Here is a 175,513-nt window from a genome sequence, read left to right on the forward strand (position 1 = left end):
CCCACCCCCCCCCCCCCCCCCCCCCCCCCCCCCCCCCCCCCCCCCCCCCCCGCGCCCCCCCCCCCCCCCCCCCCCCCCCCCCCCCCCGGCGATTCAGTTGACGGCTACGTGCACGTGGTCGTAGTGGTTGGCGGTCGGGTCACCGCGGTCCTCCATGGCGCGCCAGCCTTCGTCGGCGCGTACCGGGGTCCAGATGCGCTGGTACCAGATGATGTCGTAGATGTTCAGCGCCGCGGCGTGCTCCTGGACGAAGGCGGCGATGGCGTCGCCGAGCGCCTTGTCGTCGGTCATGAAGTCGAGCGCCTTGCCGTCGATGTGCTCGCCGTGCGGGTCGTAGCCGTACGTGGTGCCGGAGGCGACCGCGGGGAACGCGTTGCAGACGGCGCGGTAGAGGTCGACCGCGTCGGAGACGAGGCCGTCCTCGACCGAGGAGTCACCGCAGGCCGAGAAGTCCAGTCCGGCCGGGGCGTCCTCGGACGGCGTCGGGGAGGGCGTCGGCGTGGGAGTGGGCTCGGGCGGAGGTTCGGGCTTGGTCTTGCCGAGGTTGCCCTCGGGGATCCACACCGGGTTGCCCTCCAGGACGATCTCCTGACGGCCACCCTCGTCGCGGCCGGTGTAGTAGACCGCGCGCCCGAGCTTCAGCTCACCGAGCTCCTTGGCACGCTTCCCGTAGGAGGCGTAGACGGTGACGTCGTCCTGGACGTAGCGCAGCACGGCCTTCTGCGCACCGCCGCTGACCGACGTCGGCCGCTCGATCAGCGACTCGATCGTCGCGACCTCGCTCAGCGCACTGGTCGCCGCATCTCCCCCACGCTCGCCGCTGCGGCTGACCGTCGTCTCCCGGCCGGTGACCTCGCGGCGGTCGCTCGACATCCGGGTGTCCTCCGGGGTCGTCGGCAGCGCCGGGACCTTCGCAGTCGCCTTGGCCTCGGCCTCGATACGCCGATCGGCCGGCGACGGCAACCGGAGTCCGGACTTCTCCTCCACCTCGGAGATGACGACGCCGGGGTTCGCCGCGGCCGCACCGGCGGCTATCGCACCGCTGGTCGCGAACGTGACGATCCCTGCGGTCGCCACGGCATTCTTGGTTCTACGGACAGCTCGATAATCGCCTCTGTGGCTGGTGGCCACTGTGCAATCCTTCGCTCGACAACGTGGGGGTATCGCCCGAGAACACCCTTCGCCACGTCCGCTGAAGCTGGGTCGTGAGCCCGGGCACAGCGCCTGAGTCAACCACACACCTGCAGGGGTATCCCACTGTGATCCGGAGACTTTGCGAAGTTGTTGACCGTCCGGCCGACCGAAAAACGCAGGTCGGCCCGGGCTTCGAGAGCCCGGGCCGACCTGTTTTCGAGGCCAGTCGCGTCAGTTGGTCGAGACGTGGACGTGGTCGTAATGATTGGCGGTGGTGGACCCGCGGTCCTCCATGTAGCGCCAGCCCTCCGAGGCACGCACCGGCGTCCAGATCCGCTGGTACCAGATGATGTCGTAGAGGTTGAGCTCCGCGGCGTGCTGCTGCAGGTAGGCGGCGATCGAGTCGCCGAGCGCCTTGTCACCGGTCATGAAGTCGAGCGCCTTGCCCGAGGTGTGCTCACCGTGGGCGTCCCAGCCGCCGACGGTCATCGAGGCGACCTCCGGGAAGGCGTTGCAGACCGCGCGGTAGACGGTGACCGCGTCGGCGACCAGGCCGCTCTCGACCGAGGAGTCCCCGCACGCGGCCGCGCTGACGCCGGCTGCGACACCGGTGGTCTCGGGCTTCTCGTCGCTGAGGTGGCCGGTGGTCACCCAGGCGACCTCGCCGTCGACGAGGATCTCGTCACGGCCGGACTCGGTGCGACCGGTGGCGTAGACCAGCTCACCGGCCTCGACCTCACCGGACTGGGTGGCGTGCTTGCCGTAGGCGGACCAGAGGTTGAGCGTCTCCTCGGTCCAGCGCTTGAGCGCCTTCGCGGTGCCGGTCTCGACCTGCTCGGGCCCCTTGGTCAGTTCCTCGACCGAGGAGACCGACTCGCGGTCGCCTCCGTCACGGCTGACGACGGTCTCGCGACGGTCCCCGGCGACGCGTGCGTCGTCACGGGTGCTCGGCACGTTGGCCTTGGTCGAGGAGAGGGAAGCGCCTGCGTTCTTGGCGATCAGGGTGGTTGGCTCCGCGAATGCGGCTCCGGCGCCGACTGCGACGCCCGTCGCGAGAACCGCGACCCCTGCGCTGGCAACTATTGATTTGGTCTTACGGACGGCCCGAGTGTCGCCTCTGTGGCTGCCGGCCACACGCAATCCTTTGCTCGACTACATGGTCTGTGCCCGAGTTTTCCCACGGTTTCAACGGATGAAACCCGTCGAGGGTTGTGCTGGTGGGGGCTCGGCACGGCAATGAGTACAGCACACACGACAGGGGGTATTCCAATTCCCTTACCGAGTTTTTGCGTAGTTTTGTACCTGTCGAGCGACTGATTCCGAAGCCTCGAAACGGCCCTCGAGACCCGTCGGAACGAGCCCCGGAACCTCAGCCGCCGGAGGTCTCCGACACGTTCTCCGCGAACCCGCAGCCACGCCCGTCGGCGTCGTCGAGCCACCCCTCCGGAAGGACCACCTTGTCCCGCGGCGCACCCTGGCGCCCACGCGGTGCACCCAGCTGTGACGAGGGGAAAGGCTCGTTCCGGTCGACCTTGGCGAGCATCTCGTCGAGGTCGGCGAGGCTGTTCACCAGACCGAGGGTCCGGCGCAGCTCACCGCCGGCGCCGAAGCCCTTGAGGTACCACGCGATGTGCTTGCGGATCTCCTTGCAACCGCGCTCCTCGCCCATGTGCTCGCAGAGCAACTCGGCGTGGCGCCGCATGATGTCGGTCACTTCGCCCAGATTCGGCAGGACGTTGACCGTCTCACCGGCAAAAGCGGCCACCAGGTCCCGGAAGAGCCAGGGGCGACCCAGGCAGCCGCGGCCGATGACGACACCGTCGACGCCGGTCTCCTCGACCATCCTGATCGCGTCGGCCGCCTCCCAGATGTCGCCGTTGCCGAGCACCGGGATGTCGACCGAGGCCTTGAGCTCGGCGATGGCGTCCCAGTCGGCGGTGCCGGAGTAGGCCTGGGCGACCGTACGTCCGTGCAGCGCGATCGCGGCGGCACCGCTCTCCTGGGCGATCCGGCCGGCGTCCATGTAGGTCAGGTGGGCGTCGTCGATGCCCTTGCGGGTCTTCATCGTCACCGGTACGTCGTAGGGCTCCGCCGCGCGGACGGCGTTCTCCAGGATCTCGCCGAGCAGACCGCGCTTGTAGGGCAGCGCTCCCCCGCCGCCCTTGCGCGTCACCTTGGGCACCGGGCAGCCGAAGTTGAGGTCGACGTGCGCCACCCCGTAGTCGGCGCAGAGGATCTCGGTCGCCTTGCCGACATAGACCGGGTCGGTGCCGTAGAGCTGCACGCTGCGTACGGTCTCGGCCTCGTCGAAGACGAGCATGTCCTTGGTGTGCTGGTCGCCCTCGACCAGGCCGCGCGAGGTGATCATCTCGCAGACGTAGAGCCCCGCACCCTGCTCGGCGCACAGGCGCCGGAAGGCGGCGTTGGTGACACCGGCCATCGGCGCGAGCACCACAGGGGTGTCGACGGTCAGGCTGCCGAGTTTCAGAGGGCCGGGAAGAGACATGCCTTCTATTGTCCGGCCAACCCCGAAGCGTACGAAATTCTAGGAGGTCGGCGAGGCAGAGGGGGATCCGGAGGCCTTGGGTGCCACGTACGGCACCGGGTCGGCCTCCCAGGTGATCGGGTCGAACTCCTCGTAGGGCCGGAAGCTCACGCCGACGAGCTTGCCCTGGTCGGGGACGAGCATGACCAGGCAGGTCTTGACGCTCGCGCCGGGCGCGAACGGCTTGGGGAACGTCTTGCCGTCGCAGGGCTTGAACGGCTCCTTGAACGCGGCCGCCTCGACCAGGTTGCCCTCGCCGTCCAGGCCCCACAGCGGAGCGTCGTAGCCACCGAGATCGGTCTTGCCGTCGTTCTTGATGGTGGCGCGTACGAAGTAGGGAGCGCGCGACAGCGTCGCCTCATCGAGCTTCCAACCGGAGAATGTCTGCTTGTACGAGGTCGACTCGAGCTTGTCGACGGTGATCGAGAGCTTGCCGTCGACGCCGTCCTTGGGTGCCCACTCGACGGTCGCGGTCTCACCCAGCCTGCGGTCGGCACCGGGCTCGGTGAGCGCGCCTGCGGAGGGCGAGGCCGACGCGGACGGCGAGGCGGAGGTCGAGGCCGATGCGCTCTCTGACGGCTTGGGCGCGTTCGTCCTCGGCGCGGTGCCGCTGCACCCCATCAGTGACATGGCGATGGCCGCACCCGTGACGGATGCGGCGAGTACGGACCCCGCTCGTTGCATGGGCATATCCTGCCGCACGCCTCTCGAGATCGTGCGGCAGGACGCCCCCTGCAAGGTTTACGACGCGGTAACGGTGTGGCTCAGGCGCCGATCAGACGCTCGGCGAAGTAGCGGCTCACGCCCTCGAGCGGGATGCGCTCCTGCTTCATGGTGTCGCGCTCGCGGATGGTGACCGCGTTGTCCTCGAGGGTGTCGAAGTCGACGGTGACGCAGTAGGGCGTACCGATCTCGTCCTGGCGGCGGTAGCGCTTGCCGATCGACTGGGAGTCGTCGAAGTCGACGGCCCAGTTGGCGCGCAGCTCGGCCGAGAGCGCCTTCGCCTTCGGGCTGAGCGCCTCGTTGCGCGAGAGCGGGAGCACGGCGATCTTGACCGGCGCGACCCGGTGGTCGAGACGGAGCACGACCCGCTTGTCGACACCGCCCTTGGCGTTGGGTGCCTCCTCCTCTGCGTACGCGTCGACGAGGAAGGTCATCAGCGCGCGGGTCAGACCGGCCGCGGGCTCGATGACGTAGGGCAGGTAGCGCTCGTTGTTGGCCTGGTCGAAGTACTGCAGGTCCTGGCCCGAGTGCTTCATGTGGGTGCCGAGGTCGAAGTCGGTGCGGTTGGCGACGCCCTCGAGCTCACCCCACTCGCTACCGGGGAAGTTGAAGCGGTACTCGATGTCGACGGTGCGCTTGGAGTAGTGGCTCAGCTTCTCCTGGGCGTGCTCGTAGTGGCGCAGGTTGTCGGGGTTGATGCCGAGGTCGGTGTACCACCGGGTGCGCTCGTCGATCCAGTACTGGTGCCACTCCTCGTCCTCACCCGGCTTGACGAAGAACTCCATCTCCATCTGCTCGAACTCACGGGTGCGGAAGATGAAGTTGCCCGGCGTGATCTCGTTGCGGAAGCTCTTGCCGGTCTGGGCGATGCCGAACGGGGGCTTCTGGCGGGTGCTGGTGACCACGTTGGCGAAGTTGACGAAGATGCCCTGGGCGGTCTCGGGACGCAGGTAGTGCAGGCCCGACTCGTCCTCGAGGACACCGAGGTGGGTCTTGAGCATGCCGGAGAACTCGCGCGGCTCGGTCCAGGCGCCACGGGTGCCACAGTTCGGGCAGGCGACGACCTCGTTGATGACGACGGTGTCGGGGTCCGCGATGCCCTTCTTCTCCGCGTACTCCTCCTGGAGGTGGTCGAAGCGGTAGCGCTTGTGGCAGCTCTGGCACTCGACCAGCGGGTCGTTGAAGGTCTCCACGTGACCCGAGGCGACCCAGGTCTGGCGCGGCAGGATGATGCTCGAGTCGAGACCGACGACGTCGTCGCGCTGCTGGACCATCGCCTTCCACCACTGGCGCTTGATGTTCTCCTTGAGCTCGACACCGAGGGGGCCGTAGTCCCAGGCACTCCGGGTGCCGCCGTAGATCTCGCCGCTGGGGAAGACGAACCCGCGCCGCTTGGCGAGGGAGACGACGAGGTCAAGGGTGGATGCTGGCGGCTTTGCCACGATGAATGCTCTCTGCTCGGATGCGAGCCCGGCCGGCTGCCGGGCCTCGACGTTTTCGGGGGTACGGAAATCGTATCCGCCATGTCATCTTGTTATGCAGTCCGCCCGCCGTGCCAAATCGCTCGGCCTCTGGGTCGCGGGCAGATAACGTCGCTGGGCATGGAGCCGAACGCGCGTCGCCTGTGGAAGCTGCTCGAGCCGATCCATGCGGTGGGTTACTTCTCACCCGAGCCGATCGCCCTGCTCAAGGAGGCCGGCTACCGCGGCTACTGGATGGGCTACTTCGCCGCCCGGTCGGCTCCGCTGGGGGCGGTTCCCGCAGAGGTCGTGCACGCGGTCTTCTACAACTTCGCCTTCTCGCACGTCTCCCGGGCGCTTCCCGACGCCTGGAAGTTCGCACCACCCGAGGCCGCGCACGACGCCCGGCGCTCCGGTGCCGTCGCCGCACTCCGTCGCCATCTCGGCGAACTCGCCGACTCCGAGGATCTGGCCCGGGCCGCCTCGCTCGCCTCCCGAGCCGCGCTCGGCGCCCCGATGGAGGGCCGGGCCCTGTACGCCGCGCTGCGCTCGCACCCCGCCGCCGACGACCCCCTGACCCTCCTGTGGGACGCGGCGACGCTGCTGCGGGAGCACCGCGGCGACGGCCACGTCGCCACCCTCCTCGCCGCCGGTATCGGCGGCCGCGAGTCGCACGTCTTCCACGCGCTCGCCACCGGCGCCTCGCCCTCGGTCTACGCCACCTCCCGCAACATCCACGAGAGCGAGTGGTCCGCACTCGTTTCCGCTCTGCGCTCCCGCGGTCACGTCACCGACGACGGCGGTTCCCTCACCGACGCCGGCCGGGAGACCAAGGCCGGGATCGAGTCCACGACCGATGCGCTTGCCGCCACGGCGTACGCGACGCTGGAGCCGGCCGAGATCGACGAGCTCATCACCGTGCTGCGGCCACTGACCAAGGCGGTCGTCGCCTCCGGCGAGATCCCCGGCCAGTCGCCGATGGGCCTGAACCTCGACGAGCTCGAGCGATGAGCGACCTCGACCCCCGCCTCCGACCCATCCTCGACCTGGCCGAGGACGCGGCGGTGCGACCCGGGACCGAGGCCGGCCTGGAGACCCTCCGGGAGATCTTCGCCGAGGCCGCGATGCTGCTCGACCTCGGCAACGTCCTCGACGAGCTCGACCCTCACGACTCCGAGGCCGTGGTCACCGGCCTGTGCGCCGACCTGCTCGCCGACGACCCCGCCGCCAGCATCCGCGCACACGCCGAGGCCGCCCTGGCCGACAGCTCGCTGCACGATCCCGAGGCGGCCGCGGTCGCGTACCGGATGGCGGCCTACGCCCTTCGACTCTGACGCACCTCACCAACGCAGGTCGTGGAGCGTCCTGATCCGAGGCGTGGCTTCGGGGTGGGCGTCGTGCCGATCGAGGAGGACGGCGTCGAGTCCCGCCTCGATCGGACCGAGTACGTCATGGGCGAGGCTGTTTCCGACCATCAGCGCCTCACCGGGGGCGATGCCGGCGCGCTCGCAGGTGAGCAGGTAGGCGCGCAGGTCGGGCTTGCTCGCCGGCAGCGTCGAGGTGGAGACGAGCAGGTCGATCTCCGCGGCCAGGCCCGTCAGGTCTAGCTTGAGGCGCTGATGCGCGTCGTCGCCGTTGGTGAGGACGACCGTTCGGAGCCCGGCCTCGCGCACCCTACGCAGCGTCGGGACGGCATCGTCGAAGGCGGCCCACTGCGCCTCGTACCTGGTCAGATACCCGGCGAACAGCGCATCGGCCTCCCGATCGTCCACCTCGACCTCGAGGAACTCGCGGGCCCGCGCCCGCCGCTGCTCCTCGAAGCTGATCTCGCGACGCTGGTAGCGCTGGTAGTGCGGCCCGGAGATGGCATCCCATCGGTCCGCTACGTCGAACCCGGTGACGCCGTGCTCGGCCGCCCACCCGACCACCGCCCTCCGCGCCGCCCCGGCCTGATCCACCAGGGTGTCGTCGAGGTCGAAGACGATCGCGCTCAGCACGTACCAACCCTGCCAGAACCGTGCACCTGTGGGGTTCTCGCGCCACGAAGGCAGCTTGGGCCCGCATCTTCCCCGCACATGCGCGGTTGTTGCACCCGGCTCGCTCTGAGCGGGACTACCGGACTACCGGACTGCCGACCGGCGTTCGGCGTAGAACCTCAGGGCCTCGGCGAAGTCGGTCTCGGTGAAGTCGGGCCAGAGCTTCTCGCTGACGATGATCTCGGCGTTCGAGGTCTGCCAGGGGAAGAAGCCGGAGAGGCGCTGCTCGCCGCTGGTGCGGATGACGAGGTCGATCTCCTTGACCGGGCCGCCGGGCAGGGCCGCGGTGATGGTCTGCTCGTCGATGTCGGTGGCGCCTGCTGCGATTGCGCGGCGGATGCCTTCGACGATGTCGCCGTGCGGGTCGTAGCCGATCGCCATCGTCAGGTGGGCGGGCCGGTCGGCAGTCTCGCGCTCGGCCGCGCGCAGGGCCTCGGCGGCGTCGTCGGGCAGCAGCGTGAGGTCGCCGGAGATGTGGAGGGCCCAGCGGTCGCTGCGTACGACGGTCTGCGGGAGCTTGTCGGCCAGGATCCCGAACAGGTGGTCGACCTGCGATTTCGGGCGCTTGCGGATGTTGTCGGCGGAGAGGACGTAGGAGGTGAGGTGGTCGATCCGCGACCGGGTGCACCACCCGAGCAGGTCCTCGACATGGTCGGCACCCACGTCGTGGCCGGCACCCGGGTTCGCCAAACCTGCCTTCTTCGCCCAGCGCCGGTTGCCGTCCATCACGACGCCGACATGGATCGGCAGCATCAGCGGCTCGGGTCGTTGAGCGAGAGGATCCGGAGCCGCTCGGCGTCGGTGAGGTCGGAGGCGGCGAGGATCTTCTGGAGGACGTCGGACTTGCGGGCGATGTAGGTGTCGATGTCCATCGCCGGGTCGGCGGCCAGCGCGACCTTCACCGCCGCGTACTCGTCGCGAAGGTCGTCACGGCGGCGCAGAACGTCGCGGACGGCGACATGGTTGCGTACGTTGAGCGTCCCCGCGGCACAGACGTAGACGTGGCGTCGCGGGTCCTCATCGGGGGCGAAGAACGCCTCGCGGCCGGGGACCCCGAGGTCGCCGCGGTGGACGTAGCCGATGCGTACGAGCGCGGCGACGGCGGCCGAGACGTCCTCGGGTGCGACGATCACGTCGATGTCGAGGATCGGCTTGGCGGCCAGGCCGGGGACCGACGTCGAGCCGACGTGCTCCACGGTCGCGGCCGGGCCGTCGGCCAGCACGCTCCTCAGCGTCTCGGCGATCTCCTCGAACCGGATCGGCCAACTCGGGTCGTACGCCCTCACCTCGATGCCCACGGGCGAGATTCTGACAGGTCCGGCTCAGGCGTGAGCGGCGGATGCCCGACCCCGTGCGGGGAGGCGGGTGACCAGATCGGCGACGGCGTCGGAGAGCGCGAGCACCAGTGCGGCCGGGGTGGAGGCGGCGACCAGGGTTGCGGCAGGGACCCACGGTCGGCCCGCCAGGTCGAACACCAGCCACGCGACCCAGGTGGCGCCTCCCCCGAGGACCACCAGGACGGCGGCACCGACGAGGACTCCCCTGACCCCGCCCACGAGACGGCCGGCGAGGGCGGCAGGTGCTCCTACCGCCACGCAGATCGCGCCGACGGCGGCGCCGAGCAGCACGAGCACCGGCCCGGCCAGCGGGCCGCCGAGCCCGAGGTCGCCGACCGCGGAGGCGATGAGGAAACCGACGTAGGCCAGGGCGGCGAGCAGCGGGTAGGCGAGTCCGACGAGCGCCATGGTGAGCAGGAAGGACGCGGTCCGGAAGACCGCCACAGGCACGCTCATCGTGGTCAGATCCGTCCGCGGACCATGCCGATGAGGCGGTCCAGGACCTCGTCGGGAGCGACCTGGACGCCGTTGTGGAGGTGGGCGTTGGTGATCCATGGGCGGAGGGTGGGGACCAGCTCGGCGGTGGCGAGGGAGTGCTCGCGCAGGACGTAGGGGTCGTCGTAGTAGACCGCCGCGGCGCACGGGACGTCGACGGCGGCCAGCGCGCTCGGGTCGTAGAGGGCCGGCCACTCCCGCTCGGCGAGCAGGTCCGCCGCCTCCGCGAACGGCGCCAGCAGCGGATCCTCGCTCAGGTGCCACGGGAAGAGGTGCTCGGCGGTGAAGAGGGTCGGGTCCTCGTACGCCGCGGGCTGGACGCGCGCGGAGGCCCAGCGGGTGGCCTGGGCATCGGCGTAGCAGGCCTCGTGGACGAGTACGTAGAGGGGCGAGTGGCCGCTGAAGGGCAGCAGCGAGGCGACCTCGTGCCCGAAGCCGAGGCCGGCCGGGTCGCGCTCGAGGAGGTAGTGGATCCGCTCGGACCCGCCGGTCATCCCGAGCTGGCTGCCGATGCAGCGCGCCTGGCGGGCCGAGAGCAGGCCGCCGTGCGGGAGCCGGATCTCGCCGGCGTCGCAGCGCTCGACCAGCGCCCGCATCCGGTCGCGGTCGCCGGGGAAGCGGGCGTAGTGGCGCTCGGTGAGCTCGATGGTGCGGGTGAAGGTCGCGGCGTAGACCTCGTCGACGGGCAACCCGACCGGCGGCACTCCCCCGGTGAAGAGCACCTCGCGCAGCGACCCGGGATGCGTCGAGAGGTAGCGCAGCGAGCAGAAGCCGCCGAAGGACTGACCCAGGAGCGACCAGCGCTCGATCCCCAGGGACTCGCGGAGGAGCTCGGCGTCCTCGACGATCGAGTCGGCGCGGAAGTGGGCCAGGTGGTCGGCCTGCTCCTGCGGGCTCGTCCCGGTCATCGCGGTGAGCGGCGTCGACCGCCCGGTCCCGCGCTGGTCGAGGAGGATCACCCGATAGTCCTGGAGCGCCCGCTCGAGCCAGCCCGGCGCCATCGGGAGGTCGATCGGGCGCGGGCTCTCCCCGCCCGGGCCGCCCTGGAGGAAGAGCAGCGCGTCGCGGTCGTCGCGATCGCCCGGGCGGCGCACCTCGCGGGCGAAGACGGTCAGCGTCTCCGGCCCGCCGCCGCGATGGTCGAGCGGCACCTCGATCTCGTGCTCGATCAGGACCAGTCCAGGGATCGTCTCGATGCGCACGAGCCGATCCTAGTGCCGCTCGGATGGACCGCGGCGTTGCGGTACGGCCCGACAGAACCTAACCTGAACACCGTTCACCTGAACGTCGTTCAGTTCTGACATCGCCGAGGAGCGCACCACATGACGACAGCCTTCGACCAGCTCGCCGACCGGATCCTGTCCGGCGGGGCCGCGACCGCCGAGGACGCGGTGGCCGTGCTGCGTACGCCCGACGCGGAGCTGATGAGCGTCGTCGCCGCGGCGGGGCGACTGCGGCGCGAGCACTTCGGCAACACCGTCAAGGTGAACTACCTGGTCAACCTGAAGTCGGGGCTGTGCCCGGAGAACTGCAACTACTGCAGCCAGGCGCTCGGGTCGCAGGCGCCGGTGCTGAAGTACTCCTGGCTCTCCAAGGACGAGACCCTCGAGCAGGCCGGCGCCGGGCTACGCGGTGGCGCCACCCGCGTCTGCATGGTCTCCTCGGGCCGCGGTCCCTCCGAGCGCGACATCGACAAGGTCGTCGAGATGACCTCCGCGCTGAAGGACGCGCACGAGGGCGTCGAGGTCTGTGCCTGTCTCGGGCTGCTCAAGGGCGGCCAGGCCGAGCGGCTCAAGGCCGCCGGGGTGGATGCGTACAACCACAACATCAACACCGCCGAGTCCAACCACGACAACATCGTCCAGACCCACACCTACGAGGACCGCGTCGACACGATCGGCAAGGCCAAGGACGCCGGCCTCTCGCCGTGCTCCGGCCTCATCGCGGGCCTGGGCGAGACCGACGAGCAGCTCGTCGAGGCGCTCTTCGCCCTCAAGGAGCTCGACGCCGACTCGATCCCGGTGAACTTCCTGATGCCGTTCGACGGGACGCCGTACGAGAACACCTGGGAGCTCTCTCCCACCCGGTGCGTGAAGATCCTGGCGATGGCACGGTTCGTCTGCCCGGACAAGGAGATCCGGATCGCTGGCGGACGCGAGATGCACCTGCGCTCGCTGCAGGCCACCGCGCTGCAGGTCGCCAACTCGATCTTCCTCGGCGACTACCTGACCTCCGAGGGGCAGGACGCGCTGGCAGACCTGGAGATGCTGCGCGACAACGGTTTCGTCATCCTCGGCATGGACGAGAGCGGGTTCGACGACCTCATCGAGGAGCACCGCACCAAGGCTGCCGGTCGCCTCGCGAGCGGCGGCTGCGGCAGCAGCTGTGGCGACGGCTGCGGCTCCGCCTCCGGCGGGGCATGCGGTGGCCACGACGAGCAGGACGGCCCGGTGATCCGACGTCGCGGAGCAGGAACAGATGTCGCTGCCAACGCTTGAGCAGGACCTGAGCGCAGATCTGCTCGCCTTCGACCGCGAGCACCTCTGGCACCCCTACACCTCGATGACCGACCCGGCGCCGGTGCGGCTCGTCACCGGCGCCGAGGGCGTACGTCTCCACCTCGACGAGGACGGCGAACGCCTCGAGGTCGTCGACGCGATGTCGTCGTGGTGGTCGGCGGTCCACGGCTACCAGGTGCCCGAGCTGGACACCGCGCTCGCCGAGCAGGCCGGCCGGATGGCGCACGTCATGTTCGGCGGACTGACCCACGCCCCGGCGATCGACCTCGCCCGGCGGCTCGTGGAGATCACCCCCGACCCCCTGCAGCACGTCTTCCTCGCCGACTCCGGGTCGGTGAGCGTCGAGGTGGCGATCAAGATGGCTCTGCAGAGCCAGCGCGGCCGCGGGCGGCCGGAGCGGACCCGGCTGCTGACCGTGCGCGGCGGCTACCACGGCGACACGTTCGGGTGCATGAGCACCTGTGACCCGGTCGGCGGGATGCACTCGATGTTCACCGAGGTGCTCACCCCGCAGGTCTTCGCCGAGCGTCCGCCCGCACCCGGCGGGGACGTGGAGGCCTGGGCCGAGGGCGTACGCCTCCTCGTCGAGGCCCACGCGCACGAGCTCGCCGGGATCATCCTCGAGCCGCGGCTCCAGGGCGCTGGCGGGATGTGGGTCTACGACGACCGCTGCCTGGTCGTGCTCCGCGAGATCGCCGACGAGCACGGGCTGGTGCTGATCTTCGACGAGATCGCCACGGGGTTGGGGCGCACCGGCGATCTGTTCGTGTCTTCGCAGGTCACGCCGGACATCCTCTGCATCGGCAAGGCGCTGACCGGCGGCTACATGACGCTGGCCGCGGTCCTGACCACCTCCGAGGTCGCGCACGCGATCTCCCGGAGCGAGTCGGGCGTGCTCATGCACGGGCCCACCTTCATGGGCAACCCGCTCGCCTGCGCGGTCGCCCTGGCCTCGCTCGACCTGCTGGTCGACCGCGACTGGGAGCAGGACGTGGCCCGGGTCTCCGGCGCGCTCTCGGCCGGCCTGTCCCCTCTCGCCGGCGCGCCGGGCGTCAGCGACGTCCGCGTCCTCGGCGCGATCGGCGTGGTCCAGCTCGACCACCCCGTCGATGTCGCGAAGGCCACCGACGCCGCGCTGCGCGAGGGCGTCTGGATCCGGCCGTTCCGCGACCTGATCTACACGATGCCTCCCTACGTCACCGGCGAGGACGACCTCGCCCGCATCTGCCGCGCCGTCGGCGCGGCCGCGGAGGTGGCCTGAGATGGGCTGGCAGACCTGGCTGGACGAGGCGGCCACGGCACGGGAGGAGGCGGGGCTGACCCGGCGGCTGCGCCCGCGCGGACCCGACGACGCCACCTCGAAGGCGCACAGTGTCGACCTGGCCGGGAACGACTACCTGGGCCTGTCCGGCCACCCGGACGTACGCCGCGCCGCGGCCGACGCGGCGATGCTCTGGGGTGGCGGCGCGGGTGCGTCGAGGCTGGTCACTGGCACCTTGACGCTGCACGGCGAGCTGGAGGACGAGCTCGCCGACTGGCTCGGTCAGCCGGGCGCGCTGACGTTCTCGACCGGCTACCACGCCAACCTCGCGGTCGTCGGCGCGCTGGCCGATCGGACGGCCCATGTCGTCTCGGACGCACACATCCATGCCTCGCTGATCGACGCGGTGCGGCTCTCCCGCGCCCAGCTGACGGTCGTCCCGCACAACAACGTGACCGCGGTGCACGCGGCCCTGGCCGCCCGGCCGGGCGTACGCACCCTGGTGCTCGCCGAGTCGGTCTACTCCGTGCTCGGCGACGAGGCGCCGCTGGCCGAGCTCGCCGAGGTGTGCGCGGCGTTCGGCGCCCTGCTGGTCGTCGACGAGGCGCACGGCGTCGGCGTGCACGGGCCGGGCCTCGTCCACCGCCACGGCCTCGCCGGGCGGCCCGACGTGCTCGTCACCGCGACGCTCTCCAAGAGCCTGGGCAGCCAGGGCGGAGCCGTACTGGGGCCGCGAGCGGTCCTCGACCATCTGATCAACACGGCCCGCCCGTTCATCTTCGACACCGGGCTGGCCCCGGCCTCCACCGCCGCGGCGCTGGCCGCGGCGCGGGTCGCGCGCGCCCGCCCGGACCTCGCCGACACCATCAGGGCCCGCGTGACCGAGCTGGCCCGGACCCTCGGGATCCCGGTGCCGGCCGGAGCGGTGCTGTCGGTCCCGATGCCCTCGCCCGAGGCGGCGGTCGCGGCACAGGCGGAGCTGCTGACCGAGGGCGTACGCGTCGGCTGCTTCCGCCCGCCCTCGGTCCCCGACGGCGTCTCCCGGTTGCGGGTCACCGCCGGGGCGGGCATCACCGACGAGGGCTGGGACCGGGCCGCCAAGGCCATCGACAAGATCGTGGGTGAGGTCCGGTGAGCGAGCGGCCGAATGTTCACCGAGGTAGCTCGGTCAGCGCTCACTTCCTTCGCGGAACTCCACGAAGGAAGTGCACCGACACCGAAGTAGCTCGGTCTGCATCCCGGGGCGCGGCATGAGCGGGCGGGTAGTGATCGTCACCGGCACCAGCACGGGCGTCGGCAAGACCGTCGCGACGGCGACGCTGGCCGCCCGGGCGCGTACGAACGGCGAGAAGGTCACCGTCGTGAAGCCGGTGCAGACCGGCACCGCCGAGGGCGACTGCGACGCCGAGGAGATCCACCGGCTGACCGGGATCGAGGTCCACGAGCTGACCCGGCTCGAGGAGCCGCTCGCACCCGACACCGCCGCCCGGCGGGCCGGGGTCTCGATCCCACCGGTCGCTGCGTACGCTCCGACGATCTCAGCCCTGACCAGGGACCACGATCTCGTCCTGGTCGAGGGCGCAGGTGGGCTGCTGGTGCGGCTGGACACCGACGGCGGCACGCTCCTGGACCTGGCCGATGCGCTCCTCGTCGGCGGCACCCCCACCTCCTTCGTCGTCGTCACCGCGGCCGGCCTGGGCACCCTCAACCACACCGAGCTGACCGTGGCCGCGCTGCGCGCTCGTGGCCACGAGCCCGACGGGCTGATCATCGGCTCCTGGCCCGGCGATCCGGGCCTCGCCGAGCGGTGCAACCGCATCGACCTCCCCCGCGTGACCGGCGTACGTCTGCTGTTCGGCATCCCGGAAGGAATTGACAACCATTCTCAACTAGTCTGAGAATGGTTCTCATGACCCCCACTGCTCGCTCCGCCGGCCTCCTTGCTGTCGGCGCGCTCCTGCTCACCTCCGGCTGTGCCGCCCTCTCCGACGACTCCGGTTCCTCCGCCTCCGGATCAGATTCGGGGAAGGTCCAGGTCGCAGCCGCGTTCTACCCGCTGGAGTTCGTCGCGGAGCGAGTAGCGGGGGACCTCGCCGAGGTCACTCCCCTCACCAAGCCGGGCGTCGAGCCGCACGACCTCGAGCTCAGCATCAACCAGACCGCCGCGCTGCAGAGTGCCGACCTGATCCTCACCGAGCACGGCTTCCAGCCGGCCGTCGACGACGCGGTCGAGCAGGACGTCAAGGGTGAGGTCGTCGACGTCGAGAAGGTCGTCGAGCTCCGCAAGGCCGAGGAAGGCCACGAGGAGGGTCATGAGGAAGGTCACGAAGGCGAGGAGGAGCACGACCACGGCGAGTCCGACCCGCACTTCTGGCACGACCCGCTGCTGATGGCGCAGTACGCCGAGAGCGTCCGCGACGCTCTGGTCGAGGCCGACCCCGACAACGCCGAGACCTACGAGGCCAACGCGAAGTCGCTCACCGAGGACCTGACGAAGGTCGACGAGGAGTTCAAGGCCGGCCTGGCGCAGTGCAAGATCAAGGACGTCGTCGTCTCCCACGACGCCTTCGGCTACCTGGACAAGTACGGCCTGGAGTTCGAGTCGATCGCCGGCCTGACCCCCGACGCCGAGCCCAACCCGGCCCAGCTCGCCGAGATCGGCGAGCACGCCAAGGAGCACGGCGTGACCACGATCTTCTCCGAGCGTCTGGTCAGCACCGCGCTCGCCGACACCCTCGCCGACGACCTCGGCCTGAAGACCGCCGTGCTCGACCCGATCGAGGGCCTCTCGGCAGACACCGAGGGAGAGGACTACCTTTCCCTCATGCGCCAGAACCTCGACGCTCTGAAGGCGGCCAACGGTTGTCAGTGAAACCCGACGGGAACAGCACCGTTCCCTCCGATGTCCCCGTGCAGCTCCTGCACGGGGATGTCGCCCTGTCCGGACGCCCCGTCCTGCGCGACGTGGACCTGACGGTCGAGCGCGGTGAGTTCGTCGCGCTGATGGGCGCCAACGGCTCCGGCAAGTCGACGCTCGTACGCACCCTGGTCGGCCTCAACCCGCTCTCGGCCGGTCGCCTGGAGCTGTTCGGCCGTCCGCTGGCCGGGTTCCACGACTGGTCCCGGGTCGGCTACGTGCCGCAGCGAAGCACGGCCACCGGCGGCGTACCCGCCTCGGTCTGGGAGGTCGTCGCCTCCGGCCGGCTCACCCACCGCAAGCTGCTGCGGCCGCTGCGCAGTGCCGACCGGGCCGCGATCCGGGCCGCGCTCGAGGTGGTCGGGATGGATGCGTACGCCCACCGTGGGGTCGCCCAGCTCTCCGGCGGTCAGCACCAGCGGGTGCTGATCGCGCGGGCGCTCGCCGGCCGCCCCGAGCTGCTGCTCCTCGACGAGCCCACCGCCGGCGTCGACCTGCCCAACCAGCACGCGCTGGCCGGGGCTCTCAGCCGGCTCAAGGAGGAGGGCGCCACGATCGTGCTGGTCGCCCACGAGCTCGGGCCGCTGGCTCCGTTGGTCGACCGCGCCGTCGTCATGCGCGACGGGCGCAAGGCCTACGACGGCCCGCCCCTCTCCGACGCCGACGTCCACGCCCAGGGCTTCGACGCCGGGCACGTCCACTGCGACGACGCTTCGACCCCCGAGCCCAGCGCCGCCGTCCCGACCCCGCTCAAGGAACTGTGATGACTCTTCTCGAGCTCTTCTCGGTGCCGTTCATGCAGCGGGCCCTGATCGCGGCGTTCCTCGTCGGGATCGCGGCGCCGGCGGTCGGCACCTACATCGTGCAGCGGCGACTGGCGCTGATGGGTGACGGCATCGGTCACGTCGCCGTCACCGGCGTCGCGATCGGCCTGTGGACCCAGACCTCGCCGACCTGGGCCGCGGTGATCGTGGCGATCGCCGGGGCCGTGGTCATCGAGATCGTGCGCGAGCGCGGCCACGCCGAAGGCGACGTCGCCCTGGCGATGCTCTTCTACGGCGGGCTCGCCGGCGGTGTCTTCGTCACCGGGCTCGCCGGCACCGGCGCCTCCCGGCTCCAGGAGTTCCTCTTCGGCTCGATCCTGACGATCTCGGTCGACGACCTGCTCGTGACGATGGCCCTCGCGGTCGTGCTGATCGTGATCTGCGTCGGCCTCTCGCCACAGCTGTTCGCGGTCTCCCAGGACGCCGACTATGCCAAGGTCGCCGGGCTGCCGGTGCGGTTCTACTCCATCCTCGTCGCCGTGCTCGCTGCCCTGAGCGTGGTGATCGCGATGCGCACCGTCGGGCTGCTGCTCGTCTCCGCCCTCATGGTCGTACCCGTCGCGATCGTGCAGCAGCTGACCCGGTCGTTCCGGATGACGCTGCTCGGTGCCATGGGCGCCGGCCTGGCCGCCTCGGTCGGCGGCCTGGTGCTCGCGGCCGCGCTCTCCCGCACCGGCGCCAACGTCCAGCCGGGACCCAGCATCGTGCTGGTCGCCCTGGCCGGGTTCTTCCTGGTCTGGCCGATCGGCGCCTGGCTACGCCGCCGGCGGGCGCTCGTGGCCCCGTTCCCGGAGACCGCGCCCGTGGAGAAGCCGGTCGACGAGGCACACCCGCACCACCACGGCGAGAAGTGTGGCCACGTCGCCGTCGAGCACGGCGACCACGTCGACTACATCCACGACGGGCACCGGCACGCGGCGCACGTCGGTGCCGAGGGAGAGCACTATGACGAGCATTGATCCCCCGAGCTCCCTGCGCCCCACCAAGCAGCGGCTCGCCGTGGCCGAGGCGCTACGGACCTACGACGGCTTCCACTCCGCCCAGGAGATCCACTCCCGTCTCGACGGCACCGTCGGCCTCGCCACCGTCTACCGCACGCTGACCGCGCTGGCCGAGGCCGGCGCGGTCGACGCGATGCGCTCCGAGGACGGCGAGACGATCTACCGCCGCTGCTCCGACACCCACCACCATCACCTGGTCTGCCGTCAGTGCGGCCGCACCGTCGAGGTCGAGGGCCCCGCCGTCGAGCGCTGGACCAAGACCATGGCCGAGGACAACGGCTTCACCGACGTCTCCCACACCCTGGAGATCTTCGGCACCTGCACCGACTGCCGCTAGCTCGCCGAAGCGTCACCTACGTCGGCCGAAGCGTCACTCGCGTCGGCCGACGTGCCACCTCGCTGCCGGCTCGCCCGACGTACGTGACGCCTCGCCCGACGTACGTGACGCCTCGGCCGACGCGAGTGACGTCTCGGCTAGACGGGGTTGGGGAGGGCGCCGCCGTAGCGGCGGTCCCGGGAGGCGTACGTCTCGATGGCGTGCCACAGGTGGCGGCGGTCGACGTCGGGCCACAGCACGTCGGTGAAGACGAACTCGGAGTAGGCGGCCTGCCAGAGCATGTAGTTGGACAGCCGCTGCTCGCCGGAGGTGCGCCAGATGAGGTCGGCGTCGGGGAGGTCGGGGACGTAGAGGTAACGCTCGAAGGTCTTCTCGGTGATCTTCTCCGGACGCAGCTTCCCGGCGCGTACGTCCTCACCCATCCGCCGCACGGCGTCGGTGAGCTCGGCGCGACCGCCGTAGTTGACGCACATCGTCAGCGTGCAGACGGTGTTGTCCTTGGTCATCTCCTCGGCGATCTTGAGCTCGTTGATGACCGACTTCCACAGCCGCGGCGCACGACCGGCCCAACGCACCCGGACCCCGAGCTCGTTCATCTCGTCCCGGCGGCGGCGGATGACGTCGCGGTTGAACCCCATCAGGAACTTCACCTCGTCGGGCGAGCGCGACCAGTTCTCGGTGGAGAACGCGTAGGCCGAGATCGCCTTCACGCCGATCTCGATGGCTCCCTCGACGACGTCGAAGAGCGAGGACTCACCGGCTTCGTGGCCCTTGGTCCGGGGGAGGCCACGGTCCTTGGCCCATCGGCCGTTGCCGTCCATGATGATCGCCACGTGGTGCGGGACGAGGTCCTTGGGGACCGGGGGCGGGGTAGCCCCGGACGGGTGGGGTGTTGGGGTACGGACCGGCTTGCTCACGAGGCCCAACCCTAGTCGGCCGATACCCAGGAGGCGGCTGCGGCCTGGGCGGGACCATCGCGCGCCGGGGCGCGTCGTACTCCATCTCCGCCGGGTCCCCGGCCGGACCGGGGACGGTCAGCGCGCCGATGATCGTAGTGATCGGCATCGCCAGCACCACCCCGATGCCCGCGGCCATGGTGGCGACGATCTCGCCGGCCATCTGCTCGGTCGTCAGCAGCGAGAGGAAGGTGCGGTCGTAGAGCTGGATCACCAGCAGCAGGGTCAGCGCGCTGCCGACGTAGGCGAACACGATCGTGTAGATCGTCGAGGCGACGTGGTCACGGCCGATCCGCATCGCGCCGCGGAAGACGTCCCAGCGTGACGTGTCCGGGCCGGCGGCGCGCAGCTCCCACACCGCGGAGGCCTGGGTGATGGTGACGTCGTTGAGCGCGCCGAGGCCGGCGATGATCACCGCGGCGACCAGCAGGCTCTGCAGGTCGAGCGCGGCGTCGAGCGAGGAGAGCGTCTGACCGCTCTCCGAGCCCAGTCCGGACAGCCGGCTCGCACCGATGGCGAAGGTGCCGATCAGTGCGGTCACCGCGACCCCGGCCAGGGTGCCGGCGAGCGCGACCGACGTACGCACCGAGAACCCGTGGGTGGTGTAGAGCACCACGTAGAGAATCAGCACCGAGGAGACCAGCGCGGCCCACGCCGCGGGCTCGCCGGAGAGCAGCGCGGGCAGCAGGAACAGCCACACCACAGCCCCCGCGAACCCCAGGCCGAGCACCGCCATCAGCCCGCGCATCCGCGCGACGGCGACGACACACGCGACGAAGAGGCCGACCAGCAGGACCAGCGGCGGCCCGCGCTTGACGTCGAAGAAGGCGTACGTCGCCTCCCCCTCCTTCTCCATGCGGGAGAGCTCCACCTCGTCGCCGGTCTCCAGCCCGGAGCGGGCCATCGGGGTCGAGACCTCCACCGCGACCTCGGTGCCGGTGTCGGGTCCGCTGGTGAGGGTCACGGTGGCGGTGTTGCAGCCCTTCGGCGTGTTCTCGGTGCTGCACGGCTCCGAGACCGAGACCACGTCGGCGGTCTCGAAGACGACGCCCTCGGCGATGAACTCCTGCGACCCCTGGAGCTTGTCGACCGCGGCACGGTCGGGCCACCACAGAGCCACCCCGACGACGGTGAGCACGGCGACGAGCACCAGCGAGACCGTCAGCACCATCCGCGGCAGGACCTCGACCTCCACCTCGGCATCGTGCTCACCGTGGGAGTGGCCGTGGGAGTGGGCCATCGTTCCTCAGCTCTCGACGTATTCGAGCGAGCGCAGGTTGCGGTCCAGATGCCAGGAGAGGTACGCGGCGACCAACCCGCTCGCCTGCCTGCTGGTCCGGTCCTCGGCGCGGCCGACGGTATCCCAGTCACCTGAGAGCAGCGCGCCGAGGTGGGTGAGCGTCTCGGGCGAGGGCGTCGCCGAACCGGGCACCCGGCAGGTCGTGCACAGCGCGCCGCCCATGGACACGTTGAACCAGCGGTGCGGACCCTCCAGCCCGCACCTCGCGCACGCCTCGAAAGAGGGCGCGTAGCCGGCGACCGCCAGCGAGCGGAGCAGGTAGGAGTCGAGCACGTGCCGGGGAAGCCGGTCGCCCTGGGCGAGCACCCGCAGCCCGCCGACGAGCAGCAGATACTGCTGCGGGGCCGGCTCGCCCTCCTCGTGGACCAGCCGGTCGGCGGTCTCGAGCATCGCGGTGCCGGCGGTGTAGCGGTCGTAGTCCAGCCCGATCCCGGCATGGAACAGGGTCAGCGTCTCGGCCTGGGTGATCGTGTCGAGGTTGCGCCCCTCGGCGAACTGCAGGTCGACGTGGGTGAACGGCTCCAGCCGCGATCCCCACCGCGAGGTGGTGCGCCGCACGCCCTTCGCCACCGCACGCACCCGTCCGTGGTCACGGGTGAGCATGGTGATGATGCGGTCGGCCTCACCGAGCTTGTGGGTGCGAAGCACGATGGCCTCGTCGCGGTAGAGGGGCACGACACCATTCTGCCGCGTGGCACCGACAACCGCGGCAGCGACAGACCGACGTCGATGCCACATGATGGCAACGACGCGTGTGGTTGACCTGCTTTGGTGGACGCGTCTCCTATCGTGCCCACCATGAGCTCCACAGGCATCGTCCGTCGCCACGACGATCGCGAGCCGGGCGCCCCGGCGACGCCGCCGGTCACACTGGTCGACTGGCTGATGCTCGCGCTCGCGATCATCTCGGTCGTCCTGCTGGTCTGGATCACCTTCTGGGACGTACCCGGAGTCTGGGAAGACCGGGTGATCATCGCCGACTACGTGATCTGCGGGATCTTCTTCGTCGAGTTCAGCGTCCGCTGGGTCAGGTCCGGGCTGGGGTGGAAGTTCCTGGCGCTCTACTGGTACGAGATCCTCGGCATGATCCCGCTCTCGGACCCGGCCTTCCGCGCCTTCCGGCTGCTGCGGGTGGTGGTCATCTTCGTGCGGCTGATGCGTGTGGCCGACCGCACGTTCGGCGACCGCATCACGGCGTACGTGGTCGGGAGGTTCTCCGGGGCGATCGTCAACGCGATCCGGACGCCGATCACGGTCGCGGTGCTCGACGAGGTGATCGCGGTGGTCCAGACCGGCAACTACACCCGGCACATCTCCACCGCGATCGAGGAGAACCGCGCCGAGATCGACGCGCTGATCATCGACCTCATCCGGCAGGACCAGGCGACCGGCAAGCTGCGGTATCTCCCCTTCCACGACGACGTCGTCCGGCTCGTGGCCGACACCGTGCTGCGTCTGGTCGAGGAGGGCCTGGCCGACACTCGGGTCCACGAGATCATCTCCGACGCCATCCGCGAGTCCGCCGTGGAACTGAGGGAGAACATCGGCTCCGAGGCGCACGCCGCGGTCAAGCGGGACAAGGAACGCTTCGGGAAGTAGGTCTCGATTTCTTAGCGAAACCTGCTCAAGTAGGTGTCACCGCAGCGCCTCCCGGAGGATTCAGGGCATGATTCGGCCATGAGCGCGACCTTCCCGACCAGTCTCGGGCGGCTGCAGCAGGTCCGCCACATCGGCGCCGGTGCCTTCGCCTCCGTCTGGCTCTACTACGACCCCGATCTCGACTCCCACGTGGCGGTCAAGGCGCTCGCCCCCGGATGGGTGTCGAACCCGGAGATCCACAAGCGCTTCCTCCAGGAGGCGCGGCTGCTCCGCTCGGTCGACTCACCCCATGTCGTGCGTGTCTACGACATCGGCCAGACGAGCACCGGCATCCCCTTCTTCGTGATGTCGTACGCCGACGGCGGCTCGGTCGCCGACCTGCTCACGGCCTCCCCCGGCGGTCTGGACGTGCACGAGGTCGCCGAGATCGTCACTCAGGCCGCCGACGGCCTCATGGCGTTGAAGGCTCGCGGGGTGATCCACCGCGACATCAAGCCCGCCAACCTGCTGGTCACCTCCGAGACCTCCGGCGGCACCGCCGGCGCTCGCCGGGTGATGATCGCCGACCTGGGTGTGGCCCGCTCGCTCGACTCCCTCAACGAGGTCACCCGCGACATCGGCACCCCGTCCTACATGGCGCCCGAGCAACTCGACCCGTCGCTGCCGATCGACCATCGCGCCGACGTACGGGCCCTCGGCGCGGTCGCCTGGGCGCTGCTCGCCGGCCGCTCCCCCGCCCCCGCTCTCGGGCTCACCTCCCGAGTCCCCGAGGCAGGTTCCGTACGTCCCCTCCCGGCCCCGATCAGCCAGGCCATCGCCCGGGCGCTGGAGCCCCGGGCCGAGGACCGCTGGCCCGACGCACGCTCGTTCGCCGACGGGCTCCGCGGCGCGGTCGCAGGCACCCGCGTCTCCCCCGGGCAGCCGCACTCCGCGCCTCAGCCTCCGCCACCCACCTCGACCTCCTCGACCTCGCCGTGGCAGAAGTCGGCGTCCCAGGTGCCACCCGTCGGCCCGCCGAGCGGGCCACCCAGCGGACCCCCCAGCGGGCCGCCGACCGGATCACCCTTCGAGCAGCCCACGACGGTGCCGACCAGCATCGCGACGCAGCACCCGCAGAAGCGGAAGCGCACCGGGCTCCTGGTCGGCGGCCTGGCCGCTGTCGTGGTCATCGGGCTCGTCGCCGGGCTGATCTACTTCGTGAACAACGGTGGAAGTGACGTACCCGTGGTCGGCGAGTGCCGCGATCTCGACTACGCCGCGGCGACCGAGTTCGTCGACGAGACGGAGCCGGTCGACTGCGCCGAGCCGCACACGCTCTACACCTTCCACGTCGCCACCGACGTGAAGACCTACAACGACAACGAGGCCGCCGGGGCCGCCTGCTTCACCCGCCTGGAGACCGGCCTCGGGCTGCAACCCGAGACGCTGGCCCGCACCGCCTACATCGTGAGCTGGTACTGGCCCGCGGAGGCCACCTGGAACGACGGCAACCGCTACGTCCGGTGCGATGTCGGGGTGACGGTCCAGGGAGCACCGATGATCGACATGCCCGAGGACCCGGTGCCCGACCCGTTCCCGACCGACCTGCGGGCCTGCATCGACAGCAAGATCGACAAGGTCGTCCGCTGCGGGACCACCCACGACTACATCGTCGTGGACACCTTCGAGATGACCGGCGACACCTATCCCGAGCAGAGCGATACCAACGTCCAGGGGCTGGGCGGCTGTCCGGCGGAGGCGACGATGTTCAAGCCGCCGTTCAAGACCGCCTGGATGGCCGGCAGCCGCCTGGGTCTCTGCGCGAAGTACGACGTCGAGTCCTAGGAGCTCCTAGGAGATCAGCGGCGCCAGCCGCCTGACCGCCTCCCGGAGGCGGTCAGGGGTCGTCGCCGCGTAGCCGATCACCAGCCCCGGCGGACCCTCACCCTCGCGGTGCCGGCTCAACGGGTGCACGGCGATGCCCGCCTCGAGCGCGGCCGCGGCAAGAGCCGCGTCGTCGACCCCGTCGGGAAGCGTCGCGAGTACGTGGAGTCCGGCCGCGACGCCTCGGACCCGAACCGCCGGCAGGTGCTCGGTGAGCGCCTCGAGCAGGGCGTCGCGGCGAGCCTTGTGTCGCTGCCGGACCAGTCTCAGGTGTCGCTCGAAGGCACCCGAGGTGAGCATCCGCGCCAGGATGATCTGGGGTAGCGCCGGGCTGGCCAGGTCGAGCCAGTAGCGAGCCTCGACCAGCTCCTCCTGCATGCCGGACGGGGCGACCAGCCAGCCGATCCGCATCGCGGGTGCGAGCGTCTTGGAGACGCTGCCGAGGTGGACGACCCGGTCGGGTGCGAGCACCTTCACCGCCGCGACCGGCGGCCGGTCGTAGCGGTGCTCGGCATCGTAGTCGTCCTCGATCACCAGCCGGTCCGGCTCCGCCCGGACCCACTCGACCAGCTCTCGACGCCGCTGCGGGGAGAGCACGACCCCGGTCGGGAACTGGTGCGCCGGCGTGACCACGACGGCATCGACGCCGCTGGCCTCGAGCGCCGCCACGTCCAGACCGTCGCCGTCCACCGGCACCGGGACCGTCGTCATCCCCCACCGCTGCAGGTGCACCCGGCCGCCGTAGGATCCCGGCTCCTCGAAGCCGACCCTGGTCCGGCCACGCTCCTCCAGCCAGCGCGCCAGGAGCACGAGCCCCTGGGCGACGCCGTTGATCACCAGGATCTCGTCGGGCGAGACCGTGAGGCCGCGGGTGCGGCCCAGCCAGACCGCGAGCGCCTCGCGCAGCGCCGGCACGCCGCGCGGGTCGCCGTAGCCGAGGTCGGCGCTGCCGATCTCGGCGATCACCTCGCGCGACGCCTTCGCCCACGCGGCCCGTGGGAAGGCCGAGAGGTCGGGCACTCCCGGGGAGAGGTCCAGATCGGGAGTCGGCAGTCGCGTGGCGGCACCGAGACGGCGTACGGCTCCGGGGACCGCGCTCACCCGCGTGCCGCCGCCACTGCGGGCCGAGAGCAGCCCCTCGTCGGTGAGCCGTTGGTACGCCTCGACCACCACCCCGCGCGAGAGGCCGAGCTGGGTGGCGAGGGTGCGCGAGGCCGGCACCCGGGCACCGACCGCGAGTCGACCGTCGGCGACCGCGTCGCGCAGCGCACCGGTCAGCCAGGTCGCCAGCCCGCCCGACGGTACGCCGGCCGGGTCGAGCTGGAGGAAGTCCGCGCCGGTCACTTGGTCCACTCTGCCAGGTCAGGTTTGGATCTGTCTGCCAGACCAAGTTGGCGCGAACCTCGTAGACATGACCACCGAAGCCCTCCCTGACATCGCCTCCGACGGCATCGCCGACCCCGGCGGAGCGGCGCGCCGCCGCGGCACCCTGCTCGGCATCGTCTTCGCCGCGACCGGGATGGTCTGCGTCGGCAGCAGCGTCGCCGTCTCGGCCGCGATCACCGATGCCCCGCTCTTCACCCTGCAGAGCGTCCGGTACGCCCTCGCCGCCCTCCTCCTGCTCGCGGTCGCCCGCGTCACCGGTTGGCGGGTGCCGCGGCCCCGCGGTCGCGAGTGGCTCTGGCTGGCCGGAGTCGCCACCGCCGGCCTGGTGCTCTTCAACGTCGGCGTCGTCCGCGGTGTCGCCCATGCCGAGCCGGCGGTGATCGGCGTCGCCGTCGCCGCGGTTCCGATGCTGCTCGCCGTCGTCCCGGCGGTCGCGACCCGCACCCTCCCGGCTCGCACAGTGATCATCGGGGCCATGGTCGTGACCGCGGGCGCCGTCGTGGTCGAGGGCTTCGGGAAGACCGATGCGGCCGGGGTCGGCTACGCGCTCCTCGTGCTGGTCTGCGAGGCAGGCTTCACGCTCCTGGCGGTGCCCGTCCTCCCGCGCCTGGGTGCCTTCGGCGTCTCGTTCCACTCGGTGTGGATGGCCACCGCCGGCATGGCCGTCATCGGTGTCACGACCGAAGGACCGGCCGCCGTCACCACGCTCGACACCGGCGACCTGCTCGCGGCGCTCCACCTGGCGGCGGTCGTCACCACGCTCGCGTTCCTGCTCTGGTTCACCGCGGTCAAGCGCCTCGGCTCCGGCCGCGCCGGGCTGCTGACCGGCGTCGTGCCCGTGGCGGCGGCAGCCCTGGGCGTACCTCTCAACGGGGTCGTGCCCGGACCGATGGTCTGGCTGGGCACCGCGGTGGTCGCGCTGGGACTGCTGATCGGCCTCCAGGAGTCGCCGAGTCGGCGCGTCAGAACGCGCCGACTCGGCAGATCTCAGCGAAGGGTCAGCCGCGCGGGATCGTGACCGCCTGAGCGCGGTTGGCCGCGCAGACCACAGCCCGCAGGGAGGCGGTGACGATGTTCTCGTGGATGCCGATGCCCCACACGATCTCGCCGGCGATCTCGCACTCGACGTACGCAGCCGCGGCCGCGTCGCCACCGGCCGAGAGCGCGTGCTCGGCGTAGTCGAGCACCCGGATCTCGGCGCCGGCCTCCTTGAGCGCGTCGACGAACGCGGCCACTGGGCCGTTGCCGGCGCCCTTGTAGGTGCGGGCCTCGCCGCGCACCCGCAGGTCGACGACCTGCTGGTCACCGCCCTCGGCGTCGGTCACCGAGGACCAGCTCTCCAGGGCGTACGGCTCCTCGCGCTCGAGGTACTCCGCGGAGAAGATTGACCAGATCTCCTCCGGGCTGACCTCGCCGCCCTCGGAGTCGGTGTGCTGCTGGACCACCCGCGAGAACTCGATCTGCGCACGACGCGGCAGGTCCAGGGAGTGCTCGGTCTTGAGCAGGTAGGCCACGCCGCCCTTGCCGGACTGGCTGTTGACCCGGATGACGGCCTCGTAGGTGCGGCCGACGTCCTTGGGGTCGATGGGCAGGTAGGGCGCCTCCCACGGGATCTCGCTGACGTCCTTGCCGGCCTCGGCGGCGATCCGGTCGAGGTCCTCCAGGCCCTTCTTGATGGCGTCCTGGTGGGAGCCGGAGAAAGCGGTGTAGACCAGGTCGCCGGCGTAGGGGTGGCGCGGGTGGACGTTGATGTTGGTGACGTACTCGACCGTGCGGCGGATCTCGTCGATGCCGCCGCCGACGGTGAAGTCGATCTGCGGGTCGATGCCCTGGGAGAAGAGGTTCATGCCCAGGGTGACCAGGTCGACGTTGCCGGTGCGCTCGCCGTGACCGAACAGGCAGCCCTCGACGCGGTCGGCGCCGGCCATCAGGCCGAGCTCGGTGGCCGCGACCGCGGTGCCGCGGTCGTTGTGCGGGTGGAGGCTGATGGCGGAGTGCTCGCGGCGGGTCAGGCCCCGCCCGAAGTACTCGATCTGGTCGGCGTAGGTGTTCGGGGTCGACATCTCCACGGTGGCGGGCAGGTTGAGGATGATCTCCCGGCCGGCCTCCGGCTGCCACACGTCCGAGACCCGCTCACAGACCTCGAGGGCGTAGTCGGTGTCGGTCTGGGTGAAGATCTCGGGCGAGTACTGGTAGCCGAAGTCCTCGGTGCCGATCAGCTCCGGGACGTACTCCTCGGCGTACTTCATCACCATCTCGGTGCCGCGCACCGCGATCCCGATGCACTCGGCCGGGGTCACGTTGAACACGACCCGGCGGAACAGCTCCGCGGTGGCGTTGTAGAGGTGGATCGTGGCGCGCGGGGCGCCGGCGATCGACTCGGCGGTGCGCGAGATGAGGTCCTCGCGGGCCTGGGTCAGGACCGAGATCTGTACGTCATCGGGGATCCGATCGTCCTCGATCAGCTTGCGCACGAAGTCGAAGTCGGTCTGCGAGGCCGACGGGAAGCCGACCTCGATCTCCTTGTAGCCCATCGCGACCAGCAGCTCGAACATCCGCAGCTTGCGCGCCGGCGTCATCGGGTCGATCAGGGCCTGGTTGCCGTCACGCAGGTCGGTGGAGAGCCATCGCGGAGCCTTGGTGATCTTCTTGGTGGGCCAGGTGCGGTCGGGTACGTCGACGGGAACGAACGCGCGATAGCGCTCGTGCGGCATCCCCGACGTCTTCTGCTGGTTGCTGGAGTTGCTCAGGTTGGTCATGGAGTCCTCATCAGGTGGGAGCGAGTGCCGGCGCACGTCGAACCTCCGCAGCGAGGGAGTCCGGCTTCTCAGACCCCGCTGCGGCAGCTAAGGAGGAGGCTGCGCATCATGACTCGGTAACAATAACAGAACAGAACTGGCAGACTGGCCGCGCGGGGCGATTGATCCTCAACGCTGAGACGCGGAAGTGACGACGAAGGGGAGGAACGGGCGTGGCCCAACTGGAAGAGCTCACGGTCGAGGAGACCTGGCGGTTCGCGGCGGACACCCAGATCTCCCGGATCGGCTGGACCGGCCCGCGCGGCCCGGTGGTGCTGCCGGTGAACCACGTCGTGCACGAGGAGACGCTCTGGATCCGCACCTCGGCCCACTCCTCGATGGCCGAGCAGATCGACGAGAGCGCCGTCGCGCTGCTGGTCGACGACCTCGCCCCCGACACCCATGTGGGCTGGTCGGTGCTGTTCAAGGGACGCGCCGAGATCCTCTATCGCGACGACCAGATCCCCGACGTCGTCAAGAACCTCCATCCCTGGCCGGCCGGCCCTCGTCCGTTGTGGGTGCGGCTGCGCCCCAAGGAGGTCACCGGCCGCCGGCTGGTCGCCTGACATTTGTCACCTCACGGTCGTGAGGAAGGGACGAGGCATCTCGGGTGACCTCGGGCCACGCTTGTCGGCATGAGCGTTGCCACACCAACCCGCACCACGTCCGCCGTGCGCCTCGACTCGGTCACCAAGAGCTTCGGTGCCGTCGAGGCGGTTCGCGGCATCGACCTGGACCTCGACCAGGGGGAGGTGGTGGCGTTCCTCGGGCCGAACGGAGCCGGGAAGACCACCACGATCGACATGATCCTCGGGCTCACCCGCCCCACGTCCGGCACCGCGCAGGTGCTCGGTCGCAGCCCCCGCGACGCCGTCGCCCACGGTCTCGTCTCCGCGGTGATGCAGACCGGCGGGCTCCTCAAGGACATGACGGTGCGCGAGACGGTGGAGTACACCGCGAGCCTCTTCGCCGACACCATGCCGGTCGCAGAGGCGCTGCGGGGCGCCGGCATCGAGGGGATCGCGAACCGCAAGGTCGGCAAGTGCTCGGGAGGTGAGCAGCAGCGGCTCCGCTTCGCGATGGCGCTGCTCCCCGACCCGGCGCTGCTGCTGCTCGACGAGCCGACCACCGGCATGGACGTCGAGGGGCGGCGTACGTTCTGGAACGCCATCCGCGCCGACGCCGAGCGCGGCCGGACGGTCATGTTCGCCACCCACTATCTGGAGGAGGCCGACCAGTACGCCGACCGGATCGTGCTGATCTCCCAGGGGCGCATCGTCGCCGACGGCACCGGCTCCGAGATCCGCGCGCTGGCCGCCGGCCGCACCGTGCGCGCCACGGTCGACAGGTTCACCGCCGAGACCGAGGAGCGTCTGCGCGCCGTCGGCGGGATCGACGGCATCGACGTACGCGGCGAGCAGGTCGTCGTCCACACCAAGGAGAGCGACGCCGTCGCGCGCTTCCTGCTGACCGAGACCGCCGCCCGCGACCTCGAGATCACGTCCAAGAACCTCGAGGAAGCCTTCCTCAGCCTGACCGGAGACGACCAGTGAGCACCACGACGACAGCACCCGCAGTGACCGCCCGCCGCACCCCTCCCCTGGGCGGCTTCAACCTCACCCTGCTCAGGATCGAGCTGCGGCGGCTGCTCCGCAACCGGCGTACGGTGATCTTCACGCTGCTGCTCCCGGCCGGTCTGGCGCTCGCCTTCGGCGGGCAGTCGGGGTGGGAGCAGCCGGCCGGCGAGGGGAACGTCGCTGCGTACATCCTGATCTCGATGGCCATGTACGGCGCCGCGCTGACCGCGGCGAGCGTCGGCTCGATGGTGGCCCTGGAGCGCTCGGTCGGCTGGTCGCGGCAGCTGCGGCTCACGCCGCTGAACCCGGTGGCGTACATCCTGACCAAGGCGGTCGTCGCGCTCACCATGGGCGCCCTGGCGATCCTGACGGTCAACCTGATCGGCAAGCTGCAGGGCAAGGCCGAGATGCCGGTCTCGGTGTGGCTCACGGCCATGGTGGTGACCCTGTTCTGCACCCTCACCTTCGCCGCGCTCGGCGTCTTCGTCGGCTACGTCGTGCCCGGGGAGAACGCGATGCAGATCCTCGGACCCGGCCTGGCGCTGCTCTCCTTCCTCGGCGGCCTCTTCATCCCGCTGAGCACCTACGCCCCGGTGGTGCGCCACATCGCCTACTGGACCCCGATGTACGGCGTCGCCGAGGTGACGAGGGCGCCGCTGACCCACGAGCTGCCCTGGTACGCCGTGGTCAACGCGATCGCCTGGTTCCTGGTCTTCATCGCCGGCGCGGCCTGGCGGATGAGCAAGGACACGGCGCGGGTCTGACTAACGTGTCCGACATGAGCATCGACCAGGGGCCGCTGACGGCCACGCCGAGCAGGCGGTGGGCCGCCGTCGGTCCCTGGTTCGCCTTCATCTGGCTCTTCTTCCTGATCACCCCGCTCCACGTCGGCTGGCAGGCTCGCGACACCGCCGAGGGCGTGATCGGGATGGCGGCGACGCTCTGCTTCGCGGTCGTCTACATGCTGGTCTGGGTCCGGGCGCGAGGCATGCTCCGGCTCGTCGAGCAGCCGCCGGCGAGCTTCGTGGCTCCCTATCTCGCCGTGCTCGGCCTGCTCGCCGCGGTCATGATCGCCACGCTCGGCGAGGGCGGCATCGCCGGTCTGGTCTACGTCGCGGTCGCCTGCGTGATGACGCTGCCGACCCCGGCCGTCTACGTCGCGATCGTCTGCATCGCGGGCGGCGTCGCGATCACCGGCCTGGTGCCGGGCTGGGGCTCGCAGATCGACACCGCGTTCGCCGTCTGCGCGGCGTCGGCGGCGATGCTCGGCGTACGGTCGGTCATTCGGCGCAACGTCGCCCTCATCGGCGCCCAGCACGAGAACACCCGGCTGGCGCTGGCCGACGAGCGCAACCGGTTCGCCCGCGACCTGCACGACATCCTCGGCCACTCGCTGACCGTCATCACGGTCAAGGCCGAGCTGGCCCAGCGCCTGGTCGACGTCGCCCCGGACCGGGCCAAGCAGGAGCTCGCCGACCTGGAGCGGCTCTCCCGCGACGCGCTCGCCGACGTACGCCGTGCCGTGGAGGGCTACCGCGAGCTGACCCTGCCGGGCGAGCTCGCCCGAGCCCGGGCGGCGCTGGAGGCCGCCGGGATCGAGCCGGTGCTCCCCCAGTCCACCGACGAGGTCCCCTCCGGGCTGCGTGAGCTCTTCGCCTGGACGATCCGCGAGGGGGTCACCAACGTGATCCGGCACTCCGGTGCGCACCGGTGCGAGATCGTGCTCACCCCGAGGTCGGTGACCGTCCACGACGACGGCCACGGCCGCCGGGCCGGCAACGAGTCCGGGTCCGGGCTGACCGGTCTGCGGGAGCGGGCCGGCGCCATGGGTGCCGTGCTGACGACGCGTACGGGATCCGGGTTCGAGCTGGTCATGTCCGCCGACAGAGAGGTCACCTCGTGACGATCAGGCTGCTCCTCGCCGACGACCAGGCGCTCGTACGCGGCGCCCTCTCGGCCCTCCTCGGCCTCGAGCCCGACCTCGAGGTCGTCGCCGAGGTCGGCAGCGGGTCCGAGGTCGTGCCGGCGGTGCTGGAGCACCATCCGGACGTCGCGCTGCTGGATGTGGAGATGCCGGGGCTCGACGGCATTTCTGCGACCGCCGAGGTGCGCCGCACCACCCCGGCGACACGAGTGCTGATCGTGACCACCTTCGGCCGGCCGGGCTACCTGCGCCGGGCTCTGCAGGCCGGCGCCTCCGGCTTCGTCGTCAAGGACACCCCGGCGGCCCAGCTCGCCGACGCCGTACGCCGCGTGCACCAGGGGCTGCGCGTCGTCGATCCACAGCTCGCCACCGACTCGCTGGTGGCCGGCGAGTCACCGTTGAGCCAGCGCGAGACCGAGGTGCTCCGCGCCGCCCGGGACGGTTCTCCGGTCGCCACGATCGCGGCCCGGCTCGTCCTCTCCGAGGGCACCGTGCGCAACCACCTCTCCGCGGCGATCGGCAAGACCGGCGCCGCCAACCGCACCGAGGCCGTGCTCACCGCCGACAACAATGGTTGGCTGTGACCATGGCTCGGCTGCTGATCGTCCACCACTCCCCCACCCGGTCGCTGCGGCGCCTGACCGACGCGGTGGTCTCCGGCGCCAACGACCCCGAGATCGAGGGGGTCGAGGTCGTCGTACGTCCCGCCCTGGAGGCGAGCGCCGAGGACGTCCTGGCGGCCGATGGCTACGTGCTCGGCACGAGCGCCAACTTCGGCTACATGTCGGGCGCCCTCAAGCACTTCTTCGACTCGACCTTCCTTGCCGTCGGTGGCGCGCTCGACCCGTCCGGTGGCGCGGGAGAATCCGCAGGTGCCACCACCAAGCGCCCCTACGGGCTCTACGTCCACGGCCGCTACGACACCACCGGCGCGATCCGCTCGGTGCAGTCCATCGTCGGTGCCCTCGGATGGGCTCAGGCCTACGACATCCTCGACGTCCTGGGAGACGTCGAGGACACCCACCTCGAGGCGGCCTACGAGCTGGGAGCCACGCTGGCCGCCGTCCTCGACTGAACTGTGCCTTCCGCTCCGGGCTTTCGGCCTGCTCATGGATTCGCAAGTAGAGTCGATCCCCGTGATCGGCCATACCCCCAGACGTACGACATCCGTGTCGCTCCTGATCGTGGTGCTCGCCGTCCTCGCGCTCAGCGGGTGCGGCGGTGATCGGGCGGCTGCCAAGGGCGAGGACCCGAAGCAGGTGGACTCGACCGAGCTGCCCGAGGTGGGCAAGTGCCGCAACCTCACCCACGAGGATGTCGCCGAGGCCTACAACTTCGACAAGTACGTCGCCTGCGACGAGCCGCACAACGCCGAGACCTTCGGCGCCGGACCGCTCCCGGACGAGTTCAAGGACGCGGAGTACGGCGACGAGAAGGTCAACGAGTGGGCCTTCAGCCAGTGCCGCAAGCTGCTGGAGAAGTACGTCGGATCCGACCAGAGCCTGCTGATGCGCTCGATGCTCTCCCACGTCTACTTCGGACCTTCGGAGAAGGCCTGGGAGGAGGGCGCGCGCTGGATCCGCTGCGACGTGGTCGGCGGTGGCCAGCAGGGCGCCGAGTACGTCGACCTGCCGACCACCACCCGCAACCTCCTCAAGGTCAAGAAGGTCGAGGACGTCGAGGACCGCTGGATGGTGTGCGCCACCGGCAAGACCGTCGCCTCCGGGAAGGTCCCCTGCTCCGAGCCGCACCAGATGCGCGCGGTGACGACCATCAAGCTGGGCGAGGCCAAGACCAAGTTCCTCGGTGTCGCGGAGTCGAAGAAGAAGGCCTCGCAGTACTGCAAGGGCTCGGTCCAGGCCTGGTTGGGCTACCCGGAAAGCTTCGACTACGGGTACACATGGTTCGGAGAGAAGGAGTGGAACGCCGGCAACCGCTGGGCGGTCTGCTGGGCGGTGAGCGAGGAGTGAGCATGCCAGACACGCTGAAGCGGAGCCCGAAGCGAGCGGCGCCGTTGTGGGGCGCTCTCGTCGTCGTGGGGGCCATGGCCCTCGCCGGTTGCGGTGGCGGCGAGCCGAAGTCGGCTCCGTCGCCCTCCTCGGCGCCTCCGTCCGCCTCGGCGTCGGCGGCTCCGTCCCCGAAGGAGGGGGCCTGCTACGACCTCACCTACGAGGAGGCGCTGGCCCCGACCGCCGGCGGCACCGCGATCTCCTGCAAGGGCAAGCACACCACCCAGACGTACGCCGTGGGCCGGCTGAAGAACGTCGTCGACGGCCACCTCGTCGCGGTCGACTCCGAGCAGGTCGCGGCCCAGGTCGCCGAGGCGTGCCCCCGGAAGGTGACGAAGTATCTCGGCGGCGACGCCGACGACCTGCGGCTCTCGATGCTGCGCCCGGTCTGGTTCACGCCGACGATCGAGGAGTCCGAGGCCGGCGCCAACTGGTTCCGCTGCGACGTCATCGGCATCGCCGGCCCCAAGGCGCTGATGACCCTCAAGGGCAACATGAAGGGCGTCCTGGGCGACTCCGAGACCGCCGAGCCGTTCCGGATGTGCGGCACGGCGTCACCGAAGTCCGAGTCCTTCAAGCGCGTCCCGTGCTCCCTCAAGCACACCTGGCGGGCACTGTCGGTCATCGACCTCGGCTCCGGGAAGTACCCCGGCGAGGCGAAGGTCAACAGCGCCGGCGCCGAGGACTGCAAGGCCGCTGCCGCCGAGGTCGCCGACGACCCGCTCAAGTACGAGTGGTCCTGGGAGTTCCCCAGCGCCGAGCAGTGGGAGGGCGGCCAGACCTACGGCATCTGCTGGGCCCCGGCCTGAGGTCCCGGGGCGAAGCCCCGGGCCGAAGGCCGGATAAGCGCTGACTCGGCGCAAATGCATCGGAGGAGCGAAGCGGGGGAGGTGCCTTTGCGCCGCGTCGGCGCAAAGCCCGACGCAAGCCGAAGTTCCTCTGAAAGGCGCGCGTAAGCCAGCGCGAAGCGACGGCCCGGCGACGCCTAGCCGATCAACGTGCCGAGTCGGCGCATCCTGACCGGCTCGCTCGCTTCGCTTCGCGAGACACCGGTCAGGATGCGCCGACTCGGCATACGTTCAGAAGCCCAGCTTGCGCAGCTGCCGCGGATCCCGCTGCCAGTCCTTGGCGATCTTGACGTGCAGGTCGAGGTAGACCGGCATGCCGAGCAGGTCCTTGATCTGCAGGCGCGCGCGCTGGCCGACGTCCTTGAGCCGTGAGCCCTTGTGGCCGATCACGATGCCCTTCTGGGAGTCGCGCTCGACGTAGAGGAAGGCGTGGATGTCCATCAGCGGCTTGTTCTCCGGGCGGTCCTCGCGCAGGCGCATCTCCTCGACGACGACGGCGATGGAGTGCGGGAGTTCGTCGCGTACGCCTTCCAGGGCTGCCTCGCGGATGAGCTCGGCGATGATGATCTCCTCCGGGGAGTCGGTGAGCTCGCCGTCGGGGTAGAGCGGCGGGCCCTCGGGGAGGAGCTTGATGAGCAGCTCGGAGAGCAGGTCGACCTGGTCGCCGCCGACGCTGGAGACGGGGACGATCTCGGCCCACTCGATCCCGAGCTCGACCCCGAGGGTCTGGATCGACATCAGGTGCTCGCCGATCTGCTCGGGGGTGGCGAGGTCGGTCTTGGTGGCGACCGCGACCCGCTTGATGCCCTTCTTGAGCTTGTTGGCGTTCTCCGCGATCCGGCGGTCACCGGGGCCGATCTTCTCGTTGCACGGGAAGCAGATCGCGACTACGTCGACCTCGGTCCAGGTGGCCTCGACGAGGTCGTTGAGGCGCTCGCCGAGCAGTGTGCGCGGCCGGTGGATGCCCGGGGTGTCGACGAGGATCAGCTGGCCGTCGGGCCGGTGGACGATGCCCTTGACCACGGTGCGGGTCGTCTGCGGCTTGTCGGAGGTGATCGCCACCTTGGTGCCGACCAGTGCGTTGGTCAGGGTCGACTTGCCCGCGTTGGGGCGCCCCACGAACGACACGAAGCCGCTCCGAAATTCTTGTGCTGGCGGCGCCGGGCTTGGCTGGATCTCCGGCTCGGTCACTGTTGCTCCTGTTGCTCGTCGTATCGCTGCCAGATCTGCTCGTCGGTGAGCCCCTGGGCCTTGCCCTCACGCCACACCGGCCCGGGATCGACCGAGCGCGGCTGTCGCTTCTGGCCGCCACCCCGCCAGTAGCCCATCACGTCGTAGGCGTGGGAGTCGAGCTTCCGCTCCCGCATCAGATGCTTGCGGATCGCCCGCATCTGGCTGGACTCACCAGCCATCCAGAAGTAGCCGTCGCCCTCGGGCCAGTCGATCTTCTCCACGGCCGCCGCCAGGTCGGAGGAGGTCTCCGAGGGCGGCGCGGACCAGGTGACCCCGGCGCTCTCCGGGAGATATCCGGGCAGGTCGTCGGGGGTCTCCGCCCAGATCCGCGTCGGCAGCGTGGTGGTCTCCGCGATCCGCGCCATGGCCGGCATCGCGGTCAGGTCGCCGACCAGCAGCAGCCACCGGGCGCCCTCGGGCGCCGCGTAGGAGCCCTTGGGCTCGGTGATCGTGACCGTCTGCCCCACGGGGTCGGTGCGGGTGGCCCACTCGGTCACCAGACCGACGTCGTGGACGACGACGTCGAGGGTCAGCTCGCCACCCTGCCACGACCGCACGGTGTAGTAGCGCGACTGGAACTGCCCCGGCACGATCAGGCCGACCCACTCGTCGGGGATCCCGGTGGACACGAACCCGGCCAGGCCGGGACCGCCGAGCACGAGGCGTACGAGGTGGGGCGTGATCTGCTCGCGCCGCAGCACCTCCGCGGCGTACTGCTGGGCCTTGACACTCATCGCCTCAAGGTTATCCGCGCAGACGCGGCCCGCCCGCATCAGCGGCACACTCACTCGTGGCTGATGGCGAGCAGAGCCTCCCGAGTCGCGTCGTCGGCCGGGAACATCGCCTCGACCGCGATCTCGTCGATCGTCACGTCGCGAGGCGCGCCGATCACGGAGAGGACGTAGAGGAAGGAGAGGTCGCCGAGGCTCGTACGCAGCAGCAGCGGCAGCACCGGCAAGGCACCGTCCCTCGCGGTGACCGCCGGCGCCTCCACGCCGGCTCCGGCCGGCACCGGAAAGCCCTCCACCTCCTCGAGGAGCTCGGCCAGCCCGTCGGCCGCGGTGCGGTCGAGCTGCCGACGGATGCGGCGTACGACGTGGCCCCGCCACTGGGGGTAGTTGTGCACCTGCGCCGCCAGACCGTCGGGATGCAGCGTCGCGCGCAGCATGTTGAGCCGCGGCTGCCGCAGCGCGTCCGGCAGCGGAGCCAGGAAGAGGTCCATGGGCCGGTTGGTCGCCACCATGTCCCAACGGACGTCGACCGCACAGGCCGGATAGGGCTCGTGAGCGGTGAGCACCGCCTCGACGGCCGACCTGGCGGCCCCGAGATCGTCCAGCGGCCGCTCCTGGTGGACGGGCGCGAACCCCGCCGCGAGATAGAGCCGGTTGCGCTCACGCAGCGGCACCTCGAGCTCCTCGCAGAGCCGCTCGATCATCGTCCGGCTCGGACCCGACCGGCCGGTCTCGATGAAGCTGAGGTGGCGAGCCGACACCTCGGCCGCGATCGCCACCTCGAGCTGGGAGCGACGGCGCCGCTCGCGCCAGTCACGAAGCAGGTCTCCGACGCTCAGCTGGGCCGTTGTCATGCGCCCAGGCTGCCGGGCCGAGCGCGGCGCGGCAACTACCCCAGAGGTAATCGACACAGCGCGCCCGGAGGCGGATCGTCGTGGCCATGACGACTGAAACCACACCCCGTTCACCCGCCGCCACCGCCGAGGCGTACGTCTCGTTCTGGAACCTCCCCGCCGACGAGCAGCGCGCCCTCGGCGACACCCTGTTCGCCTCCGACGTCGCTCGCTCCACGCCGATCGGCGAGTCCACCGGCCTCGAGGCGCTGATCGACTTCACCCGCCAGTTCGCCGAGGGCGTCGGTGCCTACACGTTCGTGGCCCGCACCGAGCCCGACGCACACCACGAGCACGTCCGGGTGCGCTGGGAGATCCTCAAGGAGGAGGGCTCGTTCGCCGAGGGCACCGACGTCCTCGATCTGGACCGGTCCGGACGGATCGCCGCGATCACCGCGTTCATCGATCGCGCCCCCGAGGGCTTCGATCCCGACGCCCACCACGAGGAGGCCTGACCTCTCCTGATCAGGCCGAGCCACCACCCAGCCCGATCTCGTTGCCGTCGGGGTCGCGGAAGATGGTCTTGCGGACCCCGTTTCCGTACGTCTCCTGCGACTCCGGCCGCAGGCCGCGGTCGGCGATCGCGGCGAGGCGGGCGTCCAGGTCCTCGACGAAGAGGGTGAGGAAGCCACGGCCGGCGTGATCCGGCTTCACCTCGATGTAGAGGTAGCCGTGCTCGACCACCTCGAAGACGGCCTCGACGTCGTTGGGGTAGAAGGCCGGCGGGCCACCGAGCAGCGCCTCGTACCAGCTGGCCGCTCGGGCCAGGTCCGCGACCGGGAGTCCGGCGAACAGGTCGGTCATCTCAGAACCTCCAGCGGGTCGCGCCGTAGGGCTCGACGGTGGCGACCGCGTGGGCGGAGGTCGCCTCGATGCGGAAGACGTGCCAGGGCGCCGGGCCGGCACTCTGCGCGTTGAACGGCGCCGTGACGGCCTCGCCCGACTCGTCGACCTCGGCCGGCCAGCCCTCGTCGTCGTGGTAGTGCTTGGCGACGTGCTCGAGCTCGTCGCCGAGCACCCGCCTCACCCGGCCCTCCACGACCAGGTCGAACTCGCGCACCGTGAGCGACAGCGCACAGCGGGGGTCGCGGGCGAGGTTGCGGCCACGCCGCGTCCCCGGGCCGGTGACCAGGTAGAAGCTGCCGTCGAGCCAGACCGCGCCGACGGCGTTCACGTGCGGACCGCCGTCGGCGTTGATCGTGCTCACCCAGGTCGTGTAGCGCCCGGGCTCGCCCTCCTGCGACCCGGGGCCCTGGTTGAAGCCCTGGTCGAGGCGAGCGGTCACCTCCTCCCAGGACATGGGCGGGGCGGCGTACATCTCAGCGAGGTTGTGGGTCTCCATGACTGGCTCCTTCGACTGGAACAGGACGTTTCACCTGCTCCACGAACAGGAGGGCCCGATTCCGACACCGTGACACAAACAAGTGGGCGAAAGTGGCAGATCAACCCGAGGATGGCCTGCCACTTTCGCCCAGTGATGGCGGCCAACGCCAGAACTGTCGGTGGGCGCAGCGATGCTGGGCGCATGACAGCGACACCGAAGCGACGGCGGGGGCGGCAGCCTCGGCGCCGAGGGGCGACCTGGGAACGGGTCGGTAACGGTGTCTACGTGCCCAGCGGCCTCGACGGCGACGAGCGCTGGCGCGCCGAGCTGGCCGCATGGGCCGAGGTGCTGCCGCCATCGGCGACCTTCACCGGACTGACAGCAGCGCGGTTGTACGGTCTCTGGCTCCCGCCGCTCCCCGACGATGTACCGACCTTCGTGGCACTTCACGAGACGTCCGTACGCATCCGACGGCCCCAGCTCCGCATCACCCGGCATCCACGACCGCCCGGCGCGGTCGAGCTCGATGGGCTGCGAGTCGCACCGGTGGCCGAGGCGCTCCTGGCCTGCGCCCGTGACCTCGGCCTCCTCGACCTGGTGGTCCTGATCGACAGTGCCCTGCATCTCGAGATAGGCACGCGCGCCGATCTCGAGGTCGTCGCGGCAGCCGGACGACCGGGAGCCCGCCTCCTGCGCGAGGCGCTGACCTGGTGCGACGGGCGCTCGGAGTCGGCTTGGGAGACCCTCCTACGGATGCTGCACCGGGCCAGCGGGATCGACGTCGAACCGCAGGTGGACATCCACGACGAACGCGGCGTGTTCATCGGGCGAGCCGATCTGCTGGTGACGGGCACGCGGACGCTTCAGGAGTACGACGGCGCCGACCACCGCAAACCCGGGCAGTATCGCCGCGATCGCCGCCGCGACGGCGCCCTCGCCACCTCCGCCTATGTACGTCAGGGTTGGGTCGCGAGCCAGGTCATCCACGACGGCTGGCTGATCCTCCGAGCAGCAACCGATGCGCTCGGCCGCGACCTCACGGTCGACGACATCCGACCGTGGTGGAAGCTGTTGGACGCCTCGCTGTTCTCCAAGCCCGGCTCCGCCACGATGCGACATGCCTGGGGGCTCTCGGAAGCCGAGGCGGCCTGAGAGTGGGCGAAAGTGGCGGACAGAACCCGGTCTGAGCTGCCACTTTCGCCCACTCGCTCAGAAGGTGTGCCTCAACGGGTAGCCCGAGTGCCCGTCGACCGTCTTGGTGGCGAGCACGTGGTGGAGCTGGATGTTGTTGCGCTCGAAGCCGATCCGGGAACCGGCCATGTAGATGCCCCAGACCTTCGCGGTGCCGAGGCCTACCTCGTTGACGCAGGCGTCCCAGTTGTCGCGGAGGTTGTCGTTCCACGCCGTAAGGGTCTTGGCGTAGTGGACCCGGATGTTCTCGTGGTGCTGCACCTCGAGGTCGGTGTTCTCGATCGCGGACACGATGGTGCCCGACCCGATCAGCTCGCCGTCGGGGAACACGTAGCGGTCGATGAAGGCCCCCGCGTTCGCCCGCGAGACGTTGTCGGGACGGGTGATGCAGTGGTTGAGCAGCCGGCCCCCGTCACGCAGCTTGCTCTTGATGAAGCCGAAGTAGGCCGGGTAGTTGGCCACGCCGATGTGCTCGGTGAGCCCGATGGAGCTGACCGCGTCGAAGTCCCCCTCGACCACGTCGCGGTAGTCGGAGAAGCGCACCTCGGCGACATCGTCGAGACGATCGCCCTTGATCGCCTTCTGGGCCCAGTTGGCCTGCTCGCGCGAGAGCGTGACGCCGAGCGCCTTGACCCCGTAGTGCTTGGCCGCGTGACGCACCATCCCGCCCCAGCCGCAGCCGATGTCGAGCAGCCGCATCCCGGGCTCGAGCCCGAGCTTGCGGCAGATCAGGTCGTACTTGGCCGCCTGCGCCTCCTCGAGCGTGGCGTCATCGGTCGGGTAGAGCGCACAGGTGTAGGTCATCGACGGGCCGAGGACGTACTCGTAGAAGGTGTTGGAGACGTCGTAGTGGTGGTGGATCGCGTCGGCGTCGCGCTCGTGCGAGTGCCGCGTCCACGGCAGCGCGCTGATCGCGCGACCGGAGAGGTGGCGTACGTTCTCGGCACGCTGCCGCCACGCGGGCAGGTGCTCCTGCGGCGGTGGCTTGGGCGGGACGAAGTTCTTCACCCCCAGCGCGCGCACCATGTCGACCGTCTCCCGAGGGCTGGGCCGCTTGAAGTCGGTCTTGTCCAGGATCAGGTCCAGGAGCGGGTAGGGGTCGCCCGGGTGGATGCCGTGCAGGGCCATGTCACCGCTGACGTAGGCACGTGCCAGCCCCAGATCGCCCGGCGCGGTCAGCAGGAACGCGAGCCCGCGCGGGTTGAGGATCTCCATCCCGAAGGGTGAGTCCGTGTCGCCGGCGACGCTGCCGTCGTACGCGGTGAGCTTGATCGGCAGCCCACCGTCGAAGAGTTCGTTGATGGTCTCTGCAATATGGTTCACAGTCTCTTCACCGCCTTGCTGTACAGATCGGTCAACCGGTTGCCGGGGTCATACCTCGCCTTCACGGCAGCGAGGTTGTCCCCGTCATAGAGAGCGTTGAAGACATCCTTGTCGTAGAACGCCTCGGAGTAGAGCGATTTATGCCCGCCGAGCTCGTGGACCTGATCCTCGATCGCACGGTTCTTGGGGGCGTTGACGGCCCCGGGGCCGACGTGGACCGTGCCCCAGAAACCGACGTTGACGTACGTCCGGCCCGCCTCGAGCGGGTAGGTCGGCCACTTCCCTCCTGTGTTCGTCCCCCGGGACACCAGCGGGCACAACCACACCGGCCGCATCCCGATCTCGGCGTCGAACCACTCCAGGAAAGCCGGAAGGTTCTCGACCGGGACCTCGATGTCCTGGATCACACGTTCCCGCAGGAGCCGTCCGGCACGGGCGTCGAGCTTGTCGGCGATCCCGAACCTTCGGTCCAGGCCGACGAGCTTCATGTAGACGTCCGAGCGCCGCAGCCGGCGCGGCCAGACCCTGCGGAGGTACTTGTTCTGCGCGCCGAAGGCGCCCGAGCACCAGAACCAGTCGGTGTCCCAGCGCCACAGGTAGTCGTAGGTCGTCAGCAGATCGGTCCCGGAGCCGGACGCGGCACGCTGCTGGATCGAGCGGTAGTAGATCTGCTGGCCGCCGTAGTCGCTGGGAGGCCGCGTGGCCCCCTCGGTCCAGGTCGCGAGGGTCAGGTAGTACTCCCCCGGCTCGAACGCGACACCGTCGAGCCCGTCGACCCGCTCCCCTTCGTACGTCCTGGTCTCGGTGATCTGCGCGATCGTCTTGGTGAGCAGGCCGAGGTCGTCGAAGCGAACGTGGCGCAGCGCGACGTATCCCGGCACCTTCTCCAGCTTGATCTTGAGCCGGGTGGCGTATCCGAGCGAGCCGTAGGAGTTGGGGAAGGTGTCGAAGAGATCCTCCCCCGGCCTCGTGGTGACGATCTCGCCCGACCCGGTCAGGATGTCCATCTCCAGCACCGACTCGTGCGGCATCCCGTTGCGGAACGAGGTGGACTCGATGCCCATCCCGGTCACCGCGCCACCGAGCGTGATCGTGCGCAGCTGCGGGACGACGTACGGGATCATCCCGTGCGCCAAGGTGGCGTCGACGAGGTCCTCGTAGGTGCACATCCCCTGTACGTCGGCGGTGCCCGCCTCGGCATCGACCTCGATCACGCCGCCCAGGCCGGAGACGTCGAGACCCGGGGCGTCGGTCGCCGCCCGGGCCCGGAAGAGGTTGGTGGTGCGTTTGGCCAGTCTGACCGGAGCGCCCTCAGGGATCCTCGCGTAGGAAGCCGTCAGCCGCTCGACGGCCTCGGTGTGTCGTTGCCAACCAGTCTCACCCGTCACTCCACGCACTTTACTCTCGCCCTGGGATCTCGGGTTTCGATTTTCACGTTCGGTCGCTTACAGTCACCAGCGCCGACTGCTCCCGTCGAGCGCCCCATCTCGTGCACCCTGGAGGGTCCCCATGTCCAGTGCTGCCCATCGTGACGCTGTCTCCACGCTCGCCGAGAAGGCAACCCCCTACTTCACCGAGAACCAGGTCAAGTGGCGCAACAAGTCCGTGTCCCAGGCCCGGCTCGCGCTGGCGATCGACCAGATCGTCGTCCACATGCGTGAGAAGGGCGTCGACATGGCGACCATGAACGGTCTGACCGCCTACCGGGACGAGGACGGGATCCACGTCACGATCGAGCTCGGCACCCTCCCGCTCCTCGCCGAGTCCGGCGGGGCAGGTGGGACCGGCGGCCACCGAGCCGCTCGCTGAGCGGCCCGCGGCAGCCGCAGCAGCTCAGCGCAGGTTGCCGCGCGGATCGCCGACGAGGACCGGGACGTCCTCGCCCGCGAACTCCTTGACGATCGAGAGGTCGTTCGCGGAGGCCTCCTCGGCCTCGCCGAGCACGACCACGGCCTCGAGGCCCTTGGAGCCCGACGCCACCGCCATCGCCACACAGACACCGATCGCGGAGACCTGGAGCGAGGGCAGGTCCACGGTGGCGGCGGCGTAGGTGCGGCCGTCGAGGTCGCGTACGGCTGCTCCTTCGGCCGCGCCGGTGCGGGCTCGCGTCGCGCGGGCCAGGGTGACCAGCTTGCGGTCCTCCGCGGAGGGCTCACTCTGCTCGGGCATGGGCCTCTTTCTTCCTGTCCGACTTCTCGCTCGGCTCGTCCTGGTGGTCGGCCTCCGTCTCGGCCGGGACGACGGCGCTGATGCGTACGGTACCGATCTTGTTCCGCCGGCCGGCGGCCTCCTCGGCCACGAAGCAGAGGCCGTGGGCCTCGACCTCGGAGCCGGGGATCGGCACGAGGCCGAGGTGCTTGGCCATCAGACCGCGTACGGAGTCGACGTCGTCCTCCTCGACGGCGACACCGATGAGCTCCTCGAGGTCGCTGACCAGGAAGCGGGAGGGCACCCGCCAGGAGCCGTCGCCGAGGTGGAGGGGCTCGCGGTCCTCGATGTCGTACTCGTCGGTGATCTCGCCGACGATCTCCTCGAGGATGTCCTCGATGGTGATCAGGCCGGCGGTGCCGCCGTATTCGTCGACGACGACCGCGATGTGCTGGCGGTGCTGCTGCATCTCGGCCAGCAGCTCGTCGACCGGCTTGGAGTCAGGGACCCAGGTCGGCTTGCGCATCAGTGACTCGACCCGCTGGGTGGTCTCGACCTCCGGCGCCTCGAAGTCACGTGCGACGACGTCCTTGAGGTAGACCATCCCGATGATGTCGTCGAGGCTGTCGTCGATCACCGGCATCCGGGAGTAGCCCGAGCGCAGGAACAGCGACAGCGCCTGGCGCAGGGTCTTGCGCCGCTCCAGGAAGACGATGTCGCCTCGCGGCACCATCACCTCGCGGGCACGGGTGTCGCCGAGCTCGAAGACCGAGTGGATCATCCGGCGCTCGTCGGCCTCGATCAGGTCGGAGGCCTCGGCGATGTCGACGAGCTCGCGCAGCTCGGTCTCCGTCGAGAACGGGCCCTTGCGGAAGCCCTTGCCGGGAGTGAGCGCGTTACCGAGCATGATCAGCAGGCTCGGGATCGGGCCGAGGATGGCGGTGATCGCGCCGATCGGGCCGGCGACCGCGAGGGCGATGCCCTCGTGGTGCTGACGCCCCAGCGTGCGGGGACCGACGCCGATGACGACGAAGGAGACCACTGTCATCGTCGCGGTCGTGGTGAGCACCGTCGGCCACCAGCGTCCCTGGTAGAGGTCATAGGCCCACAGCGCGACCAGGACGGTGGCGCCGATCTCGCACAGCATCCTGAGCAGCAGGACCGTGTTGACGTAGCGGGCGGGGTCGCCGACCACCGCGACCAGGCGCTTGGCGCCGGCACGGCCCTCGGAGACCAGCTCCGCGGCGCGGGCGCGGGAGAAGGCGCTGAGCGCCGCGTCGGCGGCCGAGAAGATGCCGGCGATCAGGACCAGAACTGCGGCTGCGATCAGCAGCCTCGCATCGTCCATGGGTGGTGGTGGTGCTCCTACTCGGGTGCGGTGGCCGAAGAGCCCCAGGCCTTGAGCAGCTTGGCCTGAAGCCCGAACATCTCAGCGTGCTCGTCGGGGTCCACGTGGTCGTAGCCGAGCAGGTGGAGAATACCGTGGGTGGTCAGCAGCTCGATCTCCGCCACGGTGCCGTGGCCGGCCGCCTCGCCCTGCTTGGCCGCGATCGTCGGCGCGATGATGATGTCGCCGAGGTCGCCCTCCTCCGGCTCCTCGTCGAGACGGCCGGGAAGGAGCTCGTCACCGGGGAAGGACAGCACGTCGGTCGGACCATCGGTGTCGAAGTAGCGCTCGTTGAGCTCGGTGATCGTGGCCTCGTCGCCGAACTTGATCCGGAGGTCGGCCTGCGGGTGCACGCGCAGCTGCTCGAGCAGGAAACGAGCGAGCTTGGCGACGTGCTCGACGTCGATCTCCTGCTCGGACTCGTTGATGATCTCAGTGCTCATGCTGCGGTCGCTCGCTGTCGCTCGCTCATGGTCTCGCTATCGACTCTCTCCGGAGGCCCGGCCCTGGCTCTGCATGTCGTGTTCCTCGTAGGCGGCGACGATCTTGGCGACCAGTCGGTGGCGCACGACGTCGTGGCTGGTCAGGTTGTTGAAGCTGATGTCCTTGACGTCGTCGAGGATGCCCTCGACGACCCGCAGCCCCGACTTCTGCCCCGAGGGGAGGTCGGTCTGGGTGACGTCGCCGGTGACCACGATCTTGGAGCCGAAGCCGAGGCGGGTCAGGAACATCTTCATCTGCTCGGGCGTGGTGTTCTGCGCCTCGTCGAGGATGATGAAGGAGTCGTTGAGGCTTCGTCCGCGCAGGAACGCGAGCGGCGCCACCTCGATGGTCCCCGACGCCATCAGCTTGGGGATCATCTCCGGGTCCATCATGTCGTGCAGCGCGTCGTAGAGCGGGCGCAGGTAGGGGTCGATCTTCTCGGTCAGCGTGCCGGGCAGGAACCCGAGCTTCTCACCGGCCTCCACCGCCGGCCGGCTCAGGATGATCCGGTTGACCTGCTTGGACTGCAGCGCCTGGACCGCCTTGGCGACCGCCAGATAGGTCTTGCCGGTGCCGGCCGGGCCGATGCCGAAGGTGATCGTGTGCTTGTCGATCGCGTCGACGTAGCGCTTCTGGTTGAGCGTCTTGGGACGGATGCTCCGGCCACGGTTGGAGAGGATGTTGAGGCTCAGCACGTCGGCCGGCTTCTCCGTCGTGTCGGCCTGGAGCATGCCGATGACCCGCTCGACCGTCTCGCCGCTCACGCCCTGGCCGGTGCGGATGATCTGGACCAGCTCCTCCAGGACCCGCTCGATCATCGCGATCTCGCTGGGGGCGCCGTGGAGGGTGATCCGGTTGCCGCGCACGTGCACGTCGGCGTCGAAGTGGGCCTCGATGATCCCGAGGTGCTCATCGGCCGGGCCGAGGACGGTCACCATGTCGACGCTGTTCGGCACGACCACGGTGTGCTTGGTCGAAGCGGAGCCCGAGACCATCTGGCTGGTCGTAGCGGTCTGGTTCGGAAGCGGACTTGGTTCTCGATCGGTCATGGATGCCCGGACGGGCCCTTTCTCGTCGTGGCGCTGGTGATGTCCATGGTACGCGGGCGCGCCGCCCCGCTCCTACTGGATAGTTCCGGGCTCAGCTCGACAGCAGCGATTCGACGCGGGAGGTCTCCTCGGCGAGCTCGTCGCGCTCGTCGGGAGTGAGATCGCGGAGCAGCTTGACGACCTCGACCTTGCCGTCGACCGGCTTCCAGAGGCCGACGAGGTGGCCGCCGGCGATGATGACCGCGCCGCCGCCCCCGATGCCCCATTCCTTCCGGGTCCCCTTGGCGGTGATCCGCTCCCGGTCGGCGTGCGAGAGCCAGACGTTGTCGAACCGCCCCAGCAGCCGCACCGGGGCGTGCTCCTCGCCCGTGGCGAGCGGAGCGTCCGGGACGTCGTAGAGGGTCTTGCCGGCCTCGTCGCGGTAGGTCACCAGCCCCTCGATCCGCTTGAGCACCGGACCCAGCCGGGTCAACGACGACCACACGGTGATGTCCGCGGCGGTCGCCGGCCCGAAGGCGAGCAGATAGCGACGTACGATCTCCGGTGCCAGCGTCGGGACGACATCGTCCACGGTCACCGGGGGCACGCCCGTCCAGCGCGGGAGCAGGTCGTAGACGAGCCCGCCCGACCCCTTCCACAGGCCTCGCGGTGGCAGCTGGACCAGCGGCAGCTCGTTGCGCGCCCGCAGGCCGAGCGCCTTGGCCGGGACGCCGGGGAAGTGCTCGACCAGACCGGACTCGAGGGCCGCGTTGGGCAGCGCCCCGAGAGCGAGTACGTCCTCGGCCGCCTCCACGAAGCCCTCCAGCTGCGCCGCCGGGCGGACGATCTCGACCCGCTGGGTATAGAAGTCGTGGACCGGCTGGGTCCAGGCCCTGATCAGCGCCGCATCGGCGGCGGTGTGCATGTGGATCGTGGACCGCAGCGAGGAGAGCCGGACCAGCGCGCTCGACTCGAGCTGTGCGCTGAGCGCGTAGGGGTCGAACGACTCCAGCCGGGCGGCCAGCGCGAAGAACGGCGGCGACGTCTCCTGCGCCTGCAGGCCGACCAGATGCTCGATCATCTCGGCCGGCGTGAGAGAAGCCCGCGACAGCAGGTGCTGGCGGAGCAGGAGGGTCCGGTTGAGCTGCCGTTCGGTGAGGATCACGGTAGCGATGATGTCCTACTCGACGGTGATCCGGGCGCCAACCTCCTCAGAAGGCTTCCCCTCGCCGTCGGAGGTGTCGTCGGTGCGGGCGATGAAGAGGTACGTCCCGGGCTCGAGCTCGGAGACGTCGACCGTGGTCGTCCACGGATAGAGCTTGTCCATCCAGCCCTCGGCGGTCGCGTGGCCCTCGAGCACCGTCTCCCCGGTGGTGTCGCGGACCTCCCACGGCACGTTCGCCTCGTTCGAGTTCGCCGTGCCCGAGGCCGCGAAGCTGTCCGACACCGTCGCGCCCTCGGCCGGCGCCGCCAGCGTGATCAGACCGGAGGTCCGTGGCAGCGTCGACGGCTCCTCGGACGGCTGGGTCGAGACCTCGGGGTCCTCGGCGACGGCATCGTTGCTGCCGCACCCGGCGGTCAGTACGCCGCAGAGAGCAAGAGCGATGATGGCGCCCGCCGGACGCGTACGTGTGCTCCTCATGCCTCCATACTCACCCGGCGCCCCCGAAGGACGAACCCACCACGCCGAGCAGTCGGCGGTCAGTCGGCCGGTCAGTCCCAGCGGCGGGTGCGGGCCAGCAGGGCGGCAGCGGCGGCGACGCCGGCGGTGGAGGTGCGCAGGACCTCGGCGCCGAGGCGGATGGTGGTGGCTCCGGCCTTCTCGAACTGGGCGATCTCGTCGTCCGTGAGTCCGCCCTCGGGGCCGACCACGACGAGGATGGTGCCCTCGTCGACGACGGGGACGGCCCCGAGCGGGAGGGTGCCCTCCTCGTGGAGCACGACGGCGACGTCGGCCGCCTCGATCTTGGCCACGACGGCCTCGGTGGTGGCCAGCGCCTCGACCTCGGGGTGCCACAGCCGGCGGGACTGCTTGGCGGCCTCCCGAGCGGTGGCTCGCCAGCGGGCGAGGGACTTGACCGCGCGCTCGCCCTTCCAGACGGCGACCGAGCGGGTCGCCGCCCACGGGACGATGCTGGCCGCGCCGATCTCGGTGAGCATCTCGACGGCGAGCTCACCGCGGTCGCCCTTGGGGAGGGCCTGGACGACCGTCAGCGCGGGCTCGGGCGGCGCGTCGCCGAGGATGACCTCCTCGACGCGTACGGTCATCGACTTCTTGGTGGTCTGCGTGATCGTGCCGGTGACGCCCTCGCCGGCGCCGTCGGTGAGCACAACCTCCTCGCCCACCCGGAGGCGGCGTACGACGACCGCGTGGTGGCCCTCGTCGCCGCTCACCTCGACGTCGTCGCCGACACGGGTGCCGACGAGCGACTCGACGAGGTGAACGGGAAGAGTCATCGTGGATCAGTGCCCGTTGAGGGTGTCCTTGAACCAGGAGAAGACGCCGCCCTTGTGGGCCGCCTTGAGCTGGCCCTGGACGGACTCCTCACCGCGCAGCTCGGCGAGCTGGCGCAGCAGCGCCTCCTGCTCGAGGTCGAGCTTGGTGGGCGTCTCCACGTTGATGGTCACGATCAGGTCGCCGCGACCGCCCCGCAGACCGGGCACACCGCGGCCACGCAGGACGTGGTCGGTGCCGGACTGGGTGCCGGGCTTGAGGTCGATGTGGATCGAGGCGTCCTCGGGGTCGATCTGGTCGACGCCCTCGCCGACGAGGTCGGCCTCCAGCGTCGGCAGGTTGAGCGTGGTGCCGAGCGCGGCCGCGGTCATCGGCACCTTCGCGGTGCAGTGCAGGTCGTTGCCCCTCCGCGTGAAGGTGGCGTGCTTGGCGACGTGGATCTCGACGTAGAGGTCGCCGGCGGGGCCGCCGCCGGGGCCGATCTCGCCCTGCTCGGCGAGCTGCACCCGGGTGCCGTCGTCGACGCCCGGCGGGATCTTGACGGTCAGGGTGCGGTGGGAGCGCACCCGGCCCTCGCCGCTGCAGTCGCGGCACGGGTCGGGGATGACGGTGCCGAAGCCGTTGCAGGCCGAGCACGGGCGCAACGTGCGGATCTCGCCCAGGAAGGAGCGCTGCACGACCGCGACCTCGCCCTGGCCGTGGCAGGTCTCGCACGGGACCGGGTGGGAGCCTTCCGCGGCCCCCTCGCCGCCACAGGTGTCGCAGACGACCGCGGTGTCGACCTTGAGGTCGCGGGTGACGCCGAAGGCGGCCTCGGCCAAGTCGATGTCGAGGCGGATCAGGGCGTCCTGCCCGCGGCGTACGCGCGGACGGGGGCCACGCCCGGCACCGCCGGTGCCGGCACCGGCGCCGCCGAAGAAGGCGTCCATGATGTCGGTGAACGAGAAGCCCGCGCCCTGGGCGCCGAAACCGCCCGCGAACGGGTCGCCACCGCGGTCGTACGCGGCCCGCTTCTGCGGGTCGCTCAGCACCTCGTAGGCGTGGGAGATCTCCTTGAACTTCTCCTGCGACTCGGCGTCGGGGTTGACGTCCGGGTGGTACTGGCGCGCCAGCTTCCGGTAGGCCTTCTTGATCGTTGCGTCGTCGGCGTCCTTGTCGACACCGAGGAGCTCATAGGGGTCCAACGTCGGTCTTCCTGCCATCGAAGTTCGTTGCTCTTTCTTAAGCCTCGTCGAGGATCCGGGAGAGGTAGCGCGCCACCGCGCGCACCGCTGCCATGGATCCGGGGTAGTCCATCCGGGTCGGCCCGACCACGCCGAGCGTGGCCAACGCCTCGTCGCCAGGTCCGTAGCCGGTCGCGACCACGCTGGTCTGCGACAGCTCCTGGTAGGGGCCCTCGGCGCCGATCCGCACCGTGACCAGCCCGCCCGCGGTCGCCTCGCCCATCAGCTTGAGCAGGACGACGTGCTCCTCCAGGGCCTCCAGGAGAGGGCGTACGGCGGTGTCGAAGCTGTCGCCGAAGCGGGCCAGGTTGCTGGTGCCGCCGATCGAGATCCGCTCGTCGGAGCGGTGGTCGTTCATCGCCTCGATCAGAGCCTCCGCCACGGCGGCCGCGAGCGGGTCACGCGGGGCGTCGACGGGCGCATCGGCCGGCTGGGCGATCGTGCGCAGCGCCTCCCCGGCCTCGGCGATGACGGCACCTGTGACCGCGGTGTTGATCCGTGCGCGCAGCGTGGCCAGGGTCTCCTCGGAGACCTCCTCGGCAACCTCGAGCAGTCGCTGCTCGACCCGGCCGGTGCTGAGGATGAGCACGAGCAGGAGCCTGGTCGGGGCCAGGGCGACCAGCTCGACGTGGCGGACGGTCGAGCGGCTCAGGGTCGGGTACTGCACCACCGCGACCTGGCGGGTCAGCTGGGAGAGCAGCCGGGTCGAGCGGCTGACGACGTCGTCGAGGTCGACCGCGCCCTCGAGGAAGCCGGCGATCGCCCGCTTCTCGGCCGCGGTCATCGGCTTGACCGTAGTGAGCCGGTCGACGAAGAGCCGGTAGCCCTTGTCGGTGGGCACCCGGCCGGCGCTGGTGTGGGGGGCGGTGATGTAGCCCTCCTCCTCCAGCGCGGCCATGTCGTTGCGTACCGTCGCCGGGGAGACACCCAGACCGTGACGCTCCACGAGCGCCTTGGAGCCGACCGGCTCCTCGGTCTTCACATAGTCCTCGACGATCGCCCGGAGGACGGAGAGCCTGCGTTCGTTCTGCATCTGCCCTCCTCTCGCCCTGGCTGCCTGGCACTCATTCCGTGCGAGTGCCAATCCTACCGGTTCACGACACAGGAACCAGTTTCCGGTGGCCGCTCCACTCTGTGGAACGGGTTACTTCTCTCGCCATCGAGATAGCCTTAGGTTAGGCTGACCTTAGAGTCATTCGCTGCACTGCTTCCGCCCCACTGGAGAGTCCTATGATCGCCGACGATCTGCTGGTCCGCATCACGGCCCACGCCAACGACGAGCACCAGGCGGACCTGTGCCGCTCGCTCTCGGCACGGCTCGGGCTGCGGCCTCGCCACATCGTGGGCGTACGTCTCTCCGACCTCACCGCCGAGAGCGTCGACGTCTCCTGGATCACCCTCGACGGCGGCCACCACGTGACCTTCCGGTTCCCGGAGCCCGCGGCCACGCCGGACGAGGTTCTCGAGCAGCTCGGGCGCGTGCTCACCGGTTCTCGCTGCTGACTCCACTACCGTTCTCCGGATGAGCGATCGCTACGGCTCCGACGTCCTGGCCGGCGACTGGAAGAAGCCCAAACACGGGCGGGCCGTCGAGACCCCCGCGGAGATCGGCGCTGTGGTCGAGGAGATCGAGACCGACTTCGTCGGCGAGATCGTACGCATCGACCGCGACCTGCACACGCTGACCCTCGAGGACCGGCACGGCAAGCGGCGTACGTTCCCGCTCGGGCCGGGCTTCTGGCTCGAGGGCAAGCCGGTCATCCTCACTCCCCCGGTGACCCGGACGGCACCGGCGAAGCCGACCCGGACCGCCTCCGGCTCGGTGGCCGTCTCCGACGTCAAGGCCAGGGTGGCCCGCGAGTCGCGGATCTTCGTCGAGGGGCGTCACGACGCCGAGCTGGTCGAGAAGATCTGGGGCGACGACCTGCGGATCGAGGGTGTGGTCGTCGAGTATCTCGGCGGCGTCGACGACCTCGCCGACCACCTGGTCGACTTCCGTCCCAGCCGCGAGCGGCGGGTCGGGGTGCTCGTCGACCACCTGGTCAAGGGCTCGAAGGAGGCCCGGATCGCGGAGTCGATCCGGCGCTCCAAGGTCGGCGAGCACGTGCTGATCGTCGGTCACCCGTTCATCGACGTGTGGCAGGCGGTCAAGCCGGGCCGGCTCGGGCTCGAGGCCTGGCCGAACGTGCCGCGCTCGATCGAGTGGAAGAAGGGCATCTGCCAGCACATGGGCTGGCCCCACCGCGATCAGGCCGACATCGCTCGGGCCTGGAAGCACATCCTCGGGCGGGTGAACTCCTTCGGCGACCTGGAGCCCGCCCTGCTCGGGCGGGTCGAGGAGCTTATCGACTTCGTGACCGAGCCCGTCTGAGGCTCCGTCAGTAGGACGACCGCTTCGGCATGATGATCCACAGCACGATGTAGACGATGAACTGCGGTCCGGGGAGCAGGCAGGAGATGACGAACGCCAGCCGGATCAGGTTGGAGTTGATGCCGAAACGGGCGCCGAGGCCGCCGCAGACGCCGGCGATCCATTTGTCGTTGCTGGGACGGGAAAGAGTTGTGGTTGCCATAGCTCCACTCTCTCCTGTCGGGCGCGCTTTACCAATCAGGATCACCCCTGATCCTTCGGTCAGGACCAAGGTCCCGGACTCAGGGATGCTCAGGGGAGCAGGTCTCGGACCACGGCGTCGGCGAGGAGCCTGCCGGTCTCGGTGAGGAGGATCGTGTCGTCGGCGACGGTGACCAGACCGCGGCGCACCTGCTCCGGAAGAGCGGCGCGGCCCTCGTCGTCGAGGGCGTCTGCCGGGAGGCCGTCGGCGAGTCTCAGCTCGAGCAGGACGCGCTCGACGCGGCGGTCCTCCTCGGCGAGGATCTCGCGGGCGTGGGCCGGGCTCTGGTTGCTGTTGATCCGGTCCGCGTACGCCTTGGGGTGCTTGACGTTCCACCACCGGGTGCCGCCGACGTGGCTGTGGGCGCCGGGGCCGACGCCCCACCAGTCGCCGCCCTGCCAGTAGAGCATGTTGTGGCGGCATCGCTGGGTCTCGTCGGTGGCCCAGTTGGAGACCTCGTACCAGGTCAGGCCGTGCTTTCGGAGGGTGGCGTCGGCCAGCTCGTACTTGTCGGCGAGGTCGTCCTCGTCGGGCATCTCGATCTCGCCCCGTCGGACCCGTCGGGCCAGCGCGGTGCCGTCCTCGACGATGAGGGAGTAGGCCGAGATGTGGTCGGGGTCGCTGGCCAGCGCGGCCTCGAGGCTGGTCCGCCAGTCGTCGACCGACTCACCCGGGGTGCCATAGATGAGGTCGAGGGAGACCTGCTCGAAGCCGGCCTCGCGGGCCCACTCCACGACCAGCGGGACCCGCTCGGGGTCGTGGGTGCGGTCGAGGGTCTTCAGGACGTGCGGGACGGCCGACTGCATGCCGAAGCTGAGCCGGGTGAAGCCGCCCTCGCGCAGGGCGCGCAAGTAGTCCAGGTCGACGGAGTCGGGGTTGGCCTCGGTGGTCACCTCGACGTCGTCGGCGAGGCCGAACTCGTCCTTGATCGCGGCCAGGATGCCGGTCAGGTCTTGGGCCGGGAGGAGGGTCGGGGTGCCGCCGCCGAAGAAGACGGTGTCGACCTTCTTGTCGGTGTCGGCCAGCACGCGGCGGGCCAGCCTGACCTCCTCGATGGCCTGGTCGGCGTACGTCTGCCGGCTCACCCCGGGGCCCAGCTCGATCGCGGTGTAGGTGTTGAAGTCGCAGTAGCCGCACCTGACCGTGCAGAACGGGACATGGACGTAGAAGCCCAGTCCCTTCTCCCCCAGCGTGCTCAGCGATTCGGCCGGCAGCGACCCGTCGGTGGGGGCGGGGTCGCCGGGAGGCAGAGCGGAAGGCACCACTCCATTATCGATCCACCTGTCGAAAAGGGTTAACCGTGGCTGGGGCGGTGGTGGGAAAATTCCGGCGTGTCCGTCTCGCAGCCTGATCTTCTTCTCGACGATGTTCTCGACAACCCGGTCTGGCACTCGCTGACCGGTGCGCACGCCTCCCTCGCCGAGGGCTCGGGGCTCGCTCGTCGCTACCGTCCCGACGTCTCGCCCTTCGCTGCCGTCTCCGACCCGCGCGAGCCGCAGGCATGGCGTGACCTGGCCGCGGCCGTCGGACCCGGCGGGACCGCGCTGATCACCGGTGCGGCCGGTGTCTGCAGCGAGGGGTGGGAGATGGTCGGCGGAGGTGAGGGAGTGCAGCTCGTCGAGACGTCACGGGTCGACGCCGCGCCCGATCCCTCCGCGGTTGTGCTCGGGGCCGCCGACGTGCCCGAGATGCTCGACCTCGTCGCCCGCACCGAACCCGGGCCGTTCGAGAAGTCGACCTACACGATGGGTACGTATCTCGGGCTGCGCCACGAGGGCCGACTCGTCGCGATGGCCGGCCAGCGGATGCACCCGGGCGGATGGATCGAGATCAGCGCCGTCTGCACCGCGCCCGAGGCCCGCGGCCGCGGCCTCGCCGGCCGCCTCGTCCGCGCCGTCACCGCCGACATCCACGCCCGCGGCTCCCGCGCCCTCATGCACGCCTCGGTCGCCAACACCGGCGCCATCTCGGTCTACCTCGGTCTCGGGTTCGAGGAGCGGCGGCGTACGACCTTCGAGCTCTTCCGCGCGCCCTGATCCCCTGCCGAAACCGTAGTTCTGGGGCGCGAAACCGTAGTTCTGGCGGCCGAGTCTGCAGTTGTGGGCGACGAGTCTCTACTTTCGTCGCCCACAACTACAGATTCGGCCGCCATTTCTGCAGACTCGGCGGTGGGGCGGTCAGTGGAAGTCGCGGGAGCGGTGGCGGGCGGCGATGGCCCTGGCGGCCTCGGGGTGGATCTCCTCGAGCGGGGCCAGGCGGTCGGCGACCAGGTTGGTGACTCCGTCGTTGCGCTCGAGGATGCCGCGGATGAGCATGACGGAGGTGGAGACGGCGATCTTGCGATGCTTCCTCCACAGGCCGGCGGAGCAGACGACGTTGAGCATGCCGGTCTCGTCCTCGAGGTTGATGAAGGTGACCCCGCCTGCGGTCCCGGGACGCTGACGGTGGGTGATCAGGCCGGCGACGGTGATGCGTCGACCGGGCTCCGAGGTGGGGAGGTCGCTGATCTTCGGGAGTCCCGCCGCGGTCAGGCCGGCGCGGAGATGGGCGAAGGGGTGGCTGCCGGGGGTCACGCCGGTCGCCCACAGGTCGGCCAGGGTCTCCTCGACCGGGTCGAGGCCGGGCAGCGCGGGGGCCTCGGCGGTGAACCTCACCCCTTCGAGCTGGTCCTCGGTCTCGGTCCACCCCGCCTGCCACAGCGCCTGGCGACGGCTCGATGTGAACACCTCCAAACATCCAGCGGTCGCCAGTGCCTCGAGCTGGGCACGTTCCAGCCCGGCGCGACGGGAGAGGTCGAGGGAGTCCTTGAACGGTGCCTCCTCGCGGGCCTTCACGATCCGTGCGGCGACGTCCTTGCCGATGCCGCGTACGGAGTCCAGGCCCAGCCGCACCGCGAAGTTGCCGTCACGCCGGTGCTCCGGGGTCGGGTCGGGGGTGCCGGGCACCCACGGGGTCTGCTCCCCGTCCAGCCGGCAGTCCTCCTTCCCGGTGGCCGACACGTCGACGCCGAGCGCCTCCAGGTCTGCGCCGGCCTGGCTGAGGACGAGGTCGGGGCGGCGTACCTCCACTCCGTGGCGGCGGGCGTCCTGGGTCAGCGACTGCGGTGAGTAGAAGCCCATCGGCTGTGCGCGCAGCAGCCCGGCCAGGAAGGCGGCCGGGTAGTGGAGCTTGAACCATGAGGAGGCGTAGACGAGCTTGGCGAAGCTCAGCGCGTGGGACTCGGCGAAGCCGAAGTTCGCGAAGGAGAGGATCTGGGTGTAGACCGCCTCCGCGGTCTCCTCGGCCATCCCCTTGGCTCGCATGCCCTGGTAGAGCTGCTCCTTGAGCGAGTCGATTCGTTCGAGACCACGTTTCGAGCCCATCGCCCGGCGCAGCAGGTCGGCGTCGTCGTGGTTGAAGTCGCCCAGGACGCGGCCCATCTCCATGAGCTGCTCCTGGAACAGCGGTACCCCACGGGTCCGCTTCAGCACCGGCTTCAACAACGGGTGGGCGTAGCTGACCTCCTCACGCCCGGTGGCCCGGCGTACGTAGGGATGGACCGCCCCGCCCTGCACCGGCCCGGGCCGGATGAGCGCGATCTCGATGGCCAGGTCGTAGAAGCAGCGCGGCTGCAGGCGCGGCAGGGTGCCGATCTGCGCGCGCGACTCGACCTGGAAGACGCCGATCGAGTCGGCCCGGCAGAGCATGTCGTAGACCGCCGGCTCCTCCTTGGGGATGGTCGCCAGGGTCCACCCCTCACCCAGATGCTCGAGAGCCAGATGCATCATGTGATCGAGCGCCGCCAGCATCCCGAGCCCGAGCAGGTCGAACTTCACCAGCCCCATGTATTCGGCGGCGTCCTTGTCCCACTGGATCACGGTGCGTTTCTCCATGCGTGCGCGCTCGATGGGTACGACCTCGCCGATCGGCTCCTCGGTCAGCACCATGCCGCCGGAGTGGATGCCGAGATGGCGCGGGGCTCCGTGGATCTCCTCGGCCAGCGCGAGGACAGGAGCGGGGATGCCGACGTCGTCCGGCGCCTCGACGCGGGAGTAGCCGAGGTGCTTGGACCAGGCGTCCTGCTGGCCGGGGCTGTGGCCGAGCGCCTTGGCCGCGTCCCTGACCGCCATCTTCGGCCGGTAGCCGACGATGTTCGCGACCTGCGCGGCGTTGCGCCGGCCGTAGGTGTCGTAGACCCACTGGATCACCGTCTCGCGCTTGTCGGAGTCGAAGTCGACGTCGATGTCGGGCTCCTCCTCACGATGCTCGGAGATGAACCGTTCGAACGGCAGCTTGTAGAAGACCGGGTCGATCGCGGTGATCCCGAGCGCGTAGCAGACCGCGGACGCGGCCGCCGATCCTCGCCCCTGGCAGAGGATCTTCTCGCTCCGGGCGAACTCGACGATGTCGTGCACGATCACGAAGTAGCCAGGGAAGTCCTTGCGCTCGATGACCTCGAGCTCGTGCTCCACGCGCTCGCGGGCCTCCTCGACGAACTCCGGGTCGGTGGCGTACGCCTTCGCATAGCGCTCCGCGAAACCCTCCTCGGTCAGATGGCGCAGCCGGCTCGCGGCGGTCTCGCCCTCGGGGATCCCGCGCTTGGGCAGCTTCGGGGTGGCCTTGCGCAGGTCGAAGGCGCACTCCTCGGCGATCTGGACGCTGCGTGCGACCACACCCGGGTAGCGCCGGAAGAGCTGCTCCATCTCCTCACCCGACCTGACGTACGCCACCGGGCCGGCCGGGAGCCAGCCGGCGATGTCGCTCAGGGTGCGCCGAGCGCGGACCGCCGCGAGCGCGTCGGCCACCCGGTGCCGGTCGGGCGTGGCGTAGTGGACGTTGTTGGTGGCGACCGTGGGCAGACCGGCCTCGCGGGCGATGCCGGCGAGCAGGTCGTTGTCGTAGGAGTCGGTCGGATGGCCGCGGTCGGTCAGCTCGACGACGACGTTCTCGTGCCCGAAACGATCGGTGAGCTCGCGCAGCGCCCGGGCCGCGGCGATCGGGCCGGTGCCGGTGAGGGCCTGACGTACCGTGCCCTTGCGGCACCCGGTCAGGATCAGCCAGTTGCCGGCGCGAGCCCGGTCGGCGAGCTCGTCGAGGTCGTAGGCCGGCCGTCCCTTCTCGTCGCCGCGCAGCTGCGCCTCGGTGATCGCGCCGGCCAGCTGCCGGTAGCCCTCGACTCCCCGGGCGAGCACGAGGAGGTGGGTGCCCTCGGGGTCGGCGATCCCGTTCTGCGGCTTGGTCAGGCCCAGGGACAGCTCGGCGCCATAGACGGTGAGCAGCTTCCTCTCCGACGTCTCGGACGCCTCCGGGGTCAGCTTCTGCGCCGCCTCAGCGAAGGCGGGAGCCCCGTAGAACCCGTCGTGGTCGGTGATCGCGATCCCGTGCAGCCCTTGCCGGATCGCCTCGGTGACCAGCGCCGACGGGGAGCTCGCTCCGTCGAGGAAGGAGAAGTCGGAGTGGGCATGGAGCTCGGCGTACGGCACCACCGGGCCCTCCGGCCACGACACCGTCTCCCCGGTGAGCCGCTTCTTGCGGCGCGAGATCGGCGCGTCGCCGTAGGGATCCTTCGGCGGGCGGCCCGACAGTCGCCGCTCCAGCTCCTTCCAGGGGATCTCGGGGTTGTTCCAGCCCATCGGTCGAACCCATCAGTCGTAGCTGGCTTCGGTGAGCCAGTGGTCGGTGTCGAAGGTGGCCAGCCAGGCGCGGCCGTCGACCCCGACGAGCTGGAAACGGGCGACCCTCCGGCCGCCGTCGGGCTCCCACCACGCCTCGGTGACCGGCCACGGACCGGCCCAGGAGGCGACCCGCTGCCAGGGTTGGCCGGCCGATGGCCGGTAGCGGGCGGGGTCGGCGGAGACACCGCCGCGCGGGAGCACCACCACCTGCCGCCCGGCCTGGTCGCAGACCTCCGCCGGCCACGGATCGGCCAGCACCCGGGCGGGCGCCGGCGGCGGGATCGAGCCGGGCCACGGCAGCGCGCGGTCGCGGAGGGTGCTGGGGCGGTTGCCCCAGGGGACGTACGCCTGCCGGTCGCGCGGGGCCCGGCCGCCCTGGAGAACCGGGGCGACGACGGCCTCGTGGCCGAGCAGCCCCTGCACCCGGGCGATGCCGCGGTCGACGCGCTCGTTCGTGCCGCCCCAGAGACCGTCGGCGTGGACCGCCTCGGAGACGGCGACCTCGGGGACGAAGCGCACTCCTGTGACGCCTCCACCTCGGCCACCTGCCACTGCCCCGGCCAGCTGCCAATGCAGCCGGTCGATGAGATCGACGGAGGAGAACCAGCGCGGGTGTGCCCAGGTGCGGCAGGAGTCCGTCACGTCCTCCATCGCAACCTCGATCCGCACCTCGGTGCAGACCTCCTGTCGCGCCGCCAGGCCCTTCACGAAGCCCTCCGCCGCCTGCCGGGCCGAGAAGCAGACCGCCTCGGCGGAGTCGAGCGGCGGCTCGAAGGCGACCTCGGTGGCGAGCTCGGGCGGTGGCGTACGCCCGGACACCGGCCGCGCTCCCTCGCCGTGGATCACCTGGCGGACCCAGGCGGCCTGCGCGCCGAAGCGCGCCTTGACGTCGGCGCCGGGCAGGTCGGCGAGGCCGCCGAGCGTGGTCAGGCCGAGCCGCTGCAGCAGGCTGACCGCGTTCGCGTCCTCGAGGACATGGACCGGCAGGGCGCGCAGGAACGCGGTGGATCCTCCGTCCGCCGGGACCGCGTACGTCTCCTGCAGCCCGGCGTTCCGCGCGGCCTGCTCGGCGGTGAAGAGCTCATCGGCGATGCCGATCCGTACGTCCCAGATCCCGAGCCCGACCACGCACTCCGCGATCGCCGCGCCGGCCTCGGCCTCGCCGCCGTAGAAGCGTGCGGGCGAGCGCAGCGCGACCAGCCCGGGACGCAGCGGCATGACTCCTGGGCGCAGCTCCTCCAGGCGCACCAGCACCTCCTCGAAGACCCGCGCGTCACGGGCTTCGTCGGCGGCGAGCACCTGCACCTCCGGGCAGCGCGACTGGGCGTCCCGGCGCCGCATCCCGCGCTTGATCCCGAACTCGCGCGCCGCCTGGTTGTAGGCCTGGACCCGGTTCTGCGCGAAGACCGCCGCGGGCAGATGCCGCGGCAGACCGGCATCGCCCAGCGCCGCGGCGACCGGCCAGTCGGCACACCAGACCACCAGCGTGCGACTCATGCGGACTCCTGTTTCCGCAGGTCAGCGAGGTCGGCAACGGGCTCGATGACGCGCCGAAGACCGCCGTCCTCGGCGGGGAACCAGAGCGCCGTACGCCGCGGCGGAGCCGTCCCGCGCACCGCCTCGACCACCATCCTTCTCGCCCGGAGATGGCCGTCGCCGTTGCCCAGCCCGACCCAGCGCGGCTCGGTCGCCCGCAGGCGTACGTCCGCTCTCGGCCACTCCCCCAGCGCGACCAGCGCGGCGCCGCGGGTGCGCAGCCGGGCGCCGATCTTCTCGGCGACGCTCGGGGTCACCCGCCCTGTCGGCCGGACCAGCACCAGCGTGGTCACATCGACCAGGGCCGCGGTCGCCTCCAGCCAGGAGTCCTTGGGCCGCGGCACCAGGATGGTCCGCTCCAGGTCGACCCCGGCCTCGGCCGCCGCCTCGACGCCGAAGTCCTCGACCCCGACGACGGCGGTCCACTCCCCCGCTCCCGACGGCCCCGCCAGCAGCAGCATCGCCAGCGCCAGCGAGTCGGCCGCGTACGTCCCTCCGGCCCGCAGCTGCACCACCCCACCGAGCGCCTCGTGCGTCGCCAGCTCCGCGCCCATGCCCGGCTTCTGCTCCAGCCGTCGCACCTTCGACCGGAGCTGCTCGATCTGAGCCAGCTTCTGGTGTCGCTCAATCCCCGCTACCACTCCCACTCAATGAGTATCGAACATTTGTTCGAACACATCAAGGTCGAGTCCTCACTTCTGGCGTGCCGAGTCCTCACTTGCGGCGAGGCGAATCGGTAGTTGTGACGAACGAAACTGCCGACTCGTCACCCACAACTACAGACTCGGCCGTCACAACTCAGGTTTCGGCCGCCACAACTACCGATTCGGCGCGAAGGAGTCAGCCGCGGAGAGCGGAGGCGAGGTAGGTGAGGCGGGGGTGGTCGGAGGCGGGGAAGGCCGAGACGACGGTCTTCGCGCCCACCGCGATCTTCCAGTAGGTCGCTCCGGCGACGACGAGGAAGTCGGCCTTGGAGGAACCGTCACCGGACAGGGGCGTCGTGATCAGCTCGGGTACGCCGAAGGCCCGGAGGGCGGCGATGACCGGGGAGCTCTCCTCGAGGGCGGCGCGGGCGGCGGCGACGAGGCCCCCGTGGGCGTCGGGGACGGCGTTGATCCGCAGGGTCTGGATGCGCGGCTCGGCCTCCGGGGAGAGCATGACCTCGATGTCGTAGCGGCCCTTCTCGGCCGGCACCACGGCCAGCGCGGCGCCCATCGCACGCCCGAAGTAGCCGTAGGGCGCGCCGCCGAGCGGCAGGCCGACCTTCGCACGCGCCTGGGTGATCTGGGCGCGCCGTCCGGCGTCAGGGGCGTCGAGCTCGACGTTGTCGGCGAACAGCGACGGCAGCGCGAAGACCTCGGCGCCCTCCGGGTCGAACGTACGCAGCCGCTCGACCGCGGCCTCCAGCGCCGAGTCGAGCCGCGGACGCAGGCCCTTGACCACCGTCGAGAACCGGTGCGGACCACCGCCCGCGAGCTCCTCCGACACCAGCGAACGCAGCGCGGCCATCGCGGTCGCCCCGGCACCGGCGTACGTGCTGTTGGACAGCGTGATCACACCGAGACCGGACGCGGGGTGCCAGACCATCCGCGAGCCGTAGCCGGGGTAGCCGCCGGAGTGGTGGACGAACTGCCCGAGCCGGCTGTCGTGGTCGACCATGAGGCCGTAGCCGTAGCCGACGGCGATCGCCCCGATCCCCGCCTCGGGCCCCGAGAGCTCCAGCGAGGACGAGACCGACCCGAACCGGTGCAGCTGCTGCATCTCCCGCCGCGACGCCTTCGAGAGCGGATGCCCGTCGACCCCGGCGGAGAAGGCCGACACGAACCCACCGACCCAGCGCGCCAGGTCGGCGACCGAGGAGTGCATGCCGCCCATCGCCGCGAACGATCCCGACGCCACCGGCGCCGTCTCCGTCCAGGTCCGCGGGCCCGACAGCCGGTCACCCGCCCACGCCGGATGCAGCGGCGGCACATGACCAGGCACGAGATTCGGCACCGCATCGGGCGAGTACGCCGAGGAGGTCATCCCCAGGGGCGCAAGCAGCTCGTGCTCGACGAAGTCCCGGTTGGCGCCCTCGGGAGAGGAACCACCGACGACGTTCTCGATCGCGCGCCCGAGCAGCGCATAGCCGAGGTTGGAGTACTCGAACCCGACCCCCGGCTCCTGCCCGGTCGAGAAGCCTCCGTCGAGGAACGTCCCGAAGTCGTCGTAGGACAACGACTCCTGCCGGTCGCCCCACGGGTCGTCGGTCGGCAGCCCGGCCGACATCGACAGCAGCAGCCGCAGCGTCACCGCCGGCGAGTCGGCGGAGTAGGGCGCCTGGTCGACGAGCTCGGGTACGTACTGCCCGATCGCCTCGTCCAGGTCGACCAGCCCACGGTCGCGCAGCAGCAGCACCGCGGCCGCCGTGAACGACTTCGACATCGACGCAATCCTGAAGACCGAGTCCGCGGTCGGCGCCGGGCCACCGTCCCGAACCGCACCGAAGGCTCCGGAGTGGAGCAGCTCGGAGCCGCGTACGACCCCATAGGCCAGCCCCGGGGTCAGGTTCTCCTCGAAGCGTTCCTGGAAGAGCGAGTCGACGGCGGAGGTGTTCAGGCTCATACGGGCGTTCCTTCGGTGGCAGGTTGCTCGACGCGTTGCAGCCTAGCCACGGAAGGCACCGCAACCGTGGCAAGACAGATCAAGACACAGAGAACACCGCTCGTCAGGAACACCGGTCGCGCCCCCAAAGACTCCCCCAGCGGCCCGTACATCAGCTGTCCGATCGGCATCGCGATATACGACCCGAGCATGTCGTACGACCACGCCCGTGACTGCATCTCCTCGGGCACGTTCTCCATCATCGCGAGGTTCCAGCCGAGCCCGAAGATCTCGATCCCGGCGCCGGCGACGGCCATCGCGATGACGAAAGGCACGGTCTCCGGCCACAGACCGAGCGCGATGAACGGCAGCCCCATCAGCCTGACGCCAAGCATCCCGGCACGCAGCGGATACCGGAGGGTCAATCGCATCAGCACGAAGGTCATGACTAGGATCCCGATCGCCTGGGCCGAGTTGCCCAGCCCCCAGCCCTGGACCCCCAGTGAAGTTGATTTGGCGTACGCCGGCCCCAGCACCTGCATCCCGCCTGCCCACATCGTGTTGATCACCATGAAGGCGAGCACGACGACCCACAGCCAGGTGGTGGAACGGACGTACCTCCATCCCTCGACCAGTTCTGCGATGGCCGACGTCTTCGGGCCCGTCTTGGCGCGGCGCGGGATCCGCACCGGGAGCAGGAAGATCGCGGCGAGGAGCCAGGCCAGCGCGTCGATCGCCAGCGCCCAGCCGGCGCCGACCCCGACGACCAGGACGGCCGCCGCCGACGGCCCGAGGATCGTCAGCGAGCCCCGCGACATCGACAGCAGCAGGTTGGCCGGCTGCAGATCCTTCTTCGCGACCAGCTGCGGCACCATGCCCTGCATCGCCGGGTACGCCATCGCCGACATGGTGCCGTTGACCGCTTCGAGGACGATCAGCATCCAGATCTCGGCGCTGCCGGAGATGATCAGCCCGGCGGCCACAGCCTGGGTGAGCGCCGAGGACAGGTTCGAGATCTGTAGGACCAGCCGCCGCGGGAAGCGGTCGGCGATCACGCCTCCGACCAGCAGGAAGATGACCATCGGGATGGTGTGTGCCGCCACGACGGCGCCCAGCGCTGACGCCGAGTCGGTGACCTCGAGCACCGCGAAAGCAAGCGCGATGTGCGACATCGAGGTGCCGGCCATATTCACGAAGCGGGAGGCGAAGAACCACCCGAAGTCGCGATCCTTGAGGACGAAGAGACTCTCCTTGACGCTCACCGGTCCTCTCCCATCACGAAGGCGGCGGCAGTCAGGTTCACGTGGATCGTGCCCTCCGTACGCGGCGGGCGGGCGTTCTCGTGGAGCAGGCCGCTGGCCTCTTGGACGAGATCGTGGACCCGCTGCCAGATGTCGGGATCGACCCACATCTCCGCGTCCGAGATGATGGCGGGACCATCCGCCCGCAGACGGCGGCGGCGGACGAGCTCCTCGGCGATCGCACGGGTGTGGACCTCGTCGTCCTCCTTGGACGGCCGCCCCTCGGCGGTTTCGCTGCGCCAGGCGTAGCGGTATCGCTTCGCGACCCCACCCCGGATCCGCTCCTCGCCCGCGACCTCGAGCAGCCCGGCGCTCTCGAGCAGCCGGAGATGGTAGGAGGCGTTGGCGTGGGTCAGGTCGAGCTCGCGCGCCACCTCCGCCGCCGACAGCTCCGCGCCCGTCAGCAGTGACAGCATCCGAAGCCGGAGCGGGTGCCCGGCCGCCCGCAGTCGCGAGATCTCCTCGTCCACCGAACCTCCCAAGAGTTGTTTGGGAGTGAGTCTGGTGAGGCCGGACAGAACCGTCAAACAGTTATTCGACTAGCGCCTAAACCGATAATGGTGCGTGTGCGTCACTCAGGCGTGAGCCGAGAAGAGTTCTCCGACTTCTACGTCGGTGCCAAGGACCGCTGCCTGCGCGCCGCGATCGCCGGGGGCATGGATCCGGGGCGTGCCGAAGAGGCGATCGCCGAGGCCTTTGCCCGCGCCTGGTCACGCTGGCCGACGGTGAGACTGAGCAGCTCCCCCGCGGCGTGGGTGGTCCGCACCGCGATCAACGCCGACATCTCCTGGTGGCGCAAGCGCCGCCGCGAGCTGATCGTGTCCGATGCCCCCGAGCCGCTCCCCTGCGACGCCCCGGGCTTCGACCACGACCTGCTGGAAGCCGTACGCCGGCTGCCGCCGCGGCAACGCCAGGTGGTCGCGCTGCGCTACTTCCTCGACCTCGACGCCGAGACCACCGCCCACGAGCTCGGAATCGCTCGCGGCACCGTCTCGGCCACACTCCACCACGCCCTCAAGACCCTGCGGCTGCAGCTGGCCGACTCCGAAGGGATGCTGTCATGAACGACATCGAGACCATGCTGCGCACCAGCGGCCGCCAGACCCTGGACCTTCCCGCCGCCGAGATCCTGCGCCGGGGTGACCGGATGCGCCGCCGGCGCCGCACCGCGCAGGTGGTCGCCGCCGTCGCCGCCTTCTCGGTCGCCGGTGTCATGGCGTACGTCGCGATCCCCGACCGGCTGATCGACTCCGACATCGCCACTCAGACACCGTCGGAGAAGAACCCGGTCGGCTGGTCGGGTGAGCCGACCAATCTCACGCTCGAGGAGCTCGACGAGATGAGCGAGCGGTGCCTGACGTCGGCCTGGCGAGATCTGGAGTCCGAGTACGAAAGCTCACTGACGGCCGTCCCCCTGGCGGACAACCTCCACAACCCCGATGACATCGAGCAGATCCCAGCAGGAACCTGGCCGTTCCTCGCCGAGAAGCGTGGCTCGACGGCCAAGGCGATCTTCAAGGGCGTCGACTATTCGGTGACCTGCTCGACCCCGACAGATCCCCGGCAGAGCGCAGGTTCCGAGCCTGACCTCACCGTGGCCGCCGGTACGCCGGAGTTCTGGGGCTCCCTCGCATCGATGGGGCCGTGGGAGGACTTCTCCCGTTCAACCGCCGACGACGTCTCGGAGTTCACGCTTCCGCTCCCGGAGGAACTGAACGTCACCAAGGTGGTTTTCACCTCGAACGGGGAGGAGATCCCGGCAACGATCGTCAACGGCGTGGCGGTCGCCTGGATCGACCACGAGGTTTCCGTCGATTCGGCCAGCTTCCGCGCCTACGACGCCGACGGCGAGCTGGTTCATGGCGAGGCGCCTGCGCCGCCGACCACCGAGTGGACCGAGACCGCGGAAGGGATCCGGGTGACGCGATCGCTCAGCAACGAGACCGTTGAGTCCGCCTGGTTCTGGGTCGGCGAGCAGCGCTTCGACGCGACCATCACCAAGGACAACGTGGCAGTCGCGCTGATCCCGACCGGGACGTTGACCGCGGACCAGCTGGACAAGCTCCAGATCCAGGGCCTCTCCCCCGACGGTCTCTACTTGATGGGCTGCAACGGAGGGCCCTGCGGGCCTTAGCGCGCCTTGGCCGCGACGTACTTCTCGGCCGCCGCCCGCGGCTTGTCCCCGAGCCCGTCGATGCCGATGAGGCTCGGGAGCAGGCTGCGGTCGGTGACCAGCGCCCTGAAGAGGGTCGAGACTGTGATGTCGTGCTCGGGGCGGTGGACGACGACGATCTCGTCGCCGGCCTGCAGCTGTCCCTCCTCGAGGACCCGCAGGTAGGGGCCGGGCCGGGCCTCCTGCGCGAACCGCTTGACCCAACGGGCGTTGTCGTAGCCCGAGACGCCCATCCAGTTCTTGAAGTCGTTGCACGGCGTACGCACGCTGCAGACCTGCAGCAGCACCGTCCCGATCCGCCACTGCTCCCCCACGAGCGCCTCGTTGATGTCGATCCCCTCGGTGGTGAGGTTCTCGGCGAACTGGCCGTCGCGGAGCGTCGCGCCCAGGCGGGTGCCCCACGCGTCGAGGTCCTCGCGGGCGAAGGCGTAGACCGCCTGCTCCGCGCCACCGTGGTGGCGGCGGTCGGTCTGGGTGTCGGTGACGATGCCCTCCATGCCGACCGTGACCGGCTCGGGCGTCGCGAGCTTCTCCATCGAGGTGGCACCCACCTCCGCCCACTCGGCGGGCTGGGACTGACCGATGTTCACGCTTCGTACGATGGGCACGGAGCGATTCTCCCCCGGCCTGTGACGACGGTCGAACGGGTTTTCAGTCCTGGACCGCCTTGGTCACCGAGACCATCGCGGTGATCCACTCCTTGTCGGGCGCCTGGTTGTCCTCCACCTCGTCCTTGACGTTGACCATCAGCCGCAGGACCACCCACGCGCGGGCACGGTCCTCGTCGAGGTCGGCGGCGTCGACGAGGGCGAAGAAACGGTCGCGTACGCCGTCCCGGAACCGCCCCGCATACTCCTCGAAGCGATTCCAGAGCATCGGCGCAAGCTCGTAGTGCGGGTCGCCGGAGAGGGGCTTCGGGTCGATCACCAGCCACTCCTCACGATCGCCCCGCAGGACGTTCTCGTAGTGCAGATCGGTGTGGATCAGCTTCCCGTCGGTGGACTCGTCGGCGGCGAAGTCGCGCGCGATCGACCGGGCCTGCTCGACCATCCGCGGCGGGACCGGCAGCCGCCGCTCCTTCTCTCCCAGCTCGCTCGCCCAGCGTGCGGCCTGCGCCGACAACGTACGCAGCTGCGGCGGAGCCGCGACGTGCAGCCGCCGGTAGAACCCGCCCACGATCTCGCACGCCTGCACGTCCCACGTCTCCGAAAGGTCCGAAGGATGCAGCCGTTCCAGCAGCAGCGCGAAGCGCTTCGGGTCGGCCCTCAGCAGGCGTACGGTGCCCCGACCGCCCCAGGTCTGCAGCGCCAGCGCCTCGTGCTCGGCCTCCCAGTGGGGCCAGCCGACCTTCAGCACCGCGGCCTCGCCGTCGGCGGTGCGCACGGGGAGCACGACGGCGCAGTCGCCATGGACCGAGGGGCCGTCGACGGTCAGGGACCACTCCTCGAGCAGGTCGCCGAGCAGCCCCGGGAGGTCGTCGAGCCACGCCGTCCATGACGGCCTGTGGGCGGCGAGGGCCAGGAAGGAGTCCGGGACGAGCGTCACGGCGCCAACCCTAAGGCTGAGCCCTAAATCCGCTTCCCAACCCCGAGCCCTTGCGGCAGGTTGGGCCCATGTCACTTCCTGAGTCGATGGGGACCCGAGGTGTTCCCTACCCGCGCGAGCGTTACGACGGCGAGGCCGGTGAGGTCTCGGCGTTCCACCGGCCCGACACCACCCCGCCCGACCTCACCTATCCCAACGGCGTGAAGGTCGATTATCTCGCCACCGGAGCGACGACCGCGGGCGACTACGGGCTCTACCGCTGGCACTTCGGCCCCAACGAGACCGGCCCGGGGCCGCACTTCCACCGTGCTGTGGCCGAGTCGTTCTACGTCCTCACCGGGACCGTCAGGATCTACAACGGCGAGGAGTGGATCCCGGCCGGCGCCGGCGACTTCGTGCACGTGCCGGTCGGCGGCCTGCACGGCTTCCGCAACACCACCGACGAGCCCGCCTCGATGCTGCTCCACTTCACCCCGGGCGCGCCACGGGAGGGCTACTTCGAGGGGCTGCGCGAGCTGGCCGAGGGCACCGAGCTCGGTCCGGACGAGATGGCCGAGTTCTACAAGCTCCACGACAACTACTGGGTCGACTGAGCGACCTTCAGGGCCTCGATCCCCATCCGGACGATGGGGCTGGTGGAGTCGGCTCCGATCGCGGGGTCGTCCAGCCCGACCCATCCGGCGAAGTCGGTGGTTCCGTCGACCTCCAGCGTCCCCAGCTCGCCCCCGACGATCCGGGCCTCGAAGACCACCCGGGTGGACTGGTAGGGCCGGCGACCGGGGTCGAACGGCACCACGTACACGTCGGTCGTCAGCGGAGCACCGACCTCGACGTCGTAGCCGGTCTCCTCCTTCACCTCGCGCACGACCGCGGCGGGCATCTGCTCGCCGTAGTCGACGCCACCACCCGGCAGCGTCCACCCCGGGTCGTTGCGATGGTTGCCGTTGAACCAGCTCAGCAGGATCCGCCCCGCGTCGTCGACGATGACGGCGTACGCCGCGACCCGAGTGTCGTAGTCGGTGAAGTGCATCCCTGCGAGACTAGCGCGAACCAGTCCGAAGTCAGTCGAAGACGAACGCCGTCGCGTCCTTGGGGAACGAGGTCCAGGCCCGGATGCGCCGCGGATGCACCGCCGGCGCGCCCTCGATGTAGTGCTTGGCCTCGAAGACGTTCTCGCCGTACTCGGGATACTTCGCGTTCAGCAGCCCCGCGATCTCCTCGGCGACCTCCGGCGCGAACCTCGACTCCCTCACCTCGCCCTCGACGACGACCAGCTTCCACGGATCCGGCAGGTTCACCGTCACCTTCGGATGCTCGGCCGCGAGCCGCCGGTGCAACGTCTCCGGACTGCCGCCGTAGACCAGCTTGTCCTCGAACCAGATCCCGTCCAGCGGCGTCACGTGCGGACTCCGCCCAGGCCTCTCGAACGCGAACCAGAACTGCTTCGCCTCGACCAGGCGCTGACGTACGTCCTCCCACGCCAGCAGCTCGGACGGCGTGCCGTATCCCTCCGGAAACCGAATCTGTTCTGTACGCATGTGCGTCACTCAACCACCGTCCGCGCCCGGCCGGCCCGACCGTTCTTGCGCACCACGCCCGATGTGATGGACTGGCGGGCATGCATCCTCGGGCCGCCCTCCTGACCGTCCTGATCGCCGCGACTTCGGCCTGCGGGGCCGGGCCGGCCCCGGACACGACGGCCGAACCGACGCCGTTCGTGGCGTCCACGCCCTCGACGCCGAAGGGTTTCACGGCGGTGGAGTGCCCGGCAGTGGTCGGCGGGAAGCCGGCCACCCTGAGGCTGGCCGTGCCGGACGGGTTCACCTCCGAGTCGACCGGCCCGACCGAGCAGACCCCCAGCGGCCAGTGCACGTGGCGTGACCCCGAGGACCGCTTCCTCAGCGTCCAGGTCGGCGAGACGGAGTCGCTCGCCGACCACGAGGACGAGCTGAAGCAGTACGAGGGCATCGGCGGCGACGACGAGGTCAGGAACGTCACCTACGACGCCCCGGTCGACGTCTTCGGCGACCTGGAGGGCGAGCGGCTCACCTGGTGGACCTACTCCGACGGCTCCCCGGCCGAGTGTGTGGACGTGCAGGCGAACGGCATCAGCCTGTTCTGGGAGAGCCCCGAAGACGTCGACCAGCGCCTCGACGACCTCGACCTCCTCCTCGACAGCGTCGAGCTCATCCGCTCCTGACCCGGCTCTCGACCGGCGCCGCAGCGGCTCGCCTGCCGCTCGCGACGATCAGCACGACGAGCATCACCGGCACGATCACCGTCCACGAGGTGGGGAGCAGCCCGGCGGCGCACCCGACCGTCGTGAGGACGAACCCCGGCCTCGGCCGGCTGGGCAGGAGCAGCGTCCCGGCCAGGACCAGCACCCCTCCTCCGACGAGCGTGCCGAACCAGAACAGCAGACCGCCGTCGCCGCTGCGTACGACCCGAACGGTCTCCGCCGCTCCCGCCGCGAGGAGCAGGCAGCCGAGGAACAGCCCGTACCACCAGATCCAGCCGCGCCGTTTCATCGTCGAACCTCCTCGCGCCACACGAGCCCGAGGAGAGCATCGGACGGGACGTCCCCGACGATCCGCAGACTCACCGTGTGCGCCTCCCCCGGCGTCAGGACGAGCCCCGGACCGCCGTCGCCGAGGATCAGCCCCGTCTCGGGCCGGCCGTCGACGTAGACCTGCACCTCCTGGCTGCCCGAGCCCGATGTGAACCAGTCCACCTCGACCGGGAGAGCCTTGGAGGAGTACGTCGAGGAGAGGACTCGAGAGCCCGGCATGGACTCCCCCCGCTGGACCAGACGGAACTCGCTTCCGCCGTCCATCTCGAGGGCCTGGACCTGGTGGCCGGCAACCGTGGCGGCGGGCTCGGGAAGCCGGTAGACGGCGGCGCCGATCTGTCCCTCGGCAGGTGGCGCCTTCTCGCGTCCGGACGTGCTGGTCAGCCAGAGCCGAAGCGTGTGCGTGCCCTCCTGCGGATACTCCGGCCCGAGCTGGAAGGAGATCCAGCGGCCCGAGAGGAGCGCCACGTCGCAGGGCAGCTGGCCGGGCTCGCCGTCGTCCAGCGACAGGTGCAGCGTGTAGCCACTGCCGACTCCTCGGCAGACCGCCCTCCACTCCGTGTTGCGGGAGGCCTCGGCGGTGAAGGAGAGCTCGCTCCTCCCGGCGGCGATCTCGGAGTCGATCAGGGTCCGTCCCGCGTACGTCCCCACGAACGGCCCGTTCGAGGGCACCGGTCTCACGACCGGTGCCGTCCGATCGAACGGGTTCGCGCCGAGCGAGGCCATCACCGCCACCGGAACCACGATCACCGCGACCGCAGCCACGACCAGCGCCCGGCGGAGCCGGATCGTCGCGGCCCTGCGACGGACGGCCGGGCCACGACCGCGGACCGTGTCGTCCTCGATCGCCGCGGCATGCGCCCGCAACGTCTCCTGAAGCTGTTCGATGCTCATCGGGCCACCTCCCCGTGGGTCTCCTCGGCCAACGCGCCGTCGAGGCGCAGCTTGGCCAACGCCTTCACCCGCTGGCTCTTCACGGTGCCGACCGAGCAGCCGAGCAGGCGAGCGGTCTCCGCCTCGCTGAGATCCTCCATGTATCGCAGCACGATCACCGCCCGCTGCCTCGCCGGAAGCCTCCCCAGCGCCGCCCACAGGTCGTGGGTCTCGGCACGGTCCTCGTCGTACCCGGCCTCCGGCAGCTCCGACGTCGGACGCTCGGCGTTCCACCGGCGCCGCCACCAGGTGGCGTAGGTGTTGACGAGGATCTTGTTCACGTACGCGACCGGGTCGCTCTCGATCCGCGACCAGGACAGCCACGCCTTGACCAGCGCCGTCTGCAGCAGGTCCTCGGCGCGCCCGCGGTCGTGGGTCAGCAGGTAGGCGGTCCGCAGCAGCCGCGTGGAGCAGGACGCCACGAAGTCGTCGAACTCCCGAGCCGCCCCGGCCCTGCTCCCCTTGCCCGAGACCTGGATCCCATCCACGTCCCCTCCCCGCTCGGCGCCTCCGACGAGGCGCCTCTGTCAAGGACGACCAGGTCGCCCCCGGGAAAGGTTGTCCAGCACCGAGCCTAGGACGTCGCCGGGCCGGAGCTCGACCCCGCCGACGTCACTTCTTGTCGCCGGAGGGCTGGGTGGTGGAGAGCGCGGCCACGAAGGCCTCCTGGGGGACCTCGACGCGGCCGACCATCTTCATCCGCTTCTTGCCCTCCTTCTGCTTCTCCAGCAGCTTGCGCTTACGCGAGATGTCGCCGCCGTAGCACTTGGCGAGGACGTCCTTGCGGATGGCGCGGATGGTCTCGCGGGCGATGACCCGGGCGCCGATGGCGGCCTGGATGGGCACCTCGAACTGCTGGCGCGGGATGAGCTCCTTGAGCTTGCCGGCCATCATCACGCCGTAGCCGTAGGCGGCCTCGCGGTGGACGATCGCGGAGAACGCGTCGACGGGCTCGCCCTGGAGCAGGATGTCGACCTTGACGAGGTCAGCCGCCTGGTCGCCGCTGAACTCGTAGTTCAGCGAGGCGTACCCCTTGGTCGAGGACTTGAGCTGGTCGAAGAAGTCGAAGGCGATCTCGCCCATGGGGAGGACGTAGCGCATCTCGACGCGGTCCTCGGAGAGGTAGTCCATGCCGCCGAGGGTGCCGCGCTTCTTCTGGCACAGCTCCATGATCGTGCCGATGTAGTCGGACGGCGAGAGGATCGTGGCGTTGACGACCGGCTCACGCACCTCGCGGATCTTGCCCTCGGGGAACTCCGAGGGGTTGGTGACGATGTGCTCGGAGCCGTCCTCCATGATCACGTCGTAGACCACGTTGGGAGCCGTCGAGATGAGGTCGAGGTTGAACTCGCGCTCGAGGCGGTCGCGGGTGATCTCCATGTGCAGCAGGCCGAGGAACCCGACGCGGAAGCCGAAGCCGAGCGCGCCCGACGTCTCCGGCTCGTAGGTCAGGGCCGCGTCGTTGAGCTGGAGCTTGTCGAGCGCCTCGCGCAGCACCGGGTACTGGTCGCCGTCGATCGGGTAGAGCCCCGCGAAGACCATCGGGTTGGGGTGGGAGTAGCCGCCGAGCATCTCCGTCGCAGGACGGTTGTTGCCGGTGACGGTGTCACCGACACGCGACTGACGTACGTCCTTCACACCGGTGATCAGGTAGCCGGTCTCGCCGACCCCGATGTGGTCGGCCTTGACCGGCTCCGGGCTGATCACGCCGAGCTCGAGCATCTCGTGGACCGCACCGGTCGACATCATCTTGATCTTGTCGCGGTGGGTCAGCTTGCCGTCGAAGACCCGGACGTAGGTCACCACGCCGCGGTAGGTGTCGTAGACGGAGTCGAAGATCAGCGCCCGCGCCGGGGCGTCCGGGTCGCCGACGGGCGGCGGCGTCTCGGAGACGATGTGGTTGAGCAGGTCCTCGACGCCGAGCCCGGTCTTGGCCGAGACCTTGAGCACGTCCTCCGGCTCGCAGCCGACCAGGTTGGCCAGCTCCAGGGCGTACTTCTCGACGTTGGCCGAGGGCAGGTCGATCTTGTTGAGCACCGGGATGATGTGCAGGTCGGCACCCATCGCCAGGTAGAGGTTGGCGAGGGTCTGCGCCTCGATGCCCTGCGCCGCGTCGACGAGCAGGATCGCCGCCTCGCACGCCTGCAGCGACCGCGACACCTCGTAGGTGAAGTCGACGTGCCCCGGGGTGTCGATCATGTTCAGCACGAACGTCTTGTCGGCATCCTCGCCCTCGGTGACCGTCCACGGCATCCGCACGGCCTGGGACTTGATCGTGATCCCACGCTCGCGCTCGATGTCCATCCGGTCGAGGTACTGCGCCCGCGCGGCACGCTCGTCGACCACACCGGTCAGCTGCAGCATCCGGTCGGCCAGCGTCGACTTGCCGTGGTCGATGTGGGCGATGATGCAGAAGTTGCGGATGATCGCCGGATCAGTGGAGCCGGGCTGTGGCGCGGAGTGAGTCACAGGCTGCTTTCGTGGGTGCTCAAGAACGAGGGCGGGTACGTCACCGCCTATTGTCCCACGCTCAGTACTGATGGAACCAAAGCGGCAGCTGCACCGACTCGCCCGGGCAGGTCACGTTGCGGTCGCGGCCGTCCTCGAGCCACTGCACCATCACTGCCGCACCGCCCTGGAACATCCACTCGCCACCGCACCGCTCCAGGGCTGCGGCCCGCGATGCCTCGCCCGCCGGGCGCCACTCGGGCAGCTGCAGCTGCAGGTCGCCGACGATCGGCGTCCACAGGCCCTCGATCGAGTAGACCCCGACCCGCTTCCCGGCGTCCTGATAGCCGGCCAGGGCGCCCTTGACCACCGCCTGGTTGGCCTCGATGTCGTCGGACCACTCCCAGACCGCGACCGGCTCGACGTCGACCCAGACCGAGGGCGACTCCAGACCGGCGCGCTCCATCTGCTCGAGATTCCACACCGCCTGCTGATAGCCGACGTTGGTCAGCCGGCCGATCTCCGTGTCCGGGTCGCCGGGCCCCTCACCGCCGTACTGACGGATCGTGGCGGCACGGGGGTAGGAGGTGACCGCGTAGGCCGAGGTCATCACCTTGTTCGTCTTCGCCCACTCGACCTGCGAGGCCAGGCACGGGTTGGGGGTGAACGCCGGCCCGTTGGTGAGGCCGATGACGACGTACTCCGCCGACTCGAGCGGCATCGGCAGCCCCAGCGTCCGACGCTCCTTGATGCCCATCCCCTCGGGGCACTGCGGCCAGCTCAGGTCCCCGCCCTCGACGATCCCGCGATCGTCGGCGGGTGGGACGGACGGGATCTCGAGCGACTCCGGCGCGCGTGGTGGCGGGCTCACCGACGTCTGGCTCTCCGGACTCGTGGGCAGCGACGGCGAGGCGGACCCCGCGTCGGCCGGAGGCTCGGCGGCGCAACCGAACAGCACCGGCGCCACCACGAGCAGCAGCGCAGCTGCGTACGTGTTCCTTCTTGCCCACATCACCGCAGATACTGCCACCCGCATCCCAGCGGGTCACACCTGTACGTGTTCACCGACACGACCCTCGGAACTCACCGGTCGTTCCGCCGGCATCGGCAGGTTTGGTCCATGACCCCACTCAACCGCCGCTCCGTCCTCGGCCTCGGTGCCGCCGCCGGTGCCGGACTCGTCATCCCCACGACCGCAGCAACCGCCCACGCCGCTCATGCCGCCCGCACCGCTCCGGCCTTCATCCGAGGAGATCGTCCGACCCTCACGCACGGCGTCCAGTCGGGCGACGTCGGCTCCCGGGGCGGCGTCCTGTGGAGCCGCGCGGACAAGACCTCGCGCCTGGTTGCGGAGATCTCGGCCGACGAGTCCTTCCGCCGCGCCCGTCCGGTCAACGGCCCGGTGGTGACCGCGAGGAGCGACTTCACCGGGGAGCTGAAGGTCAACGGCCTCGAGGCGGGGCGCGACTACTTCTACCGGATCCGGGCCGTCGACGCCGACGACCCGCGCCGCGGCAGCGCCTGGGAGCTGGGCCGGCTGCGTACCGCACCGGCACGCCGCCAGGACATCCGGTTCCTGTGGTCCGGCGACATCGCCGGCCAGGGCTGGGGCGCCAACCCCGACTTCGGTGGCTTCCGGATCGCGCCCGCGATGGCGGCGCGCGAGGCCGACTTCTTCCTGAGCTCCGGCGACAACGTCTACGCCGACGGCCCGCTCACCTCGACCGTGACCCTCCCCGACGGCCGGATCTGGAACAACATCGTCACCGAGGAGAAGGACAAGGTCGCCGAGACGCTGACCGAGTTCCGCGGGCAGTACGCCTACAACCTGCTCGCCGACAACTGGCGCGCCTTCCTCGCCCAGACGCCGATCGTGGCGCAGTGGGACGACCACGAGGTCACCAACAACTGGTACCCCGGCGAGATCCTCCCCGACGACGGCCGCTACACCGAGCGCCGCGTGGACGTCCTCGCGGCCCGCGCCAAGCAGGCCTTCCATGAGTACATCCCCGTCGGCGACGCCTCCCCCGACCCCGACGGCCGGATCTACCGCAAGCTCTCCTACGGCCCGCTGATGGACCTCTTCGTCCTCGACATGCGCACCCACAAGGACGCCAACACGACCGACACCGAGACGAGCGCGGACGGCGGTGTCCTCGGCGAGCGCCAGACCCGCTGGCTGCTGCGCGAGCTGGCCGCCTCCCGCGCCACCTGGAAGGTCATCGCGGCCGACCTGCCGATCGGCCTGGTCGTCCCCGACGGCACCCTGCAGGAGGGCCTCGCCCAGGGCGACGCCGGTGCCCCGCTCGGCCGCGAGCTCGACATCGCCAAGATCCTGACCGGGCTCAAGCGTCTCGGCATCCGCAACCACGTCTGGCTGACCGCCGACGTCCACTACACCGCGGCCCACTCCTACTCCCCCGACCGGGCGGCCTACCAGGACTTCGACCCGTTCTGGGAGTTCGTCTCCGGCCCGCTCAACGCCGGCGCCTTCGGCCCCAACAAGCTCGACCCCACCTTCGGTCCGGCCGCCGAGTTCGTGGCCGCTCCCCCGGCGGCCAACGCCTCACCCGCCGACGGCTTCCAGTTCTTCGGAGAGGTCGAGATCGACGCACGTACGCAGCAGCTCACCGTTACCCTCCGGGACATCGACGGCGGTGCTCTTTTTACGAAGACGCTGGACCCGAGTTTCCGTTAGGGTCTGCGGGCTAGGGCGTGTCTCTGCGTAGACACGCCCTAGCCGTCTCCCGTTCGGGCCCAGGAGGACCAGCAGACCATGAGCGAAATTCATGTCGTCCCCAAGGACATGAAGGCATCCATCGGCATCGCCACGGACGCCGAGAGTGCCGTACGCAAAGCCGATTCCGCCGGCCATCTGACCAAGGCGGGCGCTGCGGTCCCGGGGGCGGAGTCGGTCGGCTACATGACCGATCTCGGCACCCGCTGGACCGATGAGACCAAGGCCGCAGCCGACAGCTCGCAGAAGCTCGCCGCGGAGATGCAGAAGGCGCTCAACGAGTTCGAGGCCGCCGACGCCGCGGCCGGCCAGAAGGGCGGAAAGGTCATGGGCCCCAACTGATGGCGATCACGTTCGGCCAGGTCAAGACCTGGAAGGCGGCGCCGTTGGGCGACGCCGGCGACGGCCTCAAGGCCGACCTCCGCAAGCTGGAGACCAGCCGCGACGAGCTCGAGGCCAACGGCGTGGCCAAGTCCTGGACCGGCGCCGCCGCCGACGCGGCCAGGGGCCACCGGGACAGCCTGGTCACACAGCTGAGCGGCCACATCACCGGCAAGCAGCAGATGCAGAAGGCGCTCTATGCCGCCGAGCCCGAGGTCGAGGCCATCGAGCGTCTCGTCCAGGGCATCCTGGACCGGGCCAAGACCCAGGAGTTCACCGTCGGCGACGACGGCTCGGTGACCAGCACCGCCACGCCGCCCACCTTCCACAACCGCTACGAGGCCGAGGAATGGGGCAACAGCCGCCAGACCATCGCCCAAGAGCTCGCCGACGACATCACCGACGCCCTCGCCAAGGCGGCCGGCGTGGACCAGATCCTCACCGACGGCATCCCGACCGGCACCGACAAGGATCTCGATCACACCCGTGACGAGCGCGGCATGGCCTCCCCCGAGACCGCCGAGCGGTGGGCGCAGCTCACCGATGCCGAGCGCAAGGCGATCATCGACCAGAAGATCGAGGAGCTCGCCGAGGAGTACGGCGTCGATGTCGAGGACATCGTCTGGGACGCGCAGGGCAGCACCAACGGCTTCTGGAGCGAGGACGACCACACCGTGCACCTCAATCCGGGCAATGTGGACAATCCCGACATCCTGCACACCGTGGCTCACGAGATGCGCCATGCCCGGCAGTACGAGGCGATCGACGACAACAACGACTTCCAGTTCTGGTGGGAGGACGACCCCTTCGACATGCACGAGGAGGACGGCATCACCGAGAAGCAGGCCGAGGAGTGGGAAGACAACTTCGACGACTACAAGAGCACGGACAACGGCGACACCTACGAGGAGTACTACAACCAGCCCGTCGAGGCCGATGCCCGCAAGTCCGGCCGCGAATACCTCGACAACCTGACGCCCGCTGAGCTCGACCGCCTCCTGAAGGAGTCGAAATGACGACGTACGCCGACCTGGTCACCGCCTACCTCGACGACCCCGGTCCCGAGACGCTTGCCCCGCTGCGCCGCGCGGTCCGCAACTCCGCCAACTTCACCGTCGACCTCGACCTGCGTGCGGTCGACAAGCTGCTCGCCGAGGGCGCCTACGCCGAGGCCGCGACCGCGCTGCGCGCCCTCATGCCCGGCGCGATCTTCAGCCCGTCGGCCCACCTTCGGCTGGCGACCGCGCTGGAGCGCTCCGGTGAGGAGCGCTCCGCGGCCCGCGAGCGTCAGGTGGCCAGCGCCGCGCTGCGGAGCATCCGGGCGACCGGCGACGGCACCGAGGAGCACCCCTGGACGGTGCTGCGGATCAGCGACGAGTACGACCTGCTCCGCGCCCTCAACAAGGTGCCCGGCCGCCAGGATCTCCTGGAGGCCGACGGTCGGCGTATCGACCGCCACACCTGCACCGACGGGACCTTCGCTCACTTCGACGCGACCGCCCTCGTCTGATGGCGATCACGTTCGGCCAGGTCAAGACCTGGAAGGCCGCACCGCTCGGTGACGCCGGCGACGGGCTCAAGGCCGACCTCCGCAACCTGGAGACCAGCCGCGACGAGCTCGAGGCCAACGGTGTCGCCAAGTCCTGGACCGGAGCCGCCGCCGACGCCGCCCGAGGCCACCGCGACACTCTCGTCAAGGACCTCGGCACCCACATCACCGCCAAGCAGGAGATGCAGAAGGCGCTCTACACCGCCGAGCCCGAGGTCGAGGCCATCGAGCGCCTCGTCACCGGCATCCTCGACCGGGCCAAGACCCAGGAGTTCACCGTCGGCGACGACGGCTCGGTCACCAGCACCGCCACCCCACCGACGTTCAAGAGCCGTTTCGAGGCGGAGGAGTGGGGCAACAGCCGCCAGACCATCGCCCAGGAGCTCGCCGACGAGATCGAGAAGGCCCTCGCCAAGGCGGTCGGTGTCGACGCCATCCTCGCGCGCGGCCTGCCGACCGGGATCGACGAGCAGGGCGACGAGTACGGCAAGATCGACCCGGCCATCGCGGAGAAGTGGGAGACGCTCAGCATCGAGGAGCGCAAGGCCGTGCTGGAGGAGATGGTCAAGAAGATCGCCGCCGAGAGCGGCGTCGACATGCCCACCATCGACTGGAGCGACCTGGGCAACGACACCTGGGACGACGGCAGCATCACCTACGGCTACTGGAACGACGAAGAGCCCACGATGGCGCTCAACCCCAACGTGCTCGACGATCCCGGCCAGCTGATCAACACCGTGGCCCACGAGGTCCGTCACGGCCGCCAGCACGAGGCCATCGACGACAAGAACGACTGGCAGTTCTGGTGGGAGGACGACCCCTTCGACGAGCACAAGGCCGACGGGATCACCGAGCAACAGGCCGAGGAGTGGGAGGAGAACTTCGACGACTACAAGAGCACCGACAACGGCGCCACGTTCGACGAGTACTACAACCAGCCCGTCGAGAAGGACGCCCGCAACGCCGGCCGCGACTACCTGAACAACCTCAGCGAGGAGGAGTTCAACCGGATCCTGGAGGAGTCGCGATGACGACGTACGCCGATCTGGTCACCGCCTACCTCGACGATCCCGGCCCCGAGACGCTCGGACCGCTTCGCCGCGCGGTCCGCGGCTCGGCCGGCTTCACCCCCGACCTCGACCTCGACTCGGTCGACAGGCTGCTCGCCGAGGGGTCGTACGCCGCGGCCGCCGTCGAGCTGAAGCGGGCCATGCCGGGGGCGATCTTCAGCCCCTCGGCGCATCTGCGGATGGCCACCGCGCTGGCAGGATCCGGGGATGATCGGGCCGCGGCGCGCGAGCGCCAGGTCGCCCGGGCCGCGCTGCGCAGCATCCGCTCCACCGGCGACGGCAGCGAGCAACATCCGTGGTCGGTGCTGCGTATCAACGACGAGTACGACATGCTCCGAGCACTCGACAAGGTCCGCGACCGCCAGGACCTCGTCGAGACCGGAGGCCGTCGACTCGACCGCCTCACCTGCACCGACGGCACCGTCGTCCACTTCGACGTCACCTCGTTCGCCTGATCCCCAGAAGGACCGATGAAACCCCGAACGTACGTCCTCAGCGTCCCGATCGTCGGCGTGCTCGCCGCCGCGCTCCTGGCCGGATGCGCCGGCGACCCCGACCGGGACGGCTGCGACATCTCCTCGCTCGGGACGACCCCGATCAGCCTGGCCGCCGCGGTCATCCCGAGCCGGCTCGTGGCCGGCTCGCTGACCACCGACGGGCAGCAGATCGTCGCCAGCTGCACCGACGGCACCTGCCGCTGGGGTGCCGCCGGCGGTGCGTACGAGACGGTCTCCGAGACCGGCTATGCAGCCATCACCTCCGACCTCACGCTGGTCGCGAGGAAGGTCGGCTGCTCGGACATCGCGCTGGTCGAGGTCGACGGCGACGAGGAGGTCCAGCGGCTCGAGGGTCTGCCGAACCCGAAGGTCACCGACGCCAGCCCGGTCGGCGAGATCGCGTTCAGCCCCGACGGTCGGCTCGTGGCCGGCGCCGGGCTCGAGGGTGACCTGATCATCTGGTCGGTCGAGGACGGCGACGAGGTGGCGAGCACCGATCTCGACAACGGGATCGGATCGATCTCGTTCAGCCCCGACGGCGACCTGGTGGCGGTTGCCTCCGGCGACAGCGTCTCGGTCCTCGATGCCGACTCGGGCGACGAGGTCGGCACCGTCGCAGCCGCCGGCGGCGCCGACCCGGTCTGGAGCCCGGACGGGCGCTGGATCGCCGGGGTGACCACCAGCGGATCTCCCACCATCTGGGACGCCAAGACGTTCAAAGCGGTGGAGAGCCTCCCCGGTTTCGACGCCGCCGCGATCGCGTTCTCTCCGGACTCTCGTTCGCTCGCCGCTGCGAGCAACGGTGGCGACGGCCCGAACGTCGACGAGACCCGGCTGCAGCTCTGGGCGCCCCGAGCGCTCGGCGGTGCAGGCGGAACCCGTGACGTCACCCGGACGGCGCCGACAGGGTCGAACGTCATCTTCAGCCCCGACGGCACGACCCTCTACACCGCCTCGACCGAGGCCGGCGTGGCCGCCTGGGACGTCGCCACCGGCAAGGCCGCCGGGCAGTTCGACCAGCCGCCGATGTCTCAGTAGCGCATCCGGGGCGGCGTACACAAGGATGTTCGTCGTGACCGCGATCCCGACGAACATCCCACACGGGCAGACCGCCCGCCGCCTCGAGTGGGCCCACCTGCCGCCGTTCCTGCGGTCCGCGATCGAGAAGCGGCTCGGCGGTGGGCCGGTGGTGTCGGCGGAGTCGGACGGAGCCGGTTTCACCCCGGGGTTCGCCTCGTTGTTGACCTGCCAGGACGGCTCCCAGCACTTCGTCAAGGCGGCCTCCGCGAAGGCCCAGCGCGACTCCGCGGCGATCCACCGCGAGGAGGCCGCGAAGCTGAAGAAGCTCGCCGGCTGGGTCCCCGCCCCGAAGCTGAAGTGGTTCGACGACGGCGAGTGGGTCGTCCTGGCCTTCGAGCACGTCGAGGCGCGGCTGCCCTCGAGGCCGTGGACCGCCGCCGATCTCGAGCTCGTCTCGCAGGCGCTGGTCGAGACCGCCGCCGCGCTCACCCCGGCCCCGGGCATGGGCTGGCCGACCTTCGCCGAGGAGCACGCCGCCTATCCGGGACTGTGGGACCGGGTCGCCGGCTACCCGCATGCCGACCGGGCGGCCTCCCTCGCAGCGGGTTTCGCGGAGCACACCGCCGGCGAGACGCTGGTCCACCTGGACGTACGCGACGACACCATCCTCATCCGACCCGACGGTGGCGTCCTGCTGGTCGAGTGGACCTGGCCGGTCCTCGGCGCCGACTGGATCGACTCGCTCCTGCTGCTGGTCGGGCCGCGCGGCGACGGCCTCGACGCCGAGTCGTTCCTGGCCGCCCATCCGCTGCTGTCGCAGGCCGCACCGGAGGCGATCGACTCCGTCCTGGCCCTCTTCGCCGGCTACTTCCTGGCCGCCGCCGACCAGCCGGTCAAGACGACCTCGCCCCACCTCCGCAGGATGCAGCGGTGGCAGGGCGAGGTGTGTCTGGACTGGCTGGCGGAGCGCCGGGGCTGGGACCCGGAGGATCAGGACCCGGCGTAGAACGCGTCGATCCGCGCCTGCTCCTTCGCCTCGACGACGTTGCGCTTCACCTTCAGCGACGGGGTCAGCTCACCGCCCTCGACGGTCAGGTCGTGCTCGAGGATCTCCCACTTCTTGATGGTCTCCCAGCGGTTGAGGCTCGCGTTGAGCTCGTCGACGTAGCCGCCGATCAGCTCGCGCACCTGCGGCGAGGTGACGATCTCCTCGTAGGACTTCCCCTCCAGCCCGTTGGCCGCGCCCCAGGCGGTGATCGCCTCGGGGTCGAGCGCGATCAGCGCGCTGACGAAGTTGCGGTTGGCACCGAAGACGAGGAACTGGCTGGTGTAGGGGCACAGCGCGGCGAACTTCGACTCGATCGCCGGCGGCGCGACGTACTTGCCGCCCGAGGTCTTGAAGAGCTCCTTGATCCGGCCGGTGATGGTGATGTAACCCTCGTCGTCGATCGAGGCCTTGTCGCCGGTGTGGTACCAGCCCTCGGCGTCGAGCGCCTTGGCGGTCTCCTCGGGCAGGTTGTGGTAGCCCGGCATCACGTGCGGGCCGCGGATGAGCAGCTCGTCGTTCTCGCCGATCTTCACCTCGCTGCCCGGGAACGCCTTGCCGACGGTGCCGAGCTTGTTCTCCGTCAGGGTGCCGACGGCCGCGCCCGCGGCGTTCTCCGTCGAGCCGTAGCCCTCCATGATCAGGATCCCGGCGGCGCGGAACCACTCGGCGATGTCGCGGTTGAGCGGGGCGGAGCCAGAGATGAAGAAACGTACGCGCCCACCGAACCGGTCACGGACCTTGCCGAGCACGAGCTTGTCGAGCACCGCGTGCTTGAGAGCCATGGTGGTCGGCACGGACTTGCCCTCGCGCTGCAGCCGGTCGCGGGCGATGCCGTTGGCGAAGGCGGCGTCGAAGAGCTTCTTCTTCACGCCACCGTCGTTCTCGACCATCATCGTGATCTTGGCGTGAACCTTCTCGAAGATGCGCGGGGCCGCACCCATGAAGGTCGGCTTCACGATCGCCAGGTTGTCGACGATCTTGTCCATCCGGCCATCGATCGCGGTCGGGAAGCCGCAGGCGATCTGGATCGAGAGCAGCACCTTGCCGAACACGTGGGACATCGGCAGCCACAGGAACTGCAGGTCGTCGGGGCCGAGCACGTCGCCCTGGACCCGGACGGCCTCGCCCTCGTAGACCCACGCGCGGTGGAGCAGGCGCACGCCCTTGGGCCGGCCGGTGGTGCCCGAGGTGTAGACCAGCGTGGCCAGGTGATCCGCGGTGATCTTGGCGGCGGTCTCCTCGATCACGTCCGGGTGGTCGGCGAGGTACTTGTCGCCGATCGCGGCCAGGTCGTCCAGGCCGATGACCCGCTCACCGTCGGTCGCCCCGTCGAAGGTGATGACCTTGACGATCTCGGGCAGGTCGGCGGCCTTCTCGGCGATCTTGGCGAGCTGGCCGTCGTCCTCGGCGAAGACGAAGCGGCACCCGGCGTCGCCGAGGATGTAGGCGGTGTCCTCGACGTTGGTCGTCGGGTAGACCGTCGTGGTGGCGCCGCCGGCGAGCATCACCGCGAGGTCGGCGATGATCCACTCGTAGCGGGTCGTCGAGGCGATGCCGACCCGCTGCTCGAGCTCGAGGCCGAGCGAGACCAGGCCCGCGGCAAGGCGGCTGGCCAGGTCGCTGGCCTCCTTCCAGGTCAGCGACTTCCACTCCTCCCCGCCTGCCTCGGTCGTCGAGCCGACCACGGGATAGCGGAAAGCCTCCGCATTCGGGGTGGCCTTGACCCGGTTGAGGAAGTGAAGGGCGAAGTTCGCCGGCATCTCGTCGAGGAATGCGAGATCGGTCGCGGACTGGGTCGGCATGATTCTCCTGGCCTGCAGTGTGTGCGTGGGGGTGAACGGTGGGCGGTAAGCACGAGAGGGACCGCGCGGGGGACCCTAGACGCTGGAGCCGAGCCGCAACAGGGGGTTCCGCCGGAAATCTCGTGACCGAGATCACGACAGCCTACCCCGGAGTAGCTAGGTGAGGTACGGCGATTTGAGGCCAAACCACGCGAGTCTGTAATCTTGACCGCAAGCGTGTTCGCGTAGGCCTCTCCCCTCTCATTTCCCCGAGGGGCCGGATTGAGAGCTCGCACCACCACACGTCGAAGCACTGGAGATCATTCACCCATGGCGAACATCAAGTCGCAGATCAAGCGCAACAAGCAGAACGAGAAGGCGCACGAGCGCAACAAGGCCGTCAAGAGCGAGCTCAAGACCGTCATCCGCAAGTTCCACGCCGCCGCCGAGGCCGGCGAGAAGGACGCTGCGGTCGAGACCGCCAAGGTCGCCACCAAGAAGCTCGACAAGGCCGTCTCCAAGGGCGTCATCCACAAGAACCAGGCCGCCAACCGCAAGTCGGCGATCGCCAAGAAGGCTTCCTCGCTCTGAGGTAAGCCCCACCGAAGCCCCCGTCCTCCGCGACGGGGGCTTTCGCATTTGCCGAGAAGTCAGGTACGTCGGTCGAGACGTCACGTACGTCGGCCGAGTGGGCACTTCTGGCGAGCCGAATCTGTAGTTCTGGCGAGCCGAGCCTGCAGTTGTGGGCGACGAGTCCGCAGCTATGGGGGACGAAAGTCGAGTTTCGATCCCCACACCTACAGTTTCGATCCCCACACCTACAGATTCGGCACGCCACAACTGCAGATTCGGCAGCAAGCATCGGCCGAGGCGTCGCCCCCGTTGGTCGAGGCGTCGCTCGCGCTGGTCGAGACGTCACGTACGTCGGCCGAGAAGGCATCTCATTGCCATCTCGGCCGACCGGGGTGCCGTCTCGGCCGACCGGGGTGACGTCTCGGCCGACCGGGGTGACGTCTCGGCCGACCGGGGTGACGTCTCGGCCGACCGGGGTGACGTCTCGGCCGACCGGGGTGACGCCTCGGCGGGGTCAGCGCTGGCGGAGGGCGGCGATGGTGAGGACGAGACGCTCGAGCGTGTACGCCGGGTCGCTGGCGGCGCCCTTGAGGTCGGCATCGGCTCGGGCGACCGAGCGGAGGGCCTCGCCGATGGCTTCGCGGGACCAGCCGCGGGCCAGGCCGGCGATGGACTTCTGCTTCCAGGGCGGGGCGCCGCTGTCTCGGATGCCGGCGACGTGGTTGGCGACGGTGCGCAGCTGGCCGGCCACGGCGGAGAGGACGTAGACCGGGGAGGAGCCGGTGTCGAGGGCCCAGCGGATCTCCTCGAGGGCCTTGACCCGGTCTCCGGAGATGATCGCGTCGGCGATCACATAGTTCTTCACCTCGGCGCGGCCGCCGAAGTACTGCTTCACGTGCTCGAGGCTCAGTCGCTTCGCCTCGTTGTCGTTGGCGAGCTGGCTCGCCGCGGCGGACAGGGCGCGGAGATCCTGGCCGACGGCCTGGATCAGGAACTCGGCGCCCTCCTCGTCGAGGGTCGCTCCGTGCAGCCTCAGCTCGGCCTTCACGAAGCTGCCGAATTCGCGCCCCTTCAGCTCCACGGACTTGTGCTCGGTCACCTTCGGGAGCTTGCGGAGCTTGGCGAGGGTGCCGCTGCCCTTCTGCCCACCACCGTGGACGAGGACGAGCGCTACCTCCTCCGACGGCATCCCGGCATAGTCCACCAGGCCCGCGACCGACTCGTCTGGCAGGTTCTCCAGGTTGCGCACCACCACGCAGCGGATGCTCGAGAAGAGCGACGGTGCGCTCAGCTCGCCGAGCGTCGCCAGCGTCAGGTCGGCGGCGGTCGCCTCGGAGACCTCCGCCTCGGCGTCGTAGGCCTTGACCGCGGCCTTCGCCGACGCGACCGTACGCTCCCCCAGGAACTCCTCCTTGCCGGTCACGAGCGTCACCCGACCCATGACGTCGGCGGCAAACAGGTTGCCGGTGGGACTCGGGGCGGAGGCGGTGCGTGCCATGCTCAAACCCTCCCACACGGCACCGACAGTTATTGCGTCACCACGGCCACCTCACCTCCCGACTCGACGACCGCGACCGAGCCGTCGCGGTCGGTGCGGTAGACCTCGGTGCCGCTCTCCTCGAGCCCCTGGACCGTGGCCGTGGCGGGATGGCCGTAGTCGTTGCCGGCACCGACCGAAGTGAGCGCGACCTGCGCTCGCAGCGTACGCAGCCAGTCGAGATCCTGGTAGCGAGAGCCGTGGTGGGGCACCTTGAGCACGTCGATGTCGAGCTCGGCCAGGTCGTCGGCGAGCTGGTCCTGTCCCTCCGGCTCGATGTCGCCGGTCAGCAGCAGACGAAGGCCACGGGACTCGATGAGGAGGACCACGCTCGCGTCGTTGGCGGTGGAGCCGTCCCCGGGGCCGCGGGTGTCGGAATCGCTCGTCGGCCAGAGCACCTGGATCCGCACCTCGCCGATGGTGGTCGTGGCCGCGTAGGGAGCCGGGACCGGCACCACCCCGGCCGCACCAGCGGCCTCGCCGAGGACCCGCACCCCCTCGGGCGGGTCCTGGAGCCGCGAGGTCCACAGCTCACCGACCTGCCGCCCGGCGAAGACACCCTCGACGCCGTTGACGTGGTCGGCGTGGAAGTGGGTGATCACGGCGAGCGGAACCTCCTCGATCTCGAGGCGGTCGAGACAGTCGTCGACGAGGCCCGGGTCGGGGCCGGCGTCCACGACGACGGCGCTGCCCGCCCCGGTGCGCACCACCAGGGCGTCTCCTTGTCCCACGTCGCACATCACGAGCACCCACCCCGGCGGCGGCCAGCCCGGGCTCGGCAACCGCACCAGCGCGACCGCGAGCAGCACCAGGCATCCGGCCACCCCGGTGACCGGATGCCGCAGGATCCGAGGCGCCAGGAAAGCGATCGCGGCACAGATGACGATCAGCACCGCGAGGGCCTTCGGCCCGGTCGCCCAGCCGACCTCCGCGGTCGGCAGCCCGGCACCGAAGCGAGCCACCGCGATGATCCAGGCGACGCACCAGGTCGCGATCGTGCCGGCGACCATGCCGAGCGGATCCCAGACCAGCCCGAGCAGACCTCCCAGGAGCCCGAGCACCGTCGCGGGAGCGACAGCGGGCTCGACGAGCAGGTTGGCGAGCACTGCGACGAGGCTGACCTGGCCGGAGATGGCGGCGACCACCGGAGTGCATGCCAGCTGCGCCGCTGCCGGGACCGCGATCGCCTCCGCGCACCACTGCGGCATCCACCGTCTCAGGGCGTCGCGCCACGGCGGCCCGAAGAGCAGGATGCCGGCCGTGGCCAGGACCGAGAGGGTGAACCCGATCGACCTCGCCAGCCCCGGGTCGATCAGCAGCAGCCCGATCACCGCCGCGCCGAGCCCGCGCAGCGCTCGCTGGCGTCCGTTGTGCGTCATCGCCAGGAGTCCGACCGCACCCATCGCGGCGGCCCGCACCACGCTCGGCTCCGTACGGGCGAGCACGATGAACCCGAGGATGCCGAGCACGCCGACGGCGTACAGCCCTCTCCCCCGCACCCCGGCCCAGCGGGCCACGATGAGCAGAAACCCCACCACCAGGGTCAGGTTGGTGCCCGAGACCGCGAGCAGGTGGGTGAGTCCGGTCGTGCGGAAGTCGTCCGCGAGGTCGTCGGAGAGGCCGGTGTCGTCGCCGTCGACCAGCGCCGGGACCAGCGCTGCCTGGTCGGGCGGCCGGTGTGCCACCGCGTCCCGGATCGAACCGCGCAGCGTCTCCGAGGCTCGCCACCAGATCCCCGGACCGGAGACGACCCGCGGCTCACCGGCGATCAGCAGAGCAGACTCCTCGTGCGAGTCGCTACTCGCCAGGCGTCCGTTCGTCGACACCGTCGCCCCCAGCGGGATGTCCGCCCAGGCGTCGTCGCCGAGCACGACCACCGGCGTACGCAGCCGGTAGACCACCCCACGGCCCCTGATCTCCCGCACGCTGGCCCGCCGGAGCTGGTACGTCGCGTGCTGACCGCGCACCTCCTTCGGGTCGGTCGTGACCGTGGCGATCACCCGCACCTGCGCCTTGCGCTCGGCCAGGTCCGCCACCGGGTTGTCGCTGACCCGGGCGGCGTGCAGGCCAGCGACGACCGCGGTCCCGGCGATCATCAGCACCAACGCCAGCGCCGTCGGGCGGCGCTTCCGAACGGCCCACCCACCGCCGATGCCGACGACGACAGCCAGCACCACCAGCAGAACCACCCCGGACCGTCCGCCGGCCACCACGACCGGTCCGGCCAACGCCCCCGCCCACGCACCGGCCCCGAGAAACGGCAGCCGCAGGTCGTTCACAACGTCACCAGAGGTGCCAACGAGTCGTAGGTCTTCGGCCCGATCCCGTCGACCTCGAGCAGCTCGTCGACGGAGGTGAACGCGCCGTTGGTGGTGCGCCAGTCGATGATCGCCTGCGCCGTCACCGGCCCCACCCCGGGCAACGTCTCCAGCTCCTCCAAGGAGGCGGTGTTGAGGCTCACCCCAGCCCCGGGAGCACCAGCCGCCGAGGCACCGGAGCCGGGAACCGCGACACCTCCCCCGTTCGGCGCTCCCACGACGATCTGCTGACCGTCGCTGAGCAGGGCAGCGAGGTTGAGCCCGGCGAGGTGCTTGTGAGACGCCCCGCCGGCGGCCTCGACGGCATCCACCACCCGCGAGCCCATCGGCAGCACGACGATGCCGGGCTTGGGCACCTTGCCCTCCACGTCGACCGTCACCGTCCCGGCCGATGCTCCGCCCAACGGTGTCGCGGCCGCGCTCCCGGGCGCGGCCGAGCCGGTCGGCAGCGCGACCAGCGGGGAGGCCGAGGGCGAGGCGCGGGCGGCCGGCACCACCTCCGGGTCAGCGCGGATCATCCACCAGCACGCCACCGCCAGACCGACGACCAGCACCAGCGAGACGACGACGAGATGCCAGGGACCGAGGCTCACCCTCCCGCGCAGCGGCTCCGGCAGCACCGCGTCGGGCGAGATCACCACCTGACGCCGGGACGCGTGGCGCCCCGGTACCGGCACCAACGGATCCAGCTCCGCGCTGTCGGTCGCTCTCGGCCCGTCCCACCACGGCGGCTGCCAGTCCTCCTCGCCCTCGTCCTCCTCCCCCGGCGGGTCGATCTCGGCGCGCAGCTGCTCCAGCCGCCGGGCGACGGCATCGGCGTGATCAGAGGTCGGTCGGGTCCGCATGACGCCGAAGCTATGCGCCCGCGCCGACAGTTCCGAGCGCGTTCTCAGCGCCTGTGGAGAACCCGATCCTCAACCGCCCCTGTGGACGGCAACCGGCCCAGAATCAGGCCCGGAATCAGAGCCGAGGCCCGACGACGACCGCCACACACCCCGGCCCGACGTGCGCACCGAGCACCGCACCCAGCTCCCCGACACGTACGTCGCCGTTGATCTTGCCGTCCAGCTCACCACACAGCCCCGAGGCCATCGCTGCGGCCCGGTCCGGGCTGCCCAGATGGGCGACGACGACCTCGACCCCGTCGACGTCCTCGCCGGCCTCCACCCCGAGCGCCTGCAGCCGCGCGATCGCCCGCTCAGCGGTACGCACGCGCTCGTGCGGCACGACCCGCCCGTCCTCGATCGTGAGCAGCGGCTTGACCGCCAGCGCCGTCCCGAGCAGGGCCGCCGCGGCCCCGATCCGCCCGCCGCGGCGCAGATACTCGAGCGTGTCGACGTAGAAGTAGGACCGAGTCGCGGCAACGCGCGCCAGCGCGGCCTCCCGCGCCTCGGCAGCACTCCCGCCACGACCGGCGACCTCAGCAGCGGCCAGCACCGCGAACCCGACCCCGGGCCCGACCAGCCGCGTGTCGACCGTGACGACCGGCACCGAAACCTCCCGCGCCGCGAGCATCGAGGACTCACACGTCGCGCTCAGCTCCGCCGAGAGGTGGATGGAGACGATCTCGTCGAAGCCCTGCGCCGCGAGCTTCGCGTAGGCCTCCGCCAGCAGTGCCGGCGAGGGCCGTGAGGTCGTCACGGTCTTGTGCGCCGCCAACGCCGTCAGCAGCGCTTCGGGCGAGGTCTCCTCGACCCCGTCGTCGTACGACGTCCCATCCACGATCACCTGCAACGGCACCGATGTGATCAGCTCCGTGGCATCCCCGAGATCGGATGGAAGCATCGCGGTCGAGTCGGTCACGATCGCTACCCGGGCCATGTCAGAAGCCTACAGATCGAGCCATCGCGTCGACAGCGCGAGCCGAGCCGATCAGACGACGATGTTGACCAGCTTCGGCGCGCGGACGATGACCTTGCGTACGGTCTGACCCTCGATCGCGGCCGCGATCGTCGGGTCGGCCAGCGCAGCGGCCTCCAGGTCGGCCTCGGAGATCGAGGGCGAGACCTCCAGGCGCGCACGCACCTTGCCCTTGATCTGCACGACGGCGGTCACCACGTCCTCCACGAGCAGCTCGGGCAGAGGCGTCGGCCACGCGACCCGCGCGACCGTCGGCTCGTGCCCGAGACGCTCCCACATCTCCTCGGCGGTGTACGGCGCGACCAGCGAGAGCAGGATCGCGACCGTCTCCGCGGCCTCACGTACGGCAGGATCAGCCGGGCCACAACCCGAGTCGATCGCCTTCCGGGTCGCGTTGACCAGCTCCATCACGCGGGCCACGACCACGTTGAACCGGTAGGACTCGATCAGCTGCTCGGCCTCGGCGATGGTCTTGTGGGTCGTACGCCGCAGCGCGATGTCCCCACCAGACAGGTCCGCACCCGGCGCAGACGTCACGTCCCCGGCCAGGCGCCAGGCCCGCTGCAGGAACTTCACCGAACCCGCCGGCGAGACGTCGGCCCAGTCGATGTTGTCCTCCGGCGGGGAGGCGAAGACCAGGGTCAGCCGGGTCGCGTCGACGCCGAACTCCTCCAGCACGTCCGACAGGTTCACGCCGTTGCCCAGCGACTTCGACATCTTCTTGCCGCCGTTGATCACCTTGCCCTGCGACAGGTAGGCCGAGAACGGCTCGTCCCAGTCGATCAGGCCGATGTCGCGCAGCGCCTTGGTGAAGAAGCGGGCGTACATCAGGTGCAGCACGGCATGCTCGTCGCCGCCCAGGTAGAAGTCGACCGGACCCCACTCGCGGGCCAGCTCGGAGGAGAACGCCTGGGTCTCGTCCGTCGGCGACAGGTAGCGCAGGAAGTACCACGACGAGTCCACGAAGGTGTCCATCGTGTCCGAGTCGCGCGTGGCCGGACCGCCACACTTCGGGCACGACACGTTGACCCACTCCGAGGCCGCCGCCAGCGGCGAGACGCCCTTCGGCTTCAGGTCGGCACCGGCCAGATCGGGCAGCTGCACCGGCAGCTGGTCCTCCGGCACCGCCACCTCACCGTCGACCGGGCAGTGCACGATCGGGATCGGCGCGCCCCAATAGCGCTGCCGCGACAGCAGCCAGTCACGCAGCCGGTAGTTGATCGTGCCCTTGCCGTGGCCCTCGGCCTCCAGCTTCTCGATGATCTTGTGGATCCCGCTGGCCTTGTCGGCCACGCCCTCCAGTTGCGGGGAGTTCACGTACGCACCGTCACCCGCGGTCGCGACGTACGTCTCCTCGGGGTTGTCGGCGCCCGGCACGTCCACGACGCGGCGCACCGGCAGCGAGAACGCCTTGGCGAAGTCCAGGTCGCGCTGGTCGTGGGCCGGAACGGCCATCACCGCGCCGGTGCCGTAGTCGGCCAGCACGTAGTCGGCCGCCCACACCGGGATCTGCTCGCCGTTGACGGGGTTGGTCGCGGTGACGCCCAGGTCGACACCGGTCTTGGGACGGTCGGTCGCCAGCCGGTCGATGTCGGAGGCCTTGCGTACGTCCTCCAGGTAGCCCTCCAGCGCAGCGGCCTGCTCCGGGGCAACGATCTCCTTGGCCAGGTCGGCATCGGCGGCGACGACCATGAAGGTCGCGCCGTACAGGGTGTCGGGGCGGGTCGTGAAGACCGTCACCGTCCGCTTCTCGCCAGAGGTCAGCGAGATCTCGAAGTCGACGTGCGCGCCCTCGGACCGGCCGATCCAGTTGCGCTGCATGTTGACGACCTTGCCGATCCAGGTGTCCTGCAGCTGGTCCAGGCCGTTGTACAGCTCCTCCGCATAGGCAGTCGTGCGGAAGTACCACTGCGTCAGGTCACGCTTGGTGACCACCGCGCCGCAGCGCTCGCACTCGCCGTTGACGACCTGCTCGTTGGCCAGCACCGTCTGGTCGTTGGGGCACCAGTTGACCGGGGACTTCTTGCGGTAGGCCAGGCCGGCCTCGTACAGCTTCAGGAAGATCCACTGCGTCCACTTGTAGTACTCCGGGTCGGAGGTGTGCAGACGGCGCGACCAGTCGAAGGAGATGCCGTAGCGCTTGAACGACTCCGCCTGGGTCTCGATGTTGGCGTAGGTCCAGCCGGCGGGGTTCTCGTTGCGCTTGATCGCGGCGTTCTCGGCGGGCAGGCCGAAGGAGTCCCAGCCGATCGGGTTCAGGACGTCGTAGCCCTTCAGCCACCAGTAGCGGGCCAGCACGTCGTGCAGGGCGGTCACCTCGGCGTGACCCATGTGCAGGTCGCCGGAGGGGTAGGGGAACATCGTGAGCGCGTAGCGCTTCTCGGCCCCCTCTCGCTGGCCCGCCTTGAACGGCTCCAGCTTCTCCCAGATGGGGCGCCACTTGTCCTGCAGCTCGGTGACGTCGTACGTCGCCTGCTCGGCCTGCTCCTGCGTCATTGGTCTTTCGTCCTTGTCGAGTGTCGTGCGTCAAGACTGCTTCTGGAACAAAGCTCCGTAGAACTAAAAAGGCCCCTCACATGGAGGGGTAGCCGCGTGACCGGGGTGTGTCCCTCAGGGTCAGCGCGGCTGCCTAAGAAGCAGGACAGACATCTGCATGTGTCCAGGGTAGCCGACCACCGCCGCCATCGTCATTCGCAGTCCCGCCATACTCCTGGTCCCGGCGCCGATGACAGGGTCGAAGTCCTCTAGAAAAGCACTTTCGATACCTCATGAGTTCCGCCCTGCAGATCGACCGACAGAAAATACCGCCGGAGGGGCCTTCACCTATTGCGACGGCGCATCTGAGCGTGCCAAACTGGCGGCGCTCCGCTGCTCGTGATGTCGGTCGTGAATGAGGACCCCCCCATCTCATCCAAGGAACGCTCCGAGCAGCGGAGTCCAAACTTCGAAGCCCCTACGACCCGGTCGTAGGGGCTTTCGCATGCACGACGCCGAGCCGGCACACCACCCGGGACTCGTCCATTTGGGTCATGCGACATACCCTCCCCGGTAGCTACCGTCGTCCTCGTGCAGAGCGCCCCCGAGCAGCGCCAGGCCGCCCTCGTCGGCCGAGACCCGGAGCAGGTACGCCTGGCCAGACTGCTGAGCCGTACGCGGAACGGAAAGGGCGGGGCGATCGCCGTGCTCGGCGAACCGGGCATGGGCAAGTCCGCGCTGCTCGCCGCGACCACCGCGGACACGAGCCTCCGGGTGGTCAGGCTCGACGGCTACGAGTCCGAGTCCGACATGGCGTTCGCCGCGGTCCAGCGGCTGGTGACGTCGCTGCACGCCCAGTGCGAGCTGCTCCCGGAGCAGCAGCGCCGCGCCCTGCTCGTCGCCTCGGGCGAGGCGGACGGACCGCCGCCCGACCGCTACCTGGTCGGCCTCGGGGTCCTCGGGCTGCTGGCCGCGGCGAGCAACGGGCACGGCATCGTCTGCACGATCGACGACGCCCATCTGCTCGATCCGGAGAGCCTCGACGCGCTGGCGTTCGTGGCCCGCAGGATCGCGGTGGAGCGGGTCGCGGTCATGTTCGCCGGGCGCGACGAGGCCGGCCTGGCCGAGCATCTCGGTGGCGTGCCCCAGCTCGCGCTGACCGGCCTGGACACCGATGCCGCCGTGCGGCTGCTGAACCGGGCGGCGTCGGAACCGCTCCCGCCCTCGGTGGCCCTGGCGATCGCCCAGGCCACCGGCGGCAACCCGCTCGCCCTGATCGACCTCGCCGGCGAGTCGCTGGTCCACGAGCTGCCGGACCTGGGCATGGCCGGCGAGCCCGTCCCCGTCGGTCGCCATCTGGAGGCCCACTACGTACGCCGGGCTCGCCAGGCCGACCGGGCGGTCCAGACCTGGGCGCTGCTGGCTGCGGCGGACTCGACCGGCAACATCGACCTGCTCGCCGCCGCGGGCGCAGACCTCGGCCTCACCCTCGAGGACGCCGACCGCGCCGAGGTCGCCGGGCTCGTCCAGCTCACCCCGAGCGTACGGTTCCGCCATCCCCTGGTGCGCTCGGCGGTCTACAACGCGGCCTCGGGCGTCGAACGACGCCGGGTCCACCGTGCCCTCGCGCACGCGGCCGACCGGGCGAACCTGACCGAGGCGGAAGCCTGGCACGCGGCCCGCGCCGTCGTCGGGACCGACGAGGAGGTCGCCGCCCGGCTGGACCTGACCGCGGACCTGGCCGCCCGCCGCGGCGGCCTGGTCTCGTGTGCGCGTCTGCTGGCCCGTGCCGCTGAGCTGAGCCCGCCGGGAGAGGCACGTGCCGCGCGGCAGATCGGCGCCGCGGAGGCGGCCCTGGCGGTCGGCGCCACGCACCTCACGCAGCGGCTCGTCGACGACCTCGACGAGGAGTCCGCCGGCGCGGTCATCCGTGGCCGTGCGCTGGTCATCCGCAGCGCGCTGGCGCTGCTGCACGCCGAACGGGACGGGGTGATGAGCGGTGCGGCCGACCACCTGCGTGCCGCCGATCTCTTCCACGGAATCGACGACGTACGCGAGCAGGACGCCCTGCTCCGGGCCTTCGACCGATGTTCGAGCGCCGACCGGCTCATGACCGGCGTGACACAGGCCGAGCTGGGCCGGCGGATGCTCGCCGGCGCGGACCTGGACGGCCGGTGGTCGGTCGTGCTGCGCGGACTGGCCGCCTTGATCCTGGAGCCGTACGACACGGCGCACCCGAAGGTGCGCGCGGCGTTCGACGCGGTGCTCGCCCTGCCCGATGACGAGATCATGTACTTCGGCAGCGTGATCGCCGGCCTCGGCGGTTATTTGTGGGACGACGGGAGCCGAGCCGCCGGCCTCGACCGCGCCGCACGGGCCGCACGCGACCGAGGCGCCCTGCTCGTGCTCGACACGCTGCTGTGGATCATGGCCCTCTCCGAGGTCTACGGCGGCTCCCTGCACCGGGCGGGTCGCTGCGTGGAGATGCACCGAGAGGTACGCGGCGCGATGGGCTACGAGGAGGCGAACGTGCCGAACGTCGCGGTGATGGCCTGGACCGGCGAGCCACGCGAGCTGGTGGCGGCCGTGGCCGACGGCGCCGGTGCGATCGGGTTCGGTGGGGTCCGGTCCTCGGGGATCGAGGGGCTGGTCGCGCGTGACCTCGCGGACCGGCGCTACCAGGACGCCTACCAGCGCCACCGACCGCTGGTCGAGGACCCGTTCCTCCAGGTCACCCCGATCTGGTACGCCGACTTCGTCGAGTCTGCCGTACGCTCCGGCCACCCGGACGTGGCACAGCGGGTCGCCCAGGACCTGGCGAGCCGGGCGGCGGTGAACGGCATGCCCTGGTGCGAGGGAGTCGCCGAGCGGGCGCTCGCCCTGGTGAGCCCGGACGACGAGGCCGAGGCCCACTACCTCGCCTCGGTCGCGGCCCTGCACAAGACGCTGGCCGAGACCGAGCTCGGCCGGTCGTACCTGCTCTACGGCGAATGGCTCCGTCGCGTCCGGCGCCGTCGCGAGGCGGCCGAGCAGCTCCGTCTCGCACTGCAGCACCTGCGCCACAGCGGCGCCGAGATCTTCGTCCCGCGAGTGCTCGCCGAGCTCGAGGTCCTCGGCGCCCGGGCCGACGACGTGGACGCCGAGGCGAACCCACCGCTGGAGCTCACCACCCAGGAGCACACGATCGCGCGCCTGGCCGCCTCCGGGCGTACCAACGCCGAGATCGCGGCCAACCTGTTCATCAGCCCGAACACCGTCGACTACCACCTGCGGAAGGTCTTCCAGAAGCTCGGCATCTCCTCGCGCCGGCAGCTGGCCGACCGGCTGAACGCCTAGGGCGTGTCTCTCAAATCCACGCCCGCTACGCGGCGTTTCGCATCCGATCTGGCGGCGTTGTCGCCGCTCAACAGCCGTGAGGATGCCGTCGCGGCGGACGCCTTGCCAGATCGGCCCGAAACGCCGCTCGCGGCCACCGTGTCTTTAAGAGACACGCCCTAGACCGGCACCCGCAGCGGCACGCCCGGCGTCGGCCAGCGGAAGCGGTCTGCGATCCCGGGCGGAGCATCGGCCAGGTCGGCAAGGATCCGGCCCTTCCCCTGACGGAAGTGCGACCAGCCCTCGTAGTGCACCGGCACCACCGTGACCGGGTCGAGCAGCCCGCACAGCTCGACCGCGTCCCGCCCGCCCATCGTGTACGCGAGCGGGCCGGTCACCGGGAACCCGACACGTCCCAGGTGCAGGACCGCGGTCCCGACGTCGACCCGGGTCGCGACCTCGCGGAGACCGCCGTAGAGCACGGTGTCTCCCGAGATCCAGACGGCTCCGTGCTGCTGCCCCTCCCAGGTCAGCGAGAAGCCGATGACGTCGCCGACGATCGGTCGGCTGCCGAGGAAACCGTGACGCGCGGGAGTCGCGGTCACCGTGACCCTCGGACGGCCCGGCGCGTGCAGCTCCGTGCTCTGCCACGGCCGCAGACCCCTGACCGCCCGGACCAGGCGCGACCTGGAGAGCCTGACCGCGCCCGAGGCGGTGGTGGCCACGACCCCGGCACCTGGCAGCAGCGCCCGGCCGGCGTCGTCGAGGTTGTCGGCGTGATGGTCGTGGGTGAGCAGGACGGCGTCGACGGGGCCGATCTCGGAGGCGAGGACCGCAGGGCCCGCGGTCTTCCGGGAGGACGTACCCCAGCCGAACCTGTACGTCCGGCCGGGGGCGTCGAAGGTCGGGTCGGTCAGGATCCTCCACCCGGCGACCTCGAGGAGCGTCGTCGGTCCTCCGACGTGCGTGAGGGTGAGGTCCATCGCGCGGACTCAGGAGGCGCTGGGCTCGGTGGCGTCCTGCTGCCCGGTGTGGGAGAGCGCCCACTCCAGCGCGTGATCGGCGATCCCCTCCCACCCCGGACCGGCCACCATCAGATGCGGCCGGCCCTCGTACGTCTCGTGCTCGGTGACGGTTCCCTCGCCCTGGTAGTGCTTGACGTTCGAGGCCTGCACCGACGGCGGCATGATGTGGTCCTCGGACCCGGACAGGAACAGCAGCGGCGCGCGGTCGGCGTTCTTGAAGTCGACCCAGGCACCCTGGTGACCGGGCTGGAAGTTCGCCAGCACGGAGTCGAACAGGACCCGGCCCGAAGCCGGGATGTGGTAGCGCTCGTAGAAGGCCGCCGACTCCTCCTCGGTGTAGGTGTTCGTGAAGGCGTACCTCCACTGCTCGGCGTCGAACCCGACAGCGCGGTGGTGGTTGGCCGGGTTCTTGAGCACCGGGAAGACCGAGCGCAGCTGGCTCCACGGCGTGGCCCGGACGCCCTCGGTCGGAGCGGAGTTGAGGACGACTCCCGCGGCGCCGTAGCCGTGGTCCATCACGACCTGCGTGAACGCCCCGCCGGCCGAGTGGCCCATGAGGATCGGTGCGGTGTCGAGCGTGTCGAGGAAGGCCTCCAGGTGGGAGACGATCGCCTCCAGGGTGAGGTCCGCGATCGGGGTCGGGTCTTCGCGGAGGGCCTCGACCTCGACCTCGAAGCCGGGGTAGGCGGGGGTGTGCACGGTGAAGCCCTTGGCCTCGTACCGGGCCTTCCAGTGTTCCCACGACCGGGGTGTGACCCAGAAGCCGTGGACCAGAACGATGGTGTCCGGGGTGCTCATGTCAGGTTCCCTCTCTCATGCTGGGCTGGGACTCCGATCGTCCATCGAGGCGCGATGCGTCCGGACCACGTACGACGCGTAGTCCCGCGGGACTACGCGGTCCACGTGGTCCGCCGGGCCGGGGCGCTGCGTGAGGCTCGTCAGGACAGATCCCAACCGACCGTGGGAGGAAGCCGATGCCCTACATCACCGCCGACGACGGCGCCCAGATCTTCTACAAGGACTGGGGCGTCAGCGGAAGCCCCGTGCTGCTCAGCCATGGCTGGCCGCTCAACTCCGACGCCTGGGAGGCCACCGCGCTCTTCCTCGCGCAGCACGGCCACCGAGCCGTCGCCCACGACCGCCGGGGCCACGGCCGCTCCAGCCAGACCTGGTCCGGCAACGAGATGGACACCTACGCCGACGACCTCGCCTGCCTGATCGACGCGCTCGACCTGCGCGACCTCACCCTCGTCGGGCACTCGACGGGCGGCGGCGAGATCGTCAGGTACGTCGGGCGGCACGGCACCGGCCGCGTCACCGGGCTCGCCCTGGTCTCGGCGGTGCCGCCGCTCATGCTGCGGACCGAGGACAACCCCGAGGGGCTACCCGTCGAGGTCTTCGACGAGATCCGGGCCGGGGAGCTGGCCAACCGGGCCCAGCTCTACCGCGACCTGGCCGACGGACCGTTCTTCGGGCACAACCGGAACGGCGACGTCCCGCAGGGCTTCCGCGACGCCTTCTGGCTCCAGGGCATGGCCTCCGGGCACCGTGGCGCCTACGAGTGCATCGCCGCCTTCTCCGCCACCGACTTCCGGCCCGACCTGGCCAAGATCGACGTGCCGACGCTGGTCGTGCACGGCGACGACGACCAGATCGTGCCGATCGAGGTCGGGGGCCGCCGCTCGGTCGAGCTGATCGACGGCGCGGAGCTGAAGGTCTACGAGGGTTCCAGCCATGCCCTCCCCGACACCGATCGCGATCGCCTGCACGCCGACCTGCTGGCCTTCATCGACCGCTGAGCCGCCTACGGCACCCTCGCACGCCAGGCCGGGGTCCCGTGCTTGCTCTCGACCAGCGCCGCGGCCTCCTCGATCGTGGCCTGGTCGAGGCCGACGTACGCCGCGCCGAAGCTCTGCTCGAACTCCGCGAGCAGCGCGTCGATGACCTTCTCGCGGCTCAGCCCGGTCTGGGAACGGATCGGGTCGACCCGCTTGGCCGCGCTCCGGGTGCCCTTGTCGGACATCTTCTCCCGGCCGATTCGGAGCACCTCGAGCATCTTGTCGGCGTCGATGTCGTAGGCCATCGTGACGTGGTGCAGGACGCCGCCCGGGATCCGCTTCTGCGCGGCGCCGGCGATCTTGCCGACCGGGGAGGCGATGTCGTTCAGACCGGCGTAGGCGGCCTCGATGCCGACGCTGCGCAGGCCGCGCAGCACCCACTCGTCGAGGAAGGCGTACGACTCCTGGAAGGTCATGCCGGCCACGAGCGTGTCGGGCACGGCGAGGCTGTAGGTGATGGTGTTGCCCGGCTCGACGAACATCGCGCCGCCGCCGGAGATGCGGCGTACGACCTCGATGCCGTGCCGCTCGGCGGCGGCTTCGTCGACCTCGTTGGTGAGGGACTGGTAGCTGCCGATCACGACCGCGCTGCCGGCCCAGTCCCAGAACCTCAGATTGGGGGCGCGGCGGCCCTCGGCGACCTGGCGGACGATGATCTCGTCGAGCGCCATCTGCATCGTCGGCGACAGCGGGCCGGTCTCGACGATCTCGAGGTCGAGGTCGTCCCAGGTCGTGGCCCTGCCCAGCGCGCGCAGCACCGTCAGGGCGATGTCGCGGGTCCCGAAGCCGACCAGCTCGGCATCACGGGCCGCGGCGTCGAGGTCCGCGGTCAGCCGGTCGAGGGACACGTCGACCGATTGCCCCTCCAGCGCCGCGGTCAGCCACGCCAGCGCCTCGTCGGGTTCCAGGAAGAAGTCGCCCGAGAGGACCACATCGTCGATCGTGTCAGCGGAGACCGTCGCGTCGACGACGACCAGCTTGCCGCCGCGTACCTTCCGCTCGCCATGCACTCGTTCGCTCACATCTTCTCAACACCGTGAACGCGACGATTCATCCCGCCGAGACGTCGCTCCCGTCGGCCGAGACGTCACTCCCGTCGATCGAGACGTCACTCCCGTCGATCGAGACGTCACTCGCTGCCCACTCGGCCGACGCAGCTGACGCCTCGGCCGACCTACCTGACGCCTCGGCAGGGTTGCTTCAGACGGCGGCGCCGCAGGAGCCGGCGGTGTCGGCCAGACGGGTCAGTCCGGCAGGGCCGACGAGCAGGCGGGGGTCCTCGGCCAGCGTCCAGGCTCCGTCGGTGAGGACGTAGTCGCCCCGGACGTGACCGGCGAGCAGGGACCGTACGCCGGCCACCAGCCGGTCCACGTCGGCGAGCGAGGTGCCGATGCCGATGCTCGCGCGGACCGCGCCGGCGGTGAGCCCGAGGCGCTTGAGGAGCGGCTGGGCGCAGAAGCGGCCATCGCGTACGCCCAGGCCGTGCTCGGCGGAGAGGTAGGCCGCGACGTGGCCGGGCTCGATGCCGTCGACCGTGAAGGTGACGACCCCGACCGGCTCGTCGGAGTCGGGCCACAACCGGATCACCTCGACTCCGTCGAGCGCGGACAGGCCGGCCACGAGGCGCCCCCTCAGTGATGCCTCGTGGCGGTCCAGGTCGGCGGCCGCGAGACCGCCGAGAGTCGTACATGCCGCGGCCAGCGCGGCGGCGCCGATGACGTTGGGCGAGCCGCCCTCGTGGCGCGCGGGCGCGGGCTGCCACGTGGTCTCGCCCACCTCGACGTCGTCGACCGCCCCTCCCCCGGCGAGGTAGGGAGTGCCGACGTCGAGCCAGTCGCGACGCCCGACCAGGGCGCCGGCGCCGTAGGGCGCGTAGAGCTTGTGGCCGGAGAAGGCGACGTAGTCGGCACCGGTCGCGGCCAGCGAGAAGTGCCGGTGGGCCAGCAGCTGGGCACCGTCGACGAGGACCCGGGCACCGTGGGCGTGGGCCAGGGTGACGATCTCGCCGACCGGCAGCGCCTCGCCGGTGACGTTGGAGGCACCGGTGATCGCGACCAGGGCGAAGCTGTCGCGGGCCAGCTCGCCGGCGAGGGCGTCGATGGTGCCGGCGAGGGTGTCCCTGCCCGCGACCACGGTGACGCCGGCACCGACACGGCGCCACGGGAGCAGGTTGGCGTGGTGCTCGATGTCGAGGACGAGCACCCGGCCCGGTACGCAGCCCGCCAGCAGGTTCACCGCGTCGGTGGTGTTGCGGGTGATGACGGTGACGTCGTCCTCGCGCGCTCCGACGTAGGCGCCGATGGTCGCGCGCGACTCCTCGTAGAGCGCGGTCGAGACCTGGGACAGGTAGCCGGCGCCACGGTGGACCGAGGCGTACCAGGGCAGGACCTCGGCCACCCGGTCGGCCACGCTCTGCAGCGCCGGCGCCGACGCGGCCACATCGAGGTTGGCGTACGTCGTGGTCGTTCCGTCCAGCAGCGGGACCTGAGTCTTCGAGCCGACGAGAGGAAGCAGGGACATGGGGGCACCCTTCGGGGTCATGGCTCCCCCAGGGCTGCCCGGCGAAGCACGCGCTTGCCCGCGCCACCTCGGCGAGGGCCTGGTCGTCACCCGGAGCACCCCACCGCGTGGGAGGGTTGCCCGCCAGCAAGCCGGGGCTTAGCGCTGGCAGTCGTGACCTTCGCGAAGATCCTGCCCGAGACCGGACGCGCCCACCAACTCGTCATCTCGATCGGTGGGCACGCGTCTCAGATCACGGACGCCCCTCCCAGGGGTTTCCGTTGCCGTTGCCGTTCCCGTTGTCGCAGGTGCCGAAGAACTCCGAGACCGGGTCGCACTCCTCGCCGTCGTCCTCCTCCGGCGGTGCGGGCGGAGCCGGCGGAGCCGGCGGAGCGATCAGCTCCTCCTCGTGGCCGGACTCGGGATCCTGGCCGTCGACGTAGACGGGTTCGGGGAAGTTCTCGACCTCCTTGCCCTCCATGGCGTCCGCCATGATGGCCGCCCAGGTCTCGGTGGGATAGTCCGCGCCGAAGTAGGAGGGCATCCAGCCGCCGTCGAGCTTCCCCTCGCCGTTGCCGCGCGAGTAGCGCACGGCGGTGGCGATCTGCGGGGTGAACCCGACGAACCAGGACGAGCAGACGTACTGCGCGGTGGTGCAGGTGCCGGTGCCGGTCTTGCCGGCCACCGGCCGGCCGATGCTCTGCGCCTTCTGGCCGGAGCCGCTCTGCACCACGCCCTGCATCGCGTACGTCACGTCGGCGGCGACGTCCTCGGAGATCGCGTGGCGGGCGTTCTTGCGGCCGTTCCAGCTGTAGAGGACGTTGCCGGCGCGGTCGCGGACCTTCTTCACCACGTGCACGTCGTGGCGGTAGCCGCCGTCGGCGATCGTGGCGTAGGCGTTGGCCATGTTGATGGGGCTGACGTTGGCACGGCCGAGGGCGATCCGGTCGTCGGTCTTGTGGTCGAAGTCGGTGGTGGTGCTGGGGATCCCGGGGAACTTCGGGTTCGCCTTCGCCGGCGCGACCCCCGCGGCGACCGCGGTGTCGTAGATCGCCTTGCGGCCCTCCTCGGGGCCACCCATCGACTCGGTCATGTCGATGTAGGCCGTGTTCACCGACTGCTCCATCGCCTTGAGCATGGTGATGTGCTGGCCGTAGTCCATCCCGTCCGCGATCCCGGCCTGCTCACCCTCATTGACGACCTCCTGCCCGGTGTAGGTCGTGAACGGCGAGTCACCCGCCCAGGTCGACTTCAGCGAGTAGCCCTTCGAGATCGCCGCGGCGGTGGCGAAGGCCTTCATCGTCGACCCGGCGTGACCGCCGGTCGCGGCCCAGTTGTGCTGGCTGTCGAGGTAGTCCTGGCCACCGTAGAAGCCGAGCAGCGCACCGGACCCGACGTCGACCGAGGCGGTCGCCACGTGCAGGGCGTTCTTCTGGTCCGGGTCGCCCTTGACGTACGCCTTCCGGTTCTTCGGCTTCACGGTCTTGGCCGCCGAGGCCGACGCCTTCATCACCTTCGTCGACAGGGTGGAGGTGATCCGCAGACCACCGCTGTCGATCTCCTCCTCGGTGAACAGCGGCTTGCCGTCGGCGCCCTTCAGGCCGAGCAACTCGGCCTTGATCATGGTGAGCGCGTGGCCACGCTGGCCGCCGAGCCGGCTCGGCACGGTCTTCGTGGGGAACTTCGGCAGCTTCTCCTTCACCTTGTCGGCGTCGGCCTGCTTCAGGTAGCCGAGGTCGACCATGCCGGAGAGGACGTACTGGTAGCGGCCGAGCAGCTTCTCCTCACCGCGGAAGGTGCTGCTGGCCGGGTCGAAGCCGGCCGGGTTGTTGAGGATCGCCGCCAGCGCCGCGGTCTCCTGCAGGGAGAGGTCCTTGGTGGGCTTCGCGAAGTAGGCCTTCGCGGCCGCCTCGATGCCGTAGGCGCCGCGGTTGAAGTAGATCGTGTTGAGATAGTCGGTGAGGATCTGGTCCTTGCTCTTCTGCCGGGTCAGCTTCAGGGCGATGACCGCTTCCTTCAGCTTGCGCGAGTAGGAGTACTCGGAGCTGAGGTAGTAGTTCTTGACGTACTGCTGGGTGATCGTGGACGCACCGCCGGAGGTGCCCTCGGTGGTGTTGGTGAAGGCGGTCCGGACGATGCCCTTGAGGTCGACGCCGCTGTTCTCGTAGAACGTACGGTCCTCCGCGGCGACCACGGCGTGCTTGACCAGATCGGGGATCTCGTCGGAGTCGAGCTTGATCCGGTTCTGGTCACCATCTTGGTAGCGGCCGAGCTCGGTCTTGGCGTTGCTGTAGTAGACGAAGGACGACTCGACCTCGAAGGCGGCGTTCGGGTCCGGCACCGCGATCCGGTTGTAGGACACGATGGCCGCGACCGAGCCGATCAAGGCGATGGCCAAGAACCCGACCAGCACCACCTTCGCCGTGACCTTCCCCCAGCGGCGCCAGGTCGTGGCCGGTGGACGGCCGCCAGCACTCCTGGATCCGGTGCTCCCGGATCCGGCGCTCCGGTTGGCCCACTTCTCGGCCGCCCAGGCCTTGGCCGGCTCGAGCTTGGCGAGCCAGTCGCGGGCCACGGACGGCTTGGGATCCGCCCGACGCGCACCCGGTCGGCTGGGCACCGCGCGAGGCGGCTCGGGCATGATCCGAGGAGCCTGCGCGGCAGGCGGCGGAGGCGGTCGCCAGGACGGCGGCGGACCGGTCGGACCCTTCGGAGGCTCGGCGCTCCGGTGTTCCATTGCTCCACCTGACCTAGGCGACTGATTGCGGCGGCCGTTGATCCTACCCGGGTGGGTATGACAACGGAGGCCGACCCCTGGGGGAGCCGGCCTCCGTGTCAGGCGTACGGCCTTCAGATCACTTCTTCAGGTCGAAGCGGTCGTTGTCCATGACCTTGACCCATGCCTTGACGAAGTCGTTGACGAACTTCTCCTTGGCGTCGTCGGCACCGTAGACCTCCGCCAGAGCGCGGAGCTCGGAGTTGGCACCGAAGACCAGGTCGACGCGCGAACCGGTCCAGCCGTTGGAGCTGGTGTAGGTCGCCTCGTCGGCGGACGGGGTCCACTGCTGGTCGTAGTCGAGCAGGTTGACGAAGAAGTCGTTCGTCAGCACGCCCGGGGTCTTGGTGAAGACACCGAGGTCGGAGCCGTCCCAGTTGTTGCCGAGCACACGCAGACCGCCGACCAGGACCGTCGCCTCGGGGGCCGAGAGGCCGAGGAGGCTGGCGCGGTCGAGGAACAGGAACTCGGTCGGGAGGTTGAGGAACCCGGAGTCGTAGTTGCGGAAGCCGTCGGCGACCGGCTCGAGCCAGGCGAAGTTCTCGGCGTCGGTCTGCTCCTGGGTCGCGTCGACGCGGCCGGCGGAGAACGGGACCGTCACGTTCTGGCCCGCGGCCTTGGCGGCCAGCTCGATGCCCACGCCACCGGCGAGGACGAGCACGTCGGCGAAGGAGACACCGGTCGCGGCCGCGATCTCCTCGAACTTCGCGAGGACCGGCTCGAGCTCCTCGGGCTGGTTGACCTTCCACGAGACCTGCGGCTCGAGACGGATACGGCCGCCGTTGGCGCCACCGCGGTGGTCGGAGGTACGGTGCGTGGCCGCCGCCTTCCAGGCGGTCGAGACCAGCTGCTGCACGCTCAGACCGGACTCGGCGATCGCCGCCTTGGCAGCCGCGATCGCGGCCTCGTCGGTCGCGCCGCCCTCGGCCGGGAGCGGGTCCTGCCAGGGCAGGTCCTCGGCCGGGACCTCGGGGCCGACGTAGCGGCTCTTCGGACCCATGTCGCGGTGGGTCAGCTTGAACCAGGCACGGGCGTAGGCGTCGGAGAAGGCCTCCTGGTCGTCCTTGAACCGGCGGGAGATCTCGTCGAACTCCGGGTCCACGCGCAGCGCCAGGTCGGAGGTGAGCATGCGCGGCTCGCGCTTCCCCTCACCGTGCGCCTCGGGGACCATGTCGGAGCCCGCACCGTTCTTCGGACGCCACTGCTTGGCGCCGGCCGGCGACTCGAACAGCTCCCACTCGTAGGCGTAGAGGATGTGGAAGAACTCGTTGTCCCAACGGGTCGGGTGGTAGGTCCAGGTGACCTCGAGGCCCGAGGTGAGCGCGTCCGCGCCGGCACCGGTGCCGTGGCCGTTCTTCCAGCCCAGGCCCTGGTTCTCCAGCGGCGCGCCCTCGGGGTCAGCGCCCAGCATGTCGTCCGGGTGTGCACCGTGGGTCTTGCCGAAGGTGTGACCACCGGCGATCAGGGCGACGGTCTCCTCGGAGTTCATCCCCATCCGGCGGAAGGTCTCCTTGATGTCGACCGCGGAGGACATCGGGTCGCTGTTGCCGTTCGGGCCCTCGGGGTTGACATAGATCAGACCCATCTGGACCGCGGCGAGGGGGGCCTGGAGGTCCCGGTCACCGGTGTAGCGCTCGTCGTCGAGCCAGACCTTCTCCGGACCCCAGTAGATGTCGTCGTCGGACTCCCAGACGTCGGCGCGACCGCCGGAGAAGCCGAAGGTCTTGAAGCCGCCCTCCTCCATGCCCACGTTGCCGGCCAGGACCATCAGGTCGGCCCAGGAGAGGTTCTTGCCGTACTTCTTCTTGACCGGCCACAGCAGGCGGCGGGCCTTGTCGAGGGAGACGTTGTCGGGCCAGGAGTTGAGCGGCGCGAAGCGCTGCTGGCCACGGCCGGCGCCACCGCGACCGTCGTGGCTGCGGTAGGTGCCGGCGGCGTGCCACGCCATCCGGATGAAGAGCCCGGCGTAGCTACCGAAGTCAGCCGGCCACCAGTCCTTGGAGTCGGTCATGACCGCGGCGATGTCCGCCTTGACGGCAGGCAGGTCCAGGGACTCGAAAGCCTTCGCGTAGTCGAAGTCCTCGCCCATCGGGTCGCTCACAGGGGCGTCCTTGGCGAGAATCTTCAGGTTGAGCTTGTTCGGCCACCACTCCTGGTTGGCACTGCCGGCGGTGGGGTGAACGCGGCCTGCGTTCATCACCGGGCACTTGCTCACGGCCTCTTCAGACATGAGATTCCTATCCGTTTCTGATCGGACTGGCTGCTGCCAGACGCTGTGATTCACATGTGTTGCGCCGGCCGACGACGAGCTCGGCCGGCTCGGGCTCTACCTCTGGGACAGGCTGCAGTCCGCGCAGGTGCCCCAGTAGATGACCTCGGCCTCGTCGACCGTGAAGCCGTTGTCATCAGATGCCGTCAGGCAGGGCGCATGGCCGACGGCGCAGTCGACGTCGGCGATGGCCCCGCAGGAGCGGCAGACCACGTGGTGGTGGTTGTCCCCGACCCGGGTCTCATAACGAGCCACCGAGCCGGACGGCTGGATGCGGCGTACGATCCCGGCCGCCGAGAGGGCGGCGAGGGAGTCGTAGACGGCTTGGTGGGAGACATCCGGAAGCCGCTCGCGCACCGCGCCGAGGATGGTCTCGGTGTCGGCGTGCGCGTTCTCGGTGACGGCTCCCAGAACGGCCACTCGCGGACGAGTGACGCGCAGGGAGGCACCTCTCAGCAGCTGTTCGTAGTCGGCGTGCCCCACAACCCTGAGCCTACGCGAGATCTTGAATGAGTCAAGAAACGGAGGGAGATTCTTTTCCTTCGTACGTCGCCGCCGGCCGGGTCGCGAAGCGGCCGGCCATCAGCGGGATCAGGACCGAGATCGCCAGCGGGATGACGAACATCGAGCGCTCGCCGAAGACCTCGGCGACGGCGGCGATCAGGGAGGCGGCGGCGAGGTAGCCGGCGTAGTTGGCGAGGTTGACCCGGGCGATCGCGTCCTCGGCGTTGTCCGGGGAGATGTGGGCCGCGGCGACGAAGGACTGCGGCGGGACCATCGCCAGGCTGCCGCCGAGGACGGCGAAGCCGACGGCCGCGACGCTCCAGTGCGGGGCGACGACGATCAGCACCAGGGCGCCGACGCCGACGATGCCGCCCGTCCGGATCACCCGCTCAGGACCGAAGCGGGCGACGAGGCGGTCGCCGGGGAGACGTACGGCCAGGAGCACCAGCTGGTAGGCGGCATAGATCGCCGGCGCGACCGCTGCCGCGGCACCGAGTCCGTCGACGACGTAGATCCCGCCCCAGGCGGAGGCCGCCGAGTCGATGAACCACATCGCGAACGTCGGCACCGCGACCAGGAGGAGGGGCAGCCACGGCAGCGGGATCTTGGTCCGCTGCGTACTGCTCGTCCTCTTCTCGGCCGCATCGACCGCCTCCGGAGGCAGCAGGAACCGGAACGTGGCGAGGTTGGCGGCCAGGCCGATGACGGCGACGGGGATCATGTCCAGGCCCAGAGGTACGCCGAGAGCGATCGTCACGGTCGCATAGACCGCGCCGAGGACGGCCGCCGCGCTCCACATCGCGTGGAAGCCGTTCATCAACGGGCGGGCGTACGCGTCCTGGGTCGCCGTGCCCTGCATGTTCATCGAGGCGTCGACGCCGCCGAGGAAGAAGCCGTAGACGCCGTTGAGGACCAGCAGGGTCACCAACGTCGGCGCGAAGGCGGGGGCGACCGCGGTCAGCGAGGCCCCGCCGAGCATCAGCGAGAGCGTCGCGGCGCTGCCGATCCTGGTGGCGAGGTGACCTGCGACGACACTGCCGACCGCCCCGACCGCGGTGGTGATGCCGAGCACGACGAAGACGTCGCCGGCGCTGAGGTCGAGCTTCGTCGCGATCGACTCGAGTCTGGTGATCAGCGAGGCGAAGGTCAGTCCCTGGATCGCGAAGGCGACGAAGACCGCCATCCGGGCCTGCTGGAGTCGGGTCATCGGCATGTCCTTCGCGTTCGGGTTGCGCGAAGTCTGCACCTTCGGGGGTTGGTGCGCATCTGTTTCCGCTGGTCGAGTTTGTCGAGATTGGTGGGGACTGTGTTTTCGGGGTTGGGGTGGGCCGCCGACCCTTTCCTGGAGGGTCTTCTCGATCTGGGCCGGCGTCAAGGACGCCCTTCGGGCGCCGGCTTCGCCGGCCGCTTCGCGGTCCTGGACTCCGGACCAGATCGAGAAAAGATTTGGCTGGTTATCGGGGCGGCGGCCCGGGTGTGGCGCGGAGGGGTTCTTGTCGGGATTGGTGGGGCTTGCGGGGGCGGAGGGGTGGCCCTTCGGGCCACTTACCATCCACAGGGACGATGCTGTTCGCTCACCGCAAAAATGGGCTCTGAACTGCACCTATAGGTGGCTAGGTATCCCTCCTACGGCGTAGAATCAGACCCATCACGACATGCCTCTGAAGGGAGGGATCACGATGAGTCTCGAGCGCGACGTCGACCACTGGGGAAGCCATCCCGGTGATGCGATCGACACGGCTCTGAGAGCCATCGAATCCTCCCTCCAAGACCTGCTCGCCAGTGACCCCGCCTATTGGCGGACCTCGACCAAGAAGGACCTGCTGGCCCGGTTGGAGACCATCCAGACCCAGCAGGCCGCCCTGAAGCTCCGTGTCCTCGCGACATCTGGTGATATCGCCCAGGAGACCGGAGACAAGGACGCCTCCGCCTGGATGCGCGCCGAACTGCTCGTCGACAAAGCCGTGGCCCGGTCGCAGATCAAGCTCGCCAGCAGCGTCGCGAAGTACGACCTCCTCGACGCCGGCCTGACCGAAGGTGTCGTATCCCTGGACAAGGTCCGAGTGATCACGAAGGCCCTCGACAAGATCGAGGCCGACCCGGTCGCCAGCGCCGAAGACCTGGTCTTGGCTGAGAAGCTGCTCGTGGACTACGCAACCAAGCTGACCGCGAACGAACTGGCCATCGTCGGCCGGAAGATCCTGGCCGAGATCGACCCCGCCCGGTTCGAAGACGCCGAAGCCCAAGCCCTGCTCGCCGAGGAAGAACGCGCCCAGCAGAAGACAGCGTTGCGGGTGTGGGACAACCACGACGGCACCGTCGGGTTCGACGGTGTGCTGCCGGTCTCGATCGGGATGCGGTTCAAGCGGCTGGTCGAGGCCTACGCCCAACCCCGCAAACAACAACTCGTCGACAAGGGTGCCCCGTTGCCGCCCTGGGAACGACTGATGGGACAAGGCTTCGCCCGCCTGATGGAGACCCTCGACCCCGCCGCGCTGCCCCGCCACGGCGGGGATGCCACCACCGTGAACGTGGTGATCTCCCTCGAGGAGCTCCGCAAGGACCTCGGGGTCGCCACGTTGGGCTACGACGAGACCAACGGGGCCACCATCACCGCCGCCGAAGCCCGGCGGATAGCCTGCAACGCCACCATCATCCCCTGGGTGCTCGGCGGTGACGGTGAGGTCCTCGACGCCGGCCGAGCCAGCAGGTTCTTCCAACCCATCCAACGCAAAGCGCTGCGGCTGCGGGCCAAGTGCTGCCAAGCCGAGGGCTGTGACATGCCACCGGAATGGTGCGACGCCCACCATCTAGATCCGTGGGCTGCGGGAGGGAAGACCGACCTGAAGGACGGGGCGTTGTTGTGTCTTCATCATCACCGTCTGGCGCACGCCCCGGCGTATGTCCATGAGCGCCTGCCGGACGGCACGATCCGGTTTACCCGCCGCCCCTAACCGGCTGGATGAGGAATCACTCCACCGAGTCTCGGCTGTGAGGCTTGAGGACCCAACCGTCGGCCAGTCTCAGCTCTCGCTGAAGCAGCCCATCCCGGTGCCCAAACGAGCGTTCCGGCCACCATTCTCGACTCCACACTCGCCGCCTCCCTGAGGTGGGGACACTTCCCCACTGCGGTGAAGGCCCCACGCTCCGGAGGGGGAACCTCCGTGCCAGGGGAACTCTTCGAATCATTGGCAAGTTCGCGACCCGGCCAGCACTGAACCGGCTCAGCAATGCAACGGCTCGCTTGTGAACCATTCACAAGGTCACGCCCACTGCCGTAGGCACCCACGAGGCACCGGGCCTCCCCGCGCACGGCCAGCTCACGGCCCATGCCCGGATCAAACGGAATCTGCTGCGCCACACTCTCGCCGCCGACCCGATACAGGCGAAATCTTTCTCGATCGGGTGCCGGGTCAAGGATGGCCGCAGGCCACCGCGAAGCGGCGGGCGAAGCCCGTCCTTGACGCGGTGCGTGATCGAGAAACAATCGAACCAAGGGTCGGCGGCGAAACGCCGAAACGAAGAAACAGCCACCTCCGCCGCGGCGAACCGAGACCAAACCAAGACTCCACAAGGCCCGACGCGCCGTACGTGTCCGAGATCACGTTCCCAGATATACCCAAAACAAGAACACGTTCTAGGATTGAGCGTGAAACCCACGCATGGCCGCGTAACCACCTGGTGGAACGGATTCGGAGGGTTACACGACCCCCTTTAGGCTTGCCTTAGTACATCCACGGAAGGTTGAACTCCCTTATGCGTGACATCCGCGTTGCGATCGTCGGTGCCGGCCCGGCCGGCATCTACGCTGCCGACATCCTCACGAAGGAGCACCCTGGTGCGCGCGTCGACGTCATCGAGCGTCTGCCTGCTCCCTACGGCCTGGTTCGCTACGGCGTGGCTCCTGACCACCCGCGAATCAAGGAGATCATCAAGGCTCTGAAGCGCGTCCTGAACCAGGACAGCATCCGCTTCATCGGCAACGTCGACTTCGGCACCGACCTCAAGCTCGACGACCTGCACCGGTTCTACGACGCCGTCATCTTCGCCACCGGCGCGATGGCCGACCGCGAGCTCGACATTCCGGGGATCGACCTGCCCCAGTCCTATGGCGCGGCCGACTTCGTCAGCTGGTACGCCGGACACCCCGACGTCTCGCGGGAGTGGCCCCTCGACGCCGAGGAGGTCGCCGTCCTCGGCGCCGGTAACGTCGCGCTCGACGTCGCCCGCATGCTGGCCAAGCCGGCCGACGAGCAGCTGGTCACCGAGGTGTCCGACAACGTCTACCAGGGCCTGAAGAAGAACCCGGCCAAGACGATCCACGTCTACGCCCGCCGCGGCCCGGCGCACATCAAGTTCAGCCCGATGGAGCTGCGCGAGCTCTCGCACTCCCCCTCGGTCGACGTCGTCGTCGAGGAGGAGGGTTTCGAGATCGACGAGGCCGGCGAGAAGGCGATCCAGAGCCACAAGGCGACCAAGCTCGTGGCCGACATCCTCCTGAAGTACATGGAGGCGCCCGCCGGCGACAAGCCCCACAAGATCGTCATCCACATGATGCAGAACCCCGTCGAGATCCTCGGCGAGGACGGTCAGGTGGTCGCGCTGCGCAGCGAGAAGACCGAATACAACGGTGACGGCACCGTCACCGGCACCGGCGAGTTCACCGACACCCCGGTCCAGGCCGTCTACCGTGCCGTCGGCTACCTCTCCGAGGCCCTCCCCGACGTGCCCTTCGACGGCGAGAACGGGGTCATCCCCAACGCCGGCGGCCGGGTGCTCGACCTCAACGGCGAGCACATCAACGGGACGTACGTCACCGGGTGGGTCAAGCGTGGACCGGTCGGCCTCATCGGCCACACCAAGTCGGACGCCAAGGAGACCATCGACAACCTCCTCCACGACCTGGACAAGCTCACCCCCGCCGAGCACGGCTCGCCCGCGGCGGTCCTCGAGCACCTGTCCGGCAAGGGCGTCGAGTTCACCACCATCGAGGGCTGGGAGAAGCTCGACAACCACGAGCGCTCCCTCGGCGAGGCCCAGGGCCGTGAGCGGATCAAGGTCGTCCCCCGCGACGAGATGATCCAGATCTCCAACGACTGACGCACCACAGACGCAGGGCCGGTCATTCACACGGATGACCGGCCCTGCGTCTATTCCTGCCCGGAGAACGGGTTGAAGACATCGACCCCGGTCGAGGCGAAGTCCTTGGCGTTGCGCGTGGAGACCGTGAGGCCGTGCTCGAGAGCGGTCGCCGCAAGGAGCGAATCCACGGCCGGAAGCGGGCGCGCGGCGTTCAGCTCGCCCCAACGATCCGCCACATCCGCGGTCACCGGCAGAACCTGGTCGTCGTACTGCTCCACGAGCCCTTCGATCCAGACCGTTAGGGCCTGCGCAGCGACATCGTCGCCGCGCGCCGCGAGGCGAGCGGCGCCCGCACGCAGCTCACCGACCGTCAACACCGACAGGTGGACCTCGTCGGCACCAAGCCCGTTCACCCACTCGACGACAGCCGGGTCGGGGCGCTTCTTCCGAAGCTCGGAGACCACATTCGTATCGATCAGGTATCTCACGTCAGTCCCTCGAGGTCGACGTCGCGGAACTCCGAGCGGTCACGGTCGAGATCGAGTTCGTCACCCTGAGGCACGGCGAGCAGATACTCCGACAGGGGTCGCCGCGGCTGAGTGATCTTCCGGTAGTCGTCGATGCTCAGCACGACGGCGATCTCCTCACCGTGCTTGGTGATCACCTGCGGGGAACCAGCCGCCTCACGTACGACCTCGCTGAACCGCTGCTTGGCCTCTTGAAGTTGCCAGGACATCGCACCCACCTCCTGTCTAGACAGACTAGACAGATTCTCGCCGCAATTCCAGACCAGCGCGACACTCCATGCATGACCGAAGGATCGTCAACCGTCAGTTGACGCCGCGCCCGCGTCAACCTAGAGTTGACGCATGACGACTCCCCGCGATGCAGACCCTGCCCTCAAGGCCGTGCGCCTCGACACCCTGATCGACTCGATCAAGAAGGCTCGGCACGAGCCACTGGACCAGCTGGCCGATGCGATGGTGGTCGGCGAGCACCTGGGCGAGGTGGCCGACCATCTGATCGGGCACTTCGTGGACCAGGCCCGCCGCTCCGGCGCCTCCTGGACCGAGATCGGCACCCGGATGGGGGTGACGAAGCAGGCCGCCCAGAAGAAGTACGTCCCCAAGGCCGGGGACCAGTCGCTCGACCCGAACGCCGGGTTCGCGAAGTTCACCCCGCGTGCCCGGACCGTGGTCGTCGCCGCCCAGGCGGAGGCGCGGAAGGCGGCGAACGCGGAGACCGGGGTACCTCACCTGGTGCTCGGTCTCCTCGCCGAGCCGGAGGGCGTCGCGGGCCACGCGATCAGGGCCCAGGACGTGACGCTCGACGCCGTGCGCGCCGCCGCGACGGCCGCCACCCCGGCCCCTTACGGCGAGGTCGGCGAGATGATCCCGTTCACCGCCGACGCCAAGAAGGTGCTGGAGCTGACCTTCCGCGAGGCCCTGCGGCTCGAGCACTCCTACGTCGGCACCGAGCACATCCTGCTCGCCCTCCTCGAACACGAGGACGGCGCCGGGATCCTCCATGAGGCCGGGATCGAGAAGGCCAGCACCGAGCAGAGCATCACCTCCATCCTCGACTCGCTCAAGGTCGACTTCGACCCGGGTACCTGATCTGAGGGACCCCCGGCACGAGCGAGCCGCGCGTGCCGGGGGTTTCGATACCTTCCGAGGACCTGGAGGTACCCCATGCCACGCTGTATCGGCCGACTCGTCCTCGGCCTCGTCCTGGCCGTCGCCGTCCTCAACGTGCCTGCCGCGGTGACCGCGCCGCCGGCGGAGGCGGCCTGTCGGCCGACGCTCAAGTCGCTGACCCTCGCCAGGAGCACCGTCACCGGAGGCTCCTCGACCACCGCCACGATCCGGCTCAGCTGCCGGACTCCCAGGCGCGCCAAGGTGCAGCTGTGGGCCAGCACCGGCATCCGGGTCCCGGCGTACGTCTATGTCGCCGGCGGCCGGAGCACGCGCGCAGTCACCGTCCGGACCTCACCGACGACGGTGCGCAGCAGCGGCCGGATCAAGGCGGTCTACAAGCAGGTCGTACGCCGCGCGACACTCGTCCGCGCGGTCACCCCGTGCTACCCGACGCCGGTGCCGAGGACCGTGGCCCTGCCCGCCTACGTCCATGCCGGGCAGAAGGCCACCGGGACGGTCACGCTCGACTGCGTCGCCAAGACGTCCCTGGCGGTGAGCCTGACCTCGAGCTCGTCCTGGGTCACGGTCCCGGGCACGCTCACGATCGGGGCCGGGCGGCGTACGGCGTCCTTCACGGCGACCACGAAGGGGCCTGCCACCGGCACCCTGCCCGCGTTCAACGTGACGGTCAAGGCGACCCGGAACCGGAAGAGCGCCACCCGGGTGATGCAGGTCCGGCCGGAGATCCGATCGTTCCGTGCCGGGGACGGGTTCACGGCGAACGAGCCGATCCTGACGCCCGACGAGACCGAGGGGAACGAGGGCTGGTTCAAGGGCACCCTTCGGATCACCCTGGACCATCCGGCGCCACCGGGCGGGCTCGATGTGAAGGGCGTGGTCGTTCCCGAGGGCCAGACCTGGGCCGACGTACCGATCCAATTCGACTCGTATCCGCCCGACTCCCGGGTGACCGACCACCTCACGATCACGGACTCCGCCGGCAACGTCCTGCTCCGGGAGGACTTCACCTACATCGTCCATCGGGCCCCGTGAGGGGGTCCCTGACGTGCCCGGGCAACACCCCTGTGGCCGAAGCACGCCAGGGACGTTTCAGGCCCCCACGGGCGCGAGGACGATGTCGAACCGCACCTTCGACCAGGTGCCGTCGACGGCCCGTCCGTCCGGCGTCGGCGTCCCGGCGGGCTGCTGCTCGAACCGCTTGATCAGCGACTCCTTGACCCCGAAGACGGTGTCCTTCCAGCCGATCGGGTCACCCTCGGGGAAGATGTGGGTGACCAGCGTGCGGCAGCCCTCGTGGGTGACCATGAAGTGCAGGTGCGAGGCCCGCAGCGGCGAGCGCCCGACCGCGGCCAGCATCTTGCCGACGGGGCCGTCGTCGGGGATCGGGTACGGCGTCGGCGTCAGACCCCAAAACCGGTAGCCGCCCTCGGCGTCGGTGAACAGGTGCGCCCGGGCCGCCCTCGCGCCCGCATCGCGCTGGACGTCGTAGAGCCCGTCCTCGTCGGCCTCCCAGACCTCGATCTTCGCTCCGACCAGCGGCTTTCCGTCGGTGCCGGTGACCGTCCCGGTGACCCAGCACGGCTCACCCGGGGCCCCGAAGGCCATGTCCCCACCCTGCTCGATCCCCGGAGAGTCCTCCACGAAGAAGGGCCCGAAGACCGTGGCCTCGGTCGCGTCGGCGTACGCCTGGTTGTTGATGTTGATCGTCTGCATCGAGGCGCCGAGGGTGTCGGAGAGGAGGATGAACTCCTGGCGTACGTCGTCGGTGATGTGGCCGGCCGCGGTCAGGAACTCGATGGCCGCGCCCCACTCCTCCTCGGTGAGGCGTACGTCGCGGATGAAGGCGTGCAGGTGACGCGTCAGCGAGACCATGACCTCCTTCAGGCGCGGGTCGTCGCAGGCGTCGAAGGACGCGACCACGGTGTCGACCAGGGTCTGCTCGACCGCCTGCTGCTCCGGCGATACGCCGACTACGTCGCTCATCAGCTCTCCTCTCCCACCCACGCCGCGGTCAGCAGCGCGGTCAGGTTCTCCTCGGTGACCGGGGTCGGGTTGTTGTCGGGGATGGCGGCCATGATCGGGGCGACCGCCCTGGCGATGCCGTCCTCGGGCATGCCGTAGTCCTTGAGCGCCTTCGGCGCCGAGAGCGCCGTACGCAGCGCGTCGAGCCCGGCCACGGCGCTCGGCGCCCCGAAGGCGGCCGCTATCCGTGCCTCCGCCTCGGGCGCCGCCGGCGCGTTGAAGGCGAGCACGTGCGGGAGCACGACCGCGTGGGTCTGGGCGTGCGGCAGGTTGAACATGCCGCCGAGCACGTGGCAGATCTTGTGGTGCATTCCGGAGCCGGCGGACGTGAACGAGACCGCCGCCAGGTAGGCGCCGTAGAGGGTCTGCTCGATCCCCTCGATGCTCGCGGAGTCAGTGGCGACCAGCGGCAGTCCGGTGGCGAGCCCTCGGATGCCCTCGGCGGCGTTGACCCGGTCGATCGGGTCCACCCGCGGACCCCACATCGCGTCGACGCAGTGCGCGAGCGCGTTCAGGCCGCTGGCAACGGTCATCTCGCCGGGCAGCGTGGTCAGCAGCGAAGCGTCATAGACGACCGACCTCGGCAGCACGCGTGCGTCGATGCCGGTCGTCTTGGTCTCTCCCGAGGTCAGGCCCCAGACGTTGGTCGCCTCGGACCCGGCGTACGTCGTCGGGACCGCCACGATCGGCAGCCCCGTGGTGAGCGCCACGGCCTTGGCCAGGCCGGTGGTCGAGCCACCGCCGACGCACACCAGCGCGTCGACGGCGGACTCGGCCGCGCGCTCCCGAGCCCGCTCGGCGACCTCGACCGGCACGTGCATCACGACCTCGTCGTGGCGCAGCGCGACCGGGACGAGATCGGTCACCCGGGTGGCGAGCTCGGTCTCGCGCGCACTGGCGACGACCATCACCCGCCGAGCCCCGAGAACCTCGATCTCGGCTGCCACCGCAGCGGCCGCCTCGCCGGTGGCGAAGCGGACCCGCTGCGGCAGTGATTCATGCATGAACTTCATGAGATTCCCCCCGCTCAGCCGGAACGATCAGGCCTTGCCCAGCAGCGTCGCGACCGCCTCGCCCAGCACGGCGCCGGGGTCGTCGGGAAGCGACATGGAGCGCCAGGCGATGTGCTTGTCGGGACGGACCAGGAGCGCGCCCGACTCCTCGACCTCGCGGAGCTTGGCCCAGTCGAAGTAGAGGTCGGTCACCTCCCGGCCGGGACCGATGACGACGGTCTGGAGCGGGATCCCGAACTTCGTCCGGGCCGCCTCCGCCGCCTCCGACCACGCGTCGCCGGCGACGCCGGTGATCAGCGTCCACTGCGTGTAGGGGGCGAGGTCGAGCATCGCGTGCTTCTCGACGTTGTCGCCGACCCAGGCGTGCGGCAGGTGGGCGCCCGGCGAGGTGGACATCCGGTGGTAGAGGTCCTCGTCGTCGGTCGGCGCGGGCCGGGTGCCGTCGGAGACGATCGCGTCGGACTCGTAGAACTGGCCGAGCTCGACGCCGTGGGCGTTGAACTCGTAGTTCTTGCGCTCCATCGCGGTCACCAGAGCGGCCCGCTTGGCTGCACCCTCGGGGGTGTTCGCCTTGCGCTCTTCGATGGCGGCCGCCATCTCCTCGCCCTCGAGACCGACGACACCGAGCGCCTCGAAGAGCTCACCGAACTCGCGCGCGGACTGGTTGGCGCGGGTGACGATGCGCTTGGCGACCGGGGCACGCTCGGTGGAGTAGGACTCCAGGAGCGACGGCTCGGCGTAGCCCTGGACCACCGCGGCGAGCTTCCAGGCCAGGTTGTACGAGTCCTGGATGGACGTGTTGGAGCCGAGCCCGTTCGACGGCGGGTGCCGGTGGATGGCGTCGCCGGCGCAGAAGACGCGCCCCTTCTGGGCGTGGGTCGCGTACATCTCGTTCACACCCCACAGCGAGTAGCCGGTCACGTCCGGCTCCAGGTCGGGCATCCCGAGCAGGTCGCGGATGACCTTGACCGCGTACTCCTCGGTCAGCTCCGGCGGCGGCTGGTTGATGTCGTAGCCCCACACGATCAGCCACTCGTCCCACGGGCGGACCATCCGGACCAGGCCGGTGCCGATGCCACCGACGTTCGAGCCCGGCTGGATGACCCAGTAGAGGACCGAGGGACGGTGGTCGACGAGCTCGGAGAGGTCGGCCTTGAAGGTGATGTTCATCGACCCGGCGATGTCCATCGCGCCTTCGAGCGGCAGGTCGATGTCGGCGCCGACCTGGGTGCGGGCGCCGTCGGCGCCGATGAGGAACTTCGACCGGATCTTGTACTCGTGGCCGGTCAGCCGGTCGCGGGCGATCGTGGTGACGCCCTCGTCGTCCTGGGTGTGGCTGAGGTACTCGGTGGAGAACCGAGTCTGGGTGCCGCGCTCGGTCGCGTTGCGGACCAGGATCGGCTCGAGGTACGTCTGCGGGATGTCGACGGTCAGGCACGGCGAGGCGAGCTGGTAGTCGGCCTCGCGGTCGGGGCGGGTGCCCCAGGTGCGGATCCGGCCGATCTCCTCGCCGGCGATGCTCGTGCAGAAGACGGTGTCACCGACGAGGTCGTGCGGCGTCGCGTCGGCCAGCACCTGCTCCTCGATACCCAGGTCGCGGAAGATCTCCATCGCGCGCTGGTTGGTGATGTGCGCCCGCGGGGTGTTCGCGGTCCAGCGGTACTTCGTGATCATGATGTTGTCGACACCGAGCTCGCTCAGGAAGAGCGCGGCGGACGCGCCGGCCGGGCCGGATCCCACGACGAGGACGTCGGTGGTCACGACATCCTCGGTCTCGGGGACCTCGGTCTCTTTCTGGCCGTCGTCGAAGACTGGCATGTTCTCACCTTTCTGAGACCGCGGCGGGGTGTGGGATCGCAGTCTCGAAGGCGAGTCTTACCGGCCCGATCGGGCCGCTTCAAAGGTGGGGTCGCGGGTTGGCGGAAATGCGTACGCGACTCAGCGATCGAGCGGGAGCCACGCCGCGATCGCGGCGATCGTCGAGTCCGGCTTCCGGGCCCACTTGAAGTGGTCGATGCCGGGCTCGTCCAGGTGCACGCGGGCGACCTCGAGCCCCGGCATCCGGCGGTGGATCTCGTCGACCGTCTCGCTGGGCGCCAGCCAGTCGCCCTCGATGGAGACGATCAGCGCGGGCTTCTCCAGGGCGCGCATCAGCGGCGTGACGTCGCGGGCCGGGCTGCCGAGGCGGAGGCGGCCGGTGCGGGCGTACCTGGCCCATTCCCGCATCAGGGTGCGGGCCTCGCGGCCGGCGAACTTGAGCTGCTTGCCGGGGAAGTGGCCGACGACGCGACCGACCAGGCCCATCGCCTGGCTGGCGACCAGGAAGCCCGGGCCGTAGTTGCGCCAGTAGGGCGTCTGCGAGGCGACGTAGATCAGGCCGGTCACCCGGTCGGGGTGCAGGGCTGCGTAGGCGCTGGCGGCCTGGCCGCCGAGGCTGTGCCCGAGGACGTACGTCGCGCCGGCCGAGGCCGGGATCAGGTCGCCGAGGCGGTCGACGGCGGCGGCGATGTCGTCGACGAGGTCGGCGTAGCCGAAGTCGTAGGACCAGCCGGCGATCCGGCCACCGGCCTCCTCGTGGCCGCGCTGCTCCATCCGACCGACGTTCATCCCGGCCTCCGCGAAGGCGACGATCAGCTTGTCGTAGTAGCCGGCCGACATGCCCATCGCGGGCACGACCAGCAGCGTCGGCGCTTCGGGGTCCGCCGCACGGACCACGGTCAGCGTGAAGCTGGTGCCCTCGGCGCGCTCGATGCCGTACGCCTCAGGGGTGGTCGTGGGGGACGAAGTCTCAGTCACCCAGGCAATGTTACCCGCCAGTAAGGCGAGGGCTTCACTCCGTCGAGATTCTGGACTTGTGGGTCCAAATTTCGCGGAGCATCCTGTTTGGACCAAGTAGTCCACACAGGAAAGGAATCTCATGGAGACCCTCGAGCGACTCGGCATCACCGAGGACGTACGCCGCCTGATGGCCCGCTACGTCCGCTACGCCGACCACCAGCGCTGGCAGGACCTGGCGAACCTGTTCACCGAGGACGGCACCTTCACCCCGCACAAGCCCGACGGATCGGTCTGGCTGCACATGAACGGCCGCGAGGAGATCACCGCGACGGTCGGCGCCAGCGGCGGCCCCGGCGTCACCCTGATCCATCACCTGTTCTCCGACGAGATCGACGTCGACTCCGAGACGAGCGCGCACGGCGTCTTCGCGATGGAGGACATCGTCACCCGGCCCGAGGACGCCGAGGTGTCCGAGGCCATCCCCTTCCGCCGCATGCACGGGTTCGGCCACTACCACGCCCGGTTCGTCAGGACCGACGGCTCATGGCGGATCGCCGAGCTGACCCAGACCCGCGTCCGGCTCGACTTCTTCAACTGACCTTCACCCAGAAAGCAGGAGACATCATGACCAAGCCCACCGAGCTCAGCCCCTTCAAGATCGACATCGCCCAGGACGCCCTGGACGATCTCCGGGACCGCCTGAGGCGGACCCGCTTCTTCGACGACCTCGACAACGAGGAGGGCTACTACGGGATCAGCACCGCGTACCTCAAGCCTCTCATCGAGTACTGGGCCGACGGCTTCGACTGGCGCGCCCAGGAGGAGCGGCTCAACACCTACGACCGCTATCAGGTCGAGATCGACGGCACTCCGGTGCACTTCGTCCACGTACGCGGCAAGGGACCGAACCCGGTCCCGCTGATCATCCACCACGGCTGGCCGTGGCCCGGCGAGTTCAGCTACCAGCTCATCGAGCCGTTGACCGACCCTGCCGCCCACGGCGGCGACCCCTCGCTGTCGTTCGACGTGATCATCCCGGACCTCCCCGGCTTCGGCTTCTCCACGCCCGTCGGCCGCGGCGATCTGAACTACTGGAAGATCGCCGACATCATGCACGAACTGATGACCGGGGTGCTCGGCTACGAGAAGTACGCGGTGGCCGGCTCCGACTACGGCGCCCTCGTCACGAGCGCGCTGGGCCACAAGTACGCCGAGAACATCATCGGCCTGCACTACGGCCACGATCTCGTCCCCGGCATGTTCGAGAACGAGCGGTTCTGGGACCTGACCGACGGCGCCAAGGTCCCCGAGGACGCCTCGGAGGAGTGGCGGGCCGGGTGGACGTACTTCGTCGACACGTACGCCTCGCACGTCGCCGCGCACATGCTGGACGGCTCGACGCTGACCCACGGTCTCAACGACTCCCCGATCGGGATGCTCGCCTGGCTGCTGAAGCGCTGGAAGTCCTGGAGCGACAAGCGGGGCGACTTCGAGGAGGCGTTCCCGCGTGACTTCATCCTCACCCAGGCGACCATCTTCTGGGTGACGCAGTCGATCGGCACCTCCATCCGGATGTACCGCAACGCGGAGCGCTACCGGTTCGTGCCCTCCCACGACCGTCAGCCGGTCGTGGAGCCGCCGGCCGGGTTCACGTTCCTGCTCGGCGACGCGTACCCGCCGGCCATCGACACCGTCGAGGACCGGATCGCCGCCTTCGAGAACGGTCCGACACGCGGGATGTTCAACGTGGTCAACGTCAACGCCCACCTGAAGGGTGGCCACTTCGTCCACTACGAGAACCCGGAGGCCTTCGCCGCCGACCTGCAGGAGACCTTCCGCCGGATCCTCGGCTGACCTGACAACGCGAGCCGCCCCGATCCGTGAGGATCGGGGCGGCTTCGTCGCGCGACTCAGAGGGAGTCGGCGTCCATCACGGCACGGGCGAACTCCATCGGCGCCTCCTGCGGCACGTTGTGCCCGATGCCGACCAACGGGCGGTGGTCGTAGGGGCCGGTGAAGTGGTCGCGGTAGCCGGCGCCGTCGCCGGCGGGCGTGAACGGGTCTTTCTCGCCGTCGAGGGTGATGGTCGGGACCGAGATCGACGGCCCGGCGGCGAGCCTGCGCTCGAGGGCGTCGTAGCGTCGGTCACCGTCGGCCAGACCCAGCCGCCAGCGGTAGTTGTGGAGCACGATGTCGGCGTAGTCCGGGTTGCCGAACGCCTGGGCCGAGCGCTGGAAGGTCGCCTCGTCGAAGGCCCAGGTGGGCGAGTTGAAGCGCCAGACCAGGCGGCCGAGGTCGACGCGGTACGTCTCGTCCGCGAGGCCCTGGGCGCCGCGCTCGGTCGCGAAGTAGTACTGGTACCACCACGCCCACTCCGCGGCCGGCGGAAGCGGCTTCTTCTGGGTCTCGCGGTTGGTGATGAGGTAGCCCGTCACGGAGACGAGCGCCTTGACCCGCTCCGGCCACAGCGCGGCGATGATGTCGGCCGTACGCGACCCCCAGTCGTAGCCGGCGAGCACCGCCTGCTCGATCCCGAGAGCGTCCATCAGGTCGAGGATGTCGAGGGCGACCCGGGACTGCTGGGCGTTGCGGAACGTCCGGGTCGAGAGGAAGGTCGTGCTGCCGTGCCCACGCAGGTGCGGCACGATCGCGCGGTAGCCCTGGGCGGCCAGGATCGGCGCCACGTCGGCGAAGCTGTGGATGTCGTACGGCCAGCCGTGCAGCAGGACGACCGGCTGGCCGTCGCGCGGGCCCAGGTCGACGTACCCGACGCTGAGCTCGCCGGCCTCTATCTGCAGGACGTCCTCGAACGAGGTGCTCTCCGGGGTGCGCGGACGCCTCCGGGGCGCCCGGCCGGCGGCCGGGCCTCCGCCGGCCGCGATCAGCGCCGTCGTGCCGGCGGCCAGACCGACCGCCTTGGTGAAGCTCCGTCGATCAAGCATGGAAGTCCCTCTCTGCGTGGACGGGGTTCGGGTACGGGAGCCACGGGCCGGCCCAGCCGAGCGCGGTGGTCGCGGCGAGCAGCAGGACGTCGGCCGCCCGGGCCAGTGCGTCGACCGACCCGGGCTGGGTGTCGCTCGAGGTCACTTGGCTCGCGCGATGATCTCGACCGGGACGTTGCCGGTGATGGCCTTCGAGTACGGGCAGGTCTGGTGGGCCCTCTCGGCGAGACGCTGGATGGTCTCCTCGTCGACCCCGCCGGCCACGACCTCGAGCTTCGCGGTGAGGAAGAAGCCCTTCGTCTCGTCGTGGTTGAGGGTGACGTCGGCGGTGATCTCGATGCCGTCCAGGCGGATCTTCTCGGCGCCCGCCGCGAGCCGGAGCGCGCCCATGAAGCAGCCCGACCAGCCGGCCGCGAAGAGCTGTTCGGGGTTGGTGCCGCCGCCGGCGCCGCCCAGCTCGGTGGGGGTCGCGAGGATCTGGTCGATGGCCCCGTCGTTCGACGCGATGTGGCCGCCGTTGCGTCCCTCGCCGGTGGTGGTGACGGTGCCGGTGTAGCTGAGTGCCATGGTGATGTTCTCCTGTGGTGAGGTGTCTTTCTCGACGCCCTGACTCTCTCGGGAGACCCACTGGCCGGGCACCAGGGAAGGACACTGGCCGACCCACGGGTCACCCACCGGTGTCCCGGGCCCACGCATCACCAGTGGCTCGACCGCGGGCGAGTCGTCCGTCCGATGGGCCACAGTGCCGACATGGACTACAGACTCGAGCTGCTCGTGCTTCCGGTCTCCGACGTCGACCGGGCCAAGGCCTTCTACCACCGGATCGGCTTCCGGGAGGAGGCCGACTACATCGACGACCACGACTTCCGCGTCGTTCAGCTGACCCCGCCGGGTTCCCCGACCTCGATCATCATCGGGCGCGGGATCACGGGTGCCGAGCCGGGCTCGGTGCAGAACCTCCACCTCTTCGTCACCGACATCGAGCGGGCCCGGCGCGACCTGCTCGGCCGCGGTGTCGAGGTGAGCGAGATCTTCCACGACGCCGGCGGGGTGTTCCCCCACGCCGGGACCGCACACCGGCTGGCCGGGCTGAGCCCCGGCCGGAGGTCGTACGCCTCGTTCGCCTCGTTCGCCGATCCGGACGGCAACGGCTTCCTCCTCCAGGAGGTGAGCGAACGCGCGTCATAATGGCAGACGATGAGCACGGAGAATTCCGCCCTGCGTGGGCGGCGTACGGAGCGGGACGCCCTTGATCGGATCGTGCGGGACATCGGCGGCGGACAGAGCCGGGTGCTCGTGGTCCGCGGCGAGGCCGGAGCCGGCAAGACCGCACTGCTCGACTACCTGAGCGATCGCGCCACGACGGGCCGGGTCATCCGGGCCGCGGGCGTCGAGCTCGAGTCGGAGATCGCGTACGCCGGTCTGCAGCAGCTCTGCGCGCCGCTGATGCCGCACCTCGACCGGTTGGCCGAGCCGCAGCGCGCCGCGCTCGCGACGGCGTTCGGCCTCAGCGCCGGCGAACCGCCCGAGGCGCTGATCGTCGGGCTGGCAGTGCTCGGTCTGATGGCGGAGTCGGCCTCCGAGAACCCGCTGGTCTGCGTCGTCGACGACGCCCAGTGGCTGGACCGGATGTCGGAGGTGATCCTGACCTTCGTCGCCCGACGCCTCGACTCCGAGTCGGTGGCCCTCGTCTTCGGTGCGCGCACGCCCGGCGACGAGCAGCTGCTCAGTGGTCTGCCCGAGCTGCGGGTCGCCGGTCTGGCGGACGCCGACGCGCGCATCCTGCTCGAGTCGGCGCTGCACGGCCCGGTGGACGCCCGGGTGCAGGACCGGATCATCGCCGAGACGCGAGGCAACCCGCTCGCCCTGCTCGAGCTGCCCCGCGGACTGACCCGGGCCGAGCTCGACTTCGGGTTCGGCGGGCAGAGCTCCACCCCGCTCACCAGCCGAATGGAGGACGGCTTCGCCCGGCGTATCGCCGCGCTGCCGGCCGCCACTCGGACGCTGGTGCTCGCGGCTGCGGTCGAGCCGGTGGGCGACCTCCCCCTGCTGCTGCGGACCCTCGAGCGGCTCGAGATCGGTCTGGACGCCGCTGCCCCGGCGGAGGACGCCGGCCTGCTGGAGATCGGGACGACTGTGCGCTTCCGGCATCCGCTGGTCCGCTCCGCGAGCCGTCGCGGGGCCGACGCCTCCGCGCTCCGCGCGGTGCATGCCGCGCTGGCGGCGGCGACCGACCCCGAGGTCGACCCGGACCGTCGCGCCTGGCACCGCGCGCATGCGGCGCTGGGCCCGGACCAGGAGGTGGCCGACGAGCTGGAGCGATCCGCCGACCGGGCCCTCGCGCGCGGAGGACGGGCGGCCGCCGCGGCGTTCCTCGAACGGGCGGCCGAGCTCACCCCGGACGCGTCCACGCGGGCGGGTCGGATGCTCGCCGCGGCCGAGGCGCTCTTCGCGTGCGGTGCGCTCACCGACGTGCCCGGCGCGCTCTCGGCGGCCGAGATCGGCCCGCTCGACCTGGTCCAGCGCGCCCGGGTGGAGCGGCTGCGGGCCAAGGTCACCTTCGCGGTCGACGCCGGCGTCGGCGCGGTGCCGGCGCTGCTCGAGGCCGCCCACCGGCTCGAGACCCTCGACCCGAGCGCCGCGCGCGAGACGTACCTCGCGGCGATCGCCGCCGGCGTGAACGCCGGCCGGTACGGCGCCGACGAGCTGCGCCGGGCGGCGGAGGCCGCCCGCGGCGTACCTGCGGGTGAGGAGCCGGCCGGACTGCTCCTCACCGCCCTCTCGACCTGGGTCCTCGACGGCCATGCCGCCTCGGTGCCGCTGGTCACCCGGGCCTTGGCTGCGGTCGGACCCGACAACGACGTCGACCTGGCCTGGTTGTGCGCGATCCTCGTGCACGAGGTGTGGGACGACGCCGACTACCAGGCCCGGACCGAGCGCACCCTCGCGTACGCCCGCGAGACCGGCATCCGCTCTCTGCTGCCCTATGCGCTGTCCTCCCGCGCGATGGCGCTGATCCACGCCGGTCGCTTCGCCGACGCCGCGGACCTGGTCGCCGAGGCCGAGGCCATCGGCGGGGCCGCCGGCTCCTCGCCGCGCTCGGCCACCGCCGTCATCCTCGCCGCGTCCCGCGGTCAGGAGGCGTCGGCGCTGGACCAGATCGACGCCCTCGGTCGTGAGGCCGAGGAGGGCAGTCTCGGCTGGCTGCTGGCCGTCACCGGGTTCAGCCGGGCGACCTTGCTCAACGGCCTCGGCCGTTATGCGGAGGCGCTCGAAGCGGCCGACCGAGCCGCCGAGCACAGTGATGTCGCGGTCCTGCAGTGGACGCTCCAGGAGCTGGTCGAGGCCGCGTCTCGTACGGGTGATCTCGCCCGGGCCACCAAGGCACGCGACCGGCTCGCCGAGCGGACCCGCTCCGTCGACGCCCCGTGGGCGCGGGGCGTCCAGGCCCTGGTCGACGCGTTGGTCGCTCCCGGTGCGGAGGCGGAGGCCCTCTACCTCGAGGCGATCGAGCAGCTCGACGGGTCGTGGATGACCTGGATCCTCGCCCGGGCTCGGCTGCTCTTCGGGGAGTGGCTGCGCCGGGAGAACCGCCCCGTCGACGCGCGGCAGGTGCTGCGTACGGCCTACGACGCCTTCACCGCTATGGGCGCGGAGGCCTTCGCCGACAGGGCGGAACGGGAGCTCGCCGCGGCCGGCGAGAGCCTGCCCCGGCGGACGGGAGTCGTCCAGGAGGGCCTCACCCCGCAGGAGTCCCAGATCGCTCGCGCGGCGGCCGCCGGGCGCACCAACCCGGAGATCGCGGCAGTGATGTTCCTCAGCCCGCGCACCGTGGAGTGGCACCTGCGCAAGATCTACACGAAGCTCGGGATCGCCTCCCGGCGCGAGCTGGCTGGAGCCTTAGGCGGTAGATGACTCACGCAGGTGGGTGATGAGGAGCGCCAGGATCGCCTCGAGGTGGTCGGTCCTGCCCGTCACCTGCAGCACCGAGACACCGCCCTGGATGCCGGCGATGATCGCCGCCGACGTACGTCGCGCGTCGAGCTCGGCGCTCACGGAGCCGTTCGCCTGCATCGTCTCGATGCCGATCCGCACGTGGTCCTGCCACTGGCGGATCAGCGTGGTCGAGACCTCGGCGGCCCCGGGGACGCTGCCCACCTGGTTCATCAGCGCCGCCAGCGGGCAGTTGGGACCCTGCGCCTTGTAGCGCGCGAGGACCGCCCTGCGCCAGCGGTCCCAGGCGGCCCACGAGTCGAGCTCACCGAGGTGCGGCTGCTGGTCGTCGATCACCCGGGCGGCCTCCAGACGGGCCACCTCGAGGAACAGCTCCTCCTTGCCACCCGGGAAGTAGTGGAAGATCTGGCTCTTGCTCGTCTGGGTGGCCGCGCGGATGTCGTCCAACGTCGCATTTCCGGGGTCGGTGCTGCGGAGGTAGGTCGACGCACCCTCGAGCAGCCGCTGGCGCGTGGCCATGCCCTTGGTCGTGAACGCCATCCGCCGAGCCTACCTCGAAACCAGGACCAGTCAGTCCAAAATCACTCGAAATCCACAGACTGGGCCACTTGTGGAGAACCCTGTGGATAAACCTGGTGACCGACCGGGAAGACCTCGTAGCGCCCCCGCGCCGCCAGCCCCCACAGCCCTTTCGGTGCGAGCAGCACCACGGCGATCGCGACCGCGCCGAGCGCGATGAGATACCAGGTGCCGTACGAGTCGAGCAGCTGCTGCAGCGCGAAGAAGATCACCGCTCCCAGGATCGGGCCCTCGATCGTCCCCAGCCCACCGATCACGACGATGAAGATCATGAAGGCGGTGTACTGGACCGAGAACATCGAGTCGGGCGAGACCCGCAGGCCGTTGACCGCGATCAGCGCGCCGGCCAGGCCGGCACCGCCGGACGCGGCGACGTAGACGAGGCGCTGCGAGCGCCGGACCGCGACGCCGAGGGAGGCCGCGGCCACCGAGTCGTCACGGATCGCGGTGAGGCCGAGGCCGACGCGCGAGCGCATCAGGGCGTACGTCGCGAGCACGACGAGCACGGCCAGCGCGAGCGCCAGGTAGTAGACGGTCGCGATCCGGGTCACCCGGTCGACGCCCTGGAAGGCGGTGAGCGAGAGGCCGGAGCCGCCGCCGAAGCCGGGGAGCTCCTGGGTGACCAGCTTGAAGACCTCGGCCACCACCCAGGTGCCGATCGCGAAATAGCCTCCGACCAGCCGGAACAGCAGGAACGATGTCGGGATCGCCAGCAGTGCGCAGACCACACCGGCGGCCACCACGGCCACCGGGATCGGCAACCCGACGACGTCGGCGAGCTTGATCACGCCGTAGCCGCCGGCGCCGATGTACGCCTGCTGTCCGATCGAGACCAGGCCGCCGTAGCCGGCCATCAGGTTCCAGGTCGTGCCGAGGATGATCAGCGCGAAGAGGGTGACCAGGTTGGTCACGTCGCCCGGGCTGAACACGAACCACGGCGCCGCGGCCAGGAACACCACGATCGCGGCGAGGACCCCGCCGCCGGCAAGCGAGGGCCAGCCGCCGCGTACGACCTTCAGGTCTTTCGTGGCGAGGTCTTGTCTGGCGAGGGATGTCGTGGAGCTCATGCGACGACCGCCTTCGGGAGCAGGCCCTGGGGCCGGAACAGGAGTACGACCAGGAAGACCAGGTGACCGGCGAGGACGCCGTAGGCCGGGTCGATCTGGGCGCCGACGGTCTGCGCGACGCCGAGCACGAGGCCGCCGAGGAGCGTGCCCCACAGCGAGCCGAGCCCACCGATGATGACCGCCTCGAAGGCGAAGATCAGGACCAGATCCCCGTACGTCGGGCTGAACTGCGTCGACATGCCGAGGAAGACGCCGGCCAGGGCGACGGTGCCGATGGCGATGGCGGTGGCGGTGGCGTACATGTGCCTCTCGTCGATCCCCATCAGCGTGGCCGCCTCGGGGTCGTCCTTCGTCGCGCGCATGGCGCGGCCGATGCGGGTGTGGGAGAGGTAGAGCTGCAGGCCGACGATGACGGCGACCGCCACCACGAGCGTGATCAGCGAGAAGACGCCGATGCGTAGGTCGCCCAGCTCCACCGACGAGGTCGACAGGTCGCCGATCGAGATCTTGCGGGAGTCGGCGGTGAAGATCTCCTGGAGCAGGTTGGCGCCGATGACCGCCAGGCCGAACGAGACCAGCAGCGGCGACAGCTCGCCATGGCGCAGCGCCCTGTTGAACAGGCCGCGCTGGATGGCGTAGCCGACCGCGGCGAGCACGGGGATCACGATGACGATGGTGAGGAACGACGGCATCCCGGTCTGCTGGACGAGCCAGAACGCGAGATAGGCAGAGGCGACCGCGAGGACGCCGTGGGCCAGGTTGACGATCCGCATCACGCCGAAGATGAGGCTCAGACCGCAGGCGAGGAGTGCGTACTGCCCGCCGAGCAGGAGTCCTTGGAGGACCGCGTTGATCCAGTCCATCAGCCGGCCTCCCTTCCTTCCGAGGCATCGACCCCGAAGTACGCCGCTTGGACCTGCTCCCGGGTGACGTCGGCCGCGGCGCCCTCGAGGACGGTCCGGCCCTCGAGGAGGCACTGCACCCGGTCGGCCACGGTGAGTGCCTGGGTGAGGTCCTGTTCGACCACGAGCACCGTCGTCCCCTTCTCCGCGATGGTGGGAAGCGCCCGGTAGATGTCGGCGATCACGACCGGGGCGAGGCCGAGCGAGACCTCGTCGAGCAGGAGCAGCTTCGGGTTGGACATCAGCGCCCGGCCGATGGCGGTCGCCTGCTGCTCGCCGCCGGAGAGGTGCGCTCCGCGGCGCGTTCTCAACTCCTCGAGCAGCGGGAACGCGTCGTAGACGGTCTGGAGGTTCCAGGGGCCGGGCCGGCGTCCGTGCGCGCCGACCTTAAGGTTCTCCTCGACGGTCAGCGAGGCGAAGATCCGGCGTCCTTCCGGCGTGAGCGCGATGCCCTCGCGTACCCGTCGGTGCGCGGGGGTGTGGGAGACGTTGTGGCCGTCGAAGCGGATCTGGCCGGCGCTCGGCCGGAGCAGGCCGGCGATGGTCTTCAGCAGCGTGGACTTGCCGGCGCCGTTGGCGCCGATCACGGCCAGTGTCTCGCCCTCGGCGACGGTCAGGGTGATGCCGTGCAGGGCACGGAAGTCGCCGTAGGCGACGTCGATCGCGTCGACCTCGAGCAGGGTGGTCATCGGCCTTCCTCGGATGCTGACCGAGGTAACTCGGTGAACGGGTGCTTGCTTCGTGGAGCTCCGCACGGGGAGTGGGCGCCGACCGAGGTAACTCGGTGAGCACTCACCAGGGCGCCCCGGGATGTTGACCGAGGTAACTCGGTGAACGCGTGCTTGCTTCGTGGAACTCCGCACGGGGAGTAACCGCCGACCGAGGTCACTCGGTGAGCACTCGCCGGGCTCACTGGTCCTCCAGGTCGGGGGAGCCGAGATAGACGGCGGCGACGGCGTCGGACGCCATCACCTCACGTGGGTCGCCGGTGGCGACGACGTCGCCCTGGGCCAGGCACATCAACCGGTCCACGACCTGCAGCAACGCGTGCACGATGTGCTCGATCCAGACGACCCCGGTGCCGTTGTCGCGGATCGCCGAGATGGTCTCGATCAGGGCGGGCAGCTCGTGCTCGGTGAGGCCGCCGGCGATCTCGTCGAGGAGCAGCAGCCGCGGCTGGGTGGCCAGCGCGCGGGCGAGCTCGAGCCGCTTGCGGTCGAGCAGCCGCAGCGAGCCGGCGGGGGTGTTGGCCAAGCGGGTCAGGTCGGCCGTCTCCAGCGCCTCCCACGCCTGCGCGTCGGCCTCTCGGCGACGCTTGCCCGCGCCGAAGGTGGACCCGACCAGGACGTTCTCGAAGACGGTGAGCCCCTCGAAGGGGCGGGGGATCTGGAACGTACGCCCGATCCCAAGGGCCGTGCGGCGGGCCGCCGGCATCCGGGTGACGTCGGTGCCGTCGAAGCGGATGGTGCCCGCGTCGACCGGGAGCGTGCCGGTCACGAGGTTGAGCAGCGTGGACTTGCCGGCGCCGTTGGGGCCGACGATGCCGAGTGCCTCGCCCGCGGCCACGTGGAAGGAGACCGAGCGGGCGGTGACGACCTGGCCAAACGCCTTGGCCAGGCCCTCGGCCTCCAGCAGCGCACCCGCGGGCGCGCTGCTGGAGGCGTCGAGCGTTGGTTGAACAGAGGTCACTTGAGCGCCTCGGGCTCGCCGCCGAGAGGTACGTCGGGAGCCAGCGAGTTCTGCACGACGACGAGCTCGAACGGGTGCTCCCCGCCCTCGACCTGGCGCCACTGACCGCCCGCGAGGGAGGTCTTGGCGACGTACGGCGGGACATTCGCGTCCTTGCCCCACGCGACGTCACCGACGACCGTGGAGACCTCGAGCCCGGAGAGGGCCTTGGTGATCGCGTCGGCGTCGGTCGAGCCGGCCTCGGTCACGGCCGCGGTCGCGACCTCGAAGAGCGCGTGCGCGAAGCCGAGCGGCTGGGTCCACTGCTTGCCGGTCTTCTCCTCGTACGCATCCGCCAGCTCCTGCGCGGACTGGCCGGTCAGCGAGGACTTGTAGGGAGCGGTCGGGGTCCACCAGACCTCGGTGGAGAGGTTGTGGGCGATTGGGCCCAGCGCCTCGACGGAGGACGGGAAGAGGAGCGCCTTGCCGATGGTCGCGACCTTCGGGTTGTAGCCCTGCTGCTTCGCCTGCTGCCAGAACGTGGTGAAGTCCGGCGGGATCGGGACGCCGACCAGGACGTCGTGCCCCTTGTAGGCGCTGATCTGGGCGGAGAAGTCCTTGGTGCCGTTGGGGTAGTTGCCCGGGTTGTCGATCTTGACGCCGGACGCCTCGGTGAGCGCCGGGAAGTTGGCGCCCCAGGCCTCGCCGTCGGGGTCCTTCGGGAACAGACCGCCGGCCTTCTTGTTGTTCTCGACCTTGCTCCAGATGTCGGCGTAGACCGTCGCGACGTCCTCCAGGCCCCAGAAGAAGTGGTAGCTGTACTTCAGGTCGGCCGGCTTGTCGCCGCTGCGGATCGCGAAGGGCTGCCACGGGGCGACCGTGGTGATGCACGGGATCGAGTTGGCCTCGCACTGCTCCGAGACCGGGTTGACGATGTCGGGCGTCGAGGAGGCGACGATGATGTCGGCGCCGTCCTTGTTGATCAGGTCGCCGGCCACCGCCCCGGCCTTCGTGGTGTCGCTCTGCGCGTCGCGTACGACGATCTCGACGTCCAACTCCTTGTCGCCTGCCTTGACCGGGTGGTCCTTGAAGTAGGCCTCCATCTCGTCGACGACGAAGCTGTTCGCCTCGCCGAAGGGCGCCGAGGAGCCCGTCTCGGTCGAGACGAACCCGATGGTGAGCGTGTCCTCGCCGCCACCGCCTTCGTCGTCGATGCCGCCCGACCCGCAGGCCGTCAAGGTCAGCGCCATCGCTGCGACACCGGCGGCGGCCATGCTCAGGCCGCGTCCGGTGGTGAGTCCGTTGCGCACGTACGTCTCCTTAGAGAGTGTGGGGTGTTCGAGAGTGTCGTCCGCCACCGCCCCTACAGGTGGGAAGCAGGGTCTGGTTGGCGGAAAATCGCATGGAAGACCTATCGGACTTTGGTGGACTTGTCACCCTTTCGCGCCGAGAAGTGAGCTGTGACGTACGAAACTCGGGTCAGGCGCGGGCGGCGCGGCGTACGTCTCCGGCGGCTACGCCGAAGCGCTTGCGGAAGGCCTGGGAGAAGTACGAGGCCGAGGTGAAGCCGCACTTCTCGGCGACGTCGACGGTGCGGACGGCCGGGTCCGAGCCGGTGGCGAGCATCGCGTAGGCGAGCTCGAGGCGGCGGCCGAGGATGTGGCGGGGGACGCTGGTGCCGGTGTCGGCGAAGAGCCGGGACAGGTGGCGCTCGGAGATGCCGGCGCCCGCGGCGACAGTCGTGGCGGAGAGGCCGGGGTCGGCGAGATGGTCCTCGATGAACGCCTTCGCCGCTGCTCGGTGGGCCGTGGCCAGCGAGACCTTCCCGGCGGTGGCGATCACCGAGATCAGGTCGAGCACGGCCTCCTCGTCGGCCGGCACCGGGTCGTGGGGGCGGAGCGCGCGGCCGACCATCTGCACGAGTGCTCGCCCGTGCGGATCCTGGTCACGGCCGGCGTCGAGGACGAGCGGCTCCGGCATCGACATGATTCCGGTGCGAGCCGCGAAGGCCTCCACCGGCACCTTGACCGCGAGCTCCTCGAGGCCGTGCCCGAAGCCCCGCAGGAAGGGCGCGTCGACGTCGCACACGATCAGCTGTCCGGGCCGGATGACCTTGCGACGGCCGGCGTACTCCAGGATCGCCTCGCCGCGGAGGCTGGCGTAGACGGCGATCGACCGTGCCGGGATCTCCTTGACGAGGCTGGCCGGTCGCTCGACGACGTGGCGGGTGGCCCGGACCCGCGCCAGATGGATCTCGTCGAGCTGCAGGTTGACCTCCTGCGCGTCGAACCCGTGGCCGTCGATGGGCCGGCAGGAGAGCGCGACCAGGGCGCTGGCGTTGTGGCGTTCCCAGGCCTCGACCTGCGCGTCCGTGTTCAGCCGGCTGGTCTCGAAGACCTCCGGGCGGCGAACCCGCGCGACGAGGGGGGCTGGGTCGTCTCCGGCTGGCGGCACGGCCCGACTCTACGGCGTGCCGCGAGCCACGGCGATGACTTAGGGAAGACTAACCTTTCTGGAATGGTTCAAGAAAAGGTGGCACAGTGGGTGTCACCAAGAAAGACCCACATCTATCCAGGGGGATACACCGAACATGGCTACGCAGACCGCCACGAGCAGCGCCACCCACACCTCGCACCCGGCGTTCGTCCCGAGCCCGGCGTTCGCGACGCAGATGCAGCGCCTGCTCGTCGATCTGACCGAGCTCAGCCTGCAGGGCAAGCAGCTGCACTGGAACGTCGTCGGCAAGAACTTCCGCGACATGCACCTGGTCCTCGACGAGGTCGTCGACGCCGCCCGTGACTTCACCGACGAGGTCGCCGAGCGCATGCGTGCGCTCTACATCCTCCCCGACGGCCGCACCGGCACCGTCTCCGAGGACACCACCCTCGCGCCGCTCCCGGCGACCGAGGTCGACACCGCGACGGCCGCCGACCTCGCCGCCGCCGCGCTCTACGCCACCTCGAAGACCGCTCGCGACATCCACGACGACATCGACTCCGAGGACCCGACCACCGCCGACCTGCTGCACGCGATCATCACCCGCGTCGAGCAGCTCGCCTGGTTCATCGACTCCGAGAACCGCGTCGCCAACCAGTCCAAGCCCGCTCAGCTGACCGTCTGAGATCTTTCCCCTAGGACGGCGTCCCGCGAGCTGCTCGCGGGGCGCCGTCCTTCGTTGTGCGCGCGCTGCGGTGGGGCATTTTCCCGCCATGGCGGGATTCTGGCCGGGCTCGAGCCGGCAGGAGGGCGCACTTCCCCGCCATGGCGGGGAAGTGCACCGCAGCCGAGTCAGCCCGTCCTCACCGCAGAACCCGTCGAGTCGGCTCGTTCGAACGCGCCGACTCGGCACGGATTTCGGTCAGGACGCGCCGACTCGGCACGGATCCCTGTCAGGACGAGCCGACTCGGCACGGATCTCGGCGACGAGCTCGCTACCGGCGCAGCAGGGTTCGGAGGCTCTTGGTCGGATCCGCAAGATCAGATGCACGTACGTCGGCAGTACGGTCGATCAGCCGGCGCGCTGCTTTCGCGGCAGCCGGGTCATCGACAGCGACTGCGCCGATGAGGCGCTCACCGTGGAGGGTGAACACCGCGAACGGCGGCTCGCCGAGAGTGCCGCGTACGACAGTCTCGTGCTCTGCGTCCGGCTCGTGCATCTCACCGACGACCTCGACATGCAGGTCGTAGCGGTCGGTCCAGAACCATGGGGCGGTCTCGGCATGGGCGTCGATGCCGAGGATCGTCGCCGCGGCCCGCTGGCCGTCGAGCAGCGCCGCCTCCCAGTGCTCTTCGCGGCGGTGGCCGCGGCGCCGGGCGCAGTCACCGACGGCGAGGACCTTCGGGTGCGACGTGACCTGTTGGTCGTCGACGACGACACCGTTGTCGACCTCCAGCCCAGCAGCTTTCGCCAAGGTGGTGTCGGGCACCATCCCCACCGCGAGCAGGACGGCATCGAAGGTACGGGGCGACGCCGCTCCAGCGATGTGCGCCACTACTCCGGCTCTCGTCGACTCGAGCTTCTCGACCGTGGATGTCACCGTCTCCACGCCGTGGACCGCGTGCAAGGAGTGCAGCCACTTGGCGACCTGGGTGCCGACCGCGGCCGCGATCGGCGGGTCGGCAGGATCGACGAGCACGACCTCGCACCCGAGCTTCCGAGCGGTCGAGGCGACCTCGGCGCCGATCAGCCCCGCACCGGCCACCAGCAGCCTGGCACCCGGGAGCAGCACGCCCCGCAGCGCATCGGCGTCCTCGGCACTCCGCAGCGTGTGGATCCCCGTGGTCGAGCGCGGGATTCCCATGCCTGCTGGTGGGCGGTCGAGGAGCTCCCGGACCACGCGTTCGACGTCCGGCCACAGCGACCCCCCACCCGTCGCCAGGACGATCCGATCGGCGGAGAGCTCTCGGCCGTCCGACAGCACCACCGTGCCGGCGTCCGGATCCAGCGCCTCCACCAACGCATCCGCGAGGAGGTCGATCCGCTGCTCGGCGTACCACTCCGGCGCCTGCAGCGCGATCGAGTCGAGGTCCTTCGCTCCCGACAGATACTCCTTGGACAGGGGCGGACGGTCGTACGGAAACGCGTCGGCGGAGAGGAGCGTCAGGTCACCGACGAACCCACGCTTCCGCAGCTCCGCGACGGTCGACACACCGGCGATCCCGCCACCGACGACGAGGACCGACGAGACCGTCACGGACGCTCGTTCGGGAACAGGTAGACCTCCCCGTCACGCACCTCGACCCGGTGCGGGACGGTGTCCCGGGTGGCCGGGAGGCCGTCGACCTTGCCGGTCTTGAGGTTGAACCGCGAGGAGTGCAGGGGGCACTCGACATCGCCGTCCTCGACCCAGCCCTCGGCCAGCGAGGCGGTCTCGTGGGTGCAGGTGTCGTTGAGGGCCCAGCAGGTGCCGTCGTCGTCGCGCAGGATGGCGATGTCGTCCTCGGTGCCGGTGATGTCGGAGGAGATCGCGATCCCCTCACCCTCCGGGATGTCCTCGACGGACGCGACGCGGATTCCTGTACTTCCGCCGTTTCCACTATTTGCGGTCATGCCCCCATCTTCCAACGTGGGGGCAGAAGACCCGGCGACCTCCCCCTACCCGGGGCGCGCGCCTCAGGCCTGGTGGGTCTGGTGGAGGTCGTCGCCGATGCGCACTGCCGTACGCACCAGGTCGGGCACCGTGTCGAGAAGGTCGAGCACCGGAGCCTGCCCTCCGGTGCGCGTCGAGACGTTGAGCCCGGCGACGACGCGCCCGGTCCGGTCGCGGATCGGTGTCGCGACCGCGCTGAGCCCGGCCTCGAGAACCTCCGAGACGTGGCACCAGCCACGGGCGCGGATGTCGGCCAACTCCTTGCGCAGGTCATCGGTGGACAGCCCGGTGCGTTTCGACTGCTCATGGAAGCCGTCGGAGGCGAGAAAGGCAGCTAGCTCCTCATCGGGGAGTCCGGACAGGACGACGCGGCCGATGGCCGGGAGAGACGCCGGCAGCCTGCTGCCTACGTGGATCGAGACCGCAACCAGACGGGGCGCACCGACCCTGAGCAGGTAGACGATGCTGTCGCCGTCGAGCCGCCCAAGCGACACCGTCCGTCCCAGCCGGTGCGAGAGCTCCTCGCAATGCGGTAGCGCCACCTCGGCGAGCGAGAGGCGTGACTGGCTCGCGTAGCCGAGGTCGAGCAACCGCGACGTGAGGCGGTAGTGGCGGCCGTCGTACACCGCCAGTCCCGCGGTCATGAGGGTGCGCAGCAACCGCCGGGTGGCCGACCGACTGAAGCCAGTGCGCTCGGCCGCCTCATCCAGCGAGAGTCCCGGATGAGTGCCATCGAAGGCCCGCACGACGGCCAGCCCGCGCATCAACGACTGGACGACGTCACGGTCGGAGATCCGCCGCTCATCACCCGCAAAGATCGGTTCCGCCATGCGCACACCCTAACGAAGATCGGGCAGATTTTCCCGTCCTTCACTTGACCTGGGATCTCCATCATGCGACCGTGTGTCGGCGATCACAATGCACAGTTGTACGCATAGCGGAACGAGGATCTATGAACAGCGACACGGTCGACGTCGTCAGCACCCGGGAGCAGACCTCCCCGGTGCTGTGGATGTCGCTGTTCGTGTGCATGGGCATCGGTCCGCTGTTCCTCTACACGCTCACCGCGATCTCCCCGCTCGTGATCGCCGATCTCGACCTGAGCCCGGCCGAGTACGGCGCGATCTCGACCGTGACCTTCGGCTCAGCAGCGCTCTCGGCACTCCTCCTGGGCGGGCCGTCGAGCCGTTTCGGTGCGCGCACCGTGATGGTCGCGGTCGCCGTAGGCTCGATCGCCGGCCTCGCAGTGCTGGCCCTCGCCGAGTCGTACGCTGTCGTGCTGGTCGCGGGCGTGCTGAGCGGTGCCGCCCAGGCGCTCTCCAACCCAGCCACCAACCGGACGGTTGCCGGGCTGCCGGTCCAGCAGCGGGGCGCCCTCGTCGGCTGGAAGCAGTCCGGGGTCCAAGCCGCGCAGCTCGTCGCCGGTCTCACCGCCCCGCTGATCGCGGCCGCCGCCGGGTGGCGCTGGGCCGTCGCTGCCGGCGTCGTCCTCGGCCTCGTCGGCGTGGTCAGCGCGCTAGCGACCCACGCCGAGGCAACCCCCAAGCAGACATCGGGCAGGACCAAGGAATCCACCGGCCCCGTCTCGGTCGCGAGGCTGACGGCGTACACGTTCTTCATCGGATTCGGTCTCCAGGCGACCAACGCCCATCTCCCCCTCTTCGCCCACGTGAACCTCGGTCTGGGCCTGCGCCCCGCGGGTCTGATCGCCGCGCTGGTCGGGCTGGTCGGACTGTTGAGCCGCATCTGGTGGGGCCGTCGCGCGGACGCAGAGTCTCGGCAGGCGTCCACGCTCCTCAGCCTGGCCGCCGGCGCGGCGCTCGGCGTCGTGCTCGTGATGGCCTCGAGTCTGGTCGGCAGTTGGCTGGTGTGGGTCGGCGCCGCCGTGTTCGGTGCGGCTGCACTCGCATCCAACGCCGTGACCATGGTGGTCCTGATCCGCACGGTTCCCGTCGCCTCTCTCGGCACCGCGACAGCGTTCCTGGCCACCGGCATGTACCTCGGATTCGGCTCCGGACCGCTCGTGTTCGGGCTCACCCTCGACCTCGGCGCCGGCTTCGGCGTCGCCTGGCTGGTCCCGCTGGCCGCCTTCGTAGCGGCAGCACTCATCAGCCTTCCCCACCGCATCACCCCTCTGAAAGGCAACCTGCATGCTCACCCGTGAACAGAACGACCTGCTGACCCAGACCGGTCCGGGCACCCCCATGGGCAACCTGTTCCGTCGTTACTGGATCCCCGCGCTCCTCTCCGAGGAGATCGAGGGCACCGACTGCGACCCGGTGCGGGTGCAGCTCCTCGGCGAGAAGCTGATCGCGTTCCGGGACTCCGAGGGCCGCATCGGCCTCATCGACGAGTTCTGCAGCCATCGCACGGCGTCCCTCTACTTCGGACGCAACGAGGAGGGCGGACTGCGCTGCGCCTACCACGGCTGGAAGTACGACATCGACGGCAACTGCGTCGACATGCCGTCCGAGCCCGAGGGCAGCAAGTTCTGCTCCAAGATCAAGCAGCGGGCGTACAAGGCCGTCGAGGCGGGCGGTCTCATCTGGGCCTACATGGGCGACCCGGACAACGAACCGCCGCTGCCGGACCTGGAGTGGATGGGTCTCACCCCGGAGAAGCGGTTCATCTCGAAGCGTCGCCAGTTCTCCAACTACCTGCAGGCGATGGAGGGCGGGATCGACTCCAGCCACGTCTCCTTCGCACACCGGTTCAACCTCGACGACGACCCGCTGCACTCCGGCACCGAGGGCAACAAGTACCTCAAGTCGGACACCCGCCCGAAGTTCGAGGTGGCCGAGTCCGACGGCGGTCTCCTGATCGGTGCCCGTCGCAACGCCGATGAGGAGAACTACTACTGGCGAATCACGCAGTGGATGATGCCGTGGTACACGATCATCCCGCCGTTCGGTGACCACAACCCGATGGGCGGTCACGCCTGGGTTCCCATCGACGACGAGACCTGCTGGGCCTGGAGCTGGAACTACCACCCGACCACGGACTTCGGCGAGCGCGAGATCAACGCTCTGAACGGTGGCGACGGCATCCACGTGAAGTACAAGCCGGGGACGTACGATCCGCTGGCCTCCGCCGAGAACGACTACCTCATGGATCGCGGCGCCCAACGCCGCAAGGAGACCTTCTCCGGCATCGCGGGCATCGCCGCTCAGGACTTCTCGTTGCAGGAGTCGATGGGCATCGTCGCCGATCGAACCAAGGAGCGCCTCGGCACCTCCGACGCCGCCATCATCCTGGCCCGTCGCCGCCTGCTCGCCGCGCTCGACGAGGTCGATTCCGGTGAGCTGCCCGGCCTCGACCCCGCACACACGCGCGTACGTTCCACCTCGATCCTGCTTCCCCGCGACGTGCCCTTCCAGGAGGGCGCGAAGGACGTCCTCGTGGTCAAGCCCGGCGAGAACTTCCACTCGATCTGATCGGCTGACTCATGCGTACACACTTCAAGCGCTCGCGCGCGGTCGCGGCCGTCATGGCCGCCACCGTGGGAGCGATGACCATGGCAGGCTGCGGCACCGGCGCCTCGGGCGCGACGTCCTGCGTCGGCGTCGAGGTCGAAGCCGGCATCACCAACAGCCTCTCGGATGCGCTGCTCTTCATCGCCCAGGACAAGGGGTACTTCGCCGACGAGGGCCTCGAGGTGAAGCTCCGCCCGTTCAAGTCGGCCGGCGAGATGGTGCCTTATCTGGCGGCCGGGCACCTGGCCGTCGGCGCCGGCGCTCCGTCGGCCGGCTTCTACAACGGCATCGCCCGCGACATCGACATCAAGATCGTCGCGGACAAGGGTCAGCTGGTCACGAACCACGACTACATGCCGCTGCTGGTGCGCAAGGAGCTCGTGGACTCGGGCAAGGTCTCCAGCGTCAAGGACCTCGAGGGTCTCAAGGTGGCCGAGCCGGCTCCGGGCACGGCAACCTCGTCGACGCTGGCCGCCCTGCTGGAGCACGAGGGACTGACGTACGACGACGTGACGCACAGCTTCCTCGGCTTTCCTGATCACGTCGCCGCACTGCAGAACGGCTCGATCGATGCCGCGCTCACCACCGAGCCGGCCGCGACCAAGGCTCAGGAGAGCGGAGCGGCGGTGAAGCTCGCGGACTCAACCACGGTCTACAACAACCAGCAGCTCGCCGTGCTCCTCTACAGCGGCGACTTTCCCAAGGAGCAGGGCGAGGCGGCCCAGTGCTTCATGAACGCCTACACGCAGGCCGCGCACGACTACAGCGCTGCCGTCGAGGGCGGCACGTGGACCGGCGAGGACGCCGACGAGATCGCCACGATCATCGCCGACAACATCAAGTCCGATCCCGAGGCGGTCAAGCAGACCGTCCCCAGCTTCGTGAACCCCGACGCATCTCTCAACGTCGAGAGCCTGAAGAAGGACTACGACTTCTTCGTCAGGCAGGGCCTCTTCACGGGCACTTCGCAGATCGAATTCGACTCGCTGGTCGACACCAGCTTCGTCGACGAGGCGGCACAGACCGCGAGCAAGGAATGAGTGCCATGACCAATGTTGCAGAAGCGGCCGTCACCACGAGAGCAGCGGTTGCTGCCCGTCAGGTGAAGCAGCGCCGTACCTTGAGCAAGGGTGCCCTGCGCGCCATCTCGATCCTCAGCCCGATCGTCGTTCTGGTCGCCTGGGACGCGCTGTCCCGCGGTGGCGTGCTCGACGACCGCTTCTTCCCCGCACCGACGCTGATCTTCCAGGCGCTGTGGACCGAGGCAGCCAGCGGCGAGCTGTGGACCCAGTCCCAGCACAGCCTGACCCGCTTGGTCCTCGGCTTCCTGGTCGGGGCGATACCCGCTGTCATCATCGGTGTCGCGATGGGTCTCAACAAGGTCGTGAACGCGGCCGTACGTCCCATCATCTCCGCCCTCTACCCCGTCCCGAAGAGCGCGGTGCTGCCACTGTTCCTGCTCTTCTTCGGCCTGGGCGAGGACACGATCTGGTACTTCGTGGCGATGGGGGTCTTCTTCCCCGTCGTCATCAACACCTACACCGGCGTCTCGAACGTCTCGGCGATCTTCTACGACGTCGCCGAGAACTTCGGCGCCAAGCGGTTCACGGTCTTCCGCACCGTCGCGCTCCCCGGCGCGATGCCCAATGTCATCACCGGCCTCGAGCTCGGCGCCGGCATGGGCCTGATCATGCTCGCCATCGCCGAGATGATGGGCGGCCAGGGCAACGGCTGGGGCTTCATGGTCTGGAACTCCTTCCAGCTCTTCACCATCGAGTCGATGTACGCCTACCTGCTGGTCTTCGCGCTCGTCGGCCTCCTGCTCGCCCTCATCGTCGGATTCGTGGGGCACAAGCTCACCCCGTGGATCACCCGCCACTGACGGCGCTCTACTAGAGGAACGGACCACACATCATGTCCAACACCACTGCACCGGCCTCCGCCGAGGCAGGGTCGGCCACGGCCGACCCGAAGATCCGGATCCGCGGGCTCAGCAAGCGCTTCACGGTCCCCGGCGGCCACGTCGTCACCGCGCTCGACTCCGTCGACCTCGACGTGCCTCAGGGCCAGTTCCTGACGATCGTCGGCCCTTCAGGATGCGGCAAGACCACGCTCCTGCGCATGCTCGCCGGCCTGGAGTCGCCCTCGGAGGGCACCATCGAGGTCGTCGGCGGCACCGCCGGACGCCCGGAGAACTCCATGGTCTTCCAGGGCGACTCGATCTTCCCGTGGATGAGCGTCCGGGACAACGCAGCGTATGGCCTGACCGTACGGGGCGCCCCGAAGTCGGAGATCAAGGACACCGTCGGGCACTACTTGGACGCGACCGGCCTGACGAAGTTCGCCGACGCCTACCCCCACCAGCTCTCCGGCGGCATGCGGCAGCGCGTCTCGATCGCGCGTGCGTTCGCCAACGACCCCGAGATCCTGCTGATGGACGAGCCCTTCTCAGCTCTCGACGAGCAGAACAAGACGCTCCTGCAGGCCGAGCTGCTCCGCATCTGGGACGAGACCCGCAAGACGGTCGTCTTCATCACGCACTCCGTCGACGAGGCCGTGACAATGAGCGACCGGATCATGGTGATGAGCGCCCAGCCGGGCCGGGCCAAGGCGTTCATCGACGTGCCGTTCGAGCGGCCGCGCGACGTCCTGCAGCTGCGCCACGAGCAGGAGTACGGCGAGATCGTCTACGGCATCTGGAGCCAGCTGAAGGAAGAGGTCGAGAAGGCCAAGAAGCAGGCCGACGCCCGCGTCGCCCCGAAGAAGCGGGGGCTCTTCCGGCGATGAACGATCTGCTGGTTCGCGCCGCCGTCAGCGACGGGGCCGGCGGCACCGAGGTTCGGGAGCTTGTGCTCCCGGCCTCGGCAAGCAGGCTGCGCGTCGAGTCCTCCGCCGTGTGCGGCACCGATGTGATGCTCCACCAGCGGGGGCTCAAGGCTCCCGCGGTGCTCGGCCACCACACGATCGGCCGGATCGAGTACTTGACCTCCGAGGACTCCGAGACGCTCGGTCTCGGGGTCGGCACCCGCGTCGCCGTCGAGGAGTACGTCGGCTGCGGCGTGTGCGCCGAGTGCTCGGCCGGCCGCTACCGGCTGTGCGCGTCCGTCGACCTGTGGACCGGTGGTGAGCGGGTCGGGATGATCCCGGCCTCCCGCGCCTCTGGGCTGCACGGCGGCAATGCGGAGTTCATGGAGCTCTCCTCCCGCCACGTACTGCACCCGCTGCCCGAGCACCTCAGCGTCGACCAAGCCGCCTGGACACTGCCGTTGGCCAACGCCGTCGACTGGACGCTCGACGCCGGGGGCGTCTGCCCGGGGTCCAAGGTCGCCATCATCGGCCCCGGCTACCACGGGCTCTCCTGCGTGGCCGCCGCCGTCGCGGGTGGCGCCGAGACCGTCGTCGCGCTCGGCCGGCGGTCCAGCGCAGGCCGTCTCGAGCTCGCCCGCCGGCTCGGCGCAGCCGGCGAGCTCAACGACGACACCGTCGTCGATGTAGTACATGAGAAGTACGGCCCGCTCGATGCGGTCATCGACACCATCGGCACCCCGCAGACGATGGCGACCGCCATCCGGCTGCTGGGCCGCTTCGGCGTGTTGGTGATCGCCGGTCTCAGCGGCGGCGACGCCGCACTCGATCCGACCGCGATCGTCCGCAACCTGGTGACCGTTCGCGGCGTACGCGGCCGGTCACCGCAGGCCGTCACCCGTGCCATCGAGCTGCTCTCCTCCGGCCGGACCGGCCTGGAGCGGATCCCGACGCACAACGTTCCCCTGGAGCAGGTCGGACAGAGCCTGCGCGACATGGACCAGGGCAAGGCTCCGGTCACCCCTCATGTCGTGATCGACCCGTGGCTGCGGGCCGACTCCACCCCCTTCGAGTCTGTGAAGGAGACCCGATGAACCCCCTGCGCAGGTCCTACGAGGCCCGTGTTCTCGTCGTGCCGCTCGGTCCCGGCAGCGCCCAGCTCGTCGACGAGCTGCAGACCCTCGGGGTCGAGGGCGTCCAGATCCTGATCGGGCCGGACCCCGTCGAGGCGCTGACCAAGCCGCTGGGTGAGGGCGCCTGGGTGCCGCCGGCGTCGGCCGGCACCGGCGCCGTCGCCGAGTCGGCCGACATGGTGGTCCTCGTCGGCACCGACCTCACCGAGGTCCCCGAACCGGTGGTACGCGAGGTGTGCACCGCGGCGCGCGAGGGTGGCGACCTGATCGCTGCCGTCCTCGTCGCCCCCGAGCACTGGCAGGAGCCGACCGGCGCCTCGGCCATGATCACCCTGCGTCAGGAGGTCGACATGCTGGTGTCCGTACGCGGCCCCAAGTTGCTCGCCGCGCTGCTCGACGTCCTGCGCGGCGGTGCCCGTGCGGAGGCCTGTTCGGAGGTGTCGGCATGACCGGCGAGGAGCAGGACTTCTTCGAGGTCACCGTACGGCAGGCGAAGCTGGAGGCCGACGGTGTGATCTCTCTCGAGCTGGTGCCCGACAGCGGTCTGCTGCCGGCATACGAACCCGGGTCGCATCTCGACATCGAGCTGCCCTCGGGCCTGGTCCGGCAGTACAGCTTGTGCAGCCCGCCTGCCGACCTGAGCTTCTACCGGATCGCGGTGCTCCGCGAGCCCGAGGGCCGCGGCGGCTCCGAGGAGGCCCACGAGACGGCACTCGTCGGGAAGCGAGTCCGCATCCGCGGCCCCCGCAACCACTTCCCGCTGGAACCGTCCCCGCACTACCTGTTCATCGCCGGCGGGATCGGCATCACGCCGATGCTGGCGATGGTCATCCGCGCCGAGCGCGAGAAGTCGCCGTACGACCTGGTCTATGTCGGCCGCCATCTCGAGTCGATGGCCTTCCGTGAGAAGCTCGCGACAGGTCCGAACGTCAAGGTAGTGGTCACCTCATCGACCGGTCGTCCCGATCTTGCCTCGCTCGTCGACGGTGCAGGAGATGACACCCTCATCTACGCCTGCGGCCCGATCTCGATGCTCAAGGAGCTCGAAGAGGTGTGTGAGAAGGCGGGCCGGTCCGCTCAGCTCCGACTGGAGAAGTTCGCCTCCGACGGCGAAGCGCTCGCCGAGGCGTCGACCGGTGACTCCTTCGAGGTGGAGCTGCGCAGGTCGGGAACCGTGCTCGCCGTCAGCTCCGACCAGGGTCTCCTCGAGGTGATCGAGGGTCACTGCGACATCATGACCTCCTGCGAGGACGGCTTCTGTGGCACCTGCGAGACGACGGTCCTCGAGGGCGTCCCGGAGCACCACGACACGATCCTCAACGAGAAGGAACGGGCCTCCGGCAAGACCATGATGGTCTGCGTCGGGCGCTCGAAGAGCCCCCGGCTGGTGCTCGACCTGTGAGCAGAGAGCGCCACGGCGTCATGAGACGGCCAGCTCCGCCTCGATGGCGCGCGTGGTGACGAGCAGCTCGGGCAGGATCTCCTCGCGCATCTGCTCGACCGAGGTGCGGTTGACATGGGTGGCGACGTTCACGGCGGCGATGGCGCGACCGTCGGGACCGCGTACGGGCGCAGCGATCGAGCGCAGCGTCGGGTCGATCTCCTGGTCCGTGATGACGTAGCCGTCCTTACGTGCCTGGGCGATCCTGCGGGCGAGCTCGTCGGGGGCGACCGCGGTGCGTCCGGTGAGGGGCTCGGCATGCAGATGCTCGAGATAGTCGCGCAGTGCCTCCGGGGCGAGGTCGGCAAGCAGGACGCGCCCGCTGGACATCGCGTACGCCGGCATCCGGGTGCCCACCGCGATGTTGACCGTCATCATCCGATCCGCTTTCACCCGGTCGACGTAGACGACCGTGTCACCGTCCAAGACGGTCAGCGAGCAGGTGTCACGCACCCGCTCGGCGAGCGAGGTCAGATGAGGATGAAGCCGCGGGAGCCCCAGCCCCTCGAGGTACGCGTCGCCGAGCTCCATCACCTTGGGGCGCAGCTGGAAGGTGCGCCCGTCAGTGCGTACATACCCGACCCGTTCCAAGGTCAGCAGCAGCCGCCGCGCGGTGGCCCGGGAGGTGTCGGCGAGGGTCGCCACCTCGGCCAGTGACAGCGGCTGTTCGGCCTCGCTGAGGATGCCGATCACGTCCAGGCCGCGCAGCAGCGATCCGACGATCTCCTCACCCTTCGGGCTCGTCGTGGGCATGATCCGACCCTATCGGAGCAGTCGCAACCACCGCTGTTGCTCAACGCGGACATCGACGAGACGCTGAGCACAACGGAACCGGCCACCTCCCCCCGAGGTGACCGGTTCCGTACGCCCGAACCGGGTGGATCAGTCCGGGCAGGTGTTGCGGTAGTCGGACAGGTTGACCGAGGACGGCGCCGGGCAGAGGAACTGCGAGTAGCGGGTGTCGTCGTCGACGTACCTCTTCAGCCAGGTGACGAACAGGCGCCCTTGCCAGTCGTCGTCGGTGTTGGCGATGAGGTGGTCGCCGTTGTTGATCTCGCCGTACGCCTTCTCTCGCGCCCCGGTGGCCGAGGTGTAGAACGGGATCGAGTGCGACGACACCGGGGCGATCGTGTCCAGCTCCGCGCCGATGATCATGGTCGGGACCTGGATGCCGGGCCAGGTCTTGTCGGTGTGCCAGGGCTGCAGCGCGACCGCGGCCTTGACCGAGGAGTCCTGGTTGGCCGCGGCGAGGGTGCCGCCGCCGCCCATCGAGTGGCCCGAGACCGCGATCCGGGTCTCGTCCAGACGCGAGGCGACGGCCGAGGAGGCGTCCTCCTTCAGGTAGTCGACCGCGGCCAGGATCTGCGAGCCGCGGCTGTCGGGCTGGTCGTAGATGGTGTCGGTGTCGATCGCGAAGACCACGAACCCGTGCGAGGCGACCCGGCGGGCGACGGAGGCGTACATCGAGGACGACGCGGTGAAGCCGGGCGCGAGCACGACGCCGCCGTACGTCCCTTCGCTGGTCGAGGTGGGGTAGTAGATCGTCCCGCCGCCGAAGCCGAGCACCAGAGAGGAGACCGAGGTCGTGGCGAGAGAGAACGTGCCGTTGTCCAGAACGCTGGCCGAGGTGGGGTTCGGGCCGCGCTCGTAGGGGCTCTCCGCGTCGGCCGGCGCGACCAGGCCGAACAGGGGGAGAGTGACGGCCGCGGCGACCGCGGCGATTCGGAGAGAGAGTGACCTGAGGGGGTGTGATTCGAGCACCGAGCATGCTCCTTCGTCCATCCGGCCCCGGGCTGTCCGGGGTTCCGGTTGCTACTCGACGGTAGGGGCGCGCCCGGGCGGCGGGCACCGGCACAGGAACAGAACCTGTTTGGGCGGTTGTCACAAAACAGAAACAAGCGGCGTACGCAGGTGGGGCTGCGTACGCCGCTGTTTCTGTGCGGGGTGACGGGTGTGTCAGCAGTGCCTATCGCTTCGGGCTCCGCTTCAGCAGTACAGATTCCCACCCGGGTCGACCCCGAGCAGCGAGGTCACCTCGGTGTAGTTGTCGACGCGGCTCTGCACCTGGGCCGGGTTGCCGCCGTTGCACTCGATGGACCCGTTGATCGACCGGATGGTCTCGCCGAAGCCGGCGCCGTTGACCATCGCCGCGTGCGCGGTCATGGTGCCCGGGCCGTTCTGGGTGTTCCAGTACCAGAGCCCGGTCTTCCAGGCGACCGCCGGATCGGTGGCGACCAGGTTGGGGTTGTTGAGCAGGTCGATCCCGAGCGCGTCCCCGGCGGCCTTGTAGTTGAAGTTCCAGCTCAGCTGGACAGGACCGCGGCCGTAGTACTGGTCGTTGCCCGCGGGGCAGCCGTAGGACTGGTTGGGGTCGCAGTAGTGCGGGTAGTTGGCCTCGTTCTGCTCGACGACGTAGAGCAGGTCACCGGTCTCGTGGGCGACGTTGGCGATGAACGCCGCGGCCTCCCGCTTCTGGGTCGCCTCGTCCCCGGCATTGGTGAACTCCGGGTAGGCGCTGAGAGCCTCGACGAGCCCTGCGTACGTGTAGAAGGGGTTGCGGTTGGGGAAGAGCTGGTTGAACTGCGCCTCGCTGACCGGGAACTCACCGGCCACCGGGGCCGGCGACTCCGGGTCGGTGGCGGTGCCACCGATGTTCACGTCGATGCAGGCGTAGAACGCGTTCGTCGTGTCGGCGACGTTCCACACCGCGAGCACCTTCTGCCGGCCGGTGAACGACCCGAAGTCGACCTGGTGCTCGACGGTGGCCGGCGGCTGCGCGCCACCGTCGTCGAACTCGGCGATCTTGGTGCCGCCGATGAAGTACTGCCAGGTGCTGGTGCTGTGTCGGGCGCTCAGTGACCAGGTGAACGTCTGGTTGCGGCCGACCGGCGTGGCCTGCCAGTTCTTCGAGTCGTCGTCGAGCTCGGCGAACCGCGAGTTGCCGCCGGAGCAGCTGGTCAGGCCCTTCGGGCCCTCGACGCTCTGCGGTTCGTACTTGATGTCCCCGCACTCGACGGTGCCGGCAGCACACTGGGCCTGCCTGCTCGGGGGGTTCGAGATGTAGCCGTGCGCACTTGCGGGGCTCGTCGGCAACATGGCCAGGACGGGCGCCAGCAAGATCCCGCCGAGAACGGCGATCTTTGTCTTAGTACGCATTCCAAGCTCCTTGAGGGGGTTGAGATGGATGGCGATCGAGCCCTCACTGTAAGGTGCCTTTACAGTTACCGTCTAGACCCTGCGTGGACAAACACCGGCATAAGCCCTTCAGTTGTTAAGTTGCATTCCGTACGCCAGCCCGACCCTCGAAAGGAGCGCCGCCGATGTCGAGACCACCCCGGACACACCTGATCCGCGACACCAACGACCGCGCGGCGCTCGACCTGATGCTCTCGACCGGGCCGGTGACGAAGACCCGGCTCGGCGAGCTCGTCGGCCTCTCCAAGGTGACCGCGGGACAGCTGCTGATCCGGCTGGGCGAGCGCGGCCTGGTCGAGGTCGTCGGCACCCAGCAGGGCGGTCGCGGCCCCAACGCCGCGCTCTACGGCGTGGTCCCGTCGGCGGGCTATGTCGCAGCCCTCCACATCGGCCCCGACCAGATCACCGCGTCGGTCGCCGACATCACCGGCACCGAGCTGGCCACCGGTGCGCTCGACCCCCACGAGGCTTCCGACCCGGTCGAGGCGGTGCGGGCCACGGTCGCCGACGCCACCCGCAGCGCCGGCATCACCATGCCGCAGCTCAGCTGCCTCTCGATCGGTACGCCGGGCATGATCGACCCGCGCACCGGTGACATCCGCTTCGCCAACGACCTGCCGGACTGGCGCGCCGGAGTCCTCGCCGACCTCCGCCACAGCTTCCAGCGGCCGATACTGATCGAGAACGACGTCAACCTGGCCGGGCTCGCCGAGCAGTCCGCCGGAGCCTCCCACGGCGTCAAGGACTCGGTGCTCGCCTGGATCGACCGCGGCCTGGGGCTCGCGGTGATCGTCGACGGCCGCCTCCACCGCGGCGCCGGCGGCGGTGCCGGAGAGATCGGCTACCTGGCGGTTCCGGGCGCCTCCACGCCTCACGGCACCGACAGCCCGCAGCACGCGGCCTTCCAGTCGCTGGTCAGCGTCGAGGCGATGGACACCCTCGCCCGCGCTTTCGGCCTGAAGGGCAGCGGCGTGGAGTGCGTACGAGCGGCCGCCGCGGGCGACCCCGACGCCGAGCCGTTCCTGGAGGAGCTGGCCAGGCGGCTCGCTCTCGGCCTGGCGGGCATCTGCGTGGTGCTCGACCCCGAGCTGTGCGTGCTGGCCGGCGAGGTCGGGTGCGCCGGCGGGCCGGTCCTGGCCGCACGCGTGCAGAAGGCGATCGCCGCCCTCGGCCCCAACGTCCCCACCGTCGTCCCCACCGAGATCTCCGGCGACGCCGTGCTCCGCGGCGCCCTCCAGATCGGTCTCGACACGGCCCGCGACGAGGTCTTCACCCACCAGGGCTGACCCCGACGAGGATCCGCCGGCGGTCAGGGGAACACCCGATGCCATAGGTATCTCGGCTACATATCGTCGTGGTGTGACCACACAGATACGCGAGCGCCGACCACGCATCAGCCTCTTCTGCTTCCGAGCCGTCGCGGCCGTGACCGCGCTCTTCGCGATCGGGCAGCCGATCTTCATCGGCTCCTACTTCGCCGGCACCTTCGAGGCGTTGGGCCTCCACTCCGCGGGCGCGGCCGCGCTGCAGGGCCTCGGCCTGCTGCTGCCGATCGCCGCGGGCGCCGTCGTCGCGATGCGCGGGCGCTGGTGGTTCCTCATCTGGTCGGTCGCGCTCTTCTTCCTCATCCACGTCCAGGCGATCCTCGGCTACACCCGGGTCCTCCAGCTGCACGTCCCGGTCGGCGTCCTCACCGTCGGCGTGGCGGTGGCCGTGGCCATCGCCTCCCTGCGCCGCGGTGCCGGCAGCCCGCGGGAGGTGCGGCGATGAGGATCGGGCGACGCACCCTCCTCGGCGCCGGACTGGCCGCCCCGGTCGCCGGATCACTGGTCGCGTGCGGCGAGGCCCCCGGGCAGACCGGACGGATCCTGCGCAGCGCGGCACGGCTACCGAAGGCGTACGCGACCCCGCTGCCGTTGCCGCCGGTCAAGCGGCCCTCGGGCGGGATGATCGAGATCACCCAGCGCACCGCCTCGGTGGAGATCCTGCCCGGGCTACGGACCGAGATGATGACGTACGACGGGGTCTTCCCCGGGCCGACGCTGGAGACCCGCCGCGGCGAGGCAGTGACCGTACGCCACACCAACTCCCTCACCCTGCCCACCGCGACGCATCTCCACGGCGGGCACACCCCGGCGGAGAGCGACGGCTGGCCGACGGACCTGCTGCTGCCGCCCGGGTTCGAGGCGCACCAGGCCCACCACTCCGGCCATGGGAGCGGTCACGGGGCCGGGCACGAGGGCGGGCACGAGGCGATGACCGACCCGAAGGCGCAGGTCAGAACCGGGAAGCGCGACTACCGCTATCCGCTCGACCAGCCGGCGACGACGCTCTGGTACCACGACCACCGGATGGACTTCACCGCCCCGCAGGTGTGGCGCGGGCTGGCCGGCTTCCACATCGTCCGCGACGACGTGGAGGACGCGCTCTCGTTGCCGCGGGGAGAGCGGGAACTGCCGCTGATGATCGCCGACCGGGCCTTCGACGAGGACGGCGCGCTGCGCTACCCGGCGCTCGACCCGGAACTGCTCGGCGAGCCCGGCGTCGAGGACCGCTACATGGCCGGCGTGCTCGGCGACGTCATCCTCGTCAACGGCGCCCCGTGGCCCGAGGCCGAGGTCGAGGCGGCGCAGTATCGGCTGCGGCTGCTCAACGCCTCCAACGCGCGCCGCTACGCACTGAGCCTGCGGACCTCGGACGGGCAGCCCGTGAAGCTCACCCAGATCGGCTCCGACGGCGGCCTGCTCGGCGGACCCGTCGAGCACAGCGAGATCACGATGGCCCCGGGCGAACGGTTCGACGTCGTCGCCGACCTCCGCTCGCTCACGCCGGGGACGACTGTCGAGATGCGCAACGGCCTCGGCACCGGCCGGACCGCTGAGGTGATGCGGTTCCGGATCGCCCGCCGCACGACCGACGACGTCCGGATCCCGGCAAGGCTCGCCGACGTACCCGAGGCCGAGAAGCCCGACGGTGCGGTCGTGCGCCGATGGCACTTCCGCCAGGCGAGCGTGCACGGCCGGCGCGGCTGGGGGATCAACGGCAAGCCCTTCGACCCGGCGGTCCCGCAGGCCCGGGTGCCGCTGGGTTCGACCGAGATCTGGGAGTTCTTCACCGACGCGCACCACCCCGTCCACGTGCACCTCTCGCCCTTCCAGGTCCTGCGCCGCGGCAACCGCGGCCCGGGCCCGATGGACCTCGGCTGGAAGGACACCGTCGACGTACGTCCCTACGAGGCCGTCCGGGTCAAAGTGAGGTTCGAGAAGTACGCCGGCCGGTTCCTCATCCACTGCCACAACCTCGAGCACGAGGACATGGCGATGATGGCCGGCTTCGAGACGGTCTGACCGGCCCCGGGATCAGCTCATGTCGAGGCGCTTCTCCATGTCGTCGAGGATCGACTCGACCCTCCGGTAGGTGTGGGAGCTGTAGGCGCCGATGCTGCGCTCGGTCGCGAGCGCCTCGCGCATCGCATCGAGGTAGCGCATCTGCAGGATCATCGTCTGCTCCAACACCGCCGGACGGAGTCTCGGTGCCTCCTGCACGCCCGCGAGCACCCGCGGGAGGATGCGGTCCTTGAGCTTGGTCACCAGCTTCGGGTCGATCGGCTCGCCCTCGATGGTCTGCGACTCCAGCGGCCCGAGGGTGTCGACGGCCGACTCACCGACCTGACGCAACAGGGCGCGGAACGCGTCGTGCCTGTCCTTGGCGCTCTCCGGGGAGAAACGTAACCGGCGGATCACGGTCGGGAGGGTGAGGCCGAAGAACACGAGGGTGATGAGTGCGACCAGGAACGCGGCGAGCACGACGGTCGCCCGATGCGAGGTGCCGGCCGGGATGGTCTGGGCCGCCGCGACCGTGACGACGCCGCGCATCCCGGCCCAGCCGATCGTCAGGAAGCCGCGCCGGGTGATCGGCTCCCGCTCCTCGAAGTCGATGTCCGCCCGACCCCGTGCCAGCCGGTGCCGCGCCGCAGAGATCCGCGCGTCCTCCCGGTCGTCCGCGGGGGTCAGCGAGTCGAGCTTCTCCTCGAACTGGTCCAGACGGCTGCGTACCTCGTCCTGGCTCTCCTCCCGGTCTCGGAGCGCGGGGCCGGCGAGGCCGGCGAACCGGAGCACGACCAGCAGGCCCACGATGACCAGGACGAGCGCGGCCATCTCGCCGGGCGTGGTCTCGCCCTGGGCGGCATCGACGAAGTCCGGCAGCTGGTAGCCCATCGCCAGGAAGACGCCGCTCTCCAAGATGAAGCTGAAGGTCGTCCAGGTGGTGGCCTGGGTCTCGCGGTCGCGGGCGCTGAACCGGTGGCTGCCGAGACCGCCCGTCACCAGCCCGGCGATGACGACCGCGAGCACACCGGACGCGTTCAGCTCTTCGGCCGGGAAGTAGGCGAGGAACGGCACCGCCAACGAGATCGTCGTGTTGAGCACCGGATCGTCGAGGCGCTGGCGGAGCAGCACGGTGACCCAGCCGACCACGCCGCCGATCACGACCGCACCCAGCACCGCCCAGCCGAACTCGAGCGTCGTACGCCACAGCGAGAAGGAGCCGGCCACCGCGATCCCCGCGACGGCCGTCCGCAGGACGACGAGGGCGGAGGCGTCGTTGACCAGGCTCTCGCCCTCCAGCACCGTCATCACCCGCGGCGGCAGCCCGGCCCGGCGCCCGATCGCCGTCGCCGCCACCGCGTCGGTGGGGCTGACGACCGCACCGAGCGCGACCGCGAGCGGGAACGAGATCTCCGGGAACAGCCAGTGCACGACCGCGCCGATCACCAGGGCCGACACGATCACCATCACGACCGAGAGCCAGCTGATCAGCCGGAGGTTCCGCCGGAAGTCGATCACCGGCAGGTTGACCGCGGCGGAGTAGAGCAACGGCGGCAGTACGCCGGCCAGGATCAGCTCCGGGTCGAGCTCGATCTCCGGCACCCCGGGCAGATAGCTCGCCCCGATCCCGAGTCCCACGAGGAGCAGCGGCGCCGCCACCCCCGTACGCCGCGCGAACACCGACGCCGCGATCATGATCGCCAGCGCCGCCCCGACGATGAGCATCACCCGATGGTCCATGCTCAGGAGCCTAAGCCGGGGCGGCACCGGGATCAGCGGAAGCGGCGCAGCCGGAGGCTGTTGCTCACCACGAACACCGACGAGAAGGCCATCGCGGCACCGGCCAGCATCGGGTTGAGCAGTCCGGCCACGGCCAGCGGGATGGCGGCGACGTTGTAGGCGAACGCCCAGAACAGGTTGCCCTTGATCGTGGCCAGGGTGCGCCGCGAGAGCCGGATCGCGTCGGCGGCGACCCGCAGGTCACCGCGGACCAGGGTCAGGTCGCTGGCCTGGATCGCGACGTCGGTGCCGGTGCCCATCGCGAGGCCGAGGTCGGCCTGGGCCAGCGCCGGGGCGTCGTTGACGCCGTCGCCGACCATCGCGACCACACGCCCCTCGTCCTGCAGCCGGCGGACCACCGCGACCTTGTCCTCGGGGAGCACCTCGGCGATGACGGTGTCCGCGGAGACCGGGATCCCGACCTCGGCGGCAACGCTCCGGGCCACGGTCTCGTTGTCGCCGGTGAGCAGGACGGGGGTCAGGCCGAGGCGCTGGAACTCCGCGATCGCGGCGGCCGAGGTCGGCTTGATCACGTCGTTGACGACCAGGACGCCGCGCGCCTGCCCGTCCCAGCCGACGGCGACGGCCGTGCGGCCCTCGCTCTCGGCCTCGGCCATCGCGGACGCGAGGTCCTCGGGCAGGTACTGGCTCCATTCCTCGAGCAGCCGGACCCGGCCCACGAGGACGGCGTGGCCCTCGACGATGCCCTGCACCCCCAGGCCCGGCACGTTGGCGAAGTCCTCGGCCACGGGCAGGGGGCCGACGCGGGCCTCGGCCCCGGACGCGATCGCGCGGGCGATCGGGTGCTCGGAGGCGTGCTCCAGGGCACCGGCCAGCCGGGCGATCTCGTCGACGTCCTCGCCGGGAGCGGCGATCACGTCGGTCAGGGTCATGGTGCCGCTGGTGACGGTGCCGGTCTTGTCGAGCACGATCGTGTCGATCCGACGGGTGCTCTCGAGCACCTCCGGTCCCTTGATCAGGATGCCGAGCTGGGCGCCGCGTCCGGTGCCGACCATCAGGGCCGTGGGCGTGGCCAGGCCGAGCGCGCATGGGCAGGCGATGATCAGCACCGCGACGGCCGCGGTGAACGCGGTGGCGGCACCCGCGCCCGCCCCCAGCCAGAACCCGAGGGTGATGGCCGAGAGGGCGAGCACGATGGGTACGAAGATCCCCGAGATCCGGTCGGCGAGCCGTTGCGCCGCGGCCTTGCCGGTCTGCGCCTCCTCGACCAGCCGCGCCATCTGGGCGAGCTGGGTATCGGCGCCGACCCGGGTCGCCCGGACGACGATGCGCCCGCCGGCGTTCACGGTGGCCCCGGTGACGCCGTCGCCGGGTGCGACCTCGACCGGCACGGACTCGCCGGTCAGCATCGCCGCGTCGATGGCGGAGGACCCGTCCTCGACGACGCCGTCGGTGGCGACCTTCTCCCCAGGACGTACGACGAACAGGTCGCCGACGGCGAGCTCGTCGACCGGGATCCGGGCCTCGGACCCGTCGCGGAGGACGGCGACCTCCTTGGCGCCGAGCTCGAGGAGCGCGGTGAGGGCGGCGCCGGCGCGGCGCTTCGAGCGGGCCTCGAAGTAGCGGCCGGCGAGGATGAACGTCGTGACGCCGGCCGCCGCCTCCAGGTAGATGTTGCCGAGGCCGTCGGTGCGCTCGATGGCGAAGCTGAACGCGTGGGTCATGCCGGGCTCGCCGGCAGTGCCGAGGAAGAGGGCGTACAGGGACCAGCCGAAGGCTGCCAGGGTGCCGATGGAGACCAGCGTGTCCATGGTCGCGGCGCCGTGGCGGGCGTTGGTCCACGCCGCCCGGTGGAACGGCGCCGCACCCCAGACGACGACCGGGGCGGCGAGCGTGAGCGAGAGCCACTGCCAGCTCTCGAACTGCAGGGCCGGCACCATCGCCAGGAGCACCACCGGGACGGTGAGCAGCGCCGAGATCAGCAACCGGCGCCTGAGGAGGGCAACCGGGTCCGTGGGGTCTCCGTCGGGGGTGGAAGCGCTCGACGGAGCCGTCTCGCGGCGAGGCTCCTTCGCGCCGTACCCGGCGCTCTCGACGGTCGCGATCAGCACGCCCGCGTCGATGTCGGTCGTGTCCGCGGCGACGGAGATCTTCGCCTTCTCGGTCGCGTAGTTCACGGTGGCGGCCACACCGTCGAGCTTGTTGAGCTTGCGCTCGATGCGGTTCGCGCACGACGCGCAGGTCATCCCGTCGATCTCGAGCTCGAAGTCGGTCGTGGGGGCAGAGGTTCCGGAGACGGTCATCACTGGTGTCCTTCGGGTGGGTGGATCGAACTGCGCGTCGGCTCCCCGCGGGGGGGGGGGGAGCCGACGCGGATGGCTCAGCCGGCCAGCTGGTAGCCGGCCTCCTCGACCGCGCGCTGAACCAGCGCGGGGTCGAGCTCGTTCTCGGAGGTGACGGTCACCTGGCCGGTGGCCAGGTCGACGTCGACGGAGGAGACGCCCGCGATCTGGGTGACCTCCTCCTTGACGGAGCCGACGCAGTGGCCGCAGGTCATCCCGGACAGGGTGTAGGTGGTGCTGCACATGGTGCTTTCCTCTCTCTGTGGTGGACCCTGCTCGAGCAGGGGGTCAGTGGGCCTCGGCGGTGAAGGCAGCGGTCCGGACCTCGCCGGCGTGCTGGAAGTCGAGGAACAGGCGGTACGTCCCGGCCGATGGCACCTCGGCGGAGAAGGTGATCTCCGGGCCGGGCTCGGTGCGCCCGTCGCCGGGGGCTCCTTCGGGGTGGACGTGGAGGTAGGCCAGGTCGCCGTCGCGGAGCGCGACCAGGTGGCCGTACGCCTCGAGGTAGGGCTCCAGGTCGGTGACCGGTTCGCCGTCCTTCGTCACGGTCAGGGTCAGACGCGAGGTCTTCCCGGCGACGAGATGGCCGTCCAGGTCCACCTGGTAGGGGCTGACCGTGCTGGTGGTGGCGACCGGAGGCAGCGGCTGCGGCTCGTGGGGGCCGCCGACGAAGAGGTCCTGCCCCAGGGTCAGGCCCTCGTCCTCGGCTGCCGGCCGGAAGTCGGCGAAGACGCGGTAGGTCCCGGCCTCGGCCAGGTCGGCGTCGACCGACCAGGTGCCATCGGCAGCCATCACCGGGTGCACGTGCTGGAAGGTGGCGAGGTCGCGGCGTACGACGATCAGGTGGAGCTTCTTGCCGTGGGCGGTCTCGAACCGGGTCACCGGCTCGTGCTCGGCGCCGAGGATCCGGAACCGCAGCGTGGCGTCGGCCGTGCGCTGGTAGCGGTCCTCGACGAGGTCGAGCGTGTAGCCGGCCTGGCTGACGTTGAGCCCGGTGGCCCCGGGCGCCTTCGTCGCGCCGTGCCCGGCGTGACCGCCGTGGCCACCGCTCGCAGCCTCGTGCTTCTGATGATCGGGGCGCTCCGGCTCGCCGAGCGGACCGACGGAGGCGCCCACGGCGGAACCCAGGCCGCCGAGGGCAACGACGGCTCCGGCGAACGCACCGACCTTGGCAATGGCGTTCATGTGATCTCTCCTGGCTCGAATCTCGATGACTCTCGTTGACGTGCCAGAGGCTGCTCCCGCGATCTGTCTGCGTACTGTCCCGGCGTTGTCGCGGTCAGGACAGATATCCGGTCGGCGCCCGAGCCGGGCCTGACTACGATTTCGCTGTGCTGCCGACCCCGACCTCGCGTGACATCCGATTCGGGCTGCTCGGCGCCTTCGAGGCGACCGTCGACGGTGACGCCGTCAAGGTCCCCGGGTCGGCGGAGCAGGCCCTGCTCGCGGTGCTGCTCCTGGCGCGCGGCCGGATCGTTCCGGCCTCGGCGCTGATCGACCGGCTGTGGGCCGACTCGTCGCTGCCGGCCGACCCGCTGAACGCGCTCCAGCTCCGTGTCTCCAAGCTGCGGCGCGCGTTCAAGGCCGTCGGGCTCGACCTGGTGCAGCGCGACGGTGGCGGCTATCGGGCGGCGGTCGACCCCGGCAGCATCGATGCCGAGGCCTTCGAGCGACGGATCCGCGAGGTCCGCGCATCGGTCGCCGGGTCCGGGAGCCCCACCGAGGAGGATCTGGCCACCTATGACGCGGCGCTCGGGCTCTGGCGCGGCGAGGCGCTCGCCGACTTCGCCACCGAGCCGTGGGCGGTGCCCGAGTCGGTGCGGCTGGAGGACCTCCGCAGGACGGCGTACGCCGAACGGGCTCAGATCGCACTGTCCCTGGGCCGGCACGCGGAGGTCGTCACCGATCTCGAGCCGCTGCTGCGTACCGACCCCACCCATGAGGCCATGGCCGGTCTGCTGATGGTCGCGCTCTACCGTGCCGGCCGGCAGGCCGACGCCCTCGAGGTCTTCACCCGCACCCGGAAGACGCTGGACGCCGACCTCGGCCTCGAGCCGTCGGCATCGCTGCGGTCGCTCCACGAGCGAGTGCTTCGGCAGGACCCCTCGCTCGGCTCGTCCGGGGAGGTCACCCTGTCCACCCCGGCGACCGCTCCCCACCGCGCCAGGTCAGCAGCGCAGCTCTCCAACCTCCCGGCCGACCTCACCCCGCTCGTCGGGCGGGACGAGCTGCTCGCCGCCTTGAGCGACCGGGTCGGCACCTCCAGGCTCACCACCCTCGTCGGCCCCGGCGGCTCCGGGAAGACCGCACTCGGCCTGCGCGCAGCCCACGAGCTCGCCGACCGCTTCCCGGACGGCACGTTCCTCGTCCGCCTCGCCTCGATCCGGAGCGGCGAGCACATCGTGCCGGCCGTCGCCGCGGCGGTGGCGATGCCGCAGGACGGGTCGGCCATCGAACTCCAGACGCGGCTGGTCGACTTCCTCACCGACAAGCACCTGCTCCTGGTCATCGACAACTGCGAGCACCTCATCGACCCCGTCGCGACGCTGGTCGAGCAGCTGCTGGCTCACTGTCCGCAGCTCACCGTCATCGCCACCAGCCGAGAACCCCTCGCCGTGCCGAGCGAGGTGCAGACCCCCGTCGGGCCGCTCCCCACGCCGTTCGAGGACGACGACGCCGAGACGATCGCGTCGACGGCCTCCGTGCAGCTCCTGGTCCGCCGGATCACGACCGTCGTGCCCGGGATCGAGACCGACCCGGAGGCGTACGTCGCGCTCGGCCGTATCGCCCGCGCGCTCGACGGCATGCCGCTGGCGCTGGAGCTGGCCGCGGCTCGGGCGTCCTCGCTGTCCCCCAGCGACCTCGCCGACCGGCTCGACCAGCGGTTCACCCTGCTCACCTCGGGACCACGCACCGCGGAGGAGCGTCAGCGCACGCTCCGCGCGACCGTCGACTGGAGCTACGACCTGCTCGACGACCTCGAGAAGCGCGTCTTCGAAGGCCTCGCCGTGTTCCACGGCGGCTGGACCCTGACCGCCGCCGAGCAGGTCCTCGCCGACGACGAGACCGACCCCAGCCAGGTCATCCACGCAGTGGGCCGACTGGTCGAGCAGTCCCTGATCGTCGCCGAACGCGGCCCGGTCACCCGCTACCGCATGCTCGAGACGCTGCGTGAGTACGCCGCCGACCGGCTGGCGCGGTCCGGCCGGAGCGACGCCCTGGCCACCCGGCACGCGCGCTACTTCGCCCAGGTCGCCGAGCGGTCGGCGCAGGCGATGCGCGGTCAGGGCGACGCCCGGGCCAGACACCTCCTCGTCGACGAACAGGCCAACGTACGCTCGGCCATCGCCTGGCTGGAAGGCCCGGCCGGCGACATCGACGCCGCGCTCCGCCTGGCCGGTCATCTGGGTCTGTTCTGGCATCAGGGCCGCCATCTCGAGGGACGCCGGATCCTGCGTCGGCTCCTCGAGCAGGGCCGCGGCTCGGCCGCGGCGAGGGCGGCTGCCCTCCAGGCGGTGGCGCTGGTCGAGCGTCCCCGGGCCTGCGTCGTCCACCCCCACCCACGCTGCGCCGAGGCGGCCCGCGAGAGCCTCGCGATCTTCCTCGCGGACGGTGACGCCGACGGGGCCGCGGTCTCGCGGGTGCTGCTCGCCGTCGAAGGGGTCAACGGAGCGGACCCGGAGGCCGCCGCGCTCTTGGACGACGCCGAGACGTGGTTCCGCGAGCGAGGGGACCGGTGGGGGCTCGCCGTCGCCGGCTTCGTCCGGCTCGAGACCGCACTCAAGGCCAGGGACGAGTCGGCGGCGATACGCCTCGGGCGGGCCACCGCGGCCGAGTTCGGTCACCTCGACGACCCGTGGGGCCAGAGTGCGGTCCTCTACCACCTCGGCTACGGCCTGCGGCACTTCGGACGTCTGCGGGAGTCGGCCCGGACGCTCGAGCAGGCGATCGACGTTGCCGCCTCCGCTGGCATCCACAACACCGTGCAGTGGGCCCTCGCCGACCTCGGGATCACCCATCTCGACCTGGGGGACGAGGACTCGGCCCGGGACGCCTTCCGTCGCGCAGAGCTGGCGTCCCGTCACGTCGGCGACCGCGCCGGGTCGGTCCTCGCGGCGTACGGACGGGGCCGGCTCGCCGAGCGCCGGCAGGACTGGGCGAGCGCCATTTCGCTGCTGATGACGGCGATCCAGGGTTTCGAGACGCTGGAGACGCCCGCGATGACGGCGAAGGCGACGCTCGCGCTGGCCCGGTGCCACGAGCAGATGTCCGAGACGGAAGCGGCGGCGGAGCGCTACGAGGAGGCTCGGACCCTCGGCCTCGCCACCGGCGAGGTCGCCCTCGCGGACCAGGCGGACGTGGCGCTGGCCCGGCTCGGAGACGCCAGGACGGACGGCGGCCGGACAGACCAGGGACAGTGACGCCGGACAGGTTCTCCTCACGCGGTCGGAAGGCCGCCCTGACGAAGAGAGAGAACCATGTCTTCCACAGCATCCCCGGCGGCGGGTGCCAACAGCCGCCGCTGGCTCGCCCTCGGCCTCATCGCCGCCGCCCAGTTCATGGTCATCATGGACACCTCCATCATCGGAGTCGCGCTCCCCGAGATCCAGCGTGATCTCGGGTTCGCCCCGCAGGACCTCAGCTGGGTGTTCAACGCCTACGTGGTCGCCTTCGGCGGCCTCCTCCTGCTGGGCGGCCGGCTCTCCGACCTGCTCGGCGCCCGACGGATCTTCGCCATCGGCTGGCTGGTCCTCGGAGTCGGCTCGCTCGTCGCCGGCCTCGCTGACGGTGTCGCCGTCGAGATCGCCGGCCGCGCCGTCCAGGGTGCCGGATCCGCGCTCATCGCACCGTCGGCGCTGACGCTCCTGTTCATGAACTTCGGGGCGAACCCGAAGGAGCTGACCAAGGCCCTCGCGCTCTACGGCGCCGCCGCCCCAGCCGGTGGAACGGCCGGGGTGTTCCTCGGCGGCGTGCTCACCGAGTACCTCTCCTGGCCCTGGGTCTTCTTCATCAACCTGCCGATCGCCCTCGTCGTCCTCGTCCTGACGCCGGGCACGATGCCGGCAGGGACCGCGCAGCGCGGTCGCATCGACCTGCTCGGCGCGCTCACCGTCACCCTGGGCCTCGCCGCGGTGGTCTTCGCGGTCGTACGCGTCCCCGAAGAGGGCTGGGGGTCGTCGAGCACGCTCATCGCCGGTGCCGTCGGCATCGCCCTGCTCGTCGCGTTCGTCGCCCTGCAGGCCGGCTCCTCGGCCCCGCTCATGCGTCTGGGCATCTTCAAGGCACCGAACCTGGCCGCCGCGAACATCGCCCAGCTGCTGCTCGGCGCGGCCTGGATCCCGATGTTCTTCTTCATCAACCTCTACCTCCAGCAGGTGCTCGGGCTCGGCGCCTTCGAGTCCGGAGCGGCCCTGCTGCCGATGACCGTGACGATCATGATCGGCATGGTCGCGGTCGCGCCCCGCCTCACCGCGGCGTTCGGGCCGAAGGCGATGACCGTCGGCGGCCTCGTCGTCCTCGGGATCGGGCTGGTCTGGCTCTCCCGGATCGACGCCGACGGCAGCTTCGCCGTCGACGTGCTCCCGGCGACGCTGGTCACCGCAGCAGGCATGGCACTGGCGTTCATCCCGTCGCTGAGCACGGCGCTCGGCGCGGCCGCTCCCGAAGAGGGCGGTCTCGCAGCCGGGATCGTCAACACCAGCTACCAGGTCGGCTCCGCGCTCGGGCTGGCGGCGATGACCGTCGTCGCCTCCACGTACGGCTCCGACCAGGTCGGCGACCTGGCCGCCATGACCGACGGCTTCTCGGCCGGCTTCCTCGGCGCGGCCGGCATCGCCCTCGCCGGTGCCGTCGTCACCGGGATCGGCTGGAAGCCGGCGCGCACCGCGACCGCCCCCGAGTCGGTTCCCGCCGGCCGCTAGCAGTCCAACCCTCCTCGTGGCCCCGGATGCCTCCGGGGCCACGAAGGCACCAGGAGACCGCCATGCAGACCATCCAGCTGTACGTCGAGGGCATGCGCTGCCCTCGCTGCGTCCGTGAGGCCACCGCCCGGCTCCGGGATCTCCCCGGGGTCGCCACCCTCACCGCCGACCGCGGCACCGGACAGATCACCGTCACCGGTGACGTCTCCACCACCGATCTGCTCGAGGCGCTGGCCGGCAGCAGCTTCACGGCCGAGGTGCGTTCCGTGACGCCCGTGCGTTGAGGCCGTCGCCACTCGCCTCATTCCACCGCCAGTGGGTAGAAGATGCTCCTGCACCGCCACGACACTCACGTCGCCTTCGAACACACTGTCGGTGCTGTCCTCGACAATGGACTGGTGACCTTTCGAGCCGCAAGCGATCTCAACCGTTGCCTGCGCGGTCACGTTTTCGTCGATGAGACAAAGACCAGGGACTACGTCGTCGCGGCGGCCACGTTGCCAGCAGGCAAGGTCACCCAAGCCCGCAAGGCGCTGCGTGGACTACTCCTATCCCGACAGGACCGCATCCACTTCGCCAAGGAGAAGGACGCCTATCGTGACCGGGTTCTTCAGGTGATGTGTGGGCTCGAAGTCCAGGTCACGCTCTACATCGCGAAGACAAAAGATCAACGCGCTGGACGTGCCGCCTGCCTGACCGCCGTGGTCGAAGACGTGATCAAGGATCAAGCTGCCCACCTGGTCATCGAGCGTGACGAGAGCTTGATGCGCTCGGATCGCGAGCTGATCTCCGACCTGCTCTACCCGGTGACCGACAAGCCGGCGTACCGGCTCGACGTACCTCGCAGCGAGCCACTCCTGTGGATCAGCGACGCCGTGTGCTGGTGCTACCAACGCGGCGGCCGCTGGATCGACGCGGCTCAGCCGCTGGTCGTCGATGTCCGCCACCTCGTGGTCTGACCCTCCGGGTTGGCGAATCGCAACGGCCCCAGAAATGGCGCGAGCCCGGCTCATCCACCGTCCGGAAGACTGCCGGGCTTACTTCGCGGGCCTACAAGGCCGTTGCGATCACCACGTTACAGGTTCAGCCTGCAAAGGAGTAGAGCCCGAGCGCTGCCAGCACCCGCAGCCAGCGCGGACCCGGCAGCACGCCCTCGCGCGTGTGCAGCCCGAGCTCGTGGAACGCCTCGGGGCATCGGCAGGTGTGGGTCACGGTCTTCATCGATCGTCAGCCTCCTCGTGGGGTCACTTGGTGCTCAGGGAGCCCGACACGGTGCGGGTGGGGCGGGCCGCGGCGGAGCAGTCGGCGCACCAGCGGCGGACGTCCTCGGACCGCAGCTGCCAGAACGCGTGCCACCCCTGGGCGGGCGCACCGCAGATGGTCGTGGGCGCGCCGATCCGCTTGAGGTGCGCCTCACCCCAGGGGGCAGGAGCCGCTGTCCGCGCAGGTTGGCGGTGGCGGGCGACGATGACCCAGCTCTGGCCGATCGTCCTGGGATCGACGCCGGTGGCGGGCACGGCCATCTCACCCCTCCGCCGCTGCGATCAGGGCCATGACGCTGGGGTCGCTGAGCGTGGTGGTGTCACCGACGTCCCTGCCCTCGGCGACATCGCGCAGGAGGCGGCGCATGATCTTCCCGGACCGCGTCTTGGGCAGCTCCGGGACGATCGTGATCTGCCGCGGCTTCGCGATGGCCCCGATCTCCTTGGCCACATGGCCGCGGAGCTCCTGGACCAGCGCCTCGCCGGCGTTGCCGTCGCCGGAGCGCAGGATCACGTACGCGAAGACCGCCTGGCCGGTGGTCTCGTCGGCGGCGCCGACGACGGCTGCTTCGGCGACCCGCGGGTGGGAGACCAGGGCGGACTCGATCTCGCTCGTGGAGAGGCGGTGGCCGGACACGTTCATCACGTCGTCGACGCGGCCCAGGATCCAGATGTCGCCGTCCTCGTCCTTCTTGGCCCCGTCGCCGGCGAAGTAGTAGCCGAGGTCCGCGAAGCGGGTCCAGTACGTCTCGACGAAGCGGTCGTCGTCCTGCCACAACGTGCGCAGCATGGCGGGCCACGGCTTGGTGAGGACCAGATAGCCGCGCGACCCGTTCGGCACCGAGCGACCCTCCTCGTCGACCACGTCGGCACCGATGCCGGGCAGCGGCCGCATCGCCGAGCCGGGCTTGCCGGCGGTGACCCCGGGGAGGGGACTGATCATCATCTGACCGGTCTCCGTCTGCCACCAGGTGTCGACGACGGGGCAGCGGTCGCCGCCGATGACGTTGCGGTACCAGAGGTACGCCTCGGGGTTGATCGGCTCGCCGACCGACCCGAGGAGCCGCAGCGAGGTGAGGTCGTACCGGTCCGGGATCTCGCGGCCCCACTTCATGAACGTCCGGATCGCCGTCGGGGCGGTGTAGAGGAGGGTCACGCCGTACTGCTCGACGATCTCCCACCAGCGACCCCGGTGCGGGCTGTCGGGTGTGCCCTCGTAGAGCACCTGGGTGGCACCGTTGGCGAGCGGGCCGTAGACGATGTAGCTGTGCCCGGTGACCCAGCCGATGTCGGCGGTGCACCAGTAGACGTCCGTGTCGGGCTCGAGGTCGAACACCGCGTGGTGGGTGTAGGCCGCGCCCGTCAGGTAGCCCCCGGTGGTGTGCAGGATGCCCTTGGGCTTCCCGGTCGTGCCCGAGGAGTACATGACGTACAGCGGGTGCTCGGCGTCGAACGCCTCGGGCGTGTGCTCGGGGGAAGCGGCATCGACGACGTCGTGCCACCACAGGTCCGTGGCGTCGTCGAAGGGGACGTACTCCCCCGTGCGGCGCACGACCAGGACGTGGTCGACCGGACTCTGGCCGCCCAGCCGGGCCAGGGCGGCGTCGACGGCCGGCTTCAGCGGCGAGGGCGTCCCGCGGCGGTAGCCGCCGTCGGAGGTGATGACCAGCTTGGCCCGGCAGTCCTCGATCCTGGAGGCGAGGGCCTCGGCCGAGAACCCACCGAAGACCACGGTGTGGGTCGCCCCGATGCGGGCGCAGGCCAGCATCGCGACGACGGCCTCGGGGATCATCGGCAGGTAGATCGCGACCAGATCTCCGCTGCCGACTCCGAGGTCGGTCAGCGCGTTGGCGGCTCGGGACACCTCGTCCTTGAGATCGGCGTAGGTGATGTCCCGGGTGTCACCGGGCTCGCCGACGAAGTGGAAGGCGACCTTGTCGCCGCGACCGGCCTCGACGTGACGGTCGACGCAGTTGTACGCCGCGTTGAGCTTCCCGTCCGCGAACCACCGCGCGTGGGGTGCGTCGGACCAGTCCAGCACCTCGGTGAACGGCTCGGCCCAGGTCAGACGCTCGGCCTGCTCGGCCCAGAAGCCCTCGATGTCGGACTCGGCCCGGGCGTACGCCTCTTCGGTGACGTTCGCGGCAGCGGCCAGGGCGGCGGGCGGCTCGAAGCGGATCGGATGGTCAGTGCTGAGCAGTTTCTCGGTCAAGGCTCTGTGCCTCCTCGTCGGTGAACAGTCGCGATCGGATCAGGAACCGCACGCCCTCGGGCGCCTCCAGGGAGAAGCCGGCGCCGCGTCCGGGGACGACGTCGATGGTGATGTGGGTGTGCGACCAGTACTCGAACTGCGCACGCGACATCCAGACGGGCACCTGGTGGTCCAGCCCGATGTCCAGGTCGCCCAGGTGGATGTCGGCGTCACCGAGCAGGAAGTCACCGTCCGGGTAGCACATCGGGGCCGAGCCGTCGCAGCATCCACCGGACTGGTGGAACATGACCGGCCCGTGGATACCGACGAGGCGGCGGAGCAGAGCCGCCGCCTCGTCGGTCACGGCGACCCGCGCCGGAAGGGAGGAGGCGTGGGTCGCGCTCATCAGAAGAACCCGAGTGCGTCGGGGCTGTAGCTGACGAGCAGGTTCTTGGTCTGCTGGTAGTGGTCCAGCATCATCTTGTGGGTCTCGCGACCGATGCCGGACTGCTTGTAGCCGCCGAAGGCCGCGTGGGCCGGGTAGGCGTGGTAGCAGTTCGTCCAGACCCGGCCGGCCTTGATCTCCTTGCCGGCCCGGAAGGCCTGCGACCCGTCGCGCGACCAGACGCCGGCGCCGAGGCCGTACAGGGTGTCGTTGGCGACCTTGAGGGCGTCGGCCTCGTCGTCGAAACCGGTCAGCGAGACGACCGGTCCGAAGATCTCCTCCTGGAAGATCCGCATCGAGTTGTCGCCCTCGAAGACGGTCGGCTGCACGTAGTAGCCCTCGGCGAGGTCGCCCTCGAGGATGGTCCGCTCGCCACCGGTGAGGACCTTGGCGCCCTCGTCCTTGCCGATCTCGATGTAGGACAGGATCTTCTCGAGCTGGTCGTTGCTCGCCTGGGCACCGATCATCGTGGTGTCGTCGAGCGGGTTGCCCTGCTTGATCTTCTCGACCCGGGCGATCGCGTCGCCGACGAAGTCGGAGTACATCGAGCGCTGGACGAGCGCACGCGACGGGCAGGTGCAGACCTCGCCCTGGTTGAGGGCGAACATCGTGAAGCCCTCGAGCGCCTTGTCGTAGAAGGCGTCCTTCTCCGCGGCGACGGAGTCGAAGAAGATGTTCGGGCTCTTGCCGCCGAGCTCGAGGGTCACCGGAATGATGTTCTGGCTGGCGTACTGCATGATCAGGCGGCCGGTGGTGGTCTCGCCGGTGAAGGCGACCTTGGCGACGCGCGGCGAGGAGGCGAGCGGCTTGCCGGCCTCGACGCCGAAGCCGTTGACGACGTTGAGTACGCCGGCGGGCAGCAGGTCGCCGACCAGCTCGACGAGCTTGAGGATCGACCAGGGCGTCTGCTCGGCCGGCTTCAGGACCACGCAGTTGCCCGCGGCGAGCGCCGGGGCGAGCTTCCAGACCGCCATCAGGATCGGGAAGTTCCACGGGATGATCTGGCCGACCACGCCCAGCGGCTCGTGGAAGTGGTACGCCACGGTGTTCTCGTCGATCTCGCCGATCGTCCCCTCCTGCGCCCGCAGCACGCCGGCGAAGTAGCGGAAGTGGTCGATCGCGAGCGGGATGTCGGCGGCGAGCGTCTCGCGGACCGGCTTGCCGTTCTCCCAGGTCTCGGCGACGGCGATCGCGGTGAGGTTCTCCTCCATCACGTCGGCGATCTTGAGAAGGATGTTGGCCCGCTCCGTCGTCGAGGTCTTCCCCCACGACGGAGCGGCAGCATGTGCGGCGTCCAGGGCGGCCTCGATGTCCTCGGCCGTGCCCCGGGCGATCTCGGTGAACGGCTTGCCGTTCACCGGCGAGATGTTCTCGAAGTAGGCACCCTTGACCGGGTCGACCCAGGCACCACCGATGTAGTGGCCGTAGCGGCCTTGGACGGTGACCAGTGAGTCGGGCTGGCCGGGAGCTGTGTATACGGTCATCGGGAGTTCTCCTCAGGCAAAGTCAGGCATTGGGGCGTGATCGTGGTCACAGACGCTAGAAACGCCGAGGTTGCAGCCACGTTGCGAGACCGATGCAACGTGAATGCAACCTTCAAATGTGACCCTCGTCACTTGAGGAGGTCCGGATGAACGATACGAAGCAGAGCCCCTCCATGCGTGCGGCCGTGGCGGACTCGTGGCACCGATCCGCCGCCGCCGGGGTGACCGCGGACGACACGTCCGCGCCGATCACCCTGCCCGAGGACCAGCTCCGGGACATCCGCGCGGCCCACCCGCTGGCTCGCGTGTTCCCGCTCCTCGACGACGTGCTCGGGCAGGCGGCGCGCGACTGCGACGCGATCATGGCCGTCTCGGACGAGGCCGGTCAGCTGCTCTGGGTGTGCGGTGCTCCGGCGGCGCTCCGGCGCGCGGAGCGGATCGGCTTCGTCGCGGGGAGCAACTGGGACGAGCGCCTGGCCGGTACGAACGCGCCCGGGCTCGCGCTCCGGCTCGACCGTCCGACCAGCGTCGTCGCCGCCGAGCACTTCCGGCGCTCGGTGCAGCAGTGGAGCTGCGCCGCGACCCCGATCCACGACCCGGGCGACTCACGTCTGCTCGGCGTCCTCGACATCACCGGCGGAGACTCCATCGTCGTACCCCAGACGATGGCGATGGTCCGCGCCGCCGCGAGGCTCGCGGAGTCCGAGCTCGCCCGCGAGCAGCTGCTGCCGAGGCAGCCCGAGACCCGCCCGGGCTGGGCGCGCATCGCCGTGGAGACCCTCGGCCGGCAGGACCTGCTGCTCTCGATCGACGACGGCCGCGGGCACCGCGCGCAACTGCGGCTCTCCCCACGCCACAGCGAGATCTTCCTGCTCCTCGCCAGCGCCCCGCGCGGCCTCTCGGGCGACGAGCTCGCGGTCCTGCTGTACGAGGACGACGGCGGCTCCTCGACGCTCCGCGCCGAGCTGAACCGGCTGCGCAACCTGCTCGGGGAGGAGTTCCTCGCCTCCCGGCCCTACCGGCTCACGACCGAGGTGACCGGCGACTGGCTGGGCGTGGAGGCCCGGCTCGCGGTGGGTGACGTCGCGGGCGCGCTCCGCTGCTATCGCGGCCCGATCCTGCCGCGCTCGGTCGCGCCCGGCGTGGTCCGGCTCCGCGAGACGCTGGCCCAGCAGCTGCGCGCTGCGGTGCTGCAGTCGGGTCAGCCCGACCTGGTCTCGACCTGGACGCGGTCGGCGTGGGGTGCCGACGACTACGAGATGTGGCTCCGGCTCCAGGCCCTGCTGCCGTCCGGCTCCCCGTTGCTGGCGCTCGCCGACGGCCAGATCGCCCGGCTGGACCGCGAGATCGGTCTCTGAGATGACCGCTGGAGCGGCGCCGACGACGGCGGTGATGGCACGCACCTGGGAGGCGGTCCCTCGGCACGAGCAGGTCCCGCCGGCCGCTGCTCCGTTGGGCCAGGTGGTGAAGTTCCAGGCTCCCGAGGTGGTCTTCGGGCACAACTCGCTCGAGGAGGCGGGCTACGCCGCCTCCCGGCTGGGAGCCCGGCGACCGTTCGTCGTCACCGACCCCGGCATCGTCGAGGCCGGCTGGGTCGACGAGCTGCTCCGGCTGCTCCGGGCCGAGTGCCTCACCCCCGTCCTGTGGACAGACGTCACGCCGAACCCCAAGGACCACGAGGTGCGCCGCGCCTACGAGAGGTACGTCGAGGCCGAGGCCGACGTCATCGTGGCCATCGGCGGCGGCTCCTGCATGGATGCGGCCAAGGGTGTCGCGGTGCTCTCGGGCAACGGCGGCGACATCCTCGACTATGCCGGGATCGACCAGATCGCCCGTCCGATCCCGCCGATGCTGATGATCCCGAGCACCTCGGGGACCGGAGCCGACGTCTCCCAGTTCTGCATCGTCACCGACACCGACCGCCGGGTGAAGATCACGATCATGGGTCGCGCCCTGGTGCCCGATGTCTCGATCACCGACCCCCGGCTGCTGACCACCATGCCGGAGGCGCTCAACGCCGCGACCGGTCTGGACGCGCTGACCCACGGCATCGAGTCGTACGTCTCGCTGGCGCACAACCCGCTGGCCGACGGGCACGCGATGAGCTCGGTCGCGCTCGTCTGCCGGCACCTGCGCTCGACCGTCACCGACCCGACCGCGATGGAGCACCGCGCGATGATGGCGCAGGCCAGCCTGCAGGCGGGGCTGGCCTTCACCAACGCGATCCTCGGCGCGACCCACGCGATGAGCCATCAGGTCGGCGGGCTGCTCGACGCCCCGCACGGCGTGGTCAACGGCATCCTGCTCCCGCATGTCATCCGCTACAACGCGCGCTCGGTCCCCGAGCGGTTCGTCGGCCTGGCCCGGGCGGCCGGGCTCCCGGTCGACGGCGTCCCCGGTGACGTCGCGGCCGAGATGCTGGCCGACCACGTCAGGCGCCTGGCCGACGACGTCGGCGTACCCCGGCGGCTGCGGGACCTCGGGGTGACCGACACCGATCTCGACACCCTGTCGGTGACCACCCTCGACGACGCCTGCCTGACGACGAATCCGCGGCCGGCGAGCCGCGCCGAGATCCACGCGCTCTTCCGGGAAGCGCTGTGACAGGCCGATGAGCGCCCCAGATCTGGCGGCACTGACCGGCGTACGTTCCGGCAAGCGTTCCTACTACCGCGCCTTCCTGCGCTCCGACGAGCGGATGCAGCAGGCCGTACGCGCCATGGACTCGATCTCGCGGGCGCTGGTGCGCACGGTCGAGGGTCCGCGGGCGCTCCTGGAGGAGGTCGCCCGCGCCGCCGCGGTGCACCTCGCAGCGGAGTGGACGATCCTGGCGCTGGCCGACGGCCATCTGCCCGGAGCCAGGCCGAGGTTCATCGTCGTCGGCCACGACGGGCGGGTGGTCGGCGACGAGGAGGAGCTCCCCGGAGTCGTACGCCGCGAGCTCGGCGCGATCCGGGCCGGACATGCGACCGGGGCGCCCGGTCCCGCTCGCTGGGTGCGGGTGCCGATGACGCTGGAGAGCGTCATGATCGGCAGCCTGGTCGGTCTCCACGGGCTCGCCGACGACCCGGAGCCCGGGGACCTGTCGGTGCTGCGGATCCTGGCCAACGAGGCCGCGGTGGCGCTGCACACCTCCGAGCAGTACCAGGCCGGGCTCGCCCAGCACCGCCGCGCCCAGCGGCTCTACGACGAGGTCGGCGCCCGGGAGCGGGACCTCGAGCAGCGGACCCGCGAGCTGCGCCAGGCCGAGGAGCGGCTGCTGGTGGCGCGCCAGCGCGAGCTGGTCGACCACGAGCGCCACCGCATCGCGCGGGAGCTCCACGACAGCGTCACCCAGTTCGTGCTCTCGGCGGGGATGTCGGTCGAGGTCGCCCGGGGTGAGACGGAGGATCTGGGGCCGGCCGGCGAGCGGATCGGCGAGCTCCTCAACACCGCCAAGCAGCTCACCCAGGACGCCGTCGAACAGCTCCGCCGGGCGATCTACGCCCTGCACCAACCGCATCGCGACACGGTGTCCTCGCTTCCCGAGCTGCTGCACGAGGTCGCCGAGCACCACCGCCCCCACCTGGACGTGTCGGTGCGGGTGGAGGGCGAGGTGTGCCCGATGCCCGCGGAGGCCAAGCACGACATCGCCCGCGCGGTCGGCGAGGCACTCTTCAACGTGGCGATCCACGCCGAGGCCTCCCAGGCGGTGCTCAGGCTCCGCTACCGCAAGCACGAGCTCTACGTCGGGGTCGCCGACGACGGCCGTGGCGATCCGGGACTGCTCGCCCGGAAGCTGCGGCTCGAGCGCGGCGCCTCGATCGACGGCAGGCACCGTGGCCTGGCGAACATCGAGACCCGGATCGGCGAGCTCGGCGGCACCGTCGCGTTCCGGCGCTCGCACCTCGGCGGCGTGCGGGTCGAGCTCCGGGTGCCGCTGCCGGTCGTAGACCGCGGCCGAGGAACGATCTGCGGGCTCATCGAGGACCCGCAGTAGCCGCTTCGAGGAGGAACCGATGAACACGCTCAGCCCGCCGCAGGCGGTCCCCGACCAGGCCACGGCCGGCATCGACGTACTGCTGGTCGATGATCACGCGATCGTCCGTCAGGGCCTGCGCTCGATCCTCGAGCGCGAGCCCGGCCTACGGGTCGTCGCGGAGGCGGCGACGGCGGCCGAGGCACTGGCGCGGGTCAACAGCGCTCGCCCCGACATCGTGCTGCTCGACCTGAAGCTCTCCTCGTCCTCGGACGCCGAGGGGCTCGAGCTGTGCGCCGCGCTGACCCAGCGGCACCCGGAGGCGCTGATCCTCGTGCTGACGACGTTCCTCGACGAGCAGCTGGTGATGCAGGCGATCCGCGCCGGCGCCCGCGGCTACGTCGTCAAGGACGTCGACACCACCGGGCTGGTCCGCGCGATCCGGGACGTCGCGAGCGGCGGGAGCGCCTTCGACGCGCGCTCCGCGGCGGCGATGATCCGTGGCGTGAACATGCCGGTGACCAGCGACGACTCCGAGCTCACCGCCCGCGAGCTCGAGGTGCTGGAGCTGCTCGCGCACGGGCTGTCGAACCGTGCGATCGGCCACCGGCTCTACATCTCCGACACCACCGCCAAGTTCCACGTGGGCAACATCCTGCGGAAGCTGGGCGTCAGCCGCCGGGCCGAGGCGGTGTACGAGGCGTCCAAGCTCGGCCTCCTCTGACCCGGCGGCCGGCGACATCACGGCACCGGCAGGACCGTGCGGTCCCAGGTCGTGTTCACGATGATCGCGGCGGAGGCGTAGAGCGCCACCAGGGCATCGAGGATCAGCACGTAGCCGGCGGTCCGGCCGAGCGCGGCGCTGCCGAGGAACGACCCGAACGCCGCGAGATAGAAGACCCCGGCCAGGAGCACGAAGATCACGATCGTGGTGGTGTTGGTGCGGAGCGCCGCCAGCAGCATGTACGTCGTGAACACCGCCCACGCCAGCAGGAACATCCCCGTGATCGCGGCCCCGCCCGCGGTCACCATCGGGCCGTAGAACTGCACGAGCAGGGCGTAGGAGAGCCAGAACCCGGCGTACGCGGTGAACACCAGGGCCGGGAACGTCTCACCTCGCCGGAAGTGGACCAGGCCGGCCACGAGCTCGGTCGCGAAGCCCAGCGCCAGCGCGAGGGGCAGGACTGCCGGCAGCGCGGCCGCGTCCACGATCCCCGACATCACTGTGGCCAGGACGAGCGCCGAGATCCCGAAGCTGGCCAGACCGAGCGGGAACGGGTCGCCCCACGTCGCCGGCGCGACGGCTCGAGTGGTCGGTACCTCTGCATCGATGGGTGTGTTCGTCATCAGTTCCTCCAAGGATTCAACCGTCGTCCGGCTGGGCCACGGTTCTCACAAGGTAGTGACGTACGACACACCCACGGACCCGCCGAGTGGGCGGTCGCGCACCTGCCCTCGGGTAGGCCTCCAGTGCCGTCGCGTGCGACCGATGGACAGGTCGGACCGGGCTCTGACCAGGCCTGACGCGGCGGCAGGAGAGCGGCTGCGCCGCCGCGTCACCGACGGACAGGTCGACCGGTGAGGAACGATCAGCGGTCGGTGTCGATGACGAGCCAGCCGCCGTGGTGCTCGACGACCCGGTGCGGATGTCCCGAGGCCGCGCCCCAGGCAGCCAGGTCGTCCAACGAGACCGTCCGGACGTGTCCCCAGGTCTCGTCGGGCTCGTCCTCGAGCGGGACGGCGATCACCACCCGGCGTCGCGCCACCCGGACGGCCTCGGCGACCGCCCGGTCCCCGAGGCCCGGCTCGATGTGCTCGAGGAGGTGGATCAGCAGCACGTTGTCGGCCGCCCCGTCCGACCACGGCAGCCGGGTGGCGTCGGCTGCTCGCGTGTTCAGCGGCACCTCCAGCCGGGCCGCCGCAGCACTGAGCAGCGCGACCGTGCCGGCGGAGAGGTCGGAGGCGGTCACGTCCCGTCCCGCGGAGGCGAGCCGCAGCGAGAGGAACCCGAAGCAGCAGCCGACCTCGAGGACCGAGCCGGGTGCCAGCTGCTGCTCGACGAAGCGGTAGACGGGGGCGTACTCGGCGACGGTTCCGTGAGCGGGGGCGGCAGGGCCGGGCCGGTGCAGCGCCTGCTCGACGCGGCGCAGCGTGTTGCGGTAGAACGCCGCCCAGGCCTGCTCCGGGTCCGGAGCGCTGCTGACCACGATCCCGGTGAAGAGCCGCTCGAAGAGGTCCGGGCCGCGCAGCCAACCGGGCTGGAACAGCTCCTCGGCCAGCAGAGCGGAGAGGTCGTCGTCGATCTGGTCCGTACGCAGGCAGTGGATCAGATGGACCCGGTGACCCTCGCGGTGTACGTCGAAGTGGCGGGTGCGGATGGTCCCGAGATGGCGTCGCGGGCGGGGACCCTGCCAGGCCCGGACGCTGACGACCTCGTCGTGGTAGGCCCCGGCCTCGGGGCCGGGGCGGAGCGCGTCGATGACCGCCAGCTCCGCGGGCGTCGTCGTCATCGGCCGACCGACATCGCCTGGGTGACGTTGTCCAGCCCGCGCAGGTTCCGGACGACCTGGACCTTGTCGCACCACTCCGCGTACTCCGGCAGGTCACAGCCACCGAGCGCCCACGAGTAGCGCGGCTCGGGCGTGAGCCAGATCGTCGACCGGGCGCGCCGGGTGAGCTCCTCGAAGGCGGCGAAGCCGGGGTCCTTGCCGTTGCCGCGGCCGTCGCCGAGGATGACCAGCGTGGTCCGCCGGTTCACCGCCGAGCCGAACTGCTCGAGGAACTGCTCGAACGAGGAGCCGTAGTCCGAGTCCGCGTCCACGTCGAGCACGCCTCCGGCCGGCAGGCCCGCCAGCACCAGGGACAGCGCGTCCTCGATCCGGTGCTCGGCGAACAGGTCGGTGATCTCCACCAGATCCTTCACGAACGCGAAGGACCGGACGGACGTGGCCACCGACTGCAGGCTGTGCAGCAGGTGCAGCGTGAAGCGGGCGGTGGAGCGTACCGACAGGGAGACGTCGCAGAGCACGAGCAGCCGAGGCCGGTCGTGCGCCTTGGCGACGGTCACCGGCCGGAACGGCACGCCGTCGTACTTCATGTTGGTGCGCATCGTCCGCCGGCCGTCGACGACACCGCGGGCGGCGACCGTACGCCGCGGGCGCGGCGCTCCGTGGAGCTTCCTGAGCAGCCTCCGCAGCGACTCCTCCAGCGCGGCGCGGTCGTGCTCGGCCACGGTCTCGGCCTGCGCGACCTGGATCTCCCGGGACTCGATCTCGCGCTCCATGCGCATCAGCCGCTCGAGGTGGTCCCGGATCCGCTCGGGGAGAGTGGCCAGCCACGGGGAGAGCGCCCTGCGCAGCTCCGCGAGGGCATCGTCGTCGTCGACACCGCTCTCGGGCTCGCGCTCCTCGAGCCAGCTCAGGAGGGCGATCTCCTCCTGCACGGACAGCTCGGTGTCGAGCTGCATCCCGGCCTCGCGGATCAGCTCGCCCGGGTTGCCGGGGTTGTGCATCCGGCTGGTGGAGAGCTGGACCCGCGCGGCCTCGCCGGGGCTGGACTTCGGGTCGTTGGAGAGGACGATCTCGTCGGTCAGCGCGGCGATGTCGATCTTGTTCGCCTCCTGGTGGAGGTTGTAGCGCTGCGCCATGTCCTCGGGCTTGAAGTACTCCTTGATGTCGTCCGGCTTGCCGTGGCTGTGCCCGTCCTCGGGGACCTCCCCCGGCTCGTCGGAGAGCGTGAAGTCGGTCAGCTGCCCGTCGTCGGAGAGGTCGTCGTGGGTGTGTCCGTGCTCGTCCGTCTCGTCGACGACCGGTCGCAGCCCGAAGAACCGGTCGAAGACCAGGTCGAACGTGGCCAGGTCGCGGCGGTCCTTGACCAGGCTCGCGGTCAGCGCGGCGTGAAGCACGTGGCGCTGCTCGAGCACCCCCGGCTGGGCGACCGCGTGCATCGCGTCGATCACCTCGGCGGTGCTCACGCGTACGCCGTAGAGCCGGAGCAGCCGGATGAAGCGGTGGAGTGCGGTCTCCATGTCGGGTCCCGATCCCGGCTCAGACCGGACGCTTGCGGGCCGACGGGAACGCCCGGCTGCCCTGGCTGGTGGACACCGCGGGCGCCGTACGCGGCCCGGTGCCGCCGGCGCCGCCGTAGTAGCCCGCGTTGTGCCGGCCGGGCTGATCCTTCGCCTTCCGCTCGGCGCGGCCGTCGACGTCGTCGCGATCCTCGGCAGCCGGGGCGTGGGAGTGACCGTGGCCGTGCCCGTGACCGTGGCCGTGCAGGTGGTCGGGCACCTCGGCGTTCGGGTCGACCAGCCGCGGCAGCGCCTCCATGACCCGCTTCAGGTCGCGCTCGTACTTCACCACGACGTTGAGGGTGGTCGAGAGCACGTCGGCGGTGAGCTCCTCGACGCCGAGCACCGCCAGCGTGCGAGCCCAGTCGACGGTCTCGGAGATGCTGGGTGCCTTGCGCAGCTCGAGCTCGCGGATGCCCCGGACGATGTCGACGAGCCGCGCCGCGAGCGAGTCGGCGAGCCCGGTCTCCTTGGACCGGATGATCTCCAGCTCACGGGCCGCGTCGGGGTAGTCGAGGAACAGGTGCAGGCACCGGCGCTTGAGCGCGGCGGAGAGGTCGCGGGTGTTGTTCGAGGTCAGGACGACGTACGGCATCGTCCTGGCGGTCACGGTGCCGATCTCGGGGATGGAGATCTGGAACTCCGCGAGCAGCTCGAGCAGCACCGCCTCCAGGGCCTCGTCGGCCCGGTCGACCTCGTCGATGAGGAGCACCACCGGGGTGTCGGAGTCGATCGCCTCGAGCAGCGGCCGTGCGGCCAGGAACCGTTGGGAGAAGAACACCGAGTCCTGCTTGGCGATCCGCTCGACCGCCTCGTTGAGGTCGGCGGCGTCCTCGACGACCTGGCCGATCTTCTCGCGCAGGATCTGGGTGTAGAGGAGCTGCTTGCCGTAGTCCCACTCGTAGAGCGCCTTGGTCTCGTCCTGGCCCTCGTAGCACTGCAGCCGGATCAGGCGCCGTCCGGTCGCGGCGGCGAGGCTCTCGGCCAGCTGGGTCTTGCCGACGCCCGCCGGGCCCTCGAGCAGGACCGGCTTCTCCAGCCGGGTCTGCAGGAACACCGTGGTGGCCAGCCGGTCATCGGCGAGGTAGCCGCACGTCGCCAGCTGGGCGCGGGTGTCCTCGACGTCGGTGAAGCCCTGGATCGGTTCGGTGGTGGTCGACACGTGCACTCCTCGAGGTGGTGGGTGGGCCGGGGGGGGGGGGGGGGGGGGGGGGGGCCCCCCCCCCCCCCCCCCCCCCCCCCCGCCCCGCCCGCGCGGGCCCCCCCCCCCCCCCCCCCCGGG

At 70.2% G+C, this 175,513-nt stretch carries 166 protein-coding genes, 1 pseudogene and 1 riboswitch; of the genes and pseudogenes, 70 read left to right on the forward strand and 97 right to left on the reverse strand.

Features of this window, described 5'->3' with window-relative positions:
- Nucleotides 1-93: 93 nt before the first annotated feature.
- The 5 genes from ACIRON_RS12455 to ACIRON_RS12475 form a co-directional block, all read right to left on the reverse strand.
- On the reverse strand, nucleotides 94-1,077 hold the full coding sequence (locus ACIRON_RS12455) for a mucin-2 protein (RefSeq protein ID WP_402992615.1): 984 nt from the start codon (nucleotides 1,075-1,077) through the stop codon (nucleotides 94-96).
- A gap of 288 nt (nucleotides 1,078-1,365) precedes the next feature.
- Nucleotides 1,366-2,268: a mucin-2 protein gene (locus ACIRON_RS12460; protein ID WP_402992616.1), complete on the reverse strand. Its 903-nt coding sequence runs from the start codon at nucleotides 2,266-2,268 to the stop codon at nucleotides 1,366-1,368.
- Between the two features lie 235 nt (nucleotides 2,269-2,503).
- A complete protein-coding gene (dusB, locus tag ACIRON_RS12465; protein WP_402992617.1) occupies nucleotides 2,504-3,640 on the reverse strand; it encodes a tRNA dihydrouridine synthase DusB in 1,137 nt (378 codons plus the stop codon).
- Between the two features lie 39 nt (nucleotides 3,641-3,679).
- Entirely contained in the window at nucleotides 3,680-4,363 is a 684-nt protein-coding gene (locus tag ACIRON_RS12470) for a hypothetical protein (protein ID WP_402992618.1), read from the reverse strand.
- Between the two features lie 80 nt (nucleotides 4,364-4,443).
- Nucleotides 4,444-5,844 (reverse strand): glycine--tRNA ligase, encoded by a 1,401-nt coding sequence (locus ACIRON_RS12475; RefSeq protein ID WP_402992619.1) that lies wholly within the window; start codon nucleotides 5,842-5,844, stop codon nucleotides 4,444-4,446.
- 159 nt (nucleotides 5,845-6,003) lie between these two features.
- Between ACIRON_RS12475 and ACIRON_RS12480 the strand changes: the two genes are divergently transcribed.
- Both ACIRON_RS12480 and ACIRON_RS12485 read left to right on the forward strand, forming a co-directional pair.
- Entirely contained in the window at nucleotides 6,004-6,873 is an 870-nt protein-coding gene (locus ACIRON_RS12480; RefSeq protein ID WP_402992620.1) for a hypothetical protein, read from the forward strand.
- Nucleotides 6,870-7,196: a hypothetical protein gene (locus ACIRON_RS12485; RefSeq protein ID WP_402992621.1), complete on the forward strand. Its 327-nt coding sequence runs from the start codon at nucleotides 6,870-6,872 to the stop codon at nucleotides 7,194-7,196. The genes ACIRON_RS12480 and ACIRON_RS12485 overlap by 4 nt, the downstream gene beginning before the upstream one ends.
- A gap of 6 nt (nucleotides 7,197-7,202) precedes the next feature.
- Here ACIRON_RS12485 and ACIRON_RS12490 read toward each other — a convergent pair whose 3' ends face one another.
- The 5 genes from ACIRON_RS12490 to ACIRON_RS12510 all read right to left on the reverse strand — a co-directional run bounded on the left by ACIRON_RS12490 (nucleotide 7,203) and on the right by ACIRON_RS12510 (nucleotide 10,932).
- Nucleotides 7,203-7,859: an HAD family hydrolase gene (locus tag ACIRON_RS12490; RefSeq protein WP_402992622.1), complete on the reverse strand. Its 657-nt coding sequence runs from the start codon at nucleotides 7,857-7,859 to the stop codon at nucleotides 7,203-7,205.
- A 123-nt stretch (nucleotides 7,860-7,982) separates the two neighbouring features.
- A complete protein-coding gene (gene uppS / locus ACIRON_RS12495; protein ID WP_402992623.1) occupies nucleotides 7,983-8,651 on the reverse strand; it encodes a polyprenyl diphosphate synthase in 669 nt (222 codons plus the stop codon).
- Entirely contained in the window at nucleotides 8,651-9,196 is a 546-nt protein-coding gene (locus tag ACIRON_RS12500) for a GrpB family protein (protein ID WP_402992624.1), read from the reverse strand. The genes uppS and ACIRON_RS12500 overlap by 1 nt, the downstream gene beginning before the upstream one ends.
- A gap of 24 nt (nucleotides 9,197-9,220) precedes the next feature.
- Nucleotides 9,221-9,691 carry a hypothetical protein gene (locus ACIRON_RS12505; protein ID WP_402992625.1) on the reverse strand — a complete coding sequence of 157 codons (471 nt, stop codon included), beginning with the start codon at nucleotides 9,689-9,691 and terminating at the stop codon, nucleotides 9,221-9,223.
- Nucleotides 9,692-9,696: 5 nt separating this feature from the next.
- The gene (locus ACIRON_RS12510) at nucleotides 9,697-10,932 is read right to left on the reverse strand and encodes an alpha/beta fold hydrolase (RefSeq protein WP_402992626.1); all 1,236 of its coding nucleotides are present in this window, start codon (nucleotides 10,930-10,932) and stop codon (nucleotides 9,697-9,699) included.
- Between the two features lie 120 nt (nucleotides 10,933-11,052).
- Between ACIRON_RS12510 and bioB the strand changes: the two genes are divergently transcribed.
- The 8 genes from bioB to ACIRON_RS12550 all read left to right on the forward strand — a co-directional run bounded on the left by bioB (nucleotide 11,053) and on the right by ACIRON_RS12550 (nucleotide 18,589).
- Nucleotides 11,053-12,228, forward strand: coding sequence for a biotin synthase BioB (bioB, locus tag ACIRON_RS12515; RefSeq protein WP_402992627.1), 1,176 nt, complete (start codon nucleotides 11,053-11,055; stop codon nucleotides 12,226-12,228).
- Nucleotides 12,209-13,510, forward strand: a complete 1,302-nt coding sequence (locus ACIRON_RS12520; protein ID WP_402992628.1) for an adenosylmethionine--8-amino-7-oxononanoate transaminase — start codon at nucleotides 12,209-12,211, stop codon at nucleotides 13,508-13,510. The genes bioB and ACIRON_RS12520 overlap by 20 nt, the downstream gene beginning before the upstream one ends.
- A gap of 1 nt (nucleotide 13,511) precedes the next feature.
- Complete coding sequence (locus ACIRON_RS12525; protein ID WP_402992629.1) at nucleotides 13,512-14,645, forward strand: 8-amino-7-oxononanoate synthase; 1,134 nt, start codon at nucleotides 13,512-13,514, stop codon at nucleotides 14,643-14,645.
- A 115-nt stretch (nucleotides 14,646-14,760) separates the two neighbouring features.
- On the forward strand, nucleotides 14,761-15,408 hold the full coding sequence (gene bioD, locus ACIRON_RS12530; RefSeq protein WP_402992630.1) for a dethiobiotin synthase: 648 nt from the start codon (nucleotides 14,761-14,763) through the stop codon (nucleotides 15,406-15,408).
- Nucleotides 15,409-15,419: 11 nt separating this feature from the next.
- Nucleotides 15,420-16,382 carry a metal ABC transporter substrate-binding protein gene (locus ACIRON_RS12535; protein WP_402992631.1) on the forward strand — a complete coding sequence of 321 codons (963 nt, stop codon included), beginning with the start codon at nucleotides 15,420-15,422 and terminating at the stop codon, nucleotides 16,380-16,382.
- Nucleotides 16,383-16,420: 38 nt separating this feature from the next.
- Entirely contained in the window at nucleotides 16,421-17,191 is a 771-nt protein-coding gene (locus ACIRON_RS12540) for a metal ABC transporter ATP-binding protein (RefSeq protein ID WP_402992632.1), read from the forward strand.
- On the forward strand, nucleotides 17,191-18,210 hold the full coding sequence (locus ACIRON_RS12545) for a metal ABC transporter permease (RefSeq protein ID WP_091048590.1): 1,020 nt from the start codon (nucleotides 17,191-17,193) through the stop codon (nucleotides 18,208-18,210). Before ACIRON_RS12540 ends, ACIRON_RS12545 begins: the two co-directional genes overlap by 1 nt.
- Nucleotides 18,197-18,589: a Fur family transcriptional regulator gene (locus ACIRON_RS12550; RefSeq protein WP_091048587.1), complete on the forward strand. Its 393-nt coding sequence runs from the start codon at nucleotides 18,197-18,199 to the stop codon at nucleotides 18,587-18,589. Before ACIRON_RS12545 ends, ACIRON_RS12550 begins: the two co-directional genes overlap by 14 nt.
- Before the next feature lie 137 nt (nucleotides 18,590-18,726).
- Here the strand turns inward: ACIRON_RS12550 and ACIRON_RS12555 are convergent, their stop codons facing one another.
- The 3 genes and pseudogenes from ACIRON_RS12555 to recO form a co-directional block, all read right to left on the reverse strand.
- Entirely contained in the window at nucleotides 18,727-19,515 is a 789-nt protein-coding gene (locus ACIRON_RS12555) for an isoprenyl transferase (protein WP_218131394.1), read from the reverse strand.
- Nucleotides 19,516-19,639: 124 nt separating this feature from the next.
- Nucleotides 19,640-20,785, reverse strand: a pseudogene (locus tag ACIRON_RS12560) (YibE/F family protein); the annotation flags it as partial.
- A gap of 6 nt (nucleotides 20,786-20,791) precedes the next feature.
- Nucleotides 20,792-21,520, reverse strand: a complete 729-nt coding sequence (gene recO, locus ACIRON_RS12565; protein ID WP_091048583.1) for a DNA repair protein RecO — start codon at nucleotides 21,518-21,520, stop codon at nucleotides 20,792-20,794.
- A 123-nt stretch (nucleotides 21,521-21,643) separates the two neighbouring features.
- On the opposite strand from recO, the gene ACIRON_RS12570 reads away from it, so the two are divergent.
- Both ACIRON_RS12570 and ACIRON_RS12575 read left to right on the forward strand, forming a co-directional pair.
- Entirely contained in the window at nucleotides 21,644-22,444 is an 801-nt protein-coding gene (locus ACIRON_RS12570) for an ion transporter (RefSeq protein ID WP_402992633.1), read from the forward strand.
- Between the two features lie 78 nt (nucleotides 22,445-22,522).
- Nucleotides 22,523-24,268: a protein kinase gene (locus ACIRON_RS12575; protein ID WP_402992634.1), complete on the forward strand. Its 1,746-nt coding sequence runs from the start codon at nucleotides 22,523-22,525 to the stop codon at nucleotides 24,266-24,268.
- A gap of 6 nt (nucleotides 24,269-24,274) precedes the next feature.
- Here ACIRON_RS12575 and ACIRON_RS12580 read toward each other — a convergent pair whose 3' ends face one another.
- Nucleotides 24,275-25,651, reverse strand: a complete 1,377-nt coding sequence (locus ACIRON_RS12580) for a PLP-dependent aminotransferase family protein (protein ID WP_402992635.1) — start codon at nucleotides 25,649-25,651, stop codon at nucleotides 24,275-24,277.
- 67 nt (nucleotides 25,652-25,718) lie between these two features.
- Here ACIRON_RS12580 and ACIRON_RS12585 point away from each other — a divergent pair, with 67 nt between their 5' ends.
- Nucleotides 25,719-26,711, forward strand: coding sequence for a DMT family transporter (locus ACIRON_RS12585; protein ID WP_402992636.1), 993 nt, complete (start codon nucleotides 25,719-25,721; stop codon nucleotides 26,709-26,711).
- Here ACIRON_RS12585 and leuA read toward each other — a convergent pair.
- Nucleotides 26,692-28,452 (reverse strand): 2-isopropylmalate synthase, encoded by a 1,761-nt coding sequence (gene leuA, locus ACIRON_RS12590; RefSeq protein ID WP_402992637.1) that lies wholly within the window; start codon nucleotides 28,450-28,452, stop codon nucleotides 26,692-26,694. The two genes, ACIRON_RS12585 and leuA, sit on opposite strands and share 20 nt — an antisense overlap.
- A gap of 212 nt (nucleotides 28,453-28,664) precedes the next feature.
- Between leuA and ACIRON_RS12595 the strand changes: the two genes are divergently transcribed.
- From ACIRON_RS12595 to ACIRON_RS12630, 8 genes are all read left to right on the forward strand, one after another.
- Nucleotides 28,665-29,057 (forward strand): pyridoxamine 5'-phosphate oxidase family protein, encoded by a 393-nt coding sequence (locus tag ACIRON_RS12595; protein WP_402992638.1) that lies wholly within the window; start codon nucleotides 28,665-28,667, stop codon nucleotides 29,055-29,057.
- Nucleotides 29,058-29,126: 69 nt separating this feature from the next.
- Nucleotides 29,127-30,044 carry an ABC transporter ATP-binding protein gene (locus tag ACIRON_RS12600; protein WP_402992639.1) on the forward strand — a complete coding sequence of 306 codons (918 nt, stop codon included), beginning with the start codon at nucleotides 29,127-29,129 and terminating at the stop codon, nucleotides 30,042-30,044.
- Nucleotides 30,041-30,832, forward strand: coding sequence for an ABC transporter permease (locus ACIRON_RS12605; RefSeq protein WP_402992640.1), 792 nt, complete (start codon nucleotides 30,041-30,043; stop codon nucleotides 30,830-30,832). The genes ACIRON_RS12600 and ACIRON_RS12605 overlap by 4 nt, the downstream gene beginning before the upstream one ends.
- 14 nt (nucleotides 30,833-30,846) lie before the next feature.
- Nucleotides 30,847-31,971 carry a sensor histidine kinase gene (locus ACIRON_RS12610; protein ID WP_402992641.1) on the forward strand — a complete coding sequence of 375 codons (1,125 nt, stop codon included), beginning with the start codon at nucleotides 30,847-30,849 and terminating at the stop codon, nucleotides 31,969-31,971.
- The gene (locus ACIRON_RS12615) at nucleotides 31,968-32,576 is read left to right on the forward strand and encodes a response regulator (RefSeq protein WP_402992642.1); all 609 of its coding nucleotides are present in this window, start codon (nucleotides 31,968-31,970) and stop codon (nucleotides 32,574-32,576) included. The genes ACIRON_RS12610 and ACIRON_RS12615 overlap by 4 nt, the downstream gene beginning before the upstream one ends.
- A gap of 2 nt (nucleotides 32,577-32,578) precedes the next feature.
- Complete coding sequence (locus tag ACIRON_RS12620; protein ID WP_402992643.1) at nucleotides 32,579-33,067, forward strand: flavodoxin family protein; 489 nt, start codon at nucleotides 32,579-32,581, stop codon at nucleotides 33,065-33,067.
- A gap of 61 nt (nucleotides 33,068-33,128) precedes the next feature.
- Nucleotides 33,129-33,962: a septum formation family protein gene (locus ACIRON_RS12625; RefSeq protein ID WP_402992644.1), complete on the forward strand. Its 834-nt coding sequence runs from the start codon at nucleotides 33,129-33,131 to the stop codon at nucleotides 33,960-33,962.
- Nucleotides 33,963-33,964: 2 nt separating this feature from the next.
- Complete coding sequence (locus tag ACIRON_RS12630) at nucleotides 33,965-34,810, forward strand: septum formation family protein (protein ID WP_402992645.1); 846 nt, start codon at nucleotides 33,965-33,967, stop codon at nucleotides 34,808-34,810.
- A 270-nt stretch (nucleotides 34,811-35,080) separates the two neighbouring features.
- Here the strand turns inward: ACIRON_RS12630 and era are convergent, their stop codons facing one another.
- The 3 genes from era to ACIRON_RS12645 are packed head-to-tail and all read right to left on the reverse strand — an operon-like array spanning nucleotide 35,081 to nucleotide 37,667.
- Nucleotides 35,081-36,025 carry a GTPase Era gene (gene era / locus ACIRON_RS12635; RefSeq protein WP_402992918.1) on the reverse strand — a complete coding sequence of 315 codons (945 nt, stop codon included), beginning with the start codon at nucleotides 36,023-36,025 and terminating at the stop codon, nucleotides 35,081-35,083.
- 11 nt (nucleotides 36,026-36,036) lie between these two features.
- Complete coding sequence (locus ACIRON_RS12640; RefSeq protein WP_402992646.1) at nucleotides 36,037-36,816, reverse strand: siderophore-interacting protein; 780 nt, start codon at nucleotides 36,814-36,816, stop codon at nucleotides 36,037-36,039.
- A 50-nt stretch (nucleotides 36,817-36,866) separates the two neighbouring features.
- On the reverse strand, nucleotides 36,867-37,667 hold the full coding sequence (locus ACIRON_RS12645; protein ID WP_402992647.1) for a helix-turn-helix domain-containing protein: 801 nt from the start codon (nucleotides 37,665-37,667) through the stop codon (nucleotides 36,867-36,869).
- An 86-nt stretch (nucleotides 37,668-37,753) separates the two neighbouring features.
- Here ACIRON_RS12645 and ACIRON_RS12650 point away from each other — a divergent pair, with 86 nt between their 5' ends.
- On the forward strand, nucleotides 37,754-38,161 hold the full coding sequence (locus ACIRON_RS12650) for a hypothetical protein (RefSeq protein ID WP_091048551.1): 408 nt from the start codon (nucleotides 37,754-37,756) through the stop codon (nucleotides 38,159-38,161).
- Nucleotides 38,162-38,171: 10 nt separating this feature from the next.
- On the opposite strand, the gene ACIRON_RS12655 is transcribed toward ACIRON_RS12650, so the two are convergent.
- Together ACIRON_RS12655 and ACIRON_RS12660 are read right to left on the reverse strand one after the other, a co-directional pair.
- Nucleotides 38,172-38,510, reverse strand: a complete 339-nt coding sequence (locus ACIRON_RS12655) for a VOC family protein (protein ID WP_402992649.1) — start codon at nucleotides 38,508-38,510, stop codon at nucleotides 38,172-38,174.
- 1 nt (nucleotide 38,511) lies between these two features.
- Nucleotides 38,512-39,048: a pyridoxamine 5'-phosphate oxidase family protein gene (locus ACIRON_RS12660; protein WP_402992650.1), complete on the reverse strand. Its 537-nt coding sequence runs from the start codon at nucleotides 39,046-39,048 to the stop codon at nucleotides 38,512-38,514.
- A gap of 183 nt (nucleotides 39,049-39,231) precedes the next feature.
- Here ACIRON_RS12660 and ACIRON_RS12665 point away from each other — a divergent pair, with 183 nt between their 5' ends.
- Nucleotides 39,232-40,182, forward strand: a complete 951-nt coding sequence (locus ACIRON_RS12665; protein WP_402992651.1) for a hypothetical protein — start codon at nucleotides 39,232-39,234, stop codon at nucleotides 40,180-40,182.
- A 57-nt stretch (nucleotides 40,183-40,239) separates the two neighbouring features.
- Here the strand turns inward: ACIRON_RS12665 and ACIRON_RS12670 are convergent, their stop codons facing one another.
- Together ACIRON_RS12670 and ACIRON_RS12675 are read right to left on the reverse strand one after the other, a co-directional pair.
- The gene (locus tag ACIRON_RS12670) at nucleotides 40,240-41,544 is read right to left on the reverse strand and encodes a class I SAM-dependent methyltransferase (RefSeq protein WP_402992652.1); all 1,305 of its coding nucleotides are present in this window, start codon (nucleotides 41,542-41,544) and stop codon (nucleotides 40,240-40,242) included.
- The gene (locus ACIRON_RS12675; protein WP_402992653.1) at nucleotides 41,541-42,932 is read right to left on the reverse strand and encodes an FAD-binding oxidoreductase; all 1,392 of its coding nucleotides are present in this window, start codon (nucleotides 42,930-42,932) and stop codon (nucleotides 41,541-41,543) included. The genes ACIRON_RS12670 and ACIRON_RS12675 overlap by 4 nt, the downstream gene beginning before the upstream one ends.
- A gap of 121 nt (nucleotides 42,933-43,053) precedes the next feature.
- Here ACIRON_RS12675 and ACIRON_RS12680 point away from each other — a divergent pair, with 121 nt between their 5' ends.
- Nucleotides 43,054-43,353: a hypothetical protein gene (locus ACIRON_RS12680; protein WP_091048540.1), complete on the forward strand. Its 300-nt coding sequence runs from the start codon at nucleotides 43,054-43,056 to the stop codon at nucleotides 43,351-43,353.
- Between the two features lie 24 nt (nucleotides 43,354-43,377).
- On the opposite strand, the gene ACIRON_RS12685 is transcribed toward ACIRON_RS12680, so the two are convergent.
- The 9 genes from ACIRON_RS12685 to hrcA form a co-directional block, all read right to left on the reverse strand.
- Nucleotides 43,378-43,713, reverse strand: a complete 336-nt coding sequence (locus ACIRON_RS12685; protein WP_350664562.1) for a cytidine deaminase — start codon at nucleotides 43,711-43,713, stop codon at nucleotides 43,378-43,380.
- The gene (locus tag ACIRON_RS12690; RefSeq protein ID WP_402992654.1) at nucleotides 43,697-45,040 is read right to left on the reverse strand and encodes a hemolysin family protein; all 1,344 of its coding nucleotides are present in this window, start codon (nucleotides 45,038-45,040) and stop codon (nucleotides 43,697-43,699) included. Before ACIRON_RS12690 ends, ACIRON_RS12685 begins: the two co-directional genes overlap by 17 nt.
- 17 nt (nucleotides 45,041-45,057) lie before the next feature.
- Entirely contained in the window at nucleotides 45,058-45,522 is a 465-nt protein-coding gene (gene ybeY, locus ACIRON_RS12695) for an rRNA maturation RNase YbeY (RefSeq protein ID WP_402992655.1), read from the reverse strand.
- Between the two features lie 36 nt (nucleotides 45,523-45,558).
- Nucleotides 45,559-46,557 carry a PhoH family protein gene (locus ACIRON_RS12700; RefSeq protein ID WP_402992656.1) on the reverse strand — a complete coding sequence of 333 codons (999 nt, stop codon included), beginning with the start codon at nucleotides 46,555-46,557 and terminating at the stop codon, nucleotides 45,559-45,561.
- Nucleotides 46,558-46,702: 145 nt separating this feature from the next.
- Entirely contained in the window at nucleotides 46,703-47,755 is a 1,053-nt protein-coding gene (locus ACIRON_RS12705; protein ID WP_402992657.1) for a winged helix DNA-binding domain-containing protein, read from the reverse strand.
- A 15-nt stretch (nucleotides 47,756-47,770) separates the two neighbouring features.
- Nucleotides 47,771-48,232: a Gmad2 immunoglobulin-like domain-containing protein gene (locus tag ACIRON_RS12710; RefSeq protein WP_402992658.1), complete on the reverse strand. Its 462-nt coding sequence runs from the start codon at nucleotides 48,230-48,232 to the stop codon at nucleotides 47,771-47,773.
- 71 nt (nucleotides 48,233-48,303) lie between these two features.
- Complete coding sequence (locus ACIRON_RS12715; protein WP_402992660.1) at nucleotides 48,304-49,047, reverse strand: 16S rRNA (uracil(1498)-N(3))-methyltransferase; 744 nt, start codon at nucleotides 49,045-49,047, stop codon at nucleotides 48,304-48,306.
- A gap of 6 nt (nucleotides 49,048-49,053) precedes the next feature.
- A complete protein-coding gene (gene dnaJ / locus ACIRON_RS12720) occupies nucleotides 49,054-50,247 on the reverse strand; it encodes a molecular chaperone DnaJ (protein WP_091048526.1) in 1,194 nt (397 codons plus the stop codon).
- A gap of 19 nt (nucleotides 50,248-50,266) precedes the next feature.
- Entirely contained in the window at nucleotides 50,267-51,301 is a 1,035-nt protein-coding gene (gene hrcA, locus ACIRON_RS12725) for a heat-inducible transcriptional repressor HrcA (RefSeq protein ID WP_091048523.1), read from the reverse strand.
- A 197-nt stretch (nucleotides 51,302-51,498) separates the two neighbouring features.
- Between hrcA and ACIRON_RS12730 the strand changes: the two genes are divergently transcribed.
- Complete coding sequence (locus ACIRON_RS12730; RefSeq protein WP_402992662.1) at nucleotides 51,499-51,771, forward strand: hypothetical protein; 273 nt, start codon at nucleotides 51,499-51,501, stop codon at nucleotides 51,769-51,771.
- A 19-nt stretch (nucleotides 51,772-51,790) separates the two neighbouring features.
- Nucleotides 51,791-52,639, forward strand: a complete 849-nt coding sequence (locus ACIRON_RS12735; protein WP_402992663.1) for a DUF3097 domain-containing protein — start codon at nucleotides 51,791-51,793, stop codon at nucleotides 52,637-52,639.
- Between the two features lie 7 nt (nucleotides 52,640-52,646).
- On the opposite strand, the gene ACIRON_RS12740 is transcribed toward ACIRON_RS12735, so the two are convergent.
- Both ACIRON_RS12740 and hemW read right to left on the reverse strand, forming a co-directional pair.
- On the reverse strand, nucleotides 52,647-52,841 hold the full coding sequence (locus ACIRON_RS12740) for a PspC domain-containing protein (RefSeq protein WP_402992664.1): 195 nt from the start codon (nucleotides 52,839-52,841) through the stop codon (nucleotides 52,647-52,649).
- Between the two features lie 89 nt (nucleotides 52,842-52,930).
- Nucleotides 52,931-54,142, reverse strand: coding sequence for a radical SAM family heme chaperone HemW (hemW, locus tag ACIRON_RS12745; RefSeq protein ID WP_402992665.1), 1,212 nt, complete (start codon nucleotides 54,140-54,142; stop codon nucleotides 52,931-52,933).
- Between the two features lie 69 nt (nucleotides 54,143-54,211).
- Between hemW and ACIRON_RS12750 the strand changes: the two genes are divergently transcribed.
- Nucleotides 54,212-54,916 (forward strand): GNAT family N-acetyltransferase, encoded by a 705-nt coding sequence (locus tag ACIRON_RS12750; RefSeq protein WP_402992666.1) that lies wholly within the window; start codon nucleotides 54,212-54,214, stop codon nucleotides 54,914-54,916.
- A 141-nt stretch (nucleotides 54,917-55,057) separates the two neighbouring features.
- Here ACIRON_RS12750 and ACIRON_RS12755 read toward each other — a convergent pair whose 3' ends face one another.
- The 6 genes from ACIRON_RS12755 to ACIRON_RS12780 form a co-directional block, all read right to left on the reverse strand.
- The gene (locus ACIRON_RS12755) at nucleotides 55,058-58,492 is read right to left on the reverse strand and encodes an error-prone DNA polymerase (RefSeq protein WP_402992667.1); all 3,435 of its coding nucleotides are present in this window, start codon (nucleotides 58,490-58,492) and stop codon (nucleotides 55,058-55,060) included.
- Between the two features lie 12 nt (nucleotides 58,493-58,504).
- Nucleotides 58,505-60,031 (reverse strand): Y-family DNA polymerase, encoded by a 1,527-nt coding sequence (locus tag ACIRON_RS12760; RefSeq protein WP_402992668.1) that lies wholly within the window; start codon nucleotides 60,029-60,031, stop codon nucleotides 58,505-58,507.
- Nucleotides 60,028-60,717, reverse strand: a complete 690-nt coding sequence (locus ACIRON_RS12765; RefSeq protein WP_402992669.1) for a hypothetical protein — start codon at nucleotides 60,715-60,717, stop codon at nucleotides 60,028-60,030. Before ACIRON_RS12765 ends, ACIRON_RS12760 begins: the two co-directional genes overlap by 4 nt.
- 193 nt (nucleotides 60,718-60,910) lie before the next feature.
- On the reverse strand, nucleotides 60,911-62,674 hold the full coding sequence (locus ACIRON_RS12770) for a serine hydrolase domain-containing protein (RefSeq protein ID WP_402992670.1): 1,764 nt from the start codon (nucleotides 62,672-62,674) through the stop codon (nucleotides 60,911-60,913).
- Entirely contained in the window at nucleotides 62,671-63,915 is a 1,245-nt protein-coding gene (locus tag ACIRON_RS12775; protein WP_402992671.1) for an MFS transporter, read from the reverse strand. The genes ACIRON_RS12770 and ACIRON_RS12775 overlap by 4 nt, the downstream gene beginning before the upstream one ends.
- On the reverse strand, nucleotides 63,912-64,424 hold the full coding sequence (locus ACIRON_RS12780; RefSeq protein ID WP_402992672.1) for an ArsR/SmtB family transcription factor: 513 nt from the start codon (nucleotides 64,422-64,424) through the stop codon (nucleotides 63,912-63,914). The genes ACIRON_RS12775 and ACIRON_RS12780 overlap by 4 nt, the downstream gene beginning before the upstream one ends.
- 96 nt (nucleotides 64,425-64,520) lie before the next feature.
- Here ACIRON_RS12780 and ACIRON_RS12785 point away from each other — a divergent pair, with 96 nt between their 5' ends.
- Nucleotides 64,521-65,018: a sigma-70 family RNA polymerase sigma factor gene (locus ACIRON_RS12785; protein WP_402992673.1), complete on the forward strand. Its 498-nt coding sequence runs from the start codon at nucleotides 64,521-64,523 to the stop codon at nucleotides 65,016-65,018.
- A complete protein-coding gene (locus tag ACIRON_RS12790) occupies nucleotides 65,015-66,088 on the forward strand; it encodes a hypothetical protein (protein ID WP_402992674.1) in 1,074 nt (357 codons plus the stop codon). The genes ACIRON_RS12785 and ACIRON_RS12790 overlap by 4 nt, the downstream gene beginning before the upstream one ends.
- Here the strand turns inward: ACIRON_RS12790 and ACIRON_RS12795 are convergent.
- Nucleotides 66,085-66,735, reverse strand: a complete 651-nt coding sequence (locus ACIRON_RS12795) for an MOSC domain-containing protein (RefSeq protein ID WP_402992675.1) — start codon at nucleotides 66,733-66,735, stop codon at nucleotides 66,085-66,087. The genes ACIRON_RS12790 and ACIRON_RS12795 overlap by 4 nt on opposite strands.
- A gap of 43 nt (nucleotides 66,736-66,778) precedes the next feature.
- Nucleotides 66,779-67,672, reverse strand: coding sequence for an aminoglycoside phosphotransferase family protein (locus ACIRON_RS12800; protein WP_402992676.1), 894 nt, complete (start codon nucleotides 67,670-67,672; stop codon nucleotides 66,779-66,781).
- Between the two features lie 68 nt (nucleotides 67,673-67,740).
- Here ACIRON_RS12800 and ACIRON_RS12805 point away from each other — a divergent pair, with 68 nt between their 5' ends.
- Nucleotides 67,741-68,265 (forward strand): cupin domain-containing protein, encoded by a 525-nt coding sequence (locus ACIRON_RS12805; RefSeq protein ID WP_402992677.1) that lies wholly within the window; start codon nucleotides 67,741-67,743, stop codon nucleotides 68,263-68,265.
- On the opposite strand, the gene ACIRON_RS12810 is transcribed toward ACIRON_RS12805, so the two are convergent.
- Together ACIRON_RS12810 and ACIRON_RS12815 are read right to left on the reverse strand one after the other, a co-directional pair.
- Entirely contained in the window at nucleotides 68,250-68,702 is a 453-nt protein-coding gene (locus ACIRON_RS12810) for an NUDIX hydrolase (RefSeq protein WP_402992678.1), read from the reverse strand. The genes ACIRON_RS12805 and ACIRON_RS12810 overlap by 16 nt on opposite strands.
- Nucleotides 68,703-68,733: 31 nt before the next feature.
- Nucleotides 68,734-69,210 (reverse strand): pyridoxamine 5'-phosphate oxidase family protein, encoded by a 477-nt coding sequence (locus ACIRON_RS12815; RefSeq protein WP_402992679.1) that lies wholly within the window; start codon nucleotides 69,208-69,210, stop codon nucleotides 68,734-68,736.
- Nucleotides 69,211-69,290: 80 nt separating this feature from the next.
- Between ACIRON_RS12815 and ACIRON_RS12820 the strand changes: the two genes are divergently transcribed.
- Nucleotides 69,291-69,872, forward strand: coding sequence for a hypothetical protein (locus tag ACIRON_RS12820; protein ID WP_402992680.1), 582 nt, complete (start codon nucleotides 69,291-69,293; stop codon nucleotides 69,870-69,872).
- Here the strand turns inward: ACIRON_RS12820 and ACIRON_RS12825 are convergent.
- The 5 genes from ACIRON_RS12825 to ACIRON_RS12845 all read right to left on the reverse strand — a co-directional run bounded on the left by ACIRON_RS12825 (nucleotide 69,859) and on the right by ACIRON_RS12845 (nucleotide 74,634).
- The gene (locus ACIRON_RS12825) at nucleotides 69,859-70,200 is read right to left on the reverse strand and encodes a hypothetical protein (protein ID WP_402992681.1); all 342 of its coding nucleotides are present in this window, start codon (nucleotides 70,198-70,200) and stop codon (nucleotides 69,859-69,861) included. The two genes, ACIRON_RS12820 and ACIRON_RS12825, sit on opposite strands and share 14 nt — an antisense overlap.
- Nucleotides 70,197-71,135, reverse strand: a complete 939-nt coding sequence (locus tag ACIRON_RS12830) for a hypothetical protein (RefSeq protein WP_402992682.1) — start codon at nucleotides 71,133-71,135, stop codon at nucleotides 70,197-70,199. Before ACIRON_RS12830 ends, ACIRON_RS12825 begins: the two co-directional genes overlap by 4 nt.
- Entirely contained in the window at nucleotides 71,132-71,662 is a 531-nt protein-coding gene (locus ACIRON_RS12835) for a SigE family RNA polymerase sigma factor (RefSeq protein WP_402992683.1), read from the reverse strand. Before ACIRON_RS12835 ends, ACIRON_RS12830 begins: the two co-directional genes overlap by 4 nt.
- A gap of 124 nt (nucleotides 71,663-71,786) precedes the next feature.
- Nucleotides 71,787-73,643 carry a translation elongation factor 4 gene (gene lepA, locus ACIRON_RS12840; protein ID WP_402992684.1) on the reverse strand — a complete coding sequence of 619 codons (1,857 nt, stop codon included), beginning with the start codon at nucleotides 73,641-73,643 and terminating at the stop codon, nucleotides 71,787-71,789.
- Nucleotides 73,644-73,704: 61 nt separating this feature from the next.
- Nucleotides 73,705-74,634, reverse strand: coding sequence for a hypothetical protein (locus tag ACIRON_RS12845; protein WP_402992685.1), 930 nt, complete (start codon nucleotides 74,632-74,634; stop codon nucleotides 73,705-73,707).
- A 108-nt stretch (nucleotides 74,635-74,742) separates the two neighbouring features.
- Between ACIRON_RS12845 and ACIRON_RS12850 the strand changes: the two genes are divergently transcribed.
- From ACIRON_RS12850 to ACIRON_RS12885, 8 genes are all read left to right on the forward strand, one after another.
- Nucleotides 74,743-76,320 carry an alkaline phosphatase D family protein gene (locus ACIRON_RS12850; RefSeq protein ID WP_402992686.1) on the forward strand — a complete coding sequence of 526 codons (1,578 nt, stop codon included), beginning with the start codon at nucleotides 74,743-74,745 and terminating at the stop codon, nucleotides 76,318-76,320.
- 78 nt (nucleotides 76,321-76,398) lie between these two features.
- The gene (locus ACIRON_RS12855; protein WP_402992687.1) at nucleotides 76,399-76,701 is read left to right on the forward strand and encodes a hypothetical protein; all 303 of its coding nucleotides are present in this window, start codon (nucleotides 76,399-76,401) and stop codon (nucleotides 76,699-76,701) included.
- Nucleotides 76,701-77,756 carry a hypothetical protein gene (locus ACIRON_RS12860; RefSeq protein WP_402992688.1) on the forward strand — a complete coding sequence of 352 codons (1,056 nt, stop codon included), beginning with the start codon at nucleotides 76,701-76,703 and terminating at the stop codon, nucleotides 77,754-77,756. Before ACIRON_RS12855 ends, ACIRON_RS12860 begins: the two co-directional genes overlap by 1 nt.
- Entirely contained in the window at nucleotides 77,753-78,250 is a 498-nt protein-coding gene (locus ACIRON_RS12865; RefSeq protein WP_091048445.1) for a DUF4919 domain-containing protein, read from the forward strand. The genes ACIRON_RS12860 and ACIRON_RS12865 overlap by 4 nt, the downstream gene beginning before the upstream one ends.
- The gene (locus ACIRON_RS12870) at nucleotides 78,250-79,320 is read left to right on the forward strand and encodes a hypothetical protein (RefSeq protein WP_402992689.1); all 1,071 of its coding nucleotides are present in this window, start codon (nucleotides 78,250-78,252) and stop codon (nucleotides 79,318-79,320) included. Before ACIRON_RS12865 ends, ACIRON_RS12870 begins: the two co-directional genes overlap by 1 nt.
- A complete protein-coding gene (locus tag ACIRON_RS12875) occupies nucleotides 79,317-79,814 on the forward strand; it encodes a DUF4919 domain-containing protein (protein WP_402992690.1) in 498 nt (165 codons plus the stop codon). Before ACIRON_RS12870 ends, ACIRON_RS12875 begins: the two co-directional genes overlap by 4 nt.
- A gap of 15 nt (nucleotides 79,815-79,829) precedes the next feature.
- A complete protein-coding gene (locus tag ACIRON_RS12880) occupies nucleotides 79,830-80,894 on the forward strand; it encodes a WD40 repeat domain-containing protein (protein WP_402992691.1) in 1,065 nt (354 codons plus the stop codon).
- A 34-nt stretch (nucleotides 80,895-80,928) separates the two neighbouring features.
- Nucleotides 80,929-81,882: a hypothetical protein gene (locus ACIRON_RS12885; RefSeq protein ID WP_402992692.1), complete on the forward strand. Its 954-nt coding sequence runs from the start codon at nucleotides 80,929-80,931 to the stop codon at nucleotides 81,880-81,882.
- On the opposite strand, the gene ACIRON_RS12890 is transcribed toward ACIRON_RS12885, so the two are convergent.
- The gene (locus ACIRON_RS12890) at nucleotides 81,867-83,726 is read right to left on the reverse strand and encodes an AMP-dependent synthetase/ligase (protein WP_402992693.1); all 1,860 of its coding nucleotides are present in this window, start codon (nucleotides 83,724-83,726) and stop codon (nucleotides 81,867-81,869) included. The genes ACIRON_RS12885 and ACIRON_RS12890 overlap by 16 nt on opposite strands.
- Before the next feature lie 309 nt (nucleotides 83,727-84,035).
- Here ACIRON_RS12890 and rpsT point away from each other — a divergent pair, with 309 nt between their 5' ends.
- The gene (gene rpsT, locus ACIRON_RS12895; RefSeq protein WP_091048431.1) at nucleotides 84,036-84,296 is read left to right on the forward strand and encodes a 30S ribosomal protein S20; all 261 of its coding nucleotides are present in this window, start codon (nucleotides 84,036-84,038) and stop codon (nucleotides 84,294-84,296) included.
- A gap of 496 nt (nucleotides 84,297-84,792) precedes the next feature.
- Here rpsT and holA read toward each other — a convergent pair whose 3' ends face one another.
- From holA to leuS, 5 genes are all read right to left on the reverse strand, one after another.
- A complete protein-coding gene (gene holA / locus ACIRON_RS12900) occupies nucleotides 84,793-85,776 on the reverse strand; it encodes a DNA polymerase III subunit delta (RefSeq protein ID WP_402992694.1) in 984 nt (327 codons plus the stop codon).
- A 29-nt stretch (nucleotides 85,777-85,805) separates the two neighbouring features.
- Entirely contained in the window at nucleotides 85,806-88,094 is a 2,289-nt protein-coding gene (locus tag ACIRON_RS12905) for a ComEC/Rec2 family competence protein (RefSeq protein ID WP_402992695.1), read from the reverse strand.
- The gene (locus ACIRON_RS12910) at nucleotides 88,091-88,978 is read right to left on the reverse strand and encodes a helix-hairpin-helix domain-containing protein (RefSeq protein ID WP_402992696.1); all 888 of its coding nucleotides are present in this window, start codon (nucleotides 88,976-88,978) and stop codon (nucleotides 88,091-88,093) included. The genes ACIRON_RS12905 and ACIRON_RS12910 overlap by 4 nt, the downstream gene beginning before the upstream one ends.
- Before the next feature lie 115 nt (nucleotides 88,979-89,093).
- On the reverse strand, nucleotides 89,094-89,954 hold the full coding sequence (locus tag ACIRON_RS12915) for a DegV family protein (protein WP_402992697.1): 861 nt from the start codon (nucleotides 89,952-89,954) through the stop codon (nucleotides 89,094-89,096).
- A gap of 51 nt (nucleotides 89,955-90,005) precedes the next feature.
- The gene (leuS, locus tag ACIRON_RS12920) at nucleotides 90,006-92,489 is read right to left on the reverse strand and encodes a leucine--tRNA ligase (RefSeq protein WP_402992698.1); all 2,484 of its coding nucleotides are present in this window, start codon (nucleotides 92,487-92,489) and stop codon (nucleotides 90,006-90,008) included.
- A gap of 570 nt (nucleotides 92,490-93,059) precedes the next feature.
- Here leuS and ACIRON_RS12925 point away from each other — a divergent pair.
- Nucleotides 93,060-95,804, forward strand: a complete 2,745-nt coding sequence (locus tag ACIRON_RS12925) for an AAA family ATPase (RefSeq protein WP_402992699.1) — start codon at nucleotides 93,060-93,062, stop codon at nucleotides 95,802-95,804.
- 158 nt (nucleotides 95,805-95,962) lie between these two features.
- On the opposite strand, the gene ACIRON_RS12930 is transcribed toward ACIRON_RS12925, so the two are convergent.
- Nucleotides 95,963-96,766, reverse strand: coding sequence for an MBL fold metallo-hydrolase (locus ACIRON_RS12930; protein ID WP_402992700.1), 804 nt, complete (start codon nucleotides 96,764-96,766; stop codon nucleotides 95,963-95,965).
- A gap of 9 nt (nucleotides 96,767-96,775) precedes the next feature.
- Entirely contained in the window at nucleotides 96,776-97,606 is an 831-nt protein-coding gene (locus ACIRON_RS12935; RefSeq protein ID WP_402992701.1) for an alpha/beta hydrolase, read from the reverse strand.
- A 176-nt stretch (nucleotides 97,607-97,782) separates the two neighbouring features.
- On the opposite strand from ACIRON_RS12935, the gene ACIRON_RS12940 reads away from it, so the two are divergent.
- Nucleotides 97,783-98,607, forward strand: coding sequence for an alpha/beta fold hydrolase (locus ACIRON_RS12940; protein WP_402992702.1), 825 nt, complete (start codon nucleotides 97,783-97,785; stop codon nucleotides 98,605-98,607).
- Between the two features lie 5 nt (nucleotides 98,608-98,612).
- On the opposite strand, the gene ACIRON_RS12945 is transcribed toward ACIRON_RS12940, so the two are convergent.
- The 6 genes from ACIRON_RS12945 to ACIRON_RS12970 all read right to left on the reverse strand — a co-directional run bounded on the left by ACIRON_RS12945 (nucleotide 98,613) and on the right by ACIRON_RS12970 (nucleotide 107,901).
- Complete coding sequence (locus tag ACIRON_RS12945) at nucleotides 98,613-99,668, reverse strand: biotin/lipoate A/B protein ligase family protein (RefSeq protein ID WP_402992703.1); 1,056 nt, start codon at nucleotides 99,666-99,668, stop codon at nucleotides 98,613-98,615.
- A gap of 178 nt (nucleotides 99,669-99,846) precedes the next feature.
- The gene (locus tag ACIRON_RS12950; protein WP_402992704.1) at nucleotides 99,847-101,166 is read right to left on the reverse strand and encodes an aminotransferase class V-fold PLP-dependent enzyme; all 1,320 of its coding nucleotides are present in this window, start codon (nucleotides 101,164-101,166) and stop codon (nucleotides 99,847-99,849) included.
- Nucleotides 101,167-101,211: 45 nt separating this feature from the next.
- Nucleotides 101,212-101,325, reverse strand: a riboswitch (SAM riboswitch).
- Between the two features lie 73 nt (nucleotides 101,326-101,398).
- Nucleotides 101,399-103,882 carry a transglycosylase domain-containing protein gene (locus ACIRON_RS12955; RefSeq protein WP_402992705.1) on the reverse strand — a complete coding sequence of 828 codons (2,484 nt, stop codon included), beginning with the start codon at nucleotides 103,880-103,882 and terminating at the stop codon, nucleotides 101,399-101,401.
- Nucleotides 103,883-104,000: 118 nt separating this feature from the next.
- Nucleotides 104,001-106,151, reverse strand: coding sequence for a catalase/peroxidase HPI (gene katG / locus ACIRON_RS12960; protein ID WP_402992706.1), 2,151 nt, complete (start codon nucleotides 106,149-106,151; stop codon nucleotides 104,001-104,003).
- 96 nt (nucleotides 106,152-106,247) lie between these two features.
- Nucleotides 106,248-106,673, reverse strand: a complete 426-nt coding sequence (locus ACIRON_RS12965; protein ID WP_402992707.1) for a Fur family transcriptional regulator — start codon at nucleotides 106,671-106,673, stop codon at nucleotides 106,248-106,250.
- A gap of 31 nt (nucleotides 106,674-106,704) precedes the next feature.
- The gene (locus ACIRON_RS12970) at nucleotides 106,705-107,901 is read right to left on the reverse strand and encodes an MFS transporter (protein ID WP_402992708.1); all 1,197 of its coding nucleotides are present in this window, start codon (nucleotides 107,899-107,901) and stop codon (nucleotides 106,705-106,707) included.
- Between the two features lie 472 nt (nucleotides 107,902-108,373).
- Between ACIRON_RS12970 and ACIRON_RS12975 the strand changes: the two genes are divergently transcribed.
- Nucleotides 108,374-109,648, forward strand: a complete 1,275-nt coding sequence (locus tag ACIRON_RS12975) for a DUF222 domain-containing protein (RefSeq protein ID WP_402992709.1) — start codon at nucleotides 108,374-108,376, stop codon at nucleotides 109,646-109,648.
- An 802-nt stretch (nucleotides 109,649-110,450) separates the two neighbouring features.
- A complete protein-coding gene (locus ACIRON_RS12980; RefSeq protein WP_402992710.1) occupies nucleotides 110,451-111,794 on the forward strand; it encodes an FAD-dependent oxidoreductase in 1,344 nt (447 codons plus the stop codon).
- Nucleotides 111,795-111,844: 50 nt separating this feature from the next.
- Here ACIRON_RS12980 and ACIRON_RS12985 read toward each other — a convergent pair whose 3' ends face one another.
- Both ACIRON_RS12985 and ACIRON_RS12990 read right to left on the reverse strand, forming a co-directional pair.
- On the reverse strand, nucleotides 111,845-112,264 hold the full coding sequence (locus ACIRON_RS12985; RefSeq protein ID WP_402992711.1) for a type II toxin-antitoxin system VapC family toxin: 420 nt from the start codon (nucleotides 112,262-112,264) through the stop codon (nucleotides 111,845-111,847).
- On the reverse strand, nucleotides 112,261-112,512 hold the full coding sequence (locus ACIRON_RS12990) for a type II toxin-antitoxin system Phd/YefM family antitoxin (RefSeq protein WP_402992712.1): 252 nt from the start codon (nucleotides 112,510-112,512) through the stop codon (nucleotides 112,261-112,263). Before ACIRON_RS12990 ends, ACIRON_RS12985 begins: the two co-directional genes overlap by 4 nt.
- Nucleotides 112,513-112,645: 133 nt before the next feature.
- Between ACIRON_RS12990 and ACIRON_RS12995 the strand changes: the two genes are divergently transcribed.
- Both ACIRON_RS12995 and ACIRON_RS13000 read left to right on the forward strand, forming a co-directional pair.
- Nucleotides 112,646-113,392: a Clp protease N-terminal domain-containing protein gene (locus ACIRON_RS12995; protein WP_402992713.1), complete on the forward strand. Its 747-nt coding sequence runs from the start codon at nucleotides 112,646-112,648 to the stop codon at nucleotides 113,390-113,392.
- Between the two features lie 75 nt (nucleotides 113,393-113,467).
- The gene (locus ACIRON_RS13000) at nucleotides 113,468-114,466 is read left to right on the forward strand and encodes a hypothetical protein (protein ID WP_402992714.1); all 999 of its coding nucleotides are present in this window, start codon (nucleotides 113,468-113,470) and stop codon (nucleotides 114,464-114,466) included.
- 57 nt (nucleotides 114,467-114,523) lie between these two features.
- Here ACIRON_RS13000 and ACIRON_RS13005 read toward each other — a convergent pair whose 3' ends face one another.
- The 4 genes from ACIRON_RS13005 to ACIRON_RS13020 form a co-directional block, all read right to left on the reverse strand.
- Nucleotides 114,524-115,417: a dioxygenase gene (locus ACIRON_RS13005; RefSeq protein WP_402992715.1), complete on the reverse strand. Its 894-nt coding sequence runs from the start codon at nucleotides 115,415-115,417 to the stop codon at nucleotides 114,524-114,526.
- Nucleotides 115,417-116,460 carry a maleylacetate reductase gene (locus ACIRON_RS13010; RefSeq protein ID WP_402992716.1) on the reverse strand — a complete coding sequence of 348 codons (1,044 nt, stop codon included), beginning with the start codon at nucleotides 116,458-116,460 and terminating at the stop codon, nucleotides 115,417-115,419. The genes ACIRON_RS13005 and ACIRON_RS13010 overlap by 1 nt, the downstream gene beginning before the upstream one ends.
- 36 nt (nucleotides 116,461-116,496) lie before the next feature.
- Nucleotides 116,497-118,287 carry an FAD-dependent oxidoreductase gene (locus ACIRON_RS13015; protein WP_402992717.1) on the reverse strand — a complete coding sequence of 597 codons (1,791 nt, stop codon included), beginning with the start codon at nucleotides 118,285-118,287 and terminating at the stop codon, nucleotides 116,497-116,499.
- 120 nt (nucleotides 118,288-118,407) lie between these two features.
- On the reverse strand, nucleotides 118,408-119,265 hold the full coding sequence (locus ACIRON_RS13020; RefSeq protein WP_402992718.1) for an alpha/beta fold hydrolase: 858 nt from the start codon (nucleotides 119,263-119,265) through the stop codon (nucleotides 118,408-118,410).
- Between the two features lie 121 nt (nucleotides 119,266-119,386).
- Here ACIRON_RS13020 and ACIRON_RS13025 point away from each other — a divergent pair, with 121 nt between their 5' ends.
- Both ACIRON_RS13025 and ACIRON_RS13030 read left to right on the forward strand, forming a co-directional pair.
- Nucleotides 119,387-119,845, forward strand: a complete 459-nt coding sequence (locus ACIRON_RS13025) for a nuclear transport factor 2 family protein (RefSeq protein ID WP_402992719.1) — start codon at nucleotides 119,387-119,389, stop codon at nucleotides 119,843-119,845.
- A gap of 26 nt (nucleotides 119,846-119,871) precedes the next feature.
- The gene (locus ACIRON_RS13030; protein ID WP_402992720.1) at nucleotides 119,872-121,101 is read left to right on the forward strand and encodes an epoxide hydrolase family protein; all 1,230 of its coding nucleotides are present in this window, start codon (nucleotides 119,872-119,874) and stop codon (nucleotides 121,099-121,101) included.
- A 56-nt stretch (nucleotides 121,102-121,157) separates the two neighbouring features.
- On the opposite strand, the gene ACIRON_RS13035 is transcribed toward ACIRON_RS13030, so the two are convergent.
- From ACIRON_RS13035 to ACIRON_RS13045, 3 genes are read right to left on the reverse strand one after another with little or no spacing between them, the layout of a single operon-like run.
- Nucleotides 121,158-122,189 (reverse strand): alpha/beta fold hydrolase, encoded by a 1,032-nt coding sequence (locus ACIRON_RS13035; RefSeq protein WP_402992721.1) that lies wholly within the window; start codon nucleotides 122,187-122,189, stop codon nucleotides 121,158-121,160.
- Nucleotides 122,182-122,334: a hypothetical protein gene (locus ACIRON_RS13040; protein ID WP_402992722.1), complete on the reverse strand. Its 153-nt coding sequence runs from the start codon at nucleotides 122,332-122,334 to the stop codon at nucleotides 122,182-122,184. The genes ACIRON_RS13035 and ACIRON_RS13040 overlap by 8 nt, the downstream gene beginning before the upstream one ends.
- Nucleotides 122,331-122,756, reverse strand: coding sequence for an Ohr family peroxiredoxin (locus tag ACIRON_RS13045; protein ID WP_402992723.1), 426 nt, complete (start codon nucleotides 122,754-122,756; stop codon nucleotides 122,331-122,333). Before ACIRON_RS13045 ends, ACIRON_RS13040 begins: the two co-directional genes overlap by 4 nt.
- A 183-nt stretch (nucleotides 122,757-122,939) precedes the next feature.
- Between ACIRON_RS13045 and ACIRON_RS13050 the strand changes: the two genes are divergently transcribed.
- Both ACIRON_RS13050 and ACIRON_RS13055 read left to right on the forward strand, forming a co-directional pair.
- On the forward strand, nucleotides 122,940-123,377 hold the full coding sequence (locus tag ACIRON_RS13050) for a VOC family protein (RefSeq protein ID WP_402992724.1): 438 nt from the start codon (nucleotides 122,940-122,942) through the stop codon (nucleotides 123,375-123,377).
- A 9-nt stretch (nucleotides 123,378-123,386) separates the two neighbouring features.
- Nucleotides 123,387-126,104: an AAA family ATPase gene (locus tag ACIRON_RS13055; protein ID WP_402992725.1), complete on the forward strand. Its 2,718-nt coding sequence runs from the start codon at nucleotides 123,387-123,389 to the stop codon at nucleotides 126,102-126,104.
- On the opposite strand, the gene ACIRON_RS13060 is transcribed toward ACIRON_RS13055, so the two are convergent.
- From ACIRON_RS13060 to ACIRON_RS13090, 7 genes are all read right to left on the reverse strand, one after another.
- Nucleotides 126,090-126,683, reverse strand: coding sequence for a TetR/AcrR family transcriptional regulator (locus tag ACIRON_RS13060; RefSeq protein WP_402992726.1), 594 nt, complete (start codon nucleotides 126,681-126,683; stop codon nucleotides 126,090-126,092). The two genes, ACIRON_RS13055 and ACIRON_RS13060, sit on opposite strands and share 15 nt — an antisense overlap.
- 41 nt (nucleotides 126,684-126,724) lie before the next feature.
- Nucleotides 126,725-127,789 carry a branched-chain amino acid ABC transporter permease gene (locus ACIRON_RS13065; protein ID WP_402992727.1) on the reverse strand — a complete coding sequence of 355 codons (1,065 nt, stop codon included), beginning with the start codon at nucleotides 127,787-127,789 and terminating at the stop codon, nucleotides 126,725-126,727.
- A complete protein-coding gene (locus ACIRON_RS13070) occupies nucleotides 127,786-128,652 on the reverse strand; it encodes a branched-chain amino acid ABC transporter permease (protein ID WP_402992728.1) in 867 nt (288 codons plus the stop codon). Before ACIRON_RS13070 ends, ACIRON_RS13065 begins: the two co-directional genes overlap by 4 nt.
- The gene (locus ACIRON_RS13075; RefSeq protein ID WP_402992729.1) at nucleotides 128,652-129,380 is read right to left on the reverse strand and encodes an ABC transporter ATP-binding protein; all 729 of its coding nucleotides are present in this window, start codon (nucleotides 129,378-129,380) and stop codon (nucleotides 128,652-128,654) included. Before ACIRON_RS13075 ends, ACIRON_RS13070 begins: the two co-directional genes overlap by 1 nt.
- Nucleotides 129,381-129,600: 220 nt before the next feature.
- Nucleotides 129,601-130,380, reverse strand: a complete 780-nt coding sequence (locus ACIRON_RS13080; protein WP_402992730.1) for an ABC transporter ATP-binding protein — start codon at nucleotides 130,378-130,380, stop codon at nucleotides 129,601-129,603.
- The gene (locus ACIRON_RS13085; RefSeq protein ID WP_402992731.1) at nucleotides 130,377-131,669 is read right to left on the reverse strand and encodes an ABC transporter substrate-binding protein; all 1,293 of its coding nucleotides are present in this window, start codon (nucleotides 131,667-131,669) and stop codon (nucleotides 130,377-130,379) included. The genes ACIRON_RS13080 and ACIRON_RS13085 overlap by 4 nt, the downstream gene beginning before the upstream one ends.
- Nucleotides 131,670-131,838: 169 nt before the next feature.
- Nucleotides 131,839-132,813, reverse strand: a complete 975-nt coding sequence (locus ACIRON_RS13090) for a helix-turn-helix domain-containing protein (protein ID WP_402992732.1) — start codon at nucleotides 132,811-132,813, stop codon at nucleotides 131,839-131,841.
- 136 nt (nucleotides 132,814-132,949) lie between these two features.
- Here ACIRON_RS13090 and ACIRON_RS13095 point away from each other — a divergent pair, with 136 nt between their 5' ends.
- The gene (locus ACIRON_RS13095; protein WP_402992733.1) at nucleotides 132,950-133,480 is read left to right on the forward strand and encodes a Dps family protein; all 531 of its coding nucleotides are present in this window, start codon (nucleotides 132,950-132,952) and stop codon (nucleotides 133,478-133,480) included.
- A 310-nt stretch (nucleotides 133,481-133,790) separates the two neighbouring features.
- On the opposite strand, the gene ACIRON_RS13100 is transcribed toward ACIRON_RS13095, so the two are convergent.
- The 3 genes from ACIRON_RS13100 to ACIRON_RS13110 all read right to left on the reverse strand — a co-directional run bounded on the left by ACIRON_RS13100 (nucleotide 133,791) and on the right by ACIRON_RS13110 (nucleotide 136,279).
- Nucleotides 133,791-135,053 (reverse strand): NAD(P)/FAD-dependent oxidoreductase, encoded by a 1,263-nt coding sequence (locus ACIRON_RS13100; RefSeq protein WP_402992734.1) that lies wholly within the window; start codon nucleotides 135,051-135,053, stop codon nucleotides 133,791-133,793.
- Nucleotides 135,050-135,409 (reverse strand): non-heme iron oxygenase ferredoxin subunit, encoded by a 360-nt coding sequence (locus ACIRON_RS13105; protein ID WP_402992735.1) that lies wholly within the window; start codon nucleotides 135,407-135,409, stop codon nucleotides 135,050-135,052. The genes ACIRON_RS13100 and ACIRON_RS13105 overlap by 4 nt, the downstream gene beginning before the upstream one ends.
- Before the next feature lie 63 nt (nucleotides 135,410-135,472).
- Nucleotides 135,473-136,279 (reverse strand): IclR family transcriptional regulator C-terminal domain-containing protein, encoded by an 807-nt coding sequence (locus tag ACIRON_RS13110; protein ID WP_402992736.1) that lies wholly within the window; start codon nucleotides 136,277-136,279, stop codon nucleotides 135,473-135,475.
- 122 nt (nucleotides 136,280-136,401) lie between these two features.
- Between ACIRON_RS13110 and ACIRON_RS13115 the strand changes: the two genes are divergently transcribed.
- The 8 genes from ACIRON_RS13115 to ACIRON_RS13150 are packed head-to-tail and all read left to right on the forward strand — an operon-like array spanning nucleotide 136,402 to nucleotide 144,262.
- On the forward strand, nucleotides 136,402-137,613 hold the full coding sequence (locus tag ACIRON_RS13115; RefSeq protein ID WP_402992737.1) for an MFS transporter: 1,212 nt from the start codon (nucleotides 136,402-136,404) through the stop codon (nucleotides 137,611-137,613).
- Entirely contained in the window at nucleotides 137,600-138,883 is a 1,284-nt protein-coding gene (locus tag ACIRON_RS13120; protein WP_402992738.1) for a Rieske 2Fe-2S domain-containing protein, read from the forward strand. The genes ACIRON_RS13115 and ACIRON_RS13120 overlap by 14 nt, the downstream gene beginning before the upstream one ends.
- 11 nt (nucleotides 138,884-138,894) lie before the next feature.
- Nucleotides 138,895-139,962 (forward strand): ABC transporter substrate-binding protein, encoded by a 1,068-nt coding sequence (locus ACIRON_RS13125; protein WP_402992739.1) that lies wholly within the window; start codon nucleotides 138,895-138,897, stop codon nucleotides 139,960-139,962.
- A 5-nt stretch (nucleotides 139,963-139,967) separates the two neighbouring features.
- Complete coding sequence (locus tag ACIRON_RS13130) at nucleotides 139,968-140,804, forward strand: ABC transporter permease (RefSeq protein ID WP_402992740.1); 837 nt, start codon at nucleotides 139,968-139,970, stop codon at nucleotides 140,802-140,804.
- 32 nt (nucleotides 140,805-140,836) lie between these two features.
- On the forward strand, nucleotides 140,837-141,709 hold the full coding sequence (locus ACIRON_RS13135; protein WP_402992741.1) for an ABC transporter ATP-binding protein: 873 nt from the start codon (nucleotides 140,837-140,839) through the stop codon (nucleotides 141,707-141,709).
- Nucleotides 141,706-142,821 (forward strand): zinc-binding dehydrogenase, encoded by a 1,116-nt coding sequence (locus tag ACIRON_RS13140; RefSeq protein ID WP_402992742.1) that lies wholly within the window; start codon nucleotides 141,706-141,708, stop codon nucleotides 142,819-142,821. Before ACIRON_RS13135 ends, ACIRON_RS13140 begins: the two co-directional genes overlap by 4 nt.
- A complete protein-coding gene (locus ACIRON_RS13145) occupies nucleotides 142,818-143,309 on the forward strand; it encodes a hypothetical protein (RefSeq protein WP_402992743.1) in 492 nt (163 codons plus the stop codon). Before ACIRON_RS13140 ends, ACIRON_RS13145 begins: the two co-directional genes overlap by 4 nt.
- Entirely contained in the window at nucleotides 143,306-144,262 is a 957-nt protein-coding gene (locus tag ACIRON_RS13150) for a PDR/VanB family oxidoreductase (RefSeq protein WP_402992744.1), read from the forward strand. Before ACIRON_RS13145 ends, ACIRON_RS13150 begins: the two co-directional genes overlap by 4 nt.
- 18 nt (nucleotides 144,263-144,280) lie before the next feature.
- On the opposite strand, the gene ACIRON_RS13155 is transcribed toward ACIRON_RS13150, so the two are convergent.
- The 3 genes from ACIRON_RS13155 to ACIRON_RS13165 form a co-directional block, all read right to left on the reverse strand.
- The gene (locus tag ACIRON_RS13155; protein WP_402992745.1) at nucleotides 144,281-145,054 is read right to left on the reverse strand and encodes an IclR family transcriptional regulator C-terminal domain-containing protein; all 774 of its coding nucleotides are present in this window, start codon (nucleotides 145,052-145,054) and stop codon (nucleotides 144,281-144,283) included.
- A 129-nt stretch (nucleotides 145,055-145,183) separates the two neighbouring features.
- On the reverse strand, nucleotides 145,184-146,062 hold the full coding sequence (locus tag ACIRON_RS13160) for an alpha/beta hydrolase family protein (RefSeq protein WP_402992746.1): 879 nt from the start codon (nucleotides 146,060-146,062) through the stop codon (nucleotides 145,184-145,186).
- 225 nt (nucleotides 146,063-146,287) lie between these two features.
- Nucleotides 146,288-147,457: a glycoside hydrolase family 19 protein gene (locus tag ACIRON_RS13165; RefSeq protein WP_402992747.1), complete on the reverse strand. Its 1,170-nt coding sequence runs from the start codon at nucleotides 147,455-147,457 to the stop codon at nucleotides 146,288-146,290.
- A gap of 164 nt (nucleotides 147,458-147,621) precedes the next feature.
- Here ACIRON_RS13165 and ACIRON_RS13170 point away from each other — a divergent pair, with 164 nt between their 5' ends.
- The 3 genes from ACIRON_RS13170 (at nucleotide 147,622) to ACIRON_RS13180 (ending at nucleotide 150,843) form a co-directional block, all read left to right on the forward strand.
- Nucleotides 147,622-148,782 (forward strand): ROK family protein, encoded by a 1,161-nt coding sequence (locus tag ACIRON_RS13170; RefSeq protein WP_402992748.1) that lies wholly within the window; start codon nucleotides 147,622-147,624, stop codon nucleotides 148,780-148,782.
- A gap of 73 nt (nucleotides 148,783-148,855) precedes the next feature.
- On the forward strand, nucleotides 148,856-149,266 hold the full coding sequence (locus tag ACIRON_RS13175; protein ID WP_402992749.1) for a hypothetical protein: 411 nt from the start codon (nucleotides 148,856-148,858) through the stop codon (nucleotides 149,264-149,266).
- Nucleotides 149,263-150,843 (forward strand): multicopper oxidase family protein, encoded by a 1,581-nt coding sequence (locus tag ACIRON_RS13180; protein WP_402992750.1) that lies wholly within the window; start codon nucleotides 149,263-149,265, stop codon nucleotides 150,841-150,843. The genes ACIRON_RS13175 and ACIRON_RS13180 overlap by 4 nt, the downstream gene beginning before the upstream one ends.
- A 12-nt stretch (nucleotides 150,844-150,855) precedes the next feature.
- Here ACIRON_RS13180 and ACIRON_RS13185 read toward each other — a convergent pair whose 3' ends face one another.
- The 4 genes from ACIRON_RS13185 to ACIRON_RS13200 form a co-directional block, all read right to left on the reverse strand.
- Nucleotides 150,856-152,562, reverse strand: a complete 1,707-nt coding sequence (locus tag ACIRON_RS13185) for a cation:proton antiporter (protein ID WP_402992751.1) — start codon at nucleotides 152,560-152,562, stop codon at nucleotides 150,856-150,858.
- A gap of 32 nt (nucleotides 152,563-152,594) precedes the next feature.
- Nucleotides 152,595-154,865: a heavy metal translocating P-type ATPase gene (locus tag ACIRON_RS13190; protein ID WP_402992752.1), complete on the reverse strand. Its 2,271-nt coding sequence runs from the start codon at nucleotides 154,863-154,865 to the stop codon at nucleotides 152,595-152,597.
- A gap of 77 nt (nucleotides 154,866-154,942) precedes the next feature.
- Nucleotides 154,943-155,149 carry a heavy-metal-associated domain-containing protein gene (locus ACIRON_RS13195; RefSeq protein WP_402992753.1) on the reverse strand — a complete coding sequence of 69 codons (207 nt, stop codon included), beginning with the start codon at nucleotides 155,147-155,149 and terminating at the stop codon, nucleotides 154,943-154,945.
- Nucleotides 155,150-155,192: 43 nt separating this feature from the next.
- Nucleotides 155,193-156,089 (reverse strand): hypothetical protein, encoded by an 897-nt coding sequence (locus ACIRON_RS13200; RefSeq protein WP_402992754.1) that lies wholly within the window; start codon nucleotides 156,087-156,089, stop codon nucleotides 155,193-155,195.
- Nucleotides 156,090-156,235: 146 nt separating this feature from the next.
- On the opposite strand from ACIRON_RS13200, the gene ACIRON_RS13205 reads away from it, so the two are divergent.
- The 4 genes from ACIRON_RS13205 (at nucleotide 156,236) to ACIRON_RS13220 (ending at nucleotide 161,784) form a co-directional block, all read left to right on the forward strand.
- Complete coding sequence (locus ACIRON_RS13205) at nucleotides 156,236-159,325, forward strand: AfsR/SARP family transcriptional regulator (protein WP_402992755.1); 3,090 nt, start codon at nucleotides 156,236-156,238, stop codon at nucleotides 159,323-159,325.
- Nucleotides 159,326-159,382: 57 nt separating this feature from the next.
- On the forward strand, nucleotides 159,383-160,825 hold the full coding sequence (locus ACIRON_RS13210) for an MFS transporter (protein ID WP_402992756.1): 1,443 nt from the start codon (nucleotides 159,383-159,385) through the stop codon (nucleotides 160,823-160,825).
- A gap of 62 nt (nucleotides 160,826-160,887) precedes the next feature.
- Nucleotides 160,888-161,109 (forward strand): heavy-metal-associated domain-containing protein, encoded by a 222-nt coding sequence (locus ACIRON_RS13215; RefSeq protein ID WP_402992757.1) that lies wholly within the window; start codon nucleotides 160,888-160,890, stop codon nucleotides 161,107-161,109.
- Nucleotides 161,110-161,151: 42 nt separating this feature from the next.
- Nucleotides 161,152-161,784 (forward strand): hypothetical protein, encoded by a 633-nt coding sequence (locus tag ACIRON_RS13220; RefSeq protein WP_402992758.1) that lies wholly within the window; start codon nucleotides 161,152-161,154, stop codon nucleotides 161,782-161,784.
- Nucleotides 161,785-161,908: 124 nt separating this feature from the next.
- Here the strand turns inward: ACIRON_RS13220 and ACIRON_RS13225 are convergent, their stop codons facing one another.
- Genes ACIRON_RS13225 through ACIRON_RS13245 form a run of 5 tightly spaced genes read right to left on the reverse strand, consistent with a single transcriptional unit; the run spans nucleotide 161,909 to nucleotide 166,207 of the window.
- Nucleotides 161,909-162,046 carry a hypothetical protein gene (locus ACIRON_RS13225; RefSeq protein WP_402992759.1) on the reverse strand — a complete coding sequence of 46 codons (138 nt, stop codon included), beginning with the start codon at nucleotides 162,044-162,046 and terminating at the stop codon, nucleotides 161,909-161,911.
- 23 nt (nucleotides 162,047-162,069) lie between these two features.
- Nucleotides 162,070-162,348, reverse strand: coding sequence for a hypothetical protein (locus ACIRON_RS13230; protein WP_402992760.1), 279 nt, complete (start codon nucleotides 162,346-162,348; stop codon nucleotides 162,070-162,072).
- A 1-nt stretch (nucleotide 162,349) separates the two neighbouring features.
- On the reverse strand, nucleotides 162,350-164,299 hold the full coding sequence (acs, locus tag ACIRON_RS13235) for an acetate--CoA ligase (protein WP_402992761.1): 1,950 nt from the start codon (nucleotides 164,297-164,299) through the stop codon (nucleotides 162,350-162,352).
- Nucleotides 164,274-164,684 carry a DUF779 domain-containing protein gene (locus ACIRON_RS13240; protein WP_402992762.1) on the reverse strand — a complete coding sequence of 137 codons (411 nt, stop codon included), beginning with the start codon at nucleotides 164,682-164,684 and terminating at the stop codon, nucleotides 164,274-164,276. Before ACIRON_RS13240 ends, acs begins: the two co-directional genes overlap by 26 nt.
- Nucleotides 164,684-166,207, reverse strand: coding sequence for an aldehyde dehydrogenase family protein (locus ACIRON_RS13245; protein WP_355018820.1), 1,524 nt, complete (start codon nucleotides 166,205-166,207; stop codon nucleotides 164,684-164,686). Before ACIRON_RS13245 ends, ACIRON_RS13240 begins: the two co-directional genes overlap by 1 nt.
- Nucleotides 166,208-166,353: 146 nt before the next feature.
- Here ACIRON_RS13245 and ACIRON_RS13250 point away from each other — a divergent pair, with 146 nt between their 5' ends.
- From ACIRON_RS13250 to ACIRON_RS13265, 4 genes are read left to right on the forward strand one after another with little or no spacing between them, the layout of a single operon-like run.
- A complete protein-coding gene (locus ACIRON_RS13250; protein WP_091043855.1) occupies nucleotides 166,354-167,565 on the forward strand; it encodes a helix-turn-helix domain-containing protein in 1,212 nt (403 codons plus the stop codon).
- A 1-nt stretch (nucleotide 167,566) separates the two neighbouring features.
- Nucleotides 167,567-168,811, forward strand: coding sequence for an iron-containing alcohol dehydrogenase (locus ACIRON_RS13255; RefSeq protein ID WP_402992763.1), 1,245 nt, complete (start codon nucleotides 167,567-167,569; stop codon nucleotides 168,809-168,811).
- A gap of 7 nt (nucleotides 168,812-168,818) precedes the next feature.
- Complete coding sequence (locus tag ACIRON_RS13260) at nucleotides 168,819-170,186, forward strand: sensor histidine kinase (protein WP_402992764.1); 1,368 nt, start codon at nucleotides 168,819-168,821, stop codon at nucleotides 170,184-170,186.
- A 19-nt stretch (nucleotides 170,187-170,205) separates the two neighbouring features.
- Nucleotides 170,206-170,889 carry a MadR family response regulator transcription factor gene (locus ACIRON_RS13265; RefSeq protein WP_378862399.1) on the forward strand — a complete coding sequence of 228 codons (684 nt, stop codon included), beginning with the start codon at nucleotides 170,206-170,208 and terminating at the stop codon, nucleotides 170,887-170,889.
- A gap of 17 nt (nucleotides 170,890-170,906) precedes the next feature.
- Here the strand turns inward: ACIRON_RS13265 and ACIRON_RS13270 are convergent, their stop codons facing one another.
- The 4 genes from ACIRON_RS13270 to ACIRON_RS13285 form a co-directional block, all read right to left on the reverse strand.
- Complete coding sequence (locus ACIRON_RS13270) at nucleotides 170,907-171,512, reverse strand: acetate uptake transporter (protein ID WP_402992765.1); 606 nt, start codon at nucleotides 171,510-171,512, stop codon at nucleotides 170,907-170,909.
- Nucleotides 171,513-171,754: 242 nt separating this feature from the next.
- On the reverse strand, nucleotides 171,755-172,675 hold the full coding sequence (gene mftM / locus ACIRON_RS13275) for a mycofactocin oligosaccharide methyltransferase MftM (protein ID WP_402992766.1): 921 nt from the start codon (nucleotides 172,673-172,675) through the stop codon (nucleotides 171,755-171,757).
- Nucleotides 172,672-174,192: a VWA domain-containing protein gene (locus tag ACIRON_RS13280; protein ID WP_402992767.1), complete on the reverse strand. Its 1,521-nt coding sequence runs from the start codon at nucleotides 174,190-174,192 to the stop codon at nucleotides 172,672-172,674. Before ACIRON_RS13280 ends, mftM begins: the two co-directional genes overlap by 4 nt.
- Nucleotides 174,193-174,211: 19 nt before the next feature.
- Nucleotides 174,212-175,393 (reverse strand): AAA family ATPase, encoded by a 1,182-nt coding sequence (locus tag ACIRON_RS13285; protein ID WP_402992768.1) that lies wholly within the window; start codon nucleotides 175,391-175,393, stop codon nucleotides 174,212-174,214.
- Between the last annotated feature and the right edge of the window lie 120 nt (nucleotides 175,394-175,513).

This window comes from Nocardioides sp. NPDC101246 (assembly GCF_044767415.1).
In the GTDB taxonomy this organism is placed as follows: domain Bacteria; phylum Actinomycetota; class Actinomycetes; order Propionibacteriales; family Nocardioidaceae; genus Nocardioides.

What these genes read in the sequence shown, in the direction of transcription:
- ACIRON_RS12545 (WP_091048590.1), top strand. Translation starts at nt 17,191, where the DNA reads ATGACTCTTCTCGAGCTCTTCTCGGTGCCGTTCATGCAGCGGGCCCTG.
- ACIRON_RS12940 (WP_402992702.1), top strand. Translation starts at nt 97,783, where the DNA reads ATGCCCTACATCACCGCCGACGACGGCGCCCAGATCTTCTACAAGGAC.
- ACIRON_RS12525 (WP_402992629.1), top strand. Translation starts at nt 13,512, where the DNA reads ATGGGCTGGCAGACCTGGCTGGACGAGGCGGCCACGGCACGGGAGGAG.
- ACIRON_RS12685 (WP_350664562.1), bottom strand. Translation starts at nt 43,713, where the DNA reads ATGCCCGAGCAGAGTGAGCCCTCCGCGGAGGACCGCAAGCTGGTCACC.
- ACIRON_RS13170 (WP_402992748.1), top strand. Translation starts at nt 147,622, where the DNA reads ATGTCGAGACCACCCCGGACACACCTGATCCGCGACACCAACGACCGC.
- ACIRON_RS13065 (WP_402992727.1), bottom strand. Translation starts at nt 127,789, where the DNA reads ATGAGCTCCACGACATCCCTCGCCAGACAAGACCTCGCCACGAAAGAC.
- ACIRON_RS12950 (WP_402992704.1), bottom strand. Translation starts at nt 101,166, where the DNA reads ATGTCCCTGCTTCCTCTCGTCGGCTCGAAGACTCAGGTCCCGCTGCTG.
- ACIRON_RS13060 (WP_402992726.1), bottom strand. Translation starts at nt 126,683, where the DNA reads ATGGCGTTCACGACCAAGGGCATGGCCACGCGCCAGCGGCTGCTCGAG.
- ACIRON_RS12575 (WP_402992634.1), top strand. Translation starts at nt 22,523, where the DNA reads ATGAGCGCGACCTTCCCGACCAGTCTCGGGCGGCTGCAGCAGGTCCGC.
- rpsT (WP_091048431.1), top strand. Translation starts at nt 84,036, where the DNA reads ATGGCGAACATCAAGTCGCAGATCAAGCGCAACAAGCAGAACGAGAAG.
- ACIRON_RS13155 (WP_402992745.1), bottom strand. Translation starts at nt 145,054, where the DNA reads ATGCCCACGACGAGCCCGAAGGGTGAGGAGATCGTCGGATCGCTGCTG.
- mftM (WP_402992766.1), bottom strand. Translation starts at nt 172,675, where the DNA reads ATGACGACGACGCCCGCGGAGCTGGCGGTCATCGACGCGCTCCGCCCC.
- ACIRON_RS12620 (WP_402992643.1), top strand. Translation starts at nt 32,579, where the DNA reads ATGGCTCGGCTGCTGATCGTCCACCACTCCCCCACCCGGTCGCTGCGG.
- ACIRON_RS12810 (WP_402992678.1), bottom strand. Translation starts at nt 68,702, where the DNA reads ATGCACTTCACCGACTACGACACTCGGGTCGCGGCGTACGCCGTCATC.
- ACIRON_RS13145 (WP_402992743.1), top strand. Translation starts at nt 142,818, where the DNA reads ATGAACCCCCTGCGCAGGTCCTACGAGGCCCGTGTTCTCGTCGTGCCG.
- ACIRON_RS13210 (WP_402992756.1), top strand. Translation starts at nt 159,383, where the DNA reads ATGTCTTCCACAGCATCCCCGGCGGCGGGTGCCAACAGCCGCCGCTGG.
- ACIRON_RS12680 (WP_091048540.1), top strand. Translation starts at nt 43,054, where the DNA reads ATGTCCAGTGCTGCCCATCGTGACGCTGTCTCCACGCTCGCCGAGAAG.
- ACIRON_RS12850 (WP_402992686.1), top strand. Translation starts at nt 74,743, where the DNA reads ATGACCCCACTCAACCGCCGCTCCGTCCTCGGCCTCGGTGCCGCCGCC.
- ACIRON_RS13270 (WP_402992765.1), bottom strand. Translation starts at nt 171,512, where the DNA reads ATGACGAACACACCCATCGATGCAGAGGTACCGACCACTCGAGCCGTC.
- ACIRON_RS13265 (WP_378862399.1), top strand. Translation starts at nt 170,206, where the DNA reads ATGAACACGCTCAGCCCGCCGCAGGCGGTCCCCGACCAGGCCACGGCC.
- ACIRON_RS12650 (WP_091048551.1), top strand. Translation starts at nt 37,754, where the DNA reads ATGACGACTGAAACCACACCCCGTTCACCCGCCGCCACCGCCGAGGCG.
- ACIRON_RS13240 (WP_402992762.1), bottom strand. Translation starts at nt 164,684, where the DNA reads ATGAGCGCGACCCACGCCTCCTCCCTTCCGGCGCGGGTCGCCGTGACC.
- ACIRON_RS12860 (WP_402992688.1), top strand. Translation starts at nt 76,701, where the DNA reads ATGGCGATCACGTTCGGCCAGGTCAAGACCTGGAAGGCGGCGCCGTTG.
- ACIRON_RS13180 (WP_402992750.1), top strand. Translation starts at nt 149,263, where the DNA reads ATGAGGATCGGGCGACGCACCCTCCTCGGCGCCGGACTGGCCGCCCCG.
- ACIRON_RS13220 (WP_402992758.1), top strand. Translation starts at nt 161,152, where the DNA reads ATGCTCCTGCACCGCCACGACACTCACGTCGCCTTCGAACACACTGTC.
- ACIRON_RS12755 (WP_402992667.1), bottom strand. Translation starts at nt 58,492, where the DNA reads ATGGGCTGGAACAACCCCGAGATCCCCTGGAAGGAGCTGGAGCGGCGA.
- ACIRON_RS13000 (WP_402992714.1), top strand. Translation starts at nt 113,468, where the DNA reads ATGCCACGCTGTATCGGCCGACTCGTCCTCGGCCTCGTCCTGGCCGTC.
- ACIRON_RS12815 (WP_402992679.1), bottom strand. Translation starts at nt 69,210, where the DNA reads ATGCGTACAGAACAGATTCGGTTTCCGGAGGGATACGGCACGCCGTCC.
- ACIRON_RS13070 (WP_402992728.1), bottom strand. Translation starts at nt 128,652, where the DNA reads ATGGACTGGATCAACGCGGTCCTCCAAGGACTCCTGCTCGGCGGGCAG.
- ACIRON_RS12570 (WP_402992633.1), top strand. Translation starts at nt 21,644, where the DNA reads ATGAGCTCCACAGGCATCGTCCGTCGCCACGACGATCGCGAGCCGGGC.
- ACIRON_RS13200 (WP_402992754.1), bottom strand. Translation starts at nt 156,089, where the DNA reads ATGAACGCCATTGCCAAGGTCGGTGCGTTCGCCGGAGCCGTCGTTGCC.
- ACIRON_RS13015 (WP_402992717.1), bottom strand. Translation starts at nt 118,287, where the DNA reads ATGCCAGTCTTCGACGACGGCCAGAAAGAGACCGAGGTCCCCGAGACC.
- dnaJ (WP_091048526.1), bottom strand. Translation starts at nt 50,247, where the DNA reads ATGGCAGGAAGACCGACGTTGGACCCCTATGAGCTCCTCGGTGTCGAC.
- uppS (WP_402992623.1), bottom strand. Translation starts at nt 8,651, where the DNA reads ATGCTGCCGATCCATGTCGGCGTCGTGATGGACGGCAACCGGCGCTGG.
- ACIRON_RS12870 (WP_402992689.1), top strand. Translation starts at nt 78,250, where the DNA reads ATGGCGATCACGTTCGGCCAGGTCAAGACCTGGAAGGCCGCACCGCTC.
- ACIRON_RS13115 (WP_402992737.1), top strand. Translation starts at nt 136,402, where the DNA reads ATGAACAGCGACACGGTCGACGTCGTCAGCACCCGGGAGCAGACCTCC.
- ACIRON_RS12995 (WP_402992713.1), top strand. Translation starts at nt 112,646, where the DNA reads ATGACGACTCCCCGCGATGCAGACCCTGCCCTCAAGGCCGTGCGCCTC.
- ACIRON_RS12830 (WP_402992682.1), bottom strand. Translation starts at nt 71,135, where the DNA reads ATGAGCATCGAACAGCTTCAGGAGACGTTGCGGGCGCATGCCGCGGCG.
- ACIRON_RS13135 (WP_402992741.1), top strand. Translation starts at nt 140,837, where the DNA reads ATGTCCAACACCACTGCACCGGCCTCCGCCGAGGCAGGGTCGGCCACG.
- ACIRON_RS13225 (WP_402992759.1), bottom strand. Translation starts at nt 162,046, where the DNA reads ATGAAGACCGTGACCCACACCTGCCGATGCCCCGAGGCGTTCCACGAG.
- ACIRON_RS12690 (WP_402992654.1), bottom strand. Translation starts at nt 45,040, where the DNA reads ATGGACGATGCGAGGCTGCTGATCGCAGCCGCAGTTCTGGTCCTGATC.
- hrcA (WP_091048523.1), bottom strand. Translation starts at nt 51,301, where the DNA reads ATGCAGAACGAACGCAGGCTCTCCGTCCTCCGGGCGATCGTCGAGGAC.
- leuA (WP_402992637.1), bottom strand. Translation starts at nt 28,452, where the DNA reads ATGACCAACCTGAGCAACTCCAGCAACCAGCAGAAGACGTCGGGGATG.
- ACIRON_RS12645 (WP_402992647.1), bottom strand. Translation starts at nt 37,667, where the DNA reads ATGACAACGGCCCAGCTGAGCGTCGGAGACCTGCTTCGTGACTGGCGC.
- ACIRON_RS12980 (WP_402992710.1), top strand. Translation starts at nt 110,451, where the DNA reads ATGCGTGACATCCGCGTTGCGATCGTCGGTGCCGGCCCGGCCGGCATC.
- ACIRON_RS13045 (WP_402992723.1), bottom strand. Translation starts at nt 122,756, where the DNA reads ATGGCACTCAGCTACACCGGCACCGTCACCACCACCGGCGAGGGACGC.
- ACIRON_RS13050 (WP_402992724.1), top strand. Translation starts at nt 122,940, where the DNA reads ATGGACTACAGACTCGAGCTGCTCGTGCTTCCGGTCTCCGACGTCGAC.
- ACIRON_RS12480 (WP_402992620.1), top strand. Translation starts at nt 6,004, where the DNA reads ATGGAGCCGAACGCGCGTCGCCTGTGGAAGCTGCTCGAGCCGATCCAT.
- ACIRON_RS13130 (WP_402992740.1), top strand. Translation starts at nt 139,968, where the DNA reads ATGACCAATGTTGCAGAAGCGGCCGTCACCACGAGAGCAGCGGTTGCT.
- ACIRON_RS13125 (WP_402992739.1), top strand. Translation starts at nt 138,895, where the DNA reads ATGCGTACACACTTCAAGCGCTCGCGCGCGGTCGCGGCCGTCATGGCC.
- ACIRON_RS12935 (WP_402992701.1), bottom strand. Translation starts at nt 97,606, where the DNA reads ATGAGCACCCCGGACACCATCGTTCTGGTCCACGGCTTCTGGGTCACA.
- ACIRON_RS12875 (WP_402992690.1), top strand. Translation starts at nt 79,317, where the DNA reads ATGACGACGTACGCCGATCTGGTCACCGCCTACCTCGACGATCCCGGC.
- ACIRON_RS12890 (WP_402992693.1), bottom strand. Translation starts at nt 83,726, where the DNA reads ATGCCGACCCAGTCCGCGACCGATCTCGCATTCCTCGACGAGATGCCG.
- ACIRON_RS12845 (WP_402992685.1), bottom strand. Translation starts at nt 74,634, where the DNA reads ATGTGGGCAAGAAGGAACACGTACGCAGCTGCGCTGCTGCTCGTGGTG.
- ACIRON_RS12770 (WP_402992670.1), bottom strand. Translation starts at nt 62,674, where the DNA reads ATGAGCCTGAACACCTCCGCCGTCGACTCGCTCTTCCAGGAACGCTTC.
- ACIRON_RS13165 (WP_402992747.1), bottom strand. Translation starts at nt 147,457, where the DNA reads ATGCGTACTAAGACAAAGATCGCCGTTCTCGGCGGGATCTTGCTGGCG.
- ACIRON_RS13250 (WP_091043855.1), top strand. Translation starts at nt 166,354, where the DNA reads ATGAACGATACGAAGCAGAGCCCCTCCATGCGTGCGGCCGTGGCGGAC.
- ACIRON_RS12660 (WP_402992650.1), bottom strand. Translation starts at nt 39,048, where the DNA reads ATGGAGACCCACAACCTCGCTGAGATGTACGCCGCCCCGCCCATGTCC.
- ACIRON_RS12825 (WP_402992681.1), bottom strand. Translation starts at nt 70,200, where the DNA reads ATGAAACGGCGCGGCTGGATCTGGTGGTACGGGCTGTTCCTCGGCTGC.
- ACIRON_RS13140 (WP_402992742.1), top strand. Translation starts at nt 141,706, where the DNA reads ATGAACGATCTGCTGGTTCGCGCCGCCGTCAGCGACGGGGCCGGCGGC.
- ACIRON_RS13280 (WP_402992767.1), bottom strand. Translation starts at nt 174,192, where the DNA reads ATGGAGACCGCACTCCACCGCTTCATCCGGCTGCTCCGGCTCTACGGC.
- ACIRON_RS12735 (WP_402992663.1), top strand. Translation starts at nt 51,791, where the DNA reads ATGAGCGATCGCTACGGCTCCGACGTCCTGGCCGGCGACTGGAAGAAG.
- ACIRON_RS12820 (WP_402992680.1), top strand. Translation starts at nt 69,291, where the DNA reads ATGCATCCTCGGGCCGCCCTCCTGACCGTCCTGATCGCCGCGACTTCG.
- ACIRON_RS13030 (WP_402992720.1), top strand. Translation starts at nt 119,872, where the DNA reads ATGACCAAGCCCACCGAGCTCAGCCCCTTCAAGATCGACATCGCCCAG.
- ACIRON_RS13185 (WP_402992751.1), bottom strand. Translation starts at nt 152,562, where the DNA reads ATGGACCATCGGGTGATGCTCATCGTCGGGGCGGCGCTGGCGATCATG.
- ACIRON_RS13255 (WP_402992763.1), top strand. Translation starts at nt 167,567, where the DNA reads ATGACCGCTGGAGCGGCGCCGACGACGGCGGTGATGGCACGCACCTGG.
- ACIRON_RS12855 (WP_402992687.1), top strand. Translation starts at nt 76,399, where the DNA reads ATGAGCGAAATTCATGTCGTCCCCAAGGACATGAAGGCATCCATCGGC.
- ybeY (WP_402992655.1), bottom strand. Translation starts at nt 45,522, where the DNA reads ATGAGCACTGAGATCATCAACGAGTCCGAGCAGGAGATCGACGTCGAG.
- ACIRON_RS12520 (WP_402992628.1), top strand. Translation starts at nt 12,209, where the DNA reads ATGTCGCTGCCAACGCTTGAGCAGGACCTGAGCGCAGATCTGCTCGCC.
- ACIRON_RS13150 (WP_402992744.1), top strand. Translation starts at nt 143,306, where the DNA reads ATGACCGGCGAGGAGCAGGACTTCTTCGAGGTCACCGTACGGCAGGCG.
- ACIRON_RS12930 (WP_402992700.1), bottom strand. Translation starts at nt 96,766, where the DNA reads ATGGACCTCACCCTCACGCACGTCGGAGGACCGACGACGCTCCTCGAG.
- ACIRON_RS12880 (WP_402992691.1), top strand. Translation starts at nt 79,830, where the DNA reads ATGAAACCCCGAACGTACGTCCTCAGCGTCCCGATCGTCGGCGTGCTC.
- ACIRON_RS12865 (WP_091048445.1), top strand. Translation starts at nt 77,753, where the DNA reads ATGACGACGTACGCCGACCTGGTCACCGCCTACCTCGACGACCCCGGT.
- ACIRON_RS12470 (WP_402992618.1), bottom strand. Translation starts at nt 4,363, where the DNA reads ATGCAACGAGCGGGGTCCGTACTCGCCGCATCCGTCACGGGTGCGGCC.
- ACIRON_RS12970 (WP_402992708.1), bottom strand. Translation starts at nt 107,901, where the DNA reads ATGACCCGACTCCAGCAGGCCCGGATGGCGGTCTTCGTCGCCTTCGCG.
- ACIRON_RS12790 (WP_402992674.1), top strand. Translation starts at nt 65,015, where the DNA reads ATGAACGACATCGAGACCATGCTGCGCACCAGCGGCCGCCAGACCCTG.
- ACIRON_RS13075 (WP_402992729.1), bottom strand. Translation starts at nt 129,380, where the DNA reads ATGACCACCCTGCTCGAGGTCGACGCGATCGACGTCGCCTACGGCGAC.
- ACIRON_RS13215 (WP_402992757.1), top strand. Translation starts at nt 160,888, where the DNA reads ATGCAGACCATCCAGCTGTACGTCGAGGGCATGCGCTGCCCTCGCTGC.
- ACIRON_RS13105 (WP_402992735.1), bottom strand. Translation starts at nt 135,409, where the DNA reads ATGACCGCAAATAGTGGAAACGGCGGAAGTACAGGAATCCGCGTCGCG.
- ACIRON_RS13230 (WP_402992760.1), bottom strand. Translation starts at nt 162,348, where the DNA reads ATGGCCGTGCCCGCCACCGGCGTCGATCCCAGGACGATCGGCCAGAGC.
- ACIRON_RS12955 (WP_402992705.1), bottom strand. Translation starts at nt 103,882, where the DNA reads ATGGAACACCGGAGCGCCGAGCCTCCGAAGGGTCCGACCGGTCCGCCG.
- ACIRON_RS12915 (WP_402992697.1), bottom strand. Translation starts at nt 89,954, where the DNA reads ATGGCCCGGGTAGCGATCGTGACCGACTCGACCGCGATGCTTCCATCC.
- ACIRON_RS12710 (WP_402992658.1), bottom strand. Translation starts at nt 48,232, where the DNA reads ATGAGGAGCACACGTACGCGTCCGGCGGGCGCCATCATCGCTCTTGCT.
- dusB (WP_402992617.1), bottom strand. Translation starts at nt 3,640, where the DNA reads ATGTCTCTTCCCGGCCCTCTGAAACTCGGCAGCCTGACCGTCGACACC.
- ACIRON_RS12600 (WP_402992639.1), top strand. Translation starts at nt 29,127, where the DNA reads ATGAGCGTTGCCACACCAACCCGCACCACGTCCGCCGTGCGCCTCGAC.
- ACIRON_RS12700 (WP_402992656.1), bottom strand. Translation starts at nt 46,557, where the DNA reads ATGGTCTCGGGCTCCGCTTCGACCAAGCACACCGTGGTCGTGCCGAAC.
- ACIRON_RS12550 (WP_091048587.1), top strand. Translation starts at nt 18,197, where the DNA reads ATGACGAGCATTGATCCCCCGAGCTCCCTGCGCCCCACCAAGCAGCGG.
- ACIRON_RS12505 (WP_402992625.1), bottom strand. Translation starts at nt 9,691, where the DNA reads ATGAGCGTGCCTGTGGCGGTCTTCCGGACCGCGTCCTTCCTGCTCACC.
- ACIRON_RS13110 (WP_402992736.1), bottom strand. Translation starts at nt 136,279, where the DNA reads ATGGCGGAACCGATCTTTGCGGGTGATGAGCGGCGGATCTCCGACCGT.
- ACIRON_RS12585 (WP_402992636.1), top strand. Translation starts at nt 25,719, where the DNA reads ATGACCACCGAAGCCCTCCCTGACATCGCCTCCGACGGCATCGCCGAC.
- ACIRON_RS12535 (WP_402992631.1), top strand. Translation starts at nt 15,420, where the DNA reads ATGACCCCCACTGCTCGCTCCGCCGGCCTCCTTGCTGTCGGCGCGCTC.
- ACIRON_RS13035 (WP_402992721.1), bottom strand. Translation starts at nt 122,189, where the DNA reads ATGCTTGATCGACGGAGCTTCACCAAGGCGGTCGGTCTGGCCGCCGGC.
- ACIRON_RS12655 (WP_402992649.1), bottom strand. Translation starts at nt 38,510, where the DNA reads ATGACCGACCTGTTCGCCGGACTCCCGGTCGCGGACCTGGCCCGAGCG.
- ACIRON_RS13010 (WP_402992716.1), bottom strand. Translation starts at nt 116,460, where the DNA reads ATGCATGAATCACTGCCGCAGCGGGTCCGCTTCGCCACCGGCGAGGCG.
- ACIRON_RS12990 (WP_402992712.1), bottom strand. Translation starts at nt 112,512, where the DNA reads ATGTCCTGGCAACTTCAAGAGGCCAAGCAGCGGTTCAGCGAGGTCGTA.
- ACIRON_RS13190 (WP_402992752.1), bottom strand. Translation starts at nt 154,865, where the DNA reads ATGACCGTCTCCGGAACCTCTGCCCCCACGACCGACTTCGAGCTCGAG.
- bioB (WP_402992627.1), top strand. Translation starts at nt 11,053, where the DNA reads ATGACGACAGCCTTCGACCAGCTCGCCGACCGGATCCTGTCCGGCGGG.
- ACIRON_RS13055 (WP_402992725.1), top strand. Translation starts at nt 123,387, where the DNA reads ATGAGCACGGAGAATTCCGCCCTGCGTGGGCGGCGTACGGAGCGGGAC.
- ACIRON_RS12485 (WP_402992621.1), top strand. Translation starts at nt 6,870, where the DNA reads ATGAGCGACCTCGACCCCCGCCTCCGACCCATCCTCGACCTGGCCGAG.
- katG (WP_402992706.1), bottom strand. Translation starts at nt 106,151, where the DNA reads ATGTCTGAAGAGGCCGTGAGCAAGTGCCCGGTGATGAACGCAGGCCGC.
- bioD (WP_402992630.1), top strand. Translation starts at nt 14,761, where the DNA reads ATGAGCGGGCGGGTAGTGATCGTCACCGGCACCAGCACGGGCGTCGGC.
- leuS (WP_402992698.1), bottom strand. Translation starts at nt 92,489, where the DNA reads ATGACGCAGGAGCAGGCCGAGCAGGCGACGTACGACGTCACCGAGCTG.
- ACIRON_RS12715 (WP_402992660.1), bottom strand. Translation starts at nt 49,047, where the DNA reads ATGACTCTTCCCGTTCACCTCGTCGAGTCGCTCGTCGGCACCCGTGTC.
- ACIRON_RS13195 (WP_402992753.1), bottom strand. Translation starts at nt 155,149, where the DNA reads ATGTGCAGCACCACCTACACCCTGTCCGGGATGACCTGCGGCCACTGC.
- holA (WP_402992694.1), bottom strand. Translation starts at nt 85,776, where the DNA reads ATGGCACGCACCGCCTCCGCCCCGAGTCCCACCGGCAACCTGTTTGCC.
- ACIRON_RS12975 (WP_402992709.1), top strand. Translation starts at nt 108,374, where the DNA reads ATGAGTCTCGAGCGCGACGTCGACCACTGGGGAAGCCATCCCGGTGAT.
- ACIRON_RS13005 (WP_402992715.1), bottom strand. Translation starts at nt 115,417, where the DNA reads ATGAGCGACGTAGTCGGCGTATCGCCGGAGCAGCAGGCGGTCGAGCAG.
- ACIRON_RS12740 (WP_402992664.1), bottom strand. Translation starts at nt 52,841, where the DNA reads ATGGCAACCACAACTCTTTCCCGTCCCAGCAACGACAAATGGATCGCC.
- ACIRON_RS13260 (WP_402992764.1), top strand. Translation starts at nt 168,819, where the DNA reads ATGAGCGCCCCAGATCTGGCGGCACTGACCGGCGTACGTTCCGGCAAG.
- ACIRON_RS12640 (WP_402992646.1), bottom strand. Translation starts at nt 36,816, where the DNA reads ATGAGTGTCAAGGCCCAGCAGTACGCCGCGGAGGTGCTGCGGCGCGAG.
- ACIRON_RS12805 (WP_402992677.1), top strand. Translation starts at nt 67,741, where the DNA reads ATGTCACTTCCTGAGTCGATGGGGACCCGAGGTGTTCCCTACCCGCGC.
- ACIRON_RS12910 (WP_402992696.1), bottom strand. Translation starts at nt 88,978, where the DNA reads ATGCGGACCCGACCGACCTCTGATCACGCCGATGCCGTCGCCCGGCGG.
- ACIRON_RS13245 (WP_355018820.1), bottom strand. Translation starts at nt 166,207, where the DNA reads ATGACCGTATACACAGCTCCCGGCCAGCCCGACTCACTGGTCACCGTC.
- ACIRON_RS12665 (WP_402992651.1), top strand. Translation starts at nt 39,232, where the DNA reads ATGACAGCGACACCGAAGCGACGGCGGGGGCGGCAGCCTCGGCGCCGA.
- ACIRON_RS12730 (WP_402992662.1), top strand. Translation starts at nt 51,499, where the DNA reads ATGATCGCCGACGATCTGCTGGTCCGCATCACGGCCCACGCCAACGAC.
- ACIRON_RS13120 (WP_402992738.1), top strand. Translation starts at nt 137,600, where the DNA reads ATGCTCACCCGTGAACAGAACGACCTGCTGACCCAGACCGGTCCGGGC.
- ACIRON_RS12610 (WP_402992641.1), top strand. Translation starts at nt 30,847, where the DNA reads ATGAGCATCGACCAGGGGCCGCTGACGGCCACGCCGAGCAGGCGGTGG.
- ACIRON_RS13025 (WP_402992719.1), top strand. Translation starts at nt 119,387, where the DNA reads ATGGAGACCCTCGAGCGACTCGGCATCACCGAGGACGTACGCCGCCTG.
- ACIRON_RS12630 (WP_402992645.1), top strand. Translation starts at nt 33,965, where the DNA reads ATGCCAGACACGCTGAAGCGGAGCCCGAAGCGAGCGGCGCCGTTGTGG.
- ACIRON_RS13095 (WP_402992733.1), top strand. Translation starts at nt 132,950, where the DNA reads ATGGCTACGCAGACCGCCACGAGCAGCGCCACCCACACCTCGCACCCG.
- ACIRON_RS12760 (WP_402992668.1), bottom strand. Translation starts at nt 60,031, where the DNA reads ATGAGTCGCACGCTGGTGGTCTGGTGTGCCGACTGGCCGGTCGCCGCG.